This window comes from Aquamicrobium defluvii (genome assembly GCF_004363725.1).
Classification (GTDB): Bacteria; Pseudomonadota; Alphaproteobacteria; order Rhizobiales; family Rhizobiaceae; genus Mesorhizobium; species Mesorhizobium defluvii.
Window position 1 is genome coordinate 1 of sequence record NZ_SNZF01000003.1, and the last position, 224,177, is coordinate 224,177.

Sequence of the window (224,177 nt, forward strand, 5' to 3'; positions counted from 1 at the left end):
GGCTGGAAGCCGGCCGAGACCCGCAAGCGCAACGTCACCACAGCCCTCAAGGCATACGCCGCCTTCGCAACAAGCGCGGACAAGGGAGCCGTCAGAAAACTCCCGGACTGACAGGGAGCGCCACGGCAAAACTTCGGCCTTTCACCCGGACACATAAATGCCTATGTGTCTGGGGTCGGAGACGCCGCAGCCAAGGCTCATGCCCCGCTGCCAGGACTTTTGCGGGCGAATGAACATCCATCCCAAGACACAACAGCCGCTCATCCTGTCCGGACGCGACGTCACGGCGGTGCTCGGCCCCACCAATACCGGCAAGACACATCTGGCCCTTGAGCGCATGGTGGCCCATGTAAGCGGCGTCATCGGCCTGCCGCTGCGCCTGCTCGCCCGCGAGGTCTATGCAAAACTGTGCGAGAAGGTGGGTGCGGCGAAAGTGGCGCTCGTCACCGGCGAGGAGAAGATCCAGCCCGCCGGCGCTCGCTATTCGGTCTGCACCGTGGAGGCGATGCCGCGCGAGACGGATGCAGCCTTCGTCGCCATAGACGAGGTGCAGCTGGCCGGCGACCTTGAACGCGGCCACATCTTCACCGACCGCATCCTCAATCTGCGCGGCCGGCAGGAGACCCTGCTTCTCGGTGCCGCCACCATGCAGGGCATCCTCCAGAAGCTGCTCAGGGGCGTGGCGGTGGTCACGCGTCCGCGCCTGTCGCATCTGGCCTATGCGGGGTCGAAGAAGCTCACCCGCCTGCCGCGCCGCACCGCCATCGTCGCCTTCTCGGCCGACGAGGTCTACGCCATCGCCGAACTGATCCGCCGCCAGCAGGGCGGCGCGGCGGTCGTGCTCGGCGCGCTCTCGCCGCGCACCCGCAACGCGCAGGTGGCGCTCTACCAGAATGGCGACGTCGATTATCTGGTCGCCACCGACGCCATCGGCATGGGCCTCAACCTCGATGTCGATCACGTCGCCTTCGCCCAGAACCGCAAGTTCGACGGCTACCAGTTCCGCCAGCTCACCGCCGCCGAGCTCGGCCAGATCGCCGGCCGCGCCGGCCGTCATATGCGCGACGGCACCTTCGGCGTCACCGGCCGGGTCGACCCTTTCGACGACGATCTGGTCCGGAAGATCGAGAGCCACGATTTCGAACCGGTGAAGGTGCTGCAATGGCGCACCGCCGGTTTCGACTTCGCCAGCCTCGATGCGCTGCGCCGCTCCATCGAAACGCCGGCCCCGGTGGAAGGGCTGACCCGCGCGCTGCCCGCCGTGGACGCACAGGCGCTGGAGTATCTTTCCCGCGACGGGGATATCCGCAAGCTGGCCGGCAAGCCTGAGCGCGTGGCCATGCTGTGGGACGCCTGCGCGCTTCCCGACTATCGCCGCATCTCGCCCGCCCAGCATGCCGACCTGATCGCATCGATCTATATGGACCTCGCCCGGCACGGCCATGTCGACGAAAGCTACATGGCCGAACAGGTGCGCCGCGCCGATACGACCGAGGGCGATATCGACACGCTGTCGGCCCGCATCGCCCAGATCCGCACCTGGACTTTCGTGTCCAACCGGCCCGGCTGGCTGGCCGATCCGGCACACTGGCAGGAAAAGACACGCGAAATCGAGGATAGATTGTCGGATGCGCTCCATGACAGGTTGACGAAACGCTTCGTAGACCGCAGGACTTCCGTGCTCATGCGCCGCCTTAGAGAAAACACCATGTCCGAAGCCGAAATCAGCCCTGCCGGTAGCGTCCTCGTCGAGGGGCATCATGTGGGAGAATTGCAGGGGTTCCGCTTCACCGCGGACCAGAGCGCCGGAGGCGAGGCCGCCAAGGCTGTGCGCGCGGCCGCCCAGAAGGCGCTGGCCGCCGAGTTCGAAACCCGTGCCGACCGTTTTGCCGCTTCCGGCAACAATGACATCGCACTGGGCTCCGACGGTGTGCTGCGCTGGATCGGCGCGCCCATCGGCACGCTGGTGGCGGGCGAGGATGTGCTGCGTCCGCGTCTGGTCCTGCTGGCCGACGAACAGCTCACCGGCCCGGCGCGCGACAAGGTTGCCGCCCGCGCCGAGCGCTTCGTCACCTTCCAGATCGAAAGCCTGCTGAAGCCGCTGGTCGACCTGAAGGCCAACGACCAGCTCGCCGGAATCGCGCGCGGCATCGCATTCCAGCTCGTCGAAAATCTCGGGCTTCTCAACCGCCGCGACATTGCCGAGGACATGCGCTCGCTGGAGCAGGATGGCCGCGCGGCCCTGCGCCGCCTTGGCGTGCGCTTCGGCGCCTATCACGTCTTCGTCCCGGCCCTGCTGAAGCCGGCCCCTGCCGGGCTGGTCACGCTTCTGTGGGCGCTTCAGAACGACGGCAAGGACAGGCCGGGCTTCGGCGATGTCGTCAATGCGCTGGCCACGGGCCGCACCTCGCTGGTCGTCGATCCCGCCTTCGACCGGAATTTCTACCGGCTTGCCGGCTATCGCAGCCTCGGCCGCCGCGCCGTGCGCGTCGATATCCTGGAGCGGCTTGCCGACCTGATCCGACCGGCGATCAACTGGAAGCCGGGCCTCGGGCCGCGCCCCGACGGCGCCTTCGACGGCGGCACCTTCACGGTCACGCCGCCGATGATGTCGATCCTCGGCGCCACGGCCGAGGACATGGAGGAAATCCTCAAGGGGCTCGGCTACCGCGCCGAGCCGAAGCCGGCCGACGAGGTGAAAGCGAAGGTCGATGCCTACGATACCGCCGCGCGTGAAGCCGCCGAGGCAAAGGCGGCAGCCGAAGCCGCGCAGGCAGCGACTGTGGAAGATGCGCCCGAGACGTCCGAACCCGCCGCGCAGGATGGGCAGGCCATTGCCGATGCGGACGCTGCCGGGCCGGCACCATCCGAAGCGCCGGAGCAGGCTCCCGTAGAGACGGAGCAGGACGAGGCTGCCGAAACGGTGGCACCCGCAAGCGAAGGGCCCCAGCCGGTTGCCGAAGTGGCTGAAGTTCCGCCGGCGGCACAGCCTGAAGAAGGTGCGGGCGAACCTTCCGCCGATGCGCAGCCCACCGAACCCGCCGAAGAGGCGAAGCCGGTGCTGATCTGGCGGCAGGGCCGTTTCGAGCGGCAGCATCAGCGCTCCGGCGGTCGCCATGGACAGCGTGACCAGCAGGCGCGAAGCGCGCGTCCGGAAGGCGGCGAGGGCCGCAAGGATGACAACCGCCGCTTCGACCGCAACCGCAAGGGCGGCAAGCCGGCCGGCGACCGTTTCGAACGCAAGGGCGACAGGCAGGACGCCAAGGGTGGCGGCAAGCCGAAGTTCGAGCCGCGCAAGCGTGACGAGCGCCCTGCCCGCATCGATCCGGATTCACCCTTCGCCAAGCTCGCCGCCTTGCGCGACCAGCTCAAGAAGTAGCCGCGGGGCGCCGATGGGTGCGGCCGACCGTCAACGTATCGACAAATGGCTGTTCTTCGCGCGCGCTGTGAAATCGCGTTCGCTTGCCGCCAGGCTGGCGGTCAGCGGCCGGGTGCGCATCAATCGCGACAAAGCATCGCAGGCTTCCGATCTGGTGAAGCCCGGCGACGTGCTGACGATCACGCTCGATCGTCGCATTCTGGTCTGGAAGATTGTCGACACTGGCATAAGGCGCGGTCCCGCATCGGAGGCCCGCCTGCTTTACGAAGACCTTTCTCCCGCCCCCTCGCAGACGGAAATTCCGGACATGCAAGCGCCTTTGCGCGACGCGGGAAGCGGCCGTCCAACCAAGAAGGAGCGCCGTCTCACCGACCGGTTGCTGAGACGGGAATAGCATCCCGCCGCTTTGGTGCAGGACGCAAAATCATTCCGCCAGAGACGTTGTGGCGCATCGACTTCGTCTTGAAAGCGAAGGGCAAAGGCGTTACCTCACCCCTCGATGACGCACCCCGAAACTGCTTGTGCGGGGTGCAGCGGAGCCCTGCATGACCTACGTAGTCACCGACAATTGCATCAAGTGCAAATACACCGACTGTGTCGAAGTGTGTCCGGTCGACTGCTTTTATGAAGGCGAGAACATGCTCGTCATCAATCCCGACGAATGTATCGATTGCGGCGTTTGCGAGCCCGAATGCCCGGCCGACGCCATTCGTCCGGACACCGAGCCCGGCCTCGAGAAATGGATCGAGCTCAATGCCGAATACTCGGAGAAATGGCCGAACCTCACGACCAAGAAGGACCCCCTTCCCGAGGCGGAAGAGTTCGACGGGCAGGCCGGCAAGCTGGAGAAGTATTTTTCGGCCGAGCCTGGCAGCGGCGACTAGCATTTTATTTCGTCATCGTGCTTTTGCGAATGGCAGGCATGCTTGCGCTGCACGGCACTTGCCGTTAGCGTGTGCAGCAAAATCTTGATTCTCGCGACATTTTGTGTTATCAATTTGCCAACATGCCGGTGACACAACGTCGATTCATGGCGCGAACGCCCTAATCACTGAAAGGTGAATCTCCCAATCCGGACCAGAGCAATCTGGACCACGAGGTCGTTTAGCGCCCCATGGGTCCGCAGCTTCTTCCGGATAGTTCACCGTTGCGCGGCAGATGCCGGCTGGTCCGGCCCCACTGTGTACGGTCGGCGTGTCGCCGGCCACAACAAGGAGTCTATGGCGTAATGGCAACCAGCACCCCGCAGAAGAAGTCTGCTCCCACGCGTCAGGGTTTCAAGAGCGGCGAGTTCATCGTCTATCCCGCCCATGGCGTCGGCCAGATCGTAACCATCGAGGAGCAGGAAGTAGCCGGGCACAAGCTGGAATTGTTCGTCATCGATTTCCAGAAGGACAAGATGCGGCTGAAGGTTCCGGTGGCCAAGGCCACCTCCATCGGCATGCGCAAGCTGTCGGAGACCGACTATGTCGACCGCGCCCTGAAAGTGGTTCAGGGCCGCGCCCGCGTCAAGCGCACCATGTGGTCGCGCCGTGCCCAGGAATACGATGCCAAGATCAATTCCGGCGATCTGATCTCGATCTCGGAAGTCGTGCGCGATCTCTACCGCGCCGAAAACCAGCCCGAGCAGTCCTACTCCGAGCGTCAGCTCTACGAGGCCGCCCTCGACCGCATGGCCCGCGAGATCGCCGCCGTCAACCGCATGTCTGAGACCGAGGCGGTGCGCCTGATCGAGGTGAATCTCAACAAGGGTCCCAAGCGCGGCGCCAAGGCCGACAACGAGGAAGGCGAGCAGGAAGAAGCCGCCTGATCCATCGACAGGAGCAATTCCAGCAAAAGTGTGAAAACGGTTTTGCGTTCGGAATTGCGGCACTCAGGAAGCCATCCGGTTTCAAACAATCCGCGGGTCGCAAGGCCCGCGGATTTTCTTTGAGCGGCTTTACCGGACCGGCGCGTGGCCGAAGATCGTTTCCAGGAATTCGCCGAGCCAGCGCCTGAGATGCATGTCCCAGATCAGGCGGCCGCCGAGATGGTCGCGGCCGGGCTGGGCGCCGGGAAGCGTGAAGCGATGCGCCCCGTGCACCACCCAGCGATGCATCATCGCCTGTGTCAGCTCGCCGTGGAACTGAATGCCGTAAGCGTTCTCGCCATAGCGGAATGCCTGATTGGGATAGGTCTCGGCGGTGGCGAGCAGCGTGGCGTCGGAAGGCAGCGTGAAGCCTTCCCGGTGAAACTGGTAGACCATTTCGGGCCAGTGCAGCAGTTGCCGGCCATGACCGGTGGCCTCGATCGGGTACCAGCCGATCTCGACCAGCCCGCGCCCATGTCCCTGCACCTTGCCGCCCAGGTGTTTGGCAAGCATCTGGGCGCCGAGGCAGATGCCGAGAAACGGCTTCTTCTCCTTCAGCGGCACGCGCATCCAGTCGGTTTCGCGCCTGACGAACTCATCGGGATCGTTGGCGCTCATCGGCCCGCCGAAGACCACGGCGCCGGCGTGGCCATCCAGCGTTTCAGGAAGGGTGTCGCCCAGCGGCGGACGCCTTATGTCGAGATCGAACCCGCGCTCGACGAGCATATGCCCGACACGGCCGGGGCTCGACGTTTCCTGATGCAGGACGGTCAGTATTCTCGGACGGGCTCTGGCAAGCATCTGAACAGAATCAGGCGACAGTTAGCCGGATTATGGCCCAACCCTATTCTTCATCAAGCAGTTTCGCACCGTCCGGCAGGCTTGCCGCCACCTTGCGGCGGGCGGCGATGCGGTCCTGCCGCTCCACATCCAGCAGTTCGGCGACCCGCCATACCGTGTTGTCTTCAAGCTCATGCAGCTCGCCGTCGGCGAAGACGATCTCCCACATCAGCCCGATGAAAGCCTTGCGTTCCTCGACGTCGAGATGACGTTTCAACACGCTGGTAAAGGCGTAAAGATCGACGGCCTCGCGGTCTGCCTGTTCGCCGGCCAGCGCCAGTTCGTCCAGCTCGGCTCCGGACAGGGAATGGCTCTCACCGAGCACGGCCTTGAAACGCTCCCACTCGGCATCCTGCCGCACGCCATCGACATTCATGACATGATAGAGCAGGGCCGAGGCTGCCACGCGCGGATCGTCATCGCGTGGGCGGCGGCCGGAGCCGCCGGGAATATCCTTCAGGAAAGACAGGAACCGATCGAACATCAGAACAGCTTGAACCTCGCGGTTTCGGGCTCGCGGTCTTCATCCGGGTCGACGCCCGGATCGTCCGGCAGGCGCGGCATGAAATCCTGCCGGTGCGCGCTTTCGACATCCGGCGGCAACGGCAGCTTGTCCGCCCCCGCCTTCTTCCCGGGTTCCGGACGCGGCGGAGCCGGCTTCGCCGCCTCCGTGACCACGATCGGCTTTTCGGAAACCGGCTTCTCGGGAATATCCGTCTTCTCCGGCACCTCCACGACGGGCTTTTCAGGCGCCGGCGCCCCGGCTTCGATGACCTCGGCCTCGGCCACGTCGCCCAGCCGTTCCTCCGTGGCCGGCGCGGGGATGGCGGGAGCGGGCCTGCCAGCGTCTTCGTCAGCACCGCTGTCGATCAAATGGCCCAGCCGCTCGACCGGGGCGCGCCATTCGAAGGCGTCGAGCCTGCCGGTGACGGGCGAGACCGGTGCCCAGTGCTCGGCAACCACGCCGTCGGCAACCCATGCCGGGTCGCGAGGCGCCCGCACCGCCTTCGCCAGCCATTGCCGCACCTTGCCTTCGTCGCCGGTTTCCGCCTCCTCGATGTCGGCCAGCAGCAGATACGCGCCCTCGCGCGCATCGATGCGGATGGCAGCCTCCGCCTCCGCGCGCGCGGAGCGATAGTCGTTCGCATCGAAAGCCGCACGCGCCACTGCGAGCGAGGCTTCGGCATGGTTCTTCTTCATGTCCTGCAGCTTGCGTGCCCGCTTAAGCCGGTCGAGCATGGCATCGCCCGACCGGGCATGAATATAGAGATCGGCCACTTCCGGATGCGGCGCAGCCCGCCACGCATGCTCAAGTATCTTCGACGCCTTGCGCACATCGTCGTTGCGAAGCAGCACCCTTGCCGCGGCAAGGGCAGCCGGCACGAATTCCGGCTGGAGCTTGTTGGCTTCCAGCGCGGCCGCCCTGGCCGCCGCCGGATCGGCGTCCATCAGATCGGCCGCCTTGGCGGTCAGCAGCACGGCGCGCTGGCGGTTGGCCACGGCGGGTTCGATCCGCTTCGTCGATTTCTGCGCCGCCACCAGCTCCAGCGCGCCATCCCACTGGGCACGCGCCGCCAGTTCCTCGATGGTCGATTCTGTCGCCCAGCCGAGCTGCGGGGCAACGGCGGCCGCTCGGCCGGCGTAATGACGCGCGGCATTGCGATCGCCAAGGCGCTCGGCTTCGAGATAGAGGCCGCGCAGGCCAAGCAGGCGCGTCTCCGGATCGTCGAGCATGGCTTCGAACTTGCGGCGCGCCGCATCGTGGTCGCCTTCCAGCAGCGCCGTCTGCGCTTCAAGAAGGTGGATCAGCGGTTCCTGATCCGCATTGATCAGCTTGCCCGCTTCCTTGCCCTTCTTGCGCGCCAGCCCGGCGTCGCCCGCTCCTGCCGCGATCATGCCCGTGGACAGCGCCTGATAACCGCGATCACGCCGCCGGACGCGAAAATGCCGGGCAATCGCATAGGGACTGTTCCAGATCGACCTGACCAGCCACCATGCGATCATCGTCGCCGCCACGACGGCGACGATGCCCACCGCCGCGACCATCAGGCTTACCTGGTAGCGATAACCGCTGAAGGTGACCACCATGTCGCCAGGCCGGTCGGCGAGCCAGGCGAAACCGAGGCCCAGCGCCAGAACGACAAACAGATAGAACAGGATGCGGATCATCTGTTATCCCTCGCCCCCGCTCATCGTTTTGGCCACCAGCGCATCGACCTGGGTTTCCGCCTCCATGCGGGACCTGAGCGCCGTCGCGAAATCCGCGCCCGCCGCCTTCACGGCCTCGGGCAGGGTCTCGTATTCGGCAAGCGCCGCGGCAAAGTCGTTCCGGTTCACGGCAGCCTCGAGACGCGCGACGGTCTCGGGCACGCCAGCCCCTTCGACGGCCCCGATGGGCCGCACCTTGACCAGCGATTCCGCACTCGACATCAGGCGCTGTACGAAGCCCGCGTTTTCATCGACGGGCTTGTCGGCCGCCACCATGGCATCCGCCGCAGCGGCGACCTGAGCGGCAATCTCGCTGCGTGTCGCCACACCCTTTTCCGCGTAAGCGCGCAAGGTATCGAGTTGCGGGGCGTCGGGTGAGATCGCCGCAAAGGTTTCAAGCTCGGCCTTGAACGGCGCGCCGCGCTCAAGCGCCGATTTCAACGCCGATGCGGCAATGGCGAGCGCAATCCTCGGCTGGTCGGCCTGTTCCTCGACCTTGCCGGAAACGGTGGCGAGCGAGCGATCCAGCGCATCGAGGCGGCTGGCCTGCTGCTCGGCGCCGTCGCCTGCGGCACGCACCTGCTGCTCCAGGGCTGCAAGCCTGTCGTTGATCGGCGTCAGGTCGACGGCTTCCGGCCGCGCGGCCTCGCCGAGCGCGGCGACGGAGGATTCGATTTCCCCGACCTTCCGCGACAGCTCCGCCAGCGCCTCACCGTCGCTGCCGCCGCCCGCACCGGCCTCCGCCGCGCTCTTCAGGGAAGCCAGCTCGCTCCTGAGCTGGCCGAGATCGGCGGAAAGGCTTTCGATCCGCTGCGCGGAACCGTCATCGCCGCGGGCTGCGGCGAGATCGGAAACCTGCGCCTGCAATTCCGCGATCTGGCTGCTGCCGGCAGTATTTGCGGCTCCCCCGCCCGGAGCGCCGAGCATGCCGGCATACTGCAAGGCGCCCGCACCGGCCAGCGCCACCACGCCGCCAACAAGGCCCGCTGCAAGCAGGCCCATGCCACCACGCCGGGCGGGCTCTGGCTGCAATGCCGGCCGGGCAGGCGGCTCATCTGCTTCCGTTGAAGGCTCTGAGGCTGGCGATGGCGCGGGTTCTTCGGCGAATCTGTAGTCCCGCGCATGGCCCTCTGCCGCCGGCCCGGAAGGCGCTTCGGTCACCGTCTCTTCCCCGACCGGTGCCGCCTCGACGGTCTCCGGTGGCGTCTGCTCCGGCGGGACAGTCTCGGACACAGCTTCGATCCCGGCCGGATCGTCCTTCCCGATGCGCGAGACCTGATCCGCGTCCAGATCGATGGTCACTGGATCGCGGCTGCTCTTCGAGTGGCGCGTTTTCGGCGTCTTGACCATGCCGGCTCCCCATTCTGCATGCCGCCCTGACGGCGTCGGATTTCAGGAAAAGGTCTAGCACACCTCAGGGCAGTGAAAAGGGGCGGTGTGATGACGCGCCCCCGCCCTTGTGCCCCAGACGGCTCGCCAGAAGCTCCAGCAATGCCTGTTCTTCGGGATGTCCGGCGACGTTCACCATGGCGGCAGGTTCCTCGCCCAGACCGGCCGCGACGCGCTTAGACAAGGCGAAAAACTGCGCGTTCGCAAACAGCGGGCGCAGACCATCCCGATGCAAAAGCCCCCGCATTGCCTGTGCTGCGACCGCCGAATAAAGCAGAACCGCCTCTACCGGACGCCCGTCCAGCACTTCACCGACACTTGCTTCATCGTATCCGGTCGTCACGGTATCGTAGACCTCCAGCGCATCGACACGAACGCCCGACGCGGACAATCGTTCCTCGAAGCCGGGAAAGCGCACCCGTCCGCACAGGTAGACGAGACTGCCGGAAAATGTGCCGGCAATGCGCCCGGCAAGCCCCGCTGCATCGCCCGGCCCTTCCGTGACATGGGCAAACCCTGCCTGCCGCGCCGCCTCGGCCGTGCGCGCGCCGACCGCATGACAGGGCAGATGCGCCAGCCTGCCGATCAGTCCGGGCGATGCATGGCGCAGCGCATTGGCGCTGGTCACGGCCACCGCACCGGCGTCGGAGGGAACGAAAGAAGCATCGAGGTTCAGGGTAACGGTGTGCGAAAGCGGCAGCACCACGGGCTCGAAGCCCAGCCCGGCCAGCCGGGCCGCCGTGCGCGCAGCGCCCGGTTCGGGCCGGGTGACGAGAACGCGCGTCAGAACCAGCCCTCGAAGAACTGCGTGCCGGCCTTCTGGCGCACATCCGCGCCGGCCTGCGCGCCGATGGCGGCGGCATCCGCGACGCGCCCTTCCGCGCCGATCTCATGCCATGTCGTGCCGTCCGGGGTGATGATCAGGCCACGGAAGCCCAGCCTGTCGCCTTCGATGACCGCATGGCCGGCGATCGGGGTGCGGCAGGAGCCGTCGAGCGCCCCGAGGAAAGCGCGTTCGCAGGCAAGAGCCTGCCCCGTCGCCTCATCGTGAATCGGAGCCAGCATGCGCGCCACTTCCGCGTCGCCTTCACGATGCTCGATGCTGATTGCGCCCTGACCCGGCGCGGGCGGAAAGCTGTCCACCGGCATGATATCGGTGGCGACATGCTCCATCTTCAGCCGCTTCAGGCCCGCCAGCGCCAGCATGGTGCCGGAAACGATGCCCTCTTCCAGCTTGCGCAGGCGGCTTTGAACGTTGCCGCGGAACGTCACCACGTCGATGTCCGGCCGCATGCGGCGGATCAGGGCCTGCCTCCGCAGCGACGACGATCCGAATTTCACGCCCTGCGGCAGGTCCATGATCGAGGATGCGGACAAGCTGATGAAGCAGTCGCGCACGTCCTCGCGCGGCAGGAAGGTGGACAGCACCAGACCGGGCGGCAACATGGTCGGCATGTCCTTGGAGGAATGCACGGCGATGTCGATGCGCCCGTCGTAGAGCGCGTCCTCCAGTTCGCGGGTGAACAGGCCCTTGCCCCCGGCTTCCGAAAGCGGGCGATCCTGGATGGTGTCGCCGGTGGTGGTGAGCGGCACGATCTCGAAGCTCCGCTCGTCCAGCCCGTGCGCCGCCATCAGCCGGTCGCGCGCCTCGTGCGCCTGCGCCATCGCCAGCGGACTGGCCCGCGTCCCGATCTTCAGCACGGCTTGCCCCTTTTCCATCAAGGCCCCATTTCATCGGGGCCGCGTTTCATCGAGGTTTGCATGACACACGGTCCGTGATAACCCCGGCGACGATTATGATCGGCCTTCTCCTATCGGGGAAAATGTTCAGGGGCAACTTTGAGGATCGCGACGAAGTGATACGCGTGCTGGGCATCGAGACGAGTTGCGACGAGACGGCGGCAAGCGTCGTCATGCTCGAAGATGCGCCGGCAGGCGCGGAAATCCTGTCCCCCCGGATTCTGTCCCCCCAAATCCTGTCCAACGTGATCCTGAGCCAGGTCGAGGAGCACGCGGCCTTCGGCGGGGTGGTGCCGGAAATCGCCGCGCGCGCCCATGTCGAGGCGCTGGACGGCATCATCGAGGCCGCGCTGGCGGATGCGGGCGTCACGCTGGCCGATGTCGACGCCATCGCCGCCACCGCCGGCCCCGGCCTTGTGGGCGGGCTGATCGTCGGCCTGATGACCGCCAAGGCCATCGCCTCCGCCTCCGGCAAACCGCTGATCGCCGTCAACCATCTCGAAGGCCATGCGCTCACCGCCCGCCTCACCGACGGGCTTGAATTCCCTTATCTGCTCCTGCTGGTCTCGGGCGGCCACACTCAGATCGTGCGCGTGGCCGGCGTCGGCGACTATCGCCGCTGGGCCACGACCATCGACGACGCGCTGGGCGAGGCCTTCGACAAGGTGGCCAAGATGCTGGCCCTGCCCTATCCCGGCGGCCCCAATGTCGAGACGGCGGCGGCGAAGGGCGACCCGACCCGTTTTGCCTTCCCCCGCCCGATGAAGGGCTCGGCCCAGCCCGATTTTTCGTTTTCCGGCCTCAAGACCGCCGTGCGCCAGGCGGCGACGGCAATAGCGCCCCTGTCCGAACAGGATGTGGCCGACATCTGCGCTTCCTTTCAGTCCGCCGTCGCGGATGCACTGGCCGACCGCGTTGCGCGCGCCCTCCTGCGCTTCCGGACGGACTATCCCGACAAGGCGGAACCTGCGCTGGTGGTGGCCGGCGGCGTCGCCGCCAACCGCGCGATCCGCGAGACGCTGGAGCGCCTGTGCGCCGAAAACGGCTTCCGTTTCGTCGCCCCGCCGCACAGGCTGTGCACCGACAACGCCGCCATGATCGCATGGGCCGGCATCGAGAGGCTGAACGCCGACATGGCCGATACCGACGCCTTCGATTTCGCGCCGCGCTCGCGCTGGCCGCTGGACGAGGTGTCCACGCCGGTGGTCGGTTCCGGCAGACGGGGAGCCAAGGCATGAACGGGAAAGCCGCCATATCGCGAACCGCAGTTCTGGGCGGGGGTGCATGGGGCACCGCGCTGGCGCTGGCCGCCCTCCATGCCGGCCATGCGGTGCGCCTGTGGGCGCGCGATGCGCAAATGGCAGCGGCGATCGCAAAGGGTGAAAACCCTCGCTACCTGCCGGGCATCTCATTCGACACCGGCATCGCATCGACCACCGATCTGCAAGCGGCCCTTGCCGATGCCGATTGCGTGCTTTCGGTCACGCCCGCGCAGTCGCTGCGCAGCGTGCTCAGCGAGGTGAAGGCGCATATCCGGCCCGGCATACCGCTGGTGCTGTGCGCCAAGGGCATCGAACGCGAGACGGGCGCGCTGCTGTCGTCCATCGTCACGGAAATCCTTCCCGGCAACCCCGTGGCGGTCCTGTCAGGCCCGAGTTTCGCGGCCGATGTGGCACGCGGCCTGCCTACGGCTGTCGTCGTGGCCGCCGGGGACGACGCGCTCGCCATGGACCTTGCCGCGCGCTTTTCGGCCCGCAACCTGCGCTGCTATTCGAGCGACGACGTCATTGGCGTGGAACTCGGCGGCGCGCTGAAAAACGTCTTCGCCATAGCCGCCGGGGCCGTGGTCGGCGCCGAGCTTGGAGCCAGTGCGCAGGCCGCCATGGTCACGCGCGGATTCGTCGAGCTGCGCCGTCTGGGAGCGGCCTTCGGCGCGCAACCGGAAACGCTGATGGGCCTTTCCGGCCTCGGCGACCTCATGCTCACCTGCTCTTCCACCCAGTCGCGCAACTTCACCTATGGCGTGGCGCTGGGCCGCGGGGAATCGCTCGAAGGCCGCCCGCTGGCCGAAGGCGTACCGACGGCGGCGATCGCCGCACGCCTTGCCGCCCGGCACGGCGTGGAAGCCCCCATCATCTCGGCAGTTGCCGCGATCCTTGCCGGAGCCATCACCGTCGGCGAGGCGGTGGAAGCGCTGATGACGCGCCCCCTCAAGCACGAAAACACGATCTAGGAGCTAGCCAAAAATGCTGTTTGCCCTCATCTGCAAGGACAGGCCCGGAGCGCTGCAGGTCCGGCTCGATACGCGGCCGGCGCATCTTGCCTGGCTTCAGGGCCTGAGCGAAACGAAGAAGGTCGCCTTCGCGGGTCCGTTCCTGAACGACGACGGCAAGCCGGAAGGCAGCCTCGTGGTGATCGAAGCGGATGACAGGGCGGAAGCCGAAGCTCTCGCGGCCGGCGACCCCTATGCCGAAGCCGGCCTGTTCGAAAGCGTCGAGGTGCGCTGCTGGAACTGGGTCGTCAACAAGCCCGCAGGCTGAAGGGAGCGCGTTCGCAATGAACCATTGGCTGTTCAAATCCGAGCCGTTCAAGTTCTCCCTCGACGACCTGAAGACGAAGGGCGAAAAGGGCGAGGAATGGGACGGGGTGCGCAATTATGCCGCCCGCAACAATATGCGCGCCATGCAGATCGGCGATCTCGGCTTTTTCTACCATTCCAATGAGGGGCTGAACGTCGTTGGCATCGTCGAGGTCTGCGCGCTCGCCCACCCCGACAGCACGGCAGACGACCCGCGCTGGGAATGCGTGGATATCCGCTATGTGCGCGATATGCCCAACCCGCCCACTCTGGCCGACATCAAGGCCAATCCGAAGCTTTCGGAAATGGCGCTGGTGCGCCTCGGCCGCCTCTCCGTCCAGCCGGTCACGCGCGCGGAATGGGAAGAGGTTTGCCGCATGGGCGGCCTCGTGCCTGCCCCATGAAACTGACGGCGCGGACGGCAGAAACCTTCATCCGCGCGAATACGGCACTGCTTCAGCCGCCGCATGTGCCGGAAATTGCCCTGCATCTCGCGCATGAGGCGCACGATCTTTGGCAGCGCACCGAGGAGGAACTGGCCGAAATCGGCCTTCCTCCCCCATTCTGGGCCTTCGCCTGGGCCGGCGGACAGGGGCTTGCCCGCCATATTCTCGATCACCCTGAAATCGTACGCGACAGGAAGGTTCTGGATTTCGCTTCCGGTTCCGGCCTCGTCGCCATTGCGGCGGCCAGAGCCGGCGCGGCAAGCGTGGTTGCCGCCGACATCGACCCGTTCTGCGAAACGGCGATCCGCCTCAATGCCGAAGCCAATGAGGTTTCCGTCACCTTCGACGGCGCGGATCTCGTCGGATCGGATGACGGCTGGGATGTGGTGCTGGCCGGCGACGTGTTCTACGAGAAGCCGTTCGCGCAGCGGTTGATCCCGTGGTTCGGGGCGCTCACGGCGCGCGGTGCGCAGATTCTGGTCGGCGACCCCGGCCGCTCCTATCTCCCGAAAACCGGGCTCGAAAAGCTTGCCGTCTATGAAGTTCCCGTTACGCGGGCACTGGAGGACGCCGAGATCAAGCGAACCACGGTGTGGCGCTTTACCGGCGGCCCTACCTGACCACTTTCAGCACCGTGCGCCGCGACAGATGCGGCAGCAGCCGCTCCATGTCGCGGCGGCTGATGGCGACGCAGCCCTCGGTCGGCTTGTAGCCCGGCCGCGCCAGATGGAAGAATATGGCGCTGCCCCGGCCGCGCTTTCGCGGCGCGATGTTCCAGTCGAGAACCAGGCAGGCGTCGTAGAGATGGTCGGTGCGTTGCATGGTCTCGTGGCCCGCCTTGTAGGGCAGTCGCACCGGCCGGTTGTAGTTGCGGTCTGCCGGCGCGTCGCACCAGCCGAGCGCCGCATCGCAGGCAGCCATAGGCAATCGCGTCCGGCGCGCGGGCGCAAAGCGGTCGCTGCGAAAATAGCCGGACAGAAGGCGCATGACGGCCAGCGGCGTTGCCCCGTCGCCCTCACGCTTGTTCGAGGTGATGCCGCCCCTGCCCAGCGCGCACGAAAAAACCAGATACCCGGCCTGCAACAGCCCCTGCGTGGGGTTGCCCGGACGCGCACGCACCACCAGCGCCGAAAGGCTGCCGGGGAAAGTTTCAGTCGCGGCATTGCGTCCGCGCATTTTCCTGTATGATCTGGCCACGGAACAAATCGGTGTGATCGGAAGTTTGCCGGTCACCTTCCGCAAAAAGCCGCCTCGGTCAACCTGAAGCCGCAGGACCAGCAACAAGAACGGACTGATCCATGACCTCACGGACCATACTGATTGTCGATGATGACGACGACCTGCGCGAGACGCTGGTCGAGCAACTGTCGCTCTACGAGGAGTTCGACGTGTTGCAGGAAGCCAGCGCCGCCCGCGGCATATCCACGGTGCGCAACGGCCTGATCGATCTGCTCATCATGGACATCGGCCTTCCCGACATGGACGGGCGCGAGGCGGTCAGGATGTTGCGCAAGAACGGCTTCAAGGCTCCGATCATCATGCTGACCGGCCACGATACCGACTCCGATACGATTCTGGGACTGGAAGCCGGGGCCAACGACTATGTGACCAAGCCGTTCCGCTTCGCGGTGTTGCTGGCGCGCATCCGCGCCCAGCTTCGCCAGCACGAGCAAAGCGAGGACGCCACCTTCACGGTCGGCCCCTATACGTTCAAGCCCAGCCAGAAGCTGCTGATCGACCAGCGTGGCGGCAAGATCAGGCTTACCGAAAAGGAAGCCGCGATCATCAAATATCTCTATCGCGCCGACCAGAAAGTCGTCACCCGCGATGTTCTGCTGGAGGAGGTGTGGGGGTACAATTCCGGCGTCACCACCCATACGCTCGAGACCCATGTCTATCGCCTGCGCCAGAAGATCGAGCGCGATCCGTCCAACGCCGAGATTCTCGTTACGGAAAGTGGGGGCTACAAGCTGGTTCCTTAAGCAATTTCAGGTGTATTAACCGATAGTGATTCGGGGCGGGTCGTCGGTGGAGGGAACGGCCTGTCGATACGGGGACATAGCTGATGGCGCTGGATGATGACATCCGCATCCTGTCTGGCGTGGAGCTTTTTGCCGACTTCACGCGCGAACAGCTGCGCCTGCTCGCCTTCGGCGCCGAAACCACGACCCTGCAAGCCGAACGCAAGCTCTATCGCGAAGCCGACGAGGCCGATTGCGCCTACATCATCATCGGTGGCCGCGTCGCGCTCTATCACGAGGAAGATGCGGAAAGAACGCCGATCGCGCTGGCCGGAGCCGGCGAGATTCTGGGTGAAATGGCCCTCATTTCCGACACGAGGCGCATGACCAGCGCCTACGCCCAGACCGACACGCAGGTGCTGCGGCTGAACCGGTCGATGTTCCGGCGCATTCTGGAGGAATATCCGGAGGTCGCCGTGCATCTGCATGGCCGTATCCTGCAGAGGTTCCAGGCGCTCGTGGAGCGTATCGAAGGCATGGCGCCGCGTTTCGAGGAGTAAGGCCGGCGGCCTGTAGCCTGTCGCGCTCCCCCAGATTCGCTTCCTGCGCTTCAAGTCTCAGAGGTCGAAGCGCGCGATCACCGGCACATGGTCGGATGGCCGCTCCCAGCCGCGCGCTTCGCGCAGGATTTCGTAGCCGGAAAAATGCGGCACGAGATTGGACGACGACCATACATGGTCGAGGCGGCGCCCCCGGTCCGAAACGTCCCAGTCGCGCGCCCGATAGCTCCACCATGTGTAGATTTTCTGCTCGTCGGGAACGTTGTGCCGCATCAGGTCCACCCATTCGCCCGCCTCGCGCATGGCTTCGAAATTCGTCGTCTCGACGGGCGTGTGGCTGACCACTTTCAGGAGCTGCTTGTGCGACCACACATCATGCTCCAGCGGAGCGATGTTGAGATCGCCCACCAGAATCGAGGCCGACGCGTCGTCCTGTTCGGCCCGGATGGCGCGCATTTCCTCGACGAAGTCGAGCTTGTGCCTGAACTTGACGTTGATTTCCGGATCGGGCTCGTCGCCGCCGGCCGGAACATAGAAATTGTGCAGCAGGATCTGACGCGACCCTGCTTCCAGCTTCACCGAAAGGTGGCGGCTGTCGTCGATCTCGCAGAAGCGCCGCTTCTCCACGATTTCCAGAGGCCGTCGCGAGATCGTCGCGACGCCGTGATAGCCTTTTTGCCCATGGATGGCGATGTGTCCGTAACCCAGCCTGTGCAGCGGTTTGAAGGGAAACAGGTCGTCCGGGCACTTGGTTTCCTGCAGGCACAGCACATCCGGCTGATACCGCTCCAGAAAATGCTCAACCAGCGGCATGCGCAGGCGGACGGAGTTGATGTTCCAGGTGGCGAGCGTGAAGGACATGGCGGGAACATGTCAGCGGCACGCGTCAAAAACAAGCCGGGGCGCGCTTTGCGGCGCACCCCGGCAGGATTTCCACAGATGCTGTGTCGCGGCCTTACGGGCCCTTGCTGTTGAGCACGCGGTTGGCGCGATAATCGATGGTGAAGGTGTCGGCCGCGAATCGCACGCCCTCCTGCACGTTGAAGATCATCACCGTGGTGTCCTTGCCCTGTGCGTCGGTGATCGTCCACTGGCGCAGCTCATAGGTCTTGGGGTCGAACATCATGGTGATCATGGCGTTGCCGAACACGGACTTGTCGGCAAGCTGGATGGTGGTGAGATCGTCTTCCTGCTTCACGCTTCGGACCTTGTCGCCCGACAGGTCGATACGCTCATCGAGCAGCAGCTTCAGCGGCGTTTTCGACAGCGGATAGAGATCGGAGGTGCGCAGCTTCTGGTTCAGGATCACCACCGACTTGCCGTCTGCAATCACCCGGAAATTGGAGGATCCGTCATAATTGAAGCGAATCTTGCCCGGCCTCTGCAGGAAAAACTTGCCGCCGGTCTGCTCTCCCTTGGGACCGAACTGCACGAACTCTCCCGCCATCGACTTCACGGACGAGAAATGATCGGCAATGCGCTGGGCCGCTTCAGGAACCGCAGCCGCCTGCGCGGAGGCGACGATGCGGAGTCCGGGGACCGTGGCGAGCGCGGCTGCTCCCGCGCATCCCAGGCCGAAGCCCAGGAAGCTGCGGCGCGAGGTGGCGGCTTCGGCAATCGCGGCAAAGGTCTGGTTCGTCATTGGTCTCGCTTTCGTCTCGTCTGCCCTTCGAAATCCCATATCCGCTGTCACTTGGGCTTAAGTTTGACCGCTTCAGGAGGCCGGGTCAGAACTTGTCCTCTTCCGTCGGCACGAGGATTTCGCGCTTGCCGGCATGGTTCGCCGGCCCGACGATACCCTCCTGCTCCATGCGTTCGATGATCGAGGCCGCGCGGTTATAGCCGATGCCGAGGCGGCGCTGGATGTAGCTGGTCGAGGCCTTGCCGTCGCGCAGCACGACCGCGACCGCCTGATCGTAGGGATCGTCCGAATCCTCGAAGTTCCCGCCGCCCGCGCCGCCCTTGCCGGAAGGCTCATCGTCCTCCTCGTCGTCCTCGGTGATGGCGTCGAGATATTGCGGCACGCCCTGAAGCTTGAGGTGCCCGACCACCTTCTCGACCTCGTCATCCGACACGAATGGGCCATGGACGCGCTGGATGCGGCCGCCTCCGGCCATGTAGAGCATGTCGCCCATGCCCAGAAGCTGTTCCGCGCCCTGCTCGCCAAGGATGGTGCGGCTGTCGATCTTGGAGGTGACCTGGAAGGAGATGCGGGTCGGGAAATTGGCCTTGATGGTGCCGGTGATGACGTCCACCGAAGGCCGCTGCGTCGCCATGATGACATGGATACCGGCAGCCCGCGCCATCTGCGCCAGCCGCTGCACCGCGCCCTCGATGTCCTTGCCGGCGACCATCATCAGGTCGGCCATCTCGTCGATGATGACGACGATATAGGGCATCGGCTCAAGGTCGAGATGCTCGGTCTCGTAGACCGCCTCGCCGGTCTGGCGGTCGAAACCGGTCTGCACCGTACGGGTGATCTGCTCGCCCTTCTTCTGCGCCTGGGCAACGCGCGCATTGAAGCCGTCGATGTTGCGCACGCCCACCTTGGACATCTTGCGGTAGCGGTCCTCCATCTCCCGCACCGTCCATTTCAGCGCCACGACCGCCTTCTTGGGATCGGTGACGACCGGGGTCAGCAGATGCGGGATGCCGTCATAGACCGACAGTTCCAGCATCTTCGGGTCGATCATGATCAGGCGGCACTGCTCGGGAGTCATGCGATAGAGCAGCGACAGGATCATGGTGTTGATGGCGACCGACTTGCCAGAGCCGGTCGTGCCTGCGACCAGAACATGCGGCATCTTGGCGATGTCGACGATCACCGCTTCACCGTTGATGGTCTTGCCGAGCGCCAGCGCCAGCTTGGCCTTGCTGGTCTCGAAATCGCGGCTGGCGAGGATTTCGCGCAGATAGACCGTTTCCCGCCGCGCATTCGGCAGTTCGATGCCGATGGCGTTGCGGCCCGGAACCACGGCGACACGGGCAGCGATAGCGCTCATTGAGCGGGCGATGTCGTCGGCAAGGCCGATGACGCGGCTCGACTTGATGCCGGGGGCCGGCTCCAGTTCATAGAGTGTGACGACCGGACCGGGACGAACCTGAATGATCTCGCCCTTGACGCCGAAATCCTCCAGCACCCCTTCCAGCAGGCGCGCATTCTGCTCGAGCGCATCCGTCGACAGGCTGGCGTCACGTACGACATTGGGCGGGTTGGACAGGAAATGCAGCGACGGCATTTCGAAGCTGCCGCTTCCGATCAACGAGGTCTGCGCCTCGCGCTGCACGCGGGCCCCCGGAGCGGGGCGGGAAGCGGGAGCCGTGACCCGGGCAGGCCCCTCGGGAGAGCGGAGATGCGGGGCGTTTCCATCGTGCGACGGAACCGGCTGGCCGTCGGGATAGAACGCGCCGTCGTCGACATCGTCGAATACGTCGCGATCCTGCGGATCCAGCGACGGCGCGCGCTGCCTGACCATCTCGGCAAAGAATTCCGGCTCGACCCGGGCGCTGCCGCCGCGAATCATGCGTGCCTCTTCCATTTCGGCCGATTCCACGCGCTCCGCAGCCTGCCGCCACGCGCTGCGGCGCGACTGCGCCGGTAGTTCGAAATGGTCGTCGTGCCCCGCCCGGCGCGAGGGCGCATGCCGATGCATCCAGCCACGCGCCGACATCCACCAGTGCGCCAGCATTCCAAGAACGAGGCTGCCCCGGCCGTCTTCATCCTCGTCGTCATTGTCGAACAGCACGGAATCCGGATCGGTGTGCTCATCCTCTTCATGTTGCGGGATGGTGAAGCGGTTGCGGCGCCGGACAAGGCCGGCGCCATAGGCGAACAGCCACAACGCCGGAACAGCCAGAACGGCAATAACGCCGGCAGCGAACAGACCGGTGGGATATCCGCCGGTGAACATGCCGGGCAGCCTGAGGACAAGATCGCCGAACACGCCACCGAGCCCGGTGGGCAGAGGCCATGTGGGCGGCGGTGCGATACAGCCAGTCATTGCGGCGACCAGCAGCGAAAATCCGAACCAGCCAAGCGCCCGCTTCGGCATGCGATCGACGCCGCGGCCGGAAAACAACAGGAAACCCCAGACCACGGCGGGGACAAGCCCGGCAACTGCCGAAAGACCGAAGAACTGCATTGCGAGGTCGGAAAACACCGCGCCGGCATAGCCCATGGCGTTGGTGACCTGCGTGTCGGTGGCATGGCTGAAGCTGGGGTCCGCGACATTCCACGTCGCCAGCGCTGCGACGGCGAATGCGACGAAAGCCAGCAGCGCGATTCCCGTGGCCCGGCCGGCCTGCCGGCGCGCGAATGCCTGCAAGCCGCCATAGGCCGGTTCTTCCAGCGCAAGCCGTGCGGTAGCCCCTGAACGCATGAATTGATCCTCGTCGGTCGCGATGCGCCGGCATGACTGCCGGACAGACTCTGAGGTTCAAACTAGCGAGGGGATGGTTAAAGCCGCATTAACCATGAAGGATTGAGGCGAAGCGACCTCGAAAAGCTGCGCGCAACATGCCACGCCATCGGAAGGACCATGCTCGCAACACAGCAAGCATCCGCCAGGCACAAAAGAAAGAACCCGGCAGTTGCCTGCCGGGTTCTTCTGTTCAGACGGTAGAACCGATCTTAGAACGAACGCTGGAAGCGGAGGTAACCACCCCAGCCGTCCTCGTGGCCGCCACCAATCAGCTTGACGCGCTCGTAAGCGACTTCCGGACGGATGTTGAAGCCGGGGACCAGTTCGTAGTTGACGCCAACGGCAGCGCCGAAGGTCTCAGCATCGTCATAGGCGAGCTGAACATCCAGAGCAGCCTTCTCGGTGAAGCGATACTTACCACCACCCCAGATGGCCCAGTCGCCACCCCAAGTCGCGTAGTAGTTAAGCTTGTCGCCGTCGCCGATACCACCCATGACCCACAGGCTCAGAGCTTCGTTGACGTTGACGTCGACGCGGACCTTACCAGCAACTTCACCGTAGACGGAGTCGTAGCCGATGACACCGGCGATCTTACCCCAGCCCTGCGTGAACGAGGCACCAGCCACGACATGCGGGACGTAGGAGTCGATGGTGTAGAGTTCACCCGAGCCTTCTTCCACGCCGACCGTGGCCGAGAAGCCGTTGCCGGCGTCGAAGGTGTAGGCGATCAGATGGGTCTTGCCCGGGGTGTAGTTGACGCCGATGTCGTCGTTGATGACGGAGCCGGCCGAGTCGGTGAGCGTCTCGAACAGCGAGTCGGTGTAGGCGATGGTCAGACCACCAAGCTGGATGATGGCATGCTCAAGAGCCCAAGCCGACTGAGTGTCAGACCACGAGTCGCCAGTGTAGGCGAGATTATTGAACGAGTCGCGCTGGAAGTACGTGGCGATATAACCACGCAGAGTGCCGTACTCGGTCTCCGAACGGGCGTCGAAGGTGAGCTGGGCGCGCATACGCTTGAAGTAGGTATCGTTGTAGTTGTCGTGGATACGGTTGAAGTGGTCTTCTTTATCTTCGCTCTCGATACCGAACAGGTCGCCCACGCCGATGTCGTAACGCAGGTAGCCGCCGATCTTGAGGCAGGTCTCGGTGCCCGGGATGTAGTAGTAGCCAGCGCCGTAGACGTCGCAGATGCGGACGTATTCAGCGGGTTCCGGCTCGGCCACGACAATAGCGTCGGCGGCGCGCGCACCGGAGACTGCGACGAGAGCCGCAGCGGAGCCGAGAAGAAGGCTCTTGATGTTCATTTTCTGACCTCCAGTCAAAAGTTCAAAAACGGGTCTGGGCTATTCTTTGCTGAAGGACAGCGTTCCCTGCCCCATCCCCACTACCGAAAAAGACGCGCACCGCGCCTCTCCTTCGAAACCGACATTACCCATCGGGCCGCCGCGTTCAACAAGGAACGCAACGCGCTGCAACCTCTGCGGCTGATATCCGAAAGGTGTGTTGCACAAACGCCACGTTTTTGCAGGGCGCGGAAACTTCCCGTTAACCATTCGGGCCTTGTCCGGGCCGATTTGCCGGGATGGCGGCTCGAATCGGGGATGAATCAAAAAAAAGAGGGCCGGCAGAACCGGCCCCCAGTAAAGCCACGGCAGAACCCGCAGCATGTCCACTCTGTTTGCTCCCTTTGCGGGGCGTTCCCCTTTGGTGGTTAATGAGTGATGGGGCGGTTATGAGTGATAGGCGACCTCGCCATGGGAGGTGATGTCGAGGCCCTGCGATTCGGCCTCCACCGTCGGCCGCAGCCCGACGAGCATGTCGACCAGCTTGTAGAGAATGGCCGAGATCACCCCGCACCAGACGATGGTGACCAGAACCGCAAGGATCTGCGTCCAGACCTGCGCGCCCATGGTCACGCCTTCTTCGTAGCCGACGCCTCCCAGCGAACCGGAAGCGAAGACGCCGGTTCCGATGGCGCCGACGATGCCGGCCACACCATGAATGCCGAACACGTCGAGCGAATCGTCATAGCCAAGCTTGATCTTCACGACGGCGACGAAGTAGTAGGCCACCACGCTGGCGGTCGCGCCGAGAACGATCGCCCCCACCGGGCCGACGAAGCCCGCCGCCGGAGTCACCGCGACGAGACCCGCAATCACACCGGACGCACCGCCCAGCATCGAAGCCTTGCCGCGCACCGCCTTCTCGACGAGCGACCAGGCGATGACGGCGCCGGCGGTGGCGGTGAAGGTGTTGATCGTGGCGAGCGCCGCCGTGCCTCCGGCCGAAAGGGCTGAGCCGGCGTTGAAGCCGAACCAGCCCACCCACAGGATGGCCGCGCCGACCAGCGTCAGCGGCAGGTTGTGCGGCGCCATGTTCTCCTTGCCGTAGCCGGCACGCCTGCCGATGACGATCGCGCCGACGAGTGCCGCGATGCCCGCGTTGATATGAACGACGGTGCCGCCTGCGAAATCCATCGTGCCCCAGCCGAAGAACAGGCCGTTCTCATCCCACGCCATGTGGGCGATGGGGAAGTAGACGAAGCTGACCCACAGGATGACGAACAGGACGATCGCACCGAACTTCACGCGCTCGGCGAAGCCACCGACGATCAGCGCCGGGGTGATGCAGGCGAAGGTCATCTGGAAGCAGATGAAGACCAGCTCGGGAATGGAGCCCGATTCCGATTCCGGCGTCACGCCCGAAAGGAACAGCTTGCCGAAGCCGCCGAAGAATGCGCTCTCGCTGCCGCCGAAAGCGAAGGAGTAGCCCCACAGCACCCAGACCACGATCACCGCGGCGGTGATCATGGTGCACTGCATGAGCACCGACAGCACGTTCTTGGCCCGCACGAGCCCGCCATAGAACAGGGCGAGGCCGGGCAGGATCATGAACAGCACGAGGATGGTGGAAACCAGCATCCAGGCGGTATCGCCGGAATTGAGCGCCGAAGCCGCCGCTTCCGTGGCGGCCTCGGTCGCCTCGGGGGCGGTTTCCTGTGCCGATGCCGCGAGCGGGCCGAACAGGGCAAGAGCCGCCGGGCCCAGCAGCCCCGCTCTCCTGAGGGTGGAAGAAAAACTCATTGATCTCTCCATGATAAATCGACCGCGCCGAATCACAGGGCGTCGGTGTCGGTTTCGCCGGTACGGATGCGCACGGCCTGATCGATGCCGAAGACGAAGATCTTGCCGTCTCCGATCTGGCCGGTCCGGGCGGCAGTGCGGATGGCCTCGACGGCCTTGTCGGCGAGGTCGCCGGCAACCGCGACCTCGATCTTGATCTTCGGCAGGAAGCTCACCGCGTATTCGGCGCCGCGGTAGATTTCGGTATGCCCCTTCTGACGCCCGTAGCCCTTGACCTCGGTGACGGTCAGGCCCTCGATGCCGAGCGCAGTCAGCGCCTCGCGCACCTCGTCGAGCTTGAACGGCTTGATGACAGCCATCACGATTTTCATCAGCTTCACCCTCTGCTGGTGCACCGGCCCGACGCGGGCCGGCAGCACAAAGGGTCAATCAAGCTCCGTGCCAGTTGCGACGGCACAAGCTCAACATGCTGATTTCAAAAGGATAAAATTTGAAGACCGGCCCACATGGAGGATGCGCCGGCTTCACAGGAGATTAATTTTTGTGCAGAATCTCGCGCCTGCATAAAATCAAGGCTAGCGACGCAGGCGAATCAGGCCCTCCTGAGCGACCGAAGCGATCAGGGTTCCATCGCGGGCGAACAGCGCACCCCGGGTGAAACCGCGCCCGCCCTGCGTCGAGGGGCTGTCCTGCGTATACAGGATCCAGTCGTCCAGCGGGTTCTGACGGTGGAACCACATGGCATGGTCGAGGCTGGCGGCCTGGATGTCTGGATCGAAGACGGCGCGGCCATGGGCGAAGGTCGAGGTGTCGAGCAGCGTCATGTCGGAGAGATAGGCCAGCACCGCGGACTGAACGGCGCGGTCGTCCGGCACCGGACCCGTGGTGCGGATCCAGATGTTCTGCATGGGCTCCAGCTTTTCGCGGCTTGTGTAATGCTTGAGCATCACCGGCTTCATCTCCACCGGCCGTGGCCGCTGCCAGTAGCGGCTGATGCCTTCCGGCACGCTGTCGCCGAAGCGGCCGATCAATTCCTGCTGCGACATCAGCGAATCGGGCTCCGGCACGTCGAGCGGCATCGGCACCTGATGCTCGAGCCCTTCCTCGTCCTTCTGGAAGGAAGCTTCCAGCGAAAAGATGGCATGGCCGTGCTGCGTGGCCACCACGCGCCGCGTGGTGAAGGAGCCGCCATCCCTTATCCGGTCGACCTCATAGACGATCGGCAACTTGGTATCTCCCGCGCGCATGAAGTAGCCATGCAGCGAGTGCGCATGCCGATCCGGCTCCACGGTGCGCTGGGCCGCAACCAGCGCCTGCGCTATGGTCTGGCCGCCGAACACGCGCTGCCAGTCGCTCTCCGGGCTGCGACCACGGAACAGATTGTGCTCCAGCCTCTCGAGGTCGAGAATGGAAAGAAGCTCATCCATGGCGGTCGTCATCGTCTGGTCCCCTGCCTTATCGTGGCCTGTGATGTCCGACAGGATGGGCATGACGTCAAGGCTGCTGTATATCCGCAGGCGGCCGAAAGAGAGGTTGGACGATGTCTGGAACAAGCGAGGCGGCAAAAACCGCGAACGGATTGCCTGACGCCGGCAAGCTCGACGTGCTCGTCGCAGGCGCCGGATATGTCGGCCTGGCCAGCGCCGTCGCCATCAAACATGCGCGTCCCAGCCTCAGGATCGCCGTGGTCGACGCCGCGCCGGCCGATGTCTGGCAGAAGGACAACCGTTCTTCCGCAATCGCCGCCGCCGCCTGCCGCATGCTGGAGCAGCTCGACGTCTGGCACCGCGTGGAGCCGCACGCGCAGGCCATCACCGAGATGATCATCACTGATTCGCGCACCGGCGATCCGGTGCGTCCGGTGTTCCTCACCTTCGACGGCGAGGTTGCACCTGGCGAGCCCTTCGCCCACATGATCGCCAACCGCGACCTCAACCGCGCCCTGCGCGACCGGGCCGCCGAGCTCGGCATCGACATCATACAGGGCATCGGCGTGCACGGCTTCGACGCGGACGGCGGCGGCGTCACCGTGCAACTGGCCGACGGCGCATCCCTGCGCGCACGGCTGCTGGTGGCCGCCGACGGCGTGCGCTCGAAACTGCGCGAGATGGCCGGCATCAGGACCGTTCACTGGGACTATGGCCAGTCCGGCATCGTCTGCACCGTGGCGCATGAGCGCCCTCACAACGGCCGGGCCGTCGAGCATTTCCTGCCTGCCGGCCCTTTCGCCATATTGCCTTTGAAGGGCAACCGCTCGTCGCTGGTCTGGGCCGAGCGCACCGAGGAAGCCGAAAGGCTGGTCAATGGCGACGAGATGATCTTCGAAGCCGAACTGGAGCGCCGCTTCGGGCTCGAACTTGGCGAGATCCGCGTCGAGGACAAGCCCCGCGCCTGGCCTCTCGGCCTCACGCTGTCCCGCAGCTTCGTGGCCCCGCGCCTGGCACTGGCCGGGGACGCCGCCCACGGCATCCACCCCATTGCCGGACAGGGCCTCAATCTCGGCCTCAAGGATGTGGCAGCACTTGCAGAAGTGATCGTCGAGGCCGACCGGCTTGGGCAGGACATCGGCGCACTCGACGTGCTGGAGCGCTACCAGCAATGGCGCCGCTTCGACACCGTGCAGATGGGCGTGACCACCGACATTCTGACACGGCTGTTCTCCAACGACGCAGCGCCCGTGCGCGCCGCGCGCGACTTCGGGCTGGGCCTTGTCGAGCGCCTGCCCCGGCTGAAGGACTACTTCATCCGTCAGGCCGCCGGCCTTGCCGGCCATACGCCAAAGCTTTTGAGGGGCGAGCCTCTCTGACCTGATCCCCAATTCCGAAACGTCCGCTTCAGGAGATGGCTATGAGCCTCGATTCCGTCCGCGCCTTCTTCAGGGCCCATGCTCCCGACCTCGAGGTCGTCGTCACCGAGGAAAGCTCGGCAACGGTGGCCCTTGCGGCAGCGGCGCATGGCGTGGAGCCGGCGCAGATCGCCAAGACCATTTGCCTGCGGGCCGGCGAGCAGCCCATGCTGATCGTGGCCGGAGGTCTCGCGCGCATCGACAACCGCAAGTTCCGCGACCGGTTCGGAGCAAAGGCGCGCATGCTCGACGCCGAGGAAGTGGTGCGGCTGACCAGCCATCCCGTCGGCGGTGTGTGCCCTTTCGGCCTCGCCACGGAGCTGCCGGTCTATTGCGATGTTTCGCTGCGCGCCTATGAGGAGGTCGTGCCTGCCGCCGGCGCCACCAATGCGGCGGTGCGCGTGCCGACCGGGCGGCTCTCCGAACTGACCGGCGCCGAATGGGTGGATGTCTGCCAGTAAAGCCTGCCGCCCCAAAAAACGGGAGCCGATTCTGGGAGAACAACATGCGTAAAGCAGGGACTTGAAGCACATCACCTGATTTCGCTTGAACGCGACATGCTGTAGCCGCCCTTGCCTTACAAAGCCGGCCGCGCGCACTATCTCGTTCCTCAGGCAGGCGCCGCCTGCCGATCTGGCAGAAGGAGATGATCATGAACCGTCACGCCACCGCCGTCTGGAAAGGCACCCTGACTGAGGGTTCCGGCACGCTCGACACCCAGAGCGGAGCTTTTGCCCAACAGCCCTATTCCTTCAAGGGCCGGTTTCAGGACGAAGCCGGCAAGTCGGGCACCAATCCGGAAGAACTGATCGCAGCCGCCCATGCCGGCTGCTTCGCCATGCAGCTCTCGCACTTCCTGGCCGAGAACGGCACTCCGGCCGAGGAGCTGAAAGCTGAGGCTGTCGTCACTTACGGCCCGGCGGACGGCGGCGGATTCGAAATCACCGAAAGCGCGCTGAACCTGACCGGCAAGGTGCCGGGGATCGACGAAGCGAAGTTCCGGGAACTGGCCGACAAGGCAAAGAGCGGCTGCCCCGTTTCAAAAGCACTGGGCGCGATAAAAGTCTCGCTCGACGCGAAACTCGCCTGAACCGCCGTTCCGCCCCCTCCCGGAACGAACAAAAAAGCCCCGGAAATCCGGGGCTTTTTTTTCATGAAAGCGCTTCAGACGCCCAGCGCATCCAGCCGTTCGGTGAGTTGCCGCACCTGGTCCTCCAGCGCTGCAATGCGCGCTTCGAGTTCCGCATCCGCGGCCACGACCACCGGACCCGACGCTGCCGAAAGGGCTGCGACATCGACCGGCCCGCACAGCAGATGGACATAGCGGTCCTCGCGCTGGCCGGGACCGCGGCCGATTTCCTGCACCAGCGGCGGGCGCTTGCCGATCAGCATGTCGAGTTCCGTGCGCAGATCGTCGGCAGAGGCGAAGCGGGCAAGGCGCTCCGAGCGCGCCAGCAGCTCGTGCACCGTCTGCGGGCCGCGTAGCATGAGCAGGCCGAGCAGCGCCGTCTGCGGCACGGTCAGCGAGAATTTCTGCGCCATCAGATGCTCGTAGCGCTCCACGCGGGATGCGAAGATCTGGCGTACAAAACCCTTCTGCTCCAGCATCTTCAGGCCACGCAGTATGTCTGCCTGTGCAAGCGCCATCACCGGCTCGCGCGCCGTCTTCTGATTCGCCGCTGCCAGGAGCGCATTCGACGTCAGCGGATAGACGTCCGGCGTCAGTTCCTTCTTCTCGATCAGACAGCCCAGAATACGGGCCTCGAGCGTACTGAGCTGGGGCAATCCTTCGCTATCCATCGTTTCGAACTCTCCGATCCAGACAAAAAGGCCGCCGCCGGTGTTCCGGCAGCGGCCTTGCTATAACCCATCGGGACCGGGGCGCAAACTTTTCGCGCCGGCTTGACGAACGGTTGCGGTCAGACGCGGCGCTCGACCATCATTTTCTTGATCTCCGCGATCGCCTTGGCCGGGTTCAGGCCCTTGGGGCAGGTCTGGGTGCAGTTCATGATGGTGTGGCAGCGATAGAGCCGGAACGGATCTTCCAGATTGTCCAGCCGCTCGCCCTTGGCTTCGTCTCTGGAGTCGATCAGCCAGCGATAGGCTTGCAGCAGCACGGCAGGACCGAGATAGCGGTCGCCGTTCCACCAGTAGCTCGGGCACGAGGTGGAGCAGCAGGCGCACAGGATGCATTCGTAGAGGCCGTCGAGCTTCTCGCGGTCCTCGTGGCTCTGCAGCCATTCCTTGGCCGGCTCGGGCGAGACGGTCTGCAACCACGGCTCGATCGAGGCGTGCTGGGCGTAGAAGTTGTTGAGGTCCGGCACCAGGTCCTTCACCACCGGCATGTGCGGCAGCGGATAGACTTTCACCGGTCCGCTGATCTCGTCGGCGCCCTTGGTGCAGGCCAGCGTATTGGCGCCGTCGATGTTCATGGCGCAGGAACCGCAGATGCCTTCGCGGCAGGAACGGCGCAGCGTCAGCGTCGGATCGATCTTGTTCTTGATCCACAGCAGCGCGTCGAGAACCATCGGCCCGCAATCGTCCATGTCGACGAAATAGGTGTCCATGCGCGGGTTTTCGTCGTCGTCCGGCGACCAGCGATAGATGCGGTATTCGCGCAGGTTGGTGGCGCCTTCCGGCTTCGGCCAGGTCTTGCCCTGCCTGATCTGCGAGTTCCTGGGGAGCGTGAGTTCGACCATCTTTCAGATCCTCAATACACGCGCGCCTTGGGCGCGATCTTGGCCGGGTCGATGCCGCCGTCTTCGGGCTTGATCTGCGGCTCGGTGTGCACCGGGCGATAGGTGAGCGTGACCTTTCCATCGGGGCTCAGATGAGCCAGCGTGTGCTTGCGCCAGTTGACGTCGTCGCGGGCGGAGAAATCCTCGCGGGCGTGCGCCCCGCGGCTCTCCTTGCGGGCTTCGGCGCTGTAGACGGTGGTGATGGCGTTGGCCATCAGGTTTTCCAATTCCAGCGTCTCGACGAGGTCGGAATTCCAGATCATCGAGCGGTCGAAGACCTTGACGTCCTTCAGTTCGCCCCAGATCTGCGAAATGCGCCTGCAGCCACTCTCCAGCGATTCCTGCGTGCGGAACACTGCCGCGTCCTCCTGCATGGCGCGCTGCATGCGCTCGCGGATGACGGCGGTCGGCGTCGAGCCGCTGGCATGACGCAGACGGTCGAAGCGATCCATGATCTTGTCGCAGGCAGCCTTGTTGAGCGCGGGCACGGCCGACTTGGGATCGACGATCTCGCCGGCGCGGATAGCGGCGGCGCGGCCGAACACCACAAGGTCGATCAGCGAGTTGGAGCCGAGGCGATTGGCGCCGTGCACCGAGGCGCAGCCGGCTTCGCCGACGGCCATGAGGCCGGGGGTGACGCGGTCGGGGTCGCTGCCGGTCGGGTCGAGCGCCTCGCCCCAGTAATTGGTCGGCACGCCGCCCATGTTGTAGTGCACCGTCGGCAGCACCGGGATCGGCTCCTTGGTGAGGTCGACGCCGGCGAAGATCCTGGCCGATTCCGAGATGCCGGGCAGGCGCTCATGCAGCACCGCCGGATCGAGATGGTCGAGGTGCAGGAAGATGTGGTCCTTGTTCTTGCCGACCCCGCGGCCCTCGCGGATTTCCATGGTCATGCAGCGCGAGACCACGTCGCGCGAGGCCAGATCCTTGGCCGACGGCGCGTAGCGTTCCATGAAGCGCTCGCCCTCGGAGTTGACCAGATAGCCGCCCTCGCCGCGCGCGCCCTCGGTGATGAGGCAGCCCGCGCCGTAGATGCCGGTCGGATGGAACTGCACGAACTCCATGTCCTGGAGGGGAAGTCCGGCCCGCGCCACCATGCCGCCGCCGTCGCCGGTGCAGGTATGGGCCGAGGTGGCAGAGAAATAGGAGCGGCCATAGCCGCCGGTCGCCAGCACCACCATCTTGGCGGAAAAGCGGTGAATGGTGCCGTCATCGAGGTTCCACGCCACCACGCCGGTGCAGGTGCCGTCCTCCTCCATGATGAGGTCGACAGCGAAATACTCGATGAAGAACTGCGCGTGGTGCTTCAGCGACTGGCCGTAAAGCGTGTGCAGGATGGCGTGGCCGGTGCGGTCGGCGGCCGCGCAGGTGCGCTGCACGGGCGGGCCGTCGCCGAAATTCTGCATGTGGCCGCCGAACGGGCGCTGGTAGATCTTGCCCTCTTCGGTGCGCGAGAAGGGCACGCCGTAGTGCTCCAGCTCGTAGACCGCCGCAGGAGCCTCGCGCGCCAGATATTCCATGGCGTCGGTGTCGCCCAGCCAGTCGGAGCCCTTGACGGTGTCATAGAGGTGCCAGTGCCAATGGTCCGGCCCCATGTTCTGAAGCGAGGCGGCAATGCCGCCCTGTGCCGCCACGGTGTGCGAGCGGGTCGGAAAGACCTTGGTGATGCAGGCGGTCCTCAGGCCCTGCTCGGCCATGCCGAGCGTGGCCCGCAGGCCGGCGCCGCCGGCGCCGACGACAACGACATCATATTTGTGATCGACATAATTATAGGCGGCCACCGGTCAGCCTCCGAATGCGAGCTTGAGCAGCGCGAACACCGAAACGATGCCGACCGCTGCCGTAAAGAAAGTATTGAGAATGAGGCACACGAGCTTCGTGCCCTCACCATGGACATAGTCCTCGATGATGACCTGCATGCCGAGACGCATGTGATAGAGGCCGGACACGAGCATGGCGACCATCACCAGCGCCACGGCCGGATGCGCGAGCGCGGCGCGCACGTCCTCGTAGCCGGCCCCGTTCATCACGATCAGGAAGCCGACGAAGAACAGGAACAGCGGAATATTGGCAACGGCGGTGAGGCGCTGGCGCCAGAAATGCATGGTGCCCTCGCGGGCGGATCCCAGCCCGCGCACCTTTGCCAGCGGCGTGCGCATGTCCTTGCGGGAAGCGCTCATGCCCAGCCTCCCCGAACGATCAGGCCGACGACCCACACGGCGACGGTGAGCACCACCGAGCCGACCAAGGTCGCCCATGCGAGCTTCGAGGCGGTGTGCTTCTCAAGCGCCGCGCCGGTATCCCAGATGAAGTGGCGGATGCCGCCCAGCATGTGCAGCATCAGCGCCCATGTATAGCCGAACAGGATGAGCCGGCCGATCAGGGTGCCGAAGAACCAGTTGACGTAGTCGAAGGTCTCCTTCGACGTGGCGGCGGCGATCAGCCAGAGCGCGACCAGAAGCGTGCCGACATAAAGCGCGCCGCCGGTGATGCGGTGCAGGATCGACGTGGTCATCGTGATCCTGGGCCGGTAGATCGTCAGGTGTGGCGACAGCGGCCGAGGTCTCGGCTGTGCATGGGTGGCTGGTGAACGGCTCATGGCTCCCCCAAAACTGGGCTTCCCGAACTGGGCTGCAATGCACGGGCATTCCGACGCGGATGCGTCACTGCCGGTTCGAAAAACGACTTTAGGACTGCGGCGTTCTAGAACTCTTTTTGCACCGCGTCAAAGCCAGAAAACCGTTTTCTATTCATAATTTAGTCTGAGCAATTCGGTTTGCTGACGTTCAACCGATTAAGGAAGTTCAAGATCAGGGCGACAAATACTTAACCTGACTAAAATACTCACCTTGTACAGGTGAGCGGTGAATGGCGTCCTTTGACCACGAGCGCCTCTCGCCCGTCGAGAACGATGGCATCGACGCCCTGGCCGTAACGGCTGCGCTGATTGGCGGGCGATGCAGGCAGTTCCTCTTCCTCGTCCGGCCCGACAACGCGAATGGACGTGCCGAGATTGCGGATGGTCATCATGCTGCCGTCGGCGCAATTGTAGGTCGCGGTGGCCGGCTGCGCGGCCTCCTTCTCGGCGACGATCGCCATCGATCCCTGCTCGCCCTCCGGCCCCACCAGCGTCTTGTCGTCAAGCACCCTGCCCGCCTGGTTCGACACGCAGCCCGCGCAGACAACGGAAAAAAGCGTAACAGCCACCCTCGCCATCCGGCACAGTTTCATCGGATCACCTCCTGGGAGCATGGGCCGGACAGGCCCGGAAACAGCTTCCGCTTGCGCATCGATTCGGGAGTTTGGCCTGCAACCGAACCAGAAGCATCCCTGCAGGATGCCGTGCGATGTAACCGCGCGAGCGCCACCGGATCAAGCCTGTTCGCCGTGCGGAAGGCAAAAAGCGGCGTGAGCCACGACAAATGTCCCACGACATCAAACGGATAGGCACAAGCTGCCGATTCCCGGCGGAGAGAGCCGGCGCGAAACGCGGTATCGCCTTCCCCTCTTAACAAAGATTAAGAAATGATTAATTGTGGAGCACAAGGTCAAGGCGGCAGTTGTTCCGCCATTATCGGGGAGAGGCGGTCATGCGCTCCAGTATTTGCCTGCCGGCATTCGCCGTCGCCACATTCGCCCTTTGCCAGGCCCTGCCGGCTGCGGCGGGGCAGCGGGGCGACCATGTCTACGCCGATTCCTTCGGCAATCTCGTCGTCGACAGCGCCGCGGGCTACAAGCGCATTGTCGTCGGCGAGGGCCACATGGCCCGGCAGGTGGCCGCCTACGCGGCGTCGAATGCGCCCAAGGTCATCTATCTCGACAGAGCGGAAGAAAATGCGGCATGGGCGGCTGACTGTTACCGGCCACCGGTTTTCGTCAAGGGCCGCAGCTACATGTACGGACTGTCCGACGGCGAGATGCCCGAACTGAGCCCTTGCCGCTGAGCTTCATGCACAGTCGCTTGCGAGCCCGCTTCCGGAAGGTTCGGGCAGGCCGGTGCCGTCTATGCAGTGTCACGCTGCATCGACTTTTATGCGATGCTGCCGGTGCGGAGTTCCGACTACGGGCCGGCACTGTCCGCCAATGGGCGAAGGAGACTTGATATGGCCGAAACGGTCACACTTACCGATCACGACGCAATCAGGGACTGGGCGGCAGCGCGCGCCGGATCGCCCGCGGTCGTGGACGTGTCCCCCGAAGCCGGAACGCAGCCGATGCTGCGCCTCGTCTTCGGCCAGCACGCCTATGCGGACACCGGACAGGCCGAACGGCCGATCAATGCCGGCGGCTACGAGCTGGTCGAATGGGACGAATGGTTCCAGCTGTTCGACGCGGCGCATCTTGCGCTCGTGGTCGGCAAGGATGTGCCCGGCCGGCGCGATTCCTACCACGAATTCGTGCGTCGTCCGGACTGAGGCCGCCAGCGGGCCTTTGGATCATTTCATCGTTTCACGGAATCGATGAAATGATCTAAATGTTTGTTTATACTACATTTGTGCGACGCCAAATGTTTCCATTTGGCTGCAAAATGCTCTGGTGAAAAAGCCCCGCGCCATCGCGGGGCTTTTCCGGGACCGGCAATGATCGTCCCTTATTTCCAGTCGCGGATATCCACGAAGTGACCGGCGATGGCCGCCGCCGCCGCCATGGCCGGCGACACCAGATGGGTGCGGCCCTTGAAACCCTGACGGCCCTCGAAATTGCGGTTCGAGGTCGAGGCGCAACGCTCGTAGGGGCTCAGGCGATCGTCGTTCATGGCAAGGCACATGGAGCAGCCCGGCTCGCGCCAGTCGAAGCCGGCCTCGATGAAGATCTTGTCGAGCCCTTCGGCCTCGGCCTGCGCCTTCACGAGGCCCGAGCCCGGAACGATCATGGCATTGACGCGCGGATTGACGTGCTTGCCTTTGGCGACCTCTGCCACCGCGCGCAGATCCTCGATGCGGCCATTGGTGCAGGAGCCGATGAACACGCGGTCGATCTCGATGTCGGTGATCTTCGTTCCGGCGGTGAGCCCCATATAGTCCAGCGCCCGCTTCTTGGAATTGCGCTTGTTCTCGTCCTCGATCAGCTCCGGATCCGGAACCGTGCCGGTGACGGACACCACATCTTCCGGCGATGATCCCCATGTGACGATCGGCGGCAGCGAGGCTGCGTCGAGCACGACGACCTTGTCGAAATGGGCGCCCTCGTCGGTCTTGAGCGTCTTCCAGTAGTCGAGCGCCATGTCCCACGCCTTGCCCGTGGGCGCGCGCGGCTTGTCCTTCACATAGGCGAAGGTCGTCTCGTCGGGCGCGATCAGGCCGGCGCGGGCGCCGCCTTCGATCGACATGTTGCAGACCGTCATGCGGCCTTCCATCGACAGCGAGCGGATCGCCTCGCCGGCATATTCGATGACGTAGCCGGTGCCGCCGGCGGTGCCGATCTCGCCGATGATGGCGAGAATGATGTCCTTGGCGGTGACGCCGGCCGGCAACTGGCCGTCGACGCGCACCAGCATGTTCTTCGCCTTCTTCTGGATCAGCGTCTGGGTGGCCAGCACATGCTCGACCTCCGAGGTGCCGATGCCATGCGCCAGCGCGCCGAACGCGCCATGCGTGGAGGTGTGGCTGTCGCCGCACACGATGGTCATCCCCGGCAGGGTGAACCCCTGCTCGGGGCCGATGATGTGGACGATGCCCTGCCGGCGGTCCTTCTCGGAATAGTACTCGACGCCGAAGTCGGCAGCGTTCTTCGCCAACGCCTCGACCTGGATACGGCTTTCCTCGTTCTTGATGCCGTTGACGCGGTCGGGTGAGGTCGGCACGTTGTGGTCGACCACCGCCAGCGTCCGCTCGGGATGGCGGACCTTGCGGCCGGCCATGCGCAGCCCTTCGAATGCCTGCGGGCTGGTCACTTCATGCACGAGATGGCGGTCGATGTAGAGCAGGCAGGTGCCGTCGTCCTGACGGTCGACCACGTGATCGTCGAAAATCTTGTCGTAGAGGGTGCGCGGTGCGCTCATTTGCGTAAATCCGTCGATAATGGAAAGGAAGGCCCTCAGATCGGGCCGATGGCGATCAGGCGCGCGCTAGCGAAGTCGGCTGGTCGCCGAGCCTGAGACCCACGCAAAGAAACGTGCCGGCAGGCGCTTCTTGTCCTGCAGCACGAACCCTTTGTAGCACGGGTCTCCAAACAGTTCTTCCATCGCCCCACAGATACCAATCTTTTGCCGGTACGGCAATCGCCGCGCAAGCGGTGCGTCTGTCAGTCGCGCGAGTGGCTGCGGCGCATGCGCTGCTCCAGCCCCCGCAGCGCCATGGACAGCCCGACGGTAAGGATGAGGTAGATATAGGCCACGATGGAATAGGTCTCGAAAAAGCGGAACGAACCGGACGCATAGATCTTGGCCATCTGCGTGATGTCGGCGACGCCCAGCACCGAGACCAGCGAGCTGTCCTTGACCATGGCGATGAAGTCGTTGCCGAGCGGCGGCAATATGGTGCGGATCGCCTGCGGCAGCACGATCAGCCGGAAGCGCTGGATGCGCGTCAGCCCCAGCGCCTGCGCCGCCTCGACCTGCCCAGGATCGACCGACTGGATGCCCGCCCGGAACACTTCCGCGATGAAGGCCGAATAGCCGATGGCCAGCGCCAGAATGGCGCGCCACAGCAGCGAGACGTCGCGGACCATGGCGGGCGCCAGCAGCCCGGCATCCTGCAAGGGCAGCGTCAACCAGTTCCATCCCGCCACAAGCCCAGGCGCCCCAACGAACGCGACCCAGAACAGCAGCACCAGCATCGGCACACCGCGGATGATCTCGACATAGAAGCGCGCCGCCTGCCTCAGCCACAGCGAGGACGACAGCGCCATCAGCGCGATGCCGAGCCCCGCCGCCGAGGCCAGAACGAAGGCCACCAGCGTGACGAAAACGGTGATGCCGACGCCCTTGGAGACAGTGGCGAAGACCTGCGCATAGACATCGTTTCCCGCGATGGCGAGACCCGCAGCCAGCGCCAGTGCGCAAGCCGCCACCAGCCACCACGGGAAATCGGCTTTCCTGACACGTTTGGGAGATTGCATGAAGAAGCTCGGGCTGTTGCGGGAAAGGCTTCCTACACCCCTTCCCGCCTCCCCGGCCAGAGCGCCGCCGGAACTGCCATTGCCGCGCCGCTCACTCGCCCATCTTGTAGTCGCGGAACCATTTGACGGTCAGCTTCTCCAGGGTGCCGTCCGCCTTCATGTCGGCGATGGCCGCATTCACCGGCGCGATCAGATCGGAGCCCTTGGCGAAGATGAAGCCGAAATCCTCCGAGCCGAGCGGCCCGCCGATCATCTTCAGCCCGCCACCGGAGGATTCGACATAGCCCTCGCCGGCGGTGCCGTCGGTGAGCACGGCGTCGATATCGCCCGAGATCAGCGCCAGAATGGTGGCGCCGAACGTCTCGAACAGCTTGATGCGCGGGTTCTGCTCATTGCCGTCGAGCACGCTGTAGACGGTGGTGTAGAACGGCGTGGTGCCGGGCTGGGCGCCGATCAGGCCGTCCGAAAAGGCAGCGAAACTGCCCGCGTCGGTGAACCGGGTTTCGTCGGCGCGCACCAGCATGAACTGTTCCGAACGCATATAGGGAGCGGAGAAATCGATCTTCGCCTTGCGCTCGTCGTTGATGGTGATGCCGTCCATGCCGATGTCGTACTGGCCGTCGGCCACCGCCTGGATCATCACGTCCCATGAGGCGTTGCGATATTCGACCGCGAAATTGAGCCGCTTCGCGATCTCGTCCATGGCGTCATATTCCCAGCCCTTCCGCTCGCCGGTCCTGGGATCGACGAACTGGAGGGGCGGATAGGCGTTCTCCGTCACCACCACGACCTTGCGCCCGCCGAGATCCGGCAGCGCCTCGGCAGAGGCTGCGAGCGGCATCAGCACAAAGGCCAGCAGGCCGGCCAGAAAAAGTCCGGTGTTCGACATGCGATGCTTCACGATGACACTCCTCTCCCTTGCAGGCGGGGAGTTTATCCGGCGCAACGCACCTTGCAACCAACGAAAAAGGCGGCCGAAGCCGCCTTTCCGGTATTTCTTGCCAAAGGCTGCTTATTCGGCCGAAGCGGCTTCGGCGGCAGCCTTCTCGGCAGCGGCCTTCTCGGCGGCTTCCTGAGCGGCCTTCTCGGCAGCCAGCGCCTCGGCGGCGGCGATCTTCTCGGCCTCGATGCGGGCCTTCTCGGCGTTCAGCGCCTCGCGCTCGGCCTCGTTCAGCTTGCGGGCGCGGACGCCGGTGTTCTCCGAGATGCGCGCCGACTTGCCGCGACGATCACGCAGGTAATAGAGCTTGGCGCGGCGCACCTTGCCGCGACGCACGACATCGACGCCCTCGACCATCGGCGAATAGACCGGGAACACGCGCTCCACGCCCTCGCCGTAGGAAATCTTGCGGACGGTGAAATTCTCGTTCAGGCCCGAACCGGAGCGGGCGATGACGACGCCCTCATAGGCCTGCACGCGGGTGCGGCTGCCTTCGGTGATGCGCACGTTGACGCGCACGGTGTCGCCGGGCTGGAATTCGGGCAGCTTGCGCTTTTCTTCGATCCTGGCGGCCTGCTCGGCCTCGAGCTGACGGATGATATCCATCTTCAAATCCACTTCTTGTTCTTGCGACAGCCAGAGCGCCCTGCACTCGCCGCAGCAATATCCCGACCGCTGGGCTATGCCATCAGTCCTGAAGACCTTCGGCAGGGGCGGCTACACCGTCTTTCATTGACGGGTGACCCGGACCGGAAGACCCATTCCTCCGATCAGGCGGGGGCGATACACCATTCCGCAGGCTTTGTCACGGGGGTTGGCCCGATCTTTGCGCTCAACGCCCGTGGCTGGCCGCGGCTGCCAGTGCCATCAGCCCGAGCGCCAGCACCGCAAGCTTCCAGAAATCCGCCCGCCGCTTCAGGCCCGGCAGGCCGAGCGGCTTGACGAGATGGACCACCATCATGGCGAGGATCAGGAAAGCGAGGATCTTTGTCATGCGCCGTTTGAGCAGCCTCGTCCGTTTCTGTCAAAGACCCCGCACCTGCGGCAGTCCGTCCATTGGCCCTTAGTCAGATGGACGCTGCCTTTCTCAGGGTTTACAAATCTGCCGAGGAGAACAGGGAGGTTCCAGGAACATGTTATCGCGTTATCATGAGGTTTACGCGCAATGGAAGCGGGACCCGCAAGCATTCTGGGCGGAGGCGGCCCGCGCAATCGACTGGTTCGAGCCTTGCGACAAGGTGTTCGACCCGAACGAAGGCATCTATGGCCGCTGGTTCACCGGCGCATCCTGCAACACCTGCCACAATGCGCTCGACCGCCACGTCGCCAATGGCCGTGCCGACCAGATCGCGGTGATCCATGACAGCGCCATCACCGGCACTCAAGCGAGCTTGACCTATGCCGAACTGCTGCGCGAAGTGGTGGCGCTTTCGGCCGTGCTCGCCAGACATGGTGTGACAAAGGGCGACCGGGTCATCATCTACATGCCGATGATCCCGGAGGCCGCCGTGGCGATGCTGGCCTGCGCCCGTCTCGGCGCCATCCATTCCGTCGTCTTCGGCGGTTTCGCCGCCCGCGAACTGGCAACCCGCATCGACGACGCACGGCCGAAGCTGGTCATTTCCGCCTCCTGCGGCCTGGAGCCCAACCGTGTCGTCGCCTACAAGCCGCTGCTCGACGAGGCGATCGAGCTTTCCGAACACCGCCCGCAGCATTGCGTCGTCTTCCAGCGCGAGCAGCTTCAATGCGACCTGATCGCAGGCCGCGACATCGACTATGCCGAGGCAGTGGCGCGGGAAAAGGAGGCAGGCACGGAGGTAGCCTGCGTGCCGGTTGCCGCGACCGATCCGCTCTATGTGCTCTACACCTCCGGCACCACCGGCCAGCCCAAGGGCGTTGTGCGCGACAATGGCGGCCATATGGTCATGCTGAAATGGACCATGGAGAACGAGTTCGGCGTCAAGCCGGGCGAAGTGTTCTGGGCTGCTTCCGACGTCGGCTGGGTGGTCGGCCATTCCTACATCGTCTATGCGCCGTTGCTGCACGGCTGCACCACGGTAATGTTCGAAGGAAAGCCCGTCGGCACGCCCGATGCCGGCACCTACTGGCGCGTCATTTCCGATCATGGCGTGGTGGCCCTGTTCACCGCGCCGACCGCCTTCCGCGCCATCAAGGGGCAGGATCCGCAGGGAGAGTTCATCGGCAAATACGATCTGTCGACCCTCCGAACGCTGTTCCTGGCTGGCGAGCGCGCCGATCCCGAGACCATCAAATGGGCTGAGCAGCGCCTCGGCATCCCGGTCATCGACCACTGGTGGCAGACGGAGACCGGCGCGCCGATCACCCATAACCCGGTCGGCCTCGGCATGCTTCCGGTCAAATACGGATCGCCCGGCGTTCCGATGCCCGGCTATGACATCCGCGTGCTGGACGACGAGGGCCATGAGGTTCCCGCCGGCACGCTGGGCAATGTGGTGCTCAAGCTGCCTCTGCCGCCGGGCTGCCTGCCCACGCTGTGGGAGGCCGACGAACGGTTCCGCAAATCCTATCTCGATGCCTTCCCGGGCTTCTACAACACCGCCGACGCCGGCATCCTCGACGAAGACGGCTTCCTTTTCGTCATGGCGCGCACCGACGACATCATCAATGTCGCCGGCCACCGTCTGTCCACGGGCGCGATGGAGGAGGTGCTGGCCGCCCATCCCGACGTCGCCGAATGCGCTGTCATCGGCATTGCCGATTCGCTGAAAGGACAGGCGCCGCTCGGTTTCGTGGTGCTCAACGCCGGTGTCGCGCGCGACACGGCCATCATCGAGAAGGAGGTGGTGACACTGGTTCGCGAACGCATCGGGCCGGTAGCCGCTTTCAAGACGGTGCTGACCATCAAGCGGCTGCCGAAGACGCGATCGGGCAAGGTGCTGCGCGCCACCATGCAGAAGATCGCCGACCGGCAGGACTGGAAGATGCCGGCGACCATAGACGATCCGGCCGCTCTGGACGAGATCGACGCCGTGCTCAGGGCGCGCGGGATAAGCCATTGAAACATGGTGCCGCTTGACATGAGCATCGCAGCATAATCTTTCCCTGTTGAGATGGATAGACGCCGCTATGCGGCGTTTATCTTTGAAATCGGGAAAAACCATGCTGACATTGCCCCAGATCCTGTCGTTTGCAGTCATCGTTATGATGATGGCGGCCTTCATATGGGGTCGCCTGCGCTACGATCTGGTCGCGGCCCTGTCTCTGCTCGCGGCAGTGGCCGTCGGCGTCGTGCCGTTCGGGGAGGCATTTTCCGGGTTCAGCGACGACATCGTCATCATCGTCGGCAGCGCGCTGCTGGTCAGCGCCGGCGTGGCGCGCAGCGGCATCATGGAATATGCCTTGCAGCGCTATGCGCCCGGCGTCGGTTCGGTGCGCGCCCAGCTTGCGCTGCTGGTGATCACCGTCGCCGTGCTTTCCGCCTTCGTGAAGAACATCGGCGCGCTGGCGATCATGATCCCGATCGCCTTCCAGTTCGCCCGCCGCTCCGGCGTTTCGCCCTCGCTGTTCCTGATGCCGATGGCCTTCGCCTCCCTGCTCGGCGGCCTGATGACGCAGATCGGCACCTCGCCCAATGTCGTGGTTTCACGCCTGCGCGAAGACCTGACCGGCACCGCCTTTTCCATGTTCGATTTCACGCCGGTCGGGCTCGCGCTGACGGCGGCCGGATGCCTGTTCCTTACGCTGTTCCACTTTCTGGTGCCGTCGCGCGAGCGCACCGACAATGGCCTCAATGCCGCGCTTGCCATGGAAAACTACTCCGCCGAGGCGCGCATCACCGCAGAATCCACCGTCGCCGGCAAGCCGCTCTCCGCGCTGCTGAGGATTTCCGCTGGCGAGGCTGCCATCACCGCCATCTTGCGGGAAGGAAGCCTGCGTATCGCCCCGCTGCCGGACGCCATATTGCGCGAGGACGATGTGGTTCTGATCGAGGGCAGACAGGAAGCGCTCGACCGCCTCGTCGCTCAGGCCAAGCTCCATGTCGGGGCCGGGCGCGGCAAGGGAACGAGCCCGGAATCGATGGCCGTCGAAGCGGTTGTGACAAAGAATTCCAGCCTGATCGGCTGGTCGGCCCAGCACCTCATGCTCTACGACCGCTTCAATGTGAGCCTGCTCGCCGTTTCCCGCAAGGGCGAGCGGCTCGACCAGCGTCTCGGCACCATCACCCTCAATTTCGGCGACATCGTCATGCTGCGCGGCGACAGCCAGACCCTGCCGCAGTTTCTCAAGGATTTCGAATTGCTGCCGCTCGCCGAAAGGCAGGTGCTGCTGGGCAGCGTGCGACGGGGGCTGGTGCCGGTATCGATCCTGGTTGCCGCCATGGGCGCGACCGCGCTCGGGCTGCTGCCGGTCGCCCTCGCCTTCTTCTCCGCGGCGGTGGCGATGGTGCTGTTCCGCGCCATTCCGTTGCGCGAAGCCTATGATTCGCTTGACGGACCGATCCTCGTCATGCTCGCCGCCCTGATCCCGGTCAGCGACTCGTTGCGGACCACCGGCGCGACGGATGTCATCGCGGCGCTGCTCGCCGATTTCGGCAACATGCTGCCCGGCTACGGCGCTCTGGCGCTGATGCTGATTGCCGCCATGATGGTGACGCCCTTCCTCAACAACGCCGCGACGGTTCTGGTCATGGCACCCATCGCTGCCGGCTTCGCCACCAATCTGGGCTATAAGCCGGAGGCATTCCTGATGGCGGTCGCCATCGGCGCCGGCTGCGATTTCCTGACGCCCATCGGCCACCAGTGCAACACGCTGGTCATGGGCCCCGGCGGCTATCGCTTCTCGGATTATCCGCGCCTCGGCCTGCCGCTGTCCTTCATGGTGATCCTCGTGGCCGTTCCCATGCTCATGCTGGTGTGGCCGCTGTAGGAACGCCCTTTCGACCTGCTTCACGACCTTTTCCGTTGCTGACAGAAGGCTGTCAGCAGACCTGTGCGATGGTGCCTCCGACATTTCGAAAGGAGAATGACCATGTCCGGCACCGGCATTTTCAACACCATCGCACACTATGTGGAACTGGCCCGCATCCGGCGCAGGGAGGTCCGTACCATTCGCCTTCTGGCCTCCCTGCCCCCGGAAATGCAGGCCGATATCGGCTGGCCGGATCTGCAACTTGATGGCGCGGATCGCTTTGCGCGAACCGAAGCCACGCTTGCGGAAACCCGCAGCGCGGCCCTGCCGCGCAGAAAGGGCTGGGTACCGCCCCAGATCCCGCCGCAATGCCCGGTGTGAGCGGCCATGCTCGGGGAAATCGCTGCACCGGCAACTGCCCCGGCCGTTGCCGCTCCCGGTTGCACATGCTGCTGTTTCCCGAGCGACGCGTCGGGATGGAACAATGCGCGCACCATTCGCGCAGGGCATGCCGGCAACTCCTGACACCATGCTGTCAGCAGCACAATGGCAATTATGGCTTGGCACGGGCCGCCGGAGAGGCGATTGTCAGCTTATGACGGTGGCTCGGGGCAGATATGCCGAGGGAGCAGGACATGCGCAGGGCCGACAGGCTTTTCCAGATCGTGCAGCATCTGCGCGGCGGCCGTCTGGTCACCGCCCACAAGCTGGCGACATGGCTGGAAGTATCCGAACGCACCATCTACCGCGACATAGCCGACCTGCAATCGACCGGCGTGCCGATCGACGGCGAGGCGGGCGTCGGCTACCTGATGCGCGAAGGCTTCGACCTTCCGCCGCTGATGTTCACGCGTGACGAGATCGTGGCGCTGGTCGCGGGCGCCCGCATGGTGCGCGCCTTCGGCGGAGCGGCCATGGCGCGCGCCGCCGACGAGGCGCTGGTCAAGATCGGCGCCGTGCTGCCGCAGACCGAGCGTGAGCGCATCGCCCGCACCGAGATCCACACCCCGCTCTGGGTGGTGAGCGACGCGGCCCGCGAGGCGCTCGACATCATCGAGCGCGCGGTGGAGAAGCGGCAGGTTCTGACCCTCCACTACAGCGACGAGGCCGGCCGCACCACGGTGCGCGACATCCGCCCGCTCGGCCTGTGGTTCTGGGGCAAGGTGTGGACGCTGATCGCCTGGTGCGAGATGCGCGACGACTTCCGCGCCTTCCGCATCGACCGCATCACATTGCTGAAAAAAGCCGAGCGCAGCTTCCGGCCCGAGCCCGGCAAGCGGCTGGCCGACTTCTACCGCGCAGCCGAGAGCAGCGAGACCTACGGCACAGGCCCCGCCGCCAGGGGCCTGTGAGACGGCCTACGCCTCCGCAGGTTGCTTCATCTTCTCCGTACGCCGCCTGACCAGCACGGCGATGGCGGCGATCAGCAGCGTGCCGACGATGAACAGGAAGGCGGCGGCGGCAATCGCCGGGCTGATGTTCTCGCGGATGGAGGAGAACATCTGCCGCGCCAGCGTGCGCTGGTTGGGGCCGGCAACGAACAGCGTCAGCACCACCTCGTCGAGCGAGGTGGCGAAGGCGAACACCGCGCCGGACAGTATGCCCGGCAGCGCCAGCGGCAGGGTCACGCGCCTGAACACCGTGAAGGGCGAGGCCCCGAGGCTGGCCGCCGCGCGCTCCACCCGCCGGTCGATGCCTGCGAGCGAGGCCGTCACCGAAACGACGACGAAGGGGACCGCGACCACCGAATGGGCGGCGATGACGCCGGCATAGGAGTTGGCGAGGCCCAGATGCACGAAGAACACCTGCATGCCGACGCCCAGCACCACCGCCGGCACCACCATCGGCAAAAGGAACACGGTGCGGAAAAGGCCGGGCAGCACCAGCCCCGCATTGCGCAGACCGAGTGCTGCCAGCGTTCCCAGCGTTCCGGCAAGCAGCGTGGTGCCGGTGCCGATGATGAGGCTGTTGATGATCGACATGCGCCAGACATTGGCGTTTGCCAGTTCATTGAACCAGCGCATCGAATAGCCGGGGATCGGATAGGTGAGGAACACGCTGGAGGTGAAGGCGAGCGGCAGGATGGCCACCAGCGGCGCGATCAGGAACACCACCGCCAGCACGCCGAACAGCAGCTTGAAGAGAGTCGCCGCGCGCATCAGCGGCCTCCCGCGCGGTCGGCGGAGAGCCGCCCGTACACCGTGTAGAGCGCCAGCGTGGCGACCAGCAGGATCGCGCCCAGCGCGCCCGCCATGCCCCAGTTGGCCGAGCCGATGGCGTAGAAGGCGATGACCGACGAGATCATCTGGTCCTGCGCGCCGCCGATCAGCGCGGGCGTGATGTAGTAGCCGATGGCGGTCATGAACACGAGCAGCGAGCCGGACACCACGCCGCGCAGCGACAGCGGCAGAAGCACGCGCAGGAACGCCCGCCATGGCGGCGCGCCGAGCGAAGCCGCCGCCGGCATCAGGTTGCGCGGGATCGACAGCAGGACCGAATAGATCGGCAGCACCATGAATGGCAGCAGCACATGGGTCATGGCAATGACGACGCCCAGCCGGTTGAAGATCAGCGGCAGCGGGCTGCCGATGAGGCCGAGCGACATCAGCGTATCGTTGATGAGGCCCTGCTCCTGAAGCAGGATGAACCAGGCGGCCGTGCGCACCAAAAGCGACGTCCATAGCGGCAGCAGCACCGCGCCGAGCAGAACCTGCCGCTTCCAGCCATCGACGGATGCCACCAGCATCGCATAGGGCAGGCCGATCAGCGCGCAGGCCAGCGTCACCACCGCGCCGATGCCCAGCGTGCGCAGCAGGATGGCCGTGTTGGCCGAGGTTTCCGCCGGCAGGGCGGAGATCCTGCCGCTGGCGTCGCGCTCATAATCCAGCGCCGCCAGCAGATAGCGGTCGGTGTAGGGATTGGTCGAGTCGGCCACCGCGCGCCAGAAGCGCACATCCGCCCAGCGCCTGTCCACCGCGACCAGATCGAGCGGCCCTTCCGGTTGCTCTTCCACCGCCCGGATGGTGCGGCTCATCAGCGTGCGAAAGCCGTTCTGGGCACTGTTGAGGCGGCGCACCGCATCGCCCAGCAATTGCTGGTCGTCTATGGCGCGCAGATCGTCCACAAAGGCCTGCTTCAGCGCCTCGGGCGGCTCCGACTGGCGGTCCCAGTCACCGGCAACAGCGGCGGTGAGCGGAAAGGCATGCGAGCCGACCGGATCGGACACCGATTCCTTCAGCATGGAGACCAGCGGCCAGGCAAAGAAGATGGCAAGGAACAGAACCAGCGGCGCGACCAGCGCCAGCGCTCCGAGGCGTCCTTTCAGCGAGGTCTCGCTCATGCCGGCAGCATCCAGCAATCGGACGGTGCGAACGACACCATCACCCTGTCGCCGGGGTTGAATTCGGCCGTCTTGCGGTCCGCCTTGGCGACGAAGCCGAAAGCGCCGTTGTCGAGCTGTATCCGCAGATGGTCGCCATGATAGACGGCGTCGGTCACCGTGGCCGGATATGCGTTCTCCGAAGCGGCGTCCGGCCCGAGACGGATACGCTCGGGCCGCACCGAGACGAGAATTCTGCCGGCCTCAGGCCGCAGGTCCGACGGCTGGACGCGGATCGTGCCGCCGCCTTCCAGCTTCACCGTCGCACCGGCATCGCCGGCCTCGGCGAGCGTGCCTTCGACCAGATTGGTCTCGCCGATGAACTGGGCCACGAAGCGCGAGCGCGGCTGGTCGTAGATTTCGCGCGGAGTGCCGATCTGCTCGATCTTGCCGCGGTTGAACACCGCGATGCGGTCCGACATGGTCAGCGCCTCGGACTGGTCGTGGGTCACGAACACGATGGTCAGGCCGAGCCGCTTGTGCAAGGCGCGGATGTCGAGCTGCATCTGCTCGCGCAACTGCTTGTCGAGCGCGCCGAGCGGCTCGTCCATGAGAACCACCGAGGGCTCGAACACCAGCGCCCGCGCCAGCGCCACGCGCTGCTGCTGGCCGCCGGAAAGCTGCGCGGGGCGGCGGTCCTTCATCGCGCCGAGCTGCACCATGTCGAGCGCGCGCGCCACCTTGCTGTCGATCTCCAAGCGCGGCGTGCCGCGCATTTCCAGGGGGAAGGCGACATTGGCGGCCACGCTCATATGCGGAAAGAGCGCATAGTTCTGGAACACCACGCCCATATTGCGCCTGTGCGGCGGCAAAGGGTCGATGCGCTGGCTGCCGACGGAGATGGTGCCGCCGCTCGGCGCTTCGAAGCCGGCCAGCATCATCAGGATCGTGGTCTTGCCCGAGCCGGAAGGACCGAGCAGACTGAGGAACTCGCCCTCATCGATCGTCAGGTCGAGATCGTCCACCACCCGCAGCGTGCCGTAGGCTTTGCTGACTTTCTCAAATCTTATGTTCGACTGGCTCAACGGCAACCACCGTCCCCGGGGAACGGTCCTCTGTGAACAGGGGAAGGCACGGGACCATCGGTCCCGTGCAGCGTCGTGAGTGGACCCTTATCGCGCCACCGCCTTACTGGGCCAGCCAGGCGTTGAAGCGCTGGGTCAGCGCCTCGGCGTTGTCGATCCAGAAATCGACGTCGATCGCCAAGGCATCCTTCATATTGTCCGGCTCGGTCGGAAGGTCGGCCTTGTATTCGGCCGGAACCATTTCCGCAGCCGCCTTCACCGGCAGACCATAGGCCACATATTGCGGCAGCTTGGCCTGGTTCTCGGGCTGGCTGGCGAAGGCGATGAACTCCATGCCTGCGTCCTTGTTCTCGGCGCCCTTGAGGATCGCCCAGCTGTCGACGGCATAGATCGAGCCCGGCCACACCACCTTGAACTTGCGGTTCTCGCTGCGATTGATGCCGGTGATGCGTCCATTGTATGCGGAAGCCATCGCCACCTCGCCCGAAGCGAGGAACTGCAGCGGCTGCGCGCCGGATTCCCACCACACGATGTTCGGCTTCAGCTCATCCAGTTTCCTGAAGGCGCGCTCGACGCCCTCGTCCGTTCCCAGCACGTCATAGATCTCGGCCGGCGGCACGCCGTCCGCCATCAGCGCGAATTCGAGGGTGTATTTCGGTCCCTTGCGCAGCGAGCGCTTGCCGGGGAACTTCTGCACGTCCCAGAAATCCGCCCACGACTGCGGGCCTTCGGCGATCTTTTCCGAGTCGTAGGCAATCGCCGTGGACCACACGATGGCGCCGGCACCGCATTCGTTCACCGCCGAGGGGATGAACTTGTCCTCGCCGCCGAGTTTTTCCCAGTCGATCTTTTCATAGATGCCGTCGGCGCAACCCAGCGCCAGTTCCTCGACCTCGACCTGCACCACGTCCCAGTTCGGGTTGCCGGCCTTCGCCTTGGCCTGAAGCACGCCATAGCCGCCGTCCCAGGTCTCGTCGAGCACCGGCTTGCCGGTCTTCTCGGCGAAAGGCTTGAAATAGATTTCGCGCTGCCCGTCCTGATAGTTGCCGCCCCACGAAACGACCGTGAGATCGCGCGCCTGAGCGGGCGCGGCCATGCCGATTGCAGCGGCAACGACGCCGCCCATTGCCAGAATTCCGATACGACTACGCATGTTTCCTCCCTGTGCGGTCATGTTGTTTCTTTAACCTTGCCTGGCCAGCCTCTTCGCCAATCCAAAAACTGTCTCCCTAAACTGTCAAGCAAATCACGTCGCATGCCGAAGCGCGGACAGCACCCGGCGGCCCGCGCCACACGGCCGGGCAGATCCCTGATTGTGAAAACCGGCTCAGCCGGACAACTGACCATATATCGTCCCCTGAACCTCTAGCACCGTTCAAAATTATGCGCAATATGGCGCTCATTATTTTGAACGGTATTGGTCAAAGGTAGGGGGGCGTGCAGGCTGAGATAACGATGGTGATCCCATCGGACGCATTGCGGAAGCGGTGCGGCAGACGGCTGTCGAACAGATAGGATTCTCCTGCCTTCAGCACCCGCACCTCCTCGCCGACCGTCAGCTCAAGCTCGCCCTCGACAACATAGCCGCCCTCGGTGGAGAAATGCTGGAGCATGGCCTCGCCCGTGTCGGCTCCGGGTTCGTAGATCTCGTGCAGGATTTGCAGATTATAGGCCCGCGAGTCGCCAATCTGGCGCAATGTCAGCCTGCCTTTGCCCTGATCGATGGCCCGCGCCGTTACCCGCGACGTCAGATCCTTGAGGTCGTCGACGCCAAAGAAGGGACCGTGCGGCTTGCGCTGGTCGTCCCCGAAAAAATCGGACATGGAGACATCGAGCCCGCCCAGTATCTTGCGCAGCGTGGCGATGGACGGGCTCGACTTGTTCTTCTCGATGATGGAAATCTGCGCATGCGGCACCCCGGCCCGCGCCGCCAGTTCGCGCTGCGACAGGCGGTGGGCTGTGCGAAGCGCATTGAGGCGCGCCCCGATGTCGAAATCGTCTGTCATCCTCTCCAGAGCCCGGCATCATCCCATACGTATGGTCAAAATATAGAACGCCCGGGCGAAGGGAAAGGGGGACCGCAGTCATTTTCGATAACAGACTGCGGGCTTACTCAGGGCTTGCCGGTCAATCCGGAACCACGGCGACAGCCTGTATCTCCACCAGCGCCTCATCCTCGATCAGGCCGGAGACCTCGACAACTGCCATTGCCGGGAAATTGCGGCCCATGGTGGCCTTCCACGCCGCACCGATATCCTTCAGCGACGCCGAATAGGCTTTCCGGTCGGTAACGTACCAGGTCATGGTGGTGATGTGCTCGGGTCCGGCACCGCCTTCATGCAGGATGGCAAGCACATTTTGCAGCGTCTGGCGAATCTGACCCGGAAGATCGTGCGCCTCGAACCTGTACTGCCCGTTCCAGCCGATCTGGCCACCGACATAGATGGTACGGCCGCGCGCCTCGACGCCGTTGGAATAGCCGACCGGCTTGTCCCAGCCTTCCGGTTGCAGAATGCGGTGCGGGGTGCGGGGCAAGGTTGCGGGCGGGGCCTGCTCTGCGGGCTTGGTCTCGCTCATGACGACTCCTGTCTCGACATTTTCACCAGCTCTCTGCCGATGATCAGCTTCTGCACCTCGGTGGCGCCTTCGTAGATTCTGAGCGCCCGGATCTCGCGATAGAGGCGCTCGGCGATGTTGCCGGCCTGGACGCCGCGGCCGCCGAACATCTGCACGGCCTGGTCGATCACCCATTGCGCATTCTCGGTCGCGGTCAGCTTGGCCATCGCGGCTTCCTTCGTCGCCGGCAGCTTCTGCACATCGCGCCGCCATGCGGTGCGCGCCACCAGCAGTGCGGCCGCATCGATGGCCGTCGCCATCTCGCCCAGCGTGCTCTGCGCCGTCGGCAGATCGGCGAGCGTCGCACCGAACATCTTTCGCGACCCGGCATGTGCAAGCGCCTCGGCCAGCGCGCGGCGGGCGAAGCCCAGCGCGGCCGCCGCCACGGACGGCCGGAAGATGTCCAGCGTGCGCATGGCGATCTTGAAGCCCTCGCCGGGCGCGCCCAGAAGACGCCCTGCCGGAAGGCGGCAGTTCTCGAAGCGGATCAGCGCCAGCGGATGCGGGGCGATGGTCTCGATGCGCTCTGCGATTACCAGGCCCGGCGTATCGGCATCCACGACAAAGGCCGAAATGCCACGCGTGCCCAGCGCCTCGCCGGTCCGGGCAAACACGGTGTAGACATCGGCGATGCCGCCGTTGGAAATAAAGATCTTCTCTCCGTCGAGCACATAGTGGCCGCCGTCGCGGCGCGCGGCACAGCCCATCGCCGCGACGTCCGATCCGGCATCCGGCTCGGTCAGCGCGAACGCCGAAATCAGCTCGCCTTTCGCAATCTTCGGCAGGATCTGCCGCTTCAGCTCCTCGCTGCCCGAAAGGCTGATCGCGCCGGTGCCCAGTCCCTGCATGGCAAAGGCGAAGTCGGCCAGCCCATCCTCATGGCCAAGCGTCTCGCGCAAGATGCACAGCGAACGGCTATCGATCTCCGGCGAGACCCCGCCATAAGCCTGCGGCACGCAATGGCGAAGGAAGCCGGCGGCACCGAGCCGTTTGACCAGCGCCTTGCAGGCGGCGTCGGCATCGCCATGGTCGATCGTGCCGAGACCGCCTTTGGCGATGAAAGTGTCAATCCCGGCCGCCAGCGCCCGATGCCCGTCGCCGTAGAAAGGCCAGTCGAGATGGTCTCGCGGCGGCGCCTTGGCCGGGCTTGCAGCCGGGGGGCTTGCGGGATGCGCCATGGCTCAGTTCCCCTTGAAATCGGGCTTCGCCTTGGCCGCGAACGCCTCGAAGGCACGGCGGAAATCGCCGGTCGCCATGCAGATCGCCTGTGCCTGCGCTTCCGATTCCAGCATTTCCTCGATGCCCATTGACCATTCCTGATCCAGCATCTTCTTGGTCATGGAATGCGCGAACCACGGACCGTCCGCCAGCCGGCGGGCGAAGGTCTGCGCCTGCCCCAGAAGCGCATCGCGCCCGACGATCTCGTTGTAGAAGCCCCAGTTGTGGCCTTCCGCAGCCGTCATCACACGGCCGGTGAACAGAAGCTCCGCCGCCCTGCCCTGCCCGATGATGCGCGGAAGAATGCCGCAGGCGCCCATATCCGCGCCGGCCAGCCCGACCCGGGTGAACAGAAAGGCGGTCTTCGCTTCGGGTGTGGCGAAACGATAGTCGGACGCCATGGCAAGAATCGCGCCCGCGCCCGCGCAGATACCGTCCACCGCCGCGATCACCGGCTGCGGACAGGCACGGATCTGGCGCACCAGATCGCCGGTCATGCGGGTGAAGGCCAGAAGGTCGGGCATCTTCATTCCGGTCAGCGGCTCGATGATCTCGAACACATCGCCGCCGGAGCAGAAATTGTTGTCCTCGCCGGTCAGAACCACGCAGCGCACGTCGCTGGCGCGGGTCAGCGCCCGGAACAGATCGCCCAGTTCCTCATAGGATTCGAAGGTGAGCGGGTTCTTCTTGTCCGGCCGGTTGAGCGTGACCGTTGCGACGCGGCCGTCTTCATCCGTCTCGAAGCGGAAATGCTTCGGCTGGAAATCCCTGAACGGCCTGAGCTTGGCCTGCATGGCATTGGTCATCGGTATCAGCCTCCCATCACTTCACCGCCGGCGACCGCGATCGCCTGCCCGGTGATTGCACCTGCGCCCTCGCCGGCAAGCCACAGCACGGCGTCGGCCACTTCCTGCGGCGCGACCAGCCGGCCCTGCGGATTGGCCCGCGCCAGCGTCGCGCGTGCCTCGTCGCCGCTGCGGCCGGTCTTGTCCCGGATCGTCTCGACCGCCGCATCGAGCAGCGGCGTGTCGGTGAAGCCGGGGCAGACGGCATTGACCGTGATGCCGGTACGCGCCAGTTCCAGCGCCAGCGACCGCGTCAGCCCGACCACGCCATGCTTGGCCGCGCAATAGGCGGAAACGTAGGCGTAGCCGGTCATGCCGGCGGTGCTGGCGATGTTGATGATGCGTGCCGAACCAGCCTTGCGCAGCGAGGGCAGCAGCGCGCGCGTGACCAGATAGGTGCCGGTGAGATTGACCGCGACGACGTGATTCCACAGCGCCGGATCGGTCTTCTCGAACGGCGCGGACGGCGCTTCGCCGGCGCAGTTGACCAGCACGGACACCTCGCCCAGTGCAGCGATAGCCCCTTCCGTTCCCGCGGCCACCGCCTGCTCCGCCGTCACGTCGAAGCCATCGATCACCAGCGCCTTGCCGCCCGCAGCCGCGATTTCCGTGGCAACCGCCTGAAGCGGTCCGGCCCGCCGCCCGGCCAGCGACACGGCAAATCCCCGGCCAGCCAGCGCCAGAGCTATCGCGCGGCCGATGCCGGTGCCGGCCCCGGTGACGAAGGCGTGTTGCGCGCTCATTTCCGGCCTGCCGCTTCGGCGGCCGCGCGGGCCAGATTGTTTTCGTACTGCGACCGCGCCGACAGATATTGCTTCGGCCACTCCACACCGGAAAAACCGATCTTCGCCGCCTCATGCAGAACGAAGGACGGATCGGCCAGATGCGGGCGGGCGACGGCGCACAGATCGGCGCGGCCCGCGGCAATCACCGAATTGGCGTGATCGGCCTCGGAGATGGCACCGACCGCGATGGTCGCCACCCCCACCTCGTTGCGGATCTTGTCCGACATCGGCGTCTGCCAAAGCCGTCCATAGACGGGCTTGTCGTCGGTCACCACCTGCCCGGTCGAGCAGTCGATGAGATCGGCGCCCGCTTCCCTGAACATCGCGGCAAAGATCGCGGCATCCTCCGGCGTGTTGCCGCCCTCGTGCCAGTCGGTGGTCGAGAGACGCACCGAGATCGGGCGATCCTGCGGCCATGCCTCACGCACGGCACGGAACACTTCCAGCGGGAAGCGTGCGCGGTTCTCGTGACTGCCGCCATAGTCGTCATCACGCTGATTGGTCAGCGGCGACAGGAAGGACGACAGCAGATAGCCATGCGCGGCATGGATTTCGAGAATGTCGAAGCCGGCTGCTGCGGCACGTTTCGTGGCGGCAACGAAATCGGTGACGACGCGATCCATGTCCTCCCGTGTCATGGCGCGCGGCACCTGCGACTGCGGCAGATAGGGAATGGCGGAGGCCGAAAGAAGCGGCCAGTTCCCCTCATCAAGCGGCTGGTCCGTGCCTTCCCATCCACGCTTTGTGGAACCCTTGCGGCCGGCATGGCCAAGCTGGATGCCGATCTTCGCCGGGGTGTGGCCATGCACGAAATCGACGATGCGTTTCAGCGCCTCAGCCTGCTCGTCGTTCCACAGGCCAAGGCAGCCCGGCGTGATGCGGGCATCCGGCGAGGTGCAGGTCATCTCGGGGAAGATGAGGGCAGCGCCACCCATGGCACGCGCGCCCAGATGCACCAGATGGAAATCGTCGGCCACCCCGTCCGTGGCGGAATACATGGCCATGGGCGAAACGACGATGCGGTTGCGCAGGGTCAGGCCACGCACGGTGTAGGGCGTGAACATGGGCGGCGGCACGCTGCCGTCGGCCGCCGGCTCCACGCCTGCCTGCTTCGCGAACCAGCGTTCGTAGCCTTCCAGCCAGTCCTTGTCGCGCAGGCGCAGGTTTTCGTGGCTGATGCGCTGCGAGCGGGTCAGCATGGAATACATGAACTGTTCGGGTTCCAGCGTGTCGGCATAGCGATGCCCCACCACCTCGAACCATTCCATGGCGTTGCGGGCCGCGTTCTGGATGCGCGCGACATCGACGCGGCGCACCTCCTCATAGGCGTCCAGCACGGCCGGAATGCTCTGCGCATCGTGGCCGAAGGCGTTGAACTGGCGGGTCAGTTCGATGGCGTCGTCGATGGCGAGCTTGGTGCCGGAGCCGATCGCGAAATGGGCGGTGTGGGCGCTGTCACCCATCAGCACGACATGGCTTTTGCCGTTGAAATGGCTCCATTTCTCGCAGATCAGCCGGCCAAAGTTCAGCCATGCGGAGCCGCGCAGATGGCGCGCATTGCTCATCAGCCGCGAGCCGTCCAGCGTATCCGCGAACAGCTTTTCGCAGAAGGCGATCGACTGGTCCTGATCCATCTCGCCGATGCCGTGTGCGTTGAACACGTCCTCGGTGGTCTCGACGATGAAGGTCGAGGTGCTGTCGTCGAACTTGTAGATATGCGCCTGGAACCAGCCATGTTCGGTGCGCTGGAAATCGAAGGTGAAGGCATCGAAGGCCTTGTCGGTGCCGAGCCAGATATAGCGGTTGGGCCGCATCAGCATGTCGGGCCGGAACACGCTTTCATAGCGGGCGCGAATGCGCGAATTGACGCCGTCCGAGGCAATGATCAGATCGGCGTCGGCGAATTCCTCGTCGCTCTGCACATCCTGCTCGAATACCAGTTCGACGCCGAGTTCGAGGCAGCGCTCCTGCAATATGTTGAGCATCTTCTTGCGGCCGATGCCGACGAAGCCGTGGCCGGTGGTGCGAATCTTGCGGCCCTTGAACACCAGCTCGATGTCGTCCCAGTGGTTGAAGGCGTCCTCGATGGTGGCTGCCGTCTGCGGGTCCCATTCGCGCATCGACTGCATGGTGGCATCCGAAAACACCACGCCCCAGCCGAAGGTGTCGAAGGGCCGGTTGCGCTCGACCACCGTGACGTGGTGCGCCGGGTTCTGCTTCTTCATCAGCAGGGCGAAATAGAGACCGGCCGGCCCGCCTCCGATGCAGACAATGCGCATGATCTTTCCTCCCGTCATCGGCCGGATGCAGCGCGTGGGCACCGTCCGTCCGGACAAGGAAAGATCATTCCGAAAAAAACTTCAAGCTTAAAGTTTCTTGGTCGGACGCAAAACGCGCAACGCCGCACCGGCTAAAATGGCGGGCGCTCGGCAACAAGCGGCAACGAAAGCGGGTCAGGCGCCCGAAAGCGCAGAGCGGATCGATCCCTTGAGCCGCCCGAGCGCCTCCATCAGCAGGGCTTCGTCCTGTCTGGACAGATCCTTGAACAATTCGCCGATCCACTCGCCGTGACGGTCGGCCATGATGCGGAATGCGGCGCGGCCTTCCCCGGTCAGGGCGATGATCTGCACGCGGCGATCCTTCGGCGAGACAGTGCGGCTGACATAGCCCATCTCCACCAGCCGCTCGACCAGCGCCGTGAGATTGCCGGCCGAAACCATCATGCGCCTGGAAACCTCGCCCAGCACCATGCCGTTTTCGGCGCGTTCGAGTTGCGCCATCAGGTCGAAGCGCGGCAGGGTGAAATCGAACTCCTCGCGCAACCGCCGCCTGATCTCGGTCTCGGCCAGCGTCGCGCAGGTCAGCAGCCTGAGCCACAGGCGAATTTCCGCGCCATGGTCGCCGGGTGCTTCCAGCACCTTGGTCTCGCCATCCAGCCATTCGGCCTGGCTCTCGCCATTCTTGGTATCGTCCATCTCCAGCCCGGTCATCCTCCAGCAATCCGGCTCTTGTAGAGCCGTTTAGCCGGTCGGGACAAGCCGCAGCTCAGACTGGCGGGGTGTCAGGGCCGGGGAATGCCGCCGGCAAGCACGGTGGCATAGGCATCCGCATCGATATTGCCGCCCGAGATCACGCAGACTACATTGCCTTGCGCGCCCGGACTGGAAAGGGCGGCAGCCAGCGAAGCAGCACCAGCGCCTTCCGCCACCACCTTTGCCCGCGAGAACAGAAGCCGCATGGCATCCGTTACCTGATCAAGGCTGACGGTTTCGGCACCGTCGATCAGGTCGCGCGCCACCGGCCACAGCTGCGGGACCAGCGAAGGTCCGCCGATGCTCTTGATGAAGGACGGCTTCGTTTCGATATCCACAATGCGGCCGGCGGCAAGCGCCGCGGCCACCGGAGCGGCGTTTTCATCCTCGCAGGCAATGATTTTCACCTGCGGCTTCAGGGCCCTCAGCGCACTGGCAACACCGGCGGTCATCGACCCGCCGCCATAGGGCGTGAAGACCGCATCGACCTCGGGCAGCGTCTCGAGGATCTCCAGCCCGATGGTGCCGTTGCCGTCGAGCACCGCCTGATCGGTGACCGGGTTGATCAGCAACTCGCAAAGTTGCGGGCGATCGGCTTCGGTGATGTAGCGCCACCAGTCGTCCATGCCGATGAAGCGCACCTCGCCGCCGAGCCCGCGCACGCCGTCGATCTTGGTCTGCGGCGCGCCGGCATACATATAGGCCGCCATCTTCACGCCGAGCGCATGCGCCGCCCACGCCATGCCATAGGCCATGTTGCCGGAGCTGACCGTGGCAACGCCGTTCGACAGGCCGGACCGGTCGCGCGACAGCAGCGCGTTGAGCGCCGGCCGCAGCTTGAAAGCGCCGATTGGCGAAAGCGTTTCGAGCTTCAGGAAAATGCGCCGGTCTGGCAGGTCAAGGTTCAGCGGCACGAGCGGCGTCGGCTGCATCCAGGACCGCAGGCGCTTCCGCGCCGCCTCGATCGCCGCCAGCGCCGGGCGTCGCGGACCGCTCATTCGGCGGCAGCCTTCCTGCCGGCTGCCTTGCCCGGCCTGTTGCGCCGGCCGGCCTCTTCCTCGGCATGGATATAGGCATGCAGCGTGTAGCCGATATGCTCTTCCATGAGACGGCGCGCCCGCTCGATGTCACGGTCGAGCGCGGCCTCCATCAGCGCCGTATGATGCCCGATGCCCATGGCCTCGCGCAGCGCCGCGACGGCCTTCTCGTAACCTTCCTGCCGCCCTTCGGCGGCCCGCAGCGTGGGCGCAAGGCCGAGAAAGCGATGGTGGCGGCGCAACTGGTCGGAAATGGTGGCGTGGAAGCGCAACAGCCAGCTCGACTGCGCCGCGCTCAGCAGCGCATCGTGGAATGCCGTATGCTTCTCGTCCCATTCGTCCACGGCCGCCTCAGACGGATCGTCGGGCGCGATCTTGCAGCGCGACAGGCGATAGTGGCTGGTGACCACCGCCGCTTCCCACTCCGCATCGCCATTGGCAATCGATTCCAGCAGCAGCGGCAGCTCCACCACCCTGCGCGCCCGCGCCAGGTCCTCCAGCTCCGCCTTCGACACCGGCGCCACGGCGAAGCCGCGGTTGGAGACGGCGGTGACGAGCTTCTCGGCCTCCAGCCGCGACAGCGCTTCGCGCAACGGCGTCCAGCCGACACCATAGGCATCGCGCAGCGCGCCGAGCTTCAGGGCCGCCCCCGGCTTCAGCCGGGTTGCCAGAATATCGCGCCGCAGCAGGCCGTAGGCCGCTTCCGTCTTGCTCTGATAGGTTTCTTCCTGCATCGTGCCATCCGCCTGCACTCTGGCCCCTTCGCCGCGCCCGTCCGGCATCCCTCATAAATTATATATGAAATGGCTCATCAGCCAAATTATATATGATCATTGGTCATAGCCTGATCTATATATATGCGTTTGACAAGCCTTCCGAAGCCGCTATGATCCCGCCCAAGGCGAGTTGAAGCGCCGATGCCTGTGTCTCGGGAGGTTACAATGATCAGGTCGAAATCCGGCTGGTTGTCGGGAATGGTTGTTGCCGGCGCCATGCTGGCCAGTGTCATGACAGCGGCTGCGGACCCGGTCCGCATCGGCGTCGCCAATTTCGGCGAGCATTCGCAGCTCAACATCGCCATCGAAGGCTTCAAGAAGGCCCTCACAGAGGCCGGCTACGAAGAGGGCAAGGACGTCGTCTACACCGTCAGCCACACCAATTTCGACGCTTCGCTCGTGCCGCAGATGATCGCCAAGCTTCAGGCCGAGCAGCCGAAGCTGATCTACACCGTCACCACGCCGGTTTCGCAGATCGCCCAGAAGGCGCTGGCCGGCTCCGGCATTCCGATCGTCTTCACCGCCGTCACCGATCCGGTCGCCGCCAAGCTGACGCCATCGTGGGACGAAGGCGGCGAGGGCATCACCGGCTCTTCCGACCTTCAGGATCTGGCCGCCGTGATGAAGTTCACCAAGGAACTCATGCCCAACGCCACCCGCCTCGGCATCCCCTACAATCCGGGCGAGGCCAATGACGTCGCGCTGGTCGACAGCGCCCGCGAGCTGGCCAAGGATGCCGGCTTCGAGATCGTTGCCGTCGGCGTCGACAACGTCAACGACATCCAGCAGCGCGTTGCCTCCTTCTCCGGCAAGGCGGATGTGATCTATGTTCCGACCTCCAACCTGCTTCAGCCGGCCGTTGCCGCTGTGGCAGCCGCCGCCCGTCAGGCCGGCATCCCGATCGTCAATTCCGACGACGGCGCCGTGCGCGATGGCGTGGTGCCTGCGAGCTTCGCGGTCAACTACAACAAGGTTGGCGAGAACGCCGGCAAGATCGCGGTGCGCATCCTCAAGGGCGAAGACCCCAAGTCGATCGCGCCTTCCAAGCCGGCTTACGAGGACCACGTCATGGTGATCTCGAAAAAGTCGGCCAAGGAGTTCGGCCTCGAAATTCCTGCCGCTCTCGACAATTGCGAGTGCTTCGTCGACTGACGGACTACATATCGCCAGAAATGGCGGCGCTCCAAAGGCGCCGCCTTTTTCTTAAGCCCTGGAAAAACGCGCTGGAGGTGCGGATGCTGGAAGTCCGGTCCGCGCGCAAGGTCTTCTATCGGGGTCAGCCCGACGAGAAGGTCGCGCTCGACAATCTCAACCTGACGCTCGCCACGGGCGAGTTCGGAGTCGTCATCGGCTCGAACGGCGCTGGAAAGAGCTCCATGCTCAACGCCATTTCGGGCTCGCTGGTGCTTGATTCCGGCAAGATCCTCATCAACGGCGCCGACGTCACCGCCATGCCGGTTCACAAGCGCGCCGCCCGGCTGGCGCGTGTGTTCCAGGACCCGATGCGCGGCACCGCCGCCTCCATGACGGTTGCCGAGAACATGCTGCTGGCCGAACTGCGCGCCAAAAGCCGCACCTTCCGGCCCGGCCTGAACGCGGTCCGGCTCGCCGAATATCGCGAGCGCCTGTCGGTGCTCGGCCTCGGTCTTGAAAATCGCCTCGATACCAAGGTCGAGCTGCTTTCGGGAGGCCAGCGCCAGTCGCTGTCGCTGATCATGGCGGTGAGCGACCGGCCGGACGTTCTCCTGCTCGACGAACATACGGCCGCGCTCGATCCGCGCACCGCCGACATCGTCATGCAGGCGACCATCCGCACCGTCTCCTCGCTGAAGCTGACGACGCTGATGGTGACCCACAACATGCAGCACGCCGTCGACTTCGGCGACCGCGTCATCATGCTGGATGCCGGCAAGGTGAAGCTGGAAATCGCCGGCGAGGAAAAGAAGAATGTGACGGTGGTGGACCTGATCGGCCACTTCTCCGTCAAGACCGACCGCATGCTTCTGGCGAGCTGACATCATGGGCTTCATCGAAACCACCCTGTCGAGCTTCGTCTCGCTCATTCCCGTCACGCTGGCGCAGAGCCTGATCCTGAGCTTCGTCGTGCTCGGCATCATGATACCGTTCCGCATGCTGAGCTTCCCCGACCTGACCAGCGAAGGCGCCTTCCCGCTGGGCGGCAGCGTCTGCGGGGTGATGCTGGTGGCAGGAGCCTCGCCGGTCGCGGCCATCGCGGCGGCCATCCTTGCCGGCTTCGTGGCCGGCTGCTGCACGGCCTTCATCCATCTGCGCTTCCGCATCCACACGCTGCTGGCCGGCATTCTGGTCATGACGATGCTCTACAGCGTCAACCTGCGCATCATGGGCCGCTCCAACCTGTCCGTGTTCGGCAATCCGACCGTCTTCGACTGGGTGCCGGGCCTTCAGGGCGGGTTCCCGGCATCCAAGATCGTGGTTGCCGGCATTGTGGTTCTGGCCGTGTTCGCGCTGCTCTATTTCTACTTCAAGACCGAGAAGGGCACGGCCATGCGCGCGGTCGGCTCCAACCCGGACATGGCCGAGGCACAGGGCATCAACGTCTGGGCCGCCACCATCGGCGGCATCGGGCTGGCCGGCGCCTTCTCCGCCACCGGCGGCGCGCTGATGGTGCAGAGCCAGGGTTTCGCGGATGTGAACATGGGCATCGGCGTGCTGATCAACGGGCTGGCCGCGCTGATGATCGGCGAGGCGATCACCGGCAAGCAGACGGTGCTGCGCCAGCTTCTGGCTCCTTTCGTCGGTGCCATCGTCTACTACCAGCTTGTCTCGCTGTGCCTTGCCGCCGGCATGCCGCCACCCGACCTGAAGCTGGCGACGGGCCTGTTCGTGCTCACCATGCTGGCGCTGCCGAGCCTTCGTCGCGGCCGCGGACCCGCCGCCGCCAGGGAAACGTTCCGCGAGTAGGAGCCCCGCTCCGCAAAGACGCTCCGGCGAAGCCAGCGCTTCGCCGGCAGCCTGTAACCCACAAACAACCGGGCAATGCCTCTTCTCCCACGGCGTGGCCCGCCTTGGCAATTCCAGCAAAAGTGCGAAGCGGTTTTGCGTTCGGAATTGCGCCAGAACAAGGAGCTGGAGCTTTTCTCCGATTCGGGGAAAAGCAAAAAAAGCTCCAGGAGGTTTGCATGCCTGCTCTTCCCGACCTTTCCGCTATCGAGGCGCTGGATGCGGCCGATCCGCTGCGCGCATTCCGCGAGCGCTTCGTGCTGCCCGAAGGCGTGATCTATCTGGACGGCAATTCGCTGGGCGCGGCCTCGCACGCCGCACTGGCCGAACTGGATACCGCCGCCCGGCAGGAATGGAGCCAGGACCTCATCCGCTCATGGAACACGGCAGGTTGGTTCGACATGCCGGTGAAGCTCGGCGACCGCATCGGCCGGCTGGTGGGCGCCGCCGAAGGCCAGATCGTGGTCGGCGACACCACCTCGGTCAACATCTACAAGGCGCTGCATGCGGCGCTGGCCCTGCGTCCCGGCCGCAACGTCATCGTCGCCGAGAGCGGCTCCTTCCCGACCGACCTCTACGTGGCCGAAGGCGTCGTCTCCACCCGCCCCGGAACATCGCTGAAGCTGGAAGGCGTCGATGCCCCGGCGATAGAAGACCTGATCGACGAGACCGTGGCCGTCGTGCTGGTCAACCATGTCAATTTCAAGAGCGGCACCTTGCGCGACATGGCGGTGCTGACGAAGCGCATCCACGATGCCGGCGCGCTCGCCATCTGGGACCTGTGCCACAGCGCCGGTGCATTGCCGGTGGAACTCGACGCTGCCGGGGCCGATTTCGCGGTCGGCTGCACCTACAAATATCTCAATGGCGGCCCCGGCGCCCCGGCCTTCGTGTATGCCGCCCGCCGGCATCACGACAACATCGTGCAGCCGCTTTCCGGCTGGTGGGGTCATGCCCGCCCCTTCGCCATGGAAACCGGATTTGCGGCGGCTGAAGGCATCCGCCGCTTCCAGTGCGGCACCCAGCCGATCCTGTCGATGCGGGCGCTGAAGGGCGCGCTCGACATCTGGGACGAGGTCGACATGCAGGCGCTGCGGGAAAAGAGCCTTGCGCTGACCGACCTGTTCATCGCGCTGGTCGAGGCACGCTGCGGCCAATATGGCGTGTCGCTGGAAACCACCTGCGCCCGCGCCAGCCGCGGCAGCCAGGTGTCCTTCGCGCACGACCATGCCTATGAGGTGATGCAGGCGCTGATCGAGCGCGGGGTGATCGGCGATTTCCGCGCCCCTTCCACCCTGCGCTTCGGCTTCACCCCGCTCTACACCAGCTATCGCGACGTGTGGGACGCGGTTGCCGTTCTGGAAGACATTCTGGCGAGTGGCGTATGGAAAGAGCCACGCTTCGCCGTGCGCGCCGCGGTGACCTGACGCTCTTCATCATGCGGGAAGCCATCGCATAGCGAAGGCTTCCCGCATGAGAACGATGCTCGGGGCTCAAACACCCAGATAGCGGTCCTGCAATTCAGGCGTCAGCGCCTCCGGCGCGCCTGCAAAAACTGTGGCGCCCTTTTCCAGCACGAAGCAGCGGTCGGCCACCGGCAGCAGTTCCGACAGTGTCTTGTCGACCACGAGGATCGACTGGCCGGCGGCCTTGAGCTTTCGGATCGCCGCCCAGATGTCCTGCCTGATCACCGGAGCCAGCCCCTCCGTCGCCTCGTCGAGGATCAGCAGGCGCGGATTTGTCATCAGCGCCCGGCCGATGGCCAGCATCTGCTGCTCGCCGCCCGACAGCGTGTTGGCATATTGGCTGCGCCGTTCGCCGAGGCGCGGAAAGAGTTCCGTCACCCGCTCCAGCGTCCATTCATTGCCGCGCGCTGCCACCAGCAGGTTTTCCTCCACGGTGAGGTTCGGAAAGCAGCGCCGTCCCTCCGGCACGAGGCCGAGCCCCAGCCGCGCGATGCTATGCGGGCGCAGGCCCGCCAGTTCCCTGCCGGCAAAGCGGATCGAGCCCGCGCGCGGCCGCACAAGGCCGAGGATCGAATTGATGGTGGTGGTCTTGCCCATGCCGTTGCGGCCCATCAGCGCCACCACCTCGCCATCCTCGATTGCGAGGCTGACGCCGAACAGCGCCTGCGAGGCGCGATAGAAGCTTTCAACGCCAGTGAGGACGAGCAGGCTCATACCGCGTCTCCGAGATAGGCCCGGCGCACTTCCGGGTCGGAGCGGATTTCGGCCACGGTGCCGGTGGCGATGATGCGGCCATAGACCAGAACCGAGATGCGGTCTGCCAGCGCGAAGACGGCATCCATGTCGTGCTCGACCAGCAGGATCGGCGCTTCATGGCGCAGGCCGTCGAGGAAGCCGGTCAGCCGCTTCGATCCGCCCGGCCCAAGCCCGGCCATCGGCTCGTCGAACAGAAAGGCTTTCGGGCCCAGCGCCAGCGCGATGGCGATCTCGAGCTGACGGCGTTCGCCATGCGACAGCTCCGCCGCCGGCACCTTCGCCCGGGCCTCGAGCCCTACCCGCTCCAGCATGGCCATGGCCGGCCCGGTCAGGCTGCCATCGCTCGCCACGGGACGCAGGAAGCGGAAGCTGGAACCCTGCCGCGCCTGCACGGCCAGCATGACGTTGCACAGAGCGGAAAATTCCGGCGCCAGCGAGGAAATCTGGAAGCTGCGCCCCAGCCCCTTGCGCACCCGCGCCGCCATGTCGAGCCCGGCCATGTCCTCGCCGAGGAAGCGGATCGTGCCGCTGTCGGGCCGGATCGAACCGCAGATCTGATGTATCAGCGTGCTCTTGCCGGCCCCGTTCGGGCCGATCAGCGCATGGATTTCGCCTGGCCGCAGATCGAGGCTGACGCCGTCGGTGGCCTTCAGCGCGCCGAAGCTCTTCCGGAGATCGGAAAGCTGGAGGACCGGCTCAGCCATGGTGCGCCTTTCCGGCCAGAAGCCCCAGAAGGCCGCCGCGCGCAAACAGCACGACGCCGAGCAGGATCAGCCCGAGAAAGAACTGCCAGCGCTCTGTGATGCCGCCAAGCGCATACTCGAACAGCACGTAGACCATCGCGCCGGCCAGCGGCCCGAACAGGCGGCCCTTGCCGCCGAGGATGATGAGCACGATCAGCTCGCCCGACATGTGCCATGATAGCATGGAGGGACTGACGAAGCGGTTGAGATCGGCAAACAGCGCACCTGCAAGTCCCGTCACCATGGCCGAGACGACGAAGGCCACCAGCCGGATGCCGAAGGGTGCGATGCCGACGGCGGCAAGCCGCGTCGGATTCTGCCGGGAGGCTTCCAGCGCCGTTCCGAAACGCGAGCCTTTGATGAGCTGGAACAGCACCAGCCCGGCTATCAGAACGCCGAGGCAAAGCAGGAAGTAAGGCAGCGGCTGCGCCGTATTCAGGCCCGGAAAACTGTTGCGCACATAGATCGACAGCCCGTCCTCACCGCCATAGCTCGGCCAGGAGACGGCGAAATAATAGATCATCTGGGCGAAGGCCAGCGTGATCATGATGAAGTAGACACCCGAGGTGCGCAGGCTGATCGCCCCGATCGGCAGCGCCACCAGCCCGCACAATGCCATGGCGCTCAGCCAGATCACCGGCATCGAGGTGGTGGCGGCGAAACCGAAGGGCAACGGTTCGCCATTGAAGGCATGGGTGGCGAAAATTCCGGCGACATAGCCGCCGAGGCCGAAGAAGGCGGCGTGCCCGAAGGACACCAGCCCGCCGAGGCCGAGCGCGATGTTGAGCCCCACCGCCGCCAGCGCCAGAATGGCGATGCGGGTGGCGAGCGTCACATAGAACGGCTCGCCGGCCATCGTCGCCGCCAGCGGAATGGCGACCAGCATCACGACGAGAAGCGAGCTGACCAGCGTCTCGCGAGACAGGGCCGTCATGCCTGCCCCGCGAACAGGCCGCGCGGCCGCAACGCGAGTATCAGCGCCATGACGATGTAGATCAGCATCGAGGCAAGTGCCGCGCCGACAAGATTGGCCTGCGAGACAGGCATGGTCAGCGCCAGCAGCTTGGGCAGCAGGAAGCGCCCCATCGTATCGACCACGCCGACCAGTATGGCTCCCACCAGCGCGCCCTTGATGGAGCCGATGCCGCCAATGACGATAACCACGAATGCGAGGATCAGCGCCGGCTCGCCCATCCCCACCTGCACCGATTGCAGCGCGCCGACCATGGCGCCGGCAAGGCCGGCAAGGGCCGCCCCCAGCGCAAACACCACCGTGTAGAGGGTGCGGATATCGACGCCGAGCGCCGCGATCATCTCGCGGTCGCTTTCGCCGGCGCGGATGCGCATGCCGAGCCTTGTGCGCGAGATCAGAAGGTAGAGGCCCACCGCCACGACGATGCCGACGCCGATGATCGCCAGCCGGTAGAGCTGATATTGCCCGCCGCCCGGCAGCGGCACCGCGCCTTGCAGCAGGGGCGGAATGTCGAGATAGAGCGGGAAGGAGCCGAACAGCCAGCGCGTGCCTTCCGACAGGATGAGGATCAGCGCGAAGGTCGCCAGCACCTGGTCGAGGTGGTCGCGCTCATAGAGCCGGCGGATGATGGCGACCTCCATCAGCGCCCCGGCGGCGGCGGCGGCGGCAAGGCTCGCCGCCAGCCCCAGCCAGAACGAGCCGGTGGCCGCCGCCACCGCCGCGCAGGCGAAGGCCCCGATCATGTAGAGCGAGCCATGGGCGAGGTTGATCAGCCCCATGACACCGAAAATGAGCGTCAGCCCGGCGGCGATCAGGAACAGCATGACACCGAGCTGGAGGCCGTTCAGAAGCTGTTCGATCAGCAATGCAGCGGACAAAAGGCGGATTCCGGGTGCGGTTTCAGGAAAGGGTCGTCAGCATATATGCAAGGCTTGGGGGCGGCTGGCCGCCAGCCGCCCCGGAAGTAATCCTACATCTTGCACTGCCCGACATAGGCGTCGCCGTGCTTCTCGAAGGCGGTGCCAATGATCTTGTTGGTCAGCACGTCGCCTTCCTTCACCACCTCGCGCACATAGATGTTCTGGATCGGGTGCTGGTTGGCGTTGAAGGTGAACTCGCCGCGCACCGACTTGAAGTCGGCTTCCTTGAGCGCTGCGCGGAAGGCGTCCTTGTCCTTGACGCTGGCCTTGGCGAGCGCCGACAGGATGAGGTTCGCCGTATCCCAGCTCTGGGCCGCATAGATGGACGGCAGGCGGCCATATTCGGCCTGGAAGGCTTCGACAAATTCCTTGTTGGCCTCGTTGTCGAGGTCCTTCGACCAGCTCGCCGAGTTCTTCACGCCAAGCGCGGCATCGCCCACGGCCGGCAGAACATCCTGGGAGAAGGAGAAGCTCGGCCCCAGCACCGGCAGGCCGACGCCCGACTGCGCATATTGCTTCATGAAGGCGATGCCCATGCCGCCGGGCAGGAAGAAGAACACCGAATCCGCCCCGGAGGCGCGGATCTGCGCGATCTCGGCCGCATAGTCGGTCTGGCCGACCTGCGTGTAGAGCTCGCCGGCCAGCTCGCCCTTGTAATAGCGCTTGAAGCCGGTCAGCGAATCCTTGCCGGCCGGATAGTTGGGGGCGAGGATGAAGGTCTTCTTGTAGTCCTGATTGGCATATTGCCCCATCGCCTCATGGAAATTGTCGTTCTGGTAGGCGACGTTGAAATAGTTCTTGTGGCAGTTGGCGCCGGCCAGCACCGAGGGGCCGGCATTGGGCGAGAGATAGATCACGTCCTGCGCCACCGTGTTCGGCACCACGGCCATGGCAAGGTTCGACCAGATGATGCCGGTCATCAGATCGACCTTGTCGCTCTGGATCATCTTTTCGGCGATCTGCACGGCCAGTTCCGGCTTCTGCGCATCGTCCTCGATGACCAGTTCGACATCCGTGTTGCCGGACTTCTTGAACGCCAGAACGAGGGCATCGCGCGTGTCGACGCCAAGCCCCGCGCCACCGCCCGAGAGTGTGGTGATGACGCCGATCTTGACCGGATCGGCCTGCGCCACTCCGGCGGCCGTCAACGAAAGCGCGAGCAGGCTCGCCGTCAGAATTCTTCTCATCTCGTTCTCCTCCCAGAGTTCCCCGTCCGCAGACGTTTCCTATAGCCGTGTCCGAACTTTCCAGAGTTCCGGAAACAGTTCAACCTCCAGCATCCGTTTCAGATAGGAAACGCCGCCGGTTCCCCCCGTGCCGCGCTTCAGGCCGATCACGCGCTCCACCGTGGTGACGTGGTTGAAGCGCCAGCGGCGGAAATAGTCCTCGAAATCGACCAGCTTTTCGGCCAGCTCATAAAGCTCCCAGTAGCGGTTCGGCTCGTGATAGACCGCCCGCCACGCCTCCAGAACGGCCTCGCTTTCCGTGCGCGTTTCGCGCCAGTCGGTGCGCCGGCCGTCCGCGCCGATGTCGAAGCCGCTGCGTCCAAGCAGCAGAATCGCCTCGTCGTAGAGCGAGGGCCGGCCGAGGATCTCCTCCAGCTTCGCCACCAGGTCGGGGCGATGATTGTGCGGCCCCAGCATGGCAAGGTTGCGATTGCCCGCAAGGAACTCGATCGCCCGATACTGCCACGACTGGAAACCGGACGACTGGCCGAGCGAATCGCGGAACTCGGTGTATTCGCTGGGCGTCATGGTGCGCAGCACGTCCCAGGCGCTGTTGAGCTGCTCGAAGATGCGCGCCACCCGTGTCAGCATCTTGAAGCAGGGCCGCACCTCGCCGCGCCGCACGCAGGCGATGGCCGAGCCCAGCTCGTGCAGCGCCAGCTTCATCCACAGTTCGGATGTCTGGTGCTGGATGATGAACAGCATCTCGTCGTGGGCTTCGGAAAGCGGCGCCTGGGCGTCGAGCACCTTGTCCAGCCGCAGATAGTCTCCATAGGACATGCGCCCCCGAAAGGACATCTGCGCGCCCTCGGCGGACGGATCGTACGGCTTGTCGCTCATTGGCGCTCCAATCTCAGCCTGAAGCGCTGGATCTTTCCGGTCTTCGTCTTGGGCAGGGCATCGAGGAAGCGGATCGAGCGCGGATATTTGTAAGGAGCGATAGTCGCCTTGACGTGATCCTGCAAGCGTCTGACCATCTCCGCATCGTCGGCCATGCCGCGCGCCAGCACCACATAGGCTTCCACGATCTGGCCCCGCTCAGTGTCGGGCGCGCCGATCACCGCGCACTCGGCCACATCGTCATGGGCAAGCAGCGCGGCTTCCACCTCCGGCCCGGCAATGTTGTAGCCGGCCGAAACGATCATGTCGTCCGAACGGGCGGCGAAGTGGAAGAAGCCGTCCTCGTCCTGCATGAAGGTATCACCGGTCAGGTTCCATCCGTCGCGGACATAGGCGCGCTGGCGCTCGTCCGCCATGTAGCGGCAGCCGGTCGGGCCGCGCACCGCCAACCGGCCCACCGTGCCGCGCGGCACCTCGTTCATGTCCTCATCGAAGATGCGCGCCTCGTAGCCGCCCACGGGCCGGCCGGTGGAAGCCGGGCGCATGTCCCCGAACCGGTTGGAGATGAAGATGTGCAGCATCTCGGTCGAGCCGATGCCGTCGAGGATCGGCTTGCCGGTCTTGGCCACCCATTCCTCGAAGACGGGTCCCGGCAGTGTCTCGCCGGCCGACACCGCGACGCGCAGCGACGACAGGTCGGCGCCTTCGTCCATGGCCTTCATCATCGCCCGGTAGGCTGTGGGCGCGGTGAAGGAGATGGTGGCGCGGTATTTCTCGATGATCTCGATCATGTTCGGCGGCGAGGCGTTTTCGAGAAGCGTCGCCGTGGCGCCGAAGCGCAGCGGAAACACCGCCAGCCCGCCGAGCCCGAAGGTGAAAGCCAGCGGCGGCGAGCCGACGAACACGTCATCCGGCGTCACGCCCAGAATTTCCTTCGCATAGCCGTCGGCGATGATCAGCAGGTCGCGGTGGAAATGCATGGTCGCCTTGGGCAGGCCCGTGGTGCCTGAAGTGAAGCCGAGCAGGGCGACGTCGTCGCGGCCGGTCTTCACCGCCTCGAACCGCACCGGCTTGCCGAGCGCGATGCGGTCCAGTTCCGCATCATGATTGGCGGTGCCGTCGAAGCCGATCACCTTCTTCAGGAACCGGCTGTCCTTGGCGCAGGCCACCATCTCGTCCATCAGCCGCGTGTCGCACAGCGCCAGCGAGATTTCGGCCTTGTCGACAATCTGCGCCAGTTCGCCTGACCTCAGCATCGGCATGGTGTTGACCACCACCGCACCCGCCTTGGTGGCCGCCAGCCAGCAGGCCACCAAGGCGGGATTGTTGGCGGAGCGGATCAGCACCCGGTTGCCGGGCTGAACGCCATAATCCTCGACCAGCGCATGGGCGAGCCGATTGGTCCAGTCCGACAGTTCCTTGTATGTGCGCCGTCGTCCGTTGCCGATCAGCGCCGTATGATCGCCGAAACCCTGCTCGACCAGCCGGTCGGTGAGTTCGTGGCCCGCATTGATGTATTCCGGATAGTCGAACCCGTCGAGCAGGAAGTCCGGCCACGCTTCCTGCGGGGGAAGGTTGTCACGGGTGAAGGTGTCGATATGTGCCGTAGGCCCAAGCATGCGCGCGATGTCCTCCCTGCGACGACTGCCGGACCCCGCTGCTCGCGGACCGCCGGGACGTAGGCGGCCGGTTCCTCCACCGGCCCGACACCCGCGCTCCCGAAAAGGGCTCGCCAGCACGTCGACAGACGAAAAAATGACACCGGCGGAAAATTATTTCAAGCCTAAAGTTTCTTCGCTACGATGATTGCGACGGGAATTGACTTCGCCGCCCGGGGCAGCGCTTTCTGCACCGACACCGAAAGACCGGAGGACACGATCATGCTGAGCCGCCATATCGAAGACTGGAGCGACGCCTACACCAACGGCGCGCATATACCCGGCGGCGACCGCTGGCCGGCGGCATGGGTGGAACCGGCACAAAGCTTTCGCGAACAACTGGCGGCGCGGGGACGCGCAAAAATCGACCTCGCCTATGGTGACGCCGCCCGCAACCGGCTCGACCTGTTCCTGCCCGAATCCACGCCCCGCGGGCTGGTGGTGTTCGTCCATGGCGGCTACTGGATGGCGCTCGACAAGAGCTGCTGGTCGCATCTGGCAGCCGGACCGCTCGCCCATGGCTATGCGGTGGCCATGCCCTCCTACACGCTGTGCCCGGACATCCGCATCGGCGGCATCGTGCGCGAGATCGGCAGCGCAATCGCCTTTGCAGCCGGCGAGATCGAAGGTCCGCTGATGCTCACCGGTCACTCCGCCGGCGGTCATCTCGTGTCACGCATGGCAAGCGCCGGCGCGCCGCTGCCGGAAGCCGTACAGGCCCGCATCCGCCATGTCGTGTCGATCTCCGGCGTGCACGACCTGCGGCCGCTGATGCGCACCGGCATGAACGAGACGCTGCGCATCGACGAGACCGAGGCGCAGGCCGAGAGCCCGGCATTGCTGCGGCCCCGCGAGGGCATGCGCCTGACCTGCTGGGTCGGCGGGGCCGAGCGGGCAGAGTTCCTGCGCCAGAACGCGCTTCTGGCCAATATCTGGACCGGACTTGGCGCGCGCACCGCCGCCTTGGCGGAACCCGACCGGCACCACTTCAACGTCATCGACGGTCTCGCCGACCCGAACCATACCCTGACGCGGACCCTGCTCGGCTGCTGAACGCCGCCACATTTTTTCCAGCCGTTCGCGTCCGGCCTGTCTTCTTTGAAATACAATTGCATTTTTTTGCAATCGTGTTCATGAAAGCATCGGGATGTTATCGGATGAACCATCCGGCAAGCCAGGGGAACCATTGCATGAGCCACAAACCGGACGTCACCGCCTTCTTCGACCCGCGCACATGGTCGGTGCAATATGTCGTGGCCGATCCGGCGACCGGCAAATGCGCCATCGTCGACCCGGTCTATGACTATGACGAGAAATCCGGGCAGACCGCCTCCACCAATGCCGACCGCATCCTTGGCTTTGTGCAGGAGAAGGGCCTCACGATCGAATGGATCCTCGACACCCATCCCCATGCCGACCATTTCTCGGCAGCGCATTATCTGAAGCATAAGACCGGCGCGCCTACAGCCATCGGCGAAAAGGTTGTCGAGGTGCAGAAGCTCTGGAAAGGCTTCTACAACCGGCCCGATTTCCCGGCCGATGGCTCGCAATGGGACCGGCTGTTTGCCGACGGCGACACCTTCATGGTGGGTTCCATCCCGGCGCGGGTCATGTTCTCGCCCGGCCATACGCTCGCCTCCATCACCTATGTCATCGGCGATGCCGCCTTCGTTCATGATACGCTGTTCATGCCTGACAGCGGCACGGCCCGCGCCGACTTTCCCGGCGGCAACGCCTCGGCGCTGTGGGCATCGATCCAGGCCATCCTCGCCCTGCCCGACGACACCCGCATCTTCACCGGCCACGACTACCAGCCGGGCGGGCGCGAACCGCTCTGGGAATCGACGGTCGCCGAGCAGAAGACCAGGAACAGCCACATGTCGAAATATCTGACCGAGGCCGACTATGTGGCCGCCCGCGAGGCGCGCGACGCGACGCTCCCGATGCCGAAGCTGATCCTGCATGCTCTCCAGGTGAACATCAACGGCGGGCGGTTTCCCGAGCCGGAAGCCAACGGCACCCGCTACCTGAAGATCCCGCTCGACCTGCTCAAAGGCGCGCCATGGGGGTAAAAGCGGACATGATCGCACCTGAGAAACTCTCCAGCGAGGCCGCCAGCCTCAGGACCAGGGTCGACGAGGCTTCCGCCTTCCTGAAGAAACTGTCCAATCCGGACCGGCTGATGGTGTGCTGCGCGCTGGTGGACGGCGAGCGCTCGGTGCGTGAACTGGAAGACCTTCTCGGCATCCGCCAGCCGGGACTGTCGCAGCAGCTTGCCGAATTGCGCGAGGCCGGCCTCGTCGCCAGCCGCAAGGAGGGCAAGCAGGTCTTCTACCGGCCCGCCGATCCCCGCATCGCAACCTTCATCCACACCATGCATGTCCTGTTCTGCGAATAGGGCGGCTTCCATCTCACCGGGAAACGCACCATGACCCCCAATATCGGAACCCGGGAGCGCATCGTCAGGCTCGTTGCCGGCCTGTTGCTCGCCGCCCTGCCCTTCGTGTCCGGCTGGGCGTTCTTTGAGAGCGCCCTCTGGACATGGCTGTCGGTCATCGTCGGCCTTGTCCTCGTCGTCACCGGCATCCTGCGCTTCTGCCCTGCCTGGTGCATGCTGGGCTGCGCAACCAACGGAAAAGCCTGCGGGCGATAACCGAATTCACGCCTTCACCTCACTTGCAGGTGGCGCGCTCATCGGGCCTCGACCCGCCGCTGAAACAACAAAAGCGCGGGTCGAGGCCCGCGCTTTTGTTGGGTAAGGGAAAGACGCTTATTCCTCGTCGTCCTCTTCCGGCTCCGCGCCCTTCAGCGCCGAGAGCTTGGCGAACACGGCGTCGGCATCGAGCTCTGCATCCTCGTCGCGCGGCGCATCGGCCTGCGGGTCCAGGCGCTCGGTGAGCGAAGCCGGCAGCAGCGTATCGCCGGCCGGCTGGACGTGCTCGCGGTTGCGCGAAGCGCGCTGAACCTCGATGTCGAGATCGATCTGCGAGGTCAGGCCCAGCGTCACCGGGTCCATAGGCACCAGATTGGCGGAATTCCAGTGGGTGCGGTTGCGGATCTGCTCGATGGTCGCCTTGGTGGTGCCGACAAGGCGCGAAATCTGCGCGTCCTTGAGCTCGGGATGGTTGCGCACCAGCCACAGGATCGCATTCGGGCGGTCCTGGCGCTTGGAAAGCGGCGTGTAGCGCGGCCCCTTGCGCTTGGTCTCGGGCACCCGCACCTTCGGCTCGGAAAGCTTCAGGCGATGGTTGATGTCCTGCTCGCCGCGCGCGATCTCCTCGCGGCTGAGCTGGCCGGTGATGACCGGGTCCATGCCCTTGATGCCCTGCGCCGACTCGCCATCCGCGATCGCCTTCACCTCGAGCGGGTGCAGGCCGCAGAACTGGGCGATCTGGTCGAAGGAAAGCGCCGTATTGTCGACCAGCCAGACGGCTGTCGCCTTCGGCATGAGAAGCGTGTTTGCCATCAAATAAAATCCTCTCGCTCGCCCGCGTCCCGTTACGCGGGCGGTGGTTTCACAAGCCACCGAAAAAGGGAAAATCCGGCTTCGTATAACCGCGTTCGGGTCCAAGGGCAAGAAAATCCGGCGGCAAACCGCCGCCGCCGCGCCGTCATACAAGCGTCGCAGAAGCGTCATCGCGCTGAAATACAGGTGGCACAAAGGGAAGCGGCATTCTTCTCATGAGGGAAAGAGGTCCCATGCGCACCCGTTCGTCACTTGTCGCGGCCATGGCCGCGCTTGCAGCTTCCGTCGCTCTTCCGGCCCACGCCGATCAGGTCTTCAACCGTATCGCAACCTTCCCGGTTGCGTCCAACCTGCCGGAAGGCACCGATCCGGCCACGCCGACGTCTTCCGAAATCATCACCGCCACCGAAGACGGCAACACCCTCGTCTATTCCGACAGCCCGCTGGGCGCCGTCGGCTTCATCGACATCACCGACCCGAAGGCGCCGAAGGCCGGAGGCATCGTAAGAATCGACGGCGAGCCGACCTCAGTGGTGGTGATCGGCACAAAATTGCTGGCCGGCGTCAACACCTCGAAGAGCCATACCGAGCCGTCCGGCAATCTCTCGGCCATCGATATCGCCTCGAAGAAAATCGAAGCGTCCTGCGATCTCGGCGGCCAGCCGGATTCGGTCGCTGCCAGCGAGGACGGCCGCTTCCTTGCCGTCGCCATCGAGAACGAGCGCGACGAAGACCACAATGACGGCGAGCTCCCGCAGCTTCCCGCCGGCAATCTCAGGATCATCTCGCTGAAGGACGGCGCGCCGGACTGCGCCTCGATCCGCACCGTCGACCTGAACGGGCTTGCCGAAATCGCTCCGCAAGACGCCGAACCCGAATTCGTCGACTTCAACGAAGCCGGCGAGGTCGTCGTGACCCTGCAGGAAAACAACCACATCGCCATCGTGAACGCCGAAACGGGCGAGATCGTCTCGCACTTCTCCGCCGGCTCGGTGTCTCTCGAAAACGTCGACACGAAGAAGGACGGCAAGCTCTCCTTCACCGGCAAGGTGGAAAACGCCCCGCGCGAGCCGGACGCCGTGCGATGGCTCGACAACGATCGCCTCGTCATCGCCAATGAAGGCGACTACAAGGGCGGCTCGCGTGGCTTCACCATCTTCTCCAGAACGGGCGAAGTGCTCTACGAATCCGGCCCGGGCTTCGAACATATCGCGGCCCGGCTCGGCCATTATCCCGAGCACCGCAACAAGAAGGGCATCGAGCCCGAGGGCATGGAAGTCGGCACCTATGGCGAGCAGAAGCTGATCTTCGTCGGCGCCGAACGCGCTTCGCTGGTCGGCGTCTATGAGGACACCGGCGCAGAGCCGAAATTCCTTCAGGCGCTGCCGTCCGGCATCGGGCCGGAAGGTCTGCTGGCGCTGCCCGCCCGCAATCTCTTCGTCACCGCCAACGAGACCGATCTGGGGGAGGACGGCGCCGCCCGCTCGCATGTCATGATCTTCGAGCGCTCCGAGGGACAGCCGGCCTACCCGATGATCCAGTCCGACAACGACGCCAACGGCCTGCCGATCGGCTGGGGCGCGCTGTCCGGCCTCGCCGCCGACCCGCAGACGCCCGGAAAGCTCTATGCCGTCTCGGATTCGGTCTATGGCAGCGAGCCGGCGATCTTCACCATCGATGCCACGCAAAACCCGGCCCGCATCGTTGCCAGGACGGTGATCACCCGTGGCGGCAACCCGGCCCAGAAGCTCGACCTCGAAGGCATCGCCTCCGACGGTGAAGACGGCTTCTGGCTGGCCAATGAGGGCGACGTTTCCAAGCTGGTGCCGCACGCCATCTTCCGCGTCAACGCCGAGGGCGAGATCAGGCAGGAAATCGCCCTGCCCGCCGAACTGGTCGCCCACCAGACCCGCTTCGGCCTCGAGGGTATCACCACCGTGGGCGAAGGCGACGACCTGACGCTGATCGCGGCCGTACAGCGCGAATGGGGCAACGACCCCAGGGACGAAGTGAAGCTGCTTGCCTACAAGCCGAAGAGCAAGGAATGGTCGGCCGTGCGCTACCCGCTGGAGAAGGCGGAAAGCGGCTGGATGGGCCTGTCCGAGGTCACCGCCCATGACGGCAGGCTCTACATCGTCGAGCGCGACAATCTGATCGGCGATGCTGCGAAGGTGAAGCGCGTCTACAGCGTTGCGCTCGATGGCTTCAGGCCGGCCGAACTGGGTGGCGAATTGCCGGTGGTCGAAAAGACGCTGGCGCGCGACCTGCTGCCTGACCTGAAGTCCGCCACCAACGGCTATGTGGTCGACAAGATCGAGGGCTTCACCATCGACAAGGCCGGCGAGGCCTTCGTGGTCACCGACAATGACGGCGTCGACGATTCCTCCGGGGAAACCCTGTTCCTCCGCCTCGGCAACATTGCCGCAGTGAACTGATCAGCCAAGGCGGGCCGTCAGCATGGCGGCCCGCCCACCTTCGCACCTGAAAAGCCGTCGACAACGACCGCCTCGCACAGGCCGGCCCATTCGCAGCCCGCGCAGGCGGCGCGCGTCAGCCCGGCCGCAAAGCCAGACCGCAACCTCGCGAGCAGGATGGCGTCGGGAGCGATGCGCTCCCCAACGCCAATGCGCCGGCCAAGCAGATCGCCGACATCGCGGGCGGCCTGCGCATCCCTTTCCAGAACGCTTTCGTTGAAGCAATGCGCCCCGGCCTCTGCCAGCAGCGGGGCGCAGACATCGTCCGGCCCCTCAACGATCACGATGTCCTCGCCCCGGCTCAGCCGCGCGGCGATCACGTCATAGTTGGCTGTGAAGGCAGGCGTATACCCCCTGCCGATATAGGTGAGCATGCACAGAAGGTGATGCGCCCGCAGCCTGATGGTCAAGGCTGCTTCGGCTCCGCCTTTCCGTTCGGGAACAGCCTGAGCGTGGCCGCCGCCAGCGCCGACTTCAGCACGCCGCCGACGATAAAGGGCGTGACGCCAAGGGCAAGCGCCTTCTCGAAGCCGACGATTCCGGCCAGCCAGACCGCGCCGATGGCGAGGCAAAGGCCGTTGCCGATCAGCATGGCCGCAAAAGCCAGCGTGATCCGCTCGGCATTCCAGCCGCGCTCGACCAGCCAGCCGACGAGGGCAGCCACCACCGGAAACGCAAACAGATAACCCGCAGTGGGGCCGGCGAAAGGCGCGAGCCCGCCCGCGCCTCCGGCCAGCACCGGCATGCCGGCAGCCGCCTCGCCAAGCCACGCCACCACGGTGAGCGCCCCAAGCCGCCAGCCGTAGAGCGCGCCGACAAGCGTCACCGCAAAAGTCTGCATGGTGATCGGCACCGGGATCATCGGCACCTCGATCCACGACGACAGCGTCAGCAGCAGCGTGCCGATCGCGACAGCCGCCACCTGCCACAACAGCGGACGCTCCTGAAGCCGAAGCGGGTTGAGAGCCGGATTTCCAGCACGGATTTCGGATTGCGACATTGGGTCTTCTCCAAATTATAGATAATTTCTTGTTATGATCTATTATCGAATCCATATTTTTCCGCGCAAGGCAAGCGCCTTTGGTCGAGACGCGCCTGTCCAGACGCCTGCGGCGGGCGTCACAGTTGCGATTGATAGAAAATTTCAGTTTGATTTCAACGCGTTGCTTCTGGCCTTCACAGCCGCTGGCAGAAGACAGAGCGGGGGAAAGCGGAAGATCGCGCTACGACGGGGAAGAAAAATACCGGATCGCGTCCGGAAAACCGGAAAATTCACCCCACGATGGCGAAGGCTTCGCGGGTTGCGCCGGATTTCATGCGCACCGGGCGCTGGCCGATCCACTGGACATGGCTGGCAAGGATGGAAAGGGCGCTCTCTGTCTGTCCCTGACGCAACGCGGAAAGAATGGCGCGGTGATCGTGGTCGGTGCGGGTTTCCCATTCGGAGCGCCACGCGGCGAAGAGAAAGCGGGCGCTGGCCGCATGCAGGTCGTCGATGGTCGCCAGCAGGCGCGGCATGGCGCAGGGCGTCAGGATCAGGCGATGGAAGGTGCGGTTGGCTTCCTCCCAGGAGCGAACGTCGCGCGAGCGGTCGCCGGCGCGGGTCGCCTCCTCGGCCTGGTCGAGGATGGCGGCGGTCAGATGCGGCGCGGCATGACGCAGGGCCAGAACCTCCAGCGCCGCACGCATCTCGGCAACCTCCTTCACCTCGTTGAGGTCGAAAGCGGCAACGCGCACGCCCCGGCGGGCCTCGCTGACGGCGAGCCCCTGCGCTTCCAGCCGCCGGAACGCCTCGCGCACCGGCACATGGCTGGCGCCGAACTCCTCGGCGATATGGTCCTGCCGCAGCCGCGCGCCCGGTTCGATCGCACCTGAAATGATGCGCTCGGCCAGAGCTTTTGCGATTCGCACCGCGATGGTGTCGTCCTTGCCCGATTCCATGACCGCTAGATAAGGCGGACACGGCGCCTGTGTCGATAAGGCCAAATGCCTGCGAAGAAACGGGCGCCTTCATTGTGTGCAGTGCAACATGATGCACATTCGGCAGGCATAAAAAACAAAACCCGCCGGACAGGGTCCAGCGGGCTTGGAGCCGGAGGCGCTGTTTCCAGCGCCAGACATCGGCTCTGCTTGACGTGCTCTCCGATCAGAGAGCGGCGCGGGCAACCGAAGGAATGTCGGCGCGGTTGATGCCGAGATCCTTGAGTTCGCGGCTGTTCAGGCGGTTGAGCGCACGAACGGTCTGGTTGTAGCGGCGCCAGTTCTTGTAGGACTGAATCAGGTTCATGTTTGCCTCCTAAGGTGTCTGAATTCGATGCCCTGTAGATAGGCTGTCCTGCCCATTTATTGAACAGACGCTTTTGCATAGCGGCAATGCGTTTGTGCATCGCAACATAAACGAAAGGTTAAGCGAACCTTTCCATCATGCCACGTCGAGCACGATCTTGCCGATTGCCTCGCCGCTCTCCAGCCGCTCATGCGCGCGCCATGCTTCCCTGAGCGGATAGATCATGTCCATGACCGGCGCGACGCGGCGGCTGGCCAGAAGCGGCCACACCTCCGCTTCCAGCGCGGCAGCCACCTTGCCCTTGAATTCGTCGCTGCGCGGCCGGAGCGTCGAGCCCGTATGCACCAGCCGCTTGGCCATCAGCCTTGCGAAATTGGCGCTGGCCACCGCACCGCCCTGAACGGCGATCTGGACGATGCGCCCCTCTTCGGCGGCAGCGATGTAGTTGCGGTCGACATAGTCGCCGCCCACCATGTCGAGGATGACGTTGGCGCCCTTGCCCTGCGTTACCTCCCTGACCGCTGTGACGAAATCCTCTTCGCGGTAGTTCACCGCGCGCTCGGCGCCGAGTTTCAGGCACATCCCGCATTTGTCCGCCGATCCCGCCGTGGCGATCACCCGCGCACCGCGCGCCGTCGCCAGCTGGATCGCGGTGGTGCCGATGCCTGAGGAGCCGCCATGCACCAGCAGCGTCTCCCCCGCCCTGAGGCCGCCGCGCTCGAACACATTGTGCCAGACCGTGAAATAGGTTTCCGGCACCGCAGCCGCCTCGCTGAAGGTGAAGCCGGAGGGAACGGGCAGGACATGGCTTGCGTGCACCCTGACATATTCGGCATAGCCGCCGCCCGGCGTCAGCGCGCACACATGGTCGCCGATGCGCCAGCGCCCGGCGCCTTCGCCGATAGCGGCCACCTCGCCGGCCACCTCCAGCCCCGGAAGATCGGATGCGCCGGGCGGCGGCGGATAGGAACCGTTGCGCTGGGCGATGTCGGGGCGATTGACGCCCGCCGCCCGCACCCGGATCAGGATCTCGCCCGGTCCCGGCAGAGGCACCGGCCGCCGCTCCGGCTTCAGAACTGCTGGCCCGCCCGGTTCTGAAATGGCGATTGCCGTCATCGTCTGCGCCAGTCCGTCGCTCGTCGTCATCTCCGCTCTCCCGCTCTTGGAGGATGCGACCCTGTTTGCACGCCGCACATGCCCTATCTATGGTTGGCTTTCTATTCCGAATGGCGGCGCAGGCAAACCGCCTGCGCCGGATGTGACAGGATTTTCGGGGAATGGCCATGGCGATCTTCGACGACGAACCGGCAGGAAAAAGCGGCCAGCATGAAATCGGCCGCGATCTGAGCAAGCTCTCTCTGGACGACCTGAGGGCCCGCATCGACATGCTGCGCGGTGAAATCGCGCGCACCGAAGCGGAACTGCAATCCAGGGACGCGACGCTGTCGGCGGCCGAGGCGCTGTTTCGGCGCGGCTAGCCCCCTTCCGGTCTGAAGGATCGCGACGCATCATTGTCGTCAACCGGGGAGACGGCCACCGAAAAGCCTGAAACAATCTGCCGAGATAACCAGCAGACGTGATTCGACGCCGGACCCCTACATGCTTGCAGCCTACAGACCGATCCTGTCCCTTCTGCGCGGCACGGCCTTCCTGCTGGCCGCCTCCGGCCTGCATGGCCTGCTCCTGCCGCTGCGCGGGCAGATGGAGGGCTTCTCGACCACATCGCTCGGCCTGATCGGCACGGCCTGGGCCGCCGGCTTCGTGCTCGGCTGCTACTTCGCACCGCGCATCGTGCGGCGAGCCGGCCATGTGCGCGCCTTCGGCACCTTCGCCGCCTGCGCCGCCATCATCGCCCTGCTCACGGGCCTCGTCATCAACGAAGCCGCGTGGATCATCCTGCGTGCCTTCACGGGCTTCGTCATGGCCGGCGCCTTCATGGTCATCGAAAGCTGGCTGAACGAGAAATCCACCAACGAGAACCGCGGCACCGTCTTCGGCCTCTACATGATGGTCACCTATGCCTCGATCATGGGCGGCCAGATGATCGTGGCCGCCGGCGATGTCGGCTCGGCCTCTCTGTTCATGATCACCGGCATCTTCTTCTGCCTGTCGCTCATCCCCACTGCGGTTTCGACCGCCTCCCACCCGCAACCTCTTCAGGACGTCTCGCTGGACCTGAAGGGCTTGTACGCCAACTCTCCTGTGGCGGCGTTTGCCTGCCTCCTGGTCGGCGTCGCCAACGGCGCATGGGGCACGCTGGGCGCGGTCTATGGCGCGCGCATCGGCATATCGACGGCGCAGATCGCGCTGATGATGAGCCTGGTCGTGATTGCCGGCGCATTCATGCAGCTTCCGGCCGGCCGCCTCTCGGACCGCACCGACCGCCGCTATGTGCTCGTGGGCGCCTCGGTCGGGGCCGCCCTGTCCGCCCTGCTGGTCTTCCTCGTGCAACCGCGTTCCGGCGCGGTCGTGCTGGCGATGACCGCCGCCTATGGTGCCTTCGCCTATACGCTCTATTCGATCGCCGTCGCCCACGCCAACGACCATGCGAAGGCCGAGGAATTCGTCAAGGTATCCGGCGGGCTGCTCATCCTCTATGGCTTCGGAACCATGGTCGGACCGATGCTGGCGGCTGCCATGATGGAGTGGTGGCGTCCCGAAAGCCTGCTCCTTACCACGGCGCTGGCCCACCTTCTCATCGCCGGCTACACCACCCTGCGCATCAGGCAGCGTGCACCGGTCCCGATCGAGGATCGCGAGGCTTTCGCCACGCTGCCGGTCGAACGGTCGATTACGCCGCAGTCGATGACGCTCGATCCGCGCACAAAAAATGAAACCGATGGTTGAGAATTAGGTGAGTTTGACGCACTACTAGAATCATGATGCTTGCTGATGCATTCATGGCTATTGCCGATCCCAACCGGCGTCATATTCTGGAGGAGCTCCGGCGTGGCCCGAAGACCGTTACCGAACTGGCCTCCGGACTGCCGATCTCAAGACCCGCGGTTTCCCAGCATCTGAAGGTGTTGCTCGATGCGGGACTGGTCAGCGCGCAGGCGGAAGGCACCCGCCGCGTCTACAGCATCAGCAATGCCGGTTTCGTGCAGTTGAACCTGTGGCTGGACCAGTTCTGGGCGGTCTGAAGCGCGCGCCAAAGCACGGGCTGTGCCGGTATGGCGACATGCCATTCAACCACTGCCCGGCAACGTTGTGGGGTTGCAGAGCTGCAAAAATGAAAAAGACCGCCCGGAGGCGGTCTTCAGACTTGCCGGCGATCCTGAAAGATCAGCCTTCCTTCGGCGTCAGAACCTGGCGACCGCGATACATGCCGGTCTTCAGGTCGACGTGATGGGGGCGGCGCATTTCGCCCGAATTCTTGTCCTCGACATAGGTCGGCGCCTTGAGCGCATCGGCCGAACGGCGCATGCCGCGCTTGGACGGAGAGGTTTTTCGCTTCGGTACGGCCATGGATATGCTCCGCTCGTGTTCAACAGCCTGCCTCGCCCCTGTGTAAGGGCCGCCTGCAGGGCCAAATTCCAGATGAAAGTGGCGTGCCTATACACGGCCTGCAACGTTTTGGCCAGCGGGGACAGCAAGTTTTTTAGCTGCGCGCCGATTTGAGGCAGCCGACATAGCTGCCCGCACGCGCCGCGCGCCGTTCTATCAGGCTGGCCAGACGGCGCAAGCCCGGGCCGGGTCTGGCCGGGTTGCGCGCCTGCGGATTGGGCAGGGTGACGGCCAGAAGCGCCGCCTGCCGGCGTGTCAGTTTTGCGGCCGGCACGCCGAAATGATGCTGCGCCGCCGCTTCGATGCCATAGATGCCCGGTCCCCACTCGGCGATATTGAGATAGATTTCCATGATCCGCCGCTTGGGCATCACCAGATCGAAATAAACCGCCAGCGGCAGCTCCACCACCTTGCGCGCCGTGCTGAAGGGTTTTTGCCACAGGTAGAGGTTCTTCACCGTCTGCATGGTGATCGTCGAGGCGCCGCGCGTGCCCCCGCCGGCCAGTGCATCGTTGACGACGGCCCGCAATTCGCCGAGGTCGACGCCATGATGCGAGCAGAACTGTCCGTCCTCCGACATGATCACCGAGTGGGCGAGCACCGGCGCGATCTCGTCCAGCGGCACCCAGCGGCGGTCGTAGCCGGAGAAGGTGGCCAGATCCTTCAGCATCAGCGTGGAGACCGGATGGACGAAGGAAGGCAGGTAAAGCAGGGTGAGCACGACCGGCACCAGCGCGACGATCGACGCAAGCCTCGCGAGCGGACGAAGCCAGCCCCTGCCCCTGCTTCTGCCCCTCGATCGCGAAGCCATGCCTTGTCCCCGGTGGACCAGCCCTTCGGTCTCCTGCTCTATGATCGGTTCCGACACCCGGCCGCTCCCGCCTGCACTCTTTCCGCATAAAGGTGCTTGGCTTCTTGCGCAATGTCTGCGCGTCGGCTACCGCTCCCGACATGGAAAACGACGCCCGAATTCGCTTCGAAACCCTGCTTGATGAACGGGCTCAAACCGTCGGGACGCTGCTGCGCGACATTCTCGACCGCAATGCCCTGCCGGGCGAGATTGTACGCCCCGGGCGCCTGCTGGACGCGATGCGCCATGGCGCACTCAATGGCGGCAAGCGACTGCGGCCTTTCCTCGTCGTCGAAAGCGCAGCCCTGTTCGGCGCGAGCGCGCGCCCGCAGGAAGCTTTTCGCGTGGCGGCGGCGCTGGAATGCGTGCATTGCTATTCGCTCATCCATGACGACCTGCCGGCGATGGACGACGACGACATGCGCCGCGGCCAGCCGACCGTCCACAGGGCTTTCGACGAGGCCACCGCCATCCTGGCAGGCGACGCGCTGCTGACGCTGGCCTTCGATATCCTGTCCGACGACGCCCATGACAGGGGCGGCGCATCCGTCCCGCCGGCCGCGCGCCTTGCCCTCGTGCGCGGTCTTGCCCGCGCATCCGGGCTCGGCGGCATGGTGGGCGGGCAGATGCTCGACCTTGCCGCCGAGCGCGAAACGCCCGACGAAGCCGGCATCATCCGTTTGCAGGCGATGAAGACCGGCGCGCTGTTCCGCTATGCCTGCGAGGCTGGCGCGATCGTGGCCGGCGCAGACGAAAGCGACCGCGAAAGGCTGGCCGAATTCGGCTCGGCCATCGGGCTCGCCTTCCAGCTCGCCGACGATCTGCTCGACCTGACCGCGGATGCCGGCCATCTCGGCAAGGCGACCGGCAAGGATGCGGCCGCCGGCAAGGCCACTCTCGCCGCCCTGCACGGGCCGGACTGGGCTCGCAGCCAGCTTCACGGGCTGGTGGAGCAGGCATCTGGCCTGCTCGAACCCTACGGCGAGCGCGCCGCGATCCTGAAACAGGCCGCCGGTTTCGTCGCTTCCCGCGACAGGTAGTCCGGTCCGGGCGCAACAGAACGGATTGTTAATGGTATATGGAGCGTAATCCCGGCCACTAGAATTGCGTAGATGGGTTGGGGACTGCGCATGCCGGAATATTCGTCGTTCGTCCGCTCAGTCCGGATCAGGTATCTGTCCGGCCTTACGGTGCTGGCGCTTACGGTAGTCGGCCTCATAGCGGCGCTGAACCACATCAACACCTATCGCAACCGCGTCGATATGCTGAGCGCGCTCATCGCCAGCTTGGGCAGCAGTCTCGACAATGCGGCGAACTTCACCGAGAACGCCGCCTCCGCATGGCACATCACCGCGAGGGATGAGCTTACGGGATCGGCCGGCCTGCACGCGCGCAAGCTGCTGCAAGGCATCGAGGCGATCACCGCCGACCTGGCGGAGCTCTCGCCGCGGATGGCGCAGGGCACGACGGACGCGCTCGCGGCGGCCTCGGTCAATCGCGATCTCCTGTGGTCGGCGCGCGACATGGCCCGCAACCTTGCCCTGATGACCCAGGCGAAGAGCCTCGACGACTGGAACCACCGCGACGTCCTCAACCAGAACAGCCTGTTCGCGCAACCGCTTCTGATGCGCGCCCGCGTCGCGCTGGACGCCGAACGCCGGCTGGCCGATGCACGCTCCTCAAGCCTGCTCATGTGGGGAACGGTAATCTTCGCGCTGACGCTGGCTGGCGTCACCTTCTGGATCTTCCGCCCCATGGAAAAAGCGATCCGCCGCGCTTTTGCCCGGACGGCCGAATCGCTCAAGCGCGCCGAAGAGGCCGACCGTGCCAAGTCCGAATTCCTCGCCAATATGAGCCATGAAATCCGCACCCCCATGAATGGCGTGCTCGGCATGGCCGAACTGCTCGCCAACACGGATCTGACGCCGCGCCAGAAAACCTTCACCGACGTGATCGTCAAATCCGGTCATGCGCTGCTCACCATCATCAACGACATCCTGGATTTCTCAAAGATCAATGCCGGCCAGCTTACGCTGAATCCCGCACCGTTCCGGCTGGCCGAGGCGGTGGAGGATGTCGCCACGCTGGTTTCGGCCCGTGTCGCGGAAAAGAATCTGGAGCTGATCGTGCGCATCGACCCGCGCCTGCCGGCCTTCGTCGTCGGCGATGCCGGCCGCTTCCGCCAGATTATCACCAACCTGCTCGGCAACGCCGTGAAGTTCACCGAGAAAGGCCATGTGCTGGTCGATGTCAGCGGTGAGGTGGCCGACGGCAAGGCCATCCTGAAGGTCAGCGTCGAGGATACCGGTATCGGCATTCCCGCCGACAAGCTGCAAGGCGTGTTCGAAAAGTTCGCGCAGGTCGATGCCTCTTCCACCCGCCGTCACGAAGGCACCGGCCTCGGGCTTGCCATCGGAGCGCGGCTGGTGGAACTGATGGGCGGCGAGATGGGCGTCAGCAGCGAACCGGGGCACGGCTCGGTCTTCTGGTTCAGCGCGCCCATGCCCGTTCACGACATGCATGTCGACGACGAGCGCGTCCCCGGCGACGTGACCGGCGCGCGCGTCCTGATCATCGACGACAACCCGGTCAACCGCGACATCCTGCTCGAACAGCTCCGAAGCTGGGGCTTCGATTGCGCGGCGGCTGAAAGCGGAGCCGTCGGCCTTGCCTTTCTGGACCGGGCCTGCCAGCTCGGCGCCTCCGTCGATTGCATCATCCTCGACTATCAGATGCCGGGCATGAACGGCGCTGACGTGGCCCGTGCAATTGCCGGTGACAGCCGCCTCTCCACCATACCGGTCGTGCTGCTGACATCCGTCGATCAGGTGGATTTCGCCCGGCTGATCATCGACTACGGCATTGCTGCGCATCTGACCAAGCCGGCGCGCTCCGCAGTACTGCTGGGCACCATCATCTCCACCATCCAGAAGGCACGCATGCATCCGGGCGCCGCTCAGTTCGTGCGCGAGCAGTCATTTCATCCGCCACCCGCCCCCCGCCATGTCGAAACACCCGTTCTGACACCCGCCATGACGAAGGAATCCAAGGGAGGATCGATCGACATCCTGATCGCGGAGGACAATGAGGTGAACCAGATGGTGTTCAGCCAGATCCTCAACGGGCTGGGCCTCAGCTACCGCATCGCCTCCAACGGACGCACGGCGCTCGACATGCACCGGGCGCTCAACCCGAGGCTGATCCTCATGGATGTCTCGATGCCGGACATGAACGGGTATGAGGCGACCCGCGCCATCCGTGCCGCCGAGGCGCCTGGCGGGCGGCGCACACCGATCATCGGCGTCACCGCCCATGCGCTGAAGGGGGATCGCGAGAAGTGCCTCGATTCCGGCATGGACGATTACCTGCCCAAACCCGTATCGCCCGACCGGCTGGCATCCAAGATCGGCAACTGGCTGGGCGAGGCGCTGACGGCGAAATCGGCCTGACAAGTTCGGTCAGCGATTGCGCAGCACGACGCAGGAACCGCCTGAACCGCGCAATTTCCGACAGATCGTATCGGCTTCGGAGCGGTTCCCGGCCCCGATGCGCACCGCGTAGATGCCACGCCTCCCGCGTGGCGAGCGCACCCGGCTGACCACCGGATCGTGTCCTTCGAGCACGCCTGCATGGCGCGCCTGAAGGCGCTGCCATTGCCGGATCACCGCGGCGCGGTTGAAGCCGCCGGCAACCTGCACCCCCCAAGGCTTGACCGGAACCGTGGCCATTGCGACGGTCGATGACGCCGAGACAGGCAGGCGCCGGCAGGCGGGGCCGAAACCGAGTTCGGGATGCAGCTTCTGCACCTTGCCGGCATAGGCCTTGTCCGAAAAGGCGTCGGCGGGCTCGCCCATGATGTCGAGCACGTAGTTTTCCGTCTCCAGCGGCAGGAACCCGCCGTTGGAGAGCCAGCGTGCGACCCGGTTCTCACCGGCATTGTAGGCGGCGGCGGCAAGGCCGAGATTGCCGAACGTCCGCTTCAGCTCGGCAAGATAGGCAGCCGAGGCCGGAATCGCCTGTTCGACGTCGAAGGAATCTCCCAGCCCGCGCATCCGCGCCGTGCCCGGCATGAACTGGGCAATGCCTTGCGCGCCGGCCGGGCTCACCGCGTTGGGGTCGAAGCGGCTTTCCTTCCAGATCAGCCGCGCGAGGAAATCGCGCGGCAGCCCGGCGCGATCCGAATGGAACTCGATGAGGTCGCATACCCGGTCGGTCAACCGTTCACGCGCCGGCTTCGGCGGATCGGCACGGGCAGCCCCGCCCCCGGCAGCAACGATCAGCACCCCGGCGAGAAACAAACCGGCGGAAATGGCCCGGCGCGCTGCCTGTCTGATCCCGCTGTCTTTTCCTGACATCGGATGGGGCCTCCTGATTGCGAAACGCTCAGGACGGCGCATGGCGCTACTCGGCAGCTCTGGCTCTCGTCCCCATGCCGAAGCGGTTTTCGATATATTCGGAAACCATCTTCTCGAAATCGGCGGCGATGTTGGGTCCGCGCAGCGTCGCCGCCTTCTCGCCGTCGATGAACACGGGGGCGGACGGCGTTTCGCCGGTGCCGGGCAACGAGATGCCGATATCGGCGTGCTTGGATTCACCCGGTCCGTTGACGATGCACCCCATCACCGCGACCTTGAGCTGCTCCACCCCCGGATATCTGGTCCGCCATACCGGCATGTTGCGGCGGATGTCTTCCTGAATGGTCTGGGCGAGCTCCTGAAACACCGTCGAAGTGGTGCGTCCGCAGCCGGGGCAGGCGGCCACGATCGGAATGAACTGGCGGAAACCCATGGTCTGGAGCAGTTCCTGCGACACCTGCACCTCGCGCGTGCGGTCGCCGCCGGGCTCCGGCGTCAGCGAAATGCGGATGGTGTCGCCGATGCCCTGCTGGAGCAGAATGCCCATGGAAGCCGAAGACGCCACGATGCCCTTGGACCCCATGCCGGCTTCCGTCAGGCCAAGATGCAGCGCATGGTCGCAGCGCCTTGCGAGTTCCGCGTAGACGGCGATCAGGTCCTGCACACCGCTGACCTTGGCCGACAGGATGATGCGGTCGCGGCCGAGGCCGATCTCTTCCGCCAGATGGGCCGACAGCAGCGCCGACTGCACGATGGCCTCGCGCGTCACCTCCTGCGCCGTCATCGGAAAACCCTTGGCCTGGTTCTCGTTCATCAGCCGGGTCAGAAGCTCCTGGTCGAGCGAGCCCCAGTTGACGCCGATACGCACCGGCTTGTCATGGCGGATCGCCATCTCGACGATGTCGGCGAACTGCTTGTCCTTCTTGTCCCTGAAGCCAACATTGCCGGGATTGATGCGGTATTTGGCCAGCGCCTCGGCGCAGGCAGGATGATCGGCCAGCAGCTTGTGGCCGATATAGTGGAAGTCGCCGACCAGCGGAACATCGACGCCGAGCCGGGCCAGCCGGTCGCGGATCTTCGGCACCGCAGCGGCGCTTTCGTCGCGGTCCACGGTGATGCGCACGAGTTCGGAACCCGCCCTGTGCAGGGCGGCGACCTGCGCCACCGTACCGTCGACATCGGCCGTGTCGGTGTTGGTCATCGACTGCACCACGACCGGCGCGCCGCCGCCGACCATGACGCCGCCGACATCGACGCCAACCGAAGCGCGGCGCGGGAACGGAGAGGAATAGTACCCGGTCATGCCCGGCTGCCTCTGACATTATTCCATGGGCTTTTCCGCATCCCGCGGGACGCATCGGAAGCCCTGCTGCGTTACATTCTGCATACCGGTCCGGGATCCGGCGACCGGCAGCACAGGCACCGGCACGCGCAGACAGGCACGCGAAACTCTGCCATGAGGTGGAGGACGCAACCGATCTTGTCAATGCCGCCAATGCACGCGGCTGCCACGTGATGAAAAATCACATCAGGCGCGGGCGCCGGTGGACATCTTCAAAATGCGGCTGTCCGTCAATCCGATAAAACCGGCCTCCCCAGCCAGCGGCCTGACGCCGCTGACGGGATCTGCCTTATTTCCGGCCATCGGGCCGGTGGAAATTCAGTGAGAGGTCGGTTGGGCCCTGAGTTTCTCAATCTCGTCCTTGATGGCCAGCTTGCGTCGCTTCAGATTCGCGATTTCGAGATCGTCCGTGGAAGGATGTTGCATGGCTGAATCGATCTGCCGCTCGATATCGCTGTGCTTCCTGTGCAATTCGTCAAGATGGGATGCAAGAGACATGATTGGTTCTCCCTTTCATGGTTTCCTCGACTGCAGCCGCCACCGATGTTGCCGGCCCACATTTGTGACGGCTGGATGACACTGTGCCATCAACCGGGGCGGTTGTCGAACGCATAAGCGTTGCATTTCACCCGTGACCAAAATGTGGTACTGATTTGCCAGTGAGCGATTTTCTGATCGCTCCCCGCCCGATCTGATACCCGCCGCCGCAGCGTTGCGGGCGTCGAAATTTACATATGGTAGGTAATGTCCGAGCAGGAACAGGCCGAGATTCGACTCGAATTCGCGCGTTTGAAGCAGGACCACGCCGATTTCGACGCCGCCATAAACGCCATGGTGGCCACGGGCTGCGACCCCTTGCAGATCCAGCGAATGAAAAAGAAGAAACTGGCGCTGAAAGACAGGTTGCGCGCGCTGGAAGACCGCATCATCCCCGACATCATTGCCTGAGCGGATTGTTCTGGCGACGAATCGTCGGTCTGCCCCGGAAGGCGCGGCCGGACGCAGGGGCGATTCCCATGCATGTATGGAAACAACGTCTGAAAATGCGTCCGCCACAGCCATATGCGGTCTGGTGTGACGGAACCTCCCTGCCTGTGCCGGCTGGAGCGGCGGACGCCCGGACAGATCCGGGCTGCCGCTCCAGCTGTTTGTTTTCGCCGCATTTATGCAACGTCAGGTGATTCCACCTGACTGCAAAATGCTCTACCTGTCAGTGACGATCTTGACCTTGTCGCCGGCCGAAAGCGTGGTTCCAGGCCCAAGCGCGTTCAGAACCCGGAAGAGGTCGAGCTTGCGGTCCACACCCACCATCTGGGCCGCCAGCGTGCCCATGGTCTGGCCCGGCCTCACCGTCACCACCCGTATGCGCAGCGGCTTCAGCGCGTCCCTCTCGGCCTGGGTGAGGATGCGGAACGAGCCGCCGACCACACGCGCGACGCTGTCCAGCGAAGTGCTGGCGGCCGGGGCTGCCGTAAGCAGCCGGTAAACCTGACTGCCGGCGCGGATCACGGTAACGTCGAATTGCCAGCCCTCGGCCCGCGCCCGCGCGGTCGCCGCCGGATTGCCGTTGATGGTCGTTTCGCGCACGCTCGATGCATCGAGCCCGGCCACCCAGCCGCTGCGGATATAGTCGCCCAGCGAGCGGCCGGGATCGAGCGAGACACCATCGAAGCGCACCGCCATATCGCCCGGTCCGGTCGCGGTGACAGCGGTGGCCGAATTGTCGATCATGAAGCCGTCCGGCACCGAGAAGGAAATGCCGAGCTTCGGATGCAGGAAATTGTTGCCGCGCACATAGCCCTCGTCCGGTGTGTCGCCGTAGAGCAGCCCGTCGATGCCGGCCAGATAGCTGTCGCGGTCGCGCGTGCCGACACCCGGCTGGCCGAACTGCCGCGCATGACGCAGCGCCAGTTCGATGCGCTGGGGCGTGTTCGGATGCGTTGCAAGGAAATCGAGGCTCGCATCGGTGGCGCCGCTGACCGAGCGGAAATCCGTATAGGCCGACATGGATTGCAGGAAGCGGCTCGCCGCATAGGGATCGTAACCCGCCTCGCCCACGGACTTGATGCCGATGACGTCGGCTTCAAGTTCCTGATTGCGCGAGAACTGGGCCAGCCTGAGCTTGCCCCGGATGAGTGCCGCCTTGGCGGTCGGGCTGTCGCCGAGCACGTCGGAGACGACCTTGGTGGCGATGCCCGCTTCCGCCTCCAGCCGCTGCCGCTGGAGCCCGTGATTGGCGGTGACATGGCCCATCTCATGCGCCACGACCGCCGCCAGCTCCGAGGAATCGTTGGCCAGCGCCAGCAAGCCGCGGGTGATGTAGAGATAGCCGCCCGGCAGCGCGAAGGCGTTGACATTGGGCGAATTGAGAATGGTGATGCGGTAGTTCTGTGTCGGATTGGCCGAAACCGTGGTCAGGCTGCCGATGACCTTGGCCACCATCCGCTCCAGCTTCGGGTCGGAATATTCGCCGCCATAGGTGGCCAGAATGCGCGGATGCTGGGCGCGCGCCAGTTCCGCCAGCTTGTTGTTGGCCGTGACATTGTCCACCGTCACCGGTTTGGTGGAAGGCCGGAAGGCCGATTCCTGCATGTCCGGCGGCACGATGGTCTGACAGGCCGCCAGCGTCACAGCGATACCGGCCAGCGCGAACATCCGCGCCGGAGACAGCTTTCGGTCAGGCTTCAGGACGGACGACAGCTGGGCTTCCTTTCCTCGTCTGCGGCATCAGCCGCTACCGTGCCCCGGACGGCTGCACACCACCGGCCGCGATTCGACCGATCCTGCCATATTCCCTAATGTCGCATTGATGGCAAATTATGTCCGCATGCGGGCAACCGTTTCAGGAAGCGCCGATATAGCGCCGGAAAGCCTCCGGTCCACCCCCGCCGAAGAATTCCCCGATCGCACCTGTCGCCGCCACCCGGCCACCCTCGATGAAGACCATGTCGTGCGAAATGCGCCGCGCATCCTCCGGCTGGTGAGTGACGAACAGCACCGTCATGCCGCGTTCTTCCTGCATGGCGGCAACCAGTTCCAGCATGTCCTCGCGCAGCGCCGGGCCGAGCGAGGCGAAGGGCTCATCCAGAAGCAGCACCGGCCGCTCGCGCACCAGCACCCGCGCCAGCGCCACCCGCTGGCGCTCGCCGCCCGACAATTCGCGGGGCAGACGCCGTCCCTTGCCGCCGAGCCCGGTGTGCTCCAGCGCCCCGGCCACCGCCGTGCGGTCGGCATCTGTCAGCCGCAGCGATGGCGAACGGCCGAGCCCGACATTCTGCTCCACGGTGAGATGCGCGAACAGATTGTTTTCCTGAAACACCATGGATACGGGCCGCGCCGCCGGCGGATCGACCGTGACGTCCCGCTCCCCGATCAGCACGCGGCCGGAGGCCGGCATCTCGAAACCGGCGACGAGGTTGAGCAGGGTCGACTTGCCCGACCCGCTCGGCCCCATGACGGCGGTGACGCGGCCGGGCCGGAACGTCACGTCGAACTCGAACGCCGCCTCGCCATAGCTGAAGCTCACATTGTTCAGCCTGACTTCGGCGGGGGAGTTTGCTGTGGGCTTCATTGCCGCGTCTCCTTAGAGCGCCGTGCGTCCTTCGGACGCACAAAGGACGCTCTAACACTTAGATTGAGCATCGGAATCATCCGAAAACCGAGTCCACTTTTCGGTCCGATGCTTTGCCCAGCCGGGTGGACAGGAACATCAACGCGAGACAGGCCAGTCCCAGAATAAGCGCCAGCCCCGCAGCATCGGCGGTGCGGTAGCTGCCCATGCGCGCCAGAAGCAGATAGGGCAGGGTCTGCACCGCATCCGAGCCGAACAGCGCGATCACGCCGAGATCGCCGAGCGACAGCGCCATGGCGAAGGCGGCGGCGGTTGCCAGCGGGCGGCGCAGCGAGGGCCAGTCGATCAGCCGAAGCCGCGTCCAGCCAGCGATGCCGAGTTGGGCGCACAGCCGCTCATGGCGGGCGCTCGCCGCATCGTAAGCGGGACGAAGCGCCCTGAGCGCAAACGGCATCGCCATCACCGCATTGACGGTGACCACCAGCACCGGCGCGAAGGCAAACACATCGGCCACATGGCGCAGCAGGATGAACCAGCCGGCACCGACGACGATCGGCGGCACCACCAGCACGAAGCCAGCCCCGGTGTCGGTGGCATATTGCAGCAGCGGGCGACGCGCACCGGCGGGGCGCAGGGCAAGCGCCTGCCTTGCCATCACCAGCGCCATGGAAAGCGCTGCCGCCAGCAGCGCCGACAGCAGCGCGAGAACAAGGCTGGTCAGCGCCGCGCGCTGCACCGCCGGCTCCAGAACGAGCCGGCCAAGCTCGGCCTGCAAGCCAGCCACCACGGTTGCCGCCATGGGGCCGGCGACGAACAGCAGGGCGAGCACGATCAATGCGCCATTCAGCGCCGTCTCCCCGCGGCCTGCCGAAACGAACCGCCGAGGTGCAACCGAAAGGCTGGCCTCCGCCGCCGTGTTGGCCCCGAGGCGGGTCAGCACGAAGACGATGACGAATGTCAGCGTTACCTGCAAGACGGTCAGCGCCACGGCGCGGGCGGGATCGAAATCGAAGCGCAGCGCCTGATAGATCGCCACCTCCAGCGTGGTGGCGCGCGGGCCGCCGCCGAGCGTGAGCACGATGGTGAAGGAGGTGACGCACAGCATGAACACCAGGCCGGCGACCCCCGGCAGGGCCTGCCGCAGCACCGGCCATTCGATCAGCCGGAAACCGGCCCGCGCGCCCATGCCAAGCTGGCTCGCCAGCCGCCACTGATCGGACGGCACCGTCTGCAAGGCTTCGACGAACAGCCGTACGCTCAGCGGCAGGTTGAAGAACACATGCGCGACCAGAATGCCGGAAAGCCCGTAGATGCCCGGCCATGTATCGCCGCCGAGCATGGAGAGCAGTGCGGCGAAATAGCCGGCGCGGCCATAGAGGGCCAGCACGCCCAGCGCCGCGACAAGAGCCGGCAGCGCAAGCGGCACGGCGAAGAGTTGCAGGATCAGGCCGCGTCCCGGAAAATGCGGGTGGCGAACCAAAGCTCGCGCCACGAACAGCGCCGGCACCACCGAGACCAACGTCGACAGCAGCGCCTGCCACAGCGTGAAGCGCGCGACCCGCAGCATATAGGGATCGAAGGCGGCCAGCGCGCCGGACAGGTCGCGCAGGCCCTCGACGATGAGGCCGGCGAACGCCCCGCCGATCAGCAGCGAGATCGCCGCCAGCGCGACGATGCCGGCGGCTGTGCGAAAGTCGCTGTGTCCGGGATTTCCAGCGCCGGTCAAGTGCTTACCGGCCCATGACGGCCAGCCACTCGTCCACCCATGCCTTGCGGTTGTCGGCCACGTCCTGCGGGCTGAATTGCAGGGTCTTTGCCGGCTTCACGAGCTTGTCGAAGGCAGGGTCGAGCGGCTTGTCGGTCCTGGCCGCAGGATACATCCACTGCGTTTCCGGCACCGCGTCCTGAAAGCCCGACCCGGTCATGAAGGCGAGGAATTCCTCGGCGAGCGGGTTCTTCGCCCCGGCAATGGTGATGCCGGCCACCTCGACCTGAAGATAATGCCCTTCCGCAAAGGCTGCGGCCTGATAGCGCTCGGTCTTGTCGGCGATCATGTGATAGGCCGGCGAGGTGGTGTAGGACAGCACCATCGGCGCCTCGCCCTTGGTGAACAGCCCGTAGGCCTCGCTCCAGCCGGGCGTCACCGTCAGCACGCGGCCCTTGAGCTTCTCCCATGCCGCGCCCGCCTCCTCGCCATAGACGGAGCGCACCCACAGAAGCAGGCCGAGGCCGGGCGTCGAGGTGCGCGGGTCCTGGATGACGATTTTCTGGTTCTGGTCTCCCTCGACCAGTTCCTTCAGGCTGGCCGGCGGATTGGGCAGCTTTTCGGTGTCGTAGACCACGGCGAAATAGCCGTAGTCGTAGGGCACGAACATGTCGTCGTTCCAGCCCCCCGGCACATTCACCTGCGGCGTCGCACCATGGGCCACGAACAGCCCCGTACCCCGCGCCTCGGCGGTGAGGTTGGTGTCGAGGCCGAGCACGATGTCGGCCTTGGTGGACGCGCCTTCCAGCTTCAGCCGGTTGAGCAGGGCAACACCGTCCGCCACCGAGACGAAATCGACCTCACAGCCGCATTCAGCCTCGAAATTCGTCTTCACCTGCGGGCCGGGGCCCCAGTCGGCGGTGAAGCTGTCATAGGTGTAGATGGTCAGCTTGCCTTGTGCCGAAGCGGGTGCGGCGGCCAGCAGGGCCGCAACTGACAGAATGGATAAGAGCATTGTGCGCATCGGCGCCTCCTTCGTTTCATTTCAGGGGGTCGAGGCGCCGGATGTCCGACAGCTTCTAATCCCTCCGCCGGTACAAGCCGGATCAGGTTCAGCGGGTTGGCCTTGGCCTCTCAGCCGGGCCGCGAAAACGCGTCCGGCACCCCGTTAGAGCATTTCCAGAGATAGGCCCCCGCACGCCGCGACGCAAGAGAGGCCGCGCTCTTCCGTTCCATGAAAGGGACTGCTAATGCCCTCGTCCCATGAGCCGATACACCATCCTTCTCGGCGGCGGGCTTGTCCGCACCCCCGCCCTCGACCGCCAGATCGCGGGAACGCGCGTCATTGCCGCCGATTCCGGCATCCGCCATGCCGAAACCCTCGGCATCGTGCCGGAGCTTTGGGTGGGCGACTTCGATTCCGCGCCCCCGGCGCTGCCGGAGCGGCTGAAAGCGGTGCCGAAGCGGCAATTCCCCTCCGACAAGGACAGCACCGACGGCGAACTGGCCGTGGACATCGCGCTGGAGCAGGGCGCGACCGCTCTTGTGCTGGCCGGCGCATTCGGCGGCCCGCGCGCCGACCACAGCTTCCTGCATATGGCGCTTGCCTTGCGGCTGGCAGAAAAGGGCATCGACGCGCTGCTCACCAGCGGCACGCAGGAGGGACGGCCCCTTCTGCACGCGGAAGCCGTTTTCGGCTACGGCGACGGCACGCTGTTTTCCATCCTCGGGTTTTCGGAGCTGAGCGGCCTTACCGTGCGCGGCGCGAAGTGGCCGCTCGATGGCGTGAGCGTACCATTCGGCTCATCGCTTACCATGTCGAACGAGGTTCGTGGCCAGCTCAGCGTGAAGCTTGGCCAGGGCCGCGCCCTGTTGCTCGCTCATCCACTTACCGGGAAGGAGGTCTGACATGGCCCCGCCGCTTCTGAACCTCGCCGGCATCCGCCTGACATTCGGCGGCACGCCGCTGCTCGACGGCGCGGACCTCACTGTTGGCCCCGGCGACCGCATCGCGCTGGTCGGCCGCAACGGCTCCGGCAAATCGACGCTGCTGAAGATCGCAGCCGGACTTGCGGAAGCGCAGGACGGCGAGATTTTCCGCCAGCCCACCGCCACCATCCGCTATCTGCCGCAGGCGCCCGACATGGACGGCTTCGCCACCGTACGCGCCTATGTCGAGGCGGGGCTCGGCCCGGCCGACGATCCCTATCGCGCCACCTATCTGCTCGAACATCTGGGCCTCACCGGCGAGGAAAAGCCGGCAGAGCTTTCGGGCGGCGAGGCGAGGCGCGCAGCCCTTGCCCGCGTCATGGCCCCGGAGCCCGACATCCTGCTGCTCGACGAGCCGACCAACCATCTCGACCTCAACGTCATCGAATGGCTGGAGGAAGAGCTGATCCGCTCCTCCTCGGCGCTGGTCGTCATCTCGCACGACCGCCGCTTCCTCGAACGCGTGTCGCGCGCCACCGTCTGGCTGGATCGCGGCCAGACAAGGCGTCTCGACCGGAGCTTTGCCCATTTCGAGGAATGGCGCGACCGGATTCTGGAGGAAGAAGAGCGCGACCAGCACAAGCTCGGCCGCCAGATCGCGCGCGAGGAGCATTGGCTGCGCTATGGCGTCACCGCCCGACGAAAGCGCAATGTGCGCCGCCTCGGCGAGTTGCAGGCGCTGCGCCAGCGCCACCGCAGCCACAGGGGCGCGGAAGGCGCGGCCACCATGGTGGCCAGCGACGCCGCCGAATCCGGCAAGCTGGTGATCGAGGCGAAGTCGATCTCCAAGAGCTTCGGCGATCTCGTCGTGGTCCGGGATTTCTCGACCCGCATCCAGCGCGGCGACCGCATCGGGCTCGTCGGCCCCAATGGTGCCGGCAAGACCACGCTGCTGAAGATGCTGACCGGCGAACTTGCACCCGACACAGGCAGCGTGCGCCTCGGCGTCAATCTGGAGATCGCCACGCTCGACCAGAAGCGCGAGGCCGCCGATCCGCAGGAAACGCTGGCCCACTATCTCACCGATGGGCGCGGCGAGAGCCTGGTCGTCAATGGCGAGCAGCGCCATGTCGTGTCCTACATGAAGGACTTCCTGTTCAAGCCGGAGCAGGCGCGCACGCCGGTGCGCGAGCTTTCGGGCGGCGAGCGCGCCCGGCTGCTGCTGGCGCGCGTGCTGGCCCGCCCCGCCAACCTGCTGGTGCTGGACGAGCCGACCAACGACCTCGACATGGAGACGCTGGAACTGTTGCAGGAACTGGTGGCGGGCTTTGCCGGCACGGTTATCCTCGTCAGCCACGACCGCGACTTCCTCGACCGCACCGTGACCAGCGTGATCGTGCCCGATGGTGACGGGCGCTGGATCGAATATGCCGGCGGCTATTCCGACATGCTCGCCCAGCGCGGCGCCTCGAAGCTGGACGACCGCAAGCTGCGCGCCCGCACCGCCGGCGACGAGGACAAGCCCGCCGTGAGGCCGCAGGAGACGGCGAAGGCCGTGTCGAAAAAGCTGTCCTACAAGCAGAAATTCGCGCTGGAGAGCCTGCCGAAGAAGATCGAGGCGGCGACCGATACCATCAACCGGCTTGAGGACCAGATCGCCGATCCGGGCTTCTACGACCGCGATCCCGTCGGCTTCCAGAAGACCATCGCCGCCCTCGACAAGGAACGCGCGGCGCTGGCCGCGATGGAAGAGGAATGGCTTGAACTGGAAATGCTGCGCGAGGAGATCGAAGGGTAGAGCATTTTGCAGTCGGACGGAACCGTCTTACGTGGCATAAATGCGCTCAGGTAAAGAGACTGAAGCAGCGTTCGGCAGAACGCCCGCCGGCCGCGGAATATCTACCGGCGACCCGCAGCCAGCCAGCTTCCCCGCCTTCTGATGGCTCGCCATGAACGGCCATCGATTGCCGCAAGACCGAGGCCGATCAGCGCCATGCCGGCCAGATGACGCGGCAGAAGCACTTCATCCAGAAACAGGAAACCGAGAAGGATGGCGCTGACCGGTACGAGGAAGGTGACAAGCGCCAGATTGCTGGCGCCCGCCGTGGCCAGCAGGCGGAAATACAGCACATAGGCGAGCGCCGTCGACAGCACCGCCAGTCCGGCCACCGCGCCAAGTGCGGCCAGGCCGGGCATCGGCAACGTCCACGGCCGGTCGACGAGCAGCATCACCGGAACGAGCAACACGCTCGCCGCCACCACCTGCCCTGTCGCCGTCACCAGCGCGGGCACGCCCATGGCGCGGAAGCGCCGCCCGTAGATGCTGGCCAGCGCATAGGACACAGTGGCCGAAAGGCACATGAGCTGAGCGGTGACATGACTGCCGAGCGCCTGCACGGCATCGAGGCCGACCATGACGGCGACCCCGACAAAGCCGACCAGCACCCCCGCCAGCCGGTTGCCCGTCATCTTCTCGTCCGCAGTCAGGAAATGGGCGAACAGCACGGTGAACAGCGGCGTCGCGGCATTGAGGATCGAGGCGACGCCCGAGGCGATGTGCTGCTGGCCGCCGACAATGAGCGAGAAGGGGATGGCGTTGTTGAGGAGACCTATGCCGAAGAAGGCCGCCCAGATGCGCCGCTGCCCCGGCAGCTTCAGGCCCATGACCCTGAGCAGGCACAGCATCAGCACCGCCGCCACGGCCACCCGGCCGACCACCACGGTGAACACCGGCAGTTCCTTCACCGCCACGGCATTGAAGAAGAACGAGCCGCCCCACAGCAGGGACAGAAAAAGCAGCGTCGCCCACTCGGCCAGGGTCATCGGCCGGTTGGCGGGAATTTCGTTCGACATCGCTCACCTCACGACGGCACCATGCCGCACCGGCCGCAGCCATGCCACAGGCACTTGCCGCACTCGACCCGTTTCCCGACCCACCGGTCCTACTTGCGGCCGTTTCCGGCAAAGGCGGCGCTGACGCCGAGCCCGATGAACAGAACGCCGCTGACATAGCGCTCGAAACGCAGATAGGCGCGGCTTTGCCTCAGCCTGTCACCCAGGGCGCCGGCCGCGAAGGCGTAGCATCCGTCGCTGATGAAGCCGAGCAGGGTGAAGACAAGACCGAGGAAGGCGATCTGCATGGCGACATGGCCGCGCTCCACCTCGACGAATTGTGGCAGGAAGGCGAGGAAGAACAAGGCGGTCTTCGGATTGAGCAGGTTGACGATGAAACCGTCGCGAAAAAGGCGACGATAGCTGTGCGGCTGCAACTCCATGTCCGGATCGGCTTCCTCGTCGCGCCCGAAGAGCTTCTTCAGGCCCAGCCAGATCAGATAGGCGGCCCCGGCATATTTGACGACCGAAAAGGCGATCGCGGACGAGGCGAGCAGGGCGGAAAGGCCGAGCGCGGCGGCGGCAACATGGATCAGCGTCGCGGAATGGATGCCGATGTCGGAGACCAGCCCCGCCTTGCGGCCCTGTGCAATCGAGCGCGCGACGATGTAGAGAACGGCGGGCCCGGGAATGATGAGCAGAACGATTGCCGCCGTGACGAACAGCGCGAGATTGGCCGCGCTCGGGACAACGACTTCCATGACACCCTCCCCCGGCTGCCTCGCAGGCGCGCCCGAACCTTGTCGCCTTCCGGCAGGCAGGATCGGCAACCCCGCTGCCGCGGTCGGCCCTATCCAGCCGTCTTCGCCTGCCAGGCCCTGATCGCCTCGTCGAACACCTTGCCGCCCGGCATGCCCTTTTCCATGGTGAGCAATGCGCGGCGGCCCGACTTGTAGATCACCGGAACGTCGATCCACTCCTGATTGCGCAACAGGGACAGGTTGGCGTCCTCATCGGCCTTCGTATCGTTAAGCGCGACGAGGAAATAGCCATCGGCAATCTTGGCAGGGATGCCGATCAGGGGGCTGCCCGCATCCTGTTCGGCCTTCTTCAGCGCGATGCGCAGCAGATTGTCGATGCCGCCGCCCTCGAAGCCGGCCGGCGTCAGGAAGATCATCTCGATGATGTGGCTGGCCGGCAGCGTCTCGTCGGCGTTGCGGCGGATTGTCATGCGAAGCTGCACGTCCTTGCCCGGAATCTGCACCTCGCCCCGGATGGCCGGCTCAGGCGGCTCGTCGCCGCCCGGCGATTCCTGCACCAGGGACCACACCACGTTTCCGGCCTCCGCCGAACCCTGCGCCACGTTGGTGCGCTCTTCATAGTAGATCGCCTTCTGGCCGACGGCGACGCCTGCCTGAGCGCTCTCGCCCTGCGGAGCGGGCTGCGAGCCGGGCGCGGCGGGCTGGCCTGCATCGGGCGCGGAAGCCGGCGGCGGCGTGGTCAGGGCCACCACGGACGAGCCTTCGCCGATGGTGCTGCCGCCGCCGGCGGGGCCGGGATCGACCTCCTTGCCGTCCGGCAGCAGGCGCTGCGTGAATTTCTCGGAGGTCTCGCCGCCATTGCCGGCAGGCGACGGAGCGGGGGCGGGAGGCTCGGCCGATGCCGTTTCCTCGCCGGGCGGCGGGACTTTCACAGGCTTGACGACGACCGGCTTCGGTTCGCCGCTGTCGCCTGCGAACATGGTGCCGATGGCATCCTTGTTGAGCCACGCCGCATATCCGCCGCCAGCCAGAACCACGAGAGCGGCGACTGCCGCAATGATGCCCTTGTAGCTTCGACGCCCGTCTTCTTCCTCCTCCTCGTCGAACGCCAGTTCCGGCCTTCGCTCGACGCGGGGAGAGTCCGGGTGATGGGTTTCCGGCACACGGTCGAAAACGTCATCGGCATCGTCATGCACCGGAACGCTGCCCGCCAGCGGACGATCGAAACCGGATGGCTGAGGAGCGGCAGGCGTCGCCCCCTGCGGCGGCACCGTGGCTTCCGGCGCGGGCTCCCTGCGGGTCTCAGGCGCCGGTGGCTGCTGTGGAGCCGGCGGCACGGGCTTTCCGGCCGCCGCCGGCTCGACGGCCTGTTCGGGCGCCTTTGGCGCAGGCTCCGGCGTGCCGGTGACCGAAGAGCTTGCGACGGGCCTGGGCGTTGCAGGCGGCGCTGCGGGCGGGGAAACGGAGGGAGCCGCATGTGCGGTCTGGTTCTTGTTGCGGTCGATGGAAGAGAACAGATGTTCCAGTTCGGCCAGCGGATCGACCTCTGCCGGAGGAGGAGGCGCATATTCGCGCTCCACCGCGGCGATGGCGTCCTCAAGCATCTTCTTCTGGCGCTCCGCCACCGCCGCCGGCGGCTGCGGATCGAGCGCGGCGAGCTTGGCGGCAATGGTGGCGCGGGCCTTGTCGTAGACCCTGGACCGTATTTCAGGCGTGGTTTCGCCGAGCCCGCCGAGCGTCTTTTTCAGAACCGCTACGAAATCTGCCATGCTTTTATCAGACCTGTGCTTGTCACCGGCGGCGCAGGGCTCATGCGGCCTGCCCCGCCGAACGGGCATAGTTAGTCCTGAAACGGGTCCGTCACAAGTATCGTGTCGTCCCGCTCCGGGCTGGTTGAGAGCAACGCAACCGGGGCTCCGATCAGCTCCTCGATGTGGCGCACATATTTAACTGCCTGCGCGGGCAAATCGTTCCAGCTCCGCGCGCCGGCGGTGGTTTCCTTCCAGCCCTCCAGCGTCTCGTAGACCGGCTGCACGCGCGCCTGCGCGCCCTGGCTGGCCGGCAGATAGTCGATCTTCTCGCCATCGAGCATGTAGCCGGTGCACACCCTGATCTCGTCGAGCCCGTCGAGAACGTCGAGCTTGGTGAGCGCGATGCCCTTGATGCCGTTGACGGCCACGGCCTGACGCACCAGCACCGCATCGAACCAGCCGCAGCGGCGCTTGCGGCCGGTGACGACACCGAACTCATGGCCGCGCGTGCCGAGGAACTCGCCGATCTCGTTGACCTGCTCGGTCGGGAACGGACCTTCGCCGACGCGGGTCGTGTAAGCCTTGGTGATGCCCAGCACATAGCTGAGCGCGCCCGGCCCGATGCCGGAGCCGGCCGCCGCCTGTCCCGCCACCGTGTTGGACGAGGTGACGAACGGATAGGTGCCGTGGTCTATATCGAGCAGCGTGCCCTGCGCGCCTTCGAACAGGATGCGCTCGCCGGCCTTGCGGCTGTCATCGAGCACCTTCCACACGCGGTCCATATAGGGCAGCACCTCGCTGGCGACGGAGGTCAGTTCCTGCATGATCGCCTCATGCTCCACTTCCTCGTGGCCGAGGCCCTTGCGCAACGCATTGTGATGCGTCAGCAGGCGATCCACCTTGGCCGGAAGCGTATCCAGATCCGCCAAATCCATCACCCTGATGCCACGGCGACCGACCTTGTCCTCATAGGCAGGACCGATGCCGCGCCGGGTCGTCCCGATCTTCGTTCCGGAATTGGAGGCCGCGTCCTCGCGGAAACCGTCCAGTTCCCTGTGCAGCGACAATATAAGCGCAGTGTTTTCGGCAATTTTCAGGTTGTCCGGGGTGATTTCCACGCCCTGACCGCGCAGCTTGGCCACTTCGGCCACGAAGGCATGCGGATCGAACACCACGCCGTTGCCGATGATCGACAGCTTGTTGCGCACCACGCCCGACGGAAGCAGCGACAGCTTGTAGACGTTGCCGTCGACGACGAGCGTATGCCCGGCATTGTGCCCGCCCTGGAAGCGCACCACCACATCGGCGCGCTCCGACAGCCAGTCCACGATCTTGCCCTTGCCTTCGTCGCCCCATTGCGAGCCGACGACCACCACATTGGCCATGTCTTCTTCCCTTCCATCGGGCCGCAGCCGAGCGCGCCCGTAAAAACGACAGGCCTCTATAGCGTCCCGAAACGCCGCGCGCGACCTTTGTTTGCCGTTTCAGGGCAGAGGCGGCACAACAATTTTGGCCTGGCTGCGATTTATCTGCCATGAAGGCGCATGACAACTTCCCGAGTCCACGCGCATCCGGTTCCCACGGTCCTCACTTCATGAAACAGAACCCCTATATTCTGCTGGCAGCAGCCACCCTGTTCTGGGCCGGCAACTCCGTGGCGGGCAAGATGGCCGTGGGCCACGTCTCGCCGATGTTCCTGAACGCCATTCGCTGGGGTGTGGTGATGGTGATCCTCGGCCTTGCCGGCCGCCGGGAGATCGCAATGGACTGGGCGGTCATCCGGCAGCGCAAATGGTATCTTCTGGCCATGGGCGCCATCGGCTTCACCCTGTTCAGCGCGGCCCTCTACAGCGCCCTGCTCTACACCTCTGCCACCAATGCCAGCATCGAGCAGGGCGGCATCCCGCTGCTGGTCTTCATCTTCAGCTATCTGCTCTATGGCACCCGGACCACGCTCGCCCAGCTTGGCGGTTTCGTCATTTCGTTCATCGGAATCGTCCTCACCGCGACGCATGGGGCGCCCGGGCGGCTCCTCCAGCTGGACGTCAATTACGGCGATGCGCTGATGATCGTCGCCATCCTCACCTACGGCTTCTATACCGCCGCCCTGCGACGCAAGCCGCAGCTTCACTGGATGAGCCTGATGGTGGCGCTGTGCGCCGGCGCCTTTGCCAGCGCCCTGCCGTTCCTGTGGGCGGAAGCGGCATCGGGCGCCCTGATCCTGCCCGATGCGACCGGCTGGGCAATCATCGTCTATGTCGTGCTGTTCCCGTCGCTGCTGTCGCAGATCACCTATATCCGCGGCGTCGAACTGATCGGCGCCAACCGGGCCGGCCTGTTCATCAACCTTCTGCCGGTCTGGGGCGCATTCCTGGCGGTCGTCGTCCTCGGCGAGGATTTCCAGACCTATCACGCCATCGCGCTGGTTCTGGTTCTCTCGGGCGTGCTGATCGCAGAATATGACGGCCGCCGCAGGGCCGCATCCGCCCCGTAAACCGGAACGCGGCAGCCTGAAAGCGGCCGGGGAAAATCCCCGGCCGCAGCTTGCCTACAGGCCGTTGACGTCGAATTGCAGGCGCTTGGCCGAATCTATGGCCTGATGGGAACGCACCTCTTCCAGCACATTTTCAGGGAACGGCGCATCGAGATAGAGCAGCGCGATGGCATCGCCGCCCGGCCGGTTGCGGCCCAGCGCGAAGTTGGCGATGTTGACGCTGTTCTTGCCGCACAGCGTTCCCAGGAGGCCGATGATACCCGGCGCATCGGCATTGGTGGTGTAGAGCATATGCTGGCCCACCTCGGCATCGAGATTGATGCCCTTGATCTGGATGAAGCGCGGCTTGCCGTCGGAGAAGCAGGTGCCGGCGATGGAACGCTCCATGTGCTCGGTCTTCACCGTCAGCCTGATATAGCCATCGAAGACGCCGGACTTGTCGCGCTTGACCTCGGCAACGATGATGCCGCGCTCCTTCACCATGATCGGCGCAGACACCATGTTGACGTCAGCCACCTGCGGACGGATCAGTCCGGCAAGGGCGGCGCTGATCAGCGCCCTGGTGTTCATCTGGGCAGTCAGGCCATCGAACAGGATCTCGACTTCCTTGATCGGATCTTCCGTCACCTGCCCGACGAAGGCGCCGAGCACTTCGGCGAGCTTCACGAAGGGCTTGAGGCGCGGCGCTTCCTCGGCGGTGATCGACGGCATGTTGATGGCGTTGGAAACCGCGCCCTTGATCAGGTAGTCCGACATCTGCTCGGCCACCTGCAGGGCGACATTCTCCTGCGCTTCCGAGGTCGAGGCGCCCAGATGCGGCGTGCAGACCACGTTCTCCATGCCGAACAGCGGATTTTCAGTCGCCGGTTCGACCTCGAACACATCGATGCCGGCGCCCGCCACCTTGCCGCTCTTCAGCGCGGCGATAAGGTCCGCCTCGACGATCAGCCCGCCGCGGGCGCAATTGATGATGCGCACGCCGTCCTTCATCTTCGCAATGGATTCGGCGTTGATGATGTTGCGGGTCTTGTCGGTAAGCGGCGTGTGCAGGGTGATGAAGTCGGCGCGGGCCAGCAGCTCATCGAGTTCCACCTTCTCCACGCCCAGTTCCTCGGCCCGGCTCTCCGACAGGAACGGATCGAAGGCCACCACATGCATCTTCAGGCCGACAGCGCGCGTCGCCACGATGGAACCGATATTGCCGGCGCCGATGATGCCCAGCGTCTTGCCGGTGATCTCGACACCCATGAAGCGGTTCTTTTCCCACTTGCCTTCATGGGTGGAGGCATTGGCTTCCGGCAACTGGCGGGCAACCGCGAACATCAGCGCAATGGCGTGCTCGGCCGTGGTGATGGAATTGCCGAAAGGCGTGTTCATCACGATGATGCCGCGGCGCGAGGCGGCCGGGATATCGACATTGTCGACGCCGATGCCGGCGCGGCCCACGACCTTGAGATTGGTTGCGGCGGCGATCAGCTTTTCCGTCACCTTGGTGGCCGAGCGGATGGCAAGGCCATCGTACTGGCCGATGACTTCGAGCAGCTTTTCCTTGTCCTTGCCCAGATCGGGCAGATAATCGACCTCGACGCCGCGATCCCTGAAGATCTGGACGGCGGTGGGGGAGAGTTTGTCGGAAACGAGTACGCGGGGCGCCATCATGGCCTCCTTCGTCTGGAAATCTGGAAATCCGGGAGAGGAACGGGCCGCCTGACAACAGGCAGCCCGAAATCGCGATCAGGCAGCGGCCTTCAGCGTCGCCTTCTGCTCGGCGAAGGCCCAGTCGAGCCATGGCATCAGCGCCTCGAGATCGGAGGTCTCGACGGTCGCGCCGCACCAGATGCGCAGACCGGGAGGGGCATCGCGATAATGGCCGATGTCGTAGGCCACGCCCTGCTTGTCGAGCAATGCAACCAGCCCCTTGGCGAAAGCTGCCTGTCCGTCCGCGTCGAGCGCCGCGATGTCGGGATCGACGATCGACAGGCACACGGAGGTGTTCGAGCGCGTCTCCGGATCGACGGCCAGATGGCCGAGCCAGCCGGACTTTTCGACGAAGCGGTCGACAGCGGCGAAATTGGCGTCGGCGCGGGCAACCAGCGCATCCAGCCCGCCGATCTCCTTCGCCCAGCGCAGCGCGTCGAGATAGTCCTCGACCGCCAGCATGGAGGGCGTGTTGATGGTCTCGCCCCTGAAGATGCCTTCGATCAGCTTGCCGCCCTTGGTCATGCGGAAGATCTTGGGCAGCGGCCATGCCGGAACGTGGCTTTCCAGCCGCTCCACGGCGCGCGGCGACAGGATCAGCATGCCATGCGCGCCCTCGCCGCCCAGCACCTTCTGCCAGGAGAAGGTCACGACATCGAGCTTGGCGAAATCGAGCCGCTGCGCGAAGGCGGCGGAAGTGGCGTCACAGATGGTGAGACCCTGCCGGTCGGCGGGGATGAAATCGCCGTTGGGCACGCGCACGCCGGAGGTGGTGCCGTTCCAGGTGAAGACCACATCGCGGTCGAAATCAATCTGCGCAAGGTCCGGAAGTTCGCCATAGGGCGCCTCGAATTTGCGCACGTCGGGCAGCTTCAGCTGCTTGACCACATCGGTCACCCAGGCGGCGCCGAAGGATTCCCAGGCGACCATGTCGACGCCGCGCGGGCCGAGCAGCGACCACAGCGCCATCTCGATGGCGCCGGTGTCGGAAGCGGGCACGATGCCGATGCGATAGTCGGCCGGAACCTGTAGAATTTCACGGGTAAGATCGATGGCCTCGGCCAGCTTGTTCTTGCCAAGCTTTGCGCGATGCGAGCGCCCGAGCGCGGCATCGGCCAGCGCTTCGAGCGACCAGCCGGGACGCTTCGCGCAGGGACCAGAGGAAAAACGGGGATTGGCCGGACGCTTGTCCGGCAAAGGCAGTGCTGTCATCATGGTCTATCCTTCCAGATAGGTAGCCCCTCGTTGGGGAGGGGTGGCCCACGGACGGCGATATGCCTTCGCGGCTGCGGCGTCAAGAGGAAATTGTTTGTCGCGTGCGGAACAGGCGGCAGCCGTGTCCAGACGAAAAGGGCGAACCGGAGTCCGCCCTTTTCGACCATTCCCCGAGAGGCCGGATCACCACAGATCGTAGCGAAGGCCGACCTTGATTTCATGGGTCTTGAGATCCCCGTCACGCCCCTGGAAACCGCTCGCTCCGGCAGCGGAATCGGTGCTGTTCCACCTGTACATGTTGCCGCCGTCGACATTGCGGTACTTGTAGCCAAGGTCCAGCGTGAGATTGGGGGCAATCTCGTAGCCCACACCCGCCATCAGTGCGTAGGTGAAGCGCCAGCTGTCATCGCCGCCATGGGTGGAGGAACCAACCGCAGCGCTGGTGGTGCAGTCGTCCCCGACACAGAAACTTTCGCTGTTGAGGTTCTTCCAGCGCACGAGCGTATAGCCGAGGCCGGCGCCGACATAGGGCGTGAAACCGGCATAGGTTCCCAGGTCGACATAGCCATTGGCCATGACCCCCATGGCGGAAAACCTGGCGCTGTCTTCAGTACGGCAATTGGTCGTTACCGGCTCGCCGGCGCAGGGGCCGCCGCTGCTGGTGGTTCCGTTGAAACGTCCGCGCAGCCCCTCTGCCGTCAGATCGGCGCGCAGCCAGTCGTTGAAGTGATAACCGAAACCGGCCGCGAAGGTAAAATCGGTGTCCAGCTCGTTTGTATCGAAACTGTGGTCGGCATAGCTGCCGGGCGGCGTCGGATCGAAGGTGCGGTAGTTTGCCCGCCCGGCCTTGTCCTTGGCGATGTAGCCGATATCGCCCCGGATGTACCAGCCCGAGCCGACCTCGACTGGCACATATTCCGGTGCTTCTTCCACAAAGATCGGCGGATCGTAGTCAGCCGCCAAAGCCGGCGTGGCAACCGCCGCGGGTGCCGCCACCATCGCCGAAACGATGCAAGTCCTGAATTTCATGTCACCAACTCCCGAGGTTGGCGCTGGTCTAAAAAGGTAAACCCCAGCCGCCTTTCAGGAGAGCATTGTTAACCATAGCGGTTAAATGACCGTTAAGCCTAATGAAAGGTTGTGGAATATGCCTTCGCCCCGCCCGGCGGCGCAATTTGCAGCGGCTGCAATGCATGCTCACGAAAACGCCCGGCACAGGGCCGGGCGCTTCAGACCCGAAACAAGGGAAGATCAGGCGGCGCTGCGGGCCTGCGAGATGACCTGGACAATATCGTCCACGACCGTCTCGACCAGCGCCCGGTCGTCGCCTTCGGCCATGACGCGGATCAGCGGTTCGGTTCCGGAAGGCCGGATGACCAGACGTCCGCCCTTGCCCAGCCGGTTCTGCGCCTCGGCGATGGCTTCCTTGACCTGCTTCTCCTCCAGCGGCGCGCCGCCCGAAATACGCACATTCTTCAGAAGCTGCGGCACCGGCTCGAACTTCCGGGCCACTTCGCTGACAGGCTTGTTCTGACGCTTGATGCAGGCAAGAACCTGAAGGGCCGAGACCAGACCGTCGCCGGTGGTCGAAAAATCGGACAGCACGATATGGCCGGACTGTTCGCCACCGACATTGAGGCCGTTGGCCCGCATATGCTCCACCACATAGCGGTCGCCGACCTTGGTGCGGTGCAGTTCAAGCTTCAGCCCGGCCAGAAAACGCTCCAGCCCCAGATTGGACATGATGGTCGAAACCACGCCCTTGCCGGACAGGCGTCCGTTCTGATGCCAGGATTCGGCGATCAGTGCCATGATCTGGTCGCCGTCGACGATCTCGCCGTTCTCGTCGATGATGACGACGCGATCGGCGTCGCCATCCAGCGCGATGCCGATGTCGGCCCGCACCTCATGCACCTTCCTTTGCAGGCCGGCAGGATGGGTCGAGCCGCATTCCTTGTTGATGTTGAAGCCGTTGGGATCGTCGTTGATGGCGATCACCTCGGCGCCCAGCTCCCACAGCGCTGCGGGCGCAACCTTGTAGGCTGCGCCATTGGCGCAATCGATGACGATGCGCAGGCCGGACAGCGACATGGAGCGCGGCAGCGTGCGCTTGGCGAATTCGATATAGCGGTCATGGACGCCGTCGACGCGCTTGGCCCTGCCCAGCGCGTCCGGATCGGCCAGCGCCATCTCGACGCCATCGTCGAGCATGGCCTCGATGCGGGCCTCGATCTCATCGGAGAGCTTGTAGCCGTCCGGACCGAAGAGCTTGATGCCATTGTCCTGATAAGGATTGTGCGAGGCCGAGATCATGACGCCCATGTCGGCGCGCAGCGAGCGCACCAGCATGGCCACGGCCGGCGTCGGGATCGGGCCGAGCAGGAACACATCCATGCCGGCCGCACACAGGCCGGCGACCATCGCATTCTCGATCATGTAGCCGGAAAGGCGGGTATCCTTGCCGAGCACAACGCGGTGGCGATGGCTGCCGCGCTGGAAGGACAGCCCCGCGGCCATGCCGACGCGCATGGCGATCTCGGCCGTCATCGGAAATTTGTTGGCGCGCCCCCGAATGCCGTCGGTGCCGAAATAACGTCCCATGGAATGCTTTCCCTTGCGAGCAAACAGCGCCCCTAATGCCACAGGGTGCGCGTGTCCGGCTATCAAATTGTGCAGACAGACGTCATCATCTGAGAGTAAACAGTTTGCTAAACTGCAAAACTTTTGTCCCGATTGGCATGACTGCCTGCATCTGGGCGAAAAAAGCGGCGCTTTATTGTCCGGCTTTCAAAACGCGAACGCCGCGCAAAAGCGCGGCGTCCTGCACCATTACGGCGAAACTTCAGTTCTGCGGCTGAGGCTCCATGCCGCCCTCGGGCTCCGGGCCCTTCTTCTTGCCCCTGGCGGTGCCGCCTGCCTTCGGAACGGCCGAGCCGCGGCTGGTCGGCGTGTCGTCGCCAAGATCGCGCGACGGGTTGTTGCCAGCCAGCAGCTCCTGAATTTCGTCGCCCGACAGGGTCTCGTACTCAAGCAGCCCTTCGGCCAGCGCGATCCAGTCCTTCTTCTTCCTGGTCAGGACGGAGCGGGCCGTGGCATAGGCTTCATCGATCAGGCGGCGAACCTCCGCATCGATGATCTGCGCGGTCTCCTCGGAGATGTTCTGCGTGCGCGCCACCGAATGGCCGAGGAAGACCTCTTCCTGATTGTCGCCATAGGCGACCTGTCCGAGCTGGTCGGAAAAGCCCCAGCGGGTGACCATGGCGCGCGCCAGCTTGGTGGCCTGCTCGATGTCGGAGGACGCGCCCGAGGTGATGTTCTCCTTGCCGAACTTGAGTTCCTCGGCCACACGCCCGCCCATCATGATGGCCAGACGCGAGATCATGTATTTGTAGCTCATCGAGTAGCGGTCGCCCTCGGGAAGCTGCATGACCATGCCGAGCGCACGGCCGCGCGGGATGATGGTCGCCTTGTGCAGCGGATCGGCGGCTGGAACGTTGAGCGCCAGGATGGCGTGGCCGGCCTCGTGATAGGCGGTCAGCTCCTTCTCGGCCTGCGTCATGGCCGAGGACCGGCGCTCCGCGCCCATCATGATCTTGTCCTTGGCGTCCTCGAACTCCTGCATGGTGACGAGCCGCTTGTTGCGCCGCGCCGCCATCAGGGCGGCCTCGTTGACGAGGTTCATGAGGTCGGCGCCGGAGAAGCCCGGCGTGCCGCGCGCCAGAACCTTGAGGTCCACATTGGGCGCCAGCGGCACGTTGCGCACATGCACCTTGAGGATTTTCTCGCGGCCCACGATGTCCGGGTTCGGCACCACCACCTGGCGGTCGAAGCGGCCCGGACGCAGAAGGGCCGGATCAAGCACGTCGGGACGGTTGGTGGCGGCGATCAGGATGATGGATTCGTTCGGCTCGAAACCGTCCATCTCCACCAGAAGCTGGTTCAGCGTCTGCTCGCGTTCGTCATTGCCGCCGCCCAGACCGGCGCCGCGATGACGGCCGACGGCATCGATCTCGTCGATGAAGATGATGCAGGGCGCATTCTTCTTGGCCTGCTCGAACATGTCGCGCACGCGGCTCGCGCCGACGCCGACGAACATCTCCACGAAGTCCGAGCCCGAAATGGTGAAGAAGGGAACGTTGGCCTCGCCGGCGACCGAGCGCGCCAGAAGCGTCTTGCCGGTGCCCGGAGGGCCGACGAGCAGCACGCCGCGCGGAATCTTGCCGCCGAGGCGCTGGAACTTCTGCGGATCGCGCAGAAACTCGACGATTTCCTCAAGGTCCTGCTTGGCCTCGTCCACGCCCGCCACATCGGCAAAGGTGACACGGCCATGCGCCTCGGTGAGCAGCTTGGCCTTGGACTTGCCGAAGCCCATGGCGCGGCCGGAGCCCGACTGCATCTGGCGCATGAAGAAAATCCATACGCCCAGGATCAGGATCATCGGCAGCCACGACAGGAGATAGCCGAACAGCGTGTTCGATCCGTCGGTTTCAGGACGCGCATTGATGGTCACGCCCTTCGCCTCCAGCCGCGAGACGAGCGAGGGATCGCCCGGCGAATAGGTCTGGAAGCCGGAAGCGGAATCCCCGTAGGAACCGCTGATGCGATCGCCCGCGATGGTCACGCTCTTGACCCGGCCCGACTGCACGTCCTGAAGGAACTGCGAATAGGGAATGTCGGTCGCCGCTCCACGCGTCTGCGGCGTCTGGAACAGATTGAAGAGCGCGATAAGCAGAACCGCTATGATCGCCCAGAGCGCAAGGTTGCGGTAGTTCGGATTCATCGATTGTCCCGTTGGCGGCCGTCAGGCGCGCGTCGTTGAAAGGAGCCTTCGTCTAACATAGGTGGCCCATATCCCCTTGCCAAGCAAAAGCACGACAATCGGTTAAGGCTACCCCATTTGCCGGCGTTGCAGCATGGCCGGCAAAGGCGGTGCAGGAACCGGTGCGGCATCCACCAGTTCCGCCAGAACGCGGGCCGATTGAAGATCGAAAGCGGGCAGAAAGCGGGCGAACGGCGCAACGACCGGCGTGACTGCGACATTTTTTCCGGGTGGTGTCACGCAGGGCGTGGCAGCCAAAGCTGCGCGCGCAAGGCTTTCCGGCACATCGGGAGGCAGGGCTCCGGCAAGCCCGCGCCTGTTGCCAGCGGGCGCGATGACGATCCCGGTGTCATTATCCTGAAAGATGAACCTGTAGCGGCCGTCCCAGATGAGGCCGGACACGGCTTGCATGGGCTGCGGCAATCCGCGCGCCTCGCGCAGCAGGAAAATGCCGCTTCGCCTTGCGTCGACCAGCGCACGCGCCAGCGTCGCCCGCTGCAAGGTTCCGGTCGCCAGAGCATCCAGCAGCGAGCCTGTCCGCTCCATATCGGGCAGCACTGCAAGGCCGCCCGTGGTGGCCAGCAGCAGCCGCAGCGCATGGGTCGCGGCCTTGCGGTCCCGGTGACCGGCAAAGGCGCGGTCGAGCCGGATGAGACCCGTGGCCGGGCGCGAAGCGAACTGTCCGATCAGTGCCGCCGTTCGCGCATCGAGATCGCGGCGCTTCCCTGCCGCCTTCGCCGCGACCCGCATGGCAGAGGAAAAGCCTTGCTCGTCGAGGGCGGAGCGTATGCGGGGCCGCTCGTAAGCGTGGTCCTCGTTGGTGGGGTCGTCGATCCAGCCGATCCCTTTGGTGCGCAGCCCTTCGCGAAGTGCCTCGCGACGCATTCCAAGCAAGGGCCGCACGATCCAGATGTCGCCGTCGAAGAGTGTGGCGGGAGCCATGCCGGCGAGACCGCGTCCTTCGTCCCCCATTGCGGCGCTGCGGTCCAGCCGCATGGTCACGGTTTCGGCCTGATCGTCAGCCGTGTGTCCGGTCAGAACCATGCCCATGCCTTCGGCACGCGCGACGTCGGCCAGCAGCCGGTAGCGGGCCTCGCGCGCTGCCGCAGGGACCCCGCCAAGAGGCTTCGGGCCCTCCCATACACGGATATGGTGCCGGATTCCCAGCCTTGCGCACAAGGATCCCACTTTCAGCGCCTCGTCACGCGCGGCTGGCCGCAGCGCATGGTCGACCGTCACCGCGACAAGCTTTGCGTCGGGACGGTGCGCACGGAAGAATTCGTTCAGCAGAACAAGAAGGGCGGTCGAATCGCTGCCGCCGGAAATCGCGACGACAGCGCCGCCGGAAAAATCGATGTCGGAAAAAACGCGGGCGTCGTGGTCCGGTTCGGCTTCCAGCGTCAGCACGACGCGAGCGCCCGTTCCTGCTTGACGCGCTCCTTGAGGGCCGCGGAGGCGTTGGGATAGCGCTTTCCGACTTCGGCAAAGGTCGCGCAGGCCACGTCGCGCTGCTTCAGGCCGGCCAGCGAAACGCCGAGCTTCAGCAGCATATCGGGCGCCTTCCTGGCCTTGGGATAGCTCTTGCTGGCCGCAAGGAAGACCTCGGCCGCATCGCGGTACTTCTGCTGCCCGAGCAGCGATTCGCCCAGCCAGTAATGCGCGTCGGCGGCGTTGGCATCCTTGGGGAAGCGGTCGATATGTTCGCGGAATCCGGCCTCGGCGGTGCCGTAGTCGCCGGACAGGATGAACTGATAGGAATTGCGGTAGAGTTCCTGCGGGTCGTCGGTGCGCGGCAGGGCTGCGACCTGGGTGCCGGAATTGTCCGCCGGCTGGCCCGCCGCCGGCGCCTGCGGAGCGGCCGTCACGGACTGCGTGCCGGAACCGGCGTCGATGACATTGCCGTCCTTGTCCACGGTGATGGTTCCGAAAGTCGTGGGCGGCGTGCCGGGGATCAGCTTGCCGGGCTCGCCATCGCCGGAATCGATGATGATGTCCTCGACAGTCGAACCTCCGGCAACGTCGCCGGAGGTCGTGGTTTCGGGAGCGGAAGGCGCGCCGGCGACCGAAGTGCCGGAATTGCCCGCATCGGTGCGCTTCTGCCCGCCCTCTTCAAGCTGCTGGAGGCGGAACTCGTTGTCCTCCTGCTGCTTGCGGATCTGCTCCTGCATTTGCAGGATCTGGAAGTTGAGTTCCTCGACCTTGCCGTTGAGGGCGCGGATCTGCTCTTCCAGCGCCGTCAGGCCGCCGCTCTGGGCAAGCTGGTAACTGCCCTCTTCCTTGCCCGATCCGAACAGGGAAGGCAGTTCGACGCCCGGAAGCCGGAAGTTGAAGCCACCACGCTCCGGCGCCGCCGCCGGTCCGGCTTCGCTGGCCATGCCGGCCGCGCCGGACAGGAGCAGCGCTGCCAGCGTGCCGCTCAGGATTTTTCTAAGATGCATGAGCCTCTCGCCATTACAGTGAAACCCGGTTTTGCGTCCGCCTTCGGCATGAAGACGCGGACGGCACCGTTTCTAGCAGGGCGCGAGACTTCGGCCAAATTTTGTTTGACAGCCGGTTTCAAGGAAAAAGGCGGCCATCGGAGCCGCCTTTATTCCTTGTCGGAAAGACTTGTCCGGGCTCAGGAGCCCGCGCCACCCAGCGTGGTGACGGCACGGCGGTTCTGCGACCAGCAGGAGATGTCGTCGCAGACGGCGACCGGACGCTCCTTGCCGTAGGAGATGGTCTTGATGCGGCTGGCGGCAACGCCCTGCGAGGCAAGGTAGTCGCGGGTCGCGGCGGCGCGGCGGGCGCCCAGGGCAAGGTTGTATTCGCGGGTGCCGCGTTCGTCGGCATGGCCTTCGACCACGATGGAATACTGCCGGTAGCGGTTGAGCCACTGGGCCTGGCGGGCCAGCGTCTGCTGGGCGTCGGCGCGGATGGACGAGGAGTCCAGATCGAAGAAGATGCGGTCGCCGACATTGACGGTGAAGTCCTGCGCCGAGCCGGGCGTCGCCGCTCCGCCGCCGAGGCCGAGATCGGCCGCGCTGTTGGGGGTCTTCTTGGAGGCGCAGCCGGCAAGCGCCAACGAGGCGACGAGCGCGACCATCACCGGATTTGCTGCAAGTTTTGCGATACGGCGCATACCGCCTCTCCTTCGCATTCGAGTAACTTCGTTGATCTGCCAGTAACCACGTTTGGGTTAACCGGCTTTCAAGAAACACGGTTAAATTTCGGTTCACGCCTTCGGCCAGTTCCCGAGCGTCATGTCCCCGCAAGGCGCGATCCGATCATCGACGCGCAGCCAGATGACGACAAAGAGGCAAAATCTTGGCCGCAATCCGCTTGTGCGTCATTTTAGGCCGGAATATGCCCGAAACGCAGGGATTCGGGCATATCCGCCACACATGTCCGGTTTCCCGGCCGCCTGCCTCAGTCGAGCAGGGGCGACCAGGCCGGGTCCGACGCAAAGTTGGGCGACGGAATCTGCTGCTCGTTCCGGCCGGTGAGATCGACCGAATAGAGCTTCGGCCCGCCCGAACCGGCAGCCTGCTTCAGATACATGATCACGCGCCCGTTCGGAGCCCATGTCGGGCCTTCCTGCAGGAAGCCGGAGGTGAGAATGCGCTCGCCCGAGCCGTCGGTGCGCATCACGCCGATCTGGAACTGGCCGCCCGACTGCTTGGTGAAGGCGATCAGATCGCCGCGCGGCGACCACACGGGCGTCGAATAGCTGCCCTCGCCGAAGGAGATGCGGGTCTGCCCCGAACCGTCCGCGCCCATCACATAGATGTGAGGACGGCCGCCCCGGTCCGAGGTGAAGACGATCTTCGAGCCGTCAGGCGAGTAGGAAGGCGAGGTGTCGATGGCATTGGAGCTGGTCAGGCGCGTGGTGTTGCGGCTCCTCAGATCCATGGAATAGATGTTGGAGTTGCCGTCCTCGCGCATCAAGCTCATGATCACGCGCTGGCCGTCCGGCGAGAAGCGCGGCGCGAAGGTCATGCCGGGGAAGTTGCCGACCAGCTCGCGCTGTCCGGTTTCGAGCTGGAGCAGGTAGACGCGCGGCTGCCCGCTCTCGTAGGACATGTAGGTTATTTCCTGCCGGTTGGGCGAGAAGCGCGGCGTCATCACGATCGAACGCCCGTCGGACAGGAAGCGCGCATTTGCCCCGTCCTGGTCCATGATCGCCAGCCGCTTCTTGCGGGCGTTCTTGGCGCCCGATTCGTCGATGAAGACGATGCGGGTGTCGAAATAGCCCTTTTCGCCGGTCAGCCGCTCATAGATGGCATCGGCGATGATGTGGGCGACGCGCCGCGTGTTGGCGCCGTTTGCGAAGAACTGCTCGCCGGAGAGCTGCTGTCCGGCGAACGTATCCCACAGCCGGTATTCGGCGCGGACGCGGCCGTCGCCTTCCTTGCTGACGCGGCCCGTGACCAGAGCCTGCGCATTGATGACCTTCCAGTCGTCGAAGCGCGGCGCCTGATCGGGATTTGCGATCTTTTCGATGAACGCGGCCTTGTCGATGGGTGCGAACAGCCCCGAACGTTTCAGGTCCGCCTGAACGATGGAGGAGATTTCCGCGCCCAGTTCGCCACCCGCGAAGTCGGTGATGGCGATGGGCAGCGGCTCGATGGTGCCCTTGTTGACGTCGATTTCCACCAGCGCGCTGGCGGGGCCGATGGCGAGCCCCGTGGCCGCGCCGGCAAGCGCTGCGACCATCATGAGCGTCTTGAGCAGTGTCTTCATGCTTTCAGCCTCATTGGTTCCAGTCCGGCGATTCAGAACATGTCGCTCGGGTCGAAATTGACCACCACTTCCGACCAGCTGTCATATTTGTCGGCGGGCAGGTTGAAGGGCGCGCACTTCTGCACCGCGCGCACCGCGGATTCGGCGGCCGTGCGGCCGGGGCCGGAGGATGCTCCGCCCGAGATCACTTCCGGGCGGCCTTCCAGCACGCCGGAACGGTCGAGCCGGAAGCGCACCGAAACCTTCAGCATGGCCGCATCGTCCACACCGGCGGGAATGCTCCAGCAGCCGCCGAGCTTCTGGCGCAGCGCATCCATCTCGTTCTGCGACAGGCGGTTGCCGCCGGTGGTCTTCCTGCCCCCCAGCGACGCCTGCTCGGTCGAGCGCTTCGCGCCGCCGCCGGAAGGCTTGCGCTTGTCGAGCAGCGCGGCGATCTCGTCGGCGTTGAAATCCTTGTCGTCCGACTTCTGCTGCGCGCTGCTGCTTGCCGGGGTCTTCTGCGCCGGCTTGCTGTCCGCAGCCTTCGCAGTCTGCGTTTCAGCCGGCTTCGGCCGCGCCTGCGGGGCGGGCGCCCTGTCGGGAAGCGACGACTGCTCGGCAGGCTTGTCCTCGGCTGCGATCGCCTCGGCCACGGCGTCGGGCTTTGCGGGCTCGGGTTTTGCCTCGGCCGGCTTCTGATCGGCAGGCTTCTGGACCGGCTGCGGTTCCTTCACCGGCTCGGGCTTGGGGGCCGGCTTTGGCTCAGGCGGCTTGACCGGCTCAGGCTTCGGCTCTTCCTTCGGCGTTTCCTGCGGAGCCGGTTTTTCGGCCGGTTTCGGCGCCGGCGGCGGTGCCGCGGCATTGTCCACCGGCGTCGGCTTGGGATCGGGCGTGATCGGCTTGTCCGTGTCGACGGAATTTTCGCCGACCTCTCGGGCGTCGGCCACGATGTCGGGCCGTTGCGTCGGCGTGGGCGCCGGCTTCTCGTTCATCGGTGCCTTTTTGTCGCCCTGCTGGATCTGCGTCAGCTCTTCCAGCGGCACGATGTCGACCGGCAGCGATTCGACCTCGCTCACCTCGAAGGCGGCAGGCGCCGACAGCGACACCAGCCCGAAGGCAAGCACCGCCGCATGCAGGGCCAGCGATGTGGTGAGGCTCGCCTTCAAGGCTGTCAGTCCTGTTCCTGAAGGGTGACGAGGCCGAGGTTCTTGTACCCGGCGGCCGAGATGCGGGCCATGACCTGCATCACCGTGCCATAGTCGGCGGTCTTGTCGCCGCGCACGTAGATGCGCTCCTCATAGCCGGTCTTGGCGATGGCCTCGAGCCGCGGCACCACTTCGTCCACCGCGATCTCGGTCTCCTGAAGGTAGACCTGACCCTTGTCGTTGACCGAAACGGTGATCGGCTGGGTGTCGGCGTTCATCGGCCTCGCCTGCGTCTCGGGCAGGTCGATGGGCACGCCTACGGTGAGCAGGGGTGCGGCCACCATGAAGATGATCAGCAGAACCAGCATCACGTCCACGAAGGGCGTGACGTTGATCTCCGACATCAGCGTGTTGCGGCGGCCGCGCCTTCCGCGCCCGCCTCTGCCACCACCGCCCGTGCCTACAGACATTCCCATTTCCGAACCTCAGACTGCCCCGGTTGCGCGATCCGCAGTTGCCCGATCAGGACCGGGCGACCTTTTCATCGATTTGGCGCGAGAGTATGGCGGAAAACTCGTCCGCGAAGCCTTCCATGCGCCCGGCCAGCTTGCCGGCATCCGACGACAGCTTGTTGTAGGCGATGACGGCGGGGATGGCCGCGAGCAGGCCGATGGCCGTGGCCAGCAGGGCTTCCGCGATACCCGGCGCCACCACCGCAAGGCTGGTCGACTTGGAGCCGGCGATCGCCTGGAACGAGGTCATGATGCCGATCACCGTGCCGAACAGGCCGATGAAGGGCGCTGCCGAACCGATGGTGGCGAGGAAGCCCAGATTGCCTTCCAGCCGCTCCATCTCGCGGGTGAGTGCAAGGTCCATGGCCTTGTCGATGCGCATCTGCAGGCCGTGCGGAGATTTCGCGCCCTTCTCGAAGCTTTTCTTCCATTCGCGCATGGCGGCCACGAAGATCGAGCCCATGCCGGTGGTCTTGCGGTCGGAAAGGGTGCGGTAGAGTTCCTCCAGCGACTGCCCCGACCAGAATATCTGCTCGAAGCGATTGAGCGCCGAGCGCATGCGCCCGTAGGAGACGACCTTGTCGAAAATGATCGCCCACGTCCACACCGATGCGCCGAGCAGGCCGATCATGACCAGCTTGACCACCCAGTTCGCCTGCATGAACAGGGCCCAGATCGACAGATTCGCCGCCGGTTCGGCGAGAGCGATGTTTTCCATCCAAACGTTCCTTAAAACTTCACGGGCTGGGCTCTCCGCCGGCCTGCGACGCTTTACCCCTGGCTGTCCCGCGCGCCCGGCTTCGCCTCAAATGCCTGCGATGGGCACCTTTCGGGGCCTTTTCACGGCAAATGTTGGTAAAAGGAAGGCGCACCGATTCCTTCGATTTTCATCGAAACCTTCATGAAGCGTTATGGTTAAGGATGCGTTAGAACGACGACGCTTCCCGCGCGACACGATCTCTTTTTCTCATGTCGGGTTTCGGGCACGATCTTGCCCGAGAAGCCTTCCGGCTTTCGGAATCTTGCCGGCACGGTGCGGATGACGGCACATGGCAGGCCGTATCCGCTCCGTCCCCCGGCGGAATTTTCTGGATGTCTGGCCTGAAATTCTCAGGCTTTCGGCATGAAAGCCGCGTTCCACTCCTTCGGGAAACGGCGCGGACGCCCGTTCTCGCCGATGATGGCGGCTTCGACGCGCGCCTCGACCAGCAGCTCCCCGCCCCGCTTCAGTTGCTGGGCCATGGTGATGCGCGCACCCGAAACCTCCAGCGTGCGTGTCTCGACGGTCAGTATATCGTCGATGCGGGCCGGGGACCGGAAGTCGATCTCCATGCGCCGCACCACCCACACGATCTTCTCGCCGCGTTCGCCGGCGGCAAGCCGGGTATGATGCACACCGACCAGCCGCAGGAAATCCGAGCGCCCGCGCTCGAAGAATTCCAGATAGCGGGCATGGTAGACGACGCCCGAAAAATCGGTGTCGGCATAGTAGACCCGCGCCTTGAGCCGGTGGCCGAAAGGTGTCAGCTCGCCGGCGAGCCCCGGCGGAATGTCGTCCTGCATGCTCATTCGTCCTCGAACAGGCCGATCTGCTGCTGGGCGATGTCGCGCGGCGCTTCCAGCCCCATATGCCGCCAGGCGTTGGCTGTGAGGATGCGCCCGCGCGGCGTGCGCTGGATGAAGCCCTGCTGGATCAGATAGGGCTCAATGATGTCCTCGATGGCGTCGCGCGGTTCCGAGAGCGCGGCGGCGATGGTCTCGATCCCGACCGGCCCGCCGCCGAAATTCGAGGCGATCATGGAAAGATAGCGACGGTCGAGCGCATCGAGGCCGAGCCCGTCGACCTCCAGCCGCAACAGAGCTTCATCCGCGATCTTGCGGTTGACCGTGTCCGCCCCGGCCACAGTCGCGAAATCGCGCACCCGCCGCAGAAGCCGGCCTGCGATGCGCGGCGTGCCCCGCGCCCGGCGCGCGATTTCGACCGCGCCGTCGTCGCTCATCGGCAGGCCGAGGATTCGGGCTCCGCGCCGCACGATCGTCTCCAGTTCCTCGACCGTATAGAAATTGAGCCGCACCGGAATGCCGAAGCGGTCGCGCAGCGGATTGGTGAGCAGGCCGAGCCGCGTCGTCGCCGCCACCAGCGTGAAGCGGGCGAGGTCGATCTTGACCGAGCGCGCCGCCGGCCCCTCGCCGATGATGAGGTCGAGCTGGAAATCCTCCATGGCCGGATAGAGGATTTCCTCCACCGCCGGGCTCAGGCGATGAATCTCGTCGATGAACAGCACGTCGCGGTCCTCGAGATTGGTGAGCAGCGCGGCGAGGTCGCCCGCCTTGGCGATCACCGGGCCGGAGGTGGAGCGGAAATTGACGCCCATCTCGCGCGCCATGATCTGGGCGAGCGTGGTCTTGCCGAGCCCCGGCGGGCCGACGAACAGCACATGGTCGAGCGCGTCGCCGCGCCCCCTGGCCGCCTCGATGAACACTTTCAGATTGGCGCGCGCCGCCGCCTGACCGACGAAATCGTCGAGCGTCTGCGGCCGCAGCGTCTGGTCGGCGTCCTCGCCGCGCTTTTCGGACGAGATGAGGCGGGGGGCGGTGTTCATGGCGCTGTCCTGCCACGGTGCGCAGCCCGGGGCAAGCAGGGCCTCGGCAAACCGTGTCTCACCGCGCCAGCTCCTTCAGGCCGAAACGGATGAGGCGGGCCGAATCGGCATCCTCCCCCGCAGCCTTCAGCGCGGCGGCCACCGCATTGGCGGCAATGTCGCGCGCATAGCCGAGATTGACCAGCGCCGAAACGGCGTCGGCCACCGGCGCAGGCGCCACGCCTTCGCCGAGTTCCTGCTTGAGGCCGATGGTGCCGCTCGCCGCGCCGGCATAGGCCGGGGCCTTGTTCTTCAGTTCGGTGACGATGCGCTCGGCCACCTTCTTGCCGACGCCGGGGGCGCGGCTGACCATGGCGATGTCGCGCAGCGCGATGGCGTTGGCGAGATCGGAAGGGCTGAGCGTGGACAGGACCGACATGGCCACCTTTGCGCCAACGCCCGGCACATGGGTGGAGAGAAGGCGGAACCAGTCGCGCTCCAGCGCCGAGCTGAATCCGAACAGGCGGATCATGTCCTCGCGCACCACCGTTTCGATGAACAGCACCACCGCCTCGCCGGGCGCGGGCAGCGAGGCCAGCGTGCGCGCCGAACAGAAGGCGACATAGCCGACGCCGTGCACATCGACGACGCAATGATCCTCGTCGATCTCGTCCAGCGTGCCCTTGAGCTTGCCGATCATGCCCCTGCCCTTCCTATGCGATCTGCTTCAGCCGGTATGCCACGCTTTGCCTGTGGTGGGCATGGCAGATGGCGATGGCCAGCGCATCGGCCGCATCATGCGTGTCGAACACGGCCTTGGGCATCAGCACCTTGACCATCATGTGGATCTGCTTCTTGTCGCCATGGCCGACGCCGATCACCGCCTTCTTGACCGCATTGGGCGCATATTCGGCCACCGGCAGGCCGGCAAGGGCCGGCACCAGCATGGCCACCCCGCGCGCCTGGCCGAGCTTCAGCGTCGCAGTGGCGTCCTTGTTGACGAAGGTCTGCTCCACGGCCGCCTCATGCGGCATGGCCTGATGAAGCACCTGCGACAGGCCCTCGTGCAACTGGCACAGGCGCGAGGCGAGCGTCGCCTTGTCGTCCGAGCAGACGGAACCGGAAGCCACGAAGCGCAGCGAGTTTCCAAGGCTCTCCACGATGCCCCAGCCGGTGCGCCGAAGCCCCGGGTCGATGCCGATGATCCGAATCGTTTCCGCCATGGTCGTCCACTCTATTCACCGGCCGCAGACTTGCCAGCGAAATGTGAACAAACCAGAAACGCAACAGGGGATTACCCCCGGGCGAAGGCGGTGTTGAGCAGGGAAATCTGGTCGAACACCGGACTGCCGCGCTCCAGCCCCTGTGGCAGCGCATCGCCGTAGACTTCCTCGTCCATGCGTTTGACCAGCGATTGTAGGCGCAGCGAGCGGCGCACCAGATCGACGAATTCGACCGGCAGTTCGCTCCAGCCCTCCGCGTCCTCGTGGGCGGAAACCGTGTCGAGGCGCACCTTGGCCTTTTCCGCCGCCACCTGGTCGCGCGTCATCTCGCCGGAATTGGCGGCGCGCTGGAGCAGCAGCCATGACGCGATCTGCATGAGCCTTGTGGTGAGCCGCATCGATTCGGCGGCATAAAGCGTTGCCGCCAGCCTGGTCAGCTTCCTGGCCTCGGTGCGCCCGCGCGAATCCAGATACTCGGCCGCCTGCTCCACCAGCCCCATGCCCTCATTGTAGAGCGGCTGGAAGGATTGCGAGAAGATGCGGCGCTCGGCCAGCCTGATCGTGTTCCCGCTTTCCTGTGAAGATCGATTCATAACGCACCCTGGTCTTGCGCAGAGGCGATTCGACCCTGCGGCATGACTGCCACCCTATACGGCTTCCGCTCCGGAAAATGCGCCTCACGGCTTTTCAAGGCAAGTCTATACTTAATGAAAGGTTAATATGAACAGGTTGCGTGCCCGAAACGGCACACAAATGGCTTCCATCGTGAAGCACGGCGCATAAAAAAAGAGCCGCGGGTAAGGCGGCTCTCAGAAGTTAACAGGGAGGCGTCAAACAAAGTGGCTCCAACCACTCGGTAAGAATCCAGATCACTGGATGCACATAGTAAACAGCTGTAAAGCTTAATGGTCGCTTAACGCCGCCCGTAATTTTCAGGAAAGATGCAGACGGCGGTGCGCGCACGGTCCCCAGCCCCGGCGGATCATCGGCCATGCACCACCTGTTCAATGCGGACGCTTTGCTCTATGCCGCAATGCAACCAATTTCGCCCTGCATAGGGCAGATCGAAACCGGAATTGCCATGAACCCGCAAACGCCTCCAGACCGCTGCCGCCTCGTCCTGATCGTCATGCCCGGCACCGATGCAGGCCGGCTTGCCGCGGCCCTCGAAGGCGGCGATGTCGCCTCGGTGCTCCTGCCGCAAGGCGAGACGGATGAAGCCGCCTTCCAGCGCGCCGCCGAGAAGCTGGTACCGCTGGCGCAGGGCGCGGGAGCCGCGGCAATCGTCGCCGGCGACAGCCGCGTCGCCGGGCGCGTCAAGGCCGACGGGCTCCACATCGAGGGCAGGCGCCAGGAACTGGCCGACACGATCGGACGCGTGCAGGAACGCATGATGGTCGGCGCCGGCGGAGCCAAGACGCGCGACGACGCGCTGGAGCTTGGCGAGGAAGGACCCGACTACATGTTCTTCGGCCGTTTCGGCTACGATACCGACTCCAAGCCGCATCCGCGCAACCTCACCCTCGGCGCATGGTGGGCTCAGATGGTGCAGATCCCCTGCATCGTCATGGGCGGCTCCGATATCGCTTCGGTGGTCGACGTAGCCACGACCGGCGCGGAATTTGTGGCTCTTTCGGCTGCCATTTTCGCAGACGGCGTCGATCCGCGCGAGGCCGTTGCCCAGGCCAATGCGCTGCTCGACGCGCATGCGCCACGTTTCGAGAGCTGATATGGCGTGGCGTCCCGGACTTGCCGTGACGTTGCTGCTGGCCGGCCTCGGCGCGGCCGGCGCGGCCGGAACCGCCGTCGATCAGGACAAGGGCGACCGCCCGCTGCCCCAGCCCGCAACGACGGAAGAACGCGCGCGCCTGCCCGACCTCGACCCAGCCCGCTTCGGCAAGCAGATCGACGAGGCTTATGGCGCCTATCAGCGCGGGCTCTACAAGACCGCCTACAATCTGGCGCTGCCGCGCGCGCAGAATGGCGATCCCGCCGCCCAGACGCTGGTGGCCGAACTGCTGGCGCGCGGGCTCGGCGTGCCGGTGAACGCGAAGGAAGCGGCCAGATGGTATGCCGCTGCGGCCGAGCGGGGCGTTCCCGAGGCCCAGTTCCAGTACGCGCTGATGCTTCTCGACGGCAATTTCGTGCCGAAGGACGAAAAGGAAGCCCACGCGCTGATGCAGGCGGCCGCCGAAGCCGGCAATGCGCTGGCCCAGTTCAATTTCGCCCAGCTTCTGGTCAGCGAGAACCCCAACGACCTGTCGCGGGCCACGGACTATTATGAACGGGCCGCCGAGGCCGGCATTGCCGATGCACAATATGCGCTGGCGCAGGTCTACGCCAACGGCGTGGGCGGCAGGGAGCAGGACGACGTGAAGGCGCGTGGATTGCTGGAAAAGGCCGCCCGGCAGAATTTCGACACAGCCCAGCTCGATCTCGCCCAATGGCTGATCGAGGGACGCGGCGGCGCGCGCGACTACGAAAAAGGCTTCAACTGGATGCAGATGGCGGCGCGCGGCGGCAATGTGGCCGCGCAGAACCGGCTGGCCAAGCTCTACGTCACCGCCCTGGGCACCGAGCCCGACCCCATCCTCGCCGCCGCATGGTATATCGTGGCGCGCCGCGCCGGCCTCATCGACCGCGAGATGGAAGACTATCTGCAGGGCCTGACCGACCAGCAATTGCAGGAAGCGGTGCAACGGGCGAACCGCCTGCCGTAACATCTGCCCATGGTCATGGGTCGGAGCAGAAGCCCTGCGGCACCCCTTTCTCTTGCGTCGGGCGGCGATTTGTGGTCTTGGAAACGCCGACCTGCCCGCCCCCATCGCCGGCGCCCATTCCACAGATCCGGAGACCTTACCGACATGGCCCGCTCCGCCATAATCAACGTCATGGTTCAGGCTGCCATGAAGGCCGGCCGTTCTCTCTCGCGCGATTTCGGCGAGGTGCAGAACCTTCAGGTTTCCCTGAAGGGGCCGGGCGACTATGTCAGCCAGGCCGACCGTCGCGCCGAAGACATCGTCTATACCGAGCTTTCCAAAGCCCGCCCGGGCTATGCCTTCCTGATGGAGGAGCGCGGCGCCGTTGACGGCGCCGACGATCAGCACCGCTGGATCGTCGATCCGCTCGACGGCACCACCAATTTCCTGCACGGCATTCCTGTCTTCGCCATCTCCATCGCGCTGGAACGTCAGGGACAGCTCGTCGCCGGCGTCGTCTACAACCCGGTGATGGACGAGCTCTACACCGCCGAGCGCGGCGGCGGGGCCTTCATGAACGACCGCCGTCTGCGCGTGGCCGCCCGCACCAGGCTTTCCGACGCGGTGATCGGCTGCGGCATCCCGCATCTGGGCCGCGGCCATCACGGCAACTTCCTGGTCGAGCTGCGCAACGTCATGGGCGAGGCGGCCGGTGTGCGCCGTCTCGGCTCCGCCGCGCTCGACCTTGCCTATGTCGCCGCCGGACGCATGGACGGCTACTGGGAAACCGGGCTTTCAGCCTGGGACGTCGCAGCCGGGCTTCTGCTTGTGCGCGAGGCCGGCGGCTTCGCCTCCGAGCCCGATGGCGGCCAGGACATGCTCGAAAGCGGCAATGTCGTCGCCGGCAACGAGGCCATCCACCGCGCGCTGGTCAACACGCTCTCGAAACCCGTCTCATCACGCTGACGCCATCAGGCGCGGCGCCTTTCGCGGCGGGCTGAACAGCCTCCGCATCGGGCCGTCCGCCAGCGCGGTCGCCAGCGCGATCAGCAGCGAAAACATGGCCAGCACCGGCAAAGGCAGCGCTGAAGGAATCAGCGCCGGCGCGCCGGAGGCGACGAAGGCCATTACCACCAGCCCATGCAGCAGGTAGACCGCCAGCGAGCGCTCGCCCAGCCAGCCGAGCAGCACCGAACCGCGCGGCACGATGGCAGCGAACCCCGCCGCCGCCGCCGCGCCGAGCAGCATCAGGCTCAGCCGCGCCAGCGCCGGATAATTGCTGTCGGCCGCGCCGCTGGTATAATCGCGGCTGCCGGTCAGCGCCGCCGGGTTGAGCCCGAGCTTCCACCATGCCAGCACCCCGCCCACAGCGGCGCAGAACAGCAGCGCGAACCGCAGCGGATGGCGCCGCGCCATGGCCACAAGCTGCTCGCCATAGAGATGGCCAAGCACGAAGAAGGGCAGGAAATAAAGCGTGCGCGACACGCTCAGCGTATAGCCGATGCCGTCGTCATAGCCTGCCGCGACGGAAATCGCGATGGCCACGGCAAGTCCGGCCGGCGATGCGAACAGCGGCAGGAGCAGCCGCCAGAAGATCATGCTGGCGATGAACCACAGCAGCCAGTAGGGCGTGAACAGCGAATATGCGTACCAGCCCGTCAGCCTGCTCATGCCGATATAGGCGAGCTGGAAGACGACCAGCGGCAGCACAAGCGTCCACACGATCTTGCTGTAATCGCGCCCCTCCAGCCTCTCACGGGCGAAAATGCCGGACAGGAAAGCGAACAGCGGCATATGGAAAGAATAGATGCCGACATAGATGGACTGGAGAACTGGTGAGCCTGATGACGGCTGTTCGATCATATGTCCGAAGACGACGAGCAATATACCTGCGCCACGGAGGGCATCCAGATGGGTATTCCGGCTTGTTTTTACTGAACTCATGGGCGGCGGCGCAAACAGACGTCTTTTCTCTCGAAAGCCCCTCCCGCCATCACCGAATCGACATCTCCACTATAATTGGGAGGTGGGCGAGACTGTGGCGCTCCGGCCCTATGCCTTCATCTCGCCAGGGCGGCTTCCAATTTCACCGGAATTCCGATTAGAGTTGCCGCGACACGCGCAAACCAGATGGAAGACGCATGGCCCTGCTCAGATCGTTCGGTATTGGCGGCGGCTCGGATGTGCTGAGCTACGATCCCCACAAACTCTCCAGCCCCCAGGTGTTCCTGCTCACCATGGTCATCTTCCTCGGGCTGGTGGGCTTCATCGCCATCATCCTCAGCCGGCAGATCCAGTCGGCCTTCGTCACCAATCCCGGCCTCAACGGCCTTATCCTCGGCGTGCTGATCGTGGGCATCCTGTTGGCTTTCGCGCAGGTCGGCCGACTGTTCCGCGAGGTCCGCTGGGTGAATTCCTTCCGCGCCGGGGCCGAAACGACGGACCCCGTGCTGCTGGCGCCGATGCAGGCCATGCTCGGCCGCTCCGCCTCGATCGCCGTCTCGACCAGCTCGATGCGCACCATGCTCGATTCCATCGCCACGCGCCTCGACGAGACCCGCGACACCTCGCGCTATCTCGTCGGCCTTCTGGTGTTCCTCGGCCTGCTCGGCACCTTCTGGGGCCTGTTGCAGACCATCGGTTCGATCAGCGAGACCATCCAGTCCCTCGACCCCGGCACCGGCGATTCGGCTTCCGTTCTGGAAGCGCTGAAGCAGGGCCTTTCGGCTCCGCTTTCGGGCATGGGCACGGCCTTCTCGTCCTCGCTGTTCGGCCTCGCCGGCTCGCTGATCCTCGGCTTCCTCGACCTTCAGGCAGGCCGCGCCCAGAACCGCTTCTACACCGAACTGGAGAACTGGCTCTCTTCGGTGACCGATCTGTCCTCCGATCTGGCCGGTCCCGAGAACGGGCGCAGCGCCGGCACCACCGACGAGTTGCGCGCGCTTTCCGAACGCCTGCGTTCGCTTCAGGAAAACGGCGGCTCCAGCCCGCGCGTGGCGGCGGCCATGGCCAACCTCGCCGATGGCATCGCCGGGCTCGTCAAGAACATGCGTTCCGAACAGCAGATCATGCGCGACTGGGTCGAGGCCCAGTCCGACGAGCAGCGCGCCATGCGCGAGACGCTGGAGAAGATCGCCGAGGCCCTCAAGGCGCAGCGGGGAGTGAAGTAAGTGGCTCTCGCACGCGGCCGCCGCAGCTATCGCCACATCGACTACTGGCCGGGCTTCGTCGATGCGCTGTCGACATTGCTGCTCGCCATCATGTTCCTGCTGTCGGTGTTCGTGCTGGCGCAGTTCCTGCTCAGCCGCGAAATCTCCGGCAAGGACGAGGCGCTGAACCGCCTGAACGCGCAGATCAACGAGCTGACCCAGCTTCTGGCACTCGAACGCGGCAATGTGCAGGACGCGCAGGATGCGCTGGCCAACCTTCAGGCATCGCTGTCCGCTTCCGAGGCCGAGAAGAGCCGGCTCGAACAATTGCTGGCCGCCGGCGAAGGTGCGGGCAGCGCCGCCACCGCCCGGGCCGACAAGCTGGCGGGCGAACTGGACAGCGAGCGCCAGATCAGCCAGCGGGCGCTGTCGCAGGTGGAACTGCTCAACCAGCAGATCGCCGCGCTGCGCCGCCAGATCGCAGCGCTTGAGCAGGCGCTCGACGCCTCGGAGGCGCGCGACCGCGAATCCAATACCAAGATCGCCGACCTCGGGCGCAGGCTGAACGTGGCGCTGGCCCAGCGTGTGCAGGAGCTGAACCGCTACCGCTCCGACTTTTTCGGACGCCTGCGCGAAATCCTTGCCGACCGCGAGAACATCCGCATCGTCGGCGATCGCTTCGTGTTCCAGTCGGAAGTGCTGTTTCCCGTCGGCTCCGACCAGATCAACGACGCCGGTCAGGTGGAGATGAAGAAACTCGCCGATGCGATCATCGAGTTGCAGAAGGAGATCCCGCCCGAGATCAACTGGGTGCTGCGTGTCGACGGCCATACCGACGACCGGCCCCTGTCCGGCACCGGCCGTTTCAGGGACAACTGGGAGCTTTCCGCCTCGCGCGCCATTTCGGTCGTCAAGTTCCTCATCGCCAACGGCGTTCCGGCCAACCGGCTTGTCGCCGCCGGCTTCGGCGAATACCAGCCGCTGGACGAGACCGGCACGCAGGAAGCGCGCGACCGCAACCGCCGCATAGAACTGAAGCTGACCGAGCGCTGACATCACAGTTGCGCCGAGCAGACGCCACCCGACTGCAAAGCACCAAATAAAGAGGAAAAGCGACGGAAACGGCATTCGCCGGAACGCCGCCGGGCTAGTGATTCTTACCAACTCGCGGCAACATTGTGGCAGCGCGCCCCAATTGTGGCCCAAACACGCCATTAGCAATTATCTTTTTGTAATTATTATTCTTTTCAGATCATCACTAAGTTCATCCGCGAACCGGGAACTGCCGGGGCCTCGTTGAGGTCTGGAGTCGGCAGAACCTGACGGTTCGGCTGGAGAAGTCATGCTTCTCCCAAGACAGGAGACGCAATCATGCGCCCCATTTCACTCCCCTCCCTCGCTCTTGCCGCCGCGTTTGTTGCGGCCCCTCTCGTCGGTGCCTTTGCAGCCGCGGAAGATGCTGGTCTTCTCCCGAACCAGATCGCCTCTCAGGCTCCGCCGTCCAAGGTCGTCCTCGATCAGTTGAGCAGCCTGGGCGACGGGATCAACTCCGCCCTGACGACAAACTCCATAACACCGCAGCAGGCCAGCAGTCTGCGCAGCCAGATTGCCGACATTCGCAGCGAAGTTCTGACGCTTTCGCGCTCGGCAGGCGGACACATCCCCCAGAGGGAATACCGCCAGTTGCTGGGCAAGGTTCACAACGTCTCCAGTCAGATCTACGTGGTGGACCACGGTAACTGATTGTCGTGACATGAATCACGGGCGGGGCGAATGCCTCGCCCGCTACACATCACATGGGTTGACACGATGCGATGACGAGACCAAAGGCCCGCCATCAGGTCGTGACTTTATGAGTCCATGCCTGAGCAAGGCGGCTCTACGCCCCCGAGCCAGACAATATTTTATCGATCAATCCCCAATTCCAATCCTTCCTCCGCCGTCATGAAATGGTCGCGGTCGAGCGCCTGCTCCACTTCCTTGTAGCTGCGGCCGCAATGTTCGGCGTAAAGCCGGGTCATGCGCCGCTTGGTGCGCTGGATTTCCTCGGCATGGATGAAGATGTCCGATGCCTGCCCCTGGAAGCCGCCCGAGGGCTGGTGGACGAGCAGGCTCGCATTGGACAGGGCCGCGCGATGGCCGGGCGCGCCCGCCATCAGCAGGAACGATCCCATGGAGCGTGCCGTGCCCATGCACAGCGTATGCACCGGGGCACGGATGTAGCGCATGGTATCGTACATGGCGAGGCCGCTGGTCACCACGCCGCCCGGCGAGTTGATGTAGAGATGGATCGGCTTCTCCGGGTTCTCCGATTCCAGAAACAGCATCTGCGCGCAGACCAACGCAGAAACCGTATCGTTGACCTCGCCATTGAGGAAAATGATCCGCTCGCGCAGCAGCCGCGAGAAAATGTCGAACGACCGCTCTCCACGGCTCGACTGCTCAATGACCATAGGGACAAGTTGCATCGTTTCGCGCATCGGCGAACTCCGGTTTTCGATGGTTGAGGAAGGTGCGAAAAGACGTCAGGCGGCGCGCATGACGGGCATTCCGTTGCTGTTGGCCGCCTGCCTGCCACCCGCCGCCAGCCGCGCATCGGCAAGCCGGTGGATGATATGCAGGCTGGTGCCGCCATCCGCATCGGCGACGATGCGGAACGTCACCGTGCTTTCCAGGAAAGGCGGGCTGGATTCGCGCATACGGTAGCGCACCTCCTCGCCCGGCGTCACGGATTCGGCTTCCGGATCGGCCAGGTCCGTGCCCGGCAGCCATTGCTCGCGGAACTGCGGCAGGCTGATCGCCCGCCAGACCTTTTGCGGGGGCGCATCCAGCTCGTAAATCTGCTCGATACCGGCATCCTGCTCTTCGGTCGGTGCGTCGCTCATTGGTCCATGTCCTTCAGGAGGTCCATGAGAGCATCGATGCGCGCCGGCCAGTAGTTGCGGTATTTCGCCATCCAGCGCGCCATCGCCATCAGCCCTTCGGGATCGACCTCGTAGTTGACGAAACGCCCCTGCCGCTCTTCGCGCACCAGCCGGGCGCTGCGCAGCACGCCCAGATGTTGCGACATCGCCGGCTGGCTGATCGCCATGCCTTCGCGCAGGGCGCTGGCGTTCATGGCGCCGCCCGCCAGCTTCTCGAAGATCGCGCGGCGGGTGGGATCGGCCAGCGCGCGGAATATCTCATTCTCGTTCATGCAAACACATAAGCATACACTTATCTGATTCGCAAGCACCGATAACGGCCCGCATGCCGCCCCTCTTGCCAGCCGCGCCGCATTCCTGTCCCCTGCCATTCGTTACAGAATCAGGAATACGGAATGTCGTTTCAGAAGCTCGATGATCTTTGCCGCCGGCTCGAAGCGCTCGAACATGCGCTGGCCATACTGGGCGCCGACGAGGCCACGCACATGGCCGTCGGCGGCGGCGAAAAGCGCGCCGAGGCGATGGCCGCCCTTTCCGGCATGTATCACCGGCAGGCGACAGCACCCGAGATCGGCGACTGGATCCATGCTGCCGAAAGAGAGGCGCTGAACGAGGACCAGACGGCGGCGCTGCGTGAGTTCAGGCGCCACCACACCAATCTCACCTGCCTGCCCGCCGACTTCGTCGAGCGCCAGACGGCGGCGCGCCTGCGCTGCGAGCAATTGTGGCGTGACCTGCGCGCCAAAGGCGACTGGATGAGCTTCCAGCCGGCACTTGAGGGCGTGATGGCGCTGGCGCGCGAGGAAGCCGCCATGCGCGCGGAAGTGCTGGGCCTCTCGCCCTATGACGCGCTGATGGAGCAATACGATCCCGGCAACCGCACAGCCGACATCACCCCGGTCTTCACCGACCTGAAGGCGTTCCTGAAGGATTTCGTGCCGCAGGCGCTCGACGTGCAGGCCCAACGGCTTGCAAAACGCCCCCTGAAGCCGCTCTCCGGCAACTATTCCATCGACAGGCAGCGGGCGCTCGGTCTCGCCATGATGGAAGCGGTGGGATTCGACCTGACGCGCGGCAGCCTGTCTGTCTCCCACCACCCGTTCTGCGGCGGCGTGCCGAGCGACGTGCGCATCACCACACGCTATCGCACCACCGAGTTCCTGTCGGCGCTGATGGGCATATTGCACGAGACCGGCCATGCGCTCTACGAGCAGAACCTGCCGCAGGACTGGTCACACTGGCCGCTCGGCAAGGCGCGCGGCATGGCCATCCACGAAAGCCAGAGCCTGTTCGTGGAAAAGCAGATCGGCCGCAACCCCGCCTTCTGGCGCTGGGCGCTGCCGGTGGTGGACAGCTATCTCGGCGAAAGCTGGTCGCTGGACGACATCCTGCCTCATGTCCATCAGGTCGAGCGCGGGCTGATCCGCGTCGATGCTGACGAGGTGACCTATCCGCTGCATGTCATCCTGCGCTACGAGCTGGAGCAGGAGCTGATCGCCGGAAAACTGGACGTTGCCGACATTCCGCAAGCATGGGATGCCGGCATGCGCGACTGTCTCGGCCTTTCGACCATCGACAACCCGGCCGACGGGCCGATGCAGGACGTTCACTGGCCGGGCGGGGCATTCGGCTATTTCCCCTCCTATACGCTGGGCGCGATGATGGCGGCGCAGCAATGGGCGGCACTGCTGCGCGAACACCCTGACACGGACGACGCCATCGCCAGAGGCGATTTCTCCGCCGTCAACGAATGGCGGCGGGAGCGCATCTGGTCGCAGGGCTCGCGCTGGTCGACGCCCGAACTGATGCATCGCGCCACCGGCGAAAAGCTGGATGCGCGCCACTTCATCGCTCATCTGCAAAAGCGCTACGGCGACCGGGGAACGCTTTAATGAACCTCACCAATCAGGACATCGAAGACCTCGTCGCCTTCCGCCGCGAGCTGCACCGCTTCCCCGAAATCTCCAACGAGGAGAAGGAGACCGCGCGGCGCGTGGTTGGCTTTCTGCACGACACCGGCGCCGACGAGGTGCTGACCGGGCTCGGCGGCCATGGCGTGGCCCTTGTCTATGACAGCGGCAGGCCCGGACTCACGATCCTGTTCCGTGCCGAGCTGGATGCGCTGCCCATTGCCGAGGTTTCGGACATTCCTCACCGTTCCAACGTGGAGGGCAAGGGCCATATGTGCGGCCATGACGGCCATATGGCGATCCTCGCCGCACTCGGCCGCCTGTTCGGGCGGCAGCGGCCGGCAAGCGGCCGCGTCGTGCTGATGTTCCAGCCGGCGGAAGAAACCGGCAACGGCGCGGCCGGCGTGGTTGCCGACCCGCGCTATGCGGCGATCCGCCCGGATTTTGCCTTTTCGCTGCACAATCTGCCCGGCACACCGCTTGGCCATGTCCGGCTGCGCGACGGCGTCGTCAACTGCGCATCACGCGGCCTGCGCATCACGCTGGAAGGCAGGACCGCCCATTCCTCGATGCCGGAAAGCGGCGTCTCGCCGATGCTGGCGGTGAGCCGGCTGATGCCGCGGCTGGCCGCGCTGGGCAGCGGCTCGTTCGACAGCGACGAATTCTCGATGGCCACCGTCACCCATGTGTGCATGGGCGAACCGGTCTTCGGCGTTGCTCCCGGCCATGCGGAAATCCGCGTGACCCTGCGCACCCGGCAGGATGCACGCATGGCCGGCCTGTGCGCCGCAGCCGAGGCGATGGTGCGCGAGGAGGCCGAAGCCCACCGACTTCAGTGCGGCTTCGACTATCACGAGATATTCGTCGCCAGCCTCAACGAACCGCAGGCAGTGGCGCATCTGGCGGCGGCGCTCGATGCCGAAGGCGTGTCCCATGACGGGGCGGAACTGCCGATGCGCGCCTCCGAGGATTTCGGCATCTTCGGCCACGCCTCGAAATCGGCGATGTTCTATCTTGGTTCGGGGGTCGACCGGCCGAACCTGCACAATCCCGACTACGACTTCCCGGACGATCTGATCGCCATCGGAGCCCGCATTTTCATGCGCACCGCGCGCAACCTCCTGGGGTAGATCCCCTATTCCGCCGCATCCTCCAGCACACCGGCCTCGAACTGGAGACGGGCAAGCTCGGCATAGAGGCCGCCCTTTGTCACCAGCGAACGGTGGGTGCCTTCCTCCACGATGCGCCCCTCGTCGATGACAAGGATGCGGTCGGCTTCCAGAACCGTAGCCAGCCGGTGGGCGATGACCAGCGTGGTGCGCTCGCGCATCAGGCTGGCAAGCGCCGCCTGCACCAGCGTCTCGCTGGTGGCGTCGAGCGCCGAGGTCGCCTCGTCGAGCAGCAGGATCGGCGCATCGCGCAATATGGCCCGCGCAATGGCGATGCGCTGGCGCTGGCCGCCGGAGAGCGTCACGCCGCGCTCGCCCACCTGCGTGTCGTAGCCGCGCTCCAGCCTGAGGATGAACTCCTCGGCCTGCGCCGCACGCGCCGCCGCCTCGACCTCGGCATCCGATGCACCCGGACGCCCGAAGGCGATGTTTTCGCGCACGCTGGCGGCGAAGATCGTCACGTCCTGCGGCACGATGGCCATGCGCGCGCGCACCGCCCGCGGATCGGCCTCGCGCACATCGATCCCGTCGATGCGGATCGCACCATTGTCGACATCGTAGAAACGCTGGAGCAGCGCGAAAACGGTGCTCTTGCCCGCGCCGGAGGGGCCGACAATGGCCATCGTCTCGCCCGGCCGGATGACGAAGCCGAGTTCATGCAGCGCCGAGCGGCTTGGGCTGGCCGGGTAGGTGAAGGACACGCCGTCGAAGGCGATCTCGCCACGCGTCGGAACGGGCAGCGGCTTCGGATCGGCGGGGGCCTTGATGCCGGGTTCTTCCGCCAGAAGCTCGGTCAGCCGTTCGGCAGCGCCCGCTGCCTGCGAAAGCTCGCCCCACACCTCCGACAGCGCGCCGAGCGCGCCGGCGGCGAAGACCGAATAGAGCAGGAACTGGCCGAGTGTGCCCGCCGACATGACGCCCGCCAGCACGTCGCGCGAACCGAACCACAGCACGGCCACCACCGAGGCGAAGATGATGAAGATCGCCACGAAGGTGAGCAGCGCGCGGGCCAGCACCGAGGCGCGGGCAGCCTTGAAGGCTGCTTCCACCGCTGCCCGGAAACGCCCCGTGACCAGCCCTTCGTTGGTGAAGGATTGCAGCGTGCGCACCGCGCCGATCTGCTCGCCGGCATAGGCGTTGGCGGCGGCCAGCATGTCCTGCGCGGCACGCGAGCGCCCGCGAACCGAGCGGCCGAAGGCGACCAGCGGCACCACCACCAGCGGAATGGCGGCAATGACGAGGCCCGACAGCTTGGGGCTCGTCACCACCATCATGGCGAGCGCCCCGAGCCCGAGGATGAGATTGCGCAGCGCCACCGAAGCGGTCGCGCCGACGGCGGACTTGATCTGCGTGGTGTCGGCGGCCAGCCGCGAGACGATCTCGCCCGATTGCACCCTGTCGAAAAACGAGGGCGACAGCGTCGTCAGATGCGAGAAGACATCGCGGCGCAGGTCCGACACCACGCGCTCGCCCAGCGTGATGACGAAATAGTAGCGGGCGGCCGAGGCCAGCGCCAGCATCGCCGCCATGGCCATGAGCATGGCGAAATAGTTGGAAACCAAGGTCGTGTCGGCATGGGAGAAGCCATGGTCGATCATGCGCCGCACGGCCAGCGGCAGGGCAAGCGTCGTCACGGCGGCCAGCACCAGCGAGAACAGCGCCCCGGCGACCAGCCCGCGATAGGAGCCGATATAGGGGAAAAGCCGCCGCAGCGGTTTGAGCGAACGCCTGCGCTGCTGCGCGTCTTCGGGTTGCGCCATGTTGCGGGTCTCTCCTCGCCCTTCGACCGCGACCATTATGCGTCGGTGCGACCTTGTGATTCAATTCCGGTTGATGTATAGGCTCGCCGACCGTTTCAGGGGCCGCGGCTTTTTGAATAGCTGCGGCTTCGAGTTTTAAAAAGGGGCGCATCGCCGCAGGGCCGCCGTCCCCCCAGACAGGACGAGAGCGATGAAGGCAGACATCCATCCCGATTACCACGCCATCAAGGTCGTCATGACCGATGGCACCGAATACATGACCCGTTCGACCTGGGGCAAGGAAGGCGACACGATGAACCTCGACATCGACCCGACCACGCACCCGGCCTGGACCGGCGGCCAGCAGACCCTGCTCGACCGCGGCGGCCGCCTGTCGAAGTTCAAGAACAAGTTCGCCAATCTCGGCATCTGATCCGGGCAAATGGCCTGAAACGAAAAACCCGCCTCCGAGGCGGGTTTTTTTATGGGCTGAGCCCTTTTGGCGGCCGGGCTGGCGAAAGATGCTTTCCGGTCAGCCCTGCGGCTTGCGGTCGGAATGGCCGAGGTCGCGTTCCGGCTCGATCACGTCGCGCACAAGCTGCTTGAGCCGCGCGGCGTCCGGAAAGCCGCCGTCCCGCTTGCGTTCCCATATCGGCTGGCCCTGACAGGTAATGGAAAAGACGCCGCCGGTGCCGGGCACCAGCGCCACTTCGCCTAGGTCGGGGCCGAAGGTGGACAACAGCTCCTGCGCCATCCAGCCTGCACGCAGCAGCCATTGGCACTGCGTGCAATAGGTGATGACGATGCGGGGCTTGCCCTCCCCGGTCATGCCGCGCTGAGCTTGGCCAGCGTTTCTTCGTCGACCTCGAAATTGGCGTAGACGTTCTGCACGTCGTCGTCGTCCTCGAGGACGCCGACAAGCTTCATCAGCGACTGCGCGCGATCCTCATCGACCGGTACGGTGTTCTGCGGCTTCCAGATGGCCTTGACGGAACTCGCTTCGCCGAGCGCGCTTTCCAGCCCCTTGGAAACCTCGTTGATGGCCTCGAACGCGCAATAGATGGTGTGGTTCTCCTCGTCGGATTCGACGTCCTCGGCGCCGGCCTCGATCGCGGCTTCCATCACCGCATCGGCACTGCCGGCGGAAGCCGGATAGACGATCTCGCCGACGCGGTCCCACATGAACGACACGGAGCCGGTTTCGCCGAGCGATCCGCCGGCCTTGGTGAAGGCGGCGCGCACATTGGAGGCGGAGCGGTTGCGGTTGTCGGTCAGTGCCTCGACGATCACCGCCACACCGCCGGGGCCATAGCCCTCGTAGCGCACTTCCTCGTAATTCTCGCCGTCATTGCCGGCCGCCTTGTTGATGGCCCGCTGGATGTTGTCCTTCGGCATGGACTCGGCCTTGGCGTTCTGGATGGCCAGACGCAGGCGCGGATTCATGGCCGGGTCGGGCATGCCCGTCTTGGCGGCGACGGTGATTTCGCGCGCCAGCTTGGAAAACAGCTTCGAGCGCATCGCGTCCTGACGGCCCTTGCGATGCATGATGTTCTTGAATTGTGAATGGCCGGCCATGGGACTCCCTGGTTCTTGGCGGCGTCCGGATCGCGGCGGGCTTAGGTGCCCCGGATCGGACCTGATTTTCTGGTAAAGCATCGGGTGGTCCGCAAGCCGGATTCCGCCTGGGGAACCGATGCTGGAATGGCCGGCTTATAAAGAAATCGGCGCAATTCGTCCAGCCGGACCGCCCGGTCCGGTCGCGAAAACGTGACTGGTGGTCCCCGCGCCGGCAATCGTAGTTTGTGCTCTCCTGTCTGGAGAGGGCCTGTCTGGAGAGGGCAATGCCGGTTCCACGCCTCCTGCTCGTCTGCCTTGGCATCTTCTGGCTCATGGTCCTGCCGGCCATGGCGCAGGAGCAGTCTGCGCCCTCGCGCTGCCTGGCCATCGCGCAGGCATTTCCACACGTCACCTATGCCAGCTTCATGCCGGCGCAGGCCGGGGCGAAGGAAGAGGTCCGCATCACCTATGCGGGCCACTCGACCTATGTCATCAAGACGCCGGGCGGGGTGCGCATCGCCACCGATTACAGCAGCGCCTATGGCTCCGCCCCGTTGCCCGACGTGGTTACCATGAACAAGGCCCACCGCACCCACTACACAGACGCGCCCGAGCCCGGCATCGCCCATGTGCTGCGCGGCTGGAACCCGGAAGGTGGGCCGGCCCGTCATGCGCTCGGCATCGGCGATGTCTATATCCGAAATGTGCCCACCGATATCCGCAGCTGGGGCGGCGATCTGGAGCGTGACGCCAATTCCATCTTCATCTTCGAGGTGGCCGGCCTGTGCATCGGCCATCTTGGCCATCTCCATGTCCGCCTGAGCGACGCCCACTATGCGGCAATCGGGAGGCTCGACGTGGTGATGGCGCCCGTCGATGGCGGCATGACACTGTCGCTCGACGCCATGAGCGAGATCGCGGAGCGGCTGAGTTCTTCAATCGTCCTGCCCATGCACCGGCATTCCACGCCGATCGGCGCATTCACCGGCCGCATGGGACCTGCCTTCACGGTCGAGTTTCGTGACAGCCCGACGCTGACCGTCTCGCTGCGGACGCTTCCGCGCCAGCGCACCATCATCGTGCTGAAGGGCGTCTGAAACCGCAGTCAGTCGCCGAGATCGCTCCTGAGGCGGTCGAGGATGCTTATCGCATGGCTGGCATATTCGCTGATCCAGCGGTCATGGATGCGCTTGATGGGGAGCGCGTCGAGATGGTTCCAGCGCTCGCGCCCCTCGCGCCGCGCCACCACCAGCCCGGCTTCCTCCAGAACCTTCAGATGCTGCATGACGGTGCAGCGGTCCATGTCGTCGAACTCTTCGCACAACGCCCCGGTGGTCCTCGGCCCGTCCTTCAGCGCGTCCAGCATCATGCGCCGGCGCTGATGCGCCAGAGCCCTGAAAACACGGTCGTCTTCCGCTTCGTTTGACATGTTATATTTTTATAACATATTATGCCTGCCATCAAGGGAAGGAGTTGTGGATATGTCCATTGGATTTCGCGTTTCAGGGCGCATCGGCAAGCCGGTCGCCGAAGTGTTCGACGCCGTCGTCAATCCGGCGAAGCTGTCGGGCTATTTCACCACGCTCGGCGGCGCCAGCGCCCCGCTGGTCGCCGGCACCACGGTGACCTGGTGGAAGACGGTTCCGGTCGAAGTGGACGAGGTGGTGCCCAATCAGCGCATCGTGCTGCGCTGGGACGCAGAGGCCGCCGACGGCCGGCCGGCCTACAAGACCCGCATCGAGATGGGCTTCGAGCCGCTGGAAGACGGCGGCACCTTCGTCACCATCGCCGAATCCGGCTGGCGGGAGGACGAGCAGGGCCGCAAGGCGTCCTACGGCAATTGCGAAGGCTGGTCGCAGATGCTGTCCTGCATGAAGGCCTATGTCGAATACGGCATCAACCTGCGCGAGGGTTTCTACCCGAGCGAGATGCGCGGCGAACTGCCCACTTCGGACAGCAAATGACGTCGAGCGGCAGGTGTCAGCGCCTGCCGCCGCCTCTCGCTTGCGCCTTGCGCCGCCGCGCCAGCATGTTGAGGCCCTCGACCATGGCCGAGAAGCCCATGGCGGCGTAGATGTAGCCCTTGGGCACATGATAGCCCATACCGTCGGCGATCAGCGTCATGCCGATCATCAGCAGGAAGCCCAGCGCCAGCATGACGATGGTGGGATTCTTTTCGATGAAGGCCGACAGCGGATTGACGGCAAGCAGCATCACCGTCACCGCGACGATCACCGCAATATACATGATGGCGATCTCATCGGTCATGCCGACAGCCGTGATGATGGAATCGATCGAGAAGACCAGGTCGAGCAGCAGGATCTGGAAGATCGCGCCCACCAGCGACACCTGGATCGTGTCGCCGATCATCTCGCTCTTGTCGGTGTCGGGATCGACCGAATGATGGATTTCCTTGGTCGCCTTCCACACGAGGAACAGGCCGCCCGCGATCAGGATCATGTCGCGCCAGGAAAAGCCGTGGTCGAACAGCGTGAACACCGGATTGGTGAGCTTCACGATAACGGAGATGGTCGCCAGCAGCAGAAGCCGCATGATGAGCGCGGCACCGATGCCCAGCCTGCGCGCCATCACCCGGTGCTCGGCCGGCAGCTTGTTGGTGAGGATGGAGATGAAGATCAGGTTGTCGATGCCGAGAACGATTTCCAGCACCACAAGAGTGAGCAGGGCTACCCATGCCGTGGGGTTGCTCAACCAGTCGAAGTGGTCGGCGACGAGATCCAGCATGTGTGTTTTGCTCTCCTGAGGAAACGGAGAACGAAATTAGAGACACCACGGGCGACATTCAATGCGTGCGCCCGCTTTTTTTCTGCGCCTCAGGTCCAGAAGGAAGGAACCGCTTCCTCAAGCCGCGGCCCGCGCCGGAACGGCGCGATCCGCTCGGCAAGCCCGGTGCGGTCGGAAATGTCGACGCCGACGCCGCACAGCGTTGCCGGACCGTTGGCCGCCTCGAAACGACCCTTCGGAACCTTGGAGAGAAACCGGTTGAGCGGCTCTTCCTTGTCCATGCCGAGCGAGGAATCATAGTCGCCGCACATGCCCGCATCGGAGATGTAGGCGGTGCCGCCGTTGAGGATCTGGTGGTCGGCAGTCGGCTGGTGGGTGTGGGTGCCGACGACGAGCGAGGCGCGCCCGTCGACGAAATGCGCGAAGCACATCTTCTCGCTGGTGGCCTCGGCATGAAAGTCGAACACCACCGCGTCGGCCTGCTCGCCCAGCGGACAGGCCGCCAGTTCCTGCTCACCGGCCTGGAACGGGTCGTCCAGTTCGGGATGCATGAACACGCGCCCCATGATGTTTGCGACCATCACGCGCGCGCCGTTGCGGGCCATGTAGAGCCCGGCGCCCTTGCCGGGCGTGCCTTTGGGGAAGTTGGCCGGACGCAGGAACCGGTCCTCGCGCGGCGCGAAATTCAGCGCGTCGCGCTGGTCCCAGACGTGGTTGCCGGTGGTCACCACATCCGCACCTGCCTCGATGGTGGCATGGAATATCTGTTCGGTGATACCGAAGCCGCCGGCCGCATTCTCGCCATTGACGATGACGAAATCGAGCCGGAAATCGGAAATGAGGCCGGGAAGCTGTTCCCAAACTGCCGTGCGGCCGGACTTGCCAACCATGTCGCCGAGAAAAAGAAGTCGCATGGCAGGCTTCTAGAGCATTTTTCCACCGAGTGGAATCCCGCCGCTCATCTGGAAACGACGTCGAGATTGTCCGCCTTGCGGAAGCGGTGCAGACCGCGCTCCGTGAGGATTTCGTCCAGCATCACGTCATGTGCCTCGTCCGGCACGCGCTCCACCCGCTGGCAGCCGAATGCCGTGCCGATCAGGCGGGGCCTGAGCCCCCTGGCATGCAGGCGCGCCACGGCACGGTCGTAGTGGCCCGCGCCGTATCCCAGCCGGTGACCGCGGGAATCGAAGGCCGCCAGCGGCAGGAAGATGATTCCGGGGTCGAGCACTGCGGCCTGCGCGCCCGGTCCGACCGTGCCGAAGCCGGTCTGCACCAGTTCGGCCCCGCGCTCCAGTTGCCGAAACACGATCGTTTCCCTGTCGAGCACGGCCGGTACGCACAATCGCGCGCCCTTGTCGCGCAAAGCCGACATCAGCGGCCTGAGATCGATCTCGGACCGGATCGGCAGGAAGCCCGAGATGACGGTGCCCGGTGCAAAATCGATGGCGCGCGCGCCGATTTCCGCCACGCGCAAGGCGAGTTCGATGCGCAAGGTGGCGTCCAGAGCATCGCGCCGTGCCAGAGCCTCGCGCCGGACGGAATTCTTCTGCTCGTTGGGCACCATCATGCGCAGACCATGCGGGAGAAAGCAAAACGGCGGGGGCTGGACTGCGACGTTCCATGACGGGAACCGCAATGTCCGCAAACACGGGTACGCAACACAGACGGAAGGCGACGATCCACGCGACCGGTGGAGAAGTCGATCCCGGGAACCTACAAAGTAGGTGGGCGCCATATGTCCGGGCCCACGGGCCCGGTCAGGGACAGCTCCCTTCGAGATCGATAAGGCCCCGGGGAAATGTCTCTCCTGCCGCGAAGCGCAGACCGTCATGTGCAATATAGGCCGAACCATGCCGCCGCGCCAGAGTCGCCGGACACATCATTGCCGAAAGCCGGCATCTTTCTACATGACCGGTTCCCTTGGCAGCTTCGCCCGGATTGGCTACACACCTGCGCAACCGTTCTTGGAAGGAAGACCATGCGCTTTGAAGGCACCTCGGCCTATGTTGCCGACAAGGATCTGATGGTAGCGGTCAACGCCGCGATCGCACTGGAGCGGCCGCTTCTGGTCAAGGGCGAGCCGGGCACCGGCAAGACCGAACTCGCGCGGCAGGTGGCATCTGCCCTGGGGCTGGAGCTGATCGAGTGGAACGTGAAGTCCACCACGCGGGCGCAGCAGGGCCTCTACGAATACGATGCCGTCTCGCGCCTGCGCGACAGCCAGCTCGGCGACGACCGCTTCAACGACATCAGGAACTATATACGGCGCGGCAAGCTGTGGGAGGCGTTCGCCTCGGACAAAAAGGTCGTGCTGCTCATCGACGAGATCGACAAGGCCGACATCGAGTTCCCCAACGACCTGTTGCAGGAACTCGACCGCATGGAGTTCTTCGTCTACGAGACCGGCGAGACGATCCGCGCCGTGCAGCGGCCCATCGTCATCATCACCTCCAACAACGAGAAGGAACTGCCCGACGCCTTCCTGCGCCGCTGCTTCTTCCACTATATCCGCTTCCCCGACATCGACACGCTGACCCGCATCGTTGAGGTGCACTATCCGGGCATCAGGAAACGTCTGGTCGAGGCCGCGCTCTCGCAGTTCTTCGAGATCCGCGAGGTTCCGGGCCTCAAGAAGAAGCCATCCACCTCCGAAGCGCTCGACTGGATCAGGCTGCTTGTAACAGACGACGTCGCGCCCGAGGATCTGCGCGGCGAGGCCAAGAACGCCCTGCCCCGGCTGCACGGCGCGCTTCTGAAGAACGAGCAGGACGTGCACCTGTTCGAGCGCCTCGCCTTCATGGCAAGGCGCAACGCCTGACGGAGTTTACGGTCTGACGGAGTTTACGCCGTCAGCGGACGGCTCCAGCGCAGGATCATCAGCCGGTAGGGAATGAGCGCGAAGACGGCGATTGCCAGCTTCACCGTGAAGTCGCCCGCCGCCCACGACACCCAGCGCACCACGTCGGCCGAGAAAACACCCATCAGCGGGGCCTGTTCCAGCGCGAACGGCTCATTGGGGCCGAGGAAGGCGAAGGCCGGCGCGAAGGCGACCGAGAAGAACACCAGCGTGTCGAGCACCGAGCCCGCCAGCGTGCCGAAGATCGGCGCGCGCCACCAGCTCTGCCGGCGCAGCCGGTTGAACACGGCGACGTCCAGAAGCTGCGCGGTGAGGAAGGCGGCACCGGAAGCGCAGGCGATTCGCACAAGCCGCGCCGCCGCCGTGTCGAACTCGATCAGACCGAGCTTGTAAAGCAGCGGCGGGCTGACGATGGAGCAGGCCACGGCCGCCATGAAGCCGACAAAGACGACGCGGCGCGCCACCGCCGGGCCATAGCGCCGGTTGGCGAGGTCCGTGACGAGGAAGGCGAAGGGATAGGTAAAGGCACCCCATGTCAGCACGTCGGCCAGAGACAGGCCGCCGAGATCGACATCGAGCGGGAATTGCACAAGCACGTTCGACGCCACGACGACGAGCGCCATGGCGGCCACGAAAGGCAGGTACCTGAGAAGGAATTTCATTTTTTTATCCTGGGTGATGGAACCAGTGCAGCGCCGGCCATCCGGCGGCGCTGCGCAAGATCAGGCTCAGGCGGCCGGCTGTTCGGCAGCCTTCTTGGCGATCTGCTTCTTCAGCAGGCGTGCACGCTGCGACAGCTCGGCCTCATCGGCCTTGGCCAGAAAAGCGTCGAGACCGCCGCGATGCTCCACCGAGCGCAGGGCGGCAGCGGAGATGCGCAGACGCACGTTCTGGTTCAGCACCTCGGAGATGAGCGTGACATTGACCAGATTCGGCAGGAAGCGGCGACGGGTCTTGTTGTTGGCGTGGCTGACATTATTGCCAGTCTGAACGCCTTTGCCGGTAAGTTCGCAAGCGCGGGACATGATTGCACCCTTCAATTCTTGTTCCGGCCAAACTCCGGTGCCCGCGCCATATGGCGCGCGGTCTCCAGCAGGCGGCCTAAAGGAAAGTCGGCGTTCCATAGTGGCATTTGGCCGGGGCGTCAAGCACAAGCTCGCCGCAACAGGGCAAACGGTTTTCTTAGAAAGGCCGGAATTCTCCCTATATGCAGACTGAAAGGGACACGGAGCGCGCCGGCGCTCATGCATCAGGAAACGAGCCATGCCACCCTGCCCGCTTTCTCTCAGGCTTGCTGCAACAGCCTTTCTGTTGCCCGCCCTCGTGCCTTTTGCCGCGACGGCGGCCGCGCCGCAAACCTTCAATGGCGATTACAGCGTCACCTATCTGGGGCTGCCCGTGGCGCGCGCCGCAATCCGCAGCGTCTATGACGGCGACGCCTACAACATTAGCGGCACAGTCAACAGCGCCGGTCTCGGCCGCATTTTCGACGACACGAAAGGCTCCCTGACCGCCACCGGACGCATCACCGGAGCGGGCCCCACCCCGCGCGCGTTCCGTGCCGAATACACCTCGGCCAAAAAACCCTCCCTCGTCGATATCCGTTTCGCCGATGGCATCGTCGCCTCGACGAAGGTGAAGCCGAAGCCGAGGAAGCGCGGCAAGGACTGGGTGGCGCTGGATGCGGGCCATCTGCGCCAGGCGATCGATCCGATCGCCTCCACCATGGTGCGCGCCGACAGCATCGATCAGGTGTGCGGGCGGACCGTGAAAATGTATGACGGTGAAATCCGGGCCGACCTCAGGCTCAGCTTCGCCTCAAAGGGCAATATTTCGGTGAAGGGCTACAAGGGGCCTACCGTGACCTGCCGCATGAATTTCCAGCCCGTTGCGGGCTACCGGCAAGGCAAGAAGTCGCTGGACTATCTGAAAAACCGAAGCCGCATCATGGTCACGTTTGCCCCGGTTGGAGAGACCGGTGTATATGCCCCCATCTACGCGACGATCGGCACCCAGATCGGGACGATCACGGTCAGCGCGCACCGATTCGAGGCCGCAAGGTAGGCGGTCGTGACCGGCTCCGCGCAGTGACGGGGGATCAAACGGGGGATACAATGGGACGGGCAACGCTGATCGGCTTTTCGGCCGTCGCCATGTGGGCGCTGCTCGCATTGCTGACCGACGCCTCCGGCGAAGTTCCGCCATTCCTGCTTTCGGCCATCACCTTCGCCATCGGCACCGGGGTCGGGCTGCTGGCGCGCCTGTTCATGCCCCGGCCGCAGCAGAAGGTCCGCATTCCGCCGCAGGTGTGGGTGATCGGCATTGCCGGCCTGTTCGGATACCATTTCTTCTATTTCACCGCGCTGCGCAACGCGCCGGCGGTGGAAGCCAGCCTCATCGCCTATCTGTGGCCGCTGCTGATCGTCATCGGCTCGGCGCTGATGCCGGGCGAGCGTCTGGCATGGAACCATGTTGCGGGCGCCCTGCTCGGCCTTGCCGGCACCTTCCTCATCGTCACCCGCGGGGGCGGGCTTTCCTTCGACGCCAGCTATGCCTTCGGCTATGCCATGGCCGGCGTCTGCGCGCTGGTCTGGTCGGCCTATTCGCTGCTGTCGCGCCGTTTCCCCTCGGTGCCTACGACGATCGTGACATGGTTCTGCGCGGCGACCTCGGTGCTGTCGCTGGCCTGCCACCTGATGCTTGAGGAAACGGTGCTGCCGGCCAATGCCGGCCAGTGGCTTGCCGTGCTCGGTCTCGGCCTGATGCCGGTCGGCGCGGCCTTCTATGCGTGGGACATCGGCGTGAAGCGCGGCAACATCCAGGTGCTGGGCGCTGCCAGCTACGCCGCGCCGCTTTTGTCCACGCTGGTGCTGATCGCCACCGGCTTTGCCGAGCCCGGCTGGCGCATCCTCGCCGCCTGCCTGCTGATCACCGGCGGCGCCGTTCTGGCCGGCAAATCGCTGCTGTTCGGTACAAGAGTTCCGGCAAAAGCCTGAAGCGGGCCGCGATCCTTGTAGCCCGCTCCTTGCGCTTCAGAAATTGTCCTTGCGGCGGCGGATTTCGGCGAACACCTCGACATCGGCCGCATTTTCCATGCCGAGATGCCTGCGGATTGCAGCATCGCCCCAGCGCAGGAACGGGTTCGTTTCGAGTTCGGCGCCGATGGTGGTCGGCAGCGTCGCCTTGTCCTGCGCCCGCAGCGCCTCGATCTCTCTCGCCCGCGCCTGCAGCGCGGCATTGTCCGGGTCGACGGTGAGCGCGAAGCGGGCGTTGGCCAGCGTGTATTCATGGCCGCAATAGACCGAGGTTGCCGCAGGCAGCGCCGCCAGCTTCTTCAGCGATTCGAACATGACCGGCGGCGGGCACTCGAACAGCCGTCCGCAGCCCAGCGCGAACAGGGTGTCGGCGGTGAAGACCACCTTCGACCCGGGCAGATGGTAGCTGACATGGCCCGCCGTATGGCCCGGCGTGGCGATCACCTCGATGGTCTCGCCGCCGAAGGGAATGCGCGATCCATCCTCCACCGTCTCGTCGATGCCGGGGATCCTGTCCTTCTCGGCTTCCGGTCCGACGATGCGCAGCCCGAAACGTTCCTTCAGGGCCAGGTTGGCCGCGACGTGATCGCCATGATGATGGGTGACGAACAGGCGCGACGGCACCCATCCGGTCCGCCCGATGGCGGCAAGGATCGGCGCTTCCTCCGGCGCGTCGATCAGCGCAACCTCGCCGGTGCCGGAATCGCGCATCAGCACGCCGAAGTTGTCCTGCCGGCACATGAACTGTTCGATTTCTATGGCCATGCCAAAATCTCCGCTTCGCCCCAGAGATAGGCGCTGCAATGGCCCCTGTCACCCCGTGGGACCGATGCTGCTTTGTTGAAGTCGCGGGCCGCACGGGCTACCGTCCCGCCGAACTCGCAACACAGGCTTCCTATGCATTCCGACATCGTCGATCTGCGCTCCTTCTATGCCTCGCCGCTCGGCCGCCTTGCCGAGCGCTCGATCACCATGGCGCTGTCGTCGATCTGGGCGCCCGTTCCGAACGAAAGGCTGGTGGGACTGGGCTATGCCCTGCCCTGGCTGGAACGGTTCGGCTCGGATGCCGAACGCGTATTCGCCTTCATGCCGGCCACGCAAGGCGCCGTGATATGGCCCTCTAGCGGGCCGGCATCCACGGCGCTGGTGTTCGACGAGGAAATGCCGCTGATGGATTCCTCCATCGACCGCATGCTGCTGGTGCACTCGCTGGAACATGCTGAAAACCCGCGCGAGACACTGAACGAGATCTGGCGGGTCTTGTCGCCGGCGGGCCGCGTCGTCATTGTCGTGCCCAACCGGCGCGGCGTTTGGGCGCGCTTCGAGCACACGCCGTTCGGCACCGGCCGGCCCTATTCGCGCGGTCAGCTCGGTGAATTGCTGCGCGAGGCCAATTTCACGCCGGCGGCATGGTCGGATGCGCTTTTCTTCCCGCCCTCGCGCCGGCGTTTCATGATGCGCCTGCACGGCCTGCTCGAAAGCGGCGGCCGCCGGCTGTGGCCGATCTTCTCCGGCGTCATCGCCGTGGAGGCGCAGAAGCGCCTCTATCAGGGCATTCCGGCCGCCCAGCGCGCCTCGCGCCGGGTCTTCGTGCCGGTGCTTTCGCCACAGGGCGCGCCGAGCCTCGGCATGCGCTTCGACCCCGACAGCGCCCCCGATGAGGCAAGGCCGGGTCAGGCGCGCTCCGGAATACCCACCTTCTCCAGATCGAAGGACGTGGTCTGGTAGACCTGGTTCAGCCAGTTACCGAACAGCAGATGGGCATGCGAGCGCCAGCGGTTGAGCGGCGGCCGGGACGGATCGTTGTCCGGGTAGTATTCATGCGGCACCTCGATGGGCGTTCCCGCGGCGACATCCCGGTCGTACTCCTCCTTCAGCGACGTCGAATCATATTCGATGTGGTTGAACATGTAGAGCCGGTTGCCGGTCGGCTCCGACAGCAGACAGGGGCCGGTGACCTCCGATTCCATCAGCAGATCGAGGCCGCAGCCGGCCGGGATGTCGGCGCTGCGCACTTCCGTCCAGCGCGACACGGGCACTGCGAAATCGTCGGAGAAGCCGGCGAGATAGGGCGAGGCCGGCGCATTGTTGCGATGGCGATAGACGCCGAAAGCCTTCTTCTCCAGCGTGTATTTCGGAATACGGTGGAAATGCCACGCCGCCGCCATGGCCCCCCAGCAGATGAAGAAGGAGGAATGGACGTTGCGGGTGGTCCAGTCGAGAATCTGCTCCAGCTCGTTCCAGTAGTTGACCTCTTCGAACGGCAGCAGCTCGATCGGCGCGCCGGTGATGATGAAGCCGTCGAACTTGCGGTCCCGCACCTCCTCCCATGTCTGGTAGAAGGAGATCAGATGCTCCTCGGGCGTGTTCCTGGCCTTGTGGTTGCCGACGCGCACCAGCGTAAGCTCCACCTGAAGGGGGGTGGCGCCCATGAGGCGCGCGAACTGCGTCTCGGTGCGGATCTTGTTCGGCATCAGGTTGAGCAGGCCGATCTGCAGGGGCCGGATGTCCTGCCGCAGCGCCGTGCGCTCGTCCATCACGGACACGCCCTCGCGCACGAGCACTTCGCGGGCGGGAAGCTGATCGGGAATCTTGATCGGCATCGGACAAGCTCCAAAACAAAAGACCGGCGGCGAAATCGCGACCGGTCCCGACATGCTCGTCAGCCTCGGCCTTTTTAGCGACTTCTTTAACGTGGCTGCAAGCCGACCGGCCAAATCACCACGGAATGGACTTCTATCTAGGACCGGGCATGGTCTGCGTCAATGCTCCCCGCCGGACCTTCACCCTCGACATTGCCGTTTGCGCCGGGTATTTCGGTGCGTCTTGCCGGAATGTCCCGGCCTTCCAATGGATTTCGAATCATGACCACGGCACAAGAACAGTCTCGTCCCCAGCCCCGCGCCGGCATTCTGGACATCGAGGCTTATGTGCCGGGCAAGAGCGCCGCGCCCGCCGGCGTGAAGCTGCACAAGCTGTCGGCCAACGAGAACCCGCTGGGCGCCTCGCCGAAGGCGATAGAGGCCGCGCGCGAGGTCGCGGGCCGGCTGGAATTCTACCCCGACGGCTCGTCGACGCGCCTGCGCGAGGCGATTGCCGAGGCGCATGGGCTGAACATGGCCAACATCATGTGTTTCAACGGCTCGGACGAGGCGCTGGCGCTCCTGTCGCGCATCTACCTCGCCCCCGGCGACGAGGCCATCTACCCGCAATATGGCTTCCTCGCCTATCGCATCGCCATCATGGCGGCGGGCGCGACCCCGGTCGTGGCGCCGGAGAAGGACGAGCGCGTCGATGTCGACGCCATCCTCGCCAGCGTCACGGACAGGACGCGCATGGCGTTCCTCGCCAATCCGGCCAATCCGACCGGCACCTACATCCCCTTCGAGGAGGTGCGCCGGCTGCACGCCGGCCTGCCGAAGAACGTGATGCTCCTGCTCGACGCCGCCTATGCCGAATATGTACGCCGCAACGACTATGAAGCCGGCGTCGAGCTGGTGGCCGGGGCCGAGAACGTGGTCATGACCCGCACCTTCTCCAAGGCCTATGGCCTCGGCGGTGCGCGTATCGGCTGGATGTATGCGCCCACCCACATCATCGACGCCGCCGAGCGCGTGCGCGACGCATTCAACGTGACGGCGACCGCCATCGCAGCCGGCACGGCCGCCGTGCGCGACCGCGCCCATGTCGAGCACTCGGTCGCCCACAACGAGACCTGGCTGCCCTGGCTCACCACGGAACTGACCGCGCTCGGGCTCAGGGTGACGCCCAGCGTCACCAACTTCATTCTTGTTCATTTTCCGGAGAATGGCAGGCATTCGGCTTCGGCCGCCGACGAGTATCTGACCGCGCGGGGGTATATCCTGCGGCGCGTTGCAGGCTACGGTTTTCCCAACGCGCTGCGGATGACAGTCGGAACCGAAGAAGCCAATCGCGGCGTTGTCGCCGCACTGACCGAATTCCTGAAAAGTTGAGAAAATGTCCGAACCCCTGTTTGAGAAGATTGCCCTTGTGGGCATCGGCCTGATCGGCTCGTCCCTTGCACGCGCCGTCAGGCAGAATGGCCTCGCCGGCCACATCGCCATCTCCACCCGCAGCGCCGACACGCTGAGGCGCGCCGAAGAGCTCGGCCTCGGCGACACCTACACCACCGATGCCGCGCAGGCGGTGCGCGATGCCGATCTCGTCATCGTCTCGGTGCCGGTCGGCGCGTCGGAAGCCGTGGCGAAACAGATCGCTCCGGCGCTGAAAAAGGGCGCGATCCTCACCGATGTCGGCTCCACCAAGACCTCGGTGATCGCGCAGATGCAGCCGCATGTGCCGCAAGGCGTGCATTTCATTCCCGGCCACCCGCTGGCCGGCACCGAGAATTCCGGCCCCGATGCCGGCTTTGCCGATCTGTTCCAGAACCGCTGGTGCATCTTCACGCCGCTGCCCGGCACCGATCCGGCTGCGCTGGAGAAGCTGTCGCAGTTCTGGCGGCGCTGCGGCGCCAACATCGACACGATGGACGCCGACCATCACGACATGACGCTGGCCATCGTCTCGCACCTGCCGCACATCATCGCCTACAACATCGTCGGCACGGCCGACGATCTGGAAACGGTGACGAAATCGGAGGTCATCAAATATTCCGCCTCCGGTTTCCGCGACTTCACCCGTCTGGCCGCTTCCGACCCGACCATGTGGCGCGACGTGTGCCTGCACAACAAGGACGCCATCCTCGAAATGCTGGCGCGCTTCTCGGAAGACCTCGCCTCGCTGCAACGGGCAATCCGCTGGGGCGACGGCGAGAAGCTGTTCGAGCTGTTCACGCGCACCCGCGCCGTGCGCCGCTCGATCATCGAGGCCGGCCAGGAAGTCGACGCGCCGAACTTCGGCCGTCAGGAGATCGCCCAGCCGGTCAGCACCTGAAGCGCTTTGCCTTCGCAAAAGGCCCGGCCTGCCTGTGCATGCCGGGCCTTTTTCCGTTCAGTCCAGCGGCCCGATCCTGCCCAGCGGAATGAAGCCCAGCGTGGCGTTGCCCCTGACGATCTTAAGCGGCAGTGTCGGTTGCTTGCCCATCATCGCGAGAGCGCCGAAACCCTGCCTTATCTGCCGGGCCTGTTCCGGGATCGCCGTGGCCAGAACCTCCGCCACGGCTTCCGGACTGGTCACGCGGATCATCAGGTCCGCATCGATCAGGCCCTCTTCACCCACGGAACCGGAGCCGGAAACAGAAATGGCGGCTTCGCCGGAGGACAGCTGGAGGTGCGCGATGTCGAAGGCATGACCGCGCAGGCTGCGCGGAGTCGACCGGAGCAGGGCCACGCCGTTTTTCAGCCGCGCCTCGCCCGCGCCGTCGAGCGAAGGCACGTTGCGGCCGTCCAGCGCATCGGCGGTGATGTCCAGCTCCGCGAAACTGCCGCGATAGAGCAGATCGTCGCCCTCCGGCCACAGGTCGAGCGCGAGGTCGGTCACGTTGAACAGCGCAACGGGTTCGCTGTCCTCCGGATCGGTCTGGCCGGAAAGCCCCCGCGTCGTCAGCGTTAGGCGGCTCGGCATCGATCCCGGCAGACCGGTCCGGATATCGAGCTGGTCCCAGTCCAGCCACAGCGGAGCGAGACCCGGCGCCAGCGTGCGCAGCGGACCACGCAGGTTGACCTCGGTCGTCAGCGGACTGAAGATGCTTGTGCTGGCTTCCAGCGCGCCCGTCGTGGCGGCCATGCCCCTGGCATCGTCCTGATAGGCGAGCCCGTTGCACAGTACGGCAAGCTTCAGCGGATAGCCCTCGACGCGCAGCCGGGCGCAGTCGGACCGGATGCCCTGCCGCGAAAGATCGGCGATCGTCTGCTTCGCCCCGTCGCGGATCCGCTCCGCCAGATAGAACCAGCCGGCGCTGTAGAGCCCGAACAGGGCCGCCAGGAAAATCAGAAGCCACAGCAGCCCCCGCCGCCTTTTCGGTTGCGCCTCTTCACTTGACGTCATGCCGCCGCTCTCGCTAACCCGTTGATGCGAGGGAATGGACCCCGCGATATGGCACGGCGCGATTGTCGCCGTGCCCGACTCTGGTCTTGCGATATGGGCGATTTTTGGGTTTTTGGCTATGGCTCTCTGATCTGGCGGCCGGGCTTCGACTATATCGAGGCGCACCGCGCGCGCCTGCATGGCTATCGCCGCGCCCTGTGCATCTATTCCTTCGTCCATCGCGGCACGCCGGAGCGGCCCGGCCTCGTTCTCGGGCTGGACCGCGGCGGCTCCTGCATCGGCATGGCCTTCAGGGTGGAAGGCTCGGCACGCGAGCAGGTGATCGCCTATCTGCGCGAGCGCGAGCAGGTCACGGGCGTCTATCTGGAGCGCATGCTTCCCGTACATCCGGAAGGCGGGGGGCGCGCCGAGGCGGTGGCCTATGTGGCGGATCGCAGGCACAGCCAGTATGCCGGCGCGCTGGACGAGGACGCGGCGGCCGCGATGGTGCGCGGCGCTTCGGGCCAGTCGGGACCGAACGAGGATTACGTGGCGAACACGGTACGCCATTTGCAGGCGCTCGGCATTCGCGACCACTGGCTGGAAGATGTGGGCCGCCGGATTGCGCTTTAGGGATCGTCATTGGCAATTCGCCTCGCTGCCCTATCTTCGGCCCGGCACTGGCCTATGCTGCCGGTGATTCCCGAAAGGAGACTGATTTGCATAAGAGAACGCTCGGCCGCACCGGTCTTGAAATCGCGCCGCTGGTCTTCGGCGGCAACGTCTTCGGCTGGACCGCGGACGAAAGGACCTCTTTCGACCTGCTCGACCGTTTCGTCGATGCCGGGCTCGACGCCATCGATACGGCCGACGTCTATTCGCGCTGGGCGCCGGGCAATTCCGGCGGCGAATCCGAAACCATAATCGGCAACTGGCTGAAGAAAAGCGGCAAGCGCGACAAGGTCGTGCTCATAACCAAGGTCGGCTCCGACATAGGGCAGGGCCGGATCGATCTCTCGCCCATGCACATCGAGAAGGCGGTCGAAGCGTCGCTGAAGCGTCTTCAGACCGACGTGATCGACCTTTACCTCTCCCACTGGCCCGATCCGACCGTTCCCCATGCCGAAACGCTCGGCGCATACCAGCGCCTGATCGAGAAGGGCAAGGTGCGCCATGTCGGCGCCTCCAATCTGGACGCCGGACAGCTCAAGGCCGCGCTCGACGCGGCCGATCATCATAGCCTGCCGCGCTACGAAGTGCTTCAGCCCGCCTATAACCTCTATGACCGCAGCGAGTTCGACGGCCCGCTGCGCGACCTGTGCATGGCCAGGGGCATCGGCGTCATCAGCTATTACGGGCTGGCCAAGGGCTTCCTGTCAGGCAAGTACCGCAGCAAGGCGGATCTCGGCAAAAGCACGCGCGGCAGCAGCGTCGTGTCCTACCTGAACGAGCGCGGCATGCGCATCCTCGCCGCGCTGGACGATGTGTCGGGAAACCATGGCGTCACCCAGGCGCAGGTGGCGCTGGCATGGATCATGGCGCGGCCGGGCATCACGGCGCCCATCGCCTCCGCGACCTCGCTGGAGCAGCTCGAAAGCCTGATCGGCGCGGTGTCGCTGAAGCTTTCGGAAGCCGACATGAAAAGGCTGGACACCGCCAGCGCGCCCTGATGCGTCAGGGCAGGTCGGCGCCCAGTTCCTTCAGCCGCCTCACCGCCGTGGGCGGCATCGGCGGCGGGTTCGGCGCGCGGGCGGCCTCGATCAGCAGTTCATCGCACGCTGCTTCGGTTTCCGTCGTCAGCCTGTGCATGAACTCTTCCCTATCCAGTCCCGGCGGTATGGGCTTGAGGAAGCGCGCCTTGATGGTTCCCGGATAGCGCAGGAACTTGCGGCGTGGCCAGTAGAGCCCCGCCACATGGGCGACCGGGACCACCGGCACACCCAGCTGGGTATAGAGTTCGACGATGCCCCATTTGTAGTTCGGCACATCTCCGGGCGCACGGCGCGTGCCTTCCGGATAGATGATGAGCTGGCGCGGGTTGCGCGCCATCTCCGCCCTGGTGGCGATAACGACCTCCTTGAGCGCGCGGGCGCGGTTGCCGCGATTTACCGGGATCATGCGCATCTTGAGCAGATACCAGCCGAAGAACGGTATCCACATGAGCTCGCGCTTGAGGATGTAGATCGGGTCCCTGAGGTAAGGGAAAAAGGCGATCGTATCCCAGAACGACTGGTGCTTGGGGGCAAGGATGAAAGAGCCCTCCGGCAGGTTCTCCTGACCCGTGATTTCCTTGCGCGTGGCGGCGATCTTCTCATAAAGCCACATGCTGGAGCGCGACCAGAACCGGGGCACGAACCATGCCCGGTGCCGTGGCGACAGAAAATAATAGGGCGCCCAGAAGAACATCTGGAAGATCAGGCTGGCGTAGAAGGCGAAGTTGAAGGCCAGCGAGCGGATGTGAAGCATAGGGCGATGCAAGCCTGTAATCGGAGCAATGCCGGGGAAGCGCAGAGCGCCCTGCCGCCCGCAATTGCGTGGATGCGAAGGAACAGGCGCCTTCGTTACACCAGCTGCGGCAAAAATGGAAACCGGCGGGAAGGGGCCGGGATCATTCCTTTGCGGAAGCATCCGCCACCGACATGCCGGCGTGTTGCAGGCGCACCGGCACCACACCCCGGGCCAGCGCGACGAGATACTTGTTGTATTCGGTGAACAGGACCCTGAGCGCCTGCGGCTTCACCAGCCAGCTTCCGTCGTCGAGCTTCGAGTTGACCACCGGATAGGGTTCCAGCCGCGCATCCCGCAGCAGGCGGCCCATCTCCAGCAGGCTGCGCGGCATATGGTAGTTGTTGGTCACCAGAATGATGCTGCCATAGGCGTGCTCCTCGACCCATTTGGCGCTCTCCTCGGCGTTGCCGATGGTGTCGAGCGCAGCCCGGTCGATGTCGACGCAGCAGGCGAAGAGCTTGCTGTCGCCGCCCATGGCGAGCTGCAGCTGCTTGCGGCTGGCCGCCGGATGCACACCGCTGATCAGCAGGCGCTCGCCCTTGCCTGATTCGAGCAGGTTCATCGCCGCGTCGAGCCGCGACTGCCCGCCCGTCAGCACGATGATGGCATCGGCCTTCTGCGGGTCGAGAGGCGCGGTCATGCGGCTGACATGGCTGGAAAACCAACCGAAGCCGGCTACAAAGCAGGTGGCGACGGCAAGCGTGAAGATCGCAACGACGCGCAGCACAGCGCGGGCACGCCTGCGCGTTCTGACCTCAATGCGCGATGTCTGCACCATCCCGGCTGTCACACCTGTTTCCTTCCCAAGCAAGGATACATGGTAAACCGTGATTCGTGCGCTTTGGCGGAGTGCCGGATGCACATTGAGTTACGAATTGTTTCAGGTCGTGATGCGCGCCGTCACACATCTGCCTGCCCCGCTTCCAGATCGCTGAGATAGGCCACAACCGTCGCGTGGGACGTTGCCGCAGTGAGCGCCCCGATGACCACCACCATCATCAGCACGCCGAGATATCCGGCGGAACCGATGGCGAAATTGCCGAACAGGGCCGCAGCCTGATCGCCCTGCGGCGTCGCCATGTTGCGCGACGACCACCACGAGAAGGCGACGAACACGGCGATGGCGGCGACGCCGCCTGCCGCAGCTCCCTTCATGCCGGTGAACAGGAAACGGTTGCGGAACTGGCGGGCGATGAACGAAGCTTCCGCCCCCACGAAATGCAGCACCTCGATGATGTGGCCGTTGCCGGCCATGGCGCCGCGCGTGGCGAACACCACCGTCATCACCGTGGCCGACAGCATCAGCGCCAGCACGGCGATGCCGATCGTCACCGTCGTGTGCGCCATCGCCACCAGCCGGTCGACCCAGGTCCGGTGATCGTCCAGCGTGGCGCTGGGAACCGCCGTGGCTATGGCGGTGCGCATGGCGGCGAAATCCGGCGGGCTGTCCTCGTTTATCGTGACGATGACGAGGCGCGGCACCGGCAACTGCCCGATATCGAAGCCGGACCCCAGCCACGGCTCGAGCAGGCGAACGGTAGCGGCACGGTCCACGATGCGGGTGCCTTTCACGCCATCGAATTCGGAGGCGATGCCTGCGGCTGTGGCCAGCGCGATCTCCATGTCGATGCCATCCGCCGGCTTGATCTGGATTGTCGCCTCGCGTGAAATCTGGTTCTCCCACACGGATGCCGTGTCGCGCACCAGCGTCACCGCGCCGAAGGTAACGCAGGACAGGAAGGTCATGATGGCGATGACCACCACCAGCGCGCGGCCGGCAATGTTCTGGGCCGGCACGATGGGCGCGGTCTTGCGCGGCGCGCGTTCGGCCGGCACGGGACGCTCGAAATCCTCTTCAGCCGGGGGGGCGGCCTGAACGTCAGTCATAGATGTCCAGCCTTCCATTGGCCAGGATCAGCCGGCGCGCATCGACCTGATCCATCAGGGTGAGATCGTGGGTGGCGATGACCACCGCCGTGCCAAGCCTGTTCAGTTCGATGAACAGCCTGAGCAGCCGCCTTGCAAGCTGCGGATCGACATTGCCGGTCGGCTCGTCGGCAAGCAGGATCTCCGGCTGCTCGATCAGTGCGCGCGCAATCGCCGCGCGCTGCTTCTCGCCGCCGGAGAGCACCGGCGGCAGCACATGCATGCGCTCGCCCAGCCCCACCCACTTCAGCAGTTCCATCACGTCGGTGCGGTAGCTCGATTCCTCGCGGCCGCGCACGCGCAGCGGCAGCGCCACGTTCTCGTAGGTCGTCATGTGGTCGAGCAGGCGGAAATCCTGGAAGACGATGCCGATGCGCCGGCGCAGCAGCGGCAGTTCGGCCCGCGAGATGCGGGCGCGATCCTTGCCGAAGATGGTGATGAGGCCGCGTGTCGGCTTCAGCGACATGAACAGCAGGCGCAGAAGCGTCGTCTTGCCCGCGCCCGATGGGCCGCTCAGAAACTGGAACGAGCCGGCCGGTATGTGCAGGGAGATGTCGCGGAGAATCTCCGGACCCATGCCATAGCGCAGACCGACATTTTCGAAACGGATCACGTTGAACGACCTGAAAGCTGAACGGGCGAAGCGCCGACCGTTTCCTCAGGCCGAAAATCGTCAGGCATGGTTAATGGCAGGTTAAATTCCGGCAATTTCGTCACCGACAGGTGGCCTCCGGTCGTGAAGCATTAACCATTTTCCGGCTAGCTGGCCGGAACGATGTGCGAACGGGGACCAGCATGGCCGCCCACAAGATGGCACGACCGGTTTCCGGCGAAATCATGACCGCCCCGCGGGAACAGACCGACGGGAGCATTTTTTGCGCCTCTGCTGCGTGCGCGGACGATATCGTCGACGCCGACTATGTCACGCTCGGCACTGCTTCGGATATCCGCCCGGCGCGCGAAGACGCGGCAGACGTCAGGGCGAAGACCGGCGCGCCGCAGACGACGGCAGGCGGCATGGCGATGCTGCGCAGAAGCGAGCCGGTCCGCCCGCAACCCTTTGCCCGGTCCGCAGGTCCTGCCTTCTGGCTGGGCGGATGCGGTGTCGCCGCCGCCGCATTCTGGATAGCGGGCGGTCACGCCCTGGTGAGCGGCAGCGAGCTTCTCCGGTGGCCTCCCCAATCGGCGCTCAGCATTTCCGCCGTGACCTCGCACATCGATGATTCGGGAACGCGGGCGCTCCTGTTCGTCGATGGCGAGGCCGGCAATGACGGCACGGCGGCAGCGCAACTGCCGCCGCTGGAAATCCGCGTTACCGGCGATGATGGCCGTGTCACCCGCTACAGGTTGGGGACATTGGACCGCACATTGGCCCCGGGCGAAAGATTCGCCTTTTCGGGACGCGTCGAGGTGCCTAGAAACGGGGTGAAATCCGTATCCGTGGTCTTTGCCGGATAAAGCACCTCCCCCGAAAGCGGAAACCGGTTTCGGGATGGCGAGATGCGAAAAACGAACTGAAGCCAGAGAGATTCCAGCGGGAGTATCGCCAAAATGCCAATCGTGCGCGGCAAGGACATCGAAGTCCTGTTTTCAGCCTCGGCGATCGCCCGCCGCAATCTGGAACTGGCCAAGGAGATCGCCGGCCGCGAATATCACGACCTGCTGGTCATCTCGGTGCTGAAGGGCTCGTTCATCTTCGCCGCCGACCTGATCCGGGCCATGCACGATGCAGGGCTTGCCCCGGAGGTGGAGTTCATCTTCATCTCCTCCTACGGCGCCGGCACGGAGAGCGGCGAGGTCAGGGTGCTGCGCGACATCGACAACGAGGTTGCGGGCCGTGACGTGCTGCTGATCGACGACATTCTGGAATCGGGCAAGACATTGCAGTTCGCCCGTAATCTCATGCTTTCGCGCGGCGCGAAAAGCTGCTCGCTGGCGGTGCTGCTCGACAAGCGCATGCGCCGCAAGACCGACCTCGAAGCGGACTATGTGGGTTTCGACTGCCCCGACCATTTCGTCGTGGGTTACGGCATGGATGTGGGTCACGCCTTCCGCGAACTGCCCTTCGTCGGCATCGTCAAGGGCGATGCCTAGAGCATTTGCAGCCGGACGGAATCGTCCGGCGTAGCACAAATGCGGCCAGACAGGCAGCCGAAGCAACGAGGCGGCATGCGCCGGAATGCCCGGCACTTCGGGCAGGGCGGCGCGTAACTCTTTTCTTACCATGACGGGTCAGCAAAATTCAACTTTTGGCCGCCAGAGTCGGCCCCATGGCAAAGCTTCTGATCGTCGAGGACGATGATTCCGTCCGCATGTTCGTCTCCCGCGCGCTGGAACGCGCGGGCCACCAGATTCATATCGCCGCCGATGGCGCACAGGGGCTGGAAATGATCCGCGCCGCCGATGGCGGTTACGATCTCGTCGTCTCCGACATACGCATGCCCGAGATGGACGGCATCGGGATGGCCCTGTCGGCCGCGAAGAGCTTCCCCGGCCTGCGCATCCTGCTGATGACCGGCTATGCCGACCAGCGCGAACGCGCCGACGAACTGAACGGCGTCATCGTCGATGTCGTCAACAAGCCGTTCTCGCTGGCCGAAATCCGCGGCCGGGTCGATGCGGCGCTGGCGATGGAACTCACCCGCGCCGCCTGAGCCGGCCAGAACGGCGGACGCCCGGATAGATCCGGGCTGCCGCTCTATCTGTTTGTTTCAGCCGCATTTGGCAACGCCGGACGATTCGGTCCGGCTGCAAAATGCTCTACCGCGCTTCCAGAAGTCTTTCGAGATAGCGGCGCTCGACCTGCGGCGACAGCGCATCGCCGAGCCGCTTGCGGATCTCGTCGAGGATGCGGCGGGCGCGCTGAACGTCGATCTCGTCCGGCACCTTCACCGAATCGCCGAAATCCGGCCCCTGCGTGGCGCGCGGCCGGCCGAGCGGATCGCGGTCGGCGCTCTGCTGGCGGCCGCCCTGCCCCTGCTGGCCGTCCTCGCCCATCATCGCCTGCAATTGCTGCATCATGCCGCGCGCGCCCTGCCGCAACGCTTCGAGCGCCCGGCCCTGATGGCCGACGGCGCGGTCGCCCTCGCCTTCGCCAAGCGACTCGCCGGCCTGCCCCATCGATCGGTCGGCCTGCCCGAAGCCCTCGTTCGGCTGCATGCCCAGACCTTCGAGGTCCTTGCCGAGCTGCTGCAAGTCCTTCTGGAGCTGGCCCTGGCCTTCCTGCAATTGCCTGAGCGCCTCGGCCAGTTCCTCCGGGCTCATGCCGCCCTGACCCTGCTGGCCTTCGTTGCCCTGCTGACCCTGCTGCTCCTCGCCTTCCTCGCCCATCCGGCCCTCGTTGCGGCCATTGTCGCCGCGCTGCATCTGGTCGAGGCGGAAGGTCTCGTTCATCATCTCCTGCTGGCGGCGCATGATCTCGCCCAGCTTGTTCATCTGCTGGCTGAACTCGCCCTGCTGGCCCTGCTGGCCTTGCTGCGGCTGCGCCATCTGGAGGTTGTTCATCATGTCCTGAAGCTGGGCCAGGAGGTCCTCAGCCTGCTCGCGATTGCCCGAGCGGGCCAGATTCTCGATCTGGTCCAGCATGCGGTCGAGATCGCTCTGGCGCAGCTCCTGCCCGTTCTGCGGCATGCGGGCGTTGTTCTGGTTCTGGTTGCGTTGCGCGAACTCGCGCAGGAAATCGTTCATCGCCTGCCGCAATTCCTGCATCAGCTTCTGGATTTCCTCGTCGGAAGCGCCATTGCGCAGGGCCTCCTGCAGGGCCTGCTGCGCCTGCCGCAGGCGCTGTTCCGCATCCGAAAGGCTGCCGTCCTCGATGCCCAGCGCCACCTGCCACAGATAGGACACCACATCGCGAAGCTGATCGTCGCTCTCCGCCAGCCTGAGGCGGCTGCGCGCGCTCATCAGCGCCAGATAGCTGGTGGGACTGTCGAACGTATCCTCGGGGCGCAGCGTGACGGCGTCCATCAGGTCGAGCACGCGCTGCTTGGCGTTGGCGTCGAGGCCAAGCAGGCGGCGATGCTCGATCACCGCCCGTGCCAGCGGATTGGTGAAGGTCCGCTCCGGCATCACCATGGCGACGGTCTCGCTGTTGGCGCTTTGGCCGGCATCGTCGGTGGCCGAAAGCGTCAGCCGGATGGAACTGCCGGCCCACACATGCTCGGTCAGGTCCTTCGAGGTCTTGGCCGCATTCGCCTTGGAACCGCGCCGCGGCAGGTTGAGCTTTATTTCCGGCGCATCGTAGAGCGGGCGCGCATCGGGAGCGGGCGCTTGCGTCAGCTCGAACCCGGCCTCGGCCTGCGCCGCGCCATAATCGTCCTCGATCTCGTATTGCAGTTCGAGCGTGCCGTTGACGGCGCGCTTCGGCTCGCCGGCAAAGCGGATCAGCGGCGGCTTGTCCGGCGTCACCGAAAAGGCCCAGCGGCCGATTTCCTGCCGGCCCGATTGCAGCACAAGTTCGCCGTCCTGCGTGAGCGTTCCGGCGAACTGCCTGACGCCGCCCGCAACAGGCGCCGTATCGCTCTCGGACGCCTTGGCGGGATCGATCGCCTGCGCCTCGCGACCTGAAGGCGCATAGCTCAGCGTTTCATCGCCCGATCCGCCGGTGACGCGCAGGGAAAGCGCGCTGTCCTGCGGCGCCGTGAAGGCCGAAACGCCACGGTTGGCATCGGCGGTCAGGAACATCGGCGCCTTGCCGGTATAGGGCGGCGGCGTCACCCAGGCATCGATGCGCGGCGCAACCGCCTCACGCGCCGCCGCCGGCCGGAAGGGATCGGAGAGCCGGCCGCCGAGCGGGCCGAACGAGAAGGCGAAAGAGATGAACAGCAACAGCGCGACAGCCGCGCGCAGGCCCCAGGGATCGCGCTCGGGAATCCGCGCATCGGGAACGGCGGCGTCGAGGCGTCCGAGGCTTGCGGCCATGCGCTTCTGATGCTCGCGCCACAGCGCTTCGCCAAAGGGCGTTTGCGAACCGCTCGGCCTGTCGGCAAGCGTGCGAAGCGGGTTGTGCTCAAGCCTGTTGGCCGATTCGAGGCGGCGGTCGATCTCCGCCGCTGACGGCGGGCGGAAGGAACGCAGCGGCCACAGCGCCGCCAGCGCACCAAGCCCGAAGATCGCCACCAGCGCGGTGCGCAGGCCATCCGGCATCAGCGCGAACACGCCGAACCAGGACAGGCTGACGAAAAGCCCGACGACCAGCAAAAGCGGCAGGACCAGCGGCCAGAAACGCTCGGCGATCATCGCCGCGCACGTCATTGTGCGGCTGAAAAGAAGCCGCTGCTTCAGTCTCCGGGGGATGCTTGCGTCGCGGCGGTCAGTCATCGGCCTTTCCGTGGCCGGCCCTATGGCATGGCCTCTTCGCCAACATTAGCAGTCCAACCATAACAGCAAAGACGGCAAAGGCGAGGCGGCTTCCCGAAAACGTGATCGGAGCGCCCGCCTCGAAACACGCGAGACACGGCATCCGCAACCGCGCCCATCCGGCCTTCAGAGCCAGTCGGGCACGCTGTCGAGCCCGATCAGCTCCTCATAGGTCTGGCGCCTGCGTACGACGGCGAAGCGGTCGCCATCGACCAGAACCTCGGGAACGAGACGGCGGGTGTTGTAGGTGCCGGACTGCACGGCGCCATAGGCGCCGGCCGTGGAAACGGCCACCAGATCGCCTGGCCCCATGCGCGGCAGATTGCGGTCGAGCCCGAGATAATCGCCCGTCTCGCACACCGGCCCCACCACATCGGCCCTGATCCATTCCACATCGGCGGCAGGTTCCGCCACCGGCCGGATGGCATGATAAGCCTCGTAGAGCGTCGGGCGGATCAGGTCGTTCATGCCCGCATCGACAATGAGGAAGTTCTTCGCCTCGGCTTCCTTGAGATAGATCACCTCGGTGACGAGGATGCCGGCATTGCCGACGATCAGCCGGCCCGGCTCGAAGACCAGCCTGACGCCCATATCGCCGAAGCGCTTGCGCACGATCTCGCCATAGGCCACGGGAAGCGGCGGCGGCGAGTTGTCCTGATGGTAGGGAACGCCGAGGCCGCCTCCCATGTCGACATGGGTGATGTCATGCCCGTCCGCGCGGAGCTGCCCGACCAGTTCCGCCATCAGCGCGAAGGCGTTGTCGAACGGCTCCAGATCGGTGATCTGGCTGCCGATATGGGCATCGACGCCGCTGACCTTCAGGCCGGGAAGCGATGCCGCGCGGGCATAGACCTCGCGCGCCCGCGACAGCGGAATGCCGAACTTGTTCTCCGACTTGCCGGTCGCGATCTTGGCATGGGTGCGCGCATCGACATCCGGGTTGATGCGCAGCGATACCGGAGCCACCTTGCCGAGCGCCGTGGCCCGCGCCGACAACAGCTCCAGCTCCGGCTCGGATTCCACGTTGAAGCAGCAGATGCCGGCCTCCAGCGCGAAGTCCATTTCGCCAGACGTCTTGCCGACGCCCGAGAACACGATCTTGCCGGCAGGAATGCCGGCGGCGAGCGCGCGGCGGATCTCGCCTTCCGAAACCGTGTCGGCCCCGGCGCCAAGCTTCGCCAGCGTCTTCAGGACGGCCTGGTTGGAGTTGGCCTTGAGCGCGTAGCACACCAATGTGTCGAGCCCGGCGAACGCCTGGCTGAACACATTGAAATGGCGCGTCAGCGTCGCCGTGGAATAGCAGTAGAACGGCGTGCCGACGGCGGCTGCGATCGCCCTGATCGAGACGTCCTCGGCGTGCAGGACGCCGTCGCGATATTCGAAATGGTTCAAGGTGAAGGTCCGGAAATCAGATCAGCTTGTCGAGAATGAATGGCTTGTCGTTGTCCGGTTTCTGCGGCTCCGGCGGCAGCGGTTCCTTGTTGCGCTCCGCTTCCTTGCGTGCCTCGACCGCCGCTTCATAGGGCGTATCGAGGCCCGACTTGCGCCCGCAGGCGGCAACCGTAACCGTCGCGGCGACCAGCGCCAGCGTCACAAACATCCTGCCTGCGGTCATCGTTCCATCCGTCCGTGCTTCTGCCCACCGCTTTTAGACAAGTTTGGTCGCCAATGCACCCGGCTTCAAGCCTTGGCGAGACGCTTTTTCCAGTAGCGCACCTGACGACGCACCTCGGCAGGCGCGGTGCCGCCGAAGCTCTGCCGGCTCTTCACCGAGTTCTGCACCGAAAGAACCGAGAAGATGTCTGCGGTGATGCCTTCATGGATGGACTTCAGATCCTCCAGCGTGAGCTTTTCCAGCCCCACCTTCTTTTCCTCCGCCAGCGCCACCGCGCGCCCGGTGACGTGATGCGCCTCGCGGAACGGGATGCCGAGCTCGCGCACCAGCCAGTCGGCCAGATCGGTGGCGGTGGAGAAGCCGGAGCCTGCCGCCTTCTTCATGGCGGCAGCGTTCACCGTCATGTCACGCACCATTCCGGTCATCGCCGCCAGCATCAGGTCGAGCGTTTCCGCCGCGTCGAACACGGCTTCCTTGTCCTCCTGCATGTCCTTGGAATAGGTCAGCGGCAGGCCCTTCATCACCGTCAGAAGGCCGATCAGATGGCCGTTGAGGCGACCGGTCTTGGCCCGCACCAGTTCAGCCGCGTCCGGATTCTTCTTCTGCGGCATGATCGAGGAGCCGGTGGAGAAGCTGTCGGACAGGCGCACGAAGCCGAATTGCGGCGTCGACCAGATGACGATCTCCTCCGCCAGCCGCGACAGATGCGTGCCGGCGATGGAGGCGACGGACAGGAACTCCAGCGCATAGTCGCGGTCGGAAACGCTGTCGAGCGAATTGCGGGTCGGCTCGCGGAAGCCCAGCGCCTTCGCCGTCATGTGGCGGTCGATGGGGAAGCCGGTGCCGGCAAGGGCTGCGGCCCCCAGCGGGCTCTCGTCCATCCGCACGATGGCGTCGCGCACCCGCGAAAGATCGCGTGCGAACATCTCGGCATAGGCAAGGCAATGATGGCCGAAGGTGACGGGCTGCGCGGTCTGGAGATGGGTGAAGCCGGGCATGACGGTGGCGGCATGCTCTTCCGCGCGCTCCACGAACGCCGCGATCAGACCTTTGAGGGCTTCGGCGACCCGGTGGAATTCATCTTTCACCCACAGCCGGAAATCGACCGCCACCTGATCGTTGCGCGAGCGCGCGGTGTGCAGGCGTCCGGCGGCCGGGCCGATCAGCTCGGCCAGCCGCGCCTCGATGTTCATGTGGATGTCTTCGAGCTTCGTGGAAAAGGCGAAGTTGCCGTCCTCGATCTCCTTGAGGATCGCCTTCAGGCCGTCGGCGATCTTCTTGCTGTCGTCTGCCGAAATTATGCCGGTTTTGGCCAGCATCTCGCTATGGGCGAGGGAGCCCCTTACATCCTGTGCGTAGAGCTTGCGGTCATAGCCGATGGAGGCGTTGATCGCTTCCATGATCGCGGCGGGACCCGAGGCAAATCGTCCGCCCCACATCTGGTTGCTGGCCTTCTTGTCGGTCATCGCTATAACCCCTGTCCGGAGCAGTTGATAAAATGGCAGACGGCAGAAAACTCTTCCCCACCCCGCGCCTGATTGCGGCGGCCCTTGTGGCCGGTGCCGCAGCCGGCGCGCTCGCGGTATATGTCAGCGGCGGCCTTTCTGGCAACAACGCACCGGGCGCGACTGCCGCGGTTGCCGAAAATGACCGCGTATGCGCCGCCAGGGCTGAGCGCGCCAGGGAAGTTGCTGCGGCCGCGACCGGACATGTCGCCGCCATGCTGCCCGCCGATCCGCCGCAATCTCTCTCCGCCCTCGCCTTCAACGATCCGGATGGAAAGCCGGCTACCCTTGCCGGTCACGCCGGCAAAACCGTGCTCGTCAATCTGTGGGCGACATGGTGTGCGCCGTGCCGTGCCGAAATGCCCGCGCTGGATCAGCTTCAGGAGAAAATGGGCGGCGACGGATTCGAGGTCGTGGCTATCAATGTCGACACCGGCGACGATACGAAGCCGAAAGCCTTTCTCAGCGAAATCGGCGTTTCCAGCCTCGGCTATTACAGCGACCATTCCATGGGCGTGTTCAACGATCTGAAAACCAAAGGGCTGGCGCTCGGGCTTCCCGTTACGGTGCTGGTCGACGACGAAGGATGCCTGCTGGCCCATATGAATGGACCGGCGGAATGGTCCACCCCGGATGCGCTGAAGTTTATAGAAACGGCGCTGGGTGACGCAAAGTAAAGCCTGATTTCCACACGATCCTTAACCGGCTTTCATCGTATCGACACGCAACTGTTGTCTGTCTGTCATATTCGCCCCATACTTCCGATCACGGAACTGAACTCCATTCGGTCAACGATGTATCGGGAGATGACGATGAAGATTCTTGGTATCGCAGCAGGTTTTGCTACCGCACTCACCCTCTGTTCCTCGGTCTCGGCTCTCGCCGCCACCCAGATCAGCTGGTGGCACGCCATGACCGGCGCCAATGCCGAAGTGGTGGAAAAGATCGCCGGCGATTTCAACGCCAGCCAGAGCGACTATGAGGTCGTCCCGGTCTTCAAGGGCACCTATCCCGAAACGCTGAACGCCGGCATCGCCGCCTTCCGCGCCGGTCAGGCCCCCGACATCATCCAGGTCTTCGACGTCGGCACCGGCGTCATGATGGCCGCCGAGGGCGCGATCCGTCCGGTCGCCGAGGTTCTGGAAGGCGCCGGGCTGAAATTCGACAAGAGCCAGTATCTGCCCGGCATCGTCGCCTATTATTCAAAGCCCGACGGCACCATGCTGTCCTTCCCCTACAATTCGTCCTCGCCGATCCTCTACTACAACAAGGATGTGTTCGAGAAAGCCGGCCTCGACGTGAACAACCCGCCCAGGACATGGGGCGAGGTTTTCGAGGCCGCGAAGAAGATCAAGACCAGCGGCGCCGCTGCCTGCGGCTACACCTCGACCTGGCTCACCTGGATCCATCTCGAGAACTTCGCCGCATGGAACAACATCTCCTACGGCACCAACGAGAACGGCCTTGCCGGCGGCGATGTCGAACTGAAGATCAACGCGCCGCTCTACGTCGACCACTTCCAGGCGATCGCCGATCTGGCAAAGGATGGCACCTTCAAATATGGCGGCCGCACCTCGGAAGCCAAGCAGCTCTTCCTCGCCGGCGAATGCGGCATCCTCACCGAATCGTCGGGCGGCCTCGGCGACATCGTCAAGTCGGGCATGAACTACGGCATCGGCCAACTGCCCTATGACGAGAACGGTGTGGGCCCGCAGAACACCACGCCCGGCGGCGCCAGCCTGTGGGTGATGGCCGGCAAGTCCGACGAGCAGTACAAGGGCGTTGCCGCCTTCTTCAACTATCTGTCCCAGACCGACGTGCAGCAGTTCCTGCATGAGCAGTCCGGCTACCTGCCGGTGACGCTGGCCGCCTATGAGGCGACCAAGGGTTCGGACTTCTACGAGAAGAACCCCGGCCGCGAGACGCCGATCCTGCAGATGATGGGCAAGGCGCCGACCGAGAACTCCAAGGGCGTGCGCCTCGCCAACCTGCCGCAGGTGCGCGACATCCAGAACGAGGAGTTCGAAAAGATGCTGGCCGGCCAGCAGACCGCCCAGCAGGCGCTCGATGCAGCCGTGCAGCGCGGCAACGCCGCGATCAAGGATGCGATCGGCAACTAGGCCCTCGTATGAATACCGATCAGGGGCGGCATTCCTTGCCGCCCCTTTCCGCCATCCATGCCATGCTTCCTTCCACGGCCGGCGGCAGGCACGACGGCACGAAATTCTGCATTTGCGGCGGCGCGCGTCCGGCCACTGCTGAACCGATGTCTGGAAACGGGGACGCCAGGGCTGGAGGAGAGGCCATCGCATGACGCCACGCGTCGTTTTTCCAAACCGCATCCTGCCCTATCTGCTGCTGGCTCCCCAGCTCGCCATCACGCTGGTGTTCTTCTATCTGCCGGCGGTACAGGCGCTCTACCAGTCCATGCTGCGCGAGGACCCCTTCGGCCTCAGGTCCCGTTTCGTGTGGTTCGCCAATTTCAGGAAGGTGCTGGCAGATCCCGCCTATCTGAACGCGCTCCACGTCACCGTCGTCTTTTCCGTGGCGACCGCCGTCGTCGCCATGGGGGTGGCCCTGCTTCTGGCGGTGATGGCCGACAAGGTGGTGCGCAGCCGCGGCCTTTACCGCACCCTGCTGATCTGGCCCTATGCGGTGGCGCCGGCCATTGCGGGCATGCTGTTCCTGTTCATGTTCAACCCCTCCATCGGCACGCTGGCCGTGCTGCTGCGCAAGGCCGGCATAGCGTGGGACCCGCTGCTCAATTCGACCGATGCCATGGTGCTTGTGGTGACGGCTGCCGCCTGGAAGCAGATCAGCTACAATTTCCTGTTCTTCGTCGCCGGCCTTCAGGCGATCCCGAAAAGCCTGATCGAGGCGGCAGCCATCGACGGCGCGAGGGAGGTGAAGCGCTTCTGGACCATCGTCTTCCCGCTGCTGGCGCCAACGACCTTCTTCCTGCTGGTCATCAACACCACCTATGCCTTCTTCGATACCTTCGGCATCATCCACGCGGTGACCGGCGGCGGCCCGGGCAAGGCGACGGAAACGCTGGTCTACAAGGTCTACAATGACGGCTTCGTCAACCTGATCCTTGGCGAATCCGCCGCGCAATCGGTGATCCTGATGATCATCGTCATCGCGCTCACCGCCATCCAGTTCCGCTACGTGGAAAGGAAGGTGCACTATGGCTAGAGCATCGGACCGAAAAGTGGCATCCGGTTTTCGGAAAGATCCGGTGCTCCAACAAAAAAGCCCTAAAACTCCGGCCAGCGGGCATGACAAGCTGATGATCGGTCAGTCGTCGGCCGGCATCTGGCTCGCCCACGCCATCCTCATCCTCGGCGTGGTCATCGTCGCCTTTCCGATCTACTACACCTTCGTCGCCTCCACCCATTCGCTGCAGACGATCCTGCGCCCGCCGCTGCCGCTGCTGCCGGGGCCGGAATTCTGGACCAATTATTCGCAGGCGCTGACCGGCGGCGGCACCCGTATCGGCGGCGTCGGTGTCGTCACCCTGCTCGTCAACACCACCGTGATGGCGCTGGGCATCGCCATCGGCAAGATCGTCATCTCGATCCTGTCGGCCTATGCCATCGTGTTCTTCCGCTTTCCGTTCCGGATGACATTCTTCTGGGTCATCTTCATCACCCTGATGCTGCCCGTCGAGGTGCGCATCCTGCCGACCTACAAGGTGATGGTCGATCTCGGCCTCATCGACACCTATGCCGGGCTGATCGTGCCGCTGATCGCCTCGGCGACGGCAACGCTTCTGTTCAGGCAGTTCTTCATGACCATTCCGGGCGAGCTGGTCGAGGCCGCGCGCGTCGACGGCGCGGGGCCGTGGCGCTTCTTCTTCGATATCCTGCTGCCGCTGTCGCGCACCAACATCGCGGCGCTGTTCGTCATCCTCTTCATCTACGGATGGACGCAATATCTGTGGCCGCTTCTGGTCACCAACAGCAACGACATGAACACCATCGTCATCGCGCTGCGCAAGATGATCTCCTTTGCCGATGCCGACACCCAGTGGCACCTCGTCATGGTGACGTCGATCCTCGCCATCATACCGCCGATCGTGGTGGTGGTGGCCATGCAACGGTGGTTCGTCAAGGGCCTGGTCGAGTCGGAGAAATAGAATATGGCGACAGTCGATCTCAACGATGTGCGCAAGGTGTATGCCGGCGGTTTCGAGGCGGTAAAGGGCGTCTCGATCGCCATTCCCGACAAGGCGCTGTGCGTTCTGGTCGGACCCTCGGGCTGCGGCAAGTCCACGCTGCTGCGCATGATCGCCGGGCTGGAGACCATCTCGTCCGGCACGATCTCCATCGATGGCAAGGTCGTCAACAATATCGGCCCCACCGACCGCGACATCGCCATGGTGTTCCAGAACTACGCGCTCTATCCGCATATGAGCGTCTACGACAACATGGCCTACGGCCTGCGCAATCGCGGCACGCCGAAGCCCGAGATCGACAGCCGCGTGCGTGCCACGGCCAAGACCCTCGAGCTCGATCAGCTTCTCGACCGCAAGCCGCGCCAGCTTTCCGGCGGCCAGCGCCAGCGCGTCGCCATGGGCCGCGCCATCGTGCGCAACCCCAAGGTCTTCCTGTTCGACGAGCCGCTTTCCAATCTCGACGCCAAGCTTCGGGGCCAGATGCGTGTCGAGATCAAGAACCTTCAGCGCAATCTGGGCGTCACGTCCGTCTACGTCACCCACGACCAGCTCGAAGCCATGACGCTGGCCGACATGCTGGTGGTCATGAACGCCGGCGTGATCGAGCAGATCGGCGCGCCGATGGACGTCTACGAAAAACCGGCCTCGACCTTCGTCGCCGCCTTCATCGGCGCTCCGCCCATGAACCTGATGGCACTGACGCATGGGGCGGACGGCACGGCGACGGTGGCGGGAGGAGCGAAGATCGCCGGCCACGTGCCCGAACAGGCAGCGATCCTCGGCCTGCGGCCCGAGGATGCGATCGTCCCGGCGCCCGACGCCACGCAAAAAGGCGCGCTCTCACTGCCGGTGGCGGTGGAGGCCGTGGAACCTGTCGGGATGGAAAGCTTCCTGCACTGTGCCATCGCAGGCGAGCGCATCGTGGTGCGGGTGCCGGGCCGCAGCATGGTCCAGCCCGGCGACCGGCTGGAGATCGCAGCCGGCCTCGACCGGCTGCACTTCTTCGACAAGGACGGCAGGCGGGTTTGAAACCCGCCCGGCCTTTGAAGATCAATTGGCGATGCGGCGGGCGAATTCGGCCAGCGCCTGCTGGTAGATGGTCGCGCGGTTCCAGTCGTTCCAGTGCTTGTAGTTGATCTGGCCGGGCCCGTATCCGCCGCCCGGCTGCCAGCCATGGCCGCGCAGGAAGTTGGCGGTCGAAGCCAGCACGTCGGCACGCGAGCGGATCAGGTCGCGACGTCCGTCGCCATCGAAATCGACGGCATATTCGAGATATTTGGACGGCAGGAACTGGGTCTGGCCGAGTTCGCCGAACCCTGCGCCGCGCATCCGCTCGGCCGGGATATAGCGCTTCTGGGCGATGATGAGAGCCGAATCCAGCTCATTGGTGAAGAAGGCGGAGCGGCGGCAGTCATAGGCCAGCGTCGCCAGCGGACCGAACACGCTCCTGTTGCCTGAATTGGCGCCGAAGCCCGTCTCCATGCCCCAGATGGCCAGAAGCACTTCCGGCTGGACGCCGTATCTCTGCTCGATGCGGCGCAGCAGCGAGGCTTCGGACTTCATGTAGCCCTTGGCCTTCTTGACGTAGGAAGCCGGCGCGCGGCGCTGCATGAAATCCTCCAGGCTGCCGCGGAAAGCCTTGTGCTGGGCCCGGTCGATCTTGATCACCCCGGTATCGTACTTCACGCCCTGAAGGGGGCGCGTGTCGATGCCGCGCGCCTTGGCGTCGGCGGTGTAAGCGCCTACCCATGCATTGAAGCCGCTGGCGTCATTGCCGCATTTTCCGGCGGCATGCGCGGCTCCCGCCGCCGTCAAGGCGGCAAACGCTGCCGCAGCAAAAAAACGTCCTTTGGCAAGAACTGCCATATTGGTCTCCTGAGTGCCTGAATCACGTCCCCGCGCGAATTTGCCAGTCCTGCGTGCACTTGTCATCGCTGTCCCGCAAGCCTGCGCTGCAAGCCGGGCTCTGTGCAGGCGGAACTCGATCTAAATGTGGCAAAGAGGCCACATGGCGAAATTGGGCATTTACCATGTATGCGATTGTAGCGGCATCATGTTTCAACTTGCCCTCGACATGCGCTACTGAGCCTGAGCGGCAAAACCGGCAGAACATCAATGATGGGCACTTCACGCGCTTTTGATCGATACCGCCGCTCGGCAGGCGAAAAGACGACACTGCCACGGCTCATTGCCGGAACGCTGATCGTGATTGCCTTCTGGGTTGTGAGCTCGTTCGCGGCCATCGGTATCGGCTCCTATCTCTTCGGCATGGGCCGCATCGGGGCAGGCGAAGCCCTCGAAACCGACCTGATGATGGACTTTATCGCCTCTCCGGCGGGCATCGCGGCCATGCTCCTGTCCTTCTCTGGGATATGGGTCGGTCTTTGGCTGGCCATGCGCTTCGTGCATCGCCAGCCCCTTTCCGCCCTGTTCGGCGCAGGCCGGCGCCTGTCGCGCGGCGGCTTCGCCAGGGGTTTCCTCGCGGTGATCCTCACCTCCCTGCTCTCGGAAGCGCTGATCTACCTGATCCGTCCGGAAATCGTCAGGGGCCCCATTCCGCCCGCAAGCTGGCTGCTTTTCCTTCTGCCGGCCGTTTTGCTGACATTCATCCAGACTTCGGCCGAGGAAGTGCTTTTCCGTGGCTATATGATGCGTGGGCTGGCCGCACGCTTTGCAAGCCCGCTCGTCTGGTTCCTGCTGCCCGTGATCGTCTTCACCGCGCTGCACTGGGGCGCTTCGGCAAATCCGGCCGTCCATCTGTCCGGCATTCTCACCATAGGAGCCTTCGCGCTGGTGCTCGCGGCCACGGTCTGGCTGACCGGCAATCTGGGCGCCGCGTTCGGCGCCCACCTTGCCAACAACCTGTTCGGCTTCACGCTGATCTCCCATCAGGACACCTACGGCGCACTTGCCCTTTTCATGGGCGCATCGCTCGAAGGTCCGGGCTGGACCGCGACCGACGCGGTCCTGCTCACCCTTATCGGCTTCGCCTGCAGCGCGCTGACCCTGGCCCTTCTGGTTCATCCGCGCTCGCCCCTCAAGCTGCAAACGGAACCGGAAGACGTCGCAGCCCCTGTTCCGTCTCAGCGTCAGCCTTGACTCCGGCCCGTTTTTCCTGTCTTAAGCGCACAATTCTGCGACAAGTCTTCTTTTCGCGAAGCTGACCGGGGCGCCGGGCCTTTCATGGCTGCGTGTCGACCCCGGAGGCCAACACCCGGCAGCGCGATGCGCCCCCGGGTGCTTTTCGGCTTTGGTTTCGTTTGGAGAAAGGCCGGAGCGGCACTACCTCTCGTCCATCCATGGACGGCAGGGAAAAGGAAGAGACATGTTTGAATCGCTGCAGGAACGCCTTGGCTCGATCCTGAACGGCCTTACCGGCCGCGGCGCGCTGTCGGAGGCCGACGTCTCGGCCGCGCTGCGCGAGGTTCGCCGCGCCCTGCTGGAAGCCGACGTCGCGCTCGATGTCGTGCGCTCCTTCACCGACAGGGTGCGCGAGCAGGCTGTCGGCGCTGCGGTTCTCAAGTCGATCAAGCCCGGCCAGATGGTGGTCAAGATCGTCCATGACGAACTGGTCGCCATGCTGGGCGAGGAGGGCGTGCCGATCGACCTCAACGCGCCCGCCCCGGTCGTCGTCATGATGGTCGGCCTACAGGGTTCGGGCAAAACCACCACCACCGCCAAGATCGCGCGCCGCCTGACCGAACGTCAGGGCAAGAAGGTGCTGATGGCCTCGCTGGACACGCGCCGGCCGGCCGCGCAGGAGCAGTTGCGCCAGCTTGGCGAGCAGACCAAGGTTGCCACGCTGCCGATCGTCGCCGGCCAGTCGCCTGTCGACATCGCCCGCCGCGCCGTGCAGGCGGCGAAGCTCGGCGGCCATGACGTCGTCATTCTCGACACCGCCGGCCGCACCCATATCGACGAACCGCTGATGGCCGAAATGGCCGAGATCAGGACGGCCTCGAACCCGCACGAAATCCTGCTCGTCGCCGATTCGCTGACCGGTCAGGACGCGGTCAACCTCGCCCGCAATTTCGACGAGCGCGTCGGCATCACCGGCCTCGTGCTGACCCGCATGGACGGCGACGGGCGCGGCGGCGCCGCCCTTTCCATGCGCGCCGTCACCGGCAAGCCGATCAAGCTGATCGGCACCGGCGAGAAGATGGATGCGCTGGAGGAGTTTTATCCCAAGCGCATCGCCGACCGCATTCTGGGCATGGGCGACATCGTTTCGCTCGTCGAGAAGGCAGCCGAAACCATCGACGCGGAAAAGGCCGCGGCGATGGCGAAGAAGATGCAGTCGGGCAAGTTCGATCTGAACGACCTCGCCGACCAGCTTGGCCAGATGCAGAAGATGGGCGGCATGGGCGGCATCATGGGCATGATGCCCGGCATGGGCAAGATGAAGGACCAGATGGCCGCCGCCGGTCTCGACGACAAGATGTTCAGGCGCCAGCTCGCCATCATCTCCTCGATGACCAAGGCCGAACGCGCCAATCCCGACATCCTCAAGCACAGCCGCAAGAAGCGCATCGCCGCCGGCTCCGGCACGGATGCGGCGGAGATCAACAAGCTGCTCAAGATGCATCGCGGCATGGCCGACATGATGAAGGCCATGGGCGGCAAGGGCAAGGGCGGCGGCATGATGCGCGGCCTCATGGGCGGCCTCGCCTCGAAGATGGGCATGGGCGGCCTTGGCGGCATGATGGGCGGCATGCCCGACCTGTCGAAGATGGACCCGAAGCAGATCGAGGCGCTGAAAAAGCAGGCGGAAGCCGCCGGTCTCGGCAAGGGACTGCCCGGTGGACTTCCGGGCGGCATGCCTGGTGGTCTGCCCGGCGGTCTGCCGGGTCTGGGCGGCGGTCTTCCCGGCCTGCCCGGCGGCATGAAGCTGCCCGGCCTCGGCGGCCTTCCCGGCAACAAGAAGAAGTGAGGGAACGATGAGCGAAGACAGGAACCTCGACGAGGCGAAGCGCCTGCTCGCAGGCTACCGCTCCTCGATCGACAACATCGACGCTGCCCTCATCCACATGCTGGCCGAGCGCTTTCGCTGCACCAAGGCGGTGGGCGTGCTCAAGGCCACCTATGGCCTGCCGCCTGCCGACCCGGCGCGCGAGGCCCAGCAGATCGAGCGCCTGCGGCGGCTGGCCGACGACGCCCATCTCGACCCCGACTTCGCGGAGAAGTTCCTAAACTTCGTCATCCGCGAGGTCATCCGCCACCATGAGCATATCGCTGCCAATGGCGGCGCCTCCCAACCCGGCTGAACCCAGGCCGGACCGAACACAGACCGAGACATCAGAGCTTTAGGAGAAAGAAAATGGCACTGAAGATCAGACTGGCCCGCGCGGGCTCCAAGAAGCGTCCCTACTACCACATCGTGATCGCCGACGTGCGCAGCCCGCGCGACGGCCGCTTCATCGAAATCGTGGGTGCATGGAACCCGATGCTGCCGAAGGACGGCGACCGCGTGAAGGTCGACGCCGACCGCGTCAAGCACTGGCTGGACCACGGCGCCCTGCCGACCGACCGCGTCGCCCGCTTCCTCGACCAGAGCGGTATCGCCAAGCGCGAAGCCCGCAGCAACCCCACCAAGGGCCTGCCGGGCAAGAAAGCCCAGGAACGCGAGGCTCTTCTCAAGAAGGCTCAGGAACAGGCTGCCGCCGCGCTTGCCGCCGCTGCCGCCCCGGCCGAAGCCGGCGCAGAGTAAGCCAGGACTTACATTCAGGAAAGGCCGCCCCGGGCAGACCGGCGCGGCCTTTTTATGCTGCCGGAGGGATCAGTAGCCGTCCCTGTAACGGCGGTCGCCGTAGCGGCTGTGGCTGTAACGGTCGTCATAGCGATTGCCGTAGTAGCGATCGTCGTAGCCGCGCGGGCATTGCGCGGTATAGACGCGGCCATATCGGTCGCGATAGCGGCAGCGGTTCGGCTCGTTGGCGGAACCGATCAGCGCGCCCGCCACGGCTCCAACGGCGCCGCCGACAAGCGCACCCTCGGCACGGTTTCCGGGCGAAGCGACGGCGGTACCGATGGCCGCACCGCTCAGACCGCCTATGGTCGCACCCTGTTCGGTCTGCGAGCATGCGGCAAGCGGCACGAGCAGACCCATCACCACGATCAATTTCTTCATTGTCTCAACCTCTCGCGGACAGTTTCTGTCCCTCACCACCCCGATAACGTGCGGAAACGGGATTCGATCCGGGGCCGCGCAAATCAGTGGCAGCCGGCGGATGAATGGCGGCTGAACGCGATTCCGGCATCCGAAACCCCATGCGAAGGTTGACAGGAGCAAGCCTCGTCGTTTATGAGCCTGTCACAACTTCGGCGCGCTTTTGGGCGCGCTTTTCAGTTACGCCCGCAAAGGGCCAAATTGACGGGCAATACCATGAAGATCAAAAATTCGCTCAAGGCGCTGAAGGCACGTCACCGCGACAACCGCCTGGTTCGCCGCAAGGGCCGCATCTACATCATCAACAAGACCGACCCGCGCTACAAGGCCCGTCAGGGCTGAGCCACAGCTTCGCCGGGGCTGCAAGCCTTTCAGGGTGCCGCCGCTCCGCTTATACGGCTCACGCGAAATTCAGTTTGACGAAGCGCATGACGGGGTTAGATTCCCTTTCATGCGCTTTGTCGTTCTCATCGCCGCGACACTCCTGTCGCTGGACGCCGCGGCCCTTGCCGCTGCGGCAAGCGAGCCTGCCCGCCACAGCGATCCTGCGGAGAACACGCTCGAAAGGCCCGCCGAAAGCCGCGCGCAGAAGATCGACCGGCTGTTCGCGGAGCTGAAACGCGAAGGCAATGCCAAAGCCGCCGAGCGCATAGCGCGCCGAATCCAGCAGGAATGGTCCCAATCGGGCAGCGCCTCGGTGGACCTCATGATGCAATGGGCGCAGAAGGCGGCGGCAGCCCGCAAGTATGACGTGGCGCTCGACTTCCTCGATCAGGTGGTGACCTTGCAGCCGGATTTCGCCGAGGGCTGGAACCGGCGCGCCACCATCCACTACACGATGAAGAACTACGCCAAGTCGATGGCCGACATCGACCGCACGCTGAAGCTGGAGCCGCGCCACTATGGGGCGATTTCCGGCTTGGCCCGCATCATGTCCGACACCGACCGCAAGGAGCCCGCCATCGCTGCCTGGCAGCGCGTGCTCGACGTCTATCCGGCCCTGCGCGCTGCACAGGACCAGCTGGCGAGGCTGTCCGAGGAAATTGCCGGCCAGAGCATCTGAGCGACCCCGGCCAGCCCCCGCGGCGCTATTTGCGGGGCGATCCCTCTGCCCCGATGTCGGCGATGCGCAGCATGTTGGTCGCGCCCGATGTTCCCAACGGCACACCGGCGGTGATGATGATGCGCCCGCCCGCTGCGGCAAAGCTTTCCTGCACCGCAATGCGGCAGGCGCGGTCCACCATGTCGTCCAGATCCGTGGCATCCTCGGTCACCACGCAATGGGTGCCCCAGGCAAGCGACAGACGGCGTGCCGTCTCGAGGATCGGCGAAAGGGTGATGATCGGCACCTTCGGACGCTCGCGCGCGGCGCGCAGGCCGGTTGCACCGGAAGCCGTGTAGGTAACGATGGCCGACAGTTCGAGCGTTTCGGCGATTTCGCGCGCGGCGTAGGAGATGGCGTCCGGGCCGGTCGGCTCCGGCGTCGAACGCTGGGCGTTGATGATAGCCGGATAGGTGGGGTCCTTCTCGACGCGCTCGGCGATACGGTTCATGGTGGCGACCGCCTCGACCGGATAGGCCCCGGCGGCGGATTCGGCCGACAGCATGATGGCGTCGGCCCCTTCGAACACGGCGGTCGCCACGTCCGACACCTCGGCGCGGGTCGGCACGGGTGCCGAGATCATCGATTCCAGCATCTGGGTTGCAACGACCACCGGCTTGCCGGCCTTGCGGGCAGCTCGCGTGATCTGCTTCTGGATGCCGGGCACCGCCTCGGGCGGCATTTCCACGCCGAGATCGCCACGCGCCACCATCAGCGCGTCGGTCAGTTCCATGATCTCGGAAAGCCGGGCCACCGCCTGCGGCTTCTCGATCTTGGACAGGAGCAGCGCCCGGCCATTGGCGATCCGGCGGGCTTCGATCAGGTCTTCGGGGCGCTGGATGAAGGAGAGCGCGATCCAGTCGACGCCTGCCTCCAGCGCGGCATCGAGGTCGGCACGGTCCTTCTCGGTCAGCGCGCCGACGGGCAGGTCGGTATCGGGCAGCGATACGCCCTTGCGGTCGGAAATCGACGTGCCGGCCACGACCACGCACTGGATTGAGCGGCCGTCGCATCTCACCGCCTTCAGCTCCAGCTTGCCATCGTCGATCAGCAGGCGGTGCCCCGGCTCCACCGACTTCAGGATTTCGGGATGGGGCAGGTGAACGCGCGTGGCATCGCCCGGCGCGGTGTCGTCGTCGAGGGTGAAGGTCTGGCCGACGGCAAGCGTTTCCTTGCCGTTGGCGAAGCGGCCAACGCGCAGCTTGGGACCCTGCAGGTCGGCGAGAATCCCGATCGGACGCCCGACCTCGGCCTCGACGGCCCGGATGCGGCCGATCAGCGTGCGCATAAGCTCGTGATCGGCATGGCTCATATTGATGCGGAAGACATCCGCACCCGCTTCGAAAAGTTTCTTCAGCGTGGCCTGCTCGGAAGAAGCCGGACCGATTGTTGCGAGTATCTTGACCTTGCGGCTACGTCTCATTGACCGTTCGTTCCTGAGGCCGAAGCCCCGTCTGTTGCCGGTTGCTCGGTCAGCTGGACCATCCAGTTCGACTGCTCTCCGGTGTCGTATTCCTGGAAGCCGGCCCGCTGGAAGCCTCGTGCCACACAATCGGTGACGCCGGCGATCTTGAATTCCTTTTCCGCCACGCACATGTTGATCGGCCCGTCCCAACGGCCGCCGCGTTCGGCATCTTCTGCATAGAGATAGTAAAACCGCGATGACAGCGGCCCCTCGATCAGCGTCTTGCAGCTCGACGCCTCGATGTGCCACCAGCCTTCGGTGATCCAGCCGGCCTTGGCCCTGTAGCCGATGCCGACGCCGACGAGGCTCTGCGTGGCATTGCAGACCCGGAAATCGGCATGGGCAGGCGTGGCCTGCGCCAGAACGGCGATGACAGCTGCGGCGAACGGCAGTACCGCCAGGAGCGCCCTGCCTGCGCCGGAACGGACCCTGTTCATACCCCTCAGCATCGATCCCTTCATGTGCTTCAGCCCCTTTTCGGCAAACTGCGCACGCATGTCAACGCGAGGCAGCATATAAATCCAATCGATTTAAATCAGCAGAGCGCGGTGGTTTGTCGCCCGCAGCGGAATTCTGGAGAAAACCTTGTCCAAACCACGGCCCAAGCAACGGCCCAAGCAACGGCATTGCACACATGCCCCCTTCGTGGGATGAGACTAGAGCATTTCCGCCCCCTCCAGAATCACGGAAACGTTGCAAGGTGCTGTTTCTGCGCAATTCCGGACGGAAAGCCGGTTCCCACTTCGACTTCTGAATCTGCTCTATCATCCAGCCCGGAACGAAAAACGGACCTTTCCCCGCAGCCATGACCCGATCCACAGTTTTTGCTCCTTTCGATCTGGTCAAAGGCGATGCCAGCCGCGGCATCCTGCTTGTCTGCGATCACGCAAGGCGCGACCTGCCGCAGGACTACGGTACGCTCGGCCTGCCGGAGGCGGAGTTCGAGCGCCACATCGCCTATGACATCGGTGCCGAGGCGGTGACGCGCGAGCTGGCCGCCCTGCTCGGCGCGCCGGCTGTGCTGGCAAACTTCTCGCGCCTGCTCATCGATCCAAACCGCGGCGAGGACGACCCGACCCTGATCCGCCAACTCTACGACGGCACCATCATCACCGGCAACTATCCGCTTTCCGGAGCGGAACGGCAGCGCCGGCTCGACATGTTCTACAGGCCCTATCACGACGCCGTTTCGGCCGCGACGGCAGCGGTCGCCGCCCGTTCAGGCCGCGCGCCGTTCCTGTTATCCGTGCATTCCTTCACCCCGTCCATGCAGGGCATCGCCCGGCCATGGCATGTCGGCGTGCTGTGGGACCGCGACGACCGCGTGGCGAAACCATTGATCGAGGCGCTCGCAGCGGACGGCGCGCTCACGGTCGGCGACAACGAGCCTTATGACGGTGCGCTGCGCGGCGACACCATGTTCCGCCACGCCATCGTCAACGGCTATCCGCATGCGCTGATCGAGATCCGGCAGGACCTGATCGCCACGGCGCAGGCGGCCAGCCATTGGGCGCATCGCCTTGCCCCGATCGTTGACGCGATCAACCGGCGCCCCGATATACATGAGGTGCGCCGCTTCGGCTCGCGCACCGGCCCCCTGTGAATGAGGAGAGCGCCATGAGGCAGATCGACGAGGACAAGCAGCGCGACTTCGAGGCCGCCGCCTTCCGCCGCCTGCTCAGGCATCTGCGCGAGCGCACGGACGTGCAGAATATCGACCTGATGAATCTCGCCGGCTTCTGCCGCAACTGCCTCGCCAACTGGTATCGCGAGGCCGCCGAAGCCGAAGGCACGGCTCTCTCGAAGGACGAGGCGCGCGAGATCGTCTACGGCATGCCCTATGACGACTGGCGTGCACGTTACCAGCTTGAAGCTTCCGACGCGCAGAAAGCCGCCTTCGGCCAGAACCAGCCGAAGGATCACTGACCTTCAGCCGCGTCGGGCAGCCTCGATTGCCGCGACGTCGATCTTGCGCATCGTCATCATCGCCTCGAAGGCCCGCTTTGCTTCCGCACCGCCGGCGGCCATCGCCTCGGTCAGCACGCGCGGCGTGATCTGCCAGGAGATGCCCCATTTGTCCTTGCACCAGCCGCACTCGCTTTCCTGACCGCCATTGCCGACGATGGCATTCCAGTAGCGGTCCGTCTCTTCCTGATCGTCGGTGGCGATCTGGAACGAGAAGGCTTCGTTGTGCCTGAAAACGGGCCCGCCATTGAGGCCCAGGCAGGGGATGCCGGCGACGATGAAGTCGACCGTCAGAACATCGCCGGCCTTGCCGGAAGGGTAGTCGCCCGGCGCGCGGTGGACAGCGCCGACGGAGCTCCCGGGGAAGACCCCGGCATAGAAGCGCGCCGCGGTTTCGGCATCCTTCTCGTACCACAGGCAGACCGTATTTTTGGGGATGACCATCGTCGTTCCTTTCGGCTTTACGGGAATGCCCCACGCCGCGGCTTGCAGGCAGCAACGCATTGGTCCCGGCCGTCGTTCCATTGCATGGCCGATCCGGGTCATTTTCCATTGAAATGGCTCTGGTACCGATGCCGGCGGGAATTGGCACATGTCTTCGCTACGGGACGGTTGGACGCGACGCATAAAACGATTTAAAAGGCGGTCGTCTTCAGTTCTTCGGACTACCGATCATGGATGAGCAGAGCCGGAAGGAGATTGCGGTACGCGGACGCCGGGCCGTCGCCGCCATGTTCTTCGTCAATGGTTTCATCACCGGAAGCTGGGCACCGCAGATTCCGGTCCTGCTGGTGCGGCTGGAGATCAGCAAGTTCACGCTCGGCCTTCTCATCCTGCTGTTTGGCGCAGGCGCGGTGGTAGCCATGTCGTGGTGCGGGCATCTGATCGCACGGCACGGATCGCGCATCGTCCTGACACGGTTCGCCATCGCCGCCAGCTTCGGCCTGCTTCTGGTGGCTCTGGCCCCCGACGTGCTCCTGGCGGCTCCGGCCATGATCGTGTTCGGCGGCCTGATCGGCGCCATGGACGTGGCCATGAACACCAATGCCGTGGTTGCGGAACGCCGGCTGGGGCGCGCCATCATGTCGTCATCGCACGGTTTCTGGAGTCTCGGCGGCTTCGTCGGCGGCGGTCTGGGCGGTCTGGGCATCCAGACGCTCGGGCACCTGGCCCATGCGGCGATCATCACCGCCATCGCCTTTGCCGGCGTCATGCTGGCCGCACGCCATCTGGTTGCGGAGGACCGGCCCGCCGCCACAGGACGCATCCGCTTCGCGCTGCCGCACAATCCCTTCATCTATCTGATCGGCATCATGGCGCTGTTTTCGATGACGCCGGAAGGCGCGGTACTCGACTGGGCCGCGCTCTACCTGCAACAGGAGCTCGGCGCCGATCTCGCCACGGCGAGCCTTGCCTTCGCCGCCTTTTCCGGTGTCATGGCCTGCATGCGCTTTGCCGGAGATGCCGTACGCAATCGCTTCGGGGCGGTCACGACGCTTCGCGCCTGCGCGCTCCTTGCCGCCGCCGGAATGCTCGGGGCCGGGCTGGCCTTCTCGCCATGGATGGCGATCGTCTGCTTTGCCTTTTGCGGCATCGGCATCGCCAATATGGTGCCGATCGCGTTTTCGGCCGCCGGCAATCAGCACGGCATACCCTCGGGCATCGGCATGAGCGTGGTCACGACCATGGGCTATTGCGGCATTCTGGTCGCGCCATCGGCCATCGGCTTCGTCGCCGAGCATATCGGCTTCGGGCCGGTTTTCATCAGCCTGTCGGGCCTGCTCTTCGTCGTCTTCCTGATGGCGGGGCTCGCGCACCGCGCGGATTTCAGCGTCGGCCAGCCGGCCGAATAGGGCGTCGCGGGGGAAACCGCCCCGGCCCTCGGTGCCATAACGGGAAGCACCTGCCAGACAGGTCGGGCAGGCTGGCATCCAGGACGTCAGATCCGTCCCATCAGCACCAGGATCAGCAGCACCACCAGCAGAACGCCGACAATGCCGGAGGGGCCGTATCCCCAGTTGCGCGAATAGGGCCAGCTCGGTATGGCGCCGATAAGGATCAGCACCAGAACGATGATGAGGAGCGTCGTAAGAGGCATGGCTGAATCTCTCCCGCCTTGTGAATGTCTCAGTTCACAATGCGCAAGCCGGTCCCGCGTTCCCTTCCCGCATCAATCGGGTGGCCATGAAAAAACCCGGGCGAGACGCCCGGGGTTCGAATGCGGGGACGCAGCGGCCGTTCAGACGGCCTTTTCCAGCTCGGCTTCCCACTTGCCGAGCGCGGCCAGCGAGTTCATGCGGGCGCGGTGCGTGAAGGCGGCCTGCGCGGCGGCAACGTTCTCCACCTTGCCCGCCCATGCCTTCTGCGGCGCGGCCTGCAGGGCGCGGCCATAGGAGAAGGTCAGCTTCCACGGATGCGGGCCGATGGCGTTGATGGCGTTGAGGTTCGCCGTCGCCTCTTCGTCCGACTGGCCGCCGGACAGGAAGGCAATACCCGGAACGGCGGACGGCACCGTTTCGCGGAACAGCCTGATGGTCTTCTCCGCCACTTCCTCGGGCGCGTTCTTCGTGCCCGACTTCTTGCCGGCGATGACCATGTTCGGCTTGAGGATCGTGCCTTCCAGAACCACGTCGGCAGCGTTCAGCTCGGCATAGAGCTGGAGCAGCGTGACCTTGGTGACCTCATAGCAGGTGTCGATGTCGTGGGCGCCGTCCATCAGCACTTCCGGCTCGACGATCGGCACGATGCCGGCTTCCTGGCAGAGCGCCGCATAGCGGGCAAGCGCATGGCAGTTGGCGTCGATGGCGTAGCCGGAGGGAACGCCCTCTTCGTCGTTGATGTCGATCACGGCGCGCCACTTGGCGAAACGGGCACCGAGCTTGTGATACTCGGCCAGACGCTCGCGCAACCCGTCGAGGCCCTCGGTGATGGTGTCGCCGGGGAAGCCGGCCAGCGGCTTGGCGCCGGCATCGACCTTGATGCCGGGAATGGCGCCGGCAGCCCTGATGATGTCGACCAGCGGCGTGCCGTCGGCGGCCTTCTGGCGGATGGTCTCGTCGTAGAGGATGACGCCGGAGATGTACTTCGTCATCGCCTCCTGCGTACGGAACATCAGCTCGCGATAGTCGCGGCGGTTGTTCTCCGTGGATTCGACGCCGATGACGTCGAAGCGCTTCTTGATCGTTCCGGAACTTTCGTCCGCCGCAAGAATGCCCTTGCCGTCGGCCACCATGGCCGCCGCGATATCCTCAAGACGTTCGCTCATAGAGTCACTCCTAAATAAAGCACCGGCTGGATGAGATGCCCGCCGCATAGCAGAACCCGCCCGGCAAAGGAATGCCGGACCCACGTCCTAATCGATTGAAAGTTCACAGTTTCCGCCTTTCGGGCGAAAGCTGCGGGAATCAGCGCTTCAGGACCTCGACGCCCGGCAGCGGCTTGCCCTCCATCCACTCCAGGAAGGCGCCGCCTGCGGTCGAGACATAGGTGAAGTCGTCGGCCGCGCCCGCATGGTTGAGGGCGGCCACCGTGTCGCCGCCGCCGGCCACCGACACCAGCTTGCCTTCGCGCGTGCGACCGGCGGCATGGCGTGCGGCCTCGACCGTTGCGCGGTCGAAGGGCTCGATCTCGAAGGCGCCCAGCGGACCGTTCCAGACAAGAGTCGCTGCCCGGTCGATCCACTGGTTGACCACCTCGACGCTCTTCGGCCCGGCATCAAGGATCATGGCATCGGCTGGCACGGCATCGATGGCCACCGTCTCATTCGGGGCATTCGCCCTGAACTCGCGCGCTACCACGCCATCGACGGGCAGGATGACCGCGCAGCCGGCCTCGGCGGCCTCGATCATGATCTGCTTCGCCGTCCGGGCAAGGTCATGCTCGGCCAGCGACTTGCCGACCTCCGTGCCGCGCGCGGCAAGGAAGGTGTTGGCCATGCCGCCGCCGATCACCAGCGCATCGACCTTCTTCACGAGATTCATGAGCAGGTCGATCTTGGTCGAGACCTTGGCTCCGCCCACGATGGCGACCACCGGCTTGACCGGGCTGCCCAGCCCCTTTTCAAGCGCTTCCAGCTCGGCCTGCATGGTGCGTCCGGCATAGGCCGGCATCACATGCGCCAGCCCCTCGGTCGAGGCATGCGCCCGGTGCGCGGCGGAAAACGCATCGTTGACATAGATGTCGCCGTTTTCGGCCAGCGCCCTGACGAAATCGGGGTCGTTCTTTTCCTCGCCCTTGTGGAACCGGGTGTTTTCCAGAAGCAGCACGTCGCCATCCTTCATGGCGGCAATTGCGCTGGCTGCCTTTCCGCCGATGCAGTCGCCGGCGAAACCGACGGCGCGGCCAAGCGCTTCCGCAGTGGCCTTCGCCACAGGCTCCAGCGAGAACTCCGGATTGGCTTCGCCTTTCGGACGGCCGAAATGGGCGAGCAGGATGACCTTCGCGCCCTTGTCCGAAAGCTCGGCGATGGTCGGCCCGACACGCTCGATGCGCGTGGTGTCGGTGACCTTTCCGTCAGCCATCGGCACATTGAGGTCCACACGCACCAGCACCCGCTTGCCACGGATATCGCCAATGTCATCCAGCGTCTTGAAGTCAGCTGTCATGTTGAAAACACCCTTTTGAGAACGCTGCGGAAACCTCGGAACCGGCGCCGCATTGCAAGGCTTATGACACAAAGCAAAACGCCCGGCAAAGCCGGGCGTTTCCTTGTGTTAATGCAGATCAGGCGATGGTCTTGCCAAGCGCCACAGCCGTGTCGGCCATGCGGTTGGAGAAGCCCCATTCGTTATCGTACCACGACATGACACGCACGAGGTTGCCCTCGATCACCTTGGTCTGGTCGAGCGCGAAGGTCGAGGATGCCGGATTGTGGTTGAGGTCGATGGAGACCAGCGGCTCATTGGTGTAGGCGAGGATGCCCTTGAGCGGGCCGTCGGCGGCAGCGACCAGCGCGGCGTTGACTTCCTCGACGGTGACGTTGCGCTTCGGCACGAACTTGAAGTCGATGACCGAGACGTTCGGCGTCGGCACGCGGATCGACACGCCGTCGAGCTTGCCCTTCAGCTCGGGAAGAACGAGGCCGACGGCCTTGGCGGCACCCGTCGAGGTCGGGATCATCGAAACGGCAGCGGCGCGGGCGCGGTAGAGGTCCTTGTGCATGGTGTCGAGCGTCGGCTGGTCGCCCGTATAGGCGTGCACCGTGGTCATGAAGCCCTTCTCGATGCCGAAAGCATCGTTGAGCACCTTGGCGACCGGAGCCAGGCAGTTGGTCGTGCACGAAGCATTGGAGATGACGACATGGTCCTTCGTCAGCTTGTCGTGGTTGACGCCGTAGACGACGGTCAGGTCGGCGCCATCGGCCGGAGCCGAGACGATGACGCGCTTGGCGCCGCCGGCAAGGTGGGCCGAGGCCTTTTCCTTGGAGGTGAAGATGCCGGTGCACTCCAGCACGATGTCGACGCCGAGCTCGCCCCACGGCAGCTTCGAGGGATCGCGCTCTGCGAACACCTTGAAGGAGTCGGAGCCGACCGAGATGGTGTCGCCATCGACCTTCACTTCGCTCGGGAAGCGGCCATGCACGGAATCGTAGCGCAGCAGATGCGCGTTGGTCTCGACCGGGCCGAGGTCGTTGATGGCGACGACATCGATGTCCTTGCGGCCGCTTTCATAGATCGCGCGCACGATGTTGCGGCCGATGCGGCCAAATCCGTTGATGGCAACCTTCAAAGTCATGTCCGTCTCCTGAAGCGGGAAAATCCCTGCCGTTCTTAAGGGAGGCGGGCTCCGGAATCCATGGCCCGCCATCTGCTTCAAATCGATTAGCCGGCCCCTGGTCCACAACTTCCCGGGGCCTGCCTGTCGATCATGCGACAGTCAGCCGTGCAACCGGCCTTCCGCCGCCTTTGCCACCGCCTCGGCGGTGATGCCGAAATGGGCGTAGAGCTGCTCGATGGTGCCGCTGGCGCCGAAGCCGGTCATGCCGACGAAGATGCCGTCGGTGCCGATGACCGCATCCCAGCCCTGGCGAATGCCGGCCTCGACCGCGACCTTCACCTTCGCCGTGCCGATTGTCGCGGCGCGATAGGCTTCGTCCTGCTGCCAGAAGATGTCGAGGCAGGGCGCCGAGACGACGCGGGTCGGATGGCCGTGCCCCTGCAGCAGATCGCGCGCCTTGAGCGCGATCTCGACCTCGGAGCCGGTGGCGAAGATGGTCACCGCGGCCTCGCCACCCTCGGCGGCGGCCAGCTCGTAGGCGCCCTTGCGGCACAGGTTCTCTTCCACATAGGCAGTGCGCACCGCCGGCAGGTTCTGGCGGGTGAGCGCCAGCGTCGACGGGGTCTTTGCCGATTCCAGCGCAATCTGCCAGCATTCGGCCGCCTCGGTCGCATCGGCCGGACGGAAGACGTTGTGGTTGGGGATGGCGCGCAGCGCCGCCAGATGCTCGACCGGCTGGTGGGTCGGGCCGTCTTCGCCAAGACCGATGGAATCATGGGTCATGACGAAGATGGAACGGATGCCCATCAGCGAGGCCAGACGCATGGCCGGCCGCGCATAGTCGGAGAAGCACATGAAGGTGCCGCCATAGGGGATGAGGCCGCCATGCAGCGTCAGGCCGTTCATGGCCGCCGCCATGCCCAGTTCGCGGATGCCGTAGTGGATGTAGCGCTCGCCGTAATTATCAGGCGTGATCGCACTGGTCTGGCTGGTCTTGGTGTTGTTGGAGCCGGTCAGGTCGGCCGAGCCGCCGATGGTCTCCGGCACCACGGCATTGATGACTTCCAGCGCCATTTCCGACGACTTGCGCGTGGCGACCTTCGGCTTGTCTTCTGCCAGCTTCTGCTTGTAGGCGCCAAGGGCAGCGTCGAGGCCAGCCGGCAGCTTGCCGGACACCCGGCGCTCGAACTCGGCGCGCTGGCCGGCATCGATCCTGCCGAGGCGTTCTTCCCACGCATTGCGCGCCTGTGCGCCCCGCGCACCGGCGGCGCGCCAGGCATCCAGCACATCGGCGGGAACCTCGAACGGCTCGTAGGACCAGCCGAGCGCCTTGCGCGCGCCGGCGATTTCCTCCGCGCCGAGCGGCGAGCCATGCACCTTGTTGGTGCCGGCCTTGGTCGGCGCACCGAAGCCGATGGTGGTCCTGGCGGCGATCAGCGTCGGCCGGTCGGACTTGTGGGCGGCTTCGATGGCGGCGGCGATGGCCTGCGGGTCATGGCCGTCGATCTTCAGCGTGTTCCAGCCCGAAGCGGCGAAGCGGGCCGCCTGATCGGTGTTGTCGGACATCGTCACCGGGCCGTCGATGGAGATGTTGTTGTCATCCCAGAAGACGATCAGCTTGTTGAGCTTGAGATGGCCCGCCAGCGAGATCGCCTCCTGGCTGATGCCTTCCATCAGGCAGCCGTCGCCGGCCAGCACATAGGTGTAGTGATCGACCAGACCGTCGCCGAAGGCGGCGTTCATGATGCGCTCGCCGAGCGCGAAGCCGACCGAATTGGCGATGCCCTGGCCGAGCGGCCCGGTGGTCGTCTCGATGCCGGCGGCGTGGCCGTATTCGGGATGGCCGGCAGTCCGCGAGCCAAGCTGGCGGAAGTTCCTGATCTCGTCGAGGGTCATGTCCTCGTAGCCGGTCAGGTAGAGCAGCGAGTAAAGGAGCATCGAGCCATGCCCCGCCGACAGGATGAAGCGGTCGCGGTCGGCCCAGTGCGGGTTCTTTGCATCGAATTTCAGGAAGCGGGTGAACAGCACCGTGGCAATGTCGGCGCAGCCCATCGGCAGGCCCGGATGGCCGGAATTGGCCTTCTCGACCGCATCCATGGAAAGAAAGCGGATCGCATTCGCCATCCGGTCGTGTTGTTCGCGCGAGGGCATGGTTCCTCCAGCAGGATCTGGGCAGGGGAAAGAGGTGGGGCGACACATAGCAGGCGACGCCTTGAAGTCAACAAATCGGTGCGTTTTCATGGCTTTTCGGCCGATTCGACGCATCCGGTAACGTCGTTAGCGGGGGACAGCCCCAGAGCTTTGTTGACGCATGGTTCACACGGAGCCTAATGTTTCTTCGATAACGCGTTCTGAACGCGTACGATTCGGTGATGCGCATAAATGGGATATGAGCCATGACCGGGGACACCACGCTCAAGGAGGTCATCGCCCGGCTGGGCAAGGCCATGGAACGCCTCGAGGACGCGGTCGCTGCCCGGCTCGAACATGAACGCGACTATGCCGAGGCCGAGGCCGAGGTACAGCGCATGAATGCGGACCGCTCGCGGCTGGCGCAGGAACTCGACAATTCGGAAGCCCGCGCCGAGCGGCTGGAAGAAGCCAACAAGGAAGTGTCGCGTCGTCTGGTAACCGCCATGGAAACGATCCGCGCGGTGCTGGACAGGTAGGCTCGGGAGTGTCGCAATGGCGCAGGTGACGGTTTCGATCGACGGCAAGCAGTACCGTATGGCCTGCGACGAAGGTCAGGAGGAGCACCTCATCGGCCTCGCGGAGATGTTCGACCGCTATGTGCTCCACCTCAAGGAATCCTTCGGCGAGATCGGCGACCAGCGGCTGACGGTGATGGCCGGCATCATGGTCATGGACGAGTTGTCCGAGTTGCAAAAGCGCATCAAGGGCATGGAGAGCGAGATCGACACCCTGCGCAAGACCCGCGACGACGCCCTCGCCAAGGCCAACAAGAACGATGCGGCGCTCACCGGCGCGCTGGGCAGCCTTGCCGACCGGATGGAAACGCTTGCCGCCACACTCTCTGCCCGCAAGGAATAGGCATCCATTCCGCAAAACCCGGATGGCAGAATCCGGAAGCTGCAAATATTCACTTTTGTAGAATTTTTTTCCAGATTCACGGTATAAACCAAGTCTGTTTTCTTCCTGATGCGCCTCTGCGTGAGCTAGACTGCAACCCAGCCATTTCCAGACAACAGGCAGGGACAGACCATGAGCCTTCGCATCAACGACACGGCCCCCGACTTCACGGCTGAAACCACGCAGGGAACCATCCACTTCCACGACTGGATCGGGGACGGCTATGCAGTGCTGTTCTCCCATCCGAAGGATTTCACGCCGGTCTGCACCACCGAGCTCGGCACGATGGCCGGGCTTGAGCATGAATTCAAAAAGCGCAACGCCAAAATCATCGGCATCTCGGTCGATCCGGTCGAAAGCCATGAGCGCTGGAAGGACGACATCCGCACCGTCACGGGCCATGCTGTCGATTATCCGCTGATCGGCGACACCGATCTGAAAGTCGCCAAGCTTTACGACATGCTGCCCGCCGAAGCCGGCGACAGCTGCGAGGGCCGCACGCCCGCCGACAATGCCACGGTGCGCTCGGTGTTCGTCATCGGGCCCGACAAGAAGATCAAGCTGATCCTCACCTATCCGATGTCGACGGGACGCAACTTCCAGGAAATCCTGCGCGCCATCGATTCCATCCAGCTCACCGCCAGGCATCAGGTGGCGACGCCGGCCGACTGGAAACAGGGCGACGACGTCATCATCACCGCAGCCGTCTCCAACGAAGACGCCGTCAAGCGCTTCGGCTCCTACGAGACCATCCTGCCCTACATCCGCAAGACGAAGCAGCCGGCGGCCTGACAAAAATCAGGCAACTCCCCAGACACCGCGAAACCATGCGGCTTTCCGCGCCGGGCCCTGCTTGTCCGCAACGGGTTCACCGTTCTCAGGCATGTGGAGAACGACCCGGCCTGCGGCGGCGCGACCGTCTTGCTGACCAGGCGCGAAGAGTGACGGCGGCTTGGTCGATCGCCGGCCGCACCGCCTTGTGATGGGCCGGGGTTCATGACAGGTTCGGCGCCAACGCATCCGCTGCGGATGCACCCGCAGAGGCAACAGCATGACCCCATCCGGTTACCGGGTTCTGGCCCGAACCCCTTCCGTCGAAGATTATATGCGCCTGCGCGCTGCCGGCGGGCTGAGCGCTTTTTCCCACGAAGCTGCCAGCGCGGGACTAAGAGGCACCCGTTTTGCCGTGCTGGTGACGAAGGATGACGCGGTCGTCGGCATGGGACGGCTGGTCGGCGACGGCGGCTGCTTCTTCCAGATCGTCGACATCGTGGTGGAGCCGGAGCATCAGGGGCACGGGCTGGGCAAGGCCATCATGTCCGCACTCATGGATCACGTGAAGAGAGCGCTTCCGTCCTCGGCCTATGTCAGCCTGATTGCCGATGTCCCGGCAAACAGGCTTTACGAGCAGTTCGGATTTCGCGAAACCGCGCCGCGGTCTCTCGGCATGGCCTTCAAGGTGCCCTGACCGCGGACGCCGACACACCTGATGGTTGCCGGACTGGCGGGTGCCTGCATGAACGGAAACGGCGCCCACAGGGAGCGCCGTTTGCTTTTTCCGAGTGCACCAGCCGGTTATGCAGCCGGCTGCGCCTCGATGGTGCGCAGTGCCTGCATCTGGCGCTTTGCCTCCGCCTTCACCGCATCCTGAACCTTCTCGAAGGCACGCACCTCGATCTGGCGCACGCGCTCGCGGCTGATGTCGAACTCGCCGGACAGCTCTTCCAGCGTCAGCGGCTCCTCGGCGAGACGGCGCGCCTCAAAGATGCGTCTCTCGCGATCGTTCAGCACGGACATGGCGTTCGCCAGCATCTTGCGGCGATTGTCCAGCTCGTCCTGCTCGATCAGCATCTGTTCCTGGCTGTCGCTGTCGTCGACCAGCCAGTCCTGCCACTCGCCGCTTTCGCCCTCGGTGGCGCGGATCGGCGCATTGAGCGAGGCGTCGCCCGACAGGCGGCGGTTCATCGAAACCACCTCCTCCTCGGAGACGTTGAGACGCGTGGCGATCTCGGCGATCTGCTCGGGCTTCAGGTCGCCATCGTCCAGCGCCTGGATCTTGCCCTTCACCTTGCGCAGGTTGAAGAACAGGCGCTTCTGATTGGCGGTGGTGCCCATCTTCACCAGGCTCCACGAGCGCAGGATGTATTCCTGGATCGAGGCCTTGATCCACCACATGGCATAGGTGGCCAGCCGGAAGCCGCGCTCCGGCTCGAATTTCTTGACCGCCTGCATGAGACCGACATTGCCTTCCGAGATCACCTCGCCGATCGGCAGGCCGTAGCCGCGATAGCCCATGGCGATCTTGGCAACGAGCCTCAGGTGGCTGGTGACGAGCTTGTGTGCGGCGTCGGTGTCGCCATGCTCGTGATAGCGCTTGGCGAGCATATACTCTTCCTGCGGCTGGAGCATGGGAAAGCGGCGGATTTCCTCAAGGTAGCGGGTCAGGCCGCCTTCGCCGGAAACGATGCTGGGTAGTGACTGGGCCATAAAGCACCCTCCTCTCTGGGTCGATGCCCCCGAAACGCGGCGGGCATGTGGCGCGGATGCCGAAAACGCACATCCACGAATACGAGCTTATACAGGAACAAAACCAGAAAAGCACGCATTTGTTCAATGCGAAACAGACTGTCACGGCGAAGTGAACAAAGCGAGTCAGGTTTTTTGATGGCAGGTTCAGATTTGGCGAAAGCCGCTCACGATGGCGGCCATGTCCGCGGGCAGCGGCGCCTCGAACCGCATCATCATATGGGTGGCGGGGTGGCGAAATGCAAGCAGCCGCGCATGCAGCGCCTGCCTTGGAAAGGCCGCAACCGCATCCTTCAGCGGCTCCGGCAGCCGGTTCGCCTTGGTGCGGAACGCCTGCCCGTAATCCGGGTCACCGACCACCGGATGGCCGATATGCGCCATATGGACCCTGATCTGGTGGGTGCGGCCCGTCTCCAGCCGGCATTCCACGAGGCTTGCCGCCGCATACCGGCTCTGGCCCTCGCCAAACCGCTCCTCGACCCGGTAGTGGGTGACGGCATGGCGCGCGTCGTCGCGCCCTTCCGGCACCACCGCGCGCCGCACCCGGTCCGCCGCCCGGCCGAGCGGCGCGTCGACGGTGCCTGACAGGCGCTCGGGGACGCCCCAGACCAGCGCCAAATAGGCGCGTTCGAGATCGCCGCTGCGGCCATGGTCGGCAAAGGCTTGCGACAGCGACTTGTGGGCGCGGTCCGTTTTGGCCGCGACCAGCACGCCCGACGTGTCCTTGTCGAGCCGGTGGACGATGCCCGGCCGCTTCACCCCGCCGATGCCGGACAGGCTGTCGCCGCAATGGTGGATCAACGCGTTGACCAGCGTGCCGGTCCAGTTGCCGGCGCCCGGATGCACCACCAGCCCGGCCGGCTTGTTGACGACGATCAGCTCGTCGTCCTCGTAGAGAATGTCGAGCGGGATGGCCTCGCCCTGCGGCGCCGCCGGCTCCGGCTCGGGCATGGCGACCTCGACCCGCTCGCCGGCTGCCAGCTTGCGTTTCGGCTCCCCGGCCGCGACGCCGCCGACCAGCACCGCGCCCTGCCTGATCAGCGCCTGCACCCGGCTGCGCGACAGGTCGGGGGCCAGCCGCGCGGCCAGCCACTGGTCGAGACGCTGGCCGGCGGCGTCCGCATCGGTGACCAGTTCGACCCGCTCGCCCTCTATCAATCCCGCACCCACTTCGTTATGACCGCTCATCCTGTCGAACTGTTGCGGACCCTGCCATGACCCGGCCCGAAGCCGAAGATGAAGACGAAAAGCCGCTGGATCCTTCCATCGAGAAGGTGCGCCGCAAGATGGTCCGCTTCATGGGCATCAATCTCGGCATTCTGTTCCTCGCCCTTATGGTGGTGATCGCGGCCCTTGTCTACAAATCCCGGACATCGGCGCCTCAGGTCGCCGCACCCGCAGGCGACATACAGCTTCCGGCCGGGCAGCCGGCCGAGGCCGACATCGTACTTCCCGTCGGCGCGCGCATCGTCTCGCAGTCGATTTCCGGCGACCGCATTTCACTCGATGCTGAACTTGCCGGCGGCGAGCGCATGCTGTTCGTCTACGACATTGCCGCGCAAAGGCTGGTCGGACGCTTCGCCATCCGCAACAGATAAAATAGACAGGGACCTGAAGCGCAAGAAGCGAAACTGAAAGATCGCGAAGCGCTTCGGCCCGATCACTTCTGCGCGCACGGCGCGGGCTCGTCTTGAAACTGCAATGCGACTCTGCCTATCTTTGACCTGCCGCCTGATGTGCAGACGGCATGGTTGTTCTTGTTGCGAAAGGAAAGACACTGAGAACAGCACTTCGGAAGAAGGCCGACATCGCGCCTTCGCCGGCCGGGATAGGCGCCAGCCACCCCCGCGCCCTCGACATCGTCCTTGCCAGTCTCGAAGACTCAAAGGCCGAAAACATCGTCCCCATCGACATTCAGGGCAAATCGAGCCTCGGCGACCATATGGTCATCGCCTCCGGCCGGTCGCACCGTCATGTCGCGGCAGTCGCCGACCATCTGCTCAAGGCGCTCAAGGATGCCGGTTTCGGCAATGCGCGCGTCGAAGGGCTGTCGGGAGCCGACTGGGTCCTGATCGATTCGGGCGATATCATCGTCCATATCTTCCGTCCGGAAGTTCGCGAGTTCTACAATCTGGAGAAGATGTGGCAGGCGCCGGATCTGGAGGAAGAGACGCTTCACTGAGGTGAGCGTCTCCCTTTGAAACATCGGACCGGAGCGTGGTTTCCGCTTTTCGGGTTGTCCGGTGTGTGATCTGGTGCAGGCATGAAACTCATCGTACACGCCGTGGGCCGCATGAAGTCCGGCCCCGAGAAGGAGCTTGGCGACCGCTATTATGAGCGGTTCGCCCGCAGCGGGCCCGCCGTCGGCCTCGAATTCGGCGGCATTACCGAAATCCCGGAAGGGCGCGGCCAGACGGTGGAGGAACGCCAGCGCGAGGAAGGCCAGAAGCTGCTTGCCCATGTGCAGACAGGCGCCGCCCTCGTCCTGCTCGACGAACGTGGCAGGAGCTTTTCCTCCGAAGAGCTCGCCCGCCGCATCGGCGCCATGCGCGACAACGGCCGCAAGGCGCTGGTGGTGGCGATCGGCGGGCCGGACGGACATGGCGAGGCGCTGCGCAACGAGGCCGAGCTGGTCATATCGTTCGGCGCGCTCACCTGGCCGCACCAGCTTGTCCGCGTCATGCTGGGCGAGCAGCTCTACCGCGTCGCCACCATCCTTGCCGGACACCCCTATCATCGAGCCTGAGAATCACGGCAGATGAAGCCGCTTCGCCCGGATTTTCGCCCCATTCTGCATTCAGCAGCAGTCGGGTCGCAAACCGGTCCGCGAAACCCGCAAACATGGTTGATGATTCGTTAACGATGCTGCCGCTACTTTCGCTCCTGCATGGATGAGCGCTTGAGACCGGAACCGGGCCTGCGCGGCGCCCGCCGCCTGCTGGCGGTGCTGGTGCTGCTGGTTTCGTGCGCTCCTGCCCATGCCGCGCCGGAGAACGCCCCCGAGGTCGACGCGAAGCGCGCCGAATACGAGCGGGTGGCGAAGGAGATCAGCCTCTCGTCGGAACGGCTGGCGAAGCTCGCCGCCGACATCGCCTCGGTGCGCAAGGACTATGCCGGCATCACCGCCGCCCTCATCCAGTCGGCCAGGACCGAGCAGAAGCTCGGGCAGGACATCGACGACATCGGCATGAGGCTGGAGGAACTGAAAGGGCAGGACGCCCGCATCCGCGCCTCGCTGGCCGAGCGCGCCGATGTGCTGGCCGAGGTGCTGGGCGCCTTGCAGCGCATGGGCATCAATCCGCCGCCTGCGATCCTTGTGCGGCCGGAAGACGCGCTGGCCTCGGTGCGCAGCGCCATCCTGCTCGGCGCCGTGGTGCCGGAACTGCGCCACGAAACCGAAAAGCTGATGGCCGACCTGAAGGAGCATTCCCGTGTCACTGCCTCGATCGAGGCCGAGCGCGCGCGATTGACCGCTTCCGTTACCGAGCAACTGGCCGAGAAGCAGAGGCTGACGCTTCTTCTGGAGGCGCGCAAGAAATACCAGGCGCAAACGCAGGCAGCCATCGAGGCCGAGCAGCAGAACGCTCAGGAGCTTGCCGCGAAGGCGCGCAGCCTGAAGGACCTGATCGCCGCGCTGGACAAGGAAGCCGCGCGCAAGGCCGAGGAAGAGGCCCGCATCGCGGCCCTGCCGGTTCCCGAAGCCAACCGCCTGCTCGAACGCATTCCCTTCCGCTCCCTGCACGGCCAGATCGCGCTGCCGGTCATCGGCACGGTGAAACGCCGGTTCGGCGCCAGCGACGGTAACGGATCGTTGATGCAGGGCGACATGGTTGCGACACAATCGGGCGCCATCGTCACCGCACCGGCGGATGGGGAAATACTCTATGCGGGGCCGTTCCGCTCCTACGGTCAACTCTTGATCCTCGACGCCGGCGGCGGCTATCATGTCGTCCTGGCGGGGATGAACAGATTGACCGTCGCGTCCGGCCAATCCGTTCTCGCGGGTGAACCAATCGGCGCGATGGGTGAGGCAAGGGTGGCGAGCACCTCGGCTGCACAGGATGCAAATGCCACGCCGGAGCTCTATGTCGAGTTCCGCAAGGATGGTAAACCCGTTGATCCGACCCCGTGGTGGGCGGACCGTGTTTCTGGAAGGACGTGAAATGATGCGGAAACTCTCGCTCCTGTTTGCCGGTGCGCTCATGGGCGCATCCGCCATGAGCCTTGTCTATGGCGTCCCGGGCACGGCGGCGAACGCGGCAGGCGCCGAGACCTACAAGCAGCTTGCCATCTTCGGCGACATCTTCGAGCGCGTGCGCGCCCAGTATGTGACGCCCCCGGATGACAAGGCGCTCGTCGAGAACGCCATCAACGGCATGCTCACCTCGCTCGATCCGCACTCCTCCTTCATGAATGCCGAAGCGGCGCAGGACATGCGCGTGCAGACCAAGGGCGAGTTCGGCGGCCTCGGCATCGAAGTCACCATGGAAAACGACCTCGTCAAGGTCATCAGCCCGATGGACGATACGCCGGCGGCCAAGGCAGGCGTTCTGGCCGGCGACTTCATCGCCAGGATCGACGGCGAGGAGGTGCGCGGCCTGACCCTCAACGACGCGGTGCAGAAGATGCGCGGGCCGGTCTCCACCCCCATCACGCTGACCATCCTGCGCGAGGGCGCCGACAAGCCGCTCGAAATCAAGGTCGTGCGCGACATCATCAAGGTGAAGGCGGTGAAATTCCGCGCCGACGACGATGTCGGCTACATCAAGATCACCTCCTTCACCGAGAAGACCTATGAAGACCTCGAGGCCGCCATCGCCTCGATCAGGAAGGACATCCCGAAGGACAAGCTCAAGGGCTATGTGCTCGACCTCCGCCTCAATCCGGGCGGCCTGCTCGATCAGGCGGTCTCGGTGTCCGATGCCTTCCTCGACCGCGGCGAGATCGTATCGACACGCGGCCGCGACCCCAAGGACGTGACCCGCTTCGACGCCAAGCCCGGCGATTCCATCGACGGCAAGCCGGTCGTGGTGCTGATCAATGGCGGCTCGGCCAGTGCGTCCGAGATTGTCGCCGGCGCGTTGCAGGATCTGCGCCGCGCAACCGTCGTCGGCACGCAGTCCTTCGGCAAGGGCTCGGTCCAGACGATCATTCCGCTGGGCGAGAACGGGGCATTGAGGCTGACGACGGCGCTCTATTACACGCCGTCCGGCAAATCGATCCAGGGCAAGGGCATCTCGCCCGACATCAAGGTCGACCAGCCGCTGCCGCCCGAACTGCAGGGCCGCGACCTGACCCGTGGCGAATCCGACCTCAAGGGCCATATCAAGGGCGCCGAGGAAGGCGACACCGGCTCCGGCTCGGTCGCCTATGTGCCGCCGGAAGCCAAGGACGACATTCAGCTCAACTACGCGCTGGACCTGTTGCGCGGCAAGAAGACCGATCCGGCCTTCCCGCCCAATCCGGACAAGGCCGTCCTCAACCAGTAGCCACAGCGGCGCGGACCTGTTCATCTGCCCGGTGCAATGCCATCCTGCCGGAACCCTGTGGTTCCGGCAGTTCTGATTCGGGGGAGATACTGCTTGTCTGACGAGAAGGAGATCGACCGGCCGCTGGGTCAGGGGCAAAAATCGTTGCGCCCGGCAGATGCACGCGTCCGCATCTCTTTCGCAACGGCGATGACCGTCCTTGCCGCCGTGGCCGTGCTTGGCGCTTCGGCCATGATTGCATTGCGCGAGCGGCCCTGGCGTCAGCCGGAAGTCGTCGCCACCCGGCAAGCCGCTGCGGAAGCGCCTGCCGAGCCGGAACCGCGCCCTGAAATTCAGGCTGCAACGCAACCGGGCGGATCCCGGATCATCCGCGTACAGCCTGAGGAAACCGGCGAAGAGGGCGGCGCAATCGTGGTGCGCGACCCCTCCGCCCTGCAACAGGATCTGCGCGTCGCGCATCTGCCGGATCGGGCGCTGGTCGAAGAGACAGAGGGCGGGCCGCTGCCTGTGCGCGCCGCCGACGGCAGGCGGCCCTTCGACGTCTATGCCCGCCCATGGTCCGGTACACGTGGAGCCCGTGTTGCCATCATCATCGGCGGCCTCGCCGTATCGCAGACCGGCACGCAGGCGGCGATAGCCAGGCTCCCCCCCGAGGTGACCCTGGCCTTCGCCTCGGGGGGCAACTCGATCGGCCGCTGGATGCAGGAAGGTCGCCGGAAAGGCCACGAAATCGTCATGCAGATGCCGATGGAGCCGTTCGACTACCCAAATGTCGATCCCGGCCGCAACACGCTGACCGTGGACGCCGCGCCCGACGACAATCTCCAGGCCATGCGCCGGGTCCTGTCGCGCACCACCAACTACACCACCGTCATGAACTATATGGGCGGACGCTTCACCGCCGACGAGCAGGCGCTTGCCCCGATCATGCGCGAACTGGCCGCGCGCGGTCTCGGCTATCTCGACGACGGCTCCTCCGCCCGCAGCCGGGCGCCGGAACTGGCGGCGCAGGAGAAGATGCCGCTCGCCGTCGCCGACACCCAGATCGACGCCGTGCAGGACCGCACCGCGATCCTGAAGAAACTTGACGAGCTGGAAGCCACCGCCCGCGCCAAGGGCAGCGCCATCGGCATCGGCTCGGCCTTCGACGTGACGGTTGACGCCGTGGCGTCATGGGTCGATGAAGCGAAGATGCGCGGCATCGAGATCGTGCCGGTTTCCGCCGTCGCCAACGATCCGGAGAAACGCTGAACCATGTCGAAGAACAAGCCCGTCGACCCCCGGACCCTGCCCTATCGCCCCTGCGTGGGCGTGATGGTGCTGAACCGCGGCGGTCTGGTCTGGGCCGGGCACCGCCTTCCCGAGCCCGACGACGAGACCACCGGCTCCGACATGCTGTGGCAGATGCCGCAGGGCGGCATCGACAAGGGCGAGGAGCCGCTGGCCGCCGCGCGCCGTGAGCTGTTCGAGGAAACCGGCATGGAAAGCGTCTCGCTTCTGGCCGAGGCCCCCGACTGGTTCCGCTACGACCTGCCCCCCGAACTGGTCGGCCTTGCCTTCAAGGGGCGCTATCGCGGCCAGATGCAACGCTGGTTCGCCTTCCGCTTCGAAGGCGACGAGAGCGAGATCCGCGTGAACCCGCCACCCGGCGGCAATACGGCCGAATTCGACCGCTGGGACTGGCTCCCCATGACCAGGCTTCCGGAGCTCATCGTGCCCTTCAAGCGCAGGGTCTATGAGGACGTGGTGAGCGCCTTCCGCCATCTGGCGGGATAACCGTCCCGGCAAGCCTCGCAGCAGGCGGGAAAAGCGGCGATTTTGGGCCTCTTTCGGAAACACGGTATTTCCGTGCGGAATCCGGGCCGCAGAACACTTCCATTCGAACGATCCACGACTTCAGGAGCCATATTCGCAAGGAATGTGCGCCTGATCGGTGTTACAAGCATTGAAGCGCGTTATTGACGCCCCTTTGCGAAAGAATACCGGGTGGAAGACATGAATCAGGTTCCGCGTGGATACAGGGCCGTCGTGACCGATCCGGCGGCCGATGCCGGCTCCGTCCTGACCATCGATCTCGGCGCAATCCGTGAAAATTACCGCCGCCTGAAGGCAAGGCTGGGAGGAACCCGCTGCGCCGGCGTGGTCAAGGCCGACGGCTATGGGCTCGGCGCGGACCGCGTCGCCCGCGCGCTGATGCAGGAAGGCTGCGATACGTTTTTCGTGGCCCATGTCGGCGAAGGCATTGCGCTGCGCGCCGCCATCGGCACTGGCCCCGCCATCTATGTGCTGAACGGCTTGCCGCCCGGTTCCGAGGCAGATGCGGTTGCCGCCGGCCTGACCGCCGTGCTCAACAGCGCCGAACAGCTTGCCGCATGGCGCGAGGCCGCCAAAGCCGCAGGACATTCCCTGCCGGCGGCCATTCAGGTCGACAGCGGCATGTCGCGGCTCGGCATGTCGCCACGGGAAGTCGAGGCTGTCGCCGCCGATCCGGAAGCGCTGGAAGGCATCGACCTCAGGCTGGTGATGAGCCACCTCGCCTGCGCCGACGAGCCCGGCCATCCGGCCAACGAGGCGCAGCGCATCGAGTTTGACCGCCTGCGTGCCATGCTGCCCGCCGCGCCCGCTTCGCTCGCCAATTCCTCCGGCATTTTCCTCGGGGAAAGCTACCATCACCAGCTCGCCCGGCCGGGAGCCGCACTCTACGGCATCAACCCGACGCCCAGGCAGGAAAACCCCATGCTGCCGGTCATCCGGCTTCAGTCCAGGGTGATCCAGACGCGCACGGTGGAGAAGGGGGCGGGCATCGGTTACGGCCACACGGCCACGGCAGAGGGCGTGCAGCGGCTCGCTACCATCTCGCTCGGCTATGCGGACGGCTGGCACCGCTGCGCGGCTTCCGCCGCCCGTTTCGACGGCATCGAACTGCCCTTCGTCGGCCGCGTATCGATGGATTCGATCATCCTCGATATTTCGGCCCTGCCGGAAGGCAGGCTCCGGCCCGGCGATCTGGTGGACCTGATCGATGCCGACCAGACCATCGACGATGTGGCGGGTTCCTACGGCACCATCGCCTACGAGGTGCTGACCAGCCTCGGCCACCGTTTCCACCGCATCCATGTCGGCGCGTGATCCCGCCGGGCCACAGATTTTTCGGGAGTAGAGCATGAAAGTACTGGTCCTCGGCAGCGGCGTCATCGGCGTTACCACCGCGTATTTCCTCAGCGAAGCCGGCCATGAAGTGACGGTCATCGACCGCCAGGACGGCCCGGCGCTGGAAACCTCCTTCGCCAATGCCGGCGAGGTGTCTCCGGGCTATTCATCGCCATGGGCGGGACCGAGCGTGCCGGTCAAGGCGCTGAAATGGCTGACCATGAAGCATGGCCCGCTGGTGCTGAAGCCCACGCTCGACTGGCACATGTATGCCTGGATGCTGCGCATGCTGCGCAACTGCACCGGCGCGCGCTATGCGCTCAACAAGTCGCGCATGGTGCCGATCGCCGAATACAGCCGCGATGTGCTCAAGGACCTGCGCTCGCGCACCAACATCGCCTATGACCAGCGCATGCAGGGCACGCTCCAGCTCTTCCGTACCCAGAAGCAGCTCGACGGCATCGGCGGCGACGTCGAGGTGCTGAAGCAGACCGGCGTTCCCTTCGAGGTGCTCGACCCCGAAGGCTGCATCGCCGTCGAGCCCGGTCTCGGCAACGTGCGCGGCAAGTTCGTGGGCGGGTTGCGGCTGCCCGGCGACGAGACCGGCGACTGCCAGATGTTCACCGAAAGGCTGGCGGAAATCGCCACCGCAGCCGGCGTGAAGTTCGAGTATGGCGTCACCGTCACCGGCATCGAGACTTCCGGCGGGAAGATCACCGGCGTCAACACCAGCGCCGGCAAGTACCGCGCCGACAGCTATGTCATGGCGCTGGGCTCCTACTCGCCGATCTGGATGCGCAAGCTCGGACAGCCGATTCCGGTCTATCCCGTCAAGGGATATTCGATCACCGTACCGATCGTCGATGCCGCGCGCGCGCCCGAATCGACCGTGATGGACGAGACCTACAAGATCGCCATCACCCGTCTCGGCGACCGCATCCGCGTCGGCGGCACGGCGGAAATCTCCGGCTACAACCTCAATCTGAACGATGCCCGCCGCGACACGCTGGTGCATTCGGTGACCGACCTGTTCCCCGGCGCCGGCGATATCGGCCAGGCCACCTTCTGGACCGGACAGCGGCCGATGACGCCGGACGGACCGCCGATCATCGGCGCCTCGAAATACGCCAATCTCTACCTCAACACCGGCCACGGCACGCTCGGCTGGACCATGGCCTGCGGCTCGGCACGGGTTCTGGCCGACATCATGTCCGGCCGCAAGCCCGATATCGACGCCAGCGCGCTGGGACCCCAGCGCTACGCAGCGTGATTCACAGGTGAATTGGAAGCGCCAGTTGCCGCAGGCATCACTCGGGTGGAAGCTGGCGCCTGAGCACGTCGTTCAGGTAAGCCTGATCGTTAATGCGAAAATGCGTGTTGCCCACCTTCTCAAAGTCCTGTTTCAGATAGAAAGCTATAGCGGCAGCGTTCTCGGAGTTGACGGCCAACCACACTGATGGAGCGCCGGTCGAGCGGGCATGCTGCAAACCTTGTTCCAGCAGCGCTTTTCCAAGGCCTCTGCCATGGTTACGAGGCTGAACATACAGGGTCGATATTTCCAGAGTGGAACAATTCTCGATCGGGGCTGCTTTTTCATGACTGATGCGGATGAACCCATCCGGCCCATCTTCGTTTTCGGATACAATGAAATGCTCGTCAGGGTCTGCGAGCAGAGTTTCCAGTCTGGCTGCCGTAAACTCATTCAATGCGTACTCGGCAAAAAAGGCATTCACTCCACGCCGGATATAAGTCCCTAACCAGACCTCTATTGAAATGGCCGCCAGTATCGGAGCGTCAGACGGACGCGCGACGCGAAACTTCATGCCTGCTGCACCCTCCGTCAGTCGGCCGACTTGAAGTTCAGCGCTATGCCGTTGATGCAGTAGCGCAGGCCGGTCGGCGGCGGGCCGTCCGGGAAGACATGGCCGAGATGGCTGCCGCAGGTGGCGCAATGCACCTCGGTGCGCAGCATTCCATGGCTGCGGTCGGTGGTGGTGCCGACCGAGCCCGGAACCGGATCGTTGAAGCTCGGCCAGCCCGTGCCGCTCTCGAATTTGAGCCTGGCCTCGAACAGCTTCGCATCGCAGCCCGCGCAATGGAACGCACCGGCGCGATGCTCATGCAGCAGCGCACAGCTTCCCGGCCGCTCGGTGGCGTGCTGGCGCATCACCGCATATTGTTCCGGCGAAAGCAGCGCGCGCCATTCGGCATCGCTGCGGGTGACGGGATAGAGGGTGGTTTCCATGAAAATCTCTTGCCGGCGCAGTTTGTTTTTTCATCTGCTTTTTATCAGTAAAGATAGGATCGCAAGGCCGGCCGGACCAGACGCATCAATGCACGGCGCGGCCAAGCTGCTTCGTCGCCGCCTCCAGCCCGGCCAGCGTGAGCGGATACATGCGCTGCCCGAACAGCTCCCGGATCAGGCCGATGGAATAGGTGTAGCCCCAGTGCTTTTCGGCGATGGGGTTGAGCCACACCGCGTTCGGCCACTGGGCAAGCGCGCGCTGCAGCCACACCGCGCCGGCTTCGGCGTTCCAGTGCTCGACCGAGCCGCCCGGATGGCTGATCTCGTAGGGGCTCATCGAAGCGTCGCCCACGAAGATCGCCTTGTAGTCGGAGCCGTATTTGTGCAGCACGTCGAACGTCGGAATAACCTCGGCATGGCGGCGGCGATTGTCCTTCCATACGCCCTCGTAGAGGCAGTTGTGGAAGTAGAAATATTCGAGCTGCCTGAATTCCGTGCGCACGGCCGAAAACAGCTCTTCCACGCTCCTGATGTGGTCGTCCATCGAGCCGCCGACGTCGAAGAACATGAGAAGCTTCACCGCATTGCGCCGCTCCGGCCGGGTCTTCACATCCAGATAGCCATGCTCCGCGGTGGAGTGGATGGTGCCGGGCAGGTCGAGTTCCTCGACGGCCCCGTCGCGCACCCAGCGGCGCAGGCGTTTCAGCGCCACCTTGATGTTGCGGGTGCCCAGTTCCACCGAATCGTCGAGATTGCGGAATTCGCGCCTGTCCCAGACCTTCACGGCGCGCCGATGGCGGCTTTCGTGCTGGCCGATGCGCACGCCTTCCGGATTGTAACCGTAGGCGCCAAATGGCGAGGTGCCGGCGGTGCCGATCCATTTCGAGCCGCCCTGATGGCGGCCCTTCTGCTCTTCCAGCCGCTGGCGCAGCGTTTCCATCAGCTTCTCGAAGCCGCCAAGCGCCTCGACCAGCCGCTTTTCCTCATCGCTCAGGTGCTTTTCGGCCAGCCGCCGCAGCCACTCTTCCGGCAGATTGGCGACATCGATGCCGCCTCCCCCCGCAACGGCTTCGACTCCACGAAAGACATGCGCGAACACCTGATCGAAGCGGTCGATATGGCGCTCGTCCTTCACCAGCGCGGCGCGCGCCAGATAGTAGAACCCCTCGACATCGTAATCGACCAGCCCCGCCTCCATGCCCTCAAGCAGCGACAGATATTCCCGCAGCGAGACGGGCACCTTTGCCGCTTTCAGTTCGAGGAAGAAGGGTATGAACATGCCGGCGTTGTAACGCTTTTCGCCGCTTTGTAAAATGACGACGCCAGCCTCCGCCTAGAGCCGGTATTTGAGGAAGCCGGTATTCGTGGCCACATGGTCGTAAAGCCGGCGCGCCGTGGCATTGCTCTCATGTGTGAGCCAGTAGACCTCGCCCGCCTGCGCTTCCCGCGCCGCCTTGCGCACTGCCTCGATCAGCGCCGCACCGACCCCGCCGCCGCGCACCGACGGATCGACGAACAGGTCCTGGAGATAGCATTTGTTGGCCAGCGACCAGCCCGACCGGTGATACATGTAATGGGTGAGGCCCACGGCTCCGCCATCTGCCAGCGCGATGAAGCCCTTCGGTTCATATTCGCCGGGCAGGAACAGCCGCTCCCATGTGGCCGCATAGACCTCCTGCGGCAGTTTGGTCTCGTAGAACTCCAGATAGGCGCGCCACAGCCGCCGCCAGTCGTCGTGGTCGCCCTGCTGCAACGGCCTGATGGTGATGTCGTTCATGCTCTTGTTCTCCCGGTTCGCTAACCAGCCTAGAAGGGCATGATCGCCTGTGCCATGGTGCAGGAAGCTGCGTTTGCTGCACCATCGCCCCTCCGCGCCTTTCCTTATGCGCCGGCTTTGTGTAAAGCGAAGGCCAGCAACTCCCGCAACGACACTACGGGCACAAGCCATGGACAAGTTCACCAAGCTCACCGGCGTCGCCGCACCCTTGCCGATCGTCAATGTCGACACCGACATGATCATCCCCAAGGATTATCTCAAGACGATCAAGCGCACCGGTCTCGGCAAGGGCCTGTTCGCCGAGATGCGCTACAATGAGGACGGATCGGAAAATCCCGATTTCGTGCTCAACAAGCCCGCCTATCGCAACGCTCAGATCCTCGTCGCCGGCGACAATTTCGGCTGCGGTTCGAGCCGCGAGCATGCGCCATGGGCGCTGCTCGATTTCGGCATCCGCTGCGTGATCTCGACCTCGTTCGCCGACATCTTCTACAACAACTGCTTCAAGAACGGCATCCTGCCGATCACGGTCAGCCAGGAAGACCTCGACAAGCTGATGGACGACGCCTCGCGCGGCGCCAACGCCACGCTGTCGATCGATCTTGAGGCCAGGGAAATCCGCGGACCGGATGGCGGCACGATCACCTTCGATCTTGACGACTTCAGGCGTCATTGCATGCTCCATGGTCTCGACGACATCGGCCTGACCATGGAGAAGGCCGGCTCGATCAGCAATTTCGAGCAGAAGAACGCCGAAATGCGCCCCTGGGCCTGACAGGTTCCGGAAATAAAGATCGAACGGGATGCGGACGTTCACCCGCATCCCGCTTTGCTTTCTGGCACCTTCGATTCCATCAATGCGCAAGGTGGACAGCACCCGGCACCCTCCCTAGTTTGCCCTTCAGCAAGCTATCCCGATTCGATTCCTCCAGTCGGGAAAGCGATCACCGCGCAACCGGAGGTTCGCAAGCATGAAACACTTTTTCCGCCCGTCCCTCGCAGCACTGGCCGGCCTCGGCCTTTGCGCCAGCGCATTCGCCCAGAGCGATGAGCCGCAATCCATTCCGTTCGCAGACGGAGCCTTCACCATCACCCAGGAAGAGGAATATGGCGAAAAGACCCTGTCCTTCGGCGACAAGGAACTGGCCAGCGCCTATGTGATCTATTTCGATCAGATCGCCAAACTCGGAGACACCGAGGTGGCGCTGTTCGACGTTGGTGACGGCGGCAATGCCTGCGGTCCGGCCAAGGTCATGGTGTGGAAGGGGGAGGACGGTGCGATCCAGCGCGCCGGCATCGGCGAAGGCGATTGCGGCGCCCCGGTAATGGCGGTCGCCGGCGACTGGCTCTATTTCGTGCCATGGCTGACACCGGGCACATCCGGCGTGGTGAAGCGCTGGACCCCGCAGGACGGTTTTGCCACCGCCGGCGAGTTGACCTACGCTCCCGAAGCGGGAACGACATGGAAGGACGTCGACCCCGCAAGGCTCGGCAGCATGATCGATGCATTCCAGAACGAGGCTGTCTACACTCAGGCCAGAGAACTTCTGGGCGACAGGCTCGAAGAAGTGGCAACCAGCCTTCTGGTCAGCGGCGAGCCGGAAAAGACCGCCTCGGGCCTGATCTATGGCGACGGCTGCATTCCGCACGCCTGCGGCACATATGACGGCTTCATGGCCATCGACGCGGCCAATGAGAAACTCTATCTGGCCCGCCAGACCGATGGCAGGACACCGGAAACCTGGCCGGCGTCCGCGAACTGGCCCGCAGATTTGCGGCAAACCATGGAAAAGGCGCTCGCGGGGCGCGAATAATCCATGAAGGTCCGGCGCATCGTCGCCAATGTCGCGGCCGCTGACCTCTCGGCGGCGCGGCGTTTTTATGGCGATGTGCTCGGCCTCGACCTTCTCATGGATCATGGCTGGATCGCCACATGGGGATCGGCTGAACGGATGGCGGTGCAGGTCTCTTTCGCTGCGGAAGGCGGATCCGGAACCCCCGTGCCCGATCTTTCCATCGAGGTGGACGATGTCGATGAGGCTTTTACGAGTATGAAGGCCGCCGGCTTCAGCATCGAATACGGCCCCGCCGACGAGCCGTGGGGCGTGCGCCGCTTCTATGTGCGCGATCCCTTCGGCCGGCTGGTAAACATCCTCTCGCACCTGTAGCCACGCCTCCGTGGAGGGCGGAAGCTGCCGCTTTCGTCTTGCGCAAGCGCGCCGGCACGGCTAGCAAAGCGGCGGTTCAAAAATTCCTCGGGGAAATATCTCATGGCTTCCAAAAAACTCTTCCTCCTCCCAGGCGACGGCATCGGCCCCGAGGCGATGACGGAGGTGAAGAAACTGATCGCGGTCATGAACGAAGACGGTGCCGGTTTCGCCACCGAAGAGGGCCTTGTCGGCGGCTGCGCCTACGATGCCCACGGGCAGGCGATTTCGGAAGAAGACATGGAAAAGGCGCTGGCGGCAGACGCGGTTCTGTTCGGCGCGGTCGGCGGTCCGAAGTGGGACGACGTGCCTTACGAGGTGCGCCCCGAAGCCGGCCTGCTGCGCCTGCGCAAGGACCTCGAACTGTTCGCCAATCTGCGCCCCGCCATCTGCTATCCGGCACTGGCCGCCTCCTCCTCTCTCAAGCAGGAAGTGGTGGAGGGCCTCGACATCCTCATCGTGCGCGAGCTGACCGGCGGCGTCTATTTCGGCGAGCCCAAGCAGATCATCGATCTCGGCAACGGCCAGAAGCGGGGCATCGACACGCAGATCTACGACACCTTCGAGATCGAGCGCATCGCGGGGGTGGCCTTCGAGCTGGCCCGTACCCGCAACAACCATGTCACCTCGATGGAAAAGCGCAACGTCATGAAGTCGGGCGTGCTGTGGAACGAGGTTGTCACCGCCACGCACAAGGCGAAGTACAGCGACGTGAAGCTCGACCACATGCTGGCCGACGCCGGCGGCATGCAGCTCGTGCGCTGGCCCAAGCAGTTCGACGTCATCGTCACCGACAATTTGTTCGGCGACATGCTCTCCGACGTAGCCGCGATGCTGACAGGCTCGCTCGGCATGCTGCCTTCCGCCTCGCTCGGCGCGCCGGACGCGAAGACCGGCAAGCGCAAGGCGCTCTACGAGCCGGTCCACGGCTCCGCACCCGACATTGCCGGAAAGGGCATCGCCAACCCCATCGCCATGATCGCCTCGTTCGCCATGTGCCTGCGCTATTCCTTCAACATGGTCACGGAAGCCGACCGTCTGGAGAAGGCGATCTCGGCGGTCCTCGACGAAGGCTACCGCACCGGCGACATCATGTCGGAAGGCATGAAACAGGTCGGCACCGCCGAGATGGGCGACGCCATCGTGGCGAACTACCGCGCCGGCTAAAGCATGTCGCCCGAAAGTGGGAACCGGTTTCGGGATAACGACATGCGTAAAAACAATAACTTGAAGCGTAAGGAGCGAATCTGAAAGATCGCTACACGCTTTAAGACGAGTTGTCCTGATTAAAAAAGGCCGCCTCCTGGCGGCCTTTCTGTCCTTGTCAGGTTCCTATTCGGACTTCGCCCGCTTCTTTTTCCCCGACGGTTTTACTGCCGGGCTCTTGTCGAATTTCGGCTTGCCGGGCTTGCCCGGCTTCCTGTCGCCCCATGGCTTTCCGCCAGCCTCGGCAACGGCAGGCTTGTCGCCCTTCGCGAACTTCTTTTTCGGTGTGCGCTCGCCATTGTCCTTGTCGAACCCGCCCTTGCCCCGATGCGGCTTCTTTTCCGGCCGCGGCGCGCGATAGGCGCTGCGCGAGAAATCCGGCTCGCCGTCCACCGCCTCGACACGGATATTGCCCTGAATGGTCATATGCGGCCCGAGGGCCGCGGCGAATGCATCGGCGCTGTCGGCGGCGATCTGCACGAAGGTTTCCTCCGGCTGCATGCGGATGGCGCCGATCTCGCGCTTGGTCAGGTTGGCGGTGCGGCAAAGCATCGGGATCAGCCAGCGCGGCTCGGCGTTCTGCTTGCGGCCGACCGACAGCGAGAACCACACGCTGTCGCCGAAATCGTCGCGCGATTTCGACGGCGTGCCGGCATGGCCGCCGGCCTTGCCGCCAACCGGCAGCGGCCCGCTTTCCGACAGATATTCCGGAGCCGAGCGCCCGGCGCGGCTCATGCGCAGATAGGCAGCCGCCATCTGCTCGGGGCCGAAGCGCTCGAGCAGCGTGGCGACGAAGTCGCGCTCGCCGTCGCTGACCGGTTCAGACAAGGCCGGATCGGACAGCATCCGCTCGTTGTCGCGCGCGATCACCTCCTCGGCCGATGGCGGGCGCGCCCATTCGGCTTCGATGCGCGCGGCCTGCAGCACGCGTTCGCAGCGCCGGCGCGCCGGATGCGGAACGATCAGCGCGCTGATGCCCTTGCGCCCTGCCCGTCCGGTGCGGCCGCTGCGGTGAAGCAGCGTATCGGGATTGGTCGGCAGATCGGCATGGATCACCAGTTCCAGACCCGGCAGGTCGATGCCGCGTGCCGCCACGTCGGTGGCGATGCACACCCGCGCCCGCCCGTCGCGCATGGCCTGCAAGGCATGGGTGCGCTCGTTCTGGCTGAGTTCGCCCGACATGGCGACCACCGAGAAATTGCGGTTGTTCAGGCGGGCGGTGAGATGGTTGACTGCCGCGCGCGTGTTGCAGAACACGATGGCGTTGCGCGCCTCGTAGTAGCGCAGAACGTTGACGATGGCGTTGTCGCGGTCGGCAGGGGTGACCACCAGCGCACGATATTCGATGTCGTGGTGCTGCTTTTGCTCGCCCGCCGCGGCGATGCGCACGGCATCGCGTTGATATTCCTTCGCCAGTGTCGCGATGGCGCGCGGCACGGTGGCCGAGAACATCAGGGTACGGCGCTCGACCGGCGAGGAGCCGAGAATGAACTCCAGATCCTCCCGGAAGCCGAGGTCGAGCATCTCGTCGGCCTCGTCCAGCACCACGGCGGCGAGGCCGGAAATGTCGAGCGCGCCGCGGGTGATATGGTCGCGCAGGCGGCCGGGCGTGCCGACCACGATATGTGCGCCGCGTTCCAGCGCCCGCCGCTCGGTGCGCATATCCATGCCGCCGACGCAGGTGGCGATCGCGGCACCTGCGAATTCGTAGAGCCAGACAAGTTCACGCGCCACCTGCAGGGCAAGCTCGCGGGTTGGCGCGACCACCAGCCCGAGCGGCGCGCCGGCCGCCCCGAACCGGGTCCCTTCGCCCAGCAGCGTCGGAGCAAGGGCCAGACCGAACGCCACCGTCTTGCCGGAGCCGGTCTGAGCGGAAACCAGCGCATCGGACTGTTCCAGCGCCGGATCGAGCACAGCCTTCTGAACGGGCGTCAGCTCGGAATAACCGCGCTTTTCCAGCGCCTCGGCCAGCGCAGGCGCGATACCTTCAACCATCATTGTCGTCTTTCGGAATACGGGGCCTTCGCCGGCCCGCGAAAAGTAAAATCGGCCTCGGGGCGAAAAAGCCAGCGCGGCCGGAACGGATCTTGCGCCGCTCCTACTGCGCTTGGCCGCCCTTGTACAGTGCGACGCAATTGACTCCTGACGCAAAACGCGTAAAAGCGCCCCCGAACAGGACGTTTCCACCATGCGCGGCCTTACAATGGCTTTTCTCGCACGCGGACTTTTCAGCCGCGAGACCCCGGCTTCCGCCGGGGGCATGTTCGCGTCCCTGCTTTCGACCAAAACCACGGCCAAAAAAACGACCGCCACCACGGTCTGATCTCCCTTGGCCTGCTCGCCCTCTCCCCGGGTCCGGCCCGAGGGAGGCGGGACCCGCAAACGGCCGGCGGGTTTCTCCAAGCAAAACAAGCGGAGAGCGACAGGAGATAGACTTCGATGGGCTTCAAGGTTGCGGTTGTCGGCGCCACGGGCAATGTGGGTCGCGAAATGCTCAACATTCTGGAAGAGCGCGGGTTTCCCGTCGGCGAAGTGGTCGCTTTGGCCTCGCGCCGCAGCCAGGGCACCGAAGTGTCCTTCGGCGACAGGACGCTGAAGGTAAAGGCGCTCGAAACCTACGATTTTTCCGATACCGACATCGCGCTGATGTCCGCCGGCGGCAATGTTTCCAAGGAATGGTCGCCGAAGATCGGCAAGCAGGGCTGCGTCGTCATCGATAATTCCTCTGCCTTCCGCTACGACCCGGAAGTGCCGCTGATCGTGCCGGAGGTGAACCCCGACGCCATCGAGGGCTTCTCGAAGAAGAACATCATCGCCAACCCCAACTGCTCCACCGCGCAGATGCTGGTGGCGCTGAAGCCGCTGCATGATGCGGCTACCATCAGGCGCGTCGTGGTCTCGACCTATCAGTCGGTGTCGGGCGCCGGCAAGGAGGGCATGGACGAGCTGTTCACGCAGACCCGCGCCGTGTTCGTGGCCGATCCGGTGGAAGCGAAGAAGTTCACCAAGCGCATCGCCTTCAACGTCATCCCGCACATCGACGTGTTCATGGAAGACGGCACCACCAAGGAAGAGTGGAAGATGGTGGCCGAGACCAAGAAGATGCTCGACCCGAAGATCAAGGTCACCGCCACCTGCGTGCGCGTGCCGGTGTTCATCGGCCATTCCGAAGCCGTAAATCTCGAATTCGAGAAGCCGATCACCGCAGACGAAGCCCGCGACATCCTGCGCGAGGCGCCGGGTTGCCTGGTCATCGACAAGCATGAGGACGGCGGCTACATCACCCCGATCGAGAGCGCTGGCGAGGATGCGACCTACATCTCGCGCATCCGCGAGGACTCCACCATCGACAACGGCCTGAATCTGTGGATCGTGTCGGACAATCTGCGCAAGGGCGCTGCCCTCAACACCGTGCAGATCGCCGAACTGCTGGTCGCGCGCGGGCTCATCCAGCCGAAGCAGAAGGCCGCCTGAGCCGCATCGTAACGCTCAAAAAGAAACCGCCCCGAAGTGCTGCTTCGGGGCGGTTTTCTTTTGGAAAGCAGCGAGTGCCGGTCACACCATGCCCAGCGCGGCCTTGTAGAGGTCGAGGATCGATTCCTCCTCCTCGCGCTCGGCCTGATCCTTCTTGCGCAGGCGGATGATGGTGCGCATCGCCTTGGTATCGAAGCCGGTGCCCTTGGCCTCGGAGAACACTTCCTTGATGTCGTCGGCGATCGTCTTCTTCTCTTCCTCGAGCCGTTCGATGCGCTCGATGAAGGCCCGCAGCTGGCCGGCGGCCACGGTGTTGCTGGTTTCGGTGATCTCGTCGGCCATGTTGTTCTCCGTATCGTTTCTGGTTGGCGGCGACTCGGCAAGCCGGGCCGCAAATTCAGCCCGGTTCGATGCCCGACAGGCTTGGGCGGGTCAAGCGGTTTGTGGGGCCTGCCCAGACCCCGCAAACGATCTGCTGACACTCATTCGAGGACGATCAGCAGGTCCTTGGCGTCGATCTGGTCGCCGGAACGCACCAGCAGCTCGGCCACCGTGCCGTCGCGCTCGGCATGCAGTGCCGTCTCCATCTTCATCGCCTCGATGGAAAGCAGCACATCGCCCGCCCTGACGCTCTGGCCGGCCGCCACCGCGACCGTGGAGACCACGCCGGGCATGGGCGCCGCCACATGCGCTTCATTGCCGGGCTCGGCCTTGCGGCGGGCCCTGGCCGCCGAAGCGCCATGCGCCCGGTCCGGCACCTTGACGCGGCGCGGCTGGCCGTTCAGCTCGAAGAACACGGTGACCATGCCCTTGTCGTCGACGTCGCCCACGGCAAGGCAGCGGATGACGAGCGTCTTGCCCTTCTCGATGTCGACGAAGATCTCATCCTCCGGCTTCATGCCGTAGAAATAGGTCGGCGTCGGCAGCACCGAGACAGGACCGTAGGTCTCCTGCGCGGCGGCGAAGTCGGAGAACACCTTCGGATACATCAGCCACGAAGCGAATTCCTGCTCCGACAGCGCACGCCCGACCTTTTCCTCGGCCTCTTTCTTGCCGGCAGCCAGATCGGCCGCCTCCAGCAGCGAACCCGGCCGCACGGTGATCGGCTTTGCACCCTTCAGCGCCTTCTTCTGCAAGGCCGCGGGCCAGCCGCCGGGCGACTGCCCGAGATCGCCGCGCAGCATCGACACCACCGAATCCGGGAAGGCGATGTCGCGGTCCGGGTTCTCGACATCGGCGACGGTCAGTTCCTGGCTGACCATCATCAGCGCCATGTCGCCCACCACCTTGGAGGACGGCGTGACCTTGACGATGTCGCCGAACATCAGGTTCACGTCGTGATAGGCCTGCGCCACCTCGTGCCAGCGCGTTTCCAGCCCGAGGCTGCGCGCCTGCTCCTTGAGATTGGTGAACTGGCCGCCCGGCATCTCGTGCAGATAAACCTCCGAGGCCGGCCCCTTGAGGTCGCTCTCGAAGGCCGCATACTGGTTGCGCACCGCCTCCCAGTAGAAGGAGATCTTGCGGATCCATTCGGTGTCGAGGCCCGGATCGCGCTCTCCGCCCTTCAGCGCCTCGACGATGGAGCCGAGGCAGGGCTGCGAGGTGGTGCCGGAAAACGCGTCCATGGCGCCTTCGACCGCGTCGACGCCCGCTTCCACCGCCGCCAGCACGGTTGCCGCCGAAAGGCCGGACGTGTCGTGCGTGTGGAAATGGATCGGCAGGTCGGTTTCCTCGCGCAGCGCCCTGAACAGAACGCGCGCCGCAGCCGGCTTGAGCAGGCCGGCCATGTCCTTGACCGCGAGGATATGCGCGCCGGCCGCCTCAAGCTCCTTGGCCAGCGCCACATAATATCTGAGGTCGTATTTGGCGCGGGACGGATCGAGGATATCGCCGGTGTAGCACATGGCCGCCTCGCACAGCTTGCCCTCGGCCGCCACCGCGTCCATGGCGACGCGCATGTTCTCGACCCAGTTCAGGCAGTCGAAGACGCGGAACAGGTCGACGCCGCCTTCGGCCGCCTGCTTGACGAAATGCTGGACGACATTGTCGGGATAGTTGGTGTAGCCGACGCCGTTGGCGCCGCGCAGCAGCATCTGCAACAGGATGTTGGGCGCCGCCTCGCGGATCAGCGCCAGACGTTCCCACGGGTCCTCGGTGAGGAAGCGCATGGCCACGTCGAAAGTGGCGCCGCCCCAGCATTCCAGCGACAGAAGCTGCGGCAGGGCGCGGGCATAGGTGCCGGCGATGCGGGCGATGTCATGGGTGCGCATGCGCGTCGCCAGCAGCGACTGGTGGCCGTCGCGCATGGTGGTATCGGTGACCAGGACCTGCTTCTGGGCGCGCATCCACTTCGCAAAACCTTCCGGCCCCAGCGCATCCAGCCGGTTGCGGCTGCCTTCGGGGATCGGACCGGTGAACCACGGCACCATCGGCTCGGCCATGCCCGCCTTCGGCTGTGGCCGGCCGCGCGTTTCCGGATGGCCGTTGACGCTGACATCGGCCAGATAGGTGAGCAGCTTGGAGGCGCGGTCCTGCCGCTTCACCTGCGTGAACAGTTCCGGCGTCGTGTCGATGAACCTGGTGGTGTAGGAGTTGTCCCGGAATTTCGGGTGCGTGATGATCGCTTCGAGGAAGGTGAGATTGGTGGCGACGCCGCGAATGCGGAACTCGCGCAGGGCCCGGTGCATGCGGCTCAGCGCCTCCTCCGGCGTGCGTCCCGAAGCCGTGACCTTGACCAGAAGCGGATCGTAGTAACGGGTGATGATGGCGCCGGAATAGGCCGTGCCGCCGTCCAGCCGGATGCCGAAGCCGGCCGCCGAGCGATAGCCGGTGATGCGGCCATAATCGGGAATGAAATGCTGCTCGGGGTCTTCCGTGGTGATGCGGCACTGGAGGGCGTGGCCCTGCAGGCGGATGTCCTGCTGCGCCGGCACGCCCGATTCCGGCGTGCCGATGGCATGGCCGTCGAGAATGTGGATCTGCGCCTTGACGATGTCGATGCCGGTGACCTCTTCCGTCACCGTGTGTTCGACCTGAATGCGCGGATTGACCTCGATGAAGTAGAATTTTCCGGTGTCCGCGTCCTGAAGAAATTCGACGGTGCCCGCGCCGATATAGTCCGTTTCGCGGGCGATCTTCAGCGCGTGGCCGCACAGTTCCTGCCGCAACTCGTCGCTGAGATAGGGTGCCGGCGCGCGTTCCACGACCTTCTGGTTGCGGCGCTGGATGGAGCAGTCGCGCTCGAACAGATGCACCGCATTGCCGTGGGTGTCGCCCAGTATCTGCACTTCCACATGGCGGGCGCGCTCGATCAGCTTTTCGAGATAGACCTCGTCCTTGCCGAAAGCGGCCTTTGCCTCGCGTTTGCCTTCCATGACCTCGCGGGCCAGATCGGCTTCGGAGCGGATGACGCGCATGCCGCGCCCGCCGCCGCCCCATGAGGCCTTGAGCATCAGCGGGTAGCCGATTTCCGCGGCGAGCTTCTTGACCGCCTCGATGTCGTCGGGAAGCGGTTCCGTGGCCGGTATGACCGGCACGCCAACCTCGATGGCGAGGTTGCGCGCGTCGACCTTGTTGCCAAGGCGGCGCATGGTGGCCGGCTTCGGGCCGATGAAGGTAATGCCGGCCGCCTCACAGGCTTCCACGAATTCCGGGCTTTCCGAAAGCAGGCCGTAGCCCGGATGGATGGCATCGGCCCCCGAAAGTTTGGCGACGCGCAGCACTTCCTCGATCGACAGATAGCTTTCGATGGGCCCCAGATCGCGCGCAAGATGCGGCCCGCGCCCGACCTGATAACTCTCGTCCGCCTTGAACCGGTGCAGGGCATATTTGTCTTCTTCCGCCCAGATGGCCACGGTTTTGAGGCCCAGCTCATTGGCCGCGCGGAACACGCGGATGGCGATTTCAGACCGGTTGGCGACAAGAATCTTCGTGATGGCCAATGAGATGCTCCGCTGTCTGGAAGAAGGCGGGCGAATGATTAGCGTGAAAATGCTGCGGTGCAACCGGGAATGACGTGACGTGAGGTGCTAAATGCCTGAAACAGACAAAAAGGCCCGGCGCAGGACGCCGGGCCTTCGTTCGTCAGGTGAGAAGCCTGCTCAGCCGCCTTGTGAAGCGGGGTGCATTCTGACGAGTGCACCCGGCTCCTTCAGCCCTGTCCTTCCAGCCGCATTTGTGCAACGGCAGACGATTCCGTCTGCCTGCAAAATGCTCTAGTCGAGCTGGAAGTAGTTGTACTTGCCGTCGTCGCCCTTGCGCCACTCGTAGACGACATAGTCGGCGTCGGTGCGGTCGCCCTTCTCGTTGAAGGAGAGTTCGCCCAGCACGGTCTTGAACGGACCCTTTTCCTTGATCGCCTTGGCCACTTCCTGAGGATCGTTCGAGCCGGCGGCGGTAGCGGCCTGCGCAATGATCTGGGTCGAAGCATAGGCATAGAGCGTGTAGGCTTCCGGCTCGAAACCGCCGGCGCGGAACTTCTCGACAACTTCCTGCGCGGCGGGGTTCCTGCGCGGATCGGGGCCGAAGGTGTTGAGCGTGCCCTGCACCGCGTCGCCGGCGATCGAGGCCAGCTCGTTGGAGACGATGCCGTCGCCCGAGAACAGCGGCACGTCCAGGCCCTGGTCCGCGGTCTGGCGGATGATCAGGCCGGCTTCGGTGTGCAGGCCGCCCCAGTAGATGAGGGTGACGCCGGCTTCCTTCATCTTGGCGATCAGGGCCGAGAAGTCCTTGTCGCCGGCATTGACGCCTTCATAAAGGACCTCGGTCATTCCGGCCGCGTTGAGCGCTTTCTTGGTCTCGTCGGCAAGGCCCTGCCCATAAGGGGTCTTGTCGTGGATCACGGCGATCTTCGCATCCTTGTAGTGCTCGGCGATATAGGCGCCGGCAACCTCGCCCTGCTGGTCGTCACGGCCGCAGACGCGGATGGTGTTCCACAGGCCGCGTTCGGTGAAGACCGGATTGGTGGCGGCGGGCGTCACCTCGAGGATGCCGTTCTCGGCATAGACTTCCGACGCCGGGATGGCGACGCCCGAGTTGAAGTGGCCAACCACGAATTTCACGCCGTCGGCAACGAACTTGTTGGCAACCGAGATGCCCTGCTTCGGGTCGGACACGTCGTCGCCGATCGAAACCTTGACCTGCTCGCCATTGATGCCGCCAGCTGCGTTGATGTCGGCAACGGCCTGCTCGGTTCCCCTTTGAATCTGGGCGCCGAATGCAGCATTCGGACCGGTGATCGGTGCGCCGATACCGATGAGAACATCCGCCCAGGCGGTGCCGCCGAAGACCAGCAGCGCGCCAAGCGACACAGCGGACAAGAGTGACTTCTTCATTATACGCTCCCATTTCCAGAGTGGGCGAGTGTTATACTTTCGTGCGATGCCCACCCATCTCGCAGAAAGCCAACTTTGCCTATTTCATGGCAGTTGTCACGTCGATTCAACTTTGGCCGGAGTGTCGCTGCGGCAACATTGACGAACGCACATCGGGGCCTTTCCCGCACGCCCCGGCACGGCGTTGCGTCGCGCCTTGCTTCCGGAGCCTGCATGGGTCTGTGCTGCATTCGTGCGCCGGGTCTCCTAGCTTTTCGGGCGCCAGCTCAGTGGCGACACCTTTTCGTAAAGCCAGCTATACTGGGTGACCATCTGGTTGGTGCGCGTGTAGCGGTAGCCGAGGAAGCCGAGCAGCATCAGGATGAGGGTGTCGACCAGATAATATTGCGGGCTGAACATGGTGCCGTTGAACAGTGCGTGGTGGATGAAGCGCACGGCGAGGCCCAGCCCCATCAGATAGAAGAACAGCGCCAGCGGCGGACGCCATGTCTGCGCGCAGGCCCTGCCGGTCATCCACGCGGCCCAGCCGCCGAGCAGGCAGGTAACGAAGAAGAACTGCCAGACCGACGGCTCCTCATAGAGAACACCTTGCATTATGCTGCCTCCCGACTTTGCGCGAGCCCATCTGGCTCCGGCCGCAGTTCGAACTTCCAGTTTCTGCGGAACGCCGAAGCCCGGCGCCCCGGTCGCGGTCCTAGTGCCGGCCGCCTTCCAGATAGGCGGCGCGCACCTCCGGATCGGCCAGCAACTCCTTGCCGCTGCCGCTCATCGTCACCCGGCCGTTGACGAGCACGTAGCCACGATGGGCGAGCTTGAGCGCGGCGAAGGCATTCTGCTCGACAAGGAACACGGTCAGCCCTTCGGTGCGGTTCAGTTCGCGGATTGCATCGAAGATCTGCTTGACGATCAGCGGCGCAAGACCGAGCGAGGGTTCGTCCAGCAACAGAAGCTTCGGTCGCGCCATCAGGGCCCGGCCGATCGACAGCATTTGCTGTTCGCCGCCGGACAGGGTGCCGCCGCGCTGGGTCAGCCGCTCCTTGAGGCGAGGGAACAGGGTGAACACCTTCTCCACGTCCTCATCGAAATATTTGAGCTTGTCGAGGCTGGCACCCATCTGCAGGTTTTCCAGCACCGTCATACGCGGGAAGATGCGGCGGCCTTCCGGCGACTGCGCGATACGAAGCCGCGCGATTTCATGGGTCGGCAGCTGCGTGATGTTGGTTCCCGCAAAGCTGATGGTGCCTGAAGACGCCCTCGGCGTGCCGAAAATGGTCATCATCAGCGTCGACTTGCCGGCGCCGTTGGCGCCGATCAGCGCGACAATCTCGCCCTCGCTGACACTGACATTGACCCCGTTGAGGGCCTGAATGTTTCCGTAGAAGGTTTCGACGTTCCTGACGTCGAGCAACGGTGCCGTGGACATTATTTGCGCCCCCCGCGCCTGTTTGCCGGTCCGGATGCGGCCTTTCTGGCAAGAGCCTTCGCCTGGCCGATCCAGTCTTCGCGGGCGATGCGGCCGTCAAAGGCCAGATAGGCTTCCGCGGCCGCTATGTCGGCCTTCTTCCATGCGGCGATCTGGTCGAAATGATAGATGCCGTGGGCGTTGAGCTTCTTCTCGTTGACCGGTCCGATCCCCTTGATGAGCTGGAGATCGTCCGCCTTGCCGCCGCGTGGCGCGGGCATACGGTTCGATATGCCCTGTTCCTTGCCGGCAGCCGCCCCGCCTTTCGCCGGAGCGCCCTTGGCAGGGGTCCGGGACGGCTCCGCCCCGGCCGCGGCGCTCTTCCTGCCGGGTCTGGCCGCGCCGGCGGTGGCCACCGCTTCGGCCCGTCCTGCCGCCTTCGCGGCAGGTTTTGCGGCAGCGGGTTTCTCCGCCTTCACCCTCTGCGCCTTGCCGGCTCCCTTTTCGACCGTCACGCGCTCGCCGTTGCCGTGAACGACAGTGTCGCTCAGCGGTCCGGCCAGCATGGATGCCGACGCCTCGGGCCCGTGCTCGGCATCGGGGCCTGTATCGAGCTGCTCGATGACGTCCTCGTCGCCGACCTCGATCAGCACCTCCTCGACCTCCTCGTCGTCCACGCCGAGATAGGCGGCGATGACGCTCGGATCGGTGCGCACTTCTTCCGGCGTCCCGTCGGAAATCTTGCGGCCATATTCCAGCACGACGATGTGGTCGGAGATTTCCATGACCACGGACATGTCGTGCTCGATCAGCAGGATCGACGTGCCCGTGTTGTCCTTGATGTCGTTGAGCAGGGCGTTCAGCGCCAGCGACTCCTTCGGGTTGAGGCCGGCTGCGGGTTCGTCGAGGCAGAGCAGTTCGGGATCGGTGCACATGGCCCGCGCGATTTCCAGCCGGCGCTGGGCGCCGTAGGGGAGATCGCCGGCCGGGTCGTCGGCGCGGTCGATGAGATCCGCCTTCTCCAGCCAGTGCCTCGCCTTCTCGGTCGCCTCCGCGGCTGCCTGCGGATAGCCGCCGACGCCGAACAGGCCAAGGATCGTGTAGCCCGAGGCTTTCATCAGCTTGTTGTGCTGGGCCACCAGCAGGTTTTCCAGAACCGTCATGCCCGAAAACAGGCGGATGTTCTGGAACGTGCGCGCCACCTTGGCCCTGGCCGTGATCTGGAAGTCCGGCATGCGCTCGAGCAGGAACTCGTTGCCCGCGCGCCCGGTGAACCGGATCATGCCCTCGGTCGGCTTGTAGAAGCCGGTGATGCAGTTGAACACGGTGGTCTTGCCGGCCCCGTTGGGACCGATCAGGGCGGTGATCTCGCCGCGCCGCACATCGAAGGACAGGTCGCCGATGGCCACCAGCCCGCCGAACTTCATCGACAGATGCTCAACCCGCAGGATCGGCATCGCTGTTGTGGTCGTCGCGCTCATCAGCCGTGCCCTTCCTTGGTGAACGAACCCGCGACTGCCTTGCGTTCCTTCAGGAAGGCGGTCGGCTCGCGACTGCCGACGAAACCGCGCGGCTTCCACACCATGACGATGACCATGGCGGCGCCGAACAGCAGCATGCGGTAGAGCTCAGGCGTGAAATCCGGTCCGAATATCTGCTTGAGGAATTGCATCTCGCGCAGGATTTCGGTGCCGCCCACCATCACGGCAGCCGCCACCGCGATGCCGCCGAGCGAGCCCATGCCGCCGAGAACCACGATGGCCAGGATGATCGCCGACTCCAGGAAGATGAAGGATTCGGGACTGACGAAACCTTGCCGCGCGGCGAAGAAGGAGCCGGCGAAGCCGCCGAACATGGCGCCGATGGCGAAGGCGGTCAGCTTGGTGGTCGTGGTGTTGATGCCGAGCGAACGGCAGGCGATCTCGTCCTCGCGCAGCGCTTCCCATGCCCGCCCGACCGGCAGGCGGCGCAGGCGGATGGTGACATAGCCGGTCAGCACGCACAGCGCCAGTATGAGATAGTAGAGGAAAATCTTGTAGTAGGCGCCGGACTGGGCGATGCCGAACACCTTGGAGATGTAGTTCGGATCCGAGACGTTGAACGATATCACGCCGAAGAAGCTGACCTTGGGAATGCCGGAGATGCCGGCGGCGCCATTGGTGACCTCGCGCCAGTTGATAAGCACCAGCCGGATGATCTCGCCGAAGGCCAGCGTCACGATGGCCAGATAGTCGCCTCGCAGGCGCAGCACCGGAAAGCCGAGGATGACGCCCCACATGGCGGCCATGATGCCGGCGACCGGCAGCAGGATCCAGAACGACCAGCCGAACTGCGTGCCGAGCAGCGCATAGGAATAGGCGCCCACGGCATAGAAGGCGACATAGCCGAGGTCGAGCAGGCCGGCGAGGCCGACCACGATGTTCAGGCCCCACGCCAGCATCACGTAGATGAGGATCTGGATGCCGAAATTGTCGACCCACTTCAGCGAGCCCTGGAACCCGAACAGCGAAACCATCACGACGGGATAGACCAGCAGGATGGTGAAACCGAGCGAATAGGAATGGGCGCTGATGAAGCTGCGGAAATAGAAGATCACCCAGGCGATCACATAGATGATCGCGGCGGCGCGCAGCAGGCCGACATAGGCGCCCCAGTAAGGTCCGACGGCGGCCTGCAGGCTGTTGCCGAACAGGAGCAGGCCGGCGGCCATCACAAGGCCGATCACGAGGTTGGGCTTGCTGAAGAAGCGCAACGCGAAGGCGGTGGGCAGCTGCCCTGTGCCTGCATCGACCGTTTTCTGCGCCACAAGGAACGGCGTCAGGTAGACGACCTGCAGGAAGCGCACGGCAGCGGCGATCAGCACCACCGTGGCGAGCAGGTAGGGACGTGGCACCAGGACCAGCTCGTTGTGGATGTTCTGGTCCGTCTTCACGCCCACCAGCAGGACGAACATGAAGAAGGCGATGACGGCTGCGTAAAATGCCTCGCGCAGCCCGGCAGCGACGGTGGCGCTGCCAGCGGACTTTTTGGTTTCAGCCATGGCCATGGGTCAGACCTTTTCGACTTCCGGCCGGCCGAGAATGCCGGAGGGCATGAAGATGAGCACGATGGCGAGGATGGAGAAGGCCGCCACATCCTTGTAGTCGATGGAGAAATAGGCCGACCAGATGCTCTCGATGAAGCCGATGGCGAGCCCGCCGAGCACCGCCCCCGGTATGGAGCCGATGCCGCCAAGCACCGCTGCCGTGAAGGCCTTCACGCCGGGCACGAACCCGTCCGAGAACACCACTACACCATAATACATGAGGAACAGCGTACCGGCGACGGCCGCCAGCGAAGCACCGATGATGAAGGTGATGGAAATGGTGCGGTCGACATTGACGCCGAGCAGCGCGGCCATCTTGCGGTCCTGCTCGCAGGCGCGCTGCGCCCGTCCGAGCGACGTCTTGTTGACCACGTACCAGAAGATGACCAGCAGCAGCGCCGTGACCACCACGATGATGATCTGCTTCAGCGAGATCGAGACGCCATACACATTGTAGACCTGGCTGACCATCGGCGGAATCGGCTTGTTGCGCGGACCCTGCGTGACCTGCACGAAATTGGACAGCACGATCGACATGCCGATGGCCGTGATCAGCGGCGCCAGCCGGAAGGAGCCGCGCAGGGGGCGGTAGGCGATCTTCTCGATCACCCAGTTGTAGAGGCTCACCAGCAGCATGGAAACGATCATCATGATCAGGAGGGCGGCGGCGACCGGCACCGAATAGAACATCGCACCGAGGATCAGGAACACGATCAGGGCGGTGAAAGCACCGACCATGAAAATGTCGCCATGAGCGAAGTTGATCATGCCGATGATGCCGTAGACCATCGTATAGCCGATCGCGATCAGGCCATAGATCGATCCCAGCGTCAGCCCGTTGATAAGCTGCTGGATGAAATATTGCATATTTAAGCCGCTCCCCTGGAATGTCGCCGGACCGGGCGCATTCCTTTTCATCGTTCCCCTAGTGGTACGGTTTCAAGTCCGGATTGCAACTCCATTTTTTGTTCTTTTACGCGACTTTGGGATGAGATTGGTCCCTCATCGCGGGAGTTGCTTCCTGTTGGCAGGTCAGGGCGGAACCTATCATCGGCCCAACGCAATGTCATTGATGTTTTTGGTAAAATTCCGCTTCTTTGGGAAAGAAACAATCGATTTCGCCAAATATTTTGAATGATCCTTGCAACAGATGGAAATTCAGGAACTCTCCGCCAGTGCCTGCCCGGACCGCAAAACAGGCCCGCCGCAATTCCGCAACGTAACACGTAAGGCCATCTTTGCCGCCCCGCACCGCAGCCGATGCCCAAGGCTGAACGGACCGGGTCGCCAAGGCTCGGAACAGCATTTTCGGATGCGCTCGTCGCCATGCCGGGCGCGCCGCCGACACCCGGCCACGGCCCGGCGGCCGAACCGGATGAAAATCCGGCATTCTTCCTTGCCCGCCAGTATCCTCTCGGGTTTCTCGCCGGTCCATCATCACGGAAAATTCCCACATCCTCTTGTTCTTCCAGTGAGATACGACAGATATATCTGTGGACGACGCAATCCGGCGAAAGAATGAACTGGTGATATATGAATCCGCGCATCATGGAGATGCGCGTGATATCCCGACCTGCCGACATCTCATCTCCTGCCGCGACCAGAGCCTTCAATGCGCTGGAGCGAATGGTCGTCACCCTTGAACTGGCCCCGGGAAGCTTCGTCACCGAAAGCGCACTCATCGGGAAAATCGGGCTCGGCCGCACGCCCGTCCGGGAGGCGGTTCAGCGTCTGGCATGGGATGGGCTGCTGGAGGTGCGACCACGGGCCGGCATCTCGGTCACGCCGCTGTACGGCAGCGACTGGCTGCGCATCATCGATGCACGCCGCGGTATTGAGAAACTGCTGGCCCGCTCGGCGGCGCGCTTCGTCACGCGCGAAGTAGCCGGCAGGTTCCACGAGGCCGCGCTTGCCATCCAGCAGGCCGTTCTCGCCACCGACGTCGTTGCCTTCCTCGCTGCGGACAAGGCGATCAACGAGGCGCTCGCAACCGCGGCCGACAACATGTTCGCATCCCGCGCGGCGGCAGCCCTGCAATCGCACAGCCGCCGCTGCTGGTTCCGCTTCCGCGCGCATCTGGGAATGGCCGACTGCGCCGCGCTGCATGTTGCGCTGATCCAGTCGGTGCTTGAGGGTGACGAGAACGACGCCGCCCTCAATGCCGACAAGCTGATGGATTTCCTGCGCGGCATGGCCGAAGACGCCGCCACCCGGTAAGCCTCCCGGAAGCAGGACAGAGAGAGCAGCCTGCCTGCGCGCCGCTTGATCGGAAGTCGCTGATCGGAAGTCTCGTCTGCCCCCTGTCTTCATCCATCAGCCACGGACGCTCGCAACCTATGCCTGAACCGTGATCTCGGGCTCGTTCCCAACCGGGAAATTGACCGATCGGGCAATGAAGCACATGGCGTGCGCCTTGTGGTGCAGGGCGGCGGCAACATCCGGGTCGGACTGAGCATCGATCACGATTTTCGGATGCAGCATCACCGACGTGAACTGACCGGCGCCACCGGCCTCCTCCACCATCTCGCCCAGCGCATTGTCCTCATAGGAGAGCACGGTTACGCCTGCCTGCGCGCAAAGCCCGAGATACCAGAGCTTGTGGCAGGCGGAAAGCGAGGCCACGAGAAGTTCCTCCGGGTTCCACCGGGCCGGATCTCCCCGGAAAGCCGGATCTGACGAACCCGCGATCACCGGCTTTGCACGCGCAGTGACTTCATGATTGCGGCTGTAGCCGCGATACGAGCCGGTTCCCGTTCCCTCATTTCCCGTCCATGTCACTTTGACTTCGTACGTGTGCAGCTTCCCATCCACGGTTGATCTCCATATTGGATACATGTTTACATGTGTTCATGTATCAGCGCCTGTGATATGTGGCAACCATGCTCAGATCGAACACGACCGCCGACCTCATCGCCGACCAGCTGAACGCGGAGATCATGCGCGGAGATATCAGGCCCGGCGCACCGTTGCGGCAGGAGGATCTTGCCACGCGTTTTGGCGTCAGCCGCATCCCCGTGCGCGAAGCTTTGCGCCGGCTGGAGCGCGACGGGCTGGTTGCCGTCTTTCCCAATCGCGGTGCCTTCGTCATCGAGGTGACGGCGCAGGATATTCGGGAGATTACTCACATGCGCATTCTGGTGGAGTGCGATCTGATCGAACGTGCGGCAAGCCTTCATGACCAAAGCGACATGGAAGCCCTTGGCGAAGCGCTTGAGCTGGCCGAGCGCACCGCCGCCACCCCGGAGTGGATCAGGACCGACCGCGCCTTTCACATGCGGCTTTACGAACCGGCCGCCGCACCGCGCCAGATCCGGCTCGCCATGTCGCTGCGCACCGAGGTCGAGCGCTGCAACGCCCTCTACGATCAGCTGCCGGAAGCCAGAAATGAATGGCTCACAGATCACCGGCAGATGTTCGACGCCTATGCGAGGCGCGATGCCGGCGATGCCGCAGAATTGCTGCGCAGGCACATTCAGCGGGCCGGCGATTTCCTCGTCCGCTGCCTGAGCTGAAATCAGCCCCGAACGAAAAAAGCCGCCGGATCATCCAGCGGCTTTTTTTGTGACGGAAACGAAGCGTTACTTCATCAGCGGCATCGAGAACTCGGCGCCTTCCTTCACACCGGACGGCCAGCGCGAGGTGACTGTCTTGGTCTTGGTGTAGAAGCGCACCGCATCCGGGCCGTACTGGTTGAGGTCGCCGAAGCCGGACTTCTTCCAGCCGCCGAACGTGTAATAGGAGACCGGCACCGGGATCGGCACGTTGATGCCGACCATGCCTACATTGACGCGGGAAGCGAACTCGCGAGCCGCATCGCCGTCGCGGGTGAATATGGCGACACCGTTGCCATATTCATGCTCGGAAGGCAGGCGCACCGCTTCCTCGAAATCGTGCGCGCGAACCACCGACAGCACCGGCCCGAAGATCTCTTCCTTGTAGATGCGCATGTTGGGCGTCACATCGTCGAACAGGCAGCCACCGAGATAGAAGCCGTCCTCGTAGCCCTGCATCTTGAAGCCGCGCCCGTCGACAACCAGCTTGGCGCCTTCCTCGACACCCAGATCGACATAGCCGCGCACGCGCTCCAGCGCCTGCTTCGTCACCAGCGGGCCGAAATCGGCGCTCGGATCGGTGGAGGGACCGATCTTGAGGCTTTCCACGCGCGGGATCAGCTTTTCCATCAGCTTGTCGGCCGTAGCCTTGCCGACCGGCACAGCCACCGAAACGGCCATGCAGCGCTCGCCGGCCGCGCCGTAGCCGGCGCCCACCAGCGCATCCACGGTCTGGTCCATATCGGCGTCGGGCATGATGATCATATGGTTCTTGGCGCCGCCGAAGCACTGCACACGCTTGCCGTTGGCGCAGCCGCGGGAATAGATGTACTGCGCGATCGACGACGAGCCGACGAAGCCGATGGCCGAAATGTCGTCATGGTCGAGAATGGCGTCGACCGATTCCTTGTCGCCGTTGACGACGTTGAGGATGCCCGCAGGCAGACCCGCCTCGATCATCAGCTCGGCAAGACGCATCGGCACGCCCGGATCGCGCTCCGAGGGCTTGAGGATGAAGGCGTTGCCGCAGGCGATGGCCGGGGCGAACTTCCACATCGGGATCATGGCCGGGAAGTTGAACGGCGTGATGCCGGCGACGACGCCGAGCGGCTGGCGCATGGAATAGAGATCAATGCCCGGGCCCGCGCCCTCGGTGTACTCGCCCTTCATCAGATGCGGCACACCCAGCATGAACTCGACCACCTCGACACCGCGCTGGATATCGCCCTTGGCGTCGGGAAGGGTCTTGCCGTGCTCGCGGGCCAGCAGTTCGGCCAGCTCGTCATTATCGCGGGCGACGAGTTCGAGGAACTTCGACAACACGCGGGCGCGGCGCTGCGGATTGGTCGCCGCCCAGGCCGGCTGCGCCGCCTTTGCCGAAGCGACGGCCGCGTCAAGCTCGGCCTTGGAGGCCAGCGCCACCTTGGCGCGGACCGAACCGTCGAGGGGCTGGAACACGTCCGCCGTGCGGCCCGAAGCGCCCTTCACATGCTTGCCGTCGATGAAATGACCGTACTCAATCATGCTCTCTCACTCCCTGGATGGATGCCAAAATCTGTATCGGGCCGGATTGTTCACCTTCCCGACAAGCTTGGCAATGCGAGCGAAAACGCATCCGTTGTGCAAATTTAGTAGAACAATTTCACCATGCGCTTTATTTGGTGCATAGTGAACCCGTCGCTGGTCCAGAAGGGAGCAAGCACATGAACTGGGACGACGTGCGCATCTTCCTCGCCGTGGCCCGCTCGGGGCAGATCCTCGGCGCGGCGCGGCGGCTGGAGCTGAACCATGCCACCGTGTCGCGTCGCATCGGCGCGCTGGAGGAAGCGCTGCGGGCGAAGCTGTTCCGCCGCCTTACCACAGGCAGCGAACTGACGCCGGCCGGCGAGCGCTTCCTAGAAATCGCCGAACGCATGGAGGCCGACGTCATCGCCGCGCGTTCAGCCGTCGCCGATGAGGACGAGGACATTTCCGGCTCGGTCCGC

General features: G+C 64.8%; 228 protein-coding genes, 1 other RNA gene, 2 pseudogenes and 2 riboswitches (1 of these 233 running past the window's edge). Of the genes and pseudogenes, 96 read left to right on the plus strand and 135 right to left on the minus strand.

The features are described from left to right. Window positions 1–229: 229 nt before the first annotated feature. The 4 genes from DES43_RS02590 (at window position 230) to DES43_RS02605 (ending at window position 5,189) form a co-directional block, all read left to right on the plus strand. A complete protein-coding gene (locus DES43_RS02590) occupies window positions 230–3,379 on the plus strand; it encodes a helicase-related protein (RefSeq protein WP_133674797.1) in 3,150 nt (1,049 codons plus the stop codon). Window positions 3,380–3,392: 13 nt separating this feature from the next. Beyond that, entirely contained in the window at window positions 3,393–3,773 is a 381-nt protein-coding gene (locus DES43_RS02595; protein ID WP_035021767.1) for an RNA-binding S4 domain-containing protein, read from the plus strand. Window positions 3,774–3,924: 151 nt separating this feature from the next. Further along, window positions 3,925–4,263, plus strand: a complete 339-nt coding sequence (gene fdxA / locus DES43_RS02600) for a ferredoxin FdxA (protein ID WP_035021768.1) — start codon at window positions 3,925–3,927, stop codon at window positions 4,261–4,263. 344 nt (window positions 4,264–4,607) lie between these two features. Then, window positions 4,608–5,189, plus strand: coding sequence for a CarD family transcriptional regulator (locus DES43_RS02605; RefSeq protein WP_035021770.1), 582 nt, complete (start codon window positions 4,608–4,610; stop codon window positions 5,187–5,189). Between the two features lie 129 nt (window positions 5,190–5,318). Here DES43_RS02605 and DES43_RS02610 read toward each other — a convergent pair whose 3' ends face one another. The 6 genes from DES43_RS02610 to hemC all read right to left on the minus strand — a co-directional run bounded on the left by DES43_RS02610 (window position 5,319) and on the right by hemC (window position 11,384). Then, window positions 5,319–6,029 carry a glutamine amidotransferase gene (locus DES43_RS02610; protein WP_035021777.1) on the minus strand — a complete coding sequence of 237 codons (711 nt, stop codon included), beginning with the start codon at window positions 6,027–6,029 and terminating at the stop codon, window positions 5,319–5,321. Between the two features lie 43 nt (window positions 6,030–6,072). Then, the gene (locus DES43_RS02615) at window positions 6,073–6,552 is read right to left on the minus strand and encodes a tellurite resistance TerB family protein (protein ID WP_035021782.1); all 480 of its coding nucleotides are present in this window, start codon (window positions 6,550–6,552) and stop codon (window positions 6,073–6,075) included. Next, window positions 6,552–8,237: a heme biosynthesis protein HemY gene (locus DES43_RS02620; RefSeq protein ID WP_035021785.1), complete on the minus strand. Its 1,686-nt coding sequence runs from the start codon at window positions 8,235–8,237 to the stop codon at window positions 6,552–6,554. Before DES43_RS02620 ends, DES43_RS02615 begins: the two co-directional genes overlap by 1 nt. Window positions 8,238–8,240: 3 nt before the next feature. Next, window positions 8,241–9,626, minus strand: a complete 1,386-nt coding sequence (locus DES43_RS02625) for a hypothetical protein (protein WP_035021799.1) — start codon at window positions 9,624–9,626, stop codon at window positions 8,241–8,243. Window positions 9,627–9,690: 64 nt separating this feature from the next. Continuing rightward, window positions 9,691–10,458 carry a uroporphyrinogen-III synthase gene (locus DES43_RS02630; RefSeq protein WP_342585373.1) on the minus strand — a complete coding sequence of 256 codons (768 nt, stop codon included), beginning with the start codon at window positions 10,456–10,458 and terminating at the stop codon, window positions 9,691–9,693. Then, complete coding sequence (gene hemC / locus DES43_RS02635; RefSeq protein ID WP_035021802.1) at window positions 10,449–11,384, minus strand: hydroxymethylbilane synthase; 936 nt, start codon at window positions 11,382–11,384, stop codon at window positions 10,449–10,451. Before hemC ends, DES43_RS02630 begins: the two co-directional genes overlap by 10 nt. A gap of 137 nt (window positions 11,385–11,521) precedes the next feature. On the opposite strand from hemC, the gene tsaD reads away from it, so the two are divergent. The 5 genes from tsaD to DES43_RS02660 are packed head-to-tail and all read left to right on the plus strand — an operon-like array spanning window position 11,522 to window position 15,049. Further along, window positions 11,522–12,643 (plus strand): tRNA (adenosine(37)-N6)-threonylcarbamoyltransferase complex transferase subunit TsaD, encoded by a 1,122-nt coding sequence (tsaD, locus tag DES43_RS02640; RefSeq protein ID WP_035022653.1) that lies wholly within the window; start codon window positions 11,522–11,524, stop codon window positions 12,641–12,643. Continuing rightward, window positions 12,640–13,638, plus strand: coding sequence for an NAD(P)H-dependent glycerol-3-phosphate dehydrogenase (locus DES43_RS02645; protein ID WP_035021804.1), 999 nt, complete (start codon window positions 12,640–12,642; stop codon window positions 13,636–13,638). Before tsaD ends, DES43_RS02645 begins: the two co-directional genes overlap by 4 nt. Window positions 13,639–13,651: 13 nt before the next feature. Then, window positions 13,652–13,945 carry a YciI-like protein gene (locus tag DES43_RS02650; protein WP_035021807.1) on the plus strand — a complete coding sequence of 98 codons (294 nt, stop codon included), beginning with the start codon at window positions 13,652–13,654 and terminating at the stop codon, window positions 13,943–13,945. A 16-nt stretch (window positions 13,946–13,961) separates the two neighbouring features. Then, on the plus strand, window positions 13,962–14,387 hold the full coding sequence (locus DES43_RS02655) for an EVE domain-containing protein (protein ID WP_035021810.1): 426 nt from the start codon (window positions 13,962–13,964) through the stop codon (window positions 14,385–14,387). Continuing rightward, entirely contained in the window at window positions 14,384–15,049 is a 666-nt protein-coding gene (locus DES43_RS02660; protein WP_035021813.1) for a class I SAM-dependent methyltransferase, read from the plus strand. The genes DES43_RS02655 and DES43_RS02660 overlap by 4 nt, the downstream gene beginning before the upstream one ends. Here DES43_RS02660 and DES43_RS02665 read toward each other — a convergent pair. Further along, entirely contained in the window at window positions 15,042–15,605 is a 564-nt protein-coding gene (locus DES43_RS02665; RefSeq protein WP_051520300.1) for a L,D-transpeptidase family protein, read from the minus strand. The two genes, DES43_RS02660 and DES43_RS02665, sit on opposite strands and share 8 nt — an antisense overlap. 122 nt (window positions 15,606–15,727) lie before the next feature. Here DES43_RS02665 and DES43_RS02670 point away from each other — a divergent pair, with 122 nt between their 5' ends. Both DES43_RS02670 and DES43_RS02675 read left to right on the plus strand, forming a co-directional pair. Then, window positions 15,728–16,411: a response regulator transcription factor gene (locus DES43_RS02670; protein WP_035021816.1), complete on the plus strand. Its 684-nt coding sequence runs from the start codon at window positions 15,728–15,730 to the stop codon at window positions 16,409–16,411. 83 nt (window positions 16,412–16,494) lie between these two features. After that, on the plus strand, window positions 16,495–16,950 hold the full coding sequence (locus DES43_RS02675; protein WP_035021819.1) for a cyclic nucleotide-binding domain-containing protein: 456 nt from the start codon (window positions 16,495–16,497) through the stop codon (window positions 16,948–16,950). Window positions 16,951–17,007: 57 nt separating this feature from the next. On the opposite strand, the gene xth is transcribed toward DES43_RS02675, so the two are convergent. The 8 genes from xth to DES43_RS02715 form a co-directional block, all read right to left on the minus strand. Then, window positions 17,008–17,811 carry an exodeoxyribonuclease III gene (xth, locus tag DES43_RS02680; protein ID WP_035021822.1) on the minus strand — a complete coding sequence of 268 codons (804 nt, stop codon included), beginning with the start codon at window positions 17,809–17,811 and terminating at the stop codon, window positions 17,008–17,010. Between the two features lie 94 nt (window positions 17,812–17,905). Further along, on the minus strand, window positions 17,906–18,592 hold the full coding sequence (locus DES43_RS02685) for an outer membrane lipoprotein carrier protein LolA (protein ID WP_035021825.1): 687 nt from the start codon (window positions 18,590–18,592) through the stop codon (window positions 17,906–17,908). Between the two features lie 85 nt (window positions 18,593–18,677). Continuing rightward, a complete protein-coding gene (locus tag DES43_RS02690; protein ID WP_035021826.1) occupies window positions 18,678–21,329 on the minus strand; it encodes an FtsK/SpoIIIE family DNA translocase in 2,652 nt (883 codons plus the stop codon). Between the two features lie 251 nt (window positions 21,330–21,580). After that, a complete protein-coding gene (locus DES43_RS02695; protein WP_035021828.1) occupies window positions 21,581–22,678 on the minus strand; it encodes a porin in 1,098 nt (365 codons plus the stop codon). A 39-nt stretch (window positions 22,679–22,717) separates the two neighbouring features. Then, entirely contained in the window at window positions 22,718–23,047 is a 330-nt protein-coding gene (locus DES43_RS02700; protein WP_133674798.1) for a hypothetical protein, read from the minus strand. A 57-nt stretch (window positions 23,048–23,104) separates the two neighbouring features. Further along, the gene (locus DES43_RS02705; RefSeq protein WP_035021830.1) at window positions 23,105–24,457 is read right to left on the minus strand and encodes an ammonium transporter; all 1,353 of its coding nucleotides are present in this window, start codon (window positions 24,455–24,457) and stop codon (window positions 23,105–23,107) included. 32 nt (window positions 24,458–24,489) lie between these two features. Next, window positions 24,490–24,828, minus strand: coding sequence for a P-II family nitrogen regulator (locus DES43_RS02710; RefSeq protein ID WP_035022659.1), 339 nt, complete (start codon window positions 24,826–24,828; stop codon window positions 24,490–24,492). 204 nt (window positions 24,829–25,032) lie between these two features. Further along, window positions 25,033–25,896 (minus strand): acyl-CoA thioesterase, encoded by an 864-nt coding sequence (locus DES43_RS02715; protein WP_035022662.1) that lies wholly within the window; start codon window positions 25,894–25,896, stop codon window positions 25,033–25,035. Window positions 25,897–25,997: 101 nt separating this feature from the next. Between DES43_RS02715 and DES43_RS02720 the strand changes: the two genes are divergently transcribed. From DES43_RS02720 to DES43_RS02730, 3 genes are all read left to right on the plus strand, one after another. Continuing rightward, window positions 25,998–27,263: a ubiquinone biosynthesis hydroxylase gene (locus DES43_RS02720; RefSeq protein ID WP_133674800.1), complete on the plus strand. Its 1,266-nt coding sequence runs from the start codon at window positions 25,998–26,000 to the stop codon at window positions 27,261–27,263. 41 nt (window positions 27,264–27,304) lie between these two features. Continuing rightward, a complete protein-coding gene (locus DES43_RS02725; protein WP_035021835.1) occupies window positions 27,305–27,763 on the plus strand; it encodes a YbaK/EbsC family protein in 459 nt (152 codons plus the stop codon). A 191-nt stretch (window positions 27,764–27,954) separates the two neighbouring features. After that, window positions 27,955–28,392 (plus strand): OsmC family protein, encoded by a 438-nt coding sequence (locus tag DES43_RS02730; protein ID WP_035022667.1) that lies wholly within the window; start codon window positions 27,955–27,957, stop codon window positions 28,390–28,392. A gap of 74 nt (window positions 28,393–28,466) precedes the next feature. On the opposite strand, the gene DES43_RS02735 is transcribed toward DES43_RS02730, so the two are convergent. The 6 genes from DES43_RS02735 to DES43_RS22625 all read right to left on the minus strand — a co-directional run bounded on the left by DES43_RS02735 (window position 28,467) and on the right by DES43_RS22625 (window position 33,271). Beyond that, window positions 28,467–29,102: a YceH family protein gene (locus DES43_RS02735; protein WP_035021838.1), complete on the minus strand. Its 636-nt coding sequence runs from the start codon at window positions 29,100–29,102 to the stop codon at window positions 28,467–28,469. Between the two features lie 119 nt (window positions 29,103–29,221). Further along, a complete protein-coding gene (locus tag DES43_RS02740) occupies window positions 29,222–30,001 on the minus strand; it encodes a succinate dehydrogenase iron-sulfur subunit (RefSeq protein WP_035021841.1) in 780 nt (259 codons plus the stop codon). An 11-nt stretch (window positions 30,002–30,012) separates the two neighbouring features. Further along, window positions 30,013–31,821 carry a succinate dehydrogenase flavoprotein subunit gene (gene sdhA, locus DES43_RS02745; RefSeq protein ID WP_035021854.1) on the minus strand — a complete coding sequence of 603 codons (1,809 nt, stop codon included), beginning with the start codon at window positions 31,819–31,821 and terminating at the stop codon, window positions 30,013–30,015. 3 nt (window positions 31,822–31,824) lie between these two features. Beyond that, entirely contained in the window at window positions 31,825–32,220 is a 396-nt protein-coding gene (gene sdhD, locus DES43_RS02750) for a succinate dehydrogenase, hydrophobic membrane anchor protein (RefSeq protein WP_035021857.1), read from the minus strand. Then, window positions 32,217–32,639, minus strand: a complete 423-nt coding sequence (gene sdhC / locus DES43_RS02755; protein WP_035021860.1) for a succinate dehydrogenase, cytochrome b556 subunit — start codon at window positions 32,637–32,639, stop codon at window positions 32,217–32,219. The genes sdhD and sdhC overlap by 4 nt, the downstream gene beginning before the upstream one ends. A 245-nt stretch (window positions 32,640–32,884) precedes the next feature. After that, window positions 32,885–33,271 (minus strand): hypothetical protein, encoded by a 387-nt coding sequence (locus tag DES43_RS22625; RefSeq protein WP_084496336.1) that lies wholly within the window; start codon window positions 33,269–33,271, stop codon window positions 32,885–32,887. 359 nt (window positions 33,272–33,630) lie between these two features. Here DES43_RS22625 and DES43_RS02765 point away from each other — a divergent pair, with 359 nt between their 5' ends. Together DES43_RS02765 and DES43_RS02770 are read left to right on the plus strand one after the other, a co-directional pair. Further along, window positions 33,631–33,984, plus strand: coding sequence for a hypothetical protein (locus DES43_RS02765; RefSeq protein WP_035021863.1), 354 nt, complete (start codon window positions 33,631–33,633; stop codon window positions 33,982–33,984). A gap of 159 nt (window positions 33,985–34,143) precedes the next feature. Beyond that, entirely contained in the window at window positions 34,144–34,455 is a 312-nt protein-coding gene (locus tag DES43_RS02770; RefSeq protein ID WP_035021866.1) for a hypothetical protein, read from the plus strand. A 176-nt stretch (window positions 34,456–34,631) separates the two neighbouring features. On the opposite strand, the gene leuC is transcribed toward DES43_RS02770, so the two are convergent. The 5 genes from leuC to DES43_RS22280 all read right to left on the minus strand — a co-directional run bounded on the left by leuC (window position 34,632) and on the right by DES43_RS22280 (window position 39,033). After that, a complete protein-coding gene (gene leuC / locus DES43_RS02775; RefSeq protein WP_035021869.1) occupies window positions 34,632–36,041 on the minus strand; it encodes a 3-isopropylmalate dehydratase large subunit in 1,410 nt (469 codons plus the stop codon). Window positions 36,042–36,283: 242 nt separating this feature from the next. Then, complete coding sequence (locus DES43_RS02785; protein ID WP_035021871.1) at window positions 36,284–37,099, minus strand: amino acid ABC transporter permease; 816 nt, start codon at window positions 37,097–37,099, stop codon at window positions 36,284–36,286. A gap of 91 nt (window positions 37,100–37,190) precedes the next feature. After that, a complete protein-coding gene (locus DES43_RS02790; RefSeq protein WP_035021873.1) occupies window positions 37,191–37,988 on the minus strand; it encodes a transporter substrate-binding domain-containing protein in 798 nt (265 codons plus the stop codon). A gap of 123 nt (window positions 37,989–38,111) precedes the next feature. Then, a complete protein-coding gene (gene rplS / locus DES43_RS02795; RefSeq protein WP_035021875.1) occupies window positions 38,112–38,645 on the minus strand; it encodes a 50S ribosomal protein L19 in 534 nt (177 codons plus the stop codon). Window positions 38,646–38,871: 226 nt separating this feature from the next. After that, window positions 38,872–39,033 (minus strand): hypothetical protein, encoded by a 162-nt coding sequence (locus DES43_RS22280; RefSeq protein ID WP_166647703.1) that lies wholly within the window; start codon window positions 39,031–39,033, stop codon window positions 38,872–38,874. A gap of 139 nt (window positions 39,034–39,172) precedes the next feature. Here DES43_RS22280 and DES43_RS02800 point away from each other — a divergent pair, with 139 nt between their 5' ends. From DES43_RS02800 to DES43_RS02815, 4 genes are all read left to right on the plus strand, one after another. Continuing rightward, the gene (locus DES43_RS02800; protein ID WP_035021877.1) at window positions 39,173–41,080 is read left to right on the plus strand and encodes a propionyl-CoA synthetase; all 1,908 of its coding nucleotides are present in this window, start codon (window positions 39,173–39,175) and stop codon (window positions 41,078–41,080) included. Between the two features lie 103 nt (window positions 41,081–41,183). Continuing rightward, a complete protein-coding gene (locus DES43_RS02805) occupies window positions 41,184–42,947 on the plus strand; it encodes an SLC13 family permease (protein WP_035022672.1) in 1,764 nt (587 codons plus the stop codon). A gap of 102 nt (window positions 42,948–43,049) precedes the next feature. Continuing rightward, complete coding sequence (locus tag DES43_RS02810; RefSeq protein WP_036992176.1) at window positions 43,050–43,310, plus strand: hypothetical protein; 261 nt, start codon at window positions 43,050–43,052, stop codon at window positions 43,308–43,310. A 254-nt stretch (window positions 43,311–43,564) separates the two neighbouring features. Then, on the plus strand, window positions 43,565–44,281 hold the full coding sequence (locus DES43_RS02815) for a helix-turn-helix transcriptional regulator (protein ID WP_035022674.1): 717 nt from the start codon (window positions 43,565–43,567) through the stop codon (window positions 44,279–44,281). Window positions 44,282–44,287: 6 nt separating this feature from the next. On the opposite strand, the gene DES43_RS02820 is transcribed toward DES43_RS02815, so the two are convergent. The 13 genes from DES43_RS02820 to DES43_RS02880 form a co-directional block, all read right to left on the minus strand. Beyond that, on the minus strand, window positions 44,288–45,088 hold the full coding sequence (locus tag DES43_RS02820; RefSeq protein WP_035021881.1) for an ABC transporter permease: 801 nt from the start codon (window positions 45,086–45,088) through the stop codon (window positions 44,288–44,290). Then, complete coding sequence (locus tag DES43_RS02825; protein WP_035022676.1) at window positions 45,088–46,269, minus strand: ABC transporter permease; 1,182 nt, start codon at window positions 46,267–46,269, stop codon at window positions 45,088–45,090. Before DES43_RS02825 ends, DES43_RS02820 begins: the two co-directional genes overlap by 1 nt. Further along, a complete protein-coding gene (locus tag DES43_RS02830) occupies window positions 46,266–47,333 on the minus strand; it encodes an ABC transporter ATP-binding protein (RefSeq protein ID WP_035021884.1) in 1,068 nt (355 codons plus the stop codon). Before DES43_RS02830 ends, DES43_RS02825 begins: the two co-directional genes overlap by 4 nt. 103 nt (window positions 47,334–47,436) lie before the next feature. Beyond that, window positions 47,437–48,459: an ABC transporter substrate-binding protein gene (locus tag DES43_RS02835; RefSeq protein WP_051520302.1), complete on the minus strand. Its 1,023-nt coding sequence runs from the start codon at window positions 48,457–48,459 to the stop codon at window positions 47,437–47,439. A gap of 295 nt (window positions 48,460–48,754) precedes the next feature. After that, complete coding sequence (locus tag DES43_RS02840; RefSeq protein WP_035021887.1) at window positions 48,755–49,339, minus strand: cupin domain-containing protein; 585 nt, start codon at window positions 49,337–49,339, stop codon at window positions 48,755–48,757. A gap of 121 nt (window positions 49,340–49,460) precedes the next feature. Beyond that, the gene (locus tag DES43_RS02845; RefSeq protein WP_051520303.1) at window positions 49,461–49,910 is read right to left on the minus strand and encodes a RidA family protein; all 450 of its coding nucleotides are present in this window, start codon (window positions 49,908–49,910) and stop codon (window positions 49,461–49,463) included. Then, window positions 49,907–51,127, minus strand: a complete 1,221-nt coding sequence (locus tag DES43_RS02850; RefSeq protein ID WP_035021889.1) for an acyl-CoA dehydrogenase family protein — start codon at window positions 51,125–51,127, stop codon at window positions 49,907–49,909. The genes DES43_RS02845 and DES43_RS02850 overlap by 4 nt, the downstream gene beginning before the upstream one ends. A 3-nt stretch (window positions 51,128–51,130) precedes the next feature. After that, the gene (locus DES43_RS02855; RefSeq protein ID WP_035021892.1) at window positions 51,131–51,973 is read right to left on the minus strand and encodes an enoyl-CoA hydratase family protein; all 843 of its coding nucleotides are present in this window, start codon (window positions 51,971–51,973) and stop codon (window positions 51,131–51,133) included. 5 nt (window positions 51,974–51,978) lie between these two features. Then, a complete protein-coding gene (locus DES43_RS02860) occupies window positions 51,979–52,755 on the minus strand; it encodes an SDR family NAD(P)-dependent oxidoreductase (RefSeq protein ID WP_035021894.1) in 777 nt (258 codons plus the stop codon). After that, window positions 52,752–55,076 (minus strand): bifunctional salicylyl-CoA 5-hydroxylase/oxidoreductase, encoded by a 2,325-nt coding sequence (locus DES43_RS02865; RefSeq protein ID WP_035021896.1) that lies wholly within the window; start codon window positions 55,074–55,076, stop codon window positions 52,752–52,754. Before DES43_RS02865 ends, DES43_RS02860 begins: the two co-directional genes overlap by 4 nt. A 174-nt stretch (window positions 55,077–55,250) precedes the next feature. Next, entirely contained in the window at window positions 55,251–55,787 is a 537-nt protein-coding gene (locus DES43_RS02870; RefSeq protein ID WP_245264614.1) for a MarR family winged helix-turn-helix transcriptional regulator, read from the minus strand. A 71-nt stretch (window positions 55,788–55,858) separates the two neighbouring features. Next, window positions 55,859–56,827, minus strand: a complete 969-nt coding sequence (locus tag DES43_RS02875; protein WP_035021908.1) for a threonine ammonia-lyase — start codon at window positions 56,825–56,827, stop codon at window positions 55,859–55,861. After that, the gene (locus tag DES43_RS02880; RefSeq protein ID WP_035022683.1) at window positions 56,824–57,600 is read right to left on the minus strand and encodes a GntR family transcriptional regulator; all 777 of its coding nucleotides are present in this window, start codon (window positions 57,598–57,600) and stop codon (window positions 56,824–56,826) included. The genes DES43_RS02875 and DES43_RS02880 overlap by 4 nt, the downstream gene beginning before the upstream one ends. 207 nt (window positions 57,601–57,807) lie before the next feature. Here DES43_RS02880 and DES43_RS02885 point away from each other — a divergent pair, with 207 nt between their 5' ends. The 4 genes from DES43_RS02885 (at window position 57,808) to kynU (ending at window position 62,051) form a co-directional block, all read left to right on the plus strand. Further along, window positions 57,808–58,794 (plus strand): ABC transporter substrate-binding protein, encoded by a 987-nt coding sequence (locus DES43_RS02885; RefSeq protein ID WP_035021911.1) that lies wholly within the window; start codon window positions 57,808–57,810, stop codon window positions 58,792–58,794. Between the two features lie 83 nt (window positions 58,795–58,877). Continuing rightward, entirely contained in the window at window positions 58,878–59,657 is a 780-nt protein-coding gene (locus tag DES43_RS02890; protein WP_035021914.1) for an ABC transporter ATP-binding protein, read from the plus strand. Between the two features lie 4 nt (window positions 59,658–59,661). After that, on the plus strand, window positions 59,662–60,585 hold the full coding sequence (locus DES43_RS02895; RefSeq protein ID WP_035021916.1) for an ABC transporter permease: 924 nt from the start codon (window positions 59,662–59,664) through the stop codon (window positions 60,583–60,585). A gap of 218 nt (window positions 60,586–60,803) precedes the next feature. Then, window positions 60,804–62,051 carry a kynureninase gene (kynU, locus tag DES43_RS02900; RefSeq protein ID WP_035021919.1) on the plus strand — a complete coding sequence of 416 codons (1,248 nt, stop codon included), beginning with the start codon at window positions 60,804–60,806 and terminating at the stop codon, window positions 62,049–62,051. A gap of 66 nt (window positions 62,052–62,117) precedes the next feature. Here kynU and DES43_RS02905 read toward each other — a convergent pair whose 3' ends face one another. The 7 genes from DES43_RS02905 to DES43_RS02935 all read right to left on the minus strand — a co-directional run bounded on the left by DES43_RS02905 (window position 62,118) and on the right by DES43_RS02935 (window position 69,167). Further along, window positions 62,118–62,804: an ABC transporter ATP-binding protein gene (locus DES43_RS02905; RefSeq protein WP_035021922.1), complete on the minus strand. Its 687-nt coding sequence runs from the start codon at window positions 62,802–62,804 to the stop codon at window positions 62,118–62,120. Further along, a complete protein-coding gene (locus DES43_RS02910) occupies window positions 62,801–63,550 on the minus strand; it encodes an ABC transporter ATP-binding protein (protein WP_035021925.1) in 750 nt (249 codons plus the stop codon). Before DES43_RS02910 ends, DES43_RS02905 begins: the two co-directional genes overlap by 4 nt. Next, entirely contained in the window at window positions 63,543–64,514 is a 972-nt protein-coding gene (locus DES43_RS02915; protein ID WP_035022686.1) for a branched-chain amino acid ABC transporter permease, read from the minus strand. The genes DES43_RS02910 and DES43_RS02915 overlap by 8 nt, the downstream gene beginning before the upstream one ends. Before the next feature lie 5 nt (window positions 64,515–64,519). Further along, a complete protein-coding gene (locus tag DES43_RS02920; protein ID WP_035021928.1) occupies window positions 64,520–65,440 on the minus strand; it encodes a branched-chain amino acid ABC transporter permease in 921 nt (306 codons plus the stop codon). Window positions 65,441–65,532: 92 nt separating this feature from the next. After that, window positions 65,533–66,669, minus strand: a complete 1,137-nt coding sequence (locus DES43_RS02925; RefSeq protein WP_035021931.1) for an ABC transporter substrate-binding protein — start codon at window positions 66,667–66,669, stop codon at window positions 65,533–65,535. A gap of 39 nt (window positions 66,670–66,708) precedes the next feature. Beyond that, window positions 66,709–67,548, minus strand: coding sequence for a tryptophan 2,3-dioxygenase (gene kynA / locus DES43_RS02930; RefSeq protein WP_035021934.1), 840 nt, complete (start codon window positions 67,546–67,548; stop codon window positions 66,709–66,711). Next, window positions 67,545–69,167, minus strand: coding sequence for an AMP-binding protein (locus DES43_RS02935; protein WP_035021937.1), 1,623 nt, complete (start codon window positions 69,165–69,167; stop codon window positions 67,545–67,547). Before DES43_RS02935 ends, kynA begins: the two co-directional genes overlap by 4 nt. 261 nt (window positions 69,168–69,428) lie before the next feature. On the opposite strand from DES43_RS02935, the gene DES43_RS02940 reads away from it, so the two are divergent. The 4 genes from DES43_RS02940 (at window position 69,429) to DES43_RS02955 (ending at window position 71,859) form a co-directional block, all read left to right on the plus strand. Beyond that, entirely contained in the window at window positions 69,429–70,259 is an 831-nt protein-coding gene (locus DES43_RS02940) for an alpha/beta hydrolase (RefSeq protein ID WP_035022690.1), read from the plus strand. Window positions 70,260–70,396: 137 nt separating this feature from the next. Next, window positions 70,397–71,278, plus strand: coding sequence for an MBL fold metallo-hydrolase (locus DES43_RS02945; RefSeq protein ID WP_035022692.1), 882 nt, complete (start codon window positions 70,397–70,399; stop codon window positions 71,276–71,278). Window positions 71,279–71,286: 8 nt separating this feature from the next. Further along, window positions 71,287–71,604 (plus strand): ArsR/SmtB family transcription factor, encoded by a 318-nt coding sequence (locus DES43_RS02950; RefSeq protein ID WP_035022695.1) that lies wholly within the window; start codon window positions 71,287–71,289, stop codon window positions 71,602–71,604. Window positions 71,605–71,634: 30 nt separating this feature from the next. After that, on the plus strand, window positions 71,635–71,859 hold the full coding sequence (locus tag DES43_RS02955; RefSeq protein ID WP_035021940.1) for a YgaP family membrane protein: 225 nt from the start codon (window positions 71,635–71,637) through the stop codon (window positions 71,857–71,859). 117 nt (window positions 71,860–71,976) lie between these two features. Here the strand turns inward: DES43_RS02955 and DES43_RS02960 are convergent, their stop codons facing one another. Beyond that, window positions 71,977–72,672, minus strand: a complete 696-nt coding sequence (locus DES43_RS02960) for a DUF1013 domain-containing protein (protein ID WP_035021943.1) — start codon at window positions 72,670–72,672, stop codon at window positions 71,977–71,979. A 233-nt stretch (window positions 72,673–72,905) separates the two neighbouring features. Here DES43_RS02960 and DES43_RS02965 point away from each other — a divergent pair, with 233 nt between their 5' ends. Then, window positions 72,906–75,107 (plus strand): esterase-like activity of phytase family protein, encoded by a 2,202-nt coding sequence (locus DES43_RS02965; protein WP_035021945.1) that lies wholly within the window; start codon window positions 72,906–72,908, stop codon window positions 75,105–75,107. A gap of 17 nt (window positions 75,108–75,124) precedes the next feature. Here DES43_RS02965 and DES43_RS02970 read toward each other — a convergent pair whose 3' ends face one another. From DES43_RS02970 to DES43_RS02990, 5 genes are all read right to left on the minus strand, one after another. After that, the gene (locus DES43_RS02970; protein ID WP_035021950.1) at window positions 75,125–75,556 is read right to left on the minus strand and encodes a DUF1284 domain-containing protein; all 432 of its coding nucleotides are present in this window, start codon (window positions 75,554–75,556) and stop codon (window positions 75,125–75,127) included. Further along, window positions 75,553–76,146, minus strand: a complete 594-nt coding sequence (locus tag DES43_RS02975) for a biotin transporter BioY (RefSeq protein WP_051520304.1) — start codon at window positions 76,144–76,146, stop codon at window positions 75,553–75,555. The genes DES43_RS02970 and DES43_RS02975 overlap by 4 nt, the downstream gene beginning before the upstream one ends. A 272-nt stretch (window positions 76,147–76,418) precedes the next feature. Next, on the minus strand, window positions 76,419–77,087 hold the full coding sequence (locus DES43_RS02980) for a GntR family transcriptional regulator (RefSeq protein WP_035021953.1): 669 nt from the start codon (window positions 77,085–77,087) through the stop codon (window positions 76,419–76,421). A gap of 205 nt (window positions 77,088–77,292) precedes the next feature. Continuing rightward, complete coding sequence (locus DES43_RS02985) at window positions 77,293–77,433, minus strand: DUF1127 domain-containing protein (RefSeq protein ID WP_084496337.1); 141 nt, start codon at window positions 77,431–77,433, stop codon at window positions 77,293–77,295. A 135-nt stretch (window positions 77,434–77,568) separates the two neighbouring features. Beyond that, the gene (locus tag DES43_RS02990) at window positions 77,569–78,549 is read right to left on the minus strand and encodes an NAD(P)H-quinone oxidoreductase (RefSeq protein WP_133674812.1); all 981 of its coding nucleotides are present in this window, start codon (window positions 78,547–78,549) and stop codon (window positions 77,569–77,571) included. 167 nt (window positions 78,550–78,716) lie between these two features. Between DES43_RS02990 and DES43_RS02995 the strand changes: the two genes are divergently transcribed. The 3 genes from DES43_RS02995 (at window position 78,717) to DES43_RS03005 (ending at window position 80,576) form a co-directional block, all read left to right on the plus strand. Next, on the plus strand, window positions 78,717–78,911 hold the full coding sequence (locus DES43_RS02995) for a DUF1192 domain-containing protein (protein ID WP_035022700.1): 195 nt from the start codon (window positions 78,717–78,719) through the stop codon (window positions 78,909–78,911). Window positions 78,912–79,032: 121 nt separating this feature from the next. Beyond that, window positions 79,033–80,280 carry an MFS transporter gene (locus DES43_RS03000; protein ID WP_035021959.1) on the plus strand — a complete coding sequence of 416 codons (1,248 nt, stop codon included), beginning with the start codon at window positions 79,033–79,035 and terminating at the stop codon, window positions 80,278–80,280. Between the two features lie 32 nt (window positions 80,281–80,312). Beyond that, window positions 80,313–80,576 carry an ArsR/SmtB family transcription factor gene (locus tag DES43_RS03005; RefSeq protein WP_035021962.1) on the plus strand — a complete coding sequence of 88 codons (264 nt, stop codon included), beginning with the start codon at window positions 80,313–80,315 and terminating at the stop codon, window positions 80,574–80,576. Window positions 80,577–80,718: 142 nt separating this feature from the next. Here DES43_RS03005 and rpmF read toward each other — a convergent pair whose 3' ends face one another. Next, window positions 80,719–80,901: a 50S ribosomal protein L32 gene (gene rpmF / locus DES43_RS03010; RefSeq protein WP_035021965.1), complete on the minus strand. Its 183-nt coding sequence runs from the start codon at window positions 80,899–80,901 to the stop codon at window positions 80,719–80,721. A 133-nt stretch (window positions 80,902–81,034) separates the two neighbouring features. Then, window positions 81,035–81,808 carry a biosynthetic peptidoglycan transglycosylase gene (locus DES43_RS03015; RefSeq protein WP_035021968.1) on the minus strand — a complete coding sequence of 258 codons (774 nt, stop codon included), beginning with the start codon at window positions 81,806–81,808 and terminating at the stop codon, window positions 81,035–81,037. An 83-nt stretch (window positions 81,809–81,891) separates the two neighbouring features. Here DES43_RS03015 and DES43_RS03020 point away from each other — a divergent pair, with 83 nt between their 5' ends. Further along, on the plus strand, window positions 81,892–82,830 hold the full coding sequence (locus tag DES43_RS03020) for a polyprenyl synthetase family protein (RefSeq protein WP_035021971.1): 939 nt from the start codon (window positions 81,892–81,894) through the stop codon (window positions 82,828–82,830). Between the two features lie 90 nt (window positions 82,831–82,920). Next, complete coding sequence (locus tag DES43_RS03025; RefSeq protein ID WP_035021974.1) at window positions 82,921–85,239, plus strand: response regulator; 2,319 nt, start codon at window positions 82,921–82,923, stop codon at window positions 85,237–85,239. A gap of 9 nt (window positions 85,240–85,248) precedes the next feature. Here DES43_RS03025 and DES43_RS03030 read toward each other — a convergent pair whose 3' ends face one another. Together DES43_RS03030 and ispG are read right to left on the minus strand one after the other, a co-directional pair. After that, window positions 85,249–86,145 (minus strand): lytic transglycosylase domain-containing protein, encoded by an 897-nt coding sequence (locus DES43_RS03030; RefSeq protein ID WP_051520305.1) that lies wholly within the window; start codon window positions 86,143–86,145, stop codon window positions 85,249–85,251. Between the two features lie 46 nt (window positions 86,146–86,191). After that, on the minus strand, window positions 86,192–87,448 hold the full coding sequence (ispG, locus tag DES43_RS03035) for a flavodoxin-dependent (E)-4-hydroxy-3-methylbut-2-enyl-diphosphate synthase (protein WP_035021977.1): 1,257 nt from the start codon (window positions 87,446–87,448) through the stop codon (window positions 86,192–86,194). Window positions 87,449–87,689: 241 nt separating this feature from the next. On the opposite strand from ispG, the gene DES43_RS23150 reads away from it, so the two are divergent. Then, on the plus strand, window positions 87,690–87,812 hold the full coding sequence (locus DES43_RS23150) for a hypothetical protein (RefSeq protein WP_280940149.1): 123 nt from the start codon (window positions 87,690–87,692) through the stop codon (window positions 87,810–87,812). Here the strand turns inward: DES43_RS23150 and DES43_RS03040 are convergent. Beyond that, window positions 87,806–87,985: a YdcH family protein gene (locus DES43_RS03040; protein WP_035021979.1), complete on the minus strand. Its 180-nt coding sequence runs from the start codon at window positions 87,983–87,985 to the stop codon at window positions 87,806–87,808. The genes DES43_RS23150 and DES43_RS03040 overlap by 7 nt on opposite strands. Before the next feature lie 246 nt (window positions 87,986–88,231). Between DES43_RS03040 and DES43_RS03045 the strand changes: the two genes are divergently transcribed. Continuing rightward, window positions 88,232–88,435 (plus strand): YdcH family protein, encoded by a 204-nt coding sequence (locus DES43_RS03045; protein WP_035021983.1) that lies wholly within the window; start codon window positions 88,232–88,234, stop codon window positions 88,433–88,435. Window positions 88,436–88,690: 255 nt separating this feature from the next. Here the strand turns inward: DES43_RS03045 and DES43_RS03050 are convergent, their stop codons facing one another. The 4 genes from DES43_RS03050 to thiB form a co-directional block, all read right to left on the minus strand. Further along, a complete protein-coding gene (locus DES43_RS03050) occupies window positions 88,691–90,142 on the minus strand; it encodes a M48 family metalloprotease (RefSeq protein WP_133674802.1) in 1,452 nt (483 codons plus the stop codon). A gap of 187 nt (window positions 90,143–90,329) precedes the next feature. After that, window positions 90,330–91,058: a thiamine ABC transporter ATP-binding protein gene (gene thiQ, locus DES43_RS03055; protein WP_035021989.1), complete on the minus strand. Its 729-nt coding sequence runs from the start codon at window positions 91,056–91,058 to the stop codon at window positions 90,330–90,332. A gap of 76 nt (window positions 91,059–91,134) precedes the next feature. After that, the gene (gene thiP / locus DES43_RS03060) at window positions 91,135–92,784 is read right to left on the minus strand and encodes a thiamine/thiamine pyrophosphate ABC transporter permease (protein WP_035021992.1); all 1,650 of its coding nucleotides are present in this window, start codon (window positions 92,782–92,784) and stop codon (window positions 91,135–91,137) included. A gap of 4 nt (window positions 92,785–92,788) precedes the next feature. After that, the gene (gene thiB / locus DES43_RS03065) at window positions 92,789–93,787 is read right to left on the minus strand and encodes a thiamine ABC transporter substrate binding subunit (protein ID WP_035021994.1); all 999 of its coding nucleotides are present in this window, start codon (window positions 93,785–93,787) and stop codon (window positions 92,789–92,791) included. Between the two features lie 42 nt (window positions 93,788–93,829). Continuing rightward, window positions 93,830–93,941, minus strand: a riboswitch (TPP riboswitch). Window positions 93,942–94,026: 85 nt separating this feature from the next. On the opposite strand from thiB, the gene DES43_RS03070 reads away from it, so the two are divergent. Continuing rightward, window positions 94,027–94,671, plus strand: coding sequence for a thiamine diphosphokinase (locus tag DES43_RS03070; protein WP_035021997.1), 645 nt, complete (start codon window positions 94,027–94,029; stop codon window positions 94,669–94,671). Between the two features lies 1 nt (window position 94,672). Further along, window positions 94,673–96,490: an ABC-F family ATP-binding cassette domain-containing protein gene (locus DES43_RS03075; RefSeq protein ID WP_035022000.1), complete on the plus strand. Its 1,818-nt coding sequence runs from the start codon at window positions 94,673–94,675 to the stop codon at window positions 96,488–96,490. Window positions 96,491–96,591: 101 nt separating this feature from the next. Here the strand turns inward: DES43_RS03075 and DES43_RS03080 are convergent, their stop codons facing one another. From DES43_RS03080 to DES43_RS03095, 4 genes are all read right to left on the minus strand, one after another. Then, entirely contained in the window at window positions 96,592–97,545 is a 954-nt protein-coding gene (locus DES43_RS03080) for a DMT family transporter (RefSeq protein ID WP_245264615.1), read from the minus strand. An 89-nt stretch (window positions 97,546–97,634) separates the two neighbouring features. Next, a complete protein-coding gene (locus DES43_RS03085; protein WP_035022002.1) occupies window positions 97,635–98,285 on the minus strand; it encodes a LysE family translocator in 651 nt (216 codons plus the stop codon). 89 nt (window positions 98,286–98,374) lie between these two features. Continuing rightward, entirely contained in the window at window positions 98,375–100,054 is a 1,680-nt protein-coding gene (locus DES43_RS03090; RefSeq protein ID WP_035022004.1) for a hypothetical protein, read from the minus strand. 71 nt (window positions 100,055–100,125) lie between these two features. Continuing rightward, window positions 100,126–101,421, minus strand: a complete 1,296-nt coding sequence (locus tag DES43_RS03095; RefSeq protein WP_035022006.1) for an adenylosuccinate synthase — start codon at window positions 101,419–101,421, stop codon at window positions 100,126–100,128. A 209-nt stretch (window positions 101,422–101,630) separates the two neighbouring features. Here DES43_RS03095 and DES43_RS03100 point away from each other — a divergent pair, with 209 nt between their 5' ends. Beyond that, the gene (locus DES43_RS03100; protein WP_051520344.1) at window positions 101,631–102,530 is read left to right on the plus strand and encodes a DMT family transporter; all 900 of its coding nucleotides are present in this window, start codon (window positions 101,631–101,633) and stop codon (window positions 102,528–102,530) included. Window positions 102,531–102,584: 54 nt separating this feature from the next. Here the strand turns inward: DES43_RS03100 and serA are convergent, their stop codons facing one another. The 17 genes from serA to rcdA all read right to left on the minus strand — a co-directional run bounded on the left by serA (window position 102,585) and on the right by rcdA (window position 121,018). Continuing rightward, window positions 102,585–104,186: a phosphoglycerate dehydrogenase gene (gene serA, locus DES43_RS03105; RefSeq protein WP_035022008.1), complete on the minus strand. Its 1,602-nt coding sequence runs from the start codon at window positions 104,184–104,186 to the stop codon at window positions 102,585–102,587. 78 nt (window positions 104,187–104,264) lie between these two features. Then, window positions 104,265–105,440 (minus strand): phosphoserine transaminase, encoded by a 1,176-nt coding sequence (locus DES43_RS03110; RefSeq protein ID WP_035022711.1) that lies wholly within the window; start codon window positions 105,438–105,440, stop codon window positions 104,265–104,267. A 186-nt stretch (window positions 105,441–105,626) separates the two neighbouring features. Next, complete coding sequence (locus DES43_RS03115; protein WP_035022010.1) at window positions 105,627–106,472, minus strand: outer membrane protein; 846 nt, start codon at window positions 106,470–106,472, stop codon at window positions 105,627–105,629. 222 nt (window positions 106,473–106,694) lie between these two features. Further along, on the minus strand, window positions 106,695–108,044 hold the full coding sequence (glmM, locus tag DES43_RS03120; protein ID WP_035022011.1) for a phosphoglucosamine mutase: 1,350 nt from the start codon (window positions 108,042–108,044) through the stop codon (window positions 106,695–106,697). A gap of 241 nt (window positions 108,045–108,285) precedes the next feature. Continuing rightward, the gene (gene ftsH / locus DES43_RS03125; RefSeq protein WP_035022013.1) at window positions 108,286–110,223 is read right to left on the minus strand and encodes an ATP-dependent zinc metalloprotease FtsH; all 1,938 of its coding nucleotides are present in this window, start codon (window positions 110,221–110,223) and stop codon (window positions 108,286–108,288) included. A 108-nt stretch (window positions 110,224–110,331) separates the two neighbouring features. Beyond that, complete coding sequence (tilS, locus tag DES43_RS03130; protein ID WP_035022016.1) at window positions 110,332–111,669, minus strand: tRNA lysidine(34) synthetase TilS; 1,338 nt, start codon at window positions 111,667–111,669, stop codon at window positions 110,332–110,334. Then, window positions 111,663–112,700, minus strand: coding sequence for a tol-pal system protein YbgF (gene ybgF / locus DES43_RS03135; RefSeq protein ID WP_035022017.1), 1,038 nt, complete (start codon window positions 112,698–112,700; stop codon window positions 111,663–111,665). The genes tilS and ybgF overlap by 7 nt, the downstream gene beginning before the upstream one ends. Window positions 112,701–112,879: 179 nt before the next feature. After that, window positions 112,880–113,383, minus strand: coding sequence for a peptidoglycan-associated lipoprotein Pal (pal, locus tag DES43_RS03140; RefSeq protein ID WP_035022020.1), 504 nt, complete (start codon window positions 113,381–113,383; stop codon window positions 112,880–112,882). A gap of 287 nt (window positions 113,384–113,670) precedes the next feature. Further along, the gene (gene tolB, locus DES43_RS03145) at window positions 113,671–114,984 is read right to left on the minus strand and encodes a Tol-Pal system beta propeller repeat protein TolB (protein ID WP_035022023.1); all 1,314 of its coding nucleotides are present in this window, start codon (window positions 114,982–114,984) and stop codon (window positions 113,671–113,673) included. 32 nt (window positions 114,985–115,016) lie between these two features. Next, complete coding sequence (locus DES43_RS03150) at window positions 115,017–116,129, minus strand: cell envelope integrity TolA family protein (protein WP_035022025.1); 1,113 nt, start codon at window positions 116,127–116,129, stop codon at window positions 115,017–115,019. 5 nt (window positions 116,130–116,134) lie between these two features. Then, window positions 116,135–116,584, minus strand: coding sequence for a protein TolR (gene tolR, locus DES43_RS03155; protein ID WP_035022028.1), 450 nt, complete (start codon window positions 116,582–116,584; stop codon window positions 116,135–116,137). 46 nt (window positions 116,585–116,630) lie between these two features. Next, window positions 116,631–117,338: a protein TolQ gene (gene tolQ / locus DES43_RS03160; protein WP_035022030.1), complete on the minus strand. Its 708-nt coding sequence runs from the start codon at window positions 117,336–117,338 to the stop codon at window positions 116,631–116,633. A gap of 392 nt (window positions 117,339–117,730) precedes the next feature. Next, window positions 117,731–118,183: a tol-pal system-associated acyl-CoA thioesterase gene (ybgC, locus tag DES43_RS03165; RefSeq protein ID WP_245264616.1), complete on the minus strand. Its 453-nt coding sequence runs from the start codon at window positions 118,181–118,183 to the stop codon at window positions 117,731–117,733. A 2-nt stretch (window positions 118,184–118,185) separates the two neighbouring features. Further along, complete coding sequence (gene ruvB / locus DES43_RS03170; RefSeq protein ID WP_035022036.1) at window positions 118,186–119,223, minus strand: Holliday junction branch migration DNA helicase RuvB; 1,038 nt, start codon at window positions 119,221–119,223, stop codon at window positions 118,186–118,188. A gap of 58 nt (window positions 119,224–119,281) precedes the next feature. After that, the gene (gene ruvA, locus DES43_RS03175; RefSeq protein ID WP_035022039.1) at window positions 119,282–119,902 is read right to left on the minus strand and encodes a Holliday junction branch migration protein RuvA; all 621 of its coding nucleotides are present in this window, start codon (window positions 119,900–119,902) and stop codon (window positions 119,282–119,284) included. Between the two features lie 13 nt (window positions 119,903–119,915). Next, a complete protein-coding gene (gene ruvC / locus DES43_RS03180) occupies window positions 119,916–120,425 on the minus strand; it encodes a crossover junction endodeoxyribonuclease RuvC (protein ID WP_035022041.1) in 510 nt (169 codons plus the stop codon). Window positions 120,426–120,496: 71 nt separating this feature from the next. Beyond that, on the minus strand, window positions 120,497–121,018 hold the full coding sequence (gene rcdA / locus DES43_RS03185; RefSeq protein ID WP_035022044.1) for a protease adaptor protein RcdA: 522 nt from the start codon (window positions 121,016–121,018) through the stop codon (window positions 120,497–120,499). A 488-nt stretch (window positions 121,019–121,506) separates the two neighbouring features. Here rcdA and DES43_RS03190 point away from each other — a divergent pair, with 488 nt between their 5' ends. The 3 genes from DES43_RS03190 (at window position 121,507) to DES43_RS03200 (ending at window position 124,090) form a co-directional block, all read left to right on the plus strand. Beyond that, window positions 121,507–122,154 carry a thiamine phosphate synthase gene (locus DES43_RS03190; protein ID WP_035022714.1) on the plus strand — a complete coding sequence of 216 codons (648 nt, stop codon included), beginning with the start codon at window positions 121,507–121,509 and terminating at the stop codon, window positions 122,152–122,154. 1 nt (window position 122,155) lies between these two features. After that, window positions 122,156–123,145 carry a tetratricopeptide repeat protein gene (locus DES43_RS03195; RefSeq protein WP_133674803.1) on the plus strand — a complete coding sequence of 330 codons (990 nt, stop codon included), beginning with the start codon at window positions 122,156–122,158 and terminating at the stop codon, window positions 123,143–123,145. Between the two features lie 144 nt (window positions 123,146–123,289). After that, window positions 123,290–124,090, plus strand: coding sequence for an inositol monophosphatase family protein (locus DES43_RS03200; RefSeq protein ID WP_035022047.1), 801 nt, complete (start codon window positions 123,290–123,292; stop codon window positions 124,088–124,090). On the opposite strand, the gene DES43_RS03205 is transcribed toward DES43_RS03200, so the two are convergent. Beyond that, window positions 124,082–125,068 (minus strand): acyltransferase family protein, encoded by a 987-nt coding sequence (locus DES43_RS03205; RefSeq protein WP_084496343.1) that lies wholly within the window; start codon window positions 125,066–125,068, stop codon window positions 124,082–124,084. The two genes, DES43_RS03200 and DES43_RS03205, sit on opposite strands and share 9 nt — an antisense overlap. 197 nt (window positions 125,069–125,265) lie before the next feature. Here DES43_RS03205 and DES43_RS03210 point away from each other — a divergent pair, with 197 nt between their 5' ends. The 3 genes from DES43_RS03210 (at window position 125,266) to DES43_RS03220 (ending at window position 128,016) form a co-directional block, all read left to right on the plus strand. Beyond that, window positions 125,266–126,294: a MotA/TolQ/ExbB proton channel family protein gene (locus DES43_RS03210; RefSeq protein WP_035022050.1), complete on the plus strand. Its 1,029-nt coding sequence runs from the start codon at window positions 125,266–125,268 to the stop codon at window positions 126,292–126,294. Next, a complete protein-coding gene (locus tag DES43_RS03215; protein WP_035022052.1) occupies window positions 126,295–127,326 on the plus strand; it encodes a peptidoglycan -binding protein in 1,032 nt (343 codons plus the stop codon). It abuts the gene before it with no gap. Between the two features lie 318 nt (window positions 127,327–127,644). Beyond that, window positions 127,645–128,016 carry a hypothetical protein gene (locus DES43_RS03220; protein ID WP_035022057.1) on the plus strand — a complete coding sequence of 124 codons (372 nt, stop codon included), beginning with the start codon at window positions 127,645–127,647 and terminating at the stop codon, window positions 128,014–128,016. Window positions 128,017–128,152: 136 nt separating this feature from the next. Here DES43_RS03220 and DES43_RS03225 read toward each other — a convergent pair. The 3 genes and pseudogenes from DES43_RS03225 to DES43_RS03235 all read right to left on the minus strand — a co-directional run bounded on the left by DES43_RS03225 (window position 128,153) and on the right by DES43_RS03235 (window position 129,469). Further along, window positions 128,153–128,753: pseudogene (locus tag DES43_RS03225) on the minus strand (ATP-dependent Clp protease proteolytic subunit). 45 nt (window positions 128,754–128,798) lie between these two features. After that, a complete protein-coding gene (locus tag DES43_RS03230) occupies window positions 128,799–129,158 on the minus strand; it encodes an SRPBCC family protein (RefSeq protein ID WP_035022060.1) in 360 nt (119 codons plus the stop codon). Further along, on the minus strand, window positions 129,155–129,469 hold the full coding sequence (locus DES43_RS03235; protein ID WP_035022063.1) for an ArsR/SmtB family transcription factor: 315 nt from the start codon (window positions 129,467–129,469) through the stop codon (window positions 129,155–129,157). The genes DES43_RS03230 and DES43_RS03235 overlap by 4 nt, the downstream gene beginning before the upstream one ends. Before the next feature lie 123 nt (window positions 129,470–129,592). Here DES43_RS03235 and DES43_RS03240 point away from each other — a divergent pair, with 123 nt between their 5' ends. Next, window positions 129,593–131,089, plus strand: a complete 1,497-nt coding sequence (locus tag DES43_RS03240) for a carboxypeptidase M32 (protein ID WP_035022065.1) — start codon at window positions 129,593–129,595, stop codon at window positions 131,087–131,089. Next, window positions 131,089–132,237, plus strand: a complete 1,149-nt coding sequence (locus tag DES43_RS03245; protein ID WP_035022069.1) for an amidohydrolase — start codon at window positions 131,089–131,091, stop codon at window positions 132,235–132,237. Before DES43_RS03240 ends, DES43_RS03245 begins: the two co-directional genes overlap by 1 nt. Before the next feature lie 5 nt (window positions 132,238–132,242). Here DES43_RS03245 and DES43_RS03250 read toward each other — a convergent pair whose 3' ends face one another. Beyond that, on the minus strand, window positions 132,243–134,036 hold the full coding sequence (locus DES43_RS03250; protein ID WP_035022072.1) for an ABC transporter transmembrane domain-containing protein: 1,794 nt from the start codon (window positions 134,034–134,036) through the stop codon (window positions 132,243–132,245). Window positions 134,037–134,226: 190 nt separating this feature from the next. Between DES43_RS03250 and rpmE the strand changes: the two genes are divergently transcribed. Further along, window positions 134,227–134,448 carry a 50S ribosomal protein L31 gene (gene rpmE, locus DES43_RS03255; RefSeq protein WP_035022075.1) on the plus strand — a complete coding sequence of 74 codons (222 nt, stop codon included), beginning with the start codon at window positions 134,227–134,229 and terminating at the stop codon, window positions 134,446–134,448. A 99-nt stretch (window positions 134,449–134,547) separates the two neighbouring features. Here rpmE and DES43_RS03260 read toward each other — a convergent pair whose 3' ends face one another. Then, complete coding sequence (locus DES43_RS03260) at window positions 134,548–134,844, minus strand: Rdx family protein (protein WP_035022079.1); 297 nt, start codon at window positions 134,842–134,844, stop codon at window positions 134,548–134,550. Next, window positions 134,841–135,590 (minus strand): YebC/PmpR family DNA-binding transcriptional regulator, encoded by a 750-nt coding sequence (locus DES43_RS03265; protein WP_035022082.1) that lies wholly within the window; start codon window positions 135,588–135,590, stop codon window positions 134,841–134,843. The genes DES43_RS03260 and DES43_RS03265 overlap by 4 nt, the downstream gene beginning before the upstream one ends. A 266-nt stretch (window positions 135,591–135,856) precedes the next feature. On the opposite strand from DES43_RS03265, the gene DES43_RS03270 reads away from it, so the two are divergent. Beyond that, the gene (locus DES43_RS03270) at window positions 135,857–136,669 is read left to right on the plus strand and encodes an MBL fold metallo-hydrolase (protein ID WP_035022085.1); all 813 of its coding nucleotides are present in this window, start codon (window positions 135,857–135,859) and stop codon (window positions 136,667–136,669) included. 8 nt (window positions 136,670–136,677) lie between these two features. Here the strand turns inward: DES43_RS03270 and DES43_RS03275 are convergent, their stop codons facing one another. Beyond that, entirely contained in the window at window positions 136,678–137,001 is a 324-nt protein-coding gene (locus DES43_RS03275) for an ArsR/SmtB family transcription factor (RefSeq protein WP_035022087.1), read from the minus strand. Window positions 137,002–137,053: 52 nt separating this feature from the next. On the opposite strand from DES43_RS03275, the gene DES43_RS03280 reads away from it, so the two are divergent. Further along, window positions 137,054–137,536 carry an SRPBCC domain-containing protein gene (locus DES43_RS03280; RefSeq protein ID WP_035022090.1) on the plus strand — a complete coding sequence of 161 codons (483 nt, stop codon included), beginning with the start codon at window positions 137,054–137,056 and terminating at the stop codon, window positions 137,534–137,536. A 16-nt stretch (window positions 137,537–137,552) separates the two neighbouring features. Here DES43_RS03280 and DES43_RS03285 read toward each other — a convergent pair whose 3' ends face one another. From DES43_RS03285 to ssrS, 4 genes are all read right to left on the minus strand, one after another. Continuing rightward, a complete protein-coding gene (locus DES43_RS03285; protein ID WP_035022092.1) occupies window positions 137,553–138,317 on the minus strand; it encodes a TerC family protein in 765 nt (254 codons plus the stop codon). Between the two features lie 89 nt (window positions 138,318–138,406). Next, window positions 138,407–139,231, minus strand: coding sequence for a TIGR00282 family metallophosphoesterase (locus DES43_RS03290; RefSeq protein WP_035022094.1), 825 nt, complete (start codon window positions 139,229–139,231; stop codon window positions 138,407–138,409). A gap of 44 nt (window positions 139,232–139,275) precedes the next feature. Then, a complete protein-coding gene (locus DES43_RS03295; RefSeq protein WP_035022723.1) occupies window positions 139,276–139,881 on the minus strand; it encodes a 5-formyltetrahydrofolate cyclo-ligase in 606 nt (201 codons plus the stop codon). 108 nt (window positions 139,882–139,989) lie between these two features. After that, window positions 139,990–140,146: non-coding RNA, 6S RNA (gene ssrS, locus DES43_RS03300), on the minus strand. A 149-nt stretch (window positions 140,147–140,295) separates the two neighbouring features. On the opposite strand from ssrS, the gene DES43_RS03305 reads away from it, so the two are divergent. Beyond that, window positions 140,296–141,135 (plus strand): AAA family ATPase, encoded by an 840-nt coding sequence (locus DES43_RS03305; RefSeq protein ID WP_035022096.1) that lies wholly within the window; start codon window positions 140,296–140,298, stop codon window positions 141,133–141,135. Window positions 141,136–141,158: 23 nt separating this feature from the next. Here DES43_RS03305 and DES43_RS03310 read toward each other — a convergent pair whose 3' ends face one another. Then, window positions 141,159–141,836, minus strand: coding sequence for a queuosine precursor transporter (locus DES43_RS03310; protein WP_035022098.1), 678 nt, complete (start codon window positions 141,834–141,836; stop codon window positions 141,159–141,161). 66 nt (window positions 141,837–141,902) lie between these two features. Beyond that, complete coding sequence (gene rpmB, locus DES43_RS03315; RefSeq protein ID WP_035022100.1) at window positions 141,903–142,199, minus strand: 50S ribosomal protein L28; 297 nt, start codon at window positions 142,197–142,199, stop codon at window positions 141,903–141,905. Window positions 142,200–142,437: 238 nt separating this feature from the next. On the opposite strand from rpmB, the gene DES43_RS03320 reads away from it, so the two are divergent. Both DES43_RS03320 and yddG read left to right on the plus strand, forming a co-directional pair. Further along, window positions 142,438–143,238 carry a DUF3108 domain-containing protein gene (locus tag DES43_RS03320; protein ID WP_035022102.1) on the plus strand — a complete coding sequence of 267 codons (801 nt, stop codon included), beginning with the start codon at window positions 142,438–142,440 and terminating at the stop codon, window positions 143,236–143,238. A 50-nt stretch (window positions 143,239–143,288) separates the two neighbouring features. Further along, the gene (gene yddG / locus DES43_RS03325; protein ID WP_035022104.1) at window positions 143,289–144,170 is read left to right on the plus strand and encodes an aromatic amino acid exporter YddG; all 882 of its coding nucleotides are present in this window, start codon (window positions 143,289–143,291) and stop codon (window positions 144,168–144,170) included. A 36-nt stretch (window positions 144,171–144,206) separates the two neighbouring features. Here the strand turns inward: yddG and gloB are convergent, their stop codons facing one another. Further along, window positions 144,207–144,974 (minus strand): hydroxyacylglutathione hydrolase, encoded by a 768-nt coding sequence (gene gloB, locus DES43_RS03330; RefSeq protein WP_035022106.1) that lies wholly within the window; start codon window positions 144,972–144,974, stop codon window positions 144,207–144,209. Between the two features lie 132 nt (window positions 144,975–145,106). Here gloB and DES43_RS03335 point away from each other — a divergent pair, with 132 nt between their 5' ends. After that, window positions 145,107–145,937, plus strand: coding sequence for a class I SAM-dependent methyltransferase (locus DES43_RS03335; protein ID WP_051520307.1), 831 nt, complete (start codon window positions 145,107–145,109; stop codon window positions 145,935–145,937). Here the strand turns inward: DES43_RS03335 and metA are convergent. Then, a complete protein-coding gene (gene metA, locus DES43_RS03340; RefSeq protein ID WP_035022117.1) occupies window positions 145,883–146,812 on the minus strand; it encodes a homoserine O-acetyltransferase MetA in 930 nt (309 codons plus the stop codon). The two genes, DES43_RS03335 and metA, sit on opposite strands and share 55 nt — an antisense overlap. Before the next feature lie 53 nt (window positions 146,813–146,865). Beyond that, a riboswitch (SAM riboswitch) is annotated at window positions 146,866–146,944 on the minus strand. A 129-nt stretch (window positions 146,945–147,073) separates the two neighbouring features. Here metA and DES43_RS03345 point away from each other — a divergent pair. Next, complete coding sequence (locus tag DES43_RS03345; RefSeq protein WP_035022121.1) at window positions 147,074–148,183, plus strand: pyridoxal phosphate-dependent aminotransferase; 1,110 nt, start codon at window positions 147,074–147,076, stop codon at window positions 148,181–148,183. A 4-nt stretch (window positions 148,184–148,187) separates the two neighbouring features. After that, entirely contained in the window at window positions 148,188–149,123 is a 936-nt protein-coding gene (locus DES43_RS03350; RefSeq protein ID WP_198027451.1) for a prephenate/arogenate dehydrogenase family protein, read from the plus strand. A gap of 57 nt (window positions 149,124–149,180) precedes the next feature. On the opposite strand, the gene DES43_RS03355 is transcribed toward DES43_RS03350, so the two are convergent. Continuing rightward, a complete protein-coding gene (locus DES43_RS03355; protein WP_035022124.1) occupies window positions 149,181–150,176 on the minus strand; it encodes a DUF2125 domain-containing protein in 996 nt (331 codons plus the stop codon). Window positions 150,177–150,269: 93 nt separating this feature from the next. Between DES43_RS03355 and DES43_RS03360 the strand changes: the two genes are divergently transcribed. Together DES43_RS03360 and DES43_RS03365 are read left to right on the plus strand one after the other, a co-directional pair. After that, window positions 150,270–150,788 (plus strand): gamma-glutamylcyclotransferase, encoded by a 519-nt coding sequence (locus DES43_RS03360; protein WP_035022127.1) that lies wholly within the window; start codon window positions 150,270–150,272, stop codon window positions 150,786–150,788. 86 nt (window positions 150,789–150,874) lie between these two features. Further along, window positions 150,875–151,825, plus strand: a complete 951-nt coding sequence (locus tag DES43_RS03365; protein ID WP_035022129.1) for an aldo/keto reductase — start codon at window positions 150,875–150,877, stop codon at window positions 151,823–151,825. A gap of 4 nt (window positions 151,826–151,829) precedes the next feature. Here the strand turns inward: DES43_RS03365 and DES43_RS03370 are convergent, their stop codons facing one another. The 4 genes from DES43_RS03370 to ftsE form a co-directional block, all read right to left on the minus strand. After that, window positions 151,830–152,621: a lysophospholipid acyltransferase family protein gene (locus tag DES43_RS03370; RefSeq protein WP_035022132.1), complete on the minus strand. Its 792-nt coding sequence runs from the start codon at window positions 152,619–152,621 to the stop codon at window positions 151,830–151,832. 142 nt (window positions 152,622–152,763) lie between these two features. Continuing rightward, complete coding sequence (locus tag DES43_RS03375; RefSeq protein WP_051520308.1) at window positions 152,764–153,441, minus strand: YdcF family protein; 678 nt, start codon at window positions 153,439–153,441, stop codon at window positions 152,764–152,766. Between the two features lie 122 nt (window positions 153,442–153,563). Next, a complete protein-coding gene (locus tag DES43_RS03380; RefSeq protein WP_035022134.1) occupies window positions 153,564–154,550 on the minus strand; it encodes a cell division protein FtsX in 987 nt (328 codons plus the stop codon). Then, the gene (ftsE, locus tag DES43_RS03385; RefSeq protein ID WP_035022137.1) at window positions 154,543–155,202 is read right to left on the minus strand and encodes a cell division ATP-binding protein FtsE; all 660 of its coding nucleotides are present in this window, start codon (window positions 155,200–155,202) and stop codon (window positions 154,543–154,545) included. The genes DES43_RS03380 and ftsE overlap by 8 nt, the downstream gene beginning before the upstream one ends. A 182-nt stretch (window positions 155,203–155,384) precedes the next feature. Here ftsE and DES43_RS03390 point away from each other — a divergent pair, with 182 nt between their 5' ends. From DES43_RS03390 to DES43_RS03400, 3 genes are all read left to right on the plus strand, one after another. Further along, window positions 155,385–156,047, plus strand: a complete 663-nt coding sequence (locus DES43_RS03390; protein ID WP_035022138.1) for a hypothetical protein — start codon at window positions 155,385–155,387, stop codon at window positions 156,045–156,047. A 93-nt stretch (window positions 156,048–156,140) separates the two neighbouring features. Then, window positions 156,141–156,683 carry a hypoxanthine phosphoribosyltransferase gene (gene hpt, locus DES43_RS03395; protein WP_035022141.1) on the plus strand — a complete coding sequence of 181 codons (543 nt, stop codon included), beginning with the start codon at window positions 156,141–156,143 and terminating at the stop codon, window positions 156,681–156,683. A 176-nt stretch (window positions 156,684–156,859) separates the two neighbouring features. Then, window positions 156,860–157,243, plus strand: a complete 384-nt coding sequence (locus tag DES43_RS03400) for a response regulator (protein WP_035022143.1) — start codon at window positions 156,860–156,862, stop codon at window positions 157,241–157,243. Window positions 157,244–157,349: 106 nt separating this feature from the next. On the opposite strand, the gene DES43_RS03405 is transcribed toward DES43_RS03400, so the two are convergent. From DES43_RS03405 to argH, 4 genes are all read right to left on the minus strand, one after another. Beyond that, a complete protein-coding gene (locus tag DES43_RS03405; RefSeq protein ID WP_035022146.1) occupies window positions 157,350–159,908 on the minus strand; it encodes a TIGR02302 family protein in 2,559 nt (852 codons plus the stop codon). Window positions 159,909–160,073: 165 nt separating this feature from the next. Continuing rightward, on the minus strand, window positions 160,074–161,339 hold the full coding sequence (gene lysA / locus DES43_RS03410) for a diaminopimelate decarboxylase (RefSeq protein WP_035022148.1): 1,266 nt from the start codon (window positions 161,337–161,339) through the stop codon (window positions 160,074–160,076). Window positions 161,340–161,355: 16 nt separating this feature from the next. Then, on the minus strand, window positions 161,356–161,562 hold the full coding sequence (locus DES43_RS03415; protein ID WP_035022151.1) for a lipoprotein: 207 nt from the start codon (window positions 161,560–161,562) through the stop codon (window positions 161,356–161,358). Between the two features lie 65 nt (window positions 161,563–161,627). Then, window positions 161,628–163,028: an argininosuccinate lyase gene (gene argH, locus DES43_RS03420; protein WP_035022154.1), complete on the minus strand. Its 1,401-nt coding sequence runs from the start codon at window positions 163,026–163,028 to the stop codon at window positions 161,628–161,630. Window positions 163,029–163,060: 32 nt separating this feature from the next. Between argH and tlpA the strand changes: the two genes are divergently transcribed. The 5 genes from tlpA to DES43_RS03445 all read left to right on the plus strand — a co-directional run bounded on the left by tlpA (window position 163,061) and on the right by DES43_RS03445 (window position 168,273). After that, window positions 163,061–163,744, plus strand: coding sequence for a thiol:disulfide interchange protein TlpA (gene tlpA / locus DES43_RS03425; RefSeq protein WP_035022157.1), 684 nt, complete (start codon window positions 163,061–163,063; stop codon window positions 163,742–163,744). A gap of 129 nt (window positions 163,745–163,873) precedes the next feature. Further along, window positions 163,874–165,187, plus strand: coding sequence for a sn-glycerol-3-phosphate ABC transporter substrate-binding protein UgpB (ugpB, locus tag DES43_RS03430; RefSeq protein ID WP_084496374.1), 1,314 nt, complete (start codon window positions 163,874–163,876; stop codon window positions 165,185–165,187). A gap of 190 nt (window positions 165,188–165,377) precedes the next feature. Next, on the plus strand, window positions 165,378–166,262 hold the full coding sequence (gene ugpA, locus DES43_RS03435; protein ID WP_035022162.1) for a sn-glycerol-3-phosphate ABC transporter permease UgpA: 885 nt from the start codon (window positions 165,378–165,380) through the stop codon (window positions 166,260–166,262). A gap of 94 nt (window positions 166,263–166,356) precedes the next feature. Beyond that, window positions 166,357–167,205 carry a sn-glycerol-3-phosphate ABC transporter permease UgpE gene (gene ugpE, locus DES43_RS03440; RefSeq protein WP_035022166.1) on the plus strand — a complete coding sequence of 283 codons (849 nt, stop codon included), beginning with the start codon at window positions 166,357–166,359 and terminating at the stop codon, window positions 167,203–167,205. Window positions 167,206–167,208: 3 nt separating this feature from the next. Continuing rightward, window positions 167,209–168,273 carry a sn-glycerol-3-phosphate import ATP-binding protein UgpC gene (locus DES43_RS03445; RefSeq protein WP_035022169.1) on the plus strand — a complete coding sequence of 355 codons (1,065 nt, stop codon included), beginning with the start codon at window positions 167,209–167,211 and terminating at the stop codon, window positions 168,271–168,273. A 21-nt stretch (window positions 168,274–168,294) separates the two neighbouring features. Here DES43_RS03445 and DES43_RS03450 read toward each other — a convergent pair whose 3' ends face one another. Beyond that, window positions 168,295–169,110: a lytic murein transglycosylase gene (locus tag DES43_RS03450; RefSeq protein ID WP_035022173.1), complete on the minus strand. Its 816-nt coding sequence runs from the start codon at window positions 169,108–169,110 to the stop codon at window positions 168,295–168,297. Between the two features lie 249 nt (window positions 169,111–169,359). On the opposite strand from DES43_RS03450, the gene DES43_RS03455 reads away from it, so the two are divergent. From DES43_RS03455 to rpsP, 4 genes are all read left to right on the plus strand, one after another. Beyond that, window positions 169,360–170,343, plus strand: a complete 984-nt coding sequence (locus DES43_RS03455; RefSeq protein ID WP_035022176.1) for a CPBP family intramembrane glutamic endopeptidase — start codon at window positions 169,360–169,362, stop codon at window positions 170,341–170,343. A gap of 226 nt (window positions 170,344–170,569) precedes the next feature. Next, window positions 170,570–172,174 (plus strand): signal recognition particle protein, encoded by a 1,605-nt coding sequence (gene ffh, locus DES43_RS03460; protein WP_035022179.1) that lies wholly within the window; start codon window positions 170,570–170,572, stop codon window positions 172,172–172,174. Window positions 172,175–172,181: 7 nt separating this feature from the next. Further along, a complete protein-coding gene (locus DES43_RS03465; protein ID WP_035022181.1) occupies window positions 172,182–172,508 on the plus strand; it encodes a chorismate mutase in 327 nt (108 codons plus the stop codon). 53 nt (window positions 172,509–172,561) lie between these two features. After that, window positions 172,562–172,951, plus strand: coding sequence for a 30S ribosomal protein S16 (gene rpsP / locus DES43_RS03470; RefSeq protein ID WP_035022196.1), 390 nt, complete (start codon window positions 172,562–172,564; stop codon window positions 172,949–172,951). Between the two features lie 153 nt (window positions 172,952–173,104). Here the strand turns inward: rpsP and DES43_RS03475 are convergent. Continuing rightward, window positions 173,105–173,371, minus strand: a pseudogene (locus tag DES43_RS03475) (glycine zipper domain-containing protein); the annotation flags it as partial. Window positions 173,372–173,626: 255 nt separating this feature from the next. Between DES43_RS03475 and ykgO the strand changes: the two are divergent. Both ykgO and DES43_RS03485 read left to right on the plus strand, forming a co-directional pair. After that, window positions 173,627–173,752: a type B 50S ribosomal protein L36 gene (gene ykgO / locus DES43_RS03480; RefSeq protein WP_035022199.1), complete on the plus strand. Its 126-nt coding sequence runs from the start codon at window positions 173,627–173,629 to the stop codon at window positions 173,750–173,752. A 109-nt stretch (window positions 173,753–173,861) separates the two neighbouring features. Beyond that, window positions 173,862–174,473, plus strand: a complete 612-nt coding sequence (locus tag DES43_RS03485) for a tetratricopeptide repeat protein (RefSeq protein WP_035022201.1) — start codon at window positions 173,862–173,864, stop codon at window positions 174,471–174,473. A gap of 25 nt (window positions 174,474–174,498) precedes the next feature. Here the strand turns inward: DES43_RS03485 and pyk are convergent, their stop codons facing one another. Both pyk and DES43_RS03495 read right to left on the minus strand, forming a co-directional pair. Continuing rightward, window positions 174,499–175,935, minus strand: a complete 1,437-nt coding sequence (pyk, locus tag DES43_RS03490; protein WP_133674805.1) for a pyruvate kinase — start codon at window positions 175,933–175,935, stop codon at window positions 174,499–174,501. Further along, entirely contained in the window at window positions 175,932–176,414 is a 483-nt protein-coding gene (locus DES43_RS03495; RefSeq protein ID WP_425352059.1) for a DUF1036 domain-containing protein, read from the minus strand. Before DES43_RS03495 ends, pyk begins: the two co-directional genes overlap by 4 nt. A gap of 368 nt (window positions 176,415–176,782) precedes the next feature. Here DES43_RS03495 and DES43_RS03500 point away from each other — a divergent pair, with 368 nt between their 5' ends. Beyond that, window positions 176,783–177,580, plus strand: coding sequence for an N-formylglutamate amidohydrolase (locus DES43_RS03500; RefSeq protein ID WP_035022205.1), 798 nt, complete (start codon window positions 176,783–176,785; stop codon window positions 177,578–177,580). 14 nt (window positions 177,581–177,594) lie between these two features. After that, window positions 177,595–177,903 (plus strand): DUF1244 domain-containing protein, encoded by a 309-nt coding sequence (locus DES43_RS03505; RefSeq protein WP_035022207.1) that lies wholly within the window; start codon window positions 177,595–177,597, stop codon window positions 177,901–177,903. A gap of 3 nt (window positions 177,904–177,906) precedes the next feature. Here DES43_RS03505 and DES43_RS03510 read toward each other — a convergent pair whose 3' ends face one another. After that, on the minus strand, window positions 177,907–178,380 hold the full coding sequence (locus DES43_RS03510) for a VOC family protein (protein ID WP_198027459.1): 474 nt from the start codon (window positions 178,378–178,380) through the stop codon (window positions 177,907–177,909). A gap of 236 nt (window positions 178,381–178,616) precedes the next feature. Between DES43_RS03510 and DES43_RS03515 the strand changes: the two genes are divergently transcribed. Then, a complete protein-coding gene (locus tag DES43_RS03515) occupies window positions 178,617–179,795 on the plus strand; it encodes an MFS transporter (protein WP_035022211.1) in 1,179 nt (392 codons plus the stop codon). A gap of 86 nt (window positions 179,796–179,881) precedes the next feature. Here the strand turns inward: DES43_RS03515 and DES43_RS03520 are convergent, their stop codons facing one another. The 5 genes from DES43_RS03520 to tkt form a co-directional block, all read right to left on the minus strand. After that, on the minus strand, window positions 179,882–180,040 hold the full coding sequence (locus DES43_RS03520; RefSeq protein WP_035022213.1) for a DUF3309 family protein: 159 nt from the start codon (window positions 180,038–180,040) through the stop codon (window positions 179,882–179,884). Window positions 180,041–180,181: 141 nt separating this feature from the next. Further along, the gene (locus tag DES43_RS03525; RefSeq protein WP_035022215.1) at window positions 180,182–181,207 is read right to left on the minus strand and encodes a class I fructose-bisphosphate aldolase; all 1,026 of its coding nucleotides are present in this window, start codon (window positions 181,205–181,207) and stop codon (window positions 180,182–180,184) included. Window positions 181,208–181,346: 139 nt separating this feature from the next. Further along, the gene (locus DES43_RS03530; protein ID WP_035022217.1) at window positions 181,347–182,546 is read right to left on the minus strand and encodes a phosphoglycerate kinase; all 1,200 of its coding nucleotides are present in this window, start codon (window positions 182,544–182,546) and stop codon (window positions 181,347–181,349) included. 118 nt (window positions 182,547–182,664) lie between these two features. After that, window positions 182,665–183,675, minus strand: a complete 1,011-nt coding sequence (gene gap, locus DES43_RS03535; RefSeq protein ID WP_035022219.1) for a type I glyceraldehyde-3-phosphate dehydrogenase — start codon at window positions 183,673–183,675, stop codon at window positions 182,665–182,667. Between the two features lie 141 nt (window positions 183,676–183,816). Continuing rightward, complete coding sequence (tkt, locus tag DES43_RS03540) at window positions 183,817–185,808, minus strand: transketolase (protein WP_035022222.1); 1,992 nt, start codon at window positions 185,806–185,808, stop codon at window positions 183,817–183,819. Between the two features lie 245 nt (window positions 185,809–186,053). Here tkt and DES43_RS03545 point away from each other — a divergent pair, with 245 nt between their 5' ends. The 4 genes from DES43_RS03545 to DES43_RS03565 all read left to right on the plus strand — a co-directional run bounded on the left by DES43_RS03545 (window position 186,054) and on the right by DES43_RS03565 (window position 188,215). After that, window positions 186,054–186,326, plus strand: a complete 273-nt coding sequence (locus DES43_RS03545; RefSeq protein ID WP_035022225.1) for a DUF4164 domain-containing protein — start codon at window positions 186,054–186,056, stop codon at window positions 186,324–186,326. A 16-nt stretch (window positions 186,327–186,342) separates the two neighbouring features. Next, the gene (locus tag DES43_RS03550; RefSeq protein ID WP_035022229.1) at window positions 186,343–186,708 is read left to right on the plus strand and encodes a cell division protein ZapA; all 366 of its coding nucleotides are present in this window, start codon (window positions 186,343–186,345) and stop codon (window positions 186,706–186,708) included. Window positions 186,709–186,879: 171 nt separating this feature from the next. Beyond that, entirely contained in the window at window positions 186,880–187,539 is a 660-nt protein-coding gene (locus DES43_RS03555; protein WP_035022232.1) for a peroxiredoxin, read from the plus strand. A gap of 259 nt (window positions 187,540–187,798) precedes the next feature. Beyond that, complete coding sequence (locus tag DES43_RS03565) at window positions 187,799–188,215, plus strand: GNAT family N-acetyltransferase (RefSeq protein ID WP_035022234.1); 417 nt, start codon at window positions 187,799–187,801, stop codon at window positions 188,213–188,215. Window positions 188,216–188,322: 107 nt separating this feature from the next. Here DES43_RS03565 and rpoH read toward each other — a convergent pair whose 3' ends face one another. Further along, a complete protein-coding gene (rpoH, locus tag DES43_RS03570) occupies window positions 188,323–189,234 on the minus strand; it encodes an RNA polymerase sigma factor RpoH (RefSeq protein ID WP_035022237.1) in 912 nt (303 codons plus the stop codon). A 186-nt stretch (window positions 189,235–189,420) separates the two neighbouring features. Further along, entirely contained in the window at window positions 189,421–190,461 is a 1,041-nt protein-coding gene (locus DES43_RS03575) for an RluA family pseudouridine synthase (RefSeq protein WP_035022251.1), read from the minus strand. Window positions 190,462–190,487: 26 nt separating this feature from the next. On the opposite strand from DES43_RS03575, the gene DES43_RS03580 reads away from it, so the two are divergent. From DES43_RS03580 to DES43_RS03620, 9 genes are all read left to right on the plus strand, one after another. After that, complete coding sequence (locus DES43_RS03580; RefSeq protein WP_035022254.1) at window positions 190,488–190,871, plus strand: hypothetical protein; 384 nt, start codon at window positions 190,488–190,490, stop codon at window positions 190,869–190,871. Window positions 190,872–191,020: 149 nt separating this feature from the next. Beyond that, window positions 191,021–191,455, plus strand: coding sequence for a ribosome silencing factor (rsfS, locus tag DES43_RS03585; protein WP_084496348.1), 435 nt, complete (start codon window positions 191,021–191,023; stop codon window positions 191,453–191,455). 81 nt (window positions 191,456–191,536) lie between these two features. Then, complete coding sequence (gene rlmH, locus DES43_RS03590; protein ID WP_035022257.1) at window positions 191,537–192,019, plus strand: 23S rRNA (pseudouridine(1915)-N(3))-methyltransferase RlmH; 483 nt, start codon at window positions 191,537–191,539, stop codon at window positions 192,017–192,019. Window positions 192,020–192,160: 141 nt separating this feature from the next. Continuing rightward, window positions 192,161–193,435: a murein hydrolase activator EnvC family protein gene (locus DES43_RS03595; protein ID WP_035022260.1), complete on the plus strand. Its 1,275-nt coding sequence runs from the start codon at window positions 192,161–192,163 to the stop codon at window positions 193,433–193,435. 1 nt (window position 193,436) lies between these two features. Then, a complete protein-coding gene (locus tag DES43_RS03600; RefSeq protein ID WP_035022263.1) occupies window positions 193,437–194,762 on the plus strand; it encodes a S41 family peptidase in 1,326 nt (441 codons plus the stop codon). A 93-nt stretch (window positions 194,763–194,855) separates the two neighbouring features. Beyond that, window positions 194,856–196,013, plus strand: a complete 1,158-nt coding sequence (locus DES43_RS03605; protein WP_035022267.1) for a divergent polysaccharide deacetylase family protein — start codon at window positions 194,856–194,858, stop codon at window positions 196,011–196,013. A 3-nt stretch (window positions 196,014–196,016) separates the two neighbouring features. Next, complete coding sequence (locus DES43_RS03610; RefSeq protein ID WP_035022270.1) at window positions 196,017–196,538, plus strand: RNA pyrophosphohydrolase; 522 nt, start codon at window positions 196,017–196,019, stop codon at window positions 196,536–196,538. Window positions 196,539–196,757: 219 nt separating this feature from the next. Next, window positions 196,758–197,891 carry an alanine racemase gene (gene alr, locus DES43_RS03615; RefSeq protein ID WP_035022273.1) on the plus strand — a complete coding sequence of 378 codons (1,134 nt, stop codon included), beginning with the start codon at window positions 196,758–196,760 and terminating at the stop codon, window positions 197,889–197,891. A gap of 34 nt (window positions 197,892–197,925) precedes the next feature. Further along, entirely contained in the window at window positions 197,926–199,182 is a 1,257-nt protein-coding gene (locus DES43_RS03620; RefSeq protein ID WP_035022276.1) for a D-amino acid dehydrogenase, read from the plus strand. Window positions 199,183–199,219: 37 nt separating this feature from the next. On the opposite strand, the gene DES43_RS03625 is transcribed toward DES43_RS03620, so the two are convergent. The 4 genes from DES43_RS03625 to DES43_RS03640 form a co-directional block, all read right to left on the minus strand. After that, a complete protein-coding gene (locus tag DES43_RS03625) occupies window positions 199,220–199,735 on the minus strand; it encodes a GNAT family N-acetyltransferase (protein ID WP_133674806.1) in 516 nt (171 codons plus the stop codon). 17 nt (window positions 199,736–199,752) lie between these two features. Then, window positions 199,753–200,157, minus strand: a complete 405-nt coding sequence (gene msrB / locus DES43_RS03630; protein WP_035022279.1) for a peptide-methionine (R)-S-oxide reductase MsrB — start codon at window positions 200,155–200,157, stop codon at window positions 199,753–199,755. 85 nt (window positions 200,158–200,242) lie between these two features. Continuing rightward, window positions 200,243–201,436: a vWA domain-containing protein gene (locus tag DES43_RS03635; protein ID WP_035022282.1), complete on the minus strand. Its 1,194-nt coding sequence runs from the start codon at window positions 201,434–201,436 to the stop codon at window positions 200,243–200,245. Window positions 201,437–201,490: 54 nt separating this feature from the next. Further along, window positions 201,491–201,934, minus strand: coding sequence for a GNAT family N-acetyltransferase (locus DES43_RS03640; RefSeq protein ID WP_035022285.1), 444 nt, complete (start codon window positions 201,932–201,934; stop codon window positions 201,491–201,493). A gap of 169 nt (window positions 201,935–202,103) precedes the next feature. Here DES43_RS03640 and leuD point away from each other — a divergent pair, with 169 nt between their 5' ends. From leuD to leuB, 4 genes are all read left to right on the plus strand, one after another. Then, a complete protein-coding gene (leuD, locus tag DES43_RS03645; RefSeq protein ID WP_035022288.1) occupies window positions 202,104–202,709 on the plus strand; it encodes a 3-isopropylmalate dehydratase small subunit in 606 nt (201 codons plus the stop codon). 196 nt (window positions 202,710–202,905) lie between these two features. Further along, window positions 202,906–203,748 carry a hypothetical protein gene (locus DES43_RS03650; protein WP_035022292.1) on the plus strand — a complete coding sequence of 281 codons (843 nt, stop codon included), beginning with the start codon at window positions 202,906–202,908 and terminating at the stop codon, window positions 203,746–203,748. Window positions 203,749–203,751: 3 nt separating this feature from the next. Further along, a complete protein-coding gene (locus DES43_RS03655) occupies window positions 203,752–204,102 on the plus strand; it encodes a VOC family protein (RefSeq protein ID WP_035022293.1) in 351 nt (116 codons plus the stop codon). 102 nt (window positions 204,103–204,204) lie between these two features. Beyond that, a complete protein-coding gene (leuB, locus tag DES43_RS03660) occupies window positions 204,205–205,308 on the plus strand; it encodes a 3-isopropylmalate dehydrogenase (RefSeq protein ID WP_035022294.1) in 1,104 nt (367 codons plus the stop codon). Between the two features lie 165 nt (window positions 205,309–205,473). Here the strand turns inward: leuB and DES43_RS03665 are convergent, their stop codons facing one another. Then, entirely contained in the window at window positions 205,474–207,345 is a 1,872-nt protein-coding gene (locus DES43_RS03665) for a DEAD/DEAH box helicase (RefSeq protein WP_051520309.1), read from the minus strand. Between the two features lie 441 nt (window positions 207,346–207,786). Between DES43_RS03665 and DES43_RS03670 the strand changes: the two genes are divergently transcribed. Further along, window positions 207,787–208,821, plus strand: a complete 1,035-nt coding sequence (locus tag DES43_RS03670) for an aspartate-semialdehyde dehydrogenase (protein ID WP_035022297.1) — start codon at window positions 207,787–207,789, stop codon at window positions 208,819–208,821. A gap of 81 nt (window positions 208,822–208,902) precedes the next feature. On the opposite strand, the gene DES43_RS03675 is transcribed toward DES43_RS03670, so the two are convergent. The 9 genes from DES43_RS03675 to DES43_RS03715 all read right to left on the minus strand — a co-directional run bounded on the left by DES43_RS03675 (window position 208,903) and on the right by DES43_RS03715 (window position 220,097). After that, window positions 208,903–209,163, minus strand: coding sequence for a DUF2312 domain-containing protein (locus DES43_RS03675; RefSeq protein ID WP_035022298.1), 261 nt, complete (start codon window positions 209,161–209,163; stop codon window positions 208,903–208,905). 140 nt (window positions 209,164–209,303) lie between these two features. Continuing rightward, window positions 209,304–212,762 carry a pyruvate carboxylase gene (gene pyc / locus DES43_RS03680; RefSeq protein WP_035022301.1) on the minus strand — a complete coding sequence of 1,153 codons (3,459 nt, stop codon included), beginning with the start codon at window positions 212,760–212,762 and terminating at the stop codon, window positions 209,304–209,306. A 273-nt stretch (window positions 212,763–213,035) separates the two neighbouring features. Beyond that, window positions 213,036–214,154, minus strand: coding sequence for a branched-chain amino acid ABC transporter substrate-binding protein (locus tag DES43_RS03685; protein WP_035022304.1), 1,119 nt, complete (start codon window positions 214,152–214,154; stop codon window positions 213,036–213,038). A gap of 246 nt (window positions 214,155–214,400) precedes the next feature. Then, window positions 214,401–214,748: a DUF6867 family protein gene (locus tag DES43_RS03690; RefSeq protein WP_035022307.1), complete on the minus strand. Its 348-nt coding sequence runs from the start codon at window positions 214,746–214,748 to the stop codon at window positions 214,401–214,403. Window positions 214,749–214,848: 100 nt separating this feature from the next. Further along, window positions 214,849–215,577 (minus strand): ABC transporter ATP-binding protein, encoded by a 729-nt coding sequence (locus DES43_RS03695; RefSeq protein WP_035022310.1) that lies wholly within the window; start codon window positions 215,575–215,577, stop codon window positions 214,849–214,851. After that, entirely contained in the window at window positions 215,577–217,037 is a 1,461-nt protein-coding gene (locus tag DES43_RS03700) for an ATP-binding cassette domain-containing protein (RefSeq protein WP_035022313.1), read from the minus strand. The genes DES43_RS03695 and DES43_RS03700 overlap by 1 nt, the downstream gene beginning before the upstream one ends. Next, window positions 217,037–218,596 carry a high-affinity branched-chain amino acid ABC transporter permease LivM gene (livM, locus tag DES43_RS03705; RefSeq protein WP_035022754.1) on the minus strand — a complete coding sequence of 520 codons (1,560 nt, stop codon included), beginning with the start codon at window positions 218,594–218,596 and terminating at the stop codon, window positions 217,037–217,039. The genes DES43_RS03700 and livM overlap by 1 nt, the downstream gene beginning before the upstream one ends. A 9-nt stretch (window positions 218,597–218,605) precedes the next feature. Then, a complete protein-coding gene (locus tag DES43_RS03710; RefSeq protein ID WP_035022315.1) occupies window positions 218,606–219,508 on the minus strand; it encodes a branched-chain amino acid ABC transporter permease in 903 nt (300 codons plus the stop codon). A gap of 199 nt (window positions 219,509–219,707) precedes the next feature. Next, window positions 219,708–220,097 carry a hypothetical protein gene (locus tag DES43_RS03715; protein ID WP_133674807.1) on the minus strand — a complete coding sequence of 130 codons (390 nt, stop codon included), beginning with the start codon at window positions 220,095–220,097 and terminating at the stop codon, window positions 219,708–219,710. Window positions 220,098–220,195: 98 nt separating this feature from the next. Here DES43_RS03715 and DES43_RS03720 point away from each other — a divergent pair, with 98 nt between their 5' ends. Continuing rightward, on the plus strand, window positions 220,196–220,858 hold the full coding sequence (locus DES43_RS03720) for a GntR family transcriptional regulator (RefSeq protein ID WP_035022757.1): 663 nt from the start codon (window positions 220,196–220,198) through the stop codon (window positions 220,856–220,858). A 117-nt stretch (window positions 220,859–220,975) separates the two neighbouring features. Here DES43_RS03720 and DES43_RS03725 read toward each other — a convergent pair whose 3' ends face one another. Next, window positions 220,976–221,452 carry an OsmC family protein gene (locus tag DES43_RS03725; protein WP_133674808.1) on the minus strand — a complete coding sequence of 159 codons (477 nt, stop codon included), beginning with the start codon at window positions 221,450–221,452 and terminating at the stop codon, window positions 220,976–220,978. A 68-nt stretch (window positions 221,453–221,520) separates the two neighbouring features. On the opposite strand from DES43_RS03725, the gene DES43_RS03730 reads away from it, so the two are divergent. Further along, window positions 221,521–222,153, plus strand: coding sequence for a GntR family transcriptional regulator (locus DES43_RS03730; RefSeq protein WP_035022321.1), 633 nt, complete (start codon window positions 221,521–221,523; stop codon window positions 222,151–222,153). Between the two features lie 66 nt (window positions 222,154–222,219). On the opposite strand, the gene DES43_RS03735 is transcribed toward DES43_RS03730, so the two are convergent. Next, complete coding sequence (locus DES43_RS03735) at window positions 222,220–223,716, minus strand: CoA-acylating methylmalonate-semialdehyde dehydrogenase (RefSeq protein ID WP_035022323.1); 1,497 nt, start codon at window positions 223,714–223,716, stop codon at window positions 222,220–222,222. A 179-nt stretch (window positions 223,717–223,895) separates the two neighbouring features. Here DES43_RS03735 and DES43_RS03740 point away from each other — a divergent pair, with 179 nt between their 5' ends. Beyond that, window positions 223,896–224,177 carry the start of a LysR family transcriptional regulator gene (locus DES43_RS03740; protein WP_035022325.1) on the plus strand. Its footprint extends 600 nt past the window's final position, so only the first 282 of its 882 coding nucleotides appear in the window; its start codon is at window positions 223,896–223,898; its stop codon lies beyond the right edge, outside the window.

Coding starts and splice junctions, on each gene's coding strand:
- DES43_RS02590 (WP_133674797.1), top strand. CDS start 230: ATGAACATCCATCCCAAGACACAACAGCCGCTCATCCTGTCCGGACGC.
- DES43_RS02595 (WP_035021767.1), top strand. CDS start 3,393: ATGGGTGCGGCCGACCGTCAACGTATCGACAAATGGCTGTTCTTCGCG.
- fdxA (WP_035021768.1), top strand. CDS start 3,925: ATGACCTACGTAGTCACCGACAATTGCATCAAGTGCAAATACACCGAC.
- DES43_RS02605 (WP_035021770.1), top strand. CDS start 4,608: ATGGCAACCAGCACCCCGCAGAAGAAGTCTGCTCCCACGCGTCAGGGT.
- DES43_RS02610 (WP_035021777.1), bottom strand. CDS start 6,029: ATGCTTGCCAGAGCCCGTCCGAGAATACTGACCGTCCTGCATCAGGAA.
- DES43_RS02615 (WP_035021782.1), bottom strand. CDS start 6,552: ATGTTCGATCGGTTCCTGTCTTTCCTGAAGGATATTCCCGGCGGCTCC.
- DES43_RS02620 (WP_035021785.1), bottom strand. CDS start 8,237: ATGATCCGCATCCTGTTCTATCTGTTTGTCGTTCTGGCGCTGGGCCTC.
- DES43_RS02625 (WP_035021799.1), bottom strand. CDS start 9,626: ATGGTCAAGACGCCGAAAACGCGCCACTCGAAGAGCAGCCGCGATCCA.
- hemC (WP_035021802.1), bottom strand. CDS start 11,384: ATGGAAAAGGGGCAAGCCGTGCTGAAGATCGGGACGCGGGCCAGTCCG.
- DES43_RS02645 (WP_035021804.1), top strand. CDS start 12,640: ATGAACGGGAAAGCCGCCATATCGCGAACCGCAGTTCTGGGCGGGGGT.
- DES43_RS02650 (WP_035021807.1), top strand. CDS start 13,652: ATGCTGTTTGCCCTCATCTGCAAGGACAGGCCCGGAGCGCTGCAGGTC.
- DES43_RS02655 (WP_035021810.1), top strand. CDS start 13,962: ATGAACCATTGGCTGTTCAAATCCGAGCCGTTCAAGTTCTCCCTCGAC.
- DES43_RS02660 (WP_035021813.1), top strand. CDS start 14,384: ATGAAACTGACGGCGCGGACGGCAGAAACCTTCATCCGCGCGAATACG.
- DES43_RS02665 (WP_051520300.1), bottom strand. CDS start 15,605: ATGCGCGGACGCAATGCCGCGACTGAAACTTTCCCCGGCAGCCTTTCG.
- DES43_RS02670 (WP_035021816.1), top strand. CDS start 15,728: ATGACCTCACGGACCATACTGATTGTCGATGATGACGACGACCTGCGC.
- DES43_RS02675 (WP_035021819.1), top strand. CDS start 16,495: ATGGCGCTGGATGATGACATCCGCATCCTGTCTGGCGTGGAGCTTTTT.
- xth (WP_035021822.1), bottom strand. CDS start 17,811: ATGTCCTTCACGCTCGCCACCTGGAACATCAACTCCGTCCGCCTGCGC.
- DES43_RS02685 (WP_035021825.1), bottom strand. CDS start 18,592: ATGACGAACCAGACCTTTGCCGCGATTGCCGAAGCCGCCACCTCGCGC.
- DES43_RS02690 (WP_035021826.1), bottom strand. CDS start 21,329: ATGCGTTCAGGGGCTACCGCACGGCTTGCGCTGGAAGAACCGGCCTAT.
- DES43_RS02695 (WP_035021828.1), bottom strand. CDS start 22,678: ATGAACATCAAGAGCCTTCTTCTCGGCTCCGCTGCGGCTCTCGTCGCA.
- DES43_RS02705 (WP_035021830.1), bottom strand. CDS start 24,457: ATGAGTTTTTCTTCCACCCTCAGGAGAGCGGGGCTGCTGGGCCCGGCG.
- DES43_RS02710 (WP_035022659.1), bottom strand. CDS start 24,828: ATGAAAATCGTGATGGCTGTCATCAAGCCGTTCAAGCTCGACGAGGTG.
- DES43_RS02715 (WP_035022662.1), bottom strand. CDS start 25,896: ATGACGACCGCCATGGATGAGCTTCTTTCCATTCTCGACCTCGAGAGG.
- DES43_RS02720 (WP_133674800.1), top strand. CDS start 25,998: ATGTCTGGAACAAGCGAGGCGGCAAAAACCGCGAACGGATTGCCTGAC.
- DES43_RS02725 (WP_035021835.1), top strand. CDS start 27,305: ATGAGCCTCGATTCCGTCCGCGCCTTCTTCAGGGCCCATGCTCCCGAC.
- DES43_RS02730 (WP_035022667.1), top strand. CDS start 27,955: ATGAACCGTCACGCCACCGCCGTCTGGAAAGGCACCCTGACTGAGGGT.
- DES43_RS02735 (WP_035021838.1), bottom strand. CDS start 29,102: ATGGATAGCGAAGGATTGCCCCAGCTCAGTACGCTCGAGGCCCGTATT.
- DES43_RS02740 (WP_035021841.1), bottom strand. CDS start 30,001: ATGGTCGAACTCACGCTCCCCAGGAACTCGCAGATCAGGCAGGGCAAG.
- sdhD (WP_035021857.1), bottom strand. CDS start 32,220: ATGAGCGCTTCCCGCAAGGACATGCGCACGCCGCTGGCAAAGGTGCGC.
- sdhC (WP_035021860.1), bottom strand. CDS start 32,639: ATGAGCCGTTCACCAGCCACCCATGCACAGCCGAGACCTCGGCCGCTG.
- DES43_RS22625 (WP_084496336.1), bottom strand. CDS start 33,271: ATGAAACTGTGCCGGATGGCGAGGGTGGCTGTTACGCTTTTTTCCGTT.
- DES43_RS02765 (WP_035021863.1), top strand. CDS start 33,631: ATGCGCTCCAGTATTTGCCTGCCGGCATTCGCCGTCGCCACATTCGCC.
- DES43_RS02770 (WP_035021866.1), top strand. CDS start 34,144: ATGGCCGAAACGGTCACACTTACCGATCACGACGCAATCAGGGACTGG.
- leuC (WP_035021869.1), bottom strand. CDS start 36,041: ATGAGCGCACCGCGCACCCTCTACGACAAGATTTTCGACGATCACGTG.
- DES43_RS02785 (WP_035021871.1), bottom strand. CDS start 37,099: ATGCAATCTCCCAAACGTGTCAGGAAAGCCGATTTCCCGTGGTGGCTG.
- DES43_RS02790 (WP_035021873.1), bottom strand. CDS start 37,988: ATGTCGAACACCGGACTTTTTCTGGCCGGCCTGCTGGCCTTTGTGCTG.
- rplS (WP_035021875.1), bottom strand. CDS start 38,645: ATGGATATCATCCGTCAGCTCGAGGCCGAGCAGGCCGCCAGGATCGAA.
- DES43_RS22280 (WP_166647703.1), bottom strand. CDS start 39,033: ATGACAAAGATCCTCGCTTTCCTGATCCTCGCCATGATGGTGGTCCAT.
- DES43_RS02800 (WP_035021877.1), top strand. CDS start 39,173: ATGTTATCGCGTTATCATGAGGTTTACGCGCAATGGAAGCGGGACCCG.
- DES43_RS02810 (WP_036992176.1), top strand. CDS start 43,050: ATGTCCGGCACCGGCATTTTCAACACCATCGCACACTATGTGGAACTG.
- DES43_RS02815 (WP_035022674.1), top strand. CDS start 43,565: ATGCGCAGGGCCGACAGGCTTTTCCAGATCGTGCAGCATCTGCGCGGC.
- DES43_RS02820 (WP_035021881.1), bottom strand. CDS start 45,088: ATGCGCGCGGCGACTCTCTTCAAGCTGCTGTTCGGCGTGCTGGCGGTG.
- DES43_RS02825 (WP_035022676.1), bottom strand. CDS start 46,269: ATGAGCGAGACCTCGCTGAAAGGACGCCTCGGAGCGCTGGCGCTGGTC.
- DES43_RS02835 (WP_051520302.1), bottom strand. CDS start 48,459: ATGGGCGGCGTCGTTGCCGCTGCAATCGGCATGGCCGCGCCCGCTCAG.
- DES43_RS02840 (WP_035021887.1), bottom strand. CDS start 49,339: ATGACAGACGATTTCGACATCGGGGCGCGCCTCAATGCGCTTCGCACA.
- DES43_RS02845 (WP_051520303.1), bottom strand. CDS start 49,910: ATGAGCGAGACCAAGCCCGCAGAGCAGGCCCCGCCCGCAACCTTGCCC.
- DES43_RS02850 (WP_035021889.1), bottom strand. CDS start 51,127: ATGGCGCATCCCGCAAGCCCCCCGGCTGCAAGCCCGGCCAAGGCGCCG.
- DES43_RS02855 (WP_035021892.1), bottom strand. CDS start 51,973: ATGACCAATGCCATGCAGGCCAAGCTCAGGCCGTTCAGGGATTTCCAG.
- DES43_RS02860 (WP_035021894.1), bottom strand. CDS start 52,755: ATGAGCGCGCAACACGCCTTCGTCACCGGGGCCGGCACCGGCATCGGC.
- DES43_RS02865 (WP_035021896.1), bottom strand. CDS start 55,076: ATGCGCATTGTCTGCATCGGAGGCGGGCCGGCCGGTCTCTATTTCGCC.
- DES43_RS02870 (WP_245264614.1), bottom strand. CDS start 55,787: ATGACCGGGCTGGAGATGGACGATACCAAGAATGGCGAGAGCCAGGCC.
- DES43_RS02875 (WP_035021908.1), bottom strand. CDS start 56,827: ATGAGCGGTCCGCGACGCCCGGCGCTGGCGGCGATCGAGGCGGCGCGG.
- DES43_RS02880 (WP_035022683.1), bottom strand. CDS start 57,600: ATGCAGGAAGAAACCTATCAGAGCAAGACGGAAGCGGCCTACGGCCTG.
- DES43_RS02885 (WP_035021911.1), top strand. CDS start 57,808: ATGATCAGGTCGAAATCCGGCTGGTTGTCGGGAATGGTTGTTGCCGGC.
- DES43_RS02890 (WP_035021914.1), top strand. CDS start 58,878: ATGCTGGAAGTCCGGTCCGCGCGCAAGGTCTTCTATCGGGGTCAGCCC.
- DES43_RS02895 (WP_035021916.1), top strand. CDS start 59,662: ATGGGCTTCATCGAAACCACCCTGTCGAGCTTCGTCTCGCTCATTCCC.
- kynU (WP_035021919.1), top strand. CDS start 60,804: ATGCCTGCTCTTCCCGACCTTTCCGCTATCGAGGCGCTGGATGCGGCC.
- DES43_RS02905 (WP_035021922.1), bottom strand. CDS start 62,804: ATGAGCCTGCTCGTCCTCACTGGCGTTGAAAGCTTCTATCGCGCCTCG.
- DES43_RS02910 (WP_035021925.1), bottom strand. CDS start 63,550: ATGGCTGAGCCGGTCCTCCAGCTTTCCGATCTCCGGAAGAGCTTCGGC.
- DES43_RS02925 (WP_035021931.1), bottom strand. CDS start 66,669: ATGAGAAGAATTCTGACGGCGAGCCTGCTCGCGCTTTCGTTGACGGCC.
- kynA (WP_035021934.1), bottom strand. CDS start 67,548: ATGAGCGACAAGCCGTACGATCCGTCCGCCGAGGGCGCGCAGATGTCC.
- DES43_RS02935 (WP_035021937.1), bottom strand. CDS start 69,167: ATGCTTGGGCCTACGGCACATATCGACACCTTCACCCGTGACAACCTT.
- DES43_RS02940 (WP_035022690.1), top strand. CDS start 69,429: ATGCTGAGCCGCCATATCGAAGACTGGAGCGACGCCTACACCAACGGC.
- DES43_RS02945 (WP_035022692.1), top strand. CDS start 70,397: ATGAGCCACAAACCGGACGTCACCGCCTTCTTCGACCCGCGCACATGG.
- DES43_RS02950 (WP_035022695.1), top strand. CDS start 71,287: ATGATCGCACCTGAGAAACTCTCCAGCGAGGCCGCCAGCCTCAGGACC.
- DES43_RS02955 (WP_035021940.1), top strand. CDS start 71,635: ATGACCCCCAATATCGGAACCCGGGAGCGCATCGTCAGGCTCGTTGCC.
- DES43_RS02960 (WP_035021943.1), bottom strand. CDS start 72,672: ATGGCAAACACGCTTCTCATGCCGAAGGCGACAGCCGTCTGGCTGGTC.
- DES43_RS02965 (WP_035021945.1), top strand. CDS start 72,906: ATGCGCACCCGTTCGTCACTTGTCGCGGCCATGGCCGCGCTTGCAGCT.
- DES43_RS02975 (WP_051520304.1), bottom strand. CDS start 76,146: ATGTCGCAATCCGAAATCCGTGCTGGAAATCCGGCTCTCAACCCGCTT.
- DES43_RS02980 (WP_035021953.1), bottom strand. CDS start 77,087: ATGGAATCGGGCAAGGACGACACCATCGCGGTGCGAATCGCAAAAGCT.
- DES43_RS02985 (WP_084496337.1), bottom strand. CDS start 77,433: ATGAACCTGATTCAGTCCTACAAGAACTGGCGCCGCTACAACCAGACC.
- DES43_RS02990 (WP_133674812.1), bottom strand. CDS start 78,549: ATGACGGCAATCGCCATTTCAGAACCGGGCGGGCCAGCAGTTCTGAAG.
- DES43_RS02995 (WP_035022700.1), top strand. CDS start 78,717: ATGGCGATCTTCGACGACGAACCGGCAGGAAAAAGCGGCCAGCATGAA.
- DES43_RS03000 (WP_035021959.1), top strand. CDS start 79,033: ATGCTTGCAGCCTACAGACCGATCCTGTCCCTTCTGCGCGGCACGGCC.
- DES43_RS03005 (WP_035021962.1), top strand. CDS start 80,313: ATGATGCTTGCTGATGCATTCATGGCTATTGCCGATCCCAACCGGCGT.
- rpmF (WP_035021965.1), bottom strand. CDS start 80,901: ATGGCCGTACCGAAGCGAAAAACCTCTCCGTCCAAGCGCGGCATGCGC.
- DES43_RS03020 (WP_035021971.1), top strand. CDS start 81,892: ATGGAAAACGACGCCCGAATTCGCTTCGAAACCCTGCTTGATGAACGG.
- DES43_RS03025 (WP_035021974.1), top strand. CDS start 82,921: ATGCCGGAATATTCGTCGTTCGTCCGCTCAGTCCGGATCAGGTATCTG.
- DES43_RS03030 (WP_051520305.1), bottom strand. CDS start 86,145: ATGTCAGGAAAAGACAGCGGGATCAGACAGGCAGCGCGCCGGGCCATT.
- ispG (WP_035021977.1), bottom strand. CDS start 87,448: ATGACCGGGTACTATTCCTCTCCGTTCCCGCGCCGCGCTTCGGTTGGC.
- DES43_RS03040 (WP_035021979.1), bottom strand. CDS start 87,985: ATGTCTCTTGCATCCCATCTTGACGAATTGCACAGGAAGCACAGCGAT.
- DES43_RS03045 (WP_035021983.1), top strand. CDS start 88,232: ATGTCCGAGCAGGAACAGGCCGAGATTCGACTCGAATTCGCGCGTTTG.
- DES43_RS03050 (WP_133674802.1), bottom strand. CDS start 90,142: ATGTTCGCGCTGGCCGGTATCGCTGTGACGCTGGCGGCCTGTCAGACC.
- thiQ (WP_035021989.1), bottom strand. CDS start 91,058: ATGAAGCCCACAGCAAACTCCCCCGCCGAAGTCAGGCTGAACAATGTG.
- thiB (WP_035021994.1), bottom strand. CDS start 93,787: ATGCGCACAATGCTCTTATCCATTCTGTCAGTTGCGGCCCTGCTGGCC.
- DES43_RS03070 (WP_035021997.1), top strand. CDS start 94,027: ATGAGCCGATACACCATCCTTCTCGGCGGCGGGCTTGTCCGCACCCCC.
- DES43_RS03075 (WP_035022000.1), top strand. CDS start 94,673: ATGGCCCCGCCGCTTCTGAACCTCGCCGGCATCCGCCTGACATTCGGC.
- DES43_RS03080 (WP_245264615.1), bottom strand. CDS start 97,545: ATGTCGAACGAAATTCCCGCCAACCGGCCGATGACCCTGGCCGAGTGG.
- DES43_RS03085 (WP_035022002.1), bottom strand. CDS start 98,285: ATGGAAGTCGTTGTCCCGAGCGCGGCCAATCTCGCGCTGTTCGTCACG.
- DES43_RS03090 (WP_035022004.1), bottom strand. CDS start 100,054: ATGGCAGATTTCGTAGCGGTTCTGAAAAAGACGCTCGGCGGGCTCGGC.
- DES43_RS03095 (WP_035022006.1), bottom strand. CDS start 101,421: ATGGCCAATGTGGTGGTCGTCGGCTCGCAATGGGGCGACGAAGGCAAG.
- DES43_RS03100 (WP_051520344.1), top strand. CDS start 101,631: ATGAAACAGAACCCCTATATTCTGCTGGCAGCAGCCACCCTGTTCTGG.
- serA (WP_035022008.1), bottom strand. CDS start 104,186: ATGGCGCCCCGCGTACTCGTTTCCGACAAACTCTCCCCCACCGCCGTC.
- DES43_RS03110 (WP_035022711.1), bottom strand. CDS start 105,440: ATGACAGCACTGCCTTTGCCGGACAAGCGTCCGGCCAATCCCCGTTTT.
- DES43_RS03115 (WP_035022010.1), bottom strand. CDS start 106,472: ATGAAATTCAGGACTTGCATCGTTTCGGCGATGGTGGCGGCACCCGCG.
- glmM (WP_035022011.1), bottom strand. CDS start 108,044: ATGGGACGTTATTTCGGCACCGACGGCATTCGGGGGCGCGCCAACAAA.
- ftsH (WP_035022013.1), bottom strand. CDS start 110,223: ATGAATCCGAACTACCGCAACCTTGCGCTCTGGGCGATCATAGCGGTT.
- ybgF (WP_035022017.1), bottom strand. CDS start 112,700: ATGCATCTTAGAAAAATCCTGAGCGGCACGCTGGCAGCGCTGCTCCTG.
- pal (WP_035022020.1), bottom strand. CDS start 113,383: ATGCGCCGTATCGCAAAACTTGCAGCAAATCCGGTGATGGTCGCGCTC.
- tolB (WP_035022023.1), bottom strand. CDS start 114,984: ATGAAGACACTGCTCAAGACGCTCATGATGGTCGCAGCGCTTGCCGGC.
- tolR (WP_035022028.1), bottom strand. CDS start 116,584: ATGGGAATGTCTGTAGGCACGGGCGGTGGTGGCAGAGGCGGGCGCGGA.
- tolQ (WP_035022030.1), bottom strand. CDS start 117,338: ATGGAAAACATCGCTCTCGCCGAACCGGCGGCGAATCTGTCGATCTGG.
- ybgC (WP_245264616.1), bottom strand. CDS start 118,183: ATGCAGGACGACATTCCGCCGGGGCTCGCCGGCGAGCTGACACCTTTC.
- ruvB (WP_035022036.1), bottom strand. CDS start 119,223: ATGAACACCGCCCCCCGCCTCATCTCGTCCGAAAAGCGCGGCGAGGAC.
- ruvA (WP_035022039.1), bottom strand. CDS start 119,902: ATGATCGGCAAGCTCAAGGGCACGCTGGACGAGATCGACGAGGATCAT.
- ruvC (WP_035022041.1), bottom strand. CDS start 120,425: ATGGCGGAAACGATTCGGATCATCGGCATCGACCCGGGGCTTCGGCGC.
- rcdA (WP_035022044.1), bottom strand. CDS start 121,018: ATGAATCGATCTTCACAGGAAAGCGGGAACACGATCAGGCTGGCCGAG.
- DES43_RS03190 (WP_035022714.1), top strand. CDS start 121,507: ATGAACCCGCAAACGCCTCCAGACCGCTGCCGCCTCGTCCTGATCGTC.
- DES43_RS03195 (WP_133674803.1), top strand. CDS start 122,156: ATGGCGTGGCGTCCCGGACTTGCCGTGACGTTGCTGCTGGCCGGCCTC.
- DES43_RS03200 (WP_035022047.1), top strand. CDS start 123,290: ATGGCCCGCTCCGCCATAATCAACGTCATGGTTCAGGCTGCCATGAAG.
- DES43_RS03205 (WP_084496343.1), bottom strand. CDS start 125,068: ATGAGTTCAGTAAAAACAAGCCGGAATACCCATCTGGATGCCCTCCGT.
- DES43_RS03210 (WP_035022050.1), top strand. CDS start 125,266: ATGGCCCTGCTCAGATCGTTCGGTATTGGCGGCGGCTCGGATGTGCTG.
- DES43_RS03220 (WP_035022057.1), top strand. CDS start 127,645: ATGCGCCCCATTTCACTCCCCTCCCTCGCTCTTGCCGCCGCGTTTGTT.
- DES43_RS03230 (WP_035022060.1), bottom strand. CDS start 129,158: ATGAGCGACGCACCGACCGAAGAGCAGGATGCCGGTATCGAGCAGATT.
- DES43_RS03235 (WP_035022063.1), bottom strand. CDS start 129,469: ATGAACGAGAATGAGATATTCCGCGCGCTGGCCGATCCCACCCGCCGC.
- DES43_RS03240 (WP_035022065.1), top strand. CDS start 129,593: ATGTCGTTTCAGAAGCTCGATGATCTTTGCCGCCGGCTCGAAGCGCTC.
- DES43_RS03245 (WP_035022069.1), top strand. CDS start 131,089: ATGAACCTCACCAATCAGGACATCGAAGACCTCGTCGCCTTCCGCCGC.
- DES43_RS03250 (WP_035022072.1), bottom strand. CDS start 134,036: ATGGCGCAACCCGAAGACGCGCAGCAGCGCAGGCGTTCGCTCAAACCG.
- rpmE (WP_035022075.1), top strand. CDS start 134,227: ATGAAGGCAGACATCCATCCCGATTACCACGCCATCAAGGTCGTCATG.
- DES43_RS03260 (WP_035022079.1), bottom strand. CDS start 134,844: ATGACCGGGGAGGGCAAGCCCCGCATCGTCATCACCTATTGCACGCAG.
- DES43_RS03265 (WP_035022082.1), bottom strand. CDS start 135,590: ATGGCCGGCCATTCACAATTCAAGAACATCATGCATCGCAAGGGCCGT.
- DES43_RS03270 (WP_035022085.1), top strand. CDS start 135,857: ATGCCGGTTCCACGCCTCCTGCTCGTCTGCCTTGGCATCTTCTGGCTC.
- DES43_RS03275 (WP_035022087.1), bottom strand. CDS start 137,001: ATGTCAAACGAAGCGGAAGACGACCGTGTTTTCAGGGCTCTGGCGCAT.
- DES43_RS03280 (WP_035022090.1), top strand. CDS start 137,054: ATGTCCATTGGATTTCGCGTTTCAGGGCGCATCGGCAAGCCGGTCGCC.
- DES43_RS03285 (WP_035022092.1), bottom strand. CDS start 138,317: ATGCTGGATCTCGTCGCCGACCACTTCGACTGGTTGAGCAACCCCACG.
- DES43_RS03290 (WP_035022094.1), bottom strand. CDS start 139,231: ATGCGACTTCTTTTTCTCGGCGACATGGTTGGCAAGTCCGGCCGCACG.
- DES43_RS03295 (WP_035022723.1), bottom strand. CDS start 139,881: ATGGTGCCCAACGAGCAGAAGAATTCCGTCCGGCGCGAGGCTCTGGCA.
- DES43_RS03305 (WP_035022096.1), top strand. CDS start 140,296: ATGCGCTTTGAAGGCACCTCGGCCTATGTTGCCGACAAGGATCTGATG.
- DES43_RS03310 (WP_035022098.1), bottom strand. CDS start 141,836: ATGAAATTCCTTCTCAGGTACCTGCCTTTCGTGGCCGCCATGGCGCTC.
- rpmB (WP_035022100.1), bottom strand. CDS start 142,199: ATGTCCCGCGCTTGCGAACTTACCGGCAAAGGCGTTCAGACTGGCAAT.
- DES43_RS03320 (WP_035022102.1), top strand. CDS start 142,438: ATGCCACCCTGCCCGCTTTCTCTCAGGCTTGCTGCAACAGCCTTTCTG.
- yddG (WP_035022104.1), top strand. CDS start 143,289: ATGGGACGGGCAACGCTGATCGGCTTTTCGGCCGTCGCCATGTGGGCG.
- gloB (WP_035022106.1), bottom strand. CDS start 144,974: ATGGCCATAGAAATCGAACAGTTCATGTGCCGGCAGGACAACTTCGGC.
- DES43_RS03335 (WP_051520307.1), top strand. CDS start 145,107: ATGCATTCCGACATCGTCGATCTGCGCTCCTTCTATGCCTCGCCGCTC.
- metA (WP_035022117.1), bottom strand. CDS start 146,812: ATGCCGATCAAGATTCCCGATCAGCTTCCCGCCCGCGAAGTGCTCGTG.
- DES43_RS03345 (WP_035022121.1), top strand. CDS start 147,074: ATGACCACGGCACAAGAACAGTCTCGTCCCCAGCCCCGCGCCGGCATT.
- DES43_RS03350 (WP_198027451.1), top strand. CDS start 148,188: ATGTCCGAACCCCTGTTTGAGAAGATTGCCCTTGTGGGCATCGGCCTG.
- DES43_RS03355 (WP_035022124.1), bottom strand. CDS start 150,176: ATGACGTCAAGTGAAGAGGCGCAACCGAAAAGGCGGCGGGGGCTGCTG.
- DES43_RS03360 (WP_035022127.1), top strand. CDS start 150,270: ATGGGCGATTTTTGGGTTTTTGGCTATGGCTCTCTGATCTGGCGGCCG.
- DES43_RS03370 (WP_035022132.1), bottom strand. CDS start 152,621: ATGCTTCACATCCGCTCGCTGGCCTTCAACTTCGCCTTCTACGCCAGC.
- DES43_RS03375 (WP_051520308.1), bottom strand. CDS start 153,441: ATGGTGCAGACATCGCGCATTGAGGTCAGAACGCGCAGGCGTGCCCGC.
- DES43_RS03380 (WP_035022134.1), bottom strand. CDS start 154,550: ATGACTGACGTTCAGGCCGCCCCCCCGGCTGAAGAGGATTTCGAGCGT.
- DES43_RS03390 (WP_035022138.1), top strand. CDS start 155,385: ATGGCCGCCCACAAGATGGCACGACCGGTTTCCGGCGAAATCATGACC.
- hpt (WP_035022141.1), top strand. CDS start 156,141: ATGCCAATCGTGCGCGGCAAGGACATCGAAGTCCTGTTTTCAGCCTCG.
- DES43_RS03400 (WP_035022143.1), top strand. CDS start 156,860: ATGGCAAAGCTTCTGATCGTCGAGGACGATGATTCCGTCCGCATGTTC.
- DES43_RS03405 (WP_035022146.1), bottom strand. CDS start 159,908: ATGACTGACCGCCGCGACGCAAGCATCCCCCGGAGACTGAAGCAGCGG.
- DES43_RS03415 (WP_035022151.1), bottom strand. CDS start 161,562: ATGACCGCAGGCAGGATGTTTGTGACGCTGGCGCTGGTCGCCGCGACG.
- argH (WP_035022154.1), bottom strand. CDS start 163,028: ATGACCGACAAGAAGGCCAGCAACCAGATGTGGGGCGGACGATTTGCC.
- tlpA (WP_035022157.1), top strand. CDS start 163,061: ATGGCAGACGGCAGAAAACTCTTCCCCACCCCGCGCCTGATTGCGGCG.
- ugpB (WP_084496374.1), top strand. CDS start 163,874: ATGACGATGAAGATTCTTGGTATCGCAGCAGGTTTTGCTACCGCACTC.
- ugpA (WP_035022162.1), top strand. CDS start 165,378: ATGACGCCACGCGTCGTTTTTCCAAACCGCATCCTGCCCTATCTGCTG.
- ugpE (WP_035022166.1), top strand. CDS start 166,357: ATGATCGGTCAGTCGTCGGCCGGCATCTGGCTCGCCCACGCCATCCTC.
- DES43_RS03445 (WP_035022169.1), top strand. CDS start 167,209: ATGGCGACAGTCGATCTCAACGATGTGCGCAAGGTGTATGCCGGCGGT.
- DES43_RS03450 (WP_035022173.1), bottom strand. CDS start 169,110: ATGGCAGTTCTTGCCAAAGGACGTTTTTTTGCTGCGGCAGCGTTTGCC.
- DES43_RS03455 (WP_035022176.1), top strand. CDS start 169,360: ATGATGGGCACTTCACGCGCTTTTGATCGATACCGCCGCTCGGCAGGC.
- ffh (WP_035022179.1), top strand. CDS start 170,570: ATGTTTGAATCGCTGCAGGAACGCCTTGGCTCGATCCTGAACGGCCTT.
- DES43_RS03465 (WP_035022181.1), top strand. CDS start 172,182: ATGAGCGAAGACAGGAACCTCGACGAGGCGAAGCGCCTGCTCGCAGGC.
- rpsP (WP_035022196.1), top strand. CDS start 172,562: ATGGCACTGAAGATCAGACTGGCCCGCGCGGGCTCCAAGAAGCGTCCC.
- ykgO (WP_035022199.1), top strand. CDS start 173,627: ATGAAGATCAAAAATTCGCTCAAGGCGCTGAAGGCACGTCACCGCGAC.
- DES43_RS03485 (WP_035022201.1), top strand. CDS start 173,862: ATGCGCTTTGTCGTTCTCATCGCCGCGACACTCCTGTCGCTGGACGCC.
- pyk (WP_133674805.1), bottom strand. CDS start 175,935: ATGAGACGTAGCCGCAAGGTCAAGATACTCGCAACAATCGGTCCGGCT.
- DES43_RS03495 (WP_425352059.1), bottom strand. CDS start 176,414: ATGAACAGGGTCCGTTCCGGCGCAGGCAGGGCGCTCCTGGCGGTACTG.
- DES43_RS03500 (WP_035022205.1), top strand. CDS start 176,783: ATGACCCGATCCACAGTTTTTGCTCCTTTCGATCTGGTCAAAGGCGAT.
- DES43_RS03505 (WP_035022207.1), top strand. CDS start 177,595: ATGAGGCAGATCGACGAGGACAAGCAGCGCGACTTCGAGGCCGCCGCC.
- DES43_RS03515 (WP_035022211.1), top strand. CDS start 178,617: ATGGATGAGCAGAGCCGGAAGGAGATTGCGGTACGCGGACGCCGGGCC.
- DES43_RS03520 (WP_035022213.1), bottom strand. CDS start 180,040: ATGCCTCTTACGACGCTCCTCATCATCGTTCTGGTGCTGATCCTTATC.
- DES43_RS03525 (WP_035022215.1), bottom strand. CDS start 181,207: ATGAGCGAACGTCTTGAGGATATCGCGGCGGCCATGGTGGCCGACGGC.
- DES43_RS03530 (WP_035022217.1), bottom strand. CDS start 182,546: ATGACAGCTGACTTCAAGACGCTGGATGACATTGGCGATATCCGTGGC.
- gap (WP_035022219.1), bottom strand. CDS start 183,675: ATGACTTTGAAGGTTGCCATCAACGGATTTGGCCGCATCGGCCGCAAC.
- tkt (WP_035022222.1), bottom strand. CDS start 185,808: ATGCCCTCGCGCGAACAACACGACCGGATGGCGAATGCGATCCGCTTT.
- DES43_RS03545 (WP_035022225.1), top strand. CDS start 186,054: ATGACCGGGGACACCACGCTCAAGGAGGTCATCGCCCGGCTGGGCAAG.
- DES43_RS03550 (WP_035022229.1), top strand. CDS start 186,343: ATGGCGCAGGTGACGGTTTCGATCGACGGCAAGCAGTACCGTATGGCC.
- DES43_RS03555 (WP_035022232.1), top strand. CDS start 186,880: ATGAGCCTTCGCATCAACGACACGGCCCCCGACTTCACGGCTGAAACC.
- DES43_RS03565 (WP_035022234.1), top strand. CDS start 187,799: ATGACCCCATCCGGTTACCGGGTTCTGGCCCGAACCCCTTCCGTCGAA.
- rpoH (WP_035022237.1), bottom strand. CDS start 189,234: ATGGCCCAGTCACTACCCAGCATCGTTTCCGGCGAAGGCGGCCTGACC.
- DES43_RS03575 (WP_035022251.1), bottom strand. CDS start 190,461: ATGAGCGGTCATAACGAAGTGGGTGCGGGATTGATAGAGGGCGAGCGG.
- DES43_RS03580 (WP_035022254.1), top strand. CDS start 190,488: ATGACCCGGCCCGAAGCCGAAGATGAAGACGAAAAGCCGCTGGATCCT.
- rsfS (WP_084496348.1), top strand. CDS start 191,021: ATGGTTGTTCTTGTTGCGAAAGGAAAGACACTGAGAACAGCACTTCGG.
- rlmH (WP_035022257.1), top strand. CDS start 191,537: ATGAAACTCATCGTACACGCCGTGGGCCGCATGAAGTCCGGCCCCGAG.
- DES43_RS03595 (WP_035022260.1), top strand. CDS start 192,161: ATGGATGAGCGCTTGAGACCGGAACCGGGCCTGCGCGGCGCCCGCCGC.
- DES43_RS03600 (WP_035022263.1), top strand. CDS start 193,437: ATGATGCGGAAACTCTCGCTCCTGTTTGCCGGTGCGCTCATGGGCGCA.
- DES43_RS03610 (WP_035022270.1), top strand. CDS start 196,017: ATGTCGAAGAACAAGCCCGTCGACCCCCGGACCCTGCCCTATCGCCCC.
- alr (WP_035022273.1), top strand. CDS start 196,758: ATGAATCAGGTTCCGCGTGGATACAGGGCCGTCGTGACCGATCCGGCG.
- DES43_RS03620 (WP_035022276.1), top strand. CDS start 197,926: ATGAAAGTACTGGTCCTCGGCAGCGGCGTCATCGGCGTTACCACCGCG.
- DES43_RS03625 (WP_133674806.1), bottom strand. CDS start 199,735: ATGAAGTTTCGCGTCGCGCGTCCGTCTGACGCTCCGATACTGGCGGCC.
- msrB (WP_035022279.1), bottom strand. CDS start 200,157: ATGGAAACCACCCTCTATCCCGTCACCCGCAGCGATGCCGAATGGCGC.
- DES43_RS03635 (WP_035022282.1), bottom strand. CDS start 201,436: ATGTTCATACCCTTCTTCCTCGAACTGAAAGCGGCAAAGGTGCCCGTC.
- DES43_RS03640 (WP_035022285.1), bottom strand. CDS start 201,934: ATGAACGACATCACCATCAGGCCGTTGCAGCAGGGCGACCACGACGAC.
- leuD (WP_035022288.1), top strand. CDS start 202,104: ATGGACAAGTTCACCAAGCTCACCGGCGTCGCCGCACCCTTGCCGATC.
- DES43_RS03650 (WP_035022292.1), top strand. CDS start 202,906: ATGAAACACTTTTTCCGCCCGTCCCTCGCAGCACTGGCCGGCCTCGGC.
- DES43_RS03655 (WP_035022293.1), top strand. CDS start 203,752: ATGAAGGTCCGGCGCATCGTCGCCAATGTCGCGGCCGCTGACCTCTCG.
- leuB (WP_035022294.1), top strand. CDS start 204,205: ATGGCTTCCAAAAAACTCTTCCTCCTCCCAGGCGACGGCATCGGCCCC.
- DES43_RS03665 (WP_051520309.1), bottom strand. CDS start 207,345: ATGATGGTTGAAGGTATCGCGCCTGCGCTGGCCGAGGCGCTGGAAAAG.
- DES43_RS03670 (WP_035022297.1), top strand. CDS start 207,787: ATGGGCTTCAAGGTTGCGGTTGTCGGCGCCACGGGCAATGTGGGTCGC.
- DES43_RS03675 (WP_035022298.1), bottom strand. CDS start 209,163: ATGGCCGACGAGATCACCGAAACCAGCAACACCGTGGCCGCCGGCCAG.
- DES43_RS03685 (WP_035022304.1), bottom strand. CDS start 214,154: ATGAAGAAGTCACTCTTGTCCGCTGTGTCGCTTGGCGCGCTGCTGGTC.
- DES43_RS03690 (WP_035022307.1), bottom strand. CDS start 214,748: ATGCAAGGTGTTCTCTATGAGGAGCCGTCGGTCTGGCAGTTCTTCTTC.
- DES43_RS03695 (WP_035022310.1), bottom strand. CDS start 215,577: ATGTCCACGGCACCGTTGCTCGACGTCAGGAACGTCGAAACCTTCTAC.
- DES43_RS03700 (WP_035022313.1), bottom strand. CDS start 217,037: ATGAGCGCGACGACCACAACAGCGATGCCGATCCTGCGGGTTGAGCAT.
- livM (WP_035022754.1), bottom strand. CDS start 218,596: ATGGCTGAAACCAAAAAGTCCGCTGGCAGCGCCACCGTCGCTGCCGGG.
- DES43_RS03710 (WP_035022315.1), bottom strand. CDS start 219,508: ATGCAATATTTCATCCAGCAGCTTATCAACGGGCTGACGCTGGGATCG.
- DES43_RS03715 (WP_133674807.1), bottom strand. CDS start 220,097: ATGTGGGAATTTTCCGTGATGATGGACCGGCGAGAAACCCGAGAGGAT.
- DES43_RS03720 (WP_035022757.1), top strand. CDS start 220,196: ATGCGCGTGATATCCCGACCTGCCGACATCTCATCTCCTGCCGCGACC.
- DES43_RS03730 (WP_035022321.1), top strand. CDS start 221,521: ATGCTCAGATCGAACACGACCGCCGACCTCATCGCCGACCAGCTGAAC.
- DES43_RS03735 (WP_035022323.1), bottom strand. CDS start 223,716: ATGATTGAGTACGGTCATTTCATCGACGGCAAGCATGTGAAGGGCGCT.